At 50.1% G+C, this 185,036-nt stretch carries 187 protein-coding genes, 1 tRNA gene, 3 pseudogenes and 1 other annotated feature; of the genes and pseudogenes, 151 read left to right on the top strand and 40 right to left on the bottom strand.

Features of this window, described 5'->3' with window-relative positions; genetic code table 11:
- The first annotated feature begins 906 nt into the window (after positions 1-906).
- The 9 genes from JET16_RS17870 to JET16_RS17910 all read left to right on the top strand — a co-directional run bounded on the left by JET16_RS17870 (position 907) and on the right by JET16_RS17910 (position 7,068).
- Entirely contained in the window at positions 907-1,509 is a 603-nt protein-coding gene (locus JET16_RS17870) for a methyltransferase domain-containing protein (RefSeq protein WP_199618091.1), read from the top strand.
- 225 nt (positions 1,510-1,734) lie between these two features.
- Positions 1,735-2,154: a DUF3024 domain-containing protein gene (locus JET16_RS17875; protein WP_199618093.1), complete on the top strand. Its 420-nt coding sequence runs from the start codon at positions 1,735-1,737 to the stop codon at positions 2,152-2,154.
- Positions 2,151-2,618 carry a GNAT family N-acetyltransferase gene (locus tag JET16_RS17880; RefSeq protein WP_199618095.1) on the top strand — a complete coding sequence of 156 codons (468 nt, stop codon included), beginning with the start codon at positions 2,151-2,153 and terminating at the stop codon, positions 2,616-2,618. The genes JET16_RS17875 and JET16_RS17880 overlap by 4 nt, the downstream gene beginning before the upstream one ends.
- Before the next feature lie 177 nt (positions 2,619-2,795).
- The gene (locus JET16_RS17885; RefSeq protein WP_199618102.1) at positions 2,796-3,284 is read left to right on the top strand and encodes a DUF5071 domain-containing protein; all 489 of its coding nucleotides are present in this window, start codon (positions 2,796-2,798) and stop codon (positions 3,282-3,284) included.
- A 182-nt stretch (positions 3,285-3,466) separates the two neighbouring features.
- Positions 3,467-3,973 (top strand): phosphotransferase-like protein, encoded by a 507-nt coding sequence (locus JET16_RS17890; protein WP_199618104.1) that lies wholly within the window; start codon positions 3,467-3,469, stop codon positions 3,971-3,973.
- Positions 3,974-4,150: 177 nt separating this feature from the next.
- A complete protein-coding gene (locus tag JET16_RS17895; protein ID WP_199618106.1) occupies positions 4,151-4,693 on the top strand; it encodes a GNAT family N-acetyltransferase in 543 nt (180 codons plus the stop codon).
- A gap of 43 nt (positions 4,694-4,736) precedes the next feature.
- Positions 4,737-5,129 carry a VOC family protein gene (locus JET16_RS17900; protein WP_199618114.1) on the top strand — a complete coding sequence of 131 codons (393 nt, stop codon included), beginning with the start codon at positions 4,737-4,739 and terminating at the stop codon, positions 5,127-5,129.
- A gap of 957 nt (positions 5,130-6,086) precedes the next feature.
- Positions 6,087-6,563: a DinB family protein gene (locus JET16_RS17905; protein WP_199618116.1), complete on the top strand. Its 477-nt coding sequence runs from the start codon at positions 6,087-6,089 to the stop codon at positions 6,561-6,563.
- A 13-nt stretch (positions 6,564-6,576) separates the two neighbouring features.
- On the top strand, positions 6,577-7,068 hold the full coding sequence (locus tag JET16_RS17910) for a GNAT family N-acetyltransferase (RefSeq protein ID WP_199618118.1): 492 nt from the start codon (positions 6,577-6,579) through the stop codon (positions 7,066-7,068).
- Between the two features lie 320 nt (positions 7,069-7,388).
- On the opposite strand, the gene JET16_RS17915 is transcribed toward JET16_RS17910, so the two are convergent.
- The 5 genes from JET16_RS17915 to JET16_RS17935 form a co-directional block, all read right to left on the bottom strand.
- Positions 7,389-7,829 (bottom strand): DUF6220 domain-containing protein, encoded by a 441-nt coding sequence (locus JET16_RS17915; RefSeq protein ID WP_233531832.1) that lies wholly within the window; start codon positions 7,827-7,829, stop codon positions 7,389-7,391.
- Entirely contained in the window at positions 7,826-8,761 is a 936-nt protein-coding gene (locus tag JET16_RS17920; protein ID WP_199618122.1) for a hypothetical protein, read from the bottom strand. The genes JET16_RS17915 and JET16_RS17920 overlap by 4 nt, the downstream gene beginning before the upstream one ends.
- Positions 8,762-8,874: 113 nt before the next feature.
- A complete protein-coding gene (locus tag JET16_RS17925) occupies positions 8,875-9,693 on the bottom strand; it encodes an SDR family oxidoreductase (RefSeq protein WP_199618124.1) in 819 nt (272 codons plus the stop codon).
- Between the two features lie 81 nt (positions 9,694-9,774).
- On the bottom strand, positions 9,775-10,155 hold the full coding sequence (locus JET16_RS17930) for a DoxX family protein (protein WP_199618126.1): 381 nt from the start codon (positions 10,153-10,155) through the stop codon (positions 9,775-9,777).
- A 285-nt stretch (positions 10,156-10,440) separates the two neighbouring features.
- Positions 10,441-11,031 carry a TetR/AcrR family transcriptional regulator gene (locus JET16_RS17935; RefSeq protein WP_199618128.1) on the bottom strand — a complete coding sequence of 197 codons (591 nt, stop codon included), beginning with the start codon at positions 11,029-11,031 and terminating at the stop codon, positions 10,441-10,443.
- Positions 11,032-11,558: 527 nt separating this feature from the next.
- Here JET16_RS17935 and JET16_RS17940 point away from each other — a divergent pair.
- The gene (locus JET16_RS17940) at positions 11,559-11,885 is read left to right on the top strand and encodes a hypothetical protein (protein WP_199618130.1); all 327 of its coding nucleotides are present in this window, start codon (positions 11,559-11,561) and stop codon (positions 11,883-11,885) included.
- On the top strand, positions 11,869-12,534 hold the full coding sequence (locus tag JET16_RS17945) for a DUF1295 domain-containing protein (protein WP_233531834.1): 666 nt from the start codon (positions 11,869-11,871) through the stop codon (positions 12,532-12,534). Before JET16_RS17940 ends, JET16_RS17945 begins: the two co-directional genes overlap by 17 nt.
- Here the strand turns inward: JET16_RS17945 and JET16_RS17950 are convergent.
- Positions 12,531-12,932, bottom strand: coding sequence for a VOC family protein (locus JET16_RS17950; RefSeq protein WP_199618132.1), 402 nt, complete (start codon positions 12,930-12,932; stop codon positions 12,531-12,533). The two genes, JET16_RS17945 and JET16_RS17950, sit on opposite strands and share 4 nt — an antisense overlap.
- Positions 12,933-13,636: 704 nt before the next feature.
- Between JET16_RS17950 and JET16_RS17955 the strand changes: the two genes are divergently transcribed.
- The 25 genes from JET16_RS17955 to JET16_RS18075 all read left to right on the top strand — a co-directional run bounded on the left by JET16_RS17955 (position 13,637) and on the right by JET16_RS18075 (position 40,718).
- Complete coding sequence (locus tag JET16_RS17955) at positions 13,637-14,329, top strand: sensor histidine kinase (RefSeq protein ID WP_199618134.1); 693 nt, start codon at positions 13,637-13,639, stop codon at positions 14,327-14,329.
- 5 nt (positions 14,330-14,334) lie between these two features.
- Positions 14,335-14,985 (top strand): response regulator, encoded by a 651-nt coding sequence (locus tag JET16_RS17960; RefSeq protein WP_199618136.1) that lies wholly within the window; start codon positions 14,335-14,337, stop codon positions 14,983-14,985.
- A gap of 255 nt (positions 14,986-15,240) precedes the next feature.
- Positions 15,241-15,996, top strand: a complete 756-nt coding sequence (locus JET16_RS17965) for a YveK family protein (protein ID WP_199618138.1) — start codon at positions 15,241-15,243, stop codon at positions 15,994-15,996.
- Positions 15,977-16,621, top strand: a complete 645-nt coding sequence (locus JET16_RS17970; RefSeq protein WP_199618140.1) for a CpsD/CapB family tyrosine-protein kinase — start codon at positions 15,977-15,979, stop codon at positions 16,619-16,621. The genes JET16_RS17965 and JET16_RS17970 overlap by 20 nt, the downstream gene beginning before the upstream one ends.
- Positions 16,622-16,975: 354 nt before the next feature.
- Positions 16,976-17,875 carry a UTP--glucose-1-phosphate uridylyltransferase GalU gene (galU, locus tag JET16_RS17975; protein WP_199618555.1) on the top strand — a complete coding sequence of 300 codons (900 nt, stop codon included), beginning with the start codon at positions 16,976-16,978 and terminating at the stop codon, positions 17,873-17,875.
- Positions 17,859-18,545: a sugar transferase gene (locus JET16_RS17980; RefSeq protein ID WP_199618142.1), complete on the top strand. Its 687-nt coding sequence runs from the start codon at positions 17,859-17,861 to the stop codon at positions 18,543-18,545. The genes galU and JET16_RS17980 overlap by 17 nt, the downstream gene beginning before the upstream one ends.
- Before the next feature lie 18 nt (positions 18,546-18,563).
- Complete coding sequence (locus JET16_RS17985) at positions 18,564-19,820, top strand: glycosyltransferase (protein WP_199618144.1); 1,257 nt, start codon at positions 18,564-18,566, stop codon at positions 19,818-19,820.
- Between the two features lie 70 nt (positions 19,821-19,890).
- The gene (locus JET16_RS17990) at positions 19,891-21,165 is read left to right on the top strand and encodes an O-antigen ligase family protein (protein WP_199618146.1); all 1,275 of its coding nucleotides are present in this window, start codon (positions 19,891-19,893) and stop codon (positions 21,163-21,165) included.
- Positions 21,162-22,385: a glycosyltransferase family 4 protein gene (locus JET16_RS17995; protein ID WP_199618148.1), complete on the top strand. Its 1,224-nt coding sequence runs from the start codon at positions 21,162-21,164 to the stop codon at positions 22,383-22,385. Before JET16_RS17990 ends, JET16_RS17995 begins: the two co-directional genes overlap by 4 nt.
- Positions 22,386-23,429: a glycosyltransferase family 4 protein gene (locus tag JET16_RS18000; protein ID WP_199618150.1), complete on the top strand. Its 1,044-nt coding sequence runs from the start codon at positions 22,386-22,388 to the stop codon at positions 23,427-23,429.
- Positions 23,426-24,316: a glycosyltransferase gene (locus tag JET16_RS18005; RefSeq protein WP_233531836.1), complete on the top strand. Its 891-nt coding sequence runs from the start codon at positions 23,426-23,428 to the stop codon at positions 24,314-24,316. The genes JET16_RS18000 and JET16_RS18005 overlap by 4 nt, the downstream gene beginning before the upstream one ends.
- A 30-nt stretch (positions 24,317-24,346) precedes the next feature.
- Positions 24,347-25,708: a lipopolysaccharide biosynthesis protein gene (locus JET16_RS18010; protein ID WP_233531839.1), complete on the top strand. Its 1,362-nt coding sequence runs from the start codon at positions 24,347-24,349 to the stop codon at positions 25,706-25,708.
- Between the two features lie 33 nt (positions 25,709-25,741).
- A complete protein-coding gene (locus JET16_RS30875; RefSeq protein ID WP_199618152.1) occupies positions 25,742-26,293 on the top strand; it encodes an acyltransferase in 552 nt (183 codons plus the stop codon).
- 40 nt (positions 26,294-26,333) lie between these two features.
- Positions 26,334-27,290: a polysaccharide pyruvyl transferase family protein gene (locus JET16_RS18020; protein WP_199618157.1), complete on the top strand. Its 957-nt coding sequence runs from the start codon at positions 26,334-26,336 to the stop codon at positions 27,288-27,290.
- A gap of 32 nt (positions 27,291-27,322) precedes the next feature.
- Positions 27,323-28,723 (top strand): sugar phosphate nucleotidyltransferase, encoded by a 1,401-nt coding sequence (locus JET16_RS18025; RefSeq protein ID WP_199618159.1) that lies wholly within the window; start codon positions 27,323-27,325, stop codon positions 28,721-28,723.
- Between the two features lie 5 nt (positions 28,724-28,728).
- A complete protein-coding gene (locus JET16_RS18030; protein WP_199618161.1) occupies positions 28,729-30,069 on the top strand; it encodes a UDP-glucose dehydrogenase family protein in 1,341 nt (446 codons plus the stop codon).
- A gap of 30 nt (positions 30,070-30,099) precedes the next feature.
- Complete coding sequence (locus JET16_RS18035) at positions 30,100-32,643, top strand: chitobiase/beta-hexosaminidase C-terminal domain-containing protein (RefSeq protein ID WP_199618163.1); 2,544 nt, start codon at positions 30,100-30,102, stop codon at positions 32,641-32,643.
- 12 nt (positions 32,644-32,655) lie between these two features.
- Complete coding sequence (locus JET16_RS18040) at positions 32,656-33,903, top strand: sulfotransferase family protein (protein ID WP_199618165.1); 1,248 nt, start codon at positions 32,656-32,658, stop codon at positions 33,901-33,903.
- Entirely contained in the window at positions 33,900-35,837 is a 1,938-nt protein-coding gene (locus JET16_RS18045) for an asparagine synthase-related protein (protein WP_199618167.1), read from the top strand. The genes JET16_RS18040 and JET16_RS18045 overlap by 4 nt, the downstream gene beginning before the upstream one ends.
- A 32-nt stretch (positions 35,838-35,869) precedes the next feature.
- On the top strand, positions 35,870-36,007 hold the full coding sequence (locus JET16_RS18050; protein WP_199618169.1) for a paeninodin family lasso peptide: 138 nt from the start codon (positions 35,870-35,872) through the stop codon (positions 36,005-36,007).
- An 85-nt stretch (positions 36,008-36,092) separates the two neighbouring features.
- On the top strand, positions 36,093-37,043 hold the full coding sequence (locus tag JET16_RS18055; protein ID WP_199618171.1) for a phosphoenolpyruvate carboxykinase (ATP): 951 nt from the start codon (positions 36,093-36,095) through the stop codon (positions 37,041-37,043).
- A complete protein-coding gene (locus JET16_RS18060) occupies positions 37,040-37,336 on the top strand; it encodes a lasso peptide biosynthesis PqqD family chaperone (RefSeq protein ID WP_199618173.1) in 297 nt (98 codons plus the stop codon). The genes JET16_RS18055 and JET16_RS18060 overlap by 4 nt, the downstream gene beginning before the upstream one ends.
- The gene (locus JET16_RS18065) at positions 37,329-37,790 is read left to right on the top strand and encodes a lasso peptide biosynthesis B2 protein (protein WP_199618579.1); all 462 of its coding nucleotides are present in this window, start codon (positions 37,329-37,331) and stop codon (positions 37,788-37,790) included. The genes JET16_RS18060 and JET16_RS18065 overlap by 8 nt, the downstream gene beginning before the upstream one ends.
- 2 nt (positions 37,791-37,792) lie before the next feature.
- The gene (locus tag JET16_RS18070) at positions 37,793-38,953 is read left to right on the top strand and encodes a nucleotidyltransferase domain-containing protein (RefSeq protein WP_233531870.1); all 1,161 of its coding nucleotides are present in this window, start codon (positions 37,793-37,795) and stop codon (positions 38,951-38,953) included.
- 16 nt (positions 38,954-38,969) lie between these two features.
- A complete protein-coding gene (locus JET16_RS18075; RefSeq protein WP_199618177.1) occupies positions 38,970-40,718 on the top strand; it encodes an ABC transporter ATP-binding protein in 1,749 nt (582 codons plus the stop codon).
- Here JET16_RS18075 and cysC read toward each other — a convergent pair.
- Positions 40,700-41,311, bottom strand: a complete 612-nt coding sequence (gene cysC, locus JET16_RS18080; RefSeq protein WP_233531841.1) for an adenylyl-sulfate kinase — start codon at positions 41,309-41,311, stop codon at positions 40,700-40,702. The two genes, JET16_RS18075 and cysC, sit on opposite strands and share 19 nt — an antisense overlap.
- Before the next feature lie 97 nt (positions 41,312-41,408).
- Between cysC and JET16_RS18085 the strand changes: the two genes are divergently transcribed.
- The 5 genes from JET16_RS18085 to JET16_RS18105 all read left to right on the top strand — a co-directional run bounded on the left by JET16_RS18085 (position 41,409) and on the right by JET16_RS18105 (position 45,097).
- Complete coding sequence (locus JET16_RS18085; RefSeq protein WP_199618179.1) at positions 41,409-41,951, top strand: VanZ family protein; 543 nt, start codon at positions 41,409-41,411, stop codon at positions 41,949-41,951.
- A 750-nt stretch (positions 41,952-42,701) separates the two neighbouring features.
- Entirely contained in the window at positions 42,702-43,325 is a 624-nt protein-coding gene (locus JET16_RS18090) for a class I SAM-dependent methyltransferase (protein ID WP_199618181.1), read from the top strand.
- A gap of 98 nt (positions 43,326-43,423) precedes the next feature.
- Positions 43,424-43,852 carry a GNAT family N-acetyltransferase gene (locus JET16_RS18095; protein ID WP_233531843.1) on the top strand — a complete coding sequence of 143 codons (429 nt, stop codon included), beginning with the start codon at positions 43,424-43,426 and terminating at the stop codon, positions 43,850-43,852.
- Positions 43,852-44,472: a hypothetical protein gene (locus JET16_RS18100; RefSeq protein ID WP_199618185.1), complete on the top strand. Its 621-nt coding sequence runs from the start codon at positions 43,852-43,854 to the stop codon at positions 44,470-44,472. Before JET16_RS18095 ends, JET16_RS18100 begins: the two co-directional genes overlap by 1 nt.
- Entirely contained in the window at positions 44,462-45,097 is a 636-nt protein-coding gene (locus JET16_RS18105; protein WP_199618187.1) for an NUDIX hydrolase, read from the top strand. Before JET16_RS18100 ends, JET16_RS18105 begins: the two co-directional genes overlap by 11 nt.
- A gap of 108 nt (positions 45,098-45,205) precedes the next feature.
- Here JET16_RS18105 and JET16_RS18110 read toward each other — a convergent pair whose 3' ends face one another.
- Both JET16_RS18110 and JET16_RS18115 read right to left on the bottom strand, forming a co-directional pair.
- Entirely contained in the window at positions 45,206-45,724 is a 519-nt protein-coding gene (locus JET16_RS18110) for a hypothetical protein (protein WP_199618189.1), read from the bottom strand.
- On the bottom strand, positions 45,696-46,199 hold the full coding sequence (locus JET16_RS18115; RefSeq protein WP_199618191.1) for a hypothetical protein: 504 nt from the start codon (positions 46,197-46,199) through the stop codon (positions 45,696-45,698). Before JET16_RS18115 ends, JET16_RS18110 begins: the two co-directional genes overlap by 29 nt.
- Before the next feature lie 94 nt (positions 46,200-46,293).
- Between JET16_RS18115 and JET16_RS18120 the strand changes: the two genes are divergently transcribed.
- The 7 genes from JET16_RS18120 to JET16_RS18150 all read left to right on the top strand — a co-directional run bounded on the left by JET16_RS18120 (position 46,294) and on the right by JET16_RS18150 (position 53,083).
- Positions 46,294-47,652, top strand: coding sequence for a Cof-type HAD-IIB family hydrolase (locus JET16_RS18120; RefSeq protein WP_199618193.1), 1,359 nt, complete (start codon positions 46,294-46,296; stop codon positions 47,650-47,652).
- Between the two features lie 191 nt (positions 47,653-47,843).
- Positions 47,844-48,491, top strand: a complete 648-nt coding sequence (locus JET16_RS18125; RefSeq protein WP_199618195.1) for a GGDEF domain-containing protein — start codon at positions 47,844-47,846, stop codon at positions 48,489-48,491.
- A 255-nt stretch (positions 48,492-48,746) separates the two neighbouring features.
- The gene (locus JET16_RS18130) at positions 48,747-49,388 is read left to right on the top strand and encodes a response regulator (RefSeq protein WP_199618197.1); all 642 of its coding nucleotides are present in this window, start codon (positions 48,747-48,749) and stop codon (positions 49,386-49,388) included.
- Between the two features lie 154 nt (positions 49,389-49,542).
- Positions 49,543-50,148, top strand: coding sequence for a DJ-1/PfpI family protein (locus JET16_RS18135; protein ID WP_199618199.1), 606 nt, complete (start codon positions 49,543-49,545; stop codon positions 50,146-50,148).
- Positions 50,149-50,182: 34 nt separating this feature from the next.
- Complete coding sequence (locus tag JET16_RS18140; RefSeq protein WP_199618201.1) at positions 50,183-51,151, top strand: ABC transporter substrate-binding protein; 969 nt, start codon at positions 50,183-50,185, stop codon at positions 51,149-51,151.
- A 136-nt stretch (positions 51,152-51,287) separates the two neighbouring features.
- The gene (locus tag JET16_RS18145; RefSeq protein WP_233531845.1) at positions 51,288-52,310 is read left to right on the top strand and encodes a FecCD family ABC transporter permease; all 1,023 of its coding nucleotides are present in this window, start codon (positions 51,288-51,290) and stop codon (positions 52,308-52,310) included.
- Positions 52,307-53,083: an ABC transporter ATP-binding protein gene (locus JET16_RS18150; protein ID WP_199618203.1), complete on the top strand. Its 777-nt coding sequence runs from the start codon at positions 52,307-52,309 to the stop codon at positions 53,081-53,083. Before JET16_RS18145 ends, JET16_RS18150 begins: the two co-directional genes overlap by 4 nt.
- A 20-nt stretch (positions 53,084-53,103) precedes the next feature.
- Here JET16_RS18150 and JET16_RS18155 read toward each other — a convergent pair whose 3' ends face one another.
- Complete coding sequence (locus JET16_RS18155; protein ID WP_199618205.1) at positions 53,104-53,613, bottom strand: helix-turn-helix domain-containing protein; 510 nt, start codon at positions 53,611-53,613, stop codon at positions 53,104-53,106.
- Between the two features lie 95 nt (positions 53,614-53,708).
- Between JET16_RS18155 and JET16_RS18160 the strand changes: the two are divergent.
- The 4 genes and pseudogenes from JET16_RS18160 to JET16_RS18170 all read left to right on the top strand — a co-directional run.
- A pseudogene (locus JET16_RS18160) lies at positions 53,709-54,175 on the top strand (oligopeptide/dipeptide ABC transporter ATP-binding protein); the annotation flags it as partial.
- Between the two features lie 19 nt (positions 54,176-54,194).
- The gene (locus JET16_RS30205) at positions 54,195-54,461 is read left to right on the top strand and encodes a hypothetical protein (RefSeq protein WP_233531846.1); all 267 of its coding nucleotides are present in this window, start codon (positions 54,195-54,197) and stop codon (positions 54,459-54,461) included.
- Positions 54,434-54,739 carry an HAD family hydrolase gene (locus JET16_RS30210; protein ID WP_325176724.1) on the top strand — a complete coding sequence of 102 codons (306 nt, stop codon included), beginning with the start codon at positions 54,434-54,436 and terminating at the stop codon, positions 54,737-54,739. Before JET16_RS30205 ends, JET16_RS30210 begins: the two co-directional genes overlap by 28 nt.
- A complete protein-coding gene (locus tag JET16_RS18170; RefSeq protein ID WP_233531847.1) occupies positions 54,711-55,148 on the top strand; it encodes an MmcQ/YjbR family DNA-binding protein in 438 nt (145 codons plus the stop codon). Before JET16_RS30210 ends, JET16_RS18170 begins: the two co-directional genes overlap by 29 nt.
- Positions 55,149-55,180: 32 nt before the next feature.
- Here the strand turns inward: JET16_RS18170 and JET16_RS18175 are convergent, their stop codons facing one another.
- A complete protein-coding gene (locus tag JET16_RS18175; protein ID WP_199618207.1) occupies positions 55,181-55,357 on the bottom strand; it encodes a hypothetical protein in 177 nt (58 codons plus the stop codon).
- Between the two features lie 152 nt (positions 55,358-55,509).
- Here JET16_RS18175 and JET16_RS18180 point away from each other — a divergent pair, with 152 nt between their 5' ends.
- The 4 genes from JET16_RS18180 to JET16_RS18195 all read left to right on the top strand — a co-directional run bounded on the left by JET16_RS18180 (position 55,510) and on the right by JET16_RS18195 (position 58,941).
- A complete protein-coding gene (locus JET16_RS18180; RefSeq protein ID WP_199618209.1) occupies positions 55,510-56,274 on the top strand; it encodes an SDR family oxidoreductase in 765 nt (254 codons plus the stop codon).
- A gap of 145 nt (positions 56,275-56,419) precedes the next feature.
- Positions 56,420-57,094 carry a class I SAM-dependent methyltransferase gene (locus tag JET16_RS18185; protein WP_199618211.1) on the top strand — a complete coding sequence of 225 codons (675 nt, stop codon included), beginning with the start codon at positions 56,420-56,422 and terminating at the stop codon, positions 57,092-57,094.
- 101 nt (positions 57,095-57,195) lie between these two features.
- Positions 57,196-57,612 (top strand): stalk domain-containing protein, encoded by a 417-nt coding sequence (locus JET16_RS18190; protein ID WP_199618213.1) that lies wholly within the window; start codon positions 57,196-57,198, stop codon positions 57,610-57,612.
- Between the two features lie 15 nt (positions 57,613-57,627).
- Positions 57,628-58,941 carry a DUF5050 domain-containing protein gene (locus tag JET16_RS18195; RefSeq protein ID WP_199618215.1) on the top strand — a complete coding sequence of 438 codons (1,314 nt, stop codon included), beginning with the start codon at positions 57,628-57,630 and terminating at the stop codon, positions 58,939-58,941.
- A 51-nt stretch (positions 58,942-58,992) separates the two neighbouring features.
- Here JET16_RS18195 and JET16_RS18200 read toward each other — a convergent pair whose 3' ends face one another.
- The 6 genes from JET16_RS18200 to JET16_RS18225 all read right to left on the bottom strand — a co-directional run bounded on the left by JET16_RS18200 (position 58,993) and on the right by JET16_RS18225 (position 67,512).
- On the bottom strand, positions 58,993-60,459 hold the full coding sequence (locus JET16_RS18200; RefSeq protein WP_199618217.1) for a stalk domain-containing protein: 1,467 nt from the start codon (positions 60,457-60,459) through the stop codon (positions 58,993-58,995).
- 369 nt (positions 60,460-60,828) lie between these two features.
- Positions 60,829-61,692: a carbohydrate ABC transporter permease gene (locus tag JET16_RS18205; RefSeq protein ID WP_199618589.1), complete on the bottom strand. Its 864-nt coding sequence runs from the start codon at positions 61,690-61,692 to the stop codon at positions 60,829-60,831.
- A gap of 55 nt (positions 61,693-61,747) precedes the next feature.
- Positions 61,748-62,605, bottom strand: coding sequence for an ABC transporter permease (locus tag JET16_RS18210; RefSeq protein ID WP_233531878.1), 858 nt, complete (start codon positions 62,603-62,605; stop codon positions 61,748-61,750).
- A 188-nt stretch (positions 62,606-62,793) separates the two neighbouring features.
- A complete protein-coding gene (locus JET16_RS18215; RefSeq protein ID WP_199618219.1) occupies positions 62,794-64,434 on the bottom strand; it encodes an ABC transporter substrate-binding protein in 1,641 nt (546 codons plus the stop codon).
- A gap of 229 nt (positions 64,435-64,663) precedes the next feature.
- A complete protein-coding gene (locus JET16_RS18220; RefSeq protein ID WP_233531848.1) occupies positions 64,664-66,760 on the bottom strand; it encodes a helix-turn-helix domain-containing protein in 2,097 nt (698 codons plus the stop codon).
- A gap of 614 nt (positions 66,761-67,374) precedes the next feature.
- Positions 67,375-67,512: a hypothetical protein gene (locus tag JET16_RS18225; RefSeq protein ID WP_199618221.1), complete on the bottom strand. Its 138-nt coding sequence runs from the start codon at positions 67,510-67,512 to the stop codon at positions 67,375-67,377.
- 273 nt (positions 67,513-67,785) lie between these two features.
- Between JET16_RS18225 and JET16_RS18230 the strand changes: the two genes are divergently transcribed.
- Positions 67,786-68,541 carry a class I SAM-dependent methyltransferase gene (locus JET16_RS18230; RefSeq protein ID WP_199618223.1) on the top strand — a complete coding sequence of 252 codons (756 nt, stop codon included), beginning with the start codon at positions 67,786-67,788 and terminating at the stop codon, positions 68,539-68,541.
- Positions 68,542-68,592: 51 nt separating this feature from the next.
- Here JET16_RS18230 and JET16_RS18235 read toward each other — a convergent pair whose 3' ends face one another.
- Positions 68,593-68,769: a hypothetical protein gene (locus tag JET16_RS18235; protein ID WP_199618225.1), complete on the bottom strand. Its 177-nt coding sequence runs from the start codon at positions 68,767-68,769 to the stop codon at positions 68,593-68,595.
- 91 nt (positions 68,770-68,860) lie between these two features.
- Here JET16_RS18235 and JET16_RS18240 point away from each other — a divergent pair, with 91 nt between their 5' ends.
- The 11 genes from JET16_RS18240 to JET16_RS18290 all read left to right on the top strand — a co-directional run bounded on the left by JET16_RS18240 (position 68,861) and on the right by JET16_RS18290 (position 77,681).
- Positions 68,861-69,175, top strand: coding sequence for an MGMT family protein (locus JET16_RS18240; protein ID WP_199618227.1), 315 nt, complete (start codon positions 68,861-68,863; stop codon positions 69,173-69,175).
- Positions 69,176-69,256: 81 nt separating this feature from the next.
- The gene (locus tag JET16_RS18245; protein WP_199618229.1) at positions 69,257-69,427 is read left to right on the top strand and encodes a hypothetical protein; all 171 of its coding nucleotides are present in this window, start codon (positions 69,257-69,259) and stop codon (positions 69,425-69,427) included.
- 48 nt (positions 69,428-69,475) lie between these two features.
- Positions 69,476-71,206 carry an RNA polymerase sigma factor gene (locus tag JET16_RS18250; protein WP_199618231.1) on the top strand — a complete coding sequence of 577 codons (1,731 nt, stop codon included), beginning with the start codon at positions 69,476-69,478 and terminating at the stop codon, positions 71,204-71,206.
- 13 nt (positions 71,207-71,219) lie between these two features.
- Positions 71,220-71,906, top strand: a complete 687-nt coding sequence (locus JET16_RS18255) for a hypothetical protein (RefSeq protein WP_199618233.1) — start codon at positions 71,220-71,222, stop codon at positions 71,904-71,906.
- A gap of 81 nt (positions 71,907-71,987) precedes the next feature.
- On the top strand, positions 71,988-72,368 hold the full coding sequence (locus JET16_RS18260; RefSeq protein WP_199618235.1) for a VOC family protein: 381 nt from the start codon (positions 71,988-71,990) through the stop codon (positions 72,366-72,368).
- Positions 72,369-72,395: 27 nt separating this feature from the next.
- Complete coding sequence (locus JET16_RS18265) at positions 72,396-72,821, top strand: VOC family protein (protein WP_199618237.1); 426 nt, start codon at positions 72,396-72,398, stop codon at positions 72,819-72,821.
- A gap of 311 nt (positions 72,822-73,132) precedes the next feature.
- Positions 73,133-73,552, top strand: coding sequence for a VOC family protein (locus JET16_RS18270; RefSeq protein ID WP_199618239.1), 420 nt, complete (start codon positions 73,133-73,135; stop codon positions 73,550-73,552).
- Between the two features lie 66 nt (positions 73,553-73,618).
- Entirely contained in the window at positions 73,619-74,017 is a 399-nt protein-coding gene (locus JET16_RS18275) for a VOC family protein (RefSeq protein WP_199618241.1), read from the top strand.
- Between the two features lie 214 nt (positions 74,018-74,231).
- Positions 74,232-76,013: an RNA polymerase sigma factor gene (locus tag JET16_RS18280; RefSeq protein WP_199618243.1), complete on the top strand. Its 1,782-nt coding sequence runs from the start codon at positions 74,232-74,234 to the stop codon at positions 76,011-76,013.
- Positions 76,014-76,021: 8 nt separating this feature from the next.
- The gene (locus tag JET16_RS18285) at positions 76,022-77,134 is read left to right on the top strand and encodes an ABC transporter substrate-binding protein (RefSeq protein ID WP_199618251.1); all 1,113 of its coding nucleotides are present in this window, start codon (positions 76,022-76,024) and stop codon (positions 77,132-77,134) included.
- Positions 77,135-77,207: 73 nt separating this feature from the next.
- Positions 77,208-77,681, top strand: coding sequence for a GyrI-like domain-containing protein (locus JET16_RS18290; protein WP_199618253.1), 474 nt, complete (start codon positions 77,208-77,210; stop codon positions 77,679-77,681).
- A gap of 363 nt (positions 77,682-78,044) precedes the next feature.
- On the opposite strand, the gene JET16_RS18295 is transcribed toward JET16_RS18290, so the two are convergent.
- Positions 78,045-78,581, bottom strand: a complete 537-nt coding sequence (locus JET16_RS18295) for a hypothetical protein (RefSeq protein ID WP_199618255.1) — start codon at positions 78,579-78,581, stop codon at positions 78,045-78,047.
- Between the two features lie 395 nt (positions 78,582-78,976).
- On the bottom strand, positions 78,977-79,696 hold the full coding sequence (locus JET16_RS18300) for a hypothetical protein (RefSeq protein ID WP_199618257.1): 720 nt from the start codon (positions 79,694-79,696) through the stop codon (positions 78,977-78,979).
- A 271-nt stretch (positions 79,697-79,967) separates the two neighbouring features.
- Here JET16_RS18300 and JET16_RS18305 point away from each other — a divergent pair, with 271 nt between their 5' ends.
- Positions 79,968-81,044, top strand: a complete 1,077-nt coding sequence (locus JET16_RS18305; RefSeq protein ID WP_199618259.1) for a hypothetical protein — start codon at positions 79,968-79,970, stop codon at positions 81,042-81,044.
- Between the two features lie 125 nt (positions 81,045-81,169).
- Here JET16_RS18305 and JET16_RS18310 read toward each other — a convergent pair whose 3' ends face one another.
- Positions 81,170-81,877, bottom strand: a complete 708-nt coding sequence (locus JET16_RS18310) for an ArsR/SmtB family transcription factor (protein ID WP_199618261.1) — start codon at positions 81,875-81,877, stop codon at positions 81,170-81,172.
- Between the two features lie 123 nt (positions 81,878-82,000).
- Here JET16_RS18310 and JET16_RS18315 point away from each other — a divergent pair, with 123 nt between their 5' ends.
- Both JET16_RS18315 and JET16_RS18320 read left to right on the top strand, forming a co-directional pair.
- The gene (locus JET16_RS18315) at positions 82,001-82,873 is read left to right on the top strand and encodes a DMT family transporter (RefSeq protein WP_199618263.1); all 873 of its coding nucleotides are present in this window, start codon (positions 82,001-82,003) and stop codon (positions 82,871-82,873) included.
- A 438-nt stretch (positions 82,874-83,311) separates the two neighbouring features.
- A complete protein-coding gene (locus tag JET16_RS18320) occupies positions 83,312-84,142 on the top strand; it encodes a VOC family protein (protein ID WP_199618265.1) in 831 nt (276 codons plus the stop codon).
- 167 nt (positions 84,143-84,309) lie between these two features.
- On the opposite strand, the gene JET16_RS18325 is transcribed toward JET16_RS18320, so the two are convergent.
- Genes JET16_RS18325 through JET16_RS18335 form a run of 3 tightly spaced genes read right to left on the bottom strand, consistent with a single transcriptional unit; the run spans position 84,310 to position 86,874 of the window.
- Positions 84,310-85,092: an ABC transporter permease gene (locus JET16_RS18325; RefSeq protein ID WP_199618272.1), complete on the bottom strand. Its 783-nt coding sequence runs from the start codon at positions 85,090-85,092 to the stop codon at positions 84,310-84,312.
- A gap of 4 nt (positions 85,093-85,096) precedes the next feature.
- Positions 85,097-85,900 (bottom strand): ABC transporter permease, encoded by an 804-nt coding sequence (locus tag JET16_RS18330; protein ID WP_199618274.1) that lies wholly within the window; start codon positions 85,898-85,900, stop codon positions 85,097-85,099.
- Positions 85,897-86,874, bottom strand: a complete 978-nt coding sequence (locus JET16_RS18335; protein ID WP_199618284.1) for an ABC transporter ATP-binding protein — start codon at positions 86,872-86,874, stop codon at positions 85,897-85,899. The genes JET16_RS18330 and JET16_RS18335 overlap by 4 nt, the downstream gene beginning before the upstream one ends.
- Before the next feature lie 355 nt (positions 86,875-87,229).
- Here JET16_RS18335 and JET16_RS18340 point away from each other — a divergent pair, with 355 nt between their 5' ends.
- Positions 87,230-87,907, top strand: a complete 678-nt coding sequence (locus JET16_RS18340) for a serine/threonine-protein kinase (RefSeq protein ID WP_199618288.1) — start codon at positions 87,230-87,232, stop codon at positions 87,905-87,907.
- A gap of 124 nt (positions 87,908-88,031) precedes the next feature.
- Here JET16_RS18340 and JET16_RS18345 read toward each other — a convergent pair whose 3' ends face one another.
- The 4 genes and pseudogenes from JET16_RS18345 to JET16_RS18355 all read right to left on the bottom strand — a co-directional run bounded on the left by JET16_RS18345 (position 88,032) and on the right by JET16_RS18355 (position 91,560).
- Positions 88,032-89,762, bottom strand: coding sequence for an ABC transporter ATP-binding protein (locus JET16_RS18345; RefSeq protein WP_199618291.1), 1,731 nt, complete (start codon positions 89,760-89,762; stop codon positions 88,032-88,034).
- A complete protein-coding gene (locus tag JET16_RS30880) occupies positions 89,755-90,663 on the bottom strand; it encodes an ABC transporter ATP-binding protein (protein ID WP_325176725.1) in 909 nt (302 codons plus the stop codon). The genes JET16_RS18345 and JET16_RS30880 overlap by 8 nt, the downstream gene beginning before the upstream one ends.
- Positions 90,664-90,666: 3 nt before the next feature.
- Positions 90,667-91,209: pseudogene (locus tag JET16_RS30885) on the bottom strand (ABC transporter transmembrane domain-containing protein); the annotation flags it as partial.
- A 15-nt stretch (positions 91,210-91,224) separates the two neighbouring features.
- Positions 91,225-91,560, bottom strand: coding sequence for a hypothetical protein (locus JET16_RS18355; protein ID WP_199618296.1), 336 nt, complete (start codon positions 91,558-91,560; stop codon positions 91,225-91,227).
- A 384-nt stretch (positions 91,561-91,944) separates the two neighbouring features.
- Between JET16_RS18355 and JET16_RS18360 the strand changes: the two genes are divergently transcribed.
- Positions 91,945-92,475, top strand: a complete 531-nt coding sequence (locus JET16_RS18360; RefSeq protein WP_199618298.1) for a cysteine hydrolase family protein — start codon at positions 91,945-91,947, stop codon at positions 92,473-92,475.
- A 1-nt stretch (position 92,476) separates the two neighbouring features.
- Here the strand turns inward: JET16_RS18360 and JET16_RS18365 are convergent, their stop codons facing one another.
- Positions 92,477-92,914 (bottom strand): DUF6526 family protein, encoded by a 438-nt coding sequence (locus tag JET16_RS18365; RefSeq protein WP_233531849.1) that lies wholly within the window; start codon positions 92,912-92,914, stop codon positions 92,477-92,479.
- 270 nt (positions 92,915-93,184) lie between these two features.
- Between JET16_RS18365 and JET16_RS18370 the strand changes: the two genes are divergently transcribed.
- The 9 genes from JET16_RS18370 (at position 93,185) to JET16_RS18410 (ending at position 102,745) form a co-directional block, all read left to right on the top strand.
- On the top strand, positions 93,185-93,961 hold the full coding sequence (locus JET16_RS18370) for a DeoR/GlpR family DNA-binding transcription regulator (protein ID WP_199618300.1): 777 nt from the start codon (positions 93,185-93,187) through the stop codon (positions 93,959-93,961).
- Positions 93,962-93,975: 14 nt separating this feature from the next.
- Entirely contained in the window at positions 93,976-95,463 is a 1,488-nt protein-coding gene (locus JET16_RS18375) for a sugar ABC transporter ATP-binding protein (RefSeq protein WP_233531850.1), read from the top strand.
- A 478-nt stretch (positions 95,464-95,941) separates the two neighbouring features.
- Positions 95,942-97,438: a sugar ABC transporter ATP-binding protein gene (locus JET16_RS18380; RefSeq protein WP_199618303.1), complete on the top strand. Its 1,497-nt coding sequence runs from the start codon at positions 95,942-95,944 to the stop codon at positions 97,436-97,438.
- 57 nt (positions 97,439-97,495) lie between these two features.
- Positions 97,496-98,506, top strand: a complete 1,011-nt coding sequence (locus JET16_RS18385) for an ABC transporter permease (RefSeq protein ID WP_233531851.1) — start codon at positions 97,496-97,498, stop codon at positions 98,504-98,506.
- 3 nt (positions 98,507-98,509) lie between these two features.
- Positions 98,510-99,499, top strand: coding sequence for an ABC transporter permease (locus JET16_RS18390; RefSeq protein WP_199618305.1), 990 nt, complete (start codon positions 98,510-98,512; stop codon positions 99,497-99,499).
- A gap of 78 nt (positions 99,500-99,577) precedes the next feature.
- Complete coding sequence (gene rhaS / locus JET16_RS18395) at positions 99,578-100,654, top strand: rhamnose ABC transporter substrate-binding protein (RefSeq protein WP_199618306.1); 1,077 nt, start codon at positions 99,578-99,580, stop codon at positions 100,652-100,654.
- A 179-nt stretch (positions 100,655-100,833) separates the two neighbouring features.
- Positions 100,834-101,163 (top strand): L-rhamnose mutarotase, encoded by a 330-nt coding sequence (locus tag JET16_RS18400; RefSeq protein ID WP_233531853.1) that lies wholly within the window; start codon positions 100,834-100,836, stop codon positions 101,161-101,163.
- A 52-nt stretch (positions 101,164-101,215) separates the two neighbouring features.
- Complete coding sequence (locus JET16_RS18405; protein WP_267908715.1) at positions 101,216-102,145, top strand: sigma-70 family RNA polymerase sigma factor; 930 nt, start codon at positions 101,216-101,218, stop codon at positions 102,143-102,145.
- A gap of 462 nt (positions 102,146-102,607) precedes the next feature.
- Positions 102,608-102,745, top strand: a complete 138-nt coding sequence (locus tag JET16_RS18410) for a hypothetical protein (RefSeq protein WP_199618308.1) — start codon at positions 102,608-102,610, stop codon at positions 102,743-102,745.
- Here the strand turns inward: JET16_RS18410 and JET16_RS18415 are convergent.
- Positions 102,742-103,548: a LysM peptidoglycan-binding domain-containing protein gene (locus JET16_RS18415; protein ID WP_199618317.1), complete on the bottom strand. Its 807-nt coding sequence runs from the start codon at positions 103,546-103,548 to the stop codon at positions 102,742-102,744. The genes JET16_RS18410 and JET16_RS18415 overlap by 4 nt on opposite strands.
- Positions 103,549-103,898: 350 nt before the next feature.
- Between JET16_RS18415 and JET16_RS18420 the strand changes: the two genes are divergently transcribed.
- From JET16_RS18420 to JET16_RS18445, 6 genes are all read left to right on the top strand, one after another.
- Positions 103,899-104,108, top strand: a complete 210-nt coding sequence (locus JET16_RS18420) for a hypothetical protein (RefSeq protein WP_199618320.1) — start codon at positions 103,899-103,901, stop codon at positions 104,106-104,108.
- Positions 104,109-104,239: 131 nt separating this feature from the next.
- On the top strand, positions 104,240-105,004 hold the full coding sequence (locus JET16_RS18425) for a GNAT family N-acetyltransferase (RefSeq protein WP_199618323.1): 765 nt from the start codon (positions 104,240-104,242) through the stop codon (positions 105,002-105,004).
- A 232-nt stretch (positions 105,005-105,236) separates the two neighbouring features.
- The gene (locus tag JET16_RS18430; RefSeq protein ID WP_199618326.1) at positions 105,237-106,487 is read left to right on the top strand and encodes an S-layer homology domain-containing protein; all 1,251 of its coding nucleotides are present in this window, start codon (positions 105,237-105,239) and stop codon (positions 106,485-106,487) included.
- A 96-nt stretch (positions 106,488-106,583) separates the two neighbouring features.
- Positions 106,584-107,324 (top strand): ABC transporter ATP-binding protein, encoded by a 741-nt coding sequence (locus JET16_RS18435; RefSeq protein WP_199618329.1) that lies wholly within the window; start codon positions 106,584-106,586, stop codon positions 107,322-107,324.
- Positions 107,321-108,541, top strand: coding sequence for an ABC transporter permease (locus JET16_RS18440; RefSeq protein WP_199618332.1), 1,221 nt, complete (start codon positions 107,321-107,323; stop codon positions 108,539-108,541). Before JET16_RS18435 ends, JET16_RS18440 begins: the two co-directional genes overlap by 4 nt.
- A gap of 10 nt (positions 108,542-108,551) precedes the next feature.
- Entirely contained in the window at positions 108,552-109,346 is a 795-nt protein-coding gene (locus tag JET16_RS18445) for an NRDE family protein (RefSeq protein WP_233531855.1), read from the top strand.
- 65 nt (positions 109,347-109,411) lie between these two features.
- Here the strand turns inward: JET16_RS18445 and pyk are convergent, their stop codons facing one another.
- Positions 109,412-110,827 carry a pyruvate kinase gene (gene pyk / locus JET16_RS18450; protein WP_199618334.1) on the bottom strand — a complete coding sequence of 472 codons (1,416 nt, stop codon included), beginning with the start codon at positions 110,825-110,827 and terminating at the stop codon, positions 109,412-109,414.
- Between the two features lie 100 nt (positions 110,828-110,927).
- On the opposite strand from pyk, the gene JET16_RS18455 reads away from it, so the two are divergent.
- From JET16_RS18455 to JET16_RS18475, 6 genes are all read left to right on the top strand, one after another.
- Positions 110,928-111,710 (top strand): helix-turn-helix domain-containing protein, encoded by a 783-nt coding sequence (locus JET16_RS18455; protein ID WP_199618337.1) that lies wholly within the window; start codon positions 110,928-110,930, stop codon positions 111,708-111,710.
- 26 nt (positions 111,711-111,736) lie between these two features.
- Positions 111,737-112,552 (top strand): type II pantothenate kinase, encoded by an 816-nt coding sequence (gene coaW / locus JET16_RS18460; RefSeq protein WP_233531857.1) that lies wholly within the window; start codon positions 111,737-111,739, stop codon positions 112,550-112,552.
- A gap of 106 nt (positions 112,553-112,658) precedes the next feature.
- Positions 112,659-113,009, top strand: coding sequence for an AAA family ATPase (locus tag JET16_RS30215; RefSeq protein WP_233531859.1), 351 nt, complete (start codon positions 112,659-112,661; stop codon positions 113,007-113,009).
- Between the two features lie 387 nt (positions 113,010-113,396).
- The gene (locus JET16_RS30890) at positions 113,397-113,729 is read left to right on the top strand and encodes a hypothetical protein (RefSeq protein WP_325176718.1); all 333 of its coding nucleotides are present in this window, start codon (positions 113,397-113,399) and stop codon (positions 113,727-113,729) included.
- 52 nt (positions 113,730-113,781) lie between these two features.
- Entirely contained in the window at positions 113,782-114,495 is a 714-nt protein-coding gene (locus tag JET16_RS30895; RefSeq protein WP_325176719.1) for a pyridoxal phosphate-dependent aminotransferase, read from the top strand.
- Positions 114,479-114,733: a hypothetical protein gene (locus tag JET16_RS18475; RefSeq protein WP_199618341.1), complete on the top strand. Its 255-nt coding sequence runs from the start codon at positions 114,479-114,481 to the stop codon at positions 114,731-114,733. The genes JET16_RS30895 and JET16_RS18475 overlap by 17 nt, the downstream gene beginning before the upstream one ends.
- Before the next feature lie 422 nt (positions 114,734-115,155).
- Here the strand turns inward: JET16_RS18475 and JET16_RS18480 are convergent, their stop codons facing one another.
- Positions 115,156-117,045, bottom strand: a complete 1,890-nt coding sequence (locus tag JET16_RS18480) for a beta-propeller domain-containing protein (RefSeq protein WP_199618344.1) — start codon at positions 117,043-117,045, stop codon at positions 115,156-115,158.
- A gap of 151 nt (positions 117,046-117,196) precedes the next feature.
- Between JET16_RS18480 and JET16_RS18485 the strand changes: the two genes are divergently transcribed.
- From JET16_RS18485 to JET16_RS18505, 5 genes and pseudogenes are all read left to right on the top strand, one after another.
- A complete protein-coding gene (locus JET16_RS18485) occupies positions 117,197-117,952 on the top strand; it encodes an alpha/beta fold hydrolase (RefSeq protein WP_325176720.1) in 756 nt (251 codons plus the stop codon).
- A gap of 28 nt (positions 117,953-117,980) precedes the next feature.
- Complete coding sequence (locus tag JET16_RS18490; protein WP_199618347.1) at positions 117,981-118,430, top strand: hypothetical protein; 450 nt, start codon at positions 117,981-117,983, stop codon at positions 118,428-118,430.
- Positions 118,431-118,438: 8 nt separating this feature from the next.
- Positions 118,439-119,020: a hypothetical protein gene (locus JET16_RS18495; protein WP_199618350.1), complete on the top strand. Its 582-nt coding sequence runs from the start codon at positions 118,439-118,441 to the stop codon at positions 119,018-119,020.
- A gap of 84 nt (positions 119,021-119,104) precedes the next feature.
- Positions 119,105-120,826: a S8 family serine peptidase gene (locus JET16_RS18500; RefSeq protein ID WP_199618357.1), complete on the top strand. Its 1,722-nt coding sequence runs from the start codon at positions 119,105-119,107 to the stop codon at positions 120,824-120,826.
- Between the two features lie 55 nt (positions 120,827-120,881).
- Positions 120,882-121,180: pseudogene (locus JET16_RS18505) on the top strand (NUDIX hydrolase); the annotation flags it as partial.
- A 514-nt stretch (positions 121,181-121,694) separates the two neighbouring features.
- On the opposite strand, the gene JET16_RS18510 reads toward JET16_RS18505, so the two are convergent.
- From JET16_RS18510 to JET16_RS18520, 3 genes are all read right to left on the bottom strand, one after another.
- Positions 121,695-123,002, bottom strand: a complete 1,308-nt coding sequence (locus tag JET16_RS18510) for an aminotransferase class I/II-fold pyridoxal phosphate-dependent enzyme (RefSeq protein ID WP_199618366.1) — start codon at positions 123,000-123,002, stop codon at positions 121,695-121,697.
- A 71-nt stretch (positions 123,003-123,073) separates the two neighbouring features.
- Positions 123,074-123,874 carry an archaetidylserine decarboxylase gene (gene asd, locus JET16_RS18515; protein WP_233531864.1) on the bottom strand — a complete coding sequence of 267 codons (801 nt, stop codon included), beginning with the start codon at positions 123,872-123,874 and terminating at the stop codon, positions 123,074-123,076.
- 390 nt (positions 123,875-124,264) lie between these two features.
- Positions 124,265-125,365: a YheC/YheD family endospore coat-associated protein gene (locus JET16_RS18520; RefSeq protein WP_199618370.1), complete on the bottom strand. Its 1,101-nt coding sequence runs from the start codon at positions 125,363-125,365 to the stop codon at positions 124,265-124,267.
- A gap of 201 nt (positions 125,366-125,566) precedes the next feature.
- Between JET16_RS18520 and JET16_RS18525 the strand changes: the two genes are divergently transcribed.
- The 12 genes from JET16_RS18525 (at position 125,567) to JET16_RS18580 (ending at position 135,405) form a co-directional block, all read left to right on the top strand.
- On the top strand, positions 125,567-126,781 hold the full coding sequence (locus JET16_RS18525) for a glycosyltransferase family 4 protein (protein WP_233531866.1): 1,215 nt from the start codon (positions 125,567-125,569) through the stop codon (positions 126,779-126,781).
- A gap of 8 nt (positions 126,782-126,789) precedes the next feature.
- A complete protein-coding gene (locus tag JET16_RS18530; RefSeq protein ID WP_199618373.1) occupies positions 126,790-128,343 on the top strand; it encodes a glycosyltransferase family 2 protein in 1,554 nt (517 codons plus the stop codon).
- 31 nt (positions 128,344-128,374) lie between these two features.
- Positions 128,375-129,595, top strand: coding sequence for a glycosyltransferase family 4 protein (locus JET16_RS18535; protein WP_199618376.1), 1,221 nt, complete (start codon positions 128,375-128,377; stop codon positions 129,593-129,595).
- Between the two features lies 1 nt (position 129,596).
- Positions 129,597-130,004 carry a hypothetical protein gene (locus JET16_RS18540; RefSeq protein WP_199618379.1) on the top strand — a complete coding sequence of 136 codons (408 nt, stop codon included), beginning with the start codon at positions 129,597-129,599 and terminating at the stop codon, positions 130,002-130,004.
- Positions 130,005-130,012: 8 nt separating this feature from the next.
- Positions 130,013-130,303, top strand: a complete 291-nt coding sequence (locus tag JET16_RS18545; RefSeq protein WP_199618382.1) for a hypothetical protein — start codon at positions 130,013-130,015, stop codon at positions 130,301-130,303.
- 26 nt (positions 130,304-130,329) lie between these two features.
- Positions 130,330-130,662: a restriction endonuclease subunit S gene (locus tag JET16_RS18550; RefSeq protein WP_199618385.1), complete on the top strand. Its 333-nt coding sequence runs from the start codon at positions 130,330-130,332 to the stop codon at positions 130,660-130,662.
- A 44-nt stretch (positions 130,663-130,706) separates the two neighbouring features.
- The gene (locus JET16_RS18555; RefSeq protein ID WP_199618388.1) at positions 130,707-130,952 is read left to right on the top strand and encodes a hypothetical protein; all 246 of its coding nucleotides are present in this window, start codon (positions 130,707-130,709) and stop codon (positions 130,950-130,952) included.
- A 124-nt stretch (positions 130,953-131,076) separates the two neighbouring features.
- Positions 131,077-131,835 carry a CAP domain-containing protein gene (locus JET16_RS18560; protein ID WP_199618397.1) on the top strand — a complete coding sequence of 253 codons (759 nt, stop codon included), beginning with the start codon at positions 131,077-131,079 and terminating at the stop codon, positions 131,833-131,835.
- A gap of 114 nt (positions 131,836-131,949) precedes the next feature.
- On the top strand, positions 131,950-133,107 hold the full coding sequence (locus JET16_RS18565; protein ID WP_199618400.1) for a YhcN/YlaJ family sporulation lipoprotein: 1,158 nt from the start codon (positions 131,950-131,952) through the stop codon (positions 133,105-133,107).
- A gap of 164 nt (positions 133,108-133,271) precedes the next feature.
- The gene (locus tag JET16_RS18570) at positions 133,272-133,496 is read left to right on the top strand and encodes a helix-turn-helix domain-containing protein (protein ID WP_138192801.1); all 225 of its coding nucleotides are present in this window, start codon (positions 133,272-133,274) and stop codon (positions 133,494-133,496) included.
- A gap of 242 nt (positions 133,497-133,738) precedes the next feature.
- Positions 133,739-134,485, top strand: a complete 747-nt coding sequence (locus tag JET16_RS18575; RefSeq protein WP_199618403.1) for a class I SAM-dependent methyltransferase — start codon at positions 133,739-133,741, stop codon at positions 134,483-134,485.
- Entirely contained in the window at positions 134,482-135,405 is a 924-nt protein-coding gene (locus tag JET16_RS18580) for an MBL fold metallo-hydrolase (protein ID WP_199618406.1), read from the top strand. Before JET16_RS18575 ends, JET16_RS18580 begins: the two co-directional genes overlap by 4 nt.
- Here the strand turns inward: JET16_RS18580 and JET16_RS18585 are convergent.
- Positions 135,390-135,890: a phosphatidylglycerophosphatase A family protein gene (locus tag JET16_RS18585; protein WP_199618409.1), complete on the bottom strand. Its 501-nt coding sequence runs from the start codon at positions 135,888-135,890 to the stop codon at positions 135,390-135,392. The genes JET16_RS18580 and JET16_RS18585 overlap by 16 nt on opposite strands.
- 134 nt (positions 135,891-136,024) lie before the next feature.
- Here JET16_RS18585 and JET16_RS18590 point away from each other — a divergent pair, with 134 nt between their 5' ends.
- From JET16_RS18590 to JET16_RS18600, 3 genes are all read left to right on the top strand, one after another.
- Positions 136,025-137,065 (top strand): GerMN domain-containing protein, encoded by a 1,041-nt coding sequence (locus tag JET16_RS18590; RefSeq protein WP_199618411.1) that lies wholly within the window; start codon positions 136,025-136,027, stop codon positions 137,063-137,065.
- A gap of 195 nt (positions 137,066-137,260) precedes the next feature.
- On the top strand, positions 137,261-138,025 hold the full coding sequence (gene rph / locus JET16_RS18595) for a ribonuclease PH (RefSeq protein WP_199618621.1): 765 nt from the start codon (positions 137,261-137,263) through the stop codon (positions 138,023-138,025).
- Positions 138,015-138,632: an XTP/dITP diphosphatase gene (locus JET16_RS18600; RefSeq protein WP_199618414.1), complete on the top strand. Its 618-nt coding sequence runs from the start codon at positions 138,015-138,017 to the stop codon at positions 138,630-138,632. The genes rph and JET16_RS18600 overlap by 11 nt, the downstream gene beginning before the upstream one ends.
- A gap of 71 nt (positions 138,633-138,703) precedes the next feature.
- On the opposite strand, the gene asnB is transcribed toward JET16_RS18600, so the two are convergent.
- Positions 138,704-140,551, bottom strand: a complete 1,848-nt coding sequence (gene asnB, locus JET16_RS18605) for an asparagine synthase (glutamine-hydrolyzing) (protein WP_199618417.1) — start codon at positions 140,549-140,551, stop codon at positions 138,704-138,706.
- A 215-nt stretch (positions 140,552-140,766) separates the two neighbouring features.
- Here asnB and JET16_RS18610 point away from each other — a divergent pair, with 215 nt between their 5' ends.
- Positions 140,767-141,108, top strand: a complete 342-nt coding sequence (locus JET16_RS18610) for a hypothetical protein (RefSeq protein ID WP_199618420.1) — start codon at positions 140,767-140,769, stop codon at positions 141,106-141,108.
- 284 nt (positions 141,109-141,392) lie between these two features.
- Here JET16_RS18610 and JET16_RS18615 read toward each other — a convergent pair.
- Positions 141,393-141,469, bottom strand: a tRNA-Arg gene (locus JET16_RS18615).
- A 164-nt stretch (positions 141,470-141,633) separates the two neighbouring features.
- On the opposite strand from JET16_RS18615, the gene JET16_RS18620 reads away from it, so the two are divergent.
- The 23 genes from JET16_RS18620 to JET16_RS18730 all read left to right on the top strand — a co-directional run bounded on the left by JET16_RS18620 (position 141,634) and on the right by JET16_RS18730 (position 168,310).
- The gene (locus JET16_RS18620; RefSeq protein ID WP_199618423.1) at positions 141,634-142,548 is read left to right on the top strand and encodes a hypothetical protein; all 915 of its coding nucleotides are present in this window, start codon (positions 141,634-141,636) and stop codon (positions 142,546-142,548) included.
- Positions 142,549-142,613: 65 nt separating this feature from the next.
- Complete coding sequence (gene tig / locus JET16_RS18625; RefSeq protein ID WP_199618426.1) at positions 142,614-143,915, top strand: trigger factor; 1,302 nt, start codon at positions 142,614-142,616, stop codon at positions 143,913-143,915.
- Between the two features lie 188 nt (positions 143,916-144,103).
- Positions 144,104-144,694 carry an ATP-dependent Clp endopeptidase proteolytic subunit ClpP gene (gene clpP, locus JET16_RS18630; protein ID WP_199618435.1) on the top strand — a complete coding sequence of 197 codons (591 nt, stop codon included), beginning with the start codon at positions 144,104-144,106 and terminating at the stop codon, positions 144,692-144,694.
- 12 nt (positions 144,695-144,706) lie between these two features.
- Entirely contained in the window at positions 144,707-145,969 is a 1,263-nt protein-coding gene (clpX, locus tag JET16_RS18635) for an ATP-dependent protease ATP-binding subunit ClpX (protein WP_199618437.1), read from the top strand.
- Between the two features lie 23 nt (positions 145,970-145,992).
- A complete protein-coding gene (gene ispG / locus JET16_RS18640) occupies positions 145,993-147,102 on the top strand; it encodes a flavodoxin-dependent (E)-4-hydroxy-3-methylbut-2-enyl-diphosphate synthase (RefSeq protein WP_199618440.1) in 1,110 nt (369 codons plus the stop codon).
- A 135-nt stretch (positions 147,103-147,237) separates the two neighbouring features.
- On the top strand, positions 147,238-148,950 hold the full coding sequence (gene lonB, locus JET16_RS18645; protein WP_199618443.1) for an ATP-dependent protease LonB: 1,713 nt from the start codon (positions 147,238-147,240) through the stop codon (positions 148,948-148,950).
- Positions 148,951-149,040: 90 nt separating this feature from the next.
- Positions 149,041-151,365, top strand: coding sequence for an endopeptidase La (gene lon / locus JET16_RS18650; protein ID WP_199618446.1), 2,325 nt, complete (start codon positions 149,041-149,043; stop codon positions 151,363-151,365).
- A 41-nt stretch (positions 151,366-151,406) separates the two neighbouring features.
- Positions 151,407-152,000 (top strand): ribosome biogenesis GTP-binding protein YihA/YsxC, encoded by a 594-nt coding sequence (gene yihA, locus JET16_RS18655; RefSeq protein WP_199618450.1) that lies wholly within the window; start codon positions 151,407-151,409, stop codon positions 151,998-152,000.
- A gap of 215 nt (positions 152,001-152,215) precedes the next feature.
- Entirely contained in the window at positions 152,216-152,803 is a 588-nt protein-coding gene (locus JET16_RS18660; RefSeq protein ID WP_199618452.1) for a non-ribosomal peptide synthetase module, read from the top strand.
- A gap of 325 nt (positions 152,804-153,128) precedes the next feature.
- The gene (gene speD / locus JET16_RS18665; RefSeq protein ID WP_199618455.1) at positions 153,129-153,530 is read left to right on the top strand and encodes an adenosylmethionine decarboxylase; all 402 of its coding nucleotides are present in this window, start codon (positions 153,129-153,131) and stop codon (positions 153,528-153,530) included.
- Positions 153,531-153,636: 106 nt separating this feature from the next.
- Entirely contained in the window at positions 153,637-154,164 is a 528-nt protein-coding gene (locus JET16_RS18670) for a hypothetical protein (RefSeq protein ID WP_199618458.1), read from the top strand.
- A 322-nt stretch (positions 154,165-154,486) separates the two neighbouring features.
- Positions 154,487-155,854 (top strand): glutamyl-tRNA reductase, encoded by a 1,368-nt coding sequence (gene hemA, locus JET16_RS18675; RefSeq protein ID WP_199618461.1) that lies wholly within the window; start codon positions 154,487-154,489, stop codon positions 155,852-155,854.
- 22 nt (positions 155,855-155,876) lie between these two features.
- Complete coding sequence (locus JET16_RS18680) at positions 155,877-156,710, top strand: cytochrome C assembly family protein (protein ID WP_199618464.1); 834 nt, start codon at positions 155,877-155,879, stop codon at positions 156,708-156,710.
- A 39-nt stretch (positions 156,711-156,749) separates the two neighbouring features.
- A complete protein-coding gene (locus JET16_RS18685) occupies positions 156,750-157,400 on the top strand; it encodes a precorrin-2 dehydrogenase/sirohydrochlorin ferrochelatase family protein (RefSeq protein WP_199618467.1) in 651 nt (216 codons plus the stop codon).
- A gap of 100 nt (positions 157,401-157,500) precedes the next feature.
- A complete protein-coding gene (hemC, locus tag JET16_RS18690) occupies positions 157,501-158,460 on the top strand; it encodes a hydroxymethylbilane synthase (protein ID WP_199618472.1) in 960 nt (319 codons plus the stop codon).
- A complete protein-coding gene (gene cobA / locus JET16_RS18695) occupies positions 158,457-160,031 on the top strand; it encodes a uroporphyrinogen-III C-methyltransferase (RefSeq protein WP_325176721.1) in 1,575 nt (524 codons plus the stop codon). The genes hemC and cobA overlap by 4 nt, the downstream gene beginning before the upstream one ends.
- The gene (gene hemB, locus JET16_RS18700) at positions 160,018-161,013 is read left to right on the top strand and encodes a porphobilinogen synthase (protein WP_199618482.1); all 996 of its coding nucleotides are present in this window, start codon (positions 160,018-160,020) and stop codon (positions 161,011-161,013) included. The genes cobA and hemB overlap by 14 nt, the downstream gene beginning before the upstream one ends.
- Before the next feature lie 446 nt (positions 161,014-161,459).
- Positions 161,460-162,527 carry a uroporphyrinogen decarboxylase gene (gene hemE / locus JET16_RS18705; protein WP_199618491.1) on the top strand — a complete coding sequence of 356 codons (1,068 nt, stop codon included), beginning with the start codon at positions 161,460-161,462 and terminating at the stop codon, positions 162,525-162,527.
- A 32-nt stretch (positions 162,528-162,559) separates the two neighbouring features.
- Complete coding sequence (hemH, locus tag JET16_RS18710; protein WP_199618625.1) at positions 162,560-163,501, top strand: ferrochelatase; 942 nt, start codon at positions 162,560-162,562, stop codon at positions 163,499-163,501.
- 6 nt (positions 163,502-163,507) lie between these two features.
- Positions 163,508-164,962 (top strand): protoporphyrinogen oxidase, encoded by a 1,455-nt coding sequence (gene hemG / locus JET16_RS18715; protein WP_199618498.1) that lies wholly within the window; start codon positions 163,508-163,510, stop codon positions 164,960-164,962.
- Positions 164,963-165,013: 51 nt separating this feature from the next.
- On the top strand, positions 165,014-166,321 hold the full coding sequence (hemL, locus tag JET16_RS18720; protein WP_199618501.1) for a glutamate-1-semialdehyde 2,1-aminomutase: 1,308 nt from the start codon (positions 165,014-165,016) through the stop codon (positions 166,319-166,321).
- Between the two features lie 152 nt (positions 166,322-166,473).
- Positions 166,474-167,088 (top strand): DedA family protein, encoded by a 615-nt coding sequence (locus tag JET16_RS18725; RefSeq protein ID WP_199618504.1) that lies wholly within the window; start codon positions 166,474-166,476, stop codon positions 167,086-167,088.
- A 148-nt stretch (positions 167,089-167,236) separates the two neighbouring features.
- Complete coding sequence (locus JET16_RS18730; protein ID WP_325176722.1) at positions 167,237-168,310, top strand: LysM peptidoglycan-binding domain-containing protein; 1,074 nt, start codon at positions 167,237-167,239, stop codon at positions 168,308-168,310.
- A gap of 494 nt (positions 168,311-168,804) precedes the next feature.
- Here the strand turns inward: JET16_RS18730 and JET16_RS18735 are convergent, their stop codons facing one another.
- On the bottom strand, positions 168,805-168,969 hold the full coding sequence (locus tag JET16_RS18735) for a hypothetical protein (protein WP_199618506.1): 165 nt from the start codon (positions 168,967-168,969) through the stop codon (positions 168,805-168,807).
- Positions 168,970-169,079: 110 nt separating this feature from the next.
- Positions 169,080-169,318: a binding site (T-box leader), on the top strand.
- A gap of 43 nt (positions 169,319-169,361) precedes the next feature.
- Between JET16_RS18735 and JET16_RS18740 the strand changes: the two genes are divergently transcribed.
- The 4 genes from JET16_RS18740 (at position 169,362) to JET16_RS18755 (ending at position 176,262) form a co-directional block, all read left to right on the top strand.
- The gene (locus tag JET16_RS18740) at positions 169,362-172,037 is read left to right on the top strand and encodes a valine--tRNA ligase (protein ID WP_233531868.1); all 2,676 of its coding nucleotides are present in this window, start codon (positions 169,362-169,364) and stop codon (positions 172,035-172,037) included.
- 6 nt (positions 172,038-172,043) lie between these two features.
- Positions 172,044-173,387, top strand: a complete 1,344-nt coding sequence (locus tag JET16_RS18745) for a bifunctional folylpolyglutamate synthase/dihydrofolate synthase (protein WP_199618508.1) — start codon at positions 172,044-172,046, stop codon at positions 173,385-173,387.
- A gap of 5 nt (positions 173,388-173,392) precedes the next feature.
- On the top strand, positions 173,393-174,787 hold the full coding sequence (gene murC / locus JET16_RS18750; RefSeq protein ID WP_199618516.1) for a UDP-N-acetylmuramate--L-alanine ligase: 1,395 nt from the start codon (positions 173,393-173,395) through the stop codon (positions 174,785-174,787).
- Between the two features lie 83 nt (positions 174,788-174,870).
- The gene (locus JET16_RS18755; RefSeq protein ID WP_199618519.1) at positions 174,871-176,262 is read left to right on the top strand and encodes an SPOR domain-containing protein; all 1,392 of its coding nucleotides are present in this window, start codon (positions 174,871-174,873) and stop codon (positions 176,260-176,262) included.
- An 88-nt stretch (positions 176,263-176,350) separates the two neighbouring features.
- Here the strand turns inward: JET16_RS18755 and JET16_RS18760 are convergent, their stop codons facing one another.
- Positions 176,351-177,646: an N-acetylmuramoyl-L-alanine amidase gene (locus JET16_RS18760; protein ID WP_199618533.1), complete on the bottom strand. Its 1,296-nt coding sequence runs from the start codon at positions 177,644-177,646 to the stop codon at positions 176,351-176,353.
- Positions 177,647-177,825: 179 nt separating this feature from the next.
- Here JET16_RS18760 and JET16_RS18765 point away from each other — a divergent pair, with 179 nt between their 5' ends.
- From JET16_RS18765 to JET16_RS18805, 9 genes are all read left to right on the top strand, one after another.
- Positions 177,826-178,068 (top strand): DUF4321 domain-containing protein, encoded by a 243-nt coding sequence (locus JET16_RS18765; protein WP_199618536.1) that lies wholly within the window; start codon positions 177,826-177,828, stop codon positions 178,066-178,068.
- A gap of 32 nt (positions 178,069-178,100) precedes the next feature.
- On the top strand, positions 178,101-178,703 hold the full coding sequence (locus tag JET16_RS18770) for a Maf family protein (RefSeq protein ID WP_199618649.1): 603 nt from the start codon (positions 178,101-178,103) through the stop codon (positions 178,701-178,703).
- A 109-nt stretch (positions 178,704-178,812) separates the two neighbouring features.
- Positions 178,813-179,502 carry a RadC family protein gene (radC, locus tag JET16_RS18775; RefSeq protein ID WP_325176723.1) on the top strand — a complete coding sequence of 230 codons (690 nt, stop codon included), beginning with the start codon at positions 178,813-178,815 and terminating at the stop codon, positions 179,500-179,502.
- Between the two features lie 230 nt (positions 179,503-179,732).
- Positions 179,733-180,770: a rod shape-determining protein gene (locus tag JET16_RS18780; protein WP_199618539.1), complete on the top strand. Its 1,038-nt coding sequence runs from the start codon at positions 179,733-179,735 to the stop codon at positions 180,768-180,770.
- Positions 180,771-180,837: 67 nt separating this feature from the next.
- Entirely contained in the window at positions 180,838-181,698 is an 861-nt protein-coding gene (mreC, locus tag JET16_RS18785; protein WP_199618542.1) for a rod shape-determining protein MreC, read from the top strand.
- Between the two features lie 11 nt (positions 181,699-181,709).
- Positions 181,710-182,243, top strand: a complete 534-nt coding sequence (gene mreD, locus JET16_RS18790; protein ID WP_199618544.1) for a rod shape-determining protein MreD — start codon at positions 181,710-181,712, stop codon at positions 182,241-182,243.
- Positions 182,244-182,333: 90 nt separating this feature from the next.
- Entirely contained in the window at positions 182,334-183,011 is a 678-nt protein-coding gene (gene minC / locus JET16_RS18795; protein WP_199618546.1) for a septum site-determining protein MinC, read from the top strand.
- 6 nt (positions 183,012-183,017) lie between these two features.
- Positions 183,018-183,809, top strand: a complete 792-nt coding sequence (gene minD, locus JET16_RS18800; protein WP_199618548.1) for a septum site-determining protein MinD — start codon at positions 183,018-183,020, stop codon at positions 183,807-183,809.
- Between the two features lie 9 nt (positions 183,810-183,818).
- Entirely contained in the window at positions 183,819-184,967 is a 1,149-nt protein-coding gene (locus JET16_RS18805; RefSeq protein ID WP_199618550.1) for an FtsW/RodA/SpoVE family cell cycle protein, read from the top strand.
- Positions 184,968-185,036: the final 69 nt, after the last annotated feature.

Consider the following 185,036-nt stretch of genomic DNA (forward strand, 5'->3'; position numbering starts at 1 on the left):
CAAGACCGATATCAAGTTTTACGGTTCAGAGACTAACTGACGCGGTGAATTATAAAAGGACAGTTTTTAGAGAAGAACAGGTATCTACATATGAAATTTTATTTTAAAGGAGCTTTCTAAGTTATTCAGGCTGGCAAGGGCATCGTATAAGAATGCATTCACGCGGCGGGCCGACAAGCGGCCCTTGGTCGCCAGAGGGATTTCGAGGAAGTGGACTAAGGCGACAACCCTGCACCGACTAAGCGCATCGCGCCTAGGCCTTCGGCCTTTAAGTCGGTGAGGGTTCGTGAATGTAAGAGACGTTAGATGAAATAACGGCAAATTATAAAAACAAAGAAGGTATTTCGATAAACGGTTTACATATGCATTATCTTAATGATGAAAACTTTGAACATTTGAAAGAAAGAATGGCATAAAGATCCTGAAACCAGGCGTCGAATTGCTATTGGGGACATAGAGAAGTGGTATTACTTTGTTCAAAGTAGGTTGGACTATTTTGTTTGGATGGTTTCTGAAAATGATGAGTGGGTGGGTGAAATAATTACTGAAATCTAAGATTGCATGTAAGTGATGGTATAGATGAGAACGGTTCATATAAATACATATATAATTTATGAAGCTGAATCGAAGAGGGCCGTTACATCATCTCACCGCGTTTACGCATCGGGTCAGCTACGCTGTCTCTCGGTCCGCAAGGAGCTTTTCTAAAGTAGCGGATTCGATTCAGCGGACAACCCCGCACCACCTAACCGCATCGCGGCCAGGAAAACGGGAGACTAAGATAAGAGCTATCTAAGTCTCCCGGCTTCCTTTAAGGTGGTGGGGGTTCGTGAATGCGAGAGACGTTATATGACAAATGCTGAAAACCGGTAAAAATCATTAAAATATTCAGAGCAGGTGATGTGAATGAATGACCAGCAGCTATTACGTTATTATTTGAATATAAGGGAACCAGAAGCTTATCAATGGAATTTATCACCAAGAAGTTTATATCTTGAACTCGAGACAAGGGACTTTTTAACAAGAAATTTTAAAGTATATAATGGCATGAAAGCTTGTAATATTGGTATTGGTATTGGTGTTGGTGAATGGGATGACTTTTTAGGGTACTTCTTGAAAGGCTATGGTCAATTAACGAGTGTTGATATTGATCAGGAAATCTGTGAGATATTCAGTTTTAGACAACAAAGAGAGGGACATACAAACCCATCAAATGTAACCTGTGGTGACTTTTTGGCGTGTATGTTGCCCAAAATGGAATATGACTTAGTGACAATGATCGGATCTGCCTTGAGAGAGATAGGGAAATATCGTAATACATTAGAGAAGATTAGTGAAATAATGAAACCAAATGGACATTTGATGTTTATGGATTTTGATAAGTATCACAAGAAAGATGAGTTGTTAGGAGTATTGCATGAATTGAACTTGGAACTTGAACGCTTAGAAGAATATAATAGATATCCAAGTGTCGGTTTTTATTGCATGAAAATTAGAAAAATAGCGTAATCTTTGTGTGGGCTATTCGAAGAGGCAGTATGCGTCGTATAACATCGTTCCAGCTTCGCGGCTATCGCCGCTCGGTCTACCCGAGGAATTTCAGGAAGCAAATGCAGGCAGACACATCGATCTCCCTAAGATAAGAGCTGTCTAAGGGAGTCGCCGTCGTGAATGCAAGAACGTTAACTTAAATCATTGCAACAAATAGAAAAACCATTTAGGAGTTGAGCATACTTGGCTTTAGACACATTTACAAAAAAGAAAATAGAAAAAATCCTTGATAACTACATTGATAAAAAAATTCCAAAACATCTTAAAGAAGAATACAAAATCATGTATAAATTCAGAGGCAATACATTAACACTGACTCAAGAAAGACCTTCATACATACCCGGGCGACGCGTTGAGTTACCTGTTGCACAATTTAGATTTGAAGATGATTACTGGAAGGTCTATTGGAAAGATAGTAAAGATAAATGGCATTTTGTTGATGATATCAATCCAGATAAGAATTTTGAGAAGCAATTAATGATTGTTGATAAGGATGAGAAACATTGTAACTCGAAGGAAGCAATGACTTCAGTTAACACCGCATTCACGCATCGGGCCGGCATTCGCTGTCCCTTTCAAATGATAGGAAGAGATGAAATATGACTGATATCAGAATCACGGAGTTTGATTCAATGGGACTTTTACAATTAAAGGATTTGGATTGTGCTCCATTACCGAAGGAAAGGGATTCCATTTATATTTTGTTCTATCGGTTCTTCAGGGACACCTGTAGACTTGCCTATATTGATAATAAATTAGTTGGTTTTATTTTAGGCTTGGTTGATCAGACCGATCAAAGTCATGCTTATATTCATTATCTGTTTGTTGATGAGAAACATCGGGGTAAAAGAATTGGTGAAAGACTCTTAAATGAATTGATTCAGTACTTAAGAAACAAGAAGTTAAGAAAGATCAGTTTAATGACAGGAAACCCCAAGAATGAACTTTTTTATTCAAGATTTGGATTTATTCTGGATAATGAATTAATGGATGAACATTTGAATGAACCCGTATTTAAATACATAAGGGAAGAGAAAAAGATGATTTTTTATAGATTGGATTTATAAGAATTATTGAGGTTAATCAAAGAAGGTGTGAACTTCATATAACACCGCATTCACGCATCGGGCCAGCTGCGCTGTCCCTCGGTCCGTAAGAGGCATTTTCGATGGAGCGGATTCAGCGGAACCGGCTAACTGCAGTCGCAACCGCCCCTTCGGGGTTAAGCCGGTGAGGATCCGTGAATGCAGAGACGTTATGTGAAAGGACACAAAAAGCGGATTCGAGGGAATTTCATGGAAGATAGAATAAGAAACTTACTGGAATATCTTGATTGGAATCAATCGGTGGAATTACAGGAAATGGCCATAAAAGAATTAGTGAATTATAAGGATTTGCTCATTGACTCAATAATTACATCAACGGGAAAACATCAATGGTTAAATGCAGTTTCATTTGTTTGTGGTTTGGATGAAAGCTATCAATTGAAGTTTGTGCCCCAACTGCTACTTCTGCTTCAAGACATGAATTGGCCAGGAGCTTTAGAAGCAACAGAACTGATGGTAGCTCTTGAACACTCCGAACTAAAACCTCATATTGTTAATGCTCTAATACAAGCGAATGCTGACAATGATACAATATGGATCGCATGGTTAAAATCTTTTATAGAAGAAATAATGTTGGAAGATCTTTTAATTGAATACAAGGAAATAATACATAAAGCAGAATGGTAGTAAATTCGGGGAAGCGGAATCAGCGGACAACCCTGCACCGGCTAAGATAGGAGCTATCTAAGCCGGTAAGGCTTCGTGAATGCAAGAGGCTTTATTAGAAATTTGGAAGCCGGATCATTCATCCCATCCGTAAGAGGTCTAACACATTTTAATGTTTGACGAATAAGGGGGGACATTAAGAGATGAGTAAAGGAAAGATCGTATTTTTAAATGGAGTAACCAGTTCTGGCAAAACATCTATTGTCGATGCTATTCAATTAAGGTCAGATGAGTTTTTTTATGTTGTTGCAAATGACCTTTTTGAAGAAATGATAGGTGATAAATATCTTCGCGAAGATTATTGGAAGTATTTAAGTGATGCAATTAAGATGATGTATCATACTGCTAGATTATTTTCTGATCACGGTAAAAATATATTAATTGACGGCATTATGGTAGAACGTCCTGAACTAAAGCCACATTATGAAAAAGTGAAGAACATTTTTGCTGGTTACCCCTTATACATTGTTGAAGTTTATTGTCCTTTGGAAATTTGCCGCCAAAGAAATATTCAACGTGGAAATAGAACCGAGGATCAATCGGATTGGCAACACAAAATCATGGCAAAAGATATATCTTACAATTGTACTGTAAACACACATATAAATACTCCGGAAGAGTGTGCGGATATTATTCTAAAAGAGATTTAAAAAGGGCAATAAAAAATAAAAACAAAAAAGCATAAGTAAAACAGTTAAAAATTCACGTATGGTCGACGTTCTATGTCCCAGGTTGGGCCGATCCATCATATAACACCACTTTCACGCTTCGGGCCTAACGGCCAGCGGAAACCCGCATCGGCTAAGCTCGGAGCTCCAGGAGGTCATATGAATCACTTACTAAATGATGAGACGGAAAGGCTATATATCCGTCCCTACAGAATTAATGATCTAGAAAAGTCCTTTAACCTTATGCAGGATAAAGAACTATTTAAGTTCCTGCATTTTGATCTAATGACTTACGAGGAGTACCAAGGTTTATTTCATTGGCTTTTAAAGAGTTATGAATCTAAGGGACGTAATTTCAAATATTCTTTCGCCATTTGCTTAAAGAATTCAGAAGAATTAATTGGTTGGGTTGGTGTTGGTAATCTTGATTTACTTGATAAAGAAAAGGAAATTTATTATCTGATAAGCAGGGATTACTGGGGAAATGGTTATGCATTTGAAGCCGCTCAGAAAGTAGTGGAATATAGTTTTAATACCTTAGGACTCAACCGTTTATTTGCCAAAGTATCGCCTGAGAACATATCGTCAAAAAGAATTATTGAAAAACTTGGATTTCAATTTGAATATATACTTGATGATCTGCCTGAAGAACATTCGGAATGTAACGGAGAATTACTATATTCATTATATAAAAATGATTAAGCTGGGAAGAGGTGTTCTCAGCTGATAGAGAGGAACAAGAATTATGATGGTTCAAGGATTCAGTCATGTAACAATCAATGTTAGAGATTTAAGTAAATCTTTAACGTTTTATCGGGATATGTTAGGAATGAAAGTCAGGCATCTGGTAAATACAGACGCTTACTTGGAGTGGGGGACTGCCTGGATATGTATTATTGAAAGAAGTGATTATGAACAAGTAACGCATAAGCACATTGGAACGGATCATATAGCATTTTATATATCAGAGAAGCACTTTAATGAAGCAGTAGAGATTCTCGAAAAGCATAATGTAAAAATTGTACGAGGGCCGATTAAGCGTGGGGTAGGATGGTCGGTAAACTTTTTAGACCCGGACGGAACTGAACTAGAGTTACATACTTCAACTTTGGAAAAACGAATGACAGTGTGGAAATAATTTGTTTTTTTCGATTCGCGATGCTTATCGACTTTGTCACGGTTGGAGGATTATGACGTAAAAGAAAGAATTATAGTTTAGAACGAATTATGAACGGCGGCTATGAAGGGATCGAAGCACCATGAATCGTTATGCATGGCACATCGGCCTTTCCATGATATTGGCTTATTCCGGGTTAAGCTGGTATTTGCACGATACGACGTACTTGAATATGTTATGCATCAACTCTATTGGACTGTCTTTTTGATCGCATTCGGCGAGGAGCCGGACACTTTCGGCATCCCTGAAATATTGTGGATGCTCCAATATTTGTTTTACATCCTCGCACTTTACCTGCACTACGGTTTTTATTGGATGTGCTCCTCTTTGCAACCGTTTCTCTAACCATGTATTGGCGGCATTTCATTGAGCCGATGGTGCCGAGCTGTCAAACGGTGAGGTATTATTCAATTTGTTCTGTTCTTCCGCTAATGCGTTTTTTTTATTCGGTCTGCTGATCCTTTATATCTATGAACGCGTTTCGGTTGACTCCCGGGCTACTTTGCTGCTCATGATCGGCTTCTTTATGAAGTCGAGCGGGAATACGACAGCTTTATATCTCAGCAAAGATAACTATTGGAGCGAGATTCTGGGGTGGCTCCCCGAGCTGTGTTGGTTCGGCGGGTTGATGTTTCTCGGTTTCTCCGCTCTTGAGCAACGAGAAAGTCAAAGCTTCTCCATCAACCACTGAAAAAGGCCGCTATACACTCAGACGCTATGTTCCTCTGATTGCCGTGTTCGTGTTGATAATGGCATTTTCGTTGAGCGTTGAACCGCTCACAATTAGCTTGCTAGGTTTAATTATCGTCTTCGTCATATTGCTATTGCGGCTGTTCTTAGATTAGGGAACGCTTGTGCTTATTTTGTTTTTTTGGTTACAATAAAATTACAATTTGGACAGCGAAGGAGACATGATGCATGGCAATGAACAATGAGGATATGGTAAAAGAGTTTGAAGCATTTATACCTTTTGTGGTTGCATTGAACGATTACGATGAAAGTCATTGGAATTTGCCGATTGCTGAAGGGAAATGGAGTTTGAAGGACATCATTTGCCATATTATGCTTTGGGACAAATATTTCTATGAGGAAGCTATTCTAAAAATCAAATTGAAAGAACCTTTGACAGTAAGACATTTGAATTTCGATGAATTTAATGCCAATGCAATCGAGTATTCAAAGTCGCAGACAAAGCAATCCATCATTGACCGGTTTGCAGAATACAGATCCAAAATTATTAACGATATTTCAGGATTAAGCGATGAAGAATACATACAAGAGTATTTTGACGGCGATAAAAAGATATTTACCATTCAAGAGTATTTGAGAGGATTTATTCCTCACGATAAACAACATAAAGAACAAATTGAGAAATTTTTAAAGTCAATAGCGTGATGGAGAGCGAACGATGCAAAATCTTATAAAAGATGCAGTTCAGCTTCGTGATGTCACGGAAAGAGATCTCCCCATCTTCTTCGAGTATCAATTGGACGCCTCCTCAAATTATATGGCTGCTTTTACGCCCGAGGACCCCTCTGACAAGGCCGCATTTATGAACCGCTGGTCCGATATATTGGCAAATGAAAATATCATAAAGAAGACTATACTTTACAACGAGTATGTCGTCGGAAACATATTGAACTTTATACAGTTCGGCGAACCGGCGGTCGGCTACTGGATTGGAAGACAATACTGGGGAAAAGGAATAGCCACCTCCGCGCTCTCGAAGTTTTTAGATTATGTAAAAGTTCGCCCGCTGTATGCCCGTGCTGCCAAAGATAACATTGGCTCCGTACGTGTCTTGGAAAAATGCGGATTTAAGATTTATGGTGAGGATAAGGGATTTTCCAATGCAAGAAACGAGGAAGTTGAAGAATATATTCTAAAGCTTGATGCTTGATGTATGATTGCAAAGACATGGGATCGGTTGAAGCGGGAGGCCCTGCTGCAGCTATGGCCAAAGCCACTAGCGAGGGCCATCGTTTCTTAATCAATTCCACGCAAAAAACTTTGTTCTTAACCTTTCTTTCTCCGGAAAAAATCGATCCGTTGAGTTCGGTAGTCTCGGGCATGTAGCGGAACACCATTGTTCAACGTATAGGGACGAGCAATTATTTCTTCTCGGAGATGGGAGGGCGCATCGTTGGCAGAGATTAGGTCAGGGTTCGATCTCCACCAGGCAAGCAGCATGCTTTACCCTCCCCAGACTCGAATCGACGCTTAAGCAGCCATACTGGGCGATTTGGTCCTTATGTGTGCAGCAGCCTGCTTCGCGAGAGTCATCGAGATCCAAAACATGGCCAGCGCAATAACCGGGTGAAGGGCGGATATAATTCCGATATCCGACGAAAAAACGGCGGTGGCATACATCAAGACGACCGAGACTAACAACTGAATGCTTTTCAAGCGATAGGTGACCGGCAGCCTTGCGATGAACGTTAAAAGTATCATCGTGATCGGAAAAAAGATAAAAACACGGGCAAAATTCGTATGAGCCATCCAATTTTCCGAATCCACGAACGTGGCCATTCCAGCGATAAACACCTGCATCGCGATAAGCAAAGCAAAAACTCGCGCCACCCACATCAAAACGAGAAAAGCTCTGCGTGCGCCGGGAGACAAGCTCCCGTTTTTTTCTGCGAGGATTACATTTCTGTTCATTTGATTTTGCTGAGGCTGCCGCCACTGAGGGCGAAGCTACCGCCGCGTTCATCGGTTCCCGTCATGACGGAGGCCTGTTGCCGGCCGTCTGTGGCGATGGTCCAGAAACTGATGGTTATCGCGGTGGATGTGGGCAGCATGCATGTCTGAATCGGGGGGTCCAGCTTGGCGGTGTTTCCCCGGGCCACCAGTGACCACGTGCAGCCGTCGTCGGTTCGGGCGGTAATCCTGTTGGCGTAGTCCCTGGTGATCGTCACGTGTCCCCGCTCCGGTGACCGCTCCATGTTCTGCGTGCTGTCCGGCGCGGTTCGGACAGTGGTCCGGATGTTCACCCCGGTCGCCGGGTCGGCTGGGTCGTACGCCCAGGTGCCGGTGAACTTCGTCGTGGCGTCCGGGTCGTACTCCTTTGCCTTGGTGCGGGCGCCCTTCTTCAGCACGAAGTCGTAGTCGCCTTCGGGCCGGTGGCTCTTGGCGGTGATGATCTCGTTCTCGCGAACCCCCTCGACGGTGACCGTCCACTGGGTGATCGTGTAGGCGACGTTTGAGGTGGGGTTGTGGCAGAGCTGGGACGGCGGGTCCAACTCCAACGAGGCGGGGGTGGCCTTGAACCTCCAGGTACACCCGACGTCCGTACGGCCGACGATCCTGCCCGGGCCTTCCGCGGTGAACACGATGTCCCCGATCTGGGGCACCTGGAGCCGACCAGGCACGTTACTCGTCGCAATGTTGGTCATGGTGGCGCGGTTCGGCTGGTCGTAGTTCCACCTGCCCAGGTACTTCCCGACGGCATTGCTCTCCGTGTCCGTTGCCAGCTTAACCGGCGCTGCCGGCTGGGATGGAGAACCCGTTGCGGAATTTCCGCAGCCTGCCAAAACGGTGGCCAGAACTAAGACCGTCAGTAAAATAACAAATGCACTTTTTACTTTTTTCAAGGTCCATTCCCTCCCTAAAAATAAATTTTAAGCGATTTCATTTAAATTTTATTTACCATGAGATCCCAACTTTTCATTCGATTGATGTTTCCCATTATCTTATTTTCTATTTGTTACCGGAAGGCGTCGATATGATCGGTCGCCCATTGTTTGAAGGTAAATGGAGCCCGCCCGGTAACTTCTTCCACCGTTGGAAGCACAGTCGAGAACCCTTGCCTGTTCAGGTCGAAGAACGCGTCGACAATTTCCGCAGGCATTTGTCTAAGCATGTATTGGCGAGCAATGTCGTCCGGGAGCGTTTCAAAACCGAGATCGCGGCCCAATAAGTCGCTCAATATGTGAACTTGTTGTCTAGGAGTAAGCGGTTCCGGGCCGGTTAAGGAATAGATCTTCCCTTCATGCCCGTCTGTGCTAAGCGCCTTCGCGGCAACGGCGGCAATGTCGCGCGAATCCACGGATGGAGTGCTGATGTCGCCGAACGGTATTCTGACAATTCCCTCAGATCGGATCGAATGCGCCCACTGAAACGAATTGGTCATGAAACCGCCGGGCCGAAGGAAGGTCCAGTCAGCGCCCGATTCCCGGACGGCTTGCTCGGCGTCCAAATGGAGTCGCGCTATAGCGTTGTCTGAGCCAAAATCGACCGCTAGCGCAGAGAGAAGAACGATATGACGAACCCCGTGTTGCCGGGCTAACTTCGGGAAGTTGAAATCGGCGTCAAGCGGCAACACCCAAAATACTTTTTCCACGCCGTTCAATGCCGCCTGAAGAGTCTCCGGCTTCGTTAAGTCGCCAGCTGTCGCCTCCACTCCTTCAGGGAAACTTACCTTCTTAGGATTGCGGCTTAAAGCACGCACTTCGCAACCGGACATATGCAGCTCACGAATTACGTTATAACCTACCGAACCTGTTGCACCTGTAACCAAAATCATGTTCTTCACCTCTTCAAAAGGATTCTTTACATCTTGTGTGAGTGCTCACCCATAACGGGTGCCGAAAAGCTGTCCCTCTAACTAGATGTCAAAAGCCAGATCGAAGCCTAGATGAGGCGACGTCTCCAATTGAAATACCAGCGTGCCCACGGCAAACAGGAGGTATACGGTTGGATAACCGATCGAGTAGTCGCGTGCGCGAAGGTGGGTGAAAATGGCAGCGACAAAGAATAAGATGATGCCGATTGCGGCGGCCGCCCCGATCAGCGGCACGGCGAAGCCTACCAGCAGTCCCAGCGCGCCTGCTGCTTTGAGCACTCCCAGCAAAAACATCCACGAAGTCGGTACTCCCACCTTTTCCATGACGACGACGACCTGCTTGAAACGGATAAAAGCCATTGTCGCCGAAAAGGCGTTACTGGCGATCGCCAGGATGGTGAAAATGATGTAGGCAGTAAACATTATAGACACCTCTTCCAATCGATAGATGAATCCTCGTGACGACCTACCGTACCAGTAACAAGTAACATGTCTTCACCTCTTCAGTAGAATTCATTGCATCATGTGTGAGTACTCACTCATAACACAATGTGAATACAGAAATCTTTGCAAGGTTCATGGATATTTTGAGTGTGCACTCACTTATTAATATATTGGTTTTATTTTCCTTTGTCAAGGGATAGCCTGATGTCTTTCATTCGATCGAAGGCGACGGCTGTTCCGGCAGCACACCTGGATCGGAATCGTTCAAGGCGAAATTCCTTGCAGAAGCGCCTGTAAAACATTTTCAACAAACTGTTTCCTAGCCTCTTCCAGTTCGTCCTCGCCTAAAAATTGCAGGTGAAAGGCGTGTTGAAAACAAGCTCCCAGCAATAGATCGGCGACGCTGCGAGGATTAAGGCCGGCTTTTACCCTACCAAGCTTCTGTTCGGCAAGAATATAAGACGCAACGATCTCATTGGAACGATGGGGGCCTTCATTCCGCTGCTGGAAATTTTGTCTATGGCGGGCAAGAAAATCAGGCTCTGTGAACATGGATGCTGTCATGACCATAGTCAAATGAAAGAAATCGAGCGCGGCAAGCGCCGTTTCTTGCAGATTATCCTCTACGGTTCTGGTACCCTTGCGCCCGGGAAGCTTGAGCAGGACGGCAAGATACCCGCTCAAATGGCTTTTCATTAACTGTATTATAAGATCCTCTTTACTTTCGAAATGATTATACAAAGATCCTTCGGAACAATTGGCGATTCTCGCAATTTCCTTGGTTGTCGTCTTGGAAAGACCATTGGTCCGGATTACCTGCTCGGCCGCATTGAGTATTCTGTCCCGGAGCTCCATCTTTATTTACCCCTCGCGTTGTAATTGAAATGATTCGGGTGGCCCCTTATATTTCCGATTATGAGTAATCACCCACTGGAAGTCAACATTGGCGACCGCTCAAGAGAGCGGAAGCGCGAAGATGATGAGTACCAGGTTCGATTCCCCTAGGCTCTATATTATGCAAACAACCGATCCCAATAAGGGTCGGTCATTCCTTTTTGTCATTGTTTAAGATCTAAGTAGTTTAATTATTATAAAGATTGTATTTTGTCTGCTTACGGTGAACAATTGGAGCCGAATATTTGGGAACTGGTTATTTCATATCTCGGATTGATGAAGTAATTTACTCAGCTTCCCCTCATCGTGAACCAACCTATTTCATTGGAAAATGCCGCGGTGTTTATCAACATAGCCGAGAAGATCCAGCTTCCATATGAAACGAGCGTGTTGATTACAAACAAATGTTCGTGTATAATGTAAAAAAATCGATTGCGCAGACCGGTGTATCATCTAATATAAACCTCCGCATAAAGGAGGCATCCCATATGCTGGTTACTTATTTCTCCAAACGTATCTATAGAAATACAATAGAGCAATCGACGCCGTGGCGGATGCCTCTGCTTCGTGATCTCCGCTTCCCGTACGGCCAACAAGAAGTGGACGATGCGGTTACGTTTCGGAAGAACAGGGGAAAACCGATCGCCTGGGCGGTGGAAGACCACGGAAATTATTATTGGCCGGCCAGTTACAAACGCTGCTTATGTGATTTGGCAACTGGTAACTGCAACGCAACACGTACGTTAATAGCACAGTTTCTGGCTGGTCTTCATTATCCATTACAAGGCGGGATACGGTATGTTCGGTTCGGCTAACAAATCTTGGCCGCAAAGGGTTTCGATAATATCTGGCGAGTGCATGTTCCTTCTGTTTTCGTATTGGTATTTATTTATGAACGGGAATGTATACTTTTCTTTGCCTGAGGGTGATTTCAATCGAAACGTGTTATTGTTTGGATTTTCTATGGTTACTTTTTTCAGAATGAGTTTCATGGTGTTTTACTTATTGAGAAGAGGGATATCCTGGAGGGAAACGTGGGGCGTTATCTTTGCTTTTGCAATTTATTATATCGGATTTTCCATGTTAGGCAGTGCCCAGGATAAGCCGCCGGATTGGCTTGACGGGATTGCTGTGTTTATCTTTGTCTCAGGATCAATGATCAACACGCTGTCTGAAATGTTGAGGAATCAATGGAAGAAGGATGAACGCAATAAAGGTAAGCTTTATACGGGAGGGTTATTCAAATATTCCATTCACATTAATTATTTTGGCGATGTCCTTTGGGTCTGCGGTTTCGCGTTGCTCACAAGAAATATATGGGCTGGACTGATTCCCCTCTTCTTATTTTTCATGTTTGTTTTTCTGTATATCCCGGAGCATGATCGGTATTTGAAAACAAAATATGGAGCAGCCTTCGAAAAGTATGAGAAGAATACAAAAAAACTGATTCCATTTATTTATTAATTCCTTGCAAATCCCGGCCGATTTAAAACCCACTCAAGAAACTCCAGACGATTGCCGAACGGATCTTTGAGGAAGAACCGCTTCACACCCTCTTCGGTTCGTTCCTCATCATGAATGACCTGGATATTGCTTTGGAGTAAATGTTCACGCAATGATTCTATATTGTGTACAAGAAATGCGGGGTGGGCTTTTGAAGCGGGGATGAAATCCTCTTGTACTCCGATGTGCACCTGGTGAGCGCCGCATTGAAACCACACGCCGCCGCGTTTTCTCAGGGTTTCCGGTTTCGGGATTTCGACCCAGCCTAATAAGCCGCCAAAAAAGCTTCGAGCCGTCGGCTCGCAACCTTCAGGTGCCGCCAACAGAACGTGGTCAATCCCGTAGAATTTATGTGACATATAAACCCCTCCCACATCTAGTTTCATTATATGAAATTAAGTTTCATCCATCACAACTCCACTCTAATGCAAAATAGCTTAAAAGTCCAGTGTCATTCTTATCACCGGTTCCCGTCATGTGAGAGATCATACAAGATTCATGTCAATACCTGCCATCAAATCGTAAGTATAGCGTTAGTTAATGGAACACCATGCAAAAAATCTGTCAGATAATCTTTCAGATAAACCGGGCCATTCAGCAGTAATGGTCCTACATAGATGGATTATTTTCCCTAGCTATACTGCTCTTCTCATAGGAAGTGCGACCCAATCCTAATCGCTATTATTTCCCGAAAATTTCCCCTGAAAGCTTTTTCATCTTTAAACAACGACCATGTCCTACCAGTATTTTGCATAATTCGACAATTCGATCCCGTTGATAATTAAGACCATGGTTGGGATTTATATGTCATTTGTGTTAACAAAATCGGTACTGATGTAGCTTGTCCATGTCAATTTCGTTACGGTATGTTGAGAGTGTGGAAGTCGTTGTCGATGATTGCGGAATTACGGCGAAATCGATATTTTCATATTTCGCAGCCGCAAACTTACTTATCTTGTTATTCTTAGAAGTTAGAAGGATGTGGGTGAAGTACTGTTTTTTCAAAATATATATATAAATTAGGAGTGGTGTTTAATGAGCGTCAAGAGATGTGATGATAACGATGGCAATTAAGATCGAGTCAGAGTGTTTGCTTACCGAGGAACGGAACCGGATCGCCGAGGAGCTGCACGATTGTGTGTCTCAGTATTTGTTCGGCATCGTGACCTCCGCTCACTCCATGAAACGAGACTGGAACAGCATGACTGAGGAACAAAAGTTAGAGCATATTCAAGAGATCCAGGAAGCGGCGGCTGAGGCTTCGCGCGAGCTGCGCATGACGATTTACAATCTGGGCTCGTCCAAGTTCAGCACTTCATCCTGGATCGCGAGCATCGAATCGTATCTAGCCAAGCAGGCCAAGCTTAACGGCGTCGGGATCCGATTTTACGCGCCTAATCCATGTCTCCAATTATCTGTCGTTCAACAGAAAGCACTGTACCGGATCATTTCCGAGGGTGTAGGCAATGCGATTCGACATGGCGCAAGCAAAAACGTAAACATTAGATTGACTCAAATGCAAGGTATCGTCAAGCTTACAATCGTGGACAACGGTAACGGCTTTAACTTGACTTCGCAGAAGAAGCAGATTAAGGTGAATTCCGGCCTCGGACTAAGTAACATGCGCAAGCTTGCAGCATCGTTGGGAGGCACGTTTGATGTTTACAGCAGGGAAGGCGGCGGAACCCGGGTACGCGTTTTGCTGCCTCTGGAAGACATAACGGATAGAACCAATCATAATACAAAAAGCGGGTGATAGTCGTGAAAATCGTTATTGTAGATGATCATCCCTTGGTTCGTAAAGGGCTGACCTCCGTATTGGAACGGGAAGAATGGATCGATCTAGTCGGGGAATCGGAAACGGTCGAGGATGCGTTGCAGCTTATAGAGAGGACAAATCCCGATTTGGCGATCGTCGACATCAAGCTTGGGGACCGGTCCGGATTCGAGCTGGTCGAAAGTCTTCGGCATCTTCCATGCCGGTTCATGATGCTCACTTCGTCTGCGTCGGCAGCGGATCTTCGGAGAGCGGAAGAGAGCGGCGCCGACGGTTATGTCCTGAAAGAAGCGATGCCCGAGGAGCTGCTGCTCGCAATCAAGATGATCGAAAGAGGGAAGAAATATTTCGACCAGGGTCTTCTCGAAGCTCTTATCCGGAAGGAAGCCGACGACCCGCTTGAAAAGCTTACCCCTAAAGAGAGGGAAGTGTTGTCAGCGCTTGGAGAGGGGCTGTCCAACAGCGCGATGGCAAAGAAATTGATGATTAGCGAATTCACGGTCAAGAAACACGTCAGTCATATATTTCAGAAGTTAAATCTAAGCGACCGCACTCAAGCCGCTCTGTATGCGCAGTCGCGAGGCTTGGCCGCCTATTCGCCTCCGGATGAAACGTATGTATTAAGACAAATTTAAGAACGCTATGGCGTATGGCGCGAAAGTATAATCATCTTTTATACAAAAGCGGCAGCGTAGTATACAACCGAAGTAGAAACAAAATCATCCGTTCGCGTAATAGTTTATCAGAGCATTATCAATATACAATTTAAGTGAGTTAATCAAATCATTGTAAATTGTATAATGTCGGCATACAGAAATGCCATAATATATCAGAAAATTCAGAAAAATAATTGACTGTTTTTAACAAACACAGTATCGGAGGAAATAATTTTGGAATTACGACGATATTGGAATATTGTCGGAAAAAAACTATGGTTGACCGCACTGATCACGTTAATCAGCTGCACGGCCGCAGGCTTTTACTCACAACAATTCAGCGTACCGGAATATGAGGCTTCGGCAAAGCTGATTGTGAATCAGAACACAAGCTCAAACGCTCTTAACCCCAGCATCGATACAGGTTCCATTACCTCCAACATAATGCTGATTAAAACTTATAAAGAGATTATCAGAACTCCCCGGATTATGGGGAAAGTTGTCGAGCAGTATCCGGAGCTGAACGCTACCGTTAATGAGCTCATCGCGAAAGTCAGCGTAAGTTCCGTGAATGAGACGCAGGTCATGTCCGTTTCCGCCAGAGATTATTCTTACGAGCGGGCGGTAAAGATGGCGAATGCCGTTTCCGAAGTGTTCCAACAGGAGATTCGGACACTTATGAATTTGGACAATGTGTCCGTTCTATATTGGGCCGATCCGTCGGAACAACGGGGACCGGTATCCCCGCCGCCGACAAGGATGATCGTGATCGCTTTTATATTGGCTGTAATGGTTGGAATCGGATTGTCGTTTCTGTTGGATTATTTGGACGATACGGTTAAAACCGAAAGAGATATCCGGGCTCGGCTGGGGCTTCCCACATTGGCGGCAATCCCCAAAATGAAACGAAGGGACATGTCCGGCCGTGGCGATCATATACCGAATACGAATCAAACGGGGTGGAAGAAAAATGTCACGATTGATGCGTAAACGGGGCTTGATAGCCGGCACTAGTCCGAAGTCTGCGGTCTCCGAAGCGTATCGCAGCTTAAGGGCAAACATCGAATTCTCCAATCGCGATGAGACATTGAAAACCATTGCGATTACTTCCGCCTTGTCCGGGGAAGGCAAAAGCACCGTTTCCTCCAATATTGCAGTTGCTTACGCTCAGGCAAACAGGAACGTACTGCTAATCGATGCGGATCTGCGCACTCCCGTTCAACATCAAATATTCGAACTGTCGAACCATATCGGTTTGAGCACGGCGTTGGCAATGCGCAGCGAGATCGGGGACGTTATCCAGAAGTCGAACATCGATAATCTGCAGTTGATCACCGCCGGTCCGATCCCGCCGAACCCGTCCGAGTTGTTGGATTCCATACCTATGGCATCGTTGCTGGGGATGGCTAAAGAAATGTTCGACATCGTCATCATTGACACTCCGGCGATCACAATGTTTGCCGATGCGCTTGTCGTAGCAAACAAATGCGACGGCGTCGTATTGGTAATGAATTCGGGCAAAGTGAAAAATGAAATCGCCATAAAAGCGAAAGAATCCCTGGAGTATGGCAAAGCCACGATAATCGGCGCTGTGTTAAATAATGTCAGCGGTTAGCTATCGGAACCGGAACCATACCAGCCGGTAGTAAGGAAATGTCTCCTGCTCCTTTATCACCGGAGGCACTCGGTCATGCTGTGGGTCAGCCGACCTTAGACGTTAATCGTCGAGGGTATGACGTGAGGGTGGGTTAGATGCCCAAATTTTTTAACAAAAGAATCAAAAATTATTCGGATATAAAAAACCTTCTTCGTGAAACTTATTAATTCAAGAGTTATAAAAAGGTAATTATCTAAAAAGACGAGCTATGTTTTCCTGGAGAGAGAGAACATAGCTCGTCTTTTTAGTCTCAAGCAAGGCAAGTCAATGTAGAAAAAAATGGTAGGGGTAGGGTGAAATCATATGAAAAATTTGAAAAAAGTTAGAAAAGCGATTATCCCTGCAGCTGGACTAGGCACCAGATTTTTGCCTGCGACGAAAGCGATGCCCAAAGAGATGCTTCCGATTGTCGACAAGCCGACGATTCAATATATCGTAGAGGAAGCGATAGAATCCGGCATTGAAGACATCATCGTCGTCACGGGCAAAGGGAAAAGGGCGATCGAGGATCACTTTGATATTGCTTTCGAACTTGAGCAAACGCTCGAAGAGAAGGGCAAGCTCGACACACTTGAGAAAGTGCGGCAGTCTTCTTGCGTGGAGCTCCACTATATACGGCAGAAAGAAGCGAAAGGCTTGGGTCATGCCGTATGGTGCGCACGCAATTTTATCGGCGATGAGCCGTTCGCGGTGCTTCTAGGCGACGATATAGTGCAGGCAGACATTCCGTGCACAAAGCAGTTGATCCAACAATATGAGAAGACCGGAAGCTCGGTCGTCGGCGTACAGGAAGTGGGTAATGAACAGACGCACCGGTACGGAATACTGGATCCGTTAGAGAAATACGAACGTCTTTACAAGGTTAACCGTTTCGTGGAGAAGCCTCCGCAAGGACAAGCGCCGTCGAACCTCGCGATTATGGGCCGTTACGTTCTGACTCCAGAGATCTTCGACTATTTGGGCAGGCATGTGCCCGGAGCCGGCGGGGAAATTCAGCTGACCGATGCAATCCAGAGGTTGAATGAAGATATTGGAGTATACGCGTACGATTTCGAAGGCACTCGGTACGATGTCGGAGAGAAGCTCGGGTTTATCATGACTACGATCGATTTTGCGCTTCGTAACAGCGAGCTCAGGTACCAACTGATACAAGAACTGGAGGGAATCCTCGAGCGGGAAAAGGTGGGTGAAAATCATGTCCAGAAGATATAACTACGAAGCGACGTTGAACGTTCCTGAATACAAAAGGATTGTTCACGGAAACGAGAAGAATCTTGTTTTCTATAACAAAGTCAAACGCTTGATCGATATAACAGGATCCTTGCTGGGATTGATTTTCTTTACCCCGCTGTTTGTGACCCTCGCGATCCTGATCAAGCTGGAAAGTCCGAAGGCGCCGGTATTTTTCTATCAGACTAGAATCGGCAAAGACGGTAAGCCGTTTAGAATGTATAAATTCCGCTCTATGGTGCCCGATGCGGAAGAGAAGCTGAAAGAGCTGCTGGACAAAAATGAAATCCAAGGCGCCATGTTCAAGATGAAGGAAGATCCGCGCATTACCCGAGTCGGGAAGTTTATCCGGAAAACGAGTATTGACGAGCTTCCGCAGCTTATCAATGTACTTAAAGGAGAAATGTCGTTGGTCGGCCCGAGACCGCCGTTGCCTAGAGAAGTTGCGGAATACTCGGAGTACGACAAGCTTCGGTTGACGGTTACACAGGGCTGTACCGGATTGTGGCAGGTAAGCGGACGCAATCAGTTGAGTTTCGAACAAATGGTTGAGCTCGATTTGAAGTATATAAAAGAACGAAGCATTGCGGGGGATTTGAAGATCATATTGAAAACCTTCAAGCTGCTGCTTGGAGCCAAGGATGCTTTCTAACATAGGGCGGCGATTGTAATGAAGAAAATTATGTTTATTACGAACCGGCTTCCCTTTCCGAATACGGACGGACGGAAAAATATGCTGCTTCAGTACATCAGGCAAGTAAAAGAGATCGATCCCGGCAGCGAGATCGTGAACTTGTCGTTCGTGGACGACGAGAAGTACCTGAAGCATCGGCCGGGCGAGATTGACCGGCTGGTTTGCCTTGAATTACCGGGTATTATCGAGAAATTGTTCAATATCCTGATCTATTCGCTTCTCCTAAGAATGTGGCCGCTTCAGGTATCCGTCTACTATTCCCGGAAAACTCACCGGAAAATTAAACGCATCATCAATGAGGAACAGCCTGATCTTATCTTGTACGATATGGTGCGGGTGGCGGAATACTTGTCGGACGGTCAAGCCCGAAGGATTCTCAGCTATGATGATTTATTGTCGCTGCGCTACCGGCGGCAGCTTAATTGGCTGCAGTATATACCTTCGGTGTTCGGGGGCTTCTCGAACAAATTGCCAAGCCGCTTGAAGCGGTTCACGGACATGAAGTTCATTCAGAAGCGGCTCATTTCCTTTGAAAGCAAGCTGCTTGACCGTTACGAAAGATCGGCGGCCGCACGCTTTCATCATCTCATCTTCACCTCGCCCGCGGAAGCCGAAAGCTTCCGGCAGATTACCGGTCACAAATCGTGCTATGGCATACCAATGAAGTTCGATCCGGACAACCTGGGAGACGTTAGACCTCGCCGATACGACAAAAACAAATTGGTTTTCGTCGGGAAGATGGACATTCCGCATAACAGCTCCGCCGTCGTCTATTTCTGCGAGCGGATATGGCCCAAGATCAAGCGGCATGCTCCGGAGGCGACGTTCTATATTGTCGGGAAAAATCCGACCGCCGAAGTGCTGCGGCTGCAAGACACATATCCGGGTGTCGTCGTGACCGGTGAGGTGGACGACGTCAAGCGAATCGTCAAGGATTCCGCTTTGATGACCGCTCCGCTGCTGTTCGGAACGGGGATTAAAACCAAGATTCTGGAGGCGATGTCCTGGGGCGTGCCGGTCGTAACCAATCCGATCGGCAGCGAAGGGATCAACGCGAATCACCGGGAGGATCTGTTCGTCTGCGAATCGGACGACGATATGGTTCAGAACGTGCTCCTCCTGCTGAACAATCATGATATCAACGATAAAGTATCGCGCAATTCGATCCGCTATGTGACCCGTCATTTCAGCAGCTCCGTCACACGCAAAAATATGGAGCTGATCCTGTCATAGCGAAAAAGCGCGTAGAAGAGCAGGTGGTTCCATCATCCAAAAGCTAATTATTGCGCTGTTTCTATTCTCTTTGGCGGTCATCACGTATGATAGTTTGCCGTACTTCGACTTTTCGGTCTATCGTCCGATTTCGATGTTTTCGATGTTTACCGCTTCGTTGCTGCTGCTGTTTACCGACTTCCGGTTCAAGAAGGGCGATCTGTTCTTACTGCTCTTCGTGATGTACAGCACCGGGCACTCCCTTATTATGTCGATCGGATATGAGGATGCCGGCAGCAGCTTCAAACATGTGGTAACACTGGTGTTCGGGCTTTCGATGTACCGGATATCCGTCTATATCGCCGAACAAGCCAAAGAAAACCCCGCACTGATCGGATGGATTGCCAAGAGTCTCATCATCGCGTTTGTTCCGCCGCTGGCGGCGGGCTTCCTGCAGTTAATGGATTCGCTATTTGTCCGGAGCGGATTTTCCGGGGCATTCACGGGACTGTTCTCGGAGAAAGTGTACAAAGGCCGGATTCAAATGCTGTCGGGCGAGCCTTCTTGGGCTGCGATCCATATGCTGAGCGGCGGACTGCTTATGTTGTACATGTACAAACAAGGGTTCCGAAAGCATCTGATCCTGCTGACCGGCACTGCGGTGCTGTTGGTGTTGTCGTTCTCGGCATATGCTTACAGCGTGCTGCTGACAGCGATAGTCATCTATGTGCTTGTCACGAATAAACACCGCGGGCGAATGCTTCTGGTATTGGGAGCAAGCATTGCTATTGTCGCGATCGGCGTACCGTTTTTACTGGAGACCTTTCGCGTCAGCGGTTATTTCACGGATCGGTTTCAGTTTGATTTAAACAAACTGTACCGTACCGACAATTCATTTTACATCAGGGTCGTCTTCCCTGCCATCGGTTTCCTGGAATTTGCCAAGCACCCGATTTTCGGTGTCGGAGGCGGATATTATTACAGGGAATTCGCGGATCTTCTGCTCAAGCATTTCAGCGACGGGTTAAAATTCACGGAAGTATACGACCTCGTGTTCGTTAAACCGGATATGGCGACGTCGCGGAACTTGCTGTCCAAAATATTCGCGGAGGAAGGCATTATCGGAGCCGCTCTTTTCACCGGTTTTATGATCTCGATCTTCCGCAGCGCCGGTGCGAATTCTTATGCGAAGTTCGCCTTCGCGCTGTGCGCTGCGCTCGTTATGAATTTCGATTCCTATTCCTTTGTAAACTTTTGGTTATTGATCGGTTTCATCAGGGGCGGCTTTTTCAACAAGCTTCCAGCTGTTCGGGCAGCGGGCGGTATCGATACGAACAGCATGAAGGAGATGAAACTTATAGCATGAAAATCGTCATTGTCAACAGTCTGTATACCCCGCATATTATCGGCGGTGCGGAAATTTCGACGCAAATATTGGCGGAAACGCTTGTCCCGGCTGCGGAAGTACATGTGCTTACGGTCGGGGGGCAGAAGCGCACAGCCGGAGTGTTCGCGGAGACGGTCAACGGAGTGACCGTGCATCGTCTGCCGTTCAACAATCTGTATTGGATCGGCGACGGGAAGAAACGCGGTTTGCTGATGAAGACCGTCAGAAGAATGATCGATCTCTACAATCCGATGCAAATCCGGGCTGTAAGGGATCTGCTGGCCGAAATCAAGCCGGATCTGATCCATACCCAGAATTTAACCGGGTTTGGGGCCGGGATATGGACGGCATGCGCCGAAGCCGGTGTGCCTGTCGTTCACACCTTAAGGGATTATTCGCTTCTGTCGCCGGTCAGCTCACCGATCTCAAACCCGCTGCTGGCTAGGATCTACAGTCTGACTTCCATTGGCTTCAGCAAACGGGTTTCGGCTGTTGTCGGCATCTCTTCACACATATTGAAGAGGCATACGGATGCGGGATTATTCCCTAACGCCTTCCGGCAAGTCATTCCGAACGCGGTGGACGGCGATATCGTCCGCGCGGAGAAGGATTTCTTCCGGAAACCGCTTCGCCTCGGCTACTTCGGCAGAGTCGAGCCTGAGAAAGGCGTCCGCGAGCTGGTCGATGCGATTCGGTCGGTTCCTCGCGATGTTGTTGAGCAAGCCGTCATTTGCGGCGACGGCGGGTTGAGACAGAACATTATGGAGCTTTGCGGCAACGATGACCGCTTCGTGTTCACCGGCAAGGTAACGCCTAAGGAAGCGCGCAAACTCATGGCAAGCGTGGATGTCACGTTCGTCCCTTCGATCTGGGAAGAGCCGTTCGGGCGAGTGATTATCGAATCCTATCAGACAGGAACGCCGGTATTCGCTTCGGCTGTGGGCGGCATTCCGGATGCCGTCTGGAATCCGGACGAATTCTTGTTCAAGCCGGGAAGCGCGGACGCCATCAAGGCTAAGATCATGGCGTATTATTCGCTGCCGGGTGACGAGAAGAAGCGAATTCAAGAGCAATGTCTGGAGCATTGCCTGGAGTTTACTACAACTTCGTTGCTTAATAAACATCTTGAGCTCTATGAACAAACTCAATCGGCGAAGAACCGGTACAGTCTTGCGGCCGCATACGGGCAGGTGAACTAGATGAGCAAGCCGACGGTTTACATGTGGCCCAAATATAGCCCGGACAATAAATACAGCGAACTGCTGACAAGGTCGATCGAGCGAAACGGGCTGCATGTCGAGCATTACGATCGTGCGGCGATGTTTAAACCGGGCAAGGGGGACATCGTTCATATGCATTGGCCCAGTAATTCGTATACTGCATCTTTCTTCGCTTTAACGATTGTAAAGTCTTTGTTCTTCGCCCTGCTTCTTCTCTACTTCAGATGCAAGGGGGTGCGGCTGTTTTGGACGGTGCACAACGTCTGGCCGCACTCGGGCAAGACGCGATGGGATTATGTGATGCGCAAATTTATTTTGACCGTTTGTCACAGGGCTTTCGTCTTGAGCGAAACGGTCAAGCAAGAAGTTGCCGCAACGTTCGGCATTCAAGCCGGCAAGCTAGTGGTTACGCCGCACGGTCATTATGTGGATGCTTATACCGGCAAGGGTGCCGATATCCGGAAGCGGTTCGGCATTTCACCGGACCGGTTTCTGTTCATGTTTATCGGCCGAATCACTCCTTATAAAGGGGTGGATAAGCTTGTGGATGCTTTCTTGTCGCTAAAGCTCCAGTCGAGCGGCCTGCTGATCGCGGGCAAAGTCGATTCGGGATACAGCCTCGATTTCATCGACAAGGTCAATGACGGAACCGTTAAAGTGTATCCGCATTTCGTGGATGATCAAGAACTTGCCGACTTCCTGCGGGCAGCCGACGTGATCGTGCTGCCGTACAATCAAATAACAACGTCCGGGAGCGCCATTCTCGCGCTGTCGTACAAAAAACCGGTAATAGCCCCGAGGCTCGGGGCACTCGGCGAATATGTATCGGACGGGTGCGGCATTCTGTACGATCCGGAAGATCCGGACGGCTTGCGCAACGCGCTTGGGATGTCCATGCAGATGGATATGAAGGAGACGGAAATGCACATTGCGGCAAAGCTGGGAGAACTGGATTGGGGCCGGATAGCAAGTAAAATGATTAACGTCTATACCGGAATAAAGCGGTATGAGGTGAACGCATGATGATAGCGACAGTAGCCATTTGCACCCATAATCGGTCGGCGGATTTGAGAGAGGCGCTCCTGAGTTTGCTGCATCAAAGCTTCAAGGGCCCGTTCGAGGTGATCGTGGTCGACAATTGTTCCACCGACGATACCAAACAGGTTGTGCAAGAGTTCAAGTCGATGGTTCAAATTCCGGTGCGCTATGTATTTGAAGAACGGCTGGGCCTTTCCGTTGCCCGGAATCGTGCGATCCGCGAAGCGGGCGGCGAGTATGTGCTGTTCCTGGACGATGACGCGAAGGCTTCCGTAGATTGGATCGACGGTATCGTGTCCTTGTTCGAACAGGATCCGCTCATCGGTTGTGTGGGAGGCAAAATCGAACCGGCATGGGAAGGCAGCGCGCCGCCATGGTTGTCCCCGGAAAACCGGACGCTCTACACGATCTTGGATTATTCCGAAGAAATCGAGGAAATGCGCAAACCGGCCATTCCGTTCGGAGCCAATGTGGCATTCCGCAAATCGGTTTTCGATTCGATGGATACATTCCGGGAGGACTTGGGCAGAGTGGGAAGCAATTTGCTCTCCAGCGAGGAGGCTGAATTGATCGAGCGTATCCGCAGCCGGTACAAGGTCTATTACACGCCTCATGCCTCGGTGCTGCATAAGATACCCCGAAGCCGGATCAGCAGAAAGTGGCTGCTCCGAAGAATTTATTGGCAAGGGGTGAGCAGTGCCGTCAGCTCGAATAAGAAGACGGGTATTTTCGTGAAATCGCTCCTGAAGGTTCCGCTCTTTCTTCTGCTTACGATCGTTTTTATTTACGATAAACGCCGAATATTTCGCAACATCAGCAGAATCACGTATATTAACGGTTTGATCAGCGGCGTGCTGCGAACCTATAACTAACGGGAAATATCCGGTCTAAGGATGTCGGGAATGATCAATCAACTGGCAATCAAAAGAGTTTTACACGGCCGCGGAGTGTTCCAAACGATCTTGCATACAAGCGCCGCCAATCTGATGATTATGCTTCTCGGCATGTTGACGTCCATTGTTACGGCAAGATTGTTTGGAGTCGTAGGGAAGGGCGAGTTCTCCGCGATCCTGTTCTGGCCGACTTTTCTGGCCGGGATTCTCAGTTTCGGGCTGCCGACTTCCCTTATTTACAATATGAAGACGAATCCGGGCTATGGAGCCGAATACATCAAAGCGGGTTTTCTGTTCCAAATTCTCGTCAGTCTTATCGCCGGCATCATCGCTTGGGTGTATCTTCCCGTCTGGCTGGGGAACTATTCGGCGGACGTGATCCGAATCGCTCAATGGTATACCGTCATAACGCTCCCGACGCTGCTGGCCGTCAATTTGATTTCGGCGCTTGCGCAAAGCATGGAAAAATTCAACCTGTACAACGGTTTGCGGGTGTACGTTCCCATGAGCAATCTGTTGGGGCTGCTGGCGCTGTGGGCCGCCGGCCAATTGAACCTGCATAACGCTGCGGCTGTCTTTTTCATCACGTGCCTGATGGTTGTCTTCTGGGCTTTGTACATGTTGCGGCGGGAATTAACCTTCAATTGGCTTCGGAAATTCGCGGACCGCATGGCGCCTAAGGCGCTGTTCGGTTACGGCGGAAGGGTGTACGGCGTTGAACTGCTCGGCACATTATATTCGCAGTTCGATAAGCTCATCATCCTGTCGCTGCTTACGCCGAGAGATTTCGGTTTGTATTCGGTGGTATATATGTTATCCCGCGTCTTTAATGCGGTTCAGCTGGCGATTTCGAACGTCATCTTTCCGAAGGTGACCGGGATGGATAAGGAAAAAATCATAGAGACGGTTAGCAGGGCGTTCCGGCTCTCCTTGCTGCTCATGACGGCAGCGGTCATTCCGGGCATGATCGTCGGGCGATTCCTGCTGAGCATCTTATTCGGGCAGGAGTTTCTGGAAGCGAGCGGTGCTTTCTATCTGCTTTCCGTTGAATGCATCGTCGGAGGGGGTTCATGGATTCTCGCCTCCTCGTTTAACGCAATGGGACGTCCGGGTCTTGTGGCCGCACGTCAGGCGGCCGCACTTGCCGTAACGATCGGTTTATTTTTCATATTTACGCCGATGTACGGATTGAACGGCATTGCGCTTGCCCTATTGCTTGGCGCCGTTGTTCGCATTCTCATTACGGTCGCCGCCATGAAGGTCGTCTTCAAGGTGCGCATTGCCGGCATCTTTTACGATAAGGGCGATATGCGCTTTCTGATCGAGCGTTTGTCTAGAAAAACACAATTTTCTCGGAAAACAGAATCCTAATAGTAATGGAGTTGAAGGGCGAACAAGACCGGTATGAATAAAAGCGGGAGAAGTTTCAAGGATTACGCGAAATTCGGTTATCGAATAATACTTGGCTTGTTGTTCAGAAGAAAGCTCGATAAATGCGGAAAGCTGCTGCGGGTGGGCGGCAAAGTGACGGTGTCGAAGGCCAGGCATGCCAAGTTCATAATCGGCGACAAAGTCATCCTGCACAGAAATACCGGATTTTTCTTGGATTCGGACGAGGCAGTCATTGAAATCGGCGACCATACTTTTATTAATCGAAGATCTGAAATCATGTGCAAGAAGCTCGTGAAAATCGGCAGAAACTGCGCGATTTCTTGGGATGTTTCCATTATGGATACCGATTACCATTGTATCGAAGGAAGTACGCCCACTAAGCCGACGGTTATCGGGGACAACGTGTGGATCGGAAACAAATCGATCATCCTCAAGGGTGTCACGATCGGTACGGGCGCCGTCGTGGCGGCCGGATCGGTAGTTTCAAAGGATGTGCCCGCCTATGCGCTTGTTGCAGGGGTTCCGGCGAAGCTAGTTAAAACGAATGTAAGGTGGACTAAGTGACGGGAAGGATAGAGAAGAAATGCAAAAAGGAGACGGATTGATGCAAACCATACCACTCGCTCATCCGATGGATGAGCTTAAACACCGGCTTCGTCAAATATTGGACGTGATCCCGCCCCGTTCCAACATTTACTACATCGATTATCCGGTTCACGGTAACGGCGGCGATCTGCTGATTATGAAGGGTACGGAAACATTTTTCAAAGATTATCAAATAAACGTCCGGGCACGGTACAGCGTCTACGATTTCCCGGAAAAGCTGCCGATTCCGAAGGATCACATTATTGTGCTGCACGGCGGGGGAAATTTCGGCGACCTGTATCCGGCGCACCAGAAATTGCGCGAGAAAATCGTTTCCGACTATCCGGGACACCGTGTGGTCATACTGCCTCAGACGATTTTCTATAAGAATAATTTCGAATTCAACCGAACGGCAACGATCTTCAATCGGCATCCGGACCTGCATCTATATGTTCGCGACACACTGTCGGCGGATATGGCGAAAGACAAATTCAAGACATGCAACATATATTTGTCTCCGGATATGGCTCATCAATTATGGCCGATTCAGAATCGATACAATCCGGACAAGGATCTGCTCTTCTTCCTCCGAACCGATATCGAGAAGACTACGGAGCAGGAGCAGCTTGAAGCTTCAGGTCTGGGAGATTGCTTGGACTGGTCGACGCTCTACAGCAAAGTCGAGCAGAAATCGATTCGCTTCTTTTCCAAAATGCTTGAAAAGGGAAGCGGCGCGCTGCCCGTAAGCAAGATTTGGGGCGCGTATACCGACTATCTTGTAAAGAAAGCGGTAGACCGGTTCGGCAGCTACAAGAAAGTGCAGACATCGAGGCTTCACGGGCATATTCTGTCTTGTCTGATGGATAAGCCGAACGTATTGATAGATAACTCCTACGGCAAGAACGCCAACTACTACCGGACCTGGACATCCGGCATCACTTCGGCGAGATTGCTGGCGAATCAGACGAAAAAATAGAAAATAAATAAATAGAAGAGCGGAGGGACCATATGAAAATCGTTCTACTTTCCGGAGGCTCCGGCAAACGGCTGTGGCCGCTATCGAATGATTCACGGTCGAAGCAGTTTTTGAAAATCTTGAAAAATGACGAAGACCGTCTGGAGTCCATGATTCAGAGAGTCTGGGGACAGATCGGGAAAGCCGGCTTGCAAGAACACTCCTATGTGGCGACAAGCAAAGCGCAGGTCGAGATGATTCACAGCCAACTGGGAAGCGATATAAATGTGATCGTCGAGCCCGAAAGAAGGGATACGTTCCCCGCCATTGCGCTGGCCGCCACGTATTTGTATTCCGTCGAAAGCGTTAGCCTCAATGAGACGGTTGTCGTAATGCCGGTTGATCCTTACGTCGAACAATCATTCTTCCATAAGCTTGAGGAGTTGCAGCACGTACTGAACAACTCCGATGCCGATTTAGCGCTCATGGGCGTTAAACCGACTTATCCGTCGGAGAAATACGGTTACATCATTCCGAAGCAGAAAGCTGAAGCTGAGGCTGGTGCCGAAGCCGATGCGAACCGGCCGTTCGTGGAAGTCCACAGCTTCCGCGAGAAACCCCGTCAAGAAGAAGCGGCAGAGATGATTCGCCAGTCTGCGCTTTGGAACTGCGGGGTTTTTGCATTTAAGCTGGATTTTCTCATCAACATTCTGATTGCGTACGAGCTGCCGATTCAGTATGAAGAAATGTTGAAGCGTTACGGCAGACTTCCTAAAATCAGCTTCGATTACGAAGTGGTGGAGAAAGCGAACCGGGTTGCGGCCGTGCAATATGACGGAGACTGGAAGGATCTCGGCACTTGGAACACGCTGACTGAGGAAATCGAAGCTCCGCTGATCGGCAAAGGGATCATTACGGAAGGTTCGGTGAATACGCACGTCATTAACGAATTGGATATTCCGGTAACGCTGCTTAACCTGTCCAATGTAATTGTGGCGGCCAGTCCGGACGGCATCCTTGTGGCGGACAAAGCATCCAGTCCGCTTATTAAAGAAGTGATGAAGCATTCGGATCAACGCCCGATGTACGAAGAGCGGCGCTGGGGCCGGTACCGGGTACTGGATTACATTAAATATCCGGACGGAACGGAAGTATTGACGAAGCGGATATTTATCGCATCCGGAAAAAATTTAAGCTACCAGTACCACAGCCTTCGGGATGAAGTATGGACTGTGGTCTCGGGGCAAGGGGATATGATACTCGACGACCGGCGGTTTACCGTGTCGGCCGGCGATGTCGTATCGATTCCGAAAGGGAAAAAACACAGCTTGCGGGCGGAAAAGGATATCGAAATTATAGAAGTGCAAACAGGGACGCAGCTGATCGAAGAGGACATCGTGCGGCTCGAGCTTGATTGGAACGATATCATTCAATTTTGCACGGTAATGGAGTGATGAACATGAACATTGCGGTTATCGGCACCGGATACGTCGGACTCGTGTCGGGAATATGCTATGCGGAGCTTGGCCACCAAGTCATCTGCGTCGACAATGATCCGGCAAAAATCGCAACCTTGCAAAACGGAGGCGTTCCGATCTACGAACCGGGTCTGCAGGAGCTGTCCGTTAAAAATATGTCTGCGGGCAGGCTGAGCTACACTTCCGATCTGAACGGCGCCGTCCGGCAATCCGAGATTGTCATTATCGCGGTCGGGACGCCGTCACTGCCGAACGGTGAAGCGAATCTGTCTTATATCGATCAAGCGGCAGCCGAAATTGCGGATGCGATGAACGGGTATAAAATCATCGCCGTGAAGAGCACGGTGCCCGTCGGAACGAACGAGCGCGTTAGAGACCTGATCCGCAGCCGAACAAGCGAGCGGTTCGACAGCATATCGCTGCCGGAATTTTTGAGAGAAGGTTCGGCCGTCCGGGATACGATGCATCCCGATCGTATCGTGATCGGCGCCGATTCGCCAAGCGCCGCCGACACGATGGCGGAGCTGCACCGGGCGCTGACGGATCAAATCATGGTGACGGACATTCGCACCGCGGAAATGGTCAAATACGCATCGAACGCGTTCTTGGCAACGAAAATTTCATTCATCAATGAAATTGCGAACATTTGCGAGAAGGTTGGCGCCGACGTAACCAGGGTGGCGGAAGGGATGGGATACGACAAGCGGATCGGCCCGGCGTTTCTTAAAGCGGGCATCGGCTACGGCGGCTCCTGTTTTCCGAAAGATACGCGAGCCCTTATTCAAATCGCCGGTCACGTCGATTACGAGTTCAAATTGCTCCGTTCCGTCGTTGAAGTGAATCAGGATCAACGGTTCAGTGTCATAAGAAAGCTGGAAACGATTTTTGAAGGCGATCTGCAGGGGAAGACGATCTCGGTATGGGGGCTTTCATTCAAACCGAATACCGACGATGTCCGGGAATCGCCCGCATTGGAAATTATTCGGCATCTAGTCGGCAGCGGAGCTCAGGTGAAGGCGTACGACCCGATCGCGATGCCGAACTTCCAGCACTTGTTCGGGCAGTCCGGCGTCGTTTGGTGTCAGGAGGCGTTGGAAGCCGCAACAGGAGCGGATGCATTATGCCTGCTGACGGAATGGGATGAATTTGCCCAAGTGGACCTTCGTCAGCTGCAGACGTTGTTGCGTAAACCTATCTTGATTGACGGACGCAACGTGTTTAACGAAGAAGATTTGGCGGGCACGGCTTTCGTCTATTATTCCATCGGCCGTCCGCGTCTGAACCAAGGCGTTAAAGAGGAGATACCGATCTTACAATACTAAACAACAGGATCTGGAGAGAAAGGAAGAGTCATGAAAAAAATTGCATTGCTGCTGGCATTCACTTTGATCGTAAGCCTGATTCCGGCCCCTGTTATGGGGGAAGAAGATGATGATGAAGAAGTGGCGTACAACGGCGAATCCGGTGTAAGTTCCAGCGTACCGTCCGGAAAGGTGCCCTACGGACGCATGGTCTTGCTCAACAAGGCTTCGCCGGGGGATGTCGTGTATTACACTACGGACGGCAGCGATCCGCGGTTCTCGTTTACCCGCAAGCATTACAAATCTCCGATCGCGGTGACGGACACGCTGTTGCTTAAGACAACCGCCGTGAAGTATTCCGGTACGGGCCGGGCGGCGGCCGGCAAAGTTTCAACTTACCGGTATGAGCCGGTCCGTTCCGGGGAGCCGCCTGTCGGAATGATCGATACGCTCGATAATTTCAAACAAGTCGCCGGCCGTTCGAATTTGTACATTGCAAAGGACCGTTATTATTACTTCGACAACGACAAAAGCAGGTTCGTTCGTTCGACGGCGTCGCCGGGCACCGTCACTTACAATACGTATTACGACATTAACTCCTTCTTGATTTACGGCAGCTACTTTACAGCAGGCATACCGCTCGAGCCGCTTCGGCTGCACGTTTCGCCGGACGGCAAAGAGTATACGGAAGTGAACGTTCAGTCGTATCCTGTCGGCTATCAAGTAAACAACTGGCAGAAGTACGCATACGAGGCTTTATCTTTGCCGGAGGGAACAAGGTTTTTAAAAATCGAAATGCTCGGATCCAAAGCTTGGTCGCCGCATCTGTCGCAGGTTATCATCAATCGGAACACGGCTTCCGTGAAGCTCGATACCTCCGAAGACGAGGGGGCGGTTATTGCCGCATTATCATCGGAAACGAAAGATGCGCGCATTTATTACCGTTTGAACAAGGGACCCGACTTCCTGCCTTATTCCGAGCCGCTCCGGCTGCAAGGATACAGTGTGCTTGAAGCTTACGCGGTCAAAGACGGCATGGAACCGAGTCCGATCCAAAAATACTCGTTGAATGCAGGCGGCGATATACAAGTCGACAGGTTCGGCCAGATGAAGGCTGCGAATTTCCGAGGCAAGGTGGCAAGCGAAGAGGAGTTGGTTTCGGACTTTGAGGCGGATGCCGCTTATTACGACAGCCTGAAACCGCCTTCCGACCGCGACCGTTACGGCGGATTGGCCGGCAGCGCGGAGAAATACGGACTGCGGCGCACAGGATTTTTCGCCATCCAGCAGTTGGGTGAGCGCAAGGTCATGACGACGCCCGAAGGCAATCTGTATTTCAGCTTGGCGGTAAACGGAGTTACACCCATTGAGACCTATACCATGGTCAAGGGAAGAGAAGACAAGTTTGAATCCGTTCCCCGGTATGAAAGTGAGTACAAGAACGCTTATATCGGGAAAGGCAACTTTTCTTTCTATATAGCGAATAAGTACCGCAAGACCGGAGTGTTTCCAACAGAGCATTCCATCTATTCGGAGGCGGTTGAGAGGCTCAAGAAGTGGGGCTTCAACGGTGTAGGCGGCTATTCTCCCGAAAAATACGGTCAGCAGAACCAATTCCCTTACGTGCGGATGCTGCCGCTGAACAGCATGAATTGGGCCAAGCTTGACGGGATCTCGATCTTCGACATATTTGCGCCGAATGCCGAAGAGAAGATCGATCGGGTGTTCGAAAAAACGCTCGAGCCTTACAAGGACGACCCGATGCTGATCGGGTATTTCATCGACAACGAATACGATTTCCATAAATTTTATTCGCATGTGCCGAAGCTGAAGGCGAGCAAGGCTGCGATCAAAGGCAGATTAGTAGGAGCGTTGAAAACTAAATATCGGACCATCGATGCATTCAATGACAGCTGGAAGGCGAATTTCGATTCGTTCGAACAATTGAATGAAGCGGAGCTGCCGTTGAAAACTTCGGAGTCTTGGCGCGATATGGACGAGTTTTACAAGTATTATCTGGATACGTTCTTCGGGACGGTTTCCCGGTTGTACCGCAAATACGATCCCAATCATATGCTGCTAGGGGACCGGTGGATCACGACCACCTTCCACAATAAGAAAATTCGGGACATGCTGGCGGAAGCGGAAGGCAAGTACGTGGATGTCATCAGCATCAACTATTACACCTATAAGATCGAGAGAGAGCTCTTTGATGATTTGCATGAAAAGTCGGGCGGCAAACCGATATTGATGAGCGAATTCGGTTACGGCACGGCAGAGCAAGGGCTGAAGCCTCTCCTTCCCAATTCGGCCGCGAACCAGTTCCAGCGCGGAATGCGCTACCGGAATTACGTCGAGGGGGTCGCCAGTCTGCCCTATGTTGTCGGCACGCATCTGTTCAATTATGTGGATCAAGCAGGTCTCGGCAGGTTTTGGCAGGGCGAATGGGGAGAACGTTACAATTCCGGACTTCTCAATGTTGCGGATCGTCCTTATAAGGATTATCTGCACGGTGTGATGAATACGAACTACGACATATATAAAGTGATTCTCGGCGAACGGCCGAGATTTTACTACGATTTCAGCAAAAAGTGAAGGGGATGAACGATGGTCGATTCCACCGGCAATAATCTTATCTTTTTGCTCTGTACGCCCAGAAGCGGCAGCTCTCTGGCAACGGTGATGCTCCAAAATCACAGCAAAATGTTTGCCACGCAGGAAATGTGGTTTTTGATGAGTCTTCATGACCTGCGAATGCCGCAGCGCCGTTCGTACGGCGGAGCGGGCATCATCAATCAATTTCTTAACGGCGTGGTGCCCGATGAAACCTTCGAGCAGGCGTGCAGAGAATTTGCTCTCCGAATATACAACGGCTTGCTGCAAAGCAGCGGCGGAGCGGAGATGGTGATCGACAAATCGCCCCGGTATTACTACTTGTTGGAATTTATGGACACCCTGTTCCCGCATTCCCGGCGAATTTGGTTAATCCGCAATCCGTTTTCCATCCTCTCATCTTATAAGAAGGTGAGCGAGATTAGGGGTGAACGCTTCAGTCTGAAGGAAGATTTGCGGAATCCGGCTTTCGATATGAAAATCGCCGATTTGACGATCGGGCTGTTCCGTTATTTCAATTACTTCGCTAAAGACAACCCTTACGCTTACCGGCTGTATTACGAGAAGCTGGTTGCCGAGCCCAAGCCGCAGTTAATCGACGTTTGCCGGTTTTTGGGAGCCGAATACGAAGAGGGGTTGGAAAACTACGGTCATTATATGAATACCGCCAAGTCCGACTTGTACTTCAGCATGGGCGTCGGCGATCCGTTTGTCGCTAAGCATTCGGAGCCTAATGCGGATTCCGTCCATATCTGGAAAGAAGTGCTGGACAAGCAGGAGATTGAGATGTACGGCCGTGTCCTCGGAGCGCGGATTTTCCACGAGCTCGGTTACGGCGAGCAGTTGGATGAGGCTGAGAAATTAACGGGCGTACGATTCGAGATGGAACCGGATGCGGACCTTATTGCCTTACGCACCAAGCAATTAGCGGATTCGACAGGCTGCAGGTGGAAGGAAGGCTATGAATTGAGATCGGATGCGGTTGCCGGGTCAAGGTTGGCAGTCCCGGTGCAGAGCGGCATGGAAAACCGTCTACATTCGGAATTGCTGCAGCTTCAGATGACCGTGCGTACGCTTGAGAAGCGGTTGGAGACCAGTTCAATGGAACAAAGGCGATTAAAATCTCAGCTTGATTCCATGAGAAGGAAGATAAACCGGGTGAAATCGATCATTCCGTTCGGGAACCGGTTGTCGCATCTGGCTTCAACATACTTGATCAACAACGGCGGGTGGAAGAAATGAGCGCCATCGCCGGTATATTGCGATTTGACGGGCAACCGGCCGGCCGCTGCGGCGGCGGGATGATGGAAGCGATGCAGCGGTACGATGCCGACGATGCGCATACGTTGGCCGAGGGTCCGGTTTTCCTCGGATGCCGGATCAAACGGGTTACGCCCGAATCCGTCGGAGAACGGCTGCCCTATTACGACCGGGACAATATGTTGGCGATTACGGCGGATGCCATTATCGACAACCGCCGGGAATTGTTTGACCGGCTGCAGGTTCGGCATGCCGATCGCGGCGGGATCACAGACAGCGAGCTTATCCTGCTTGCCTACCGGAAATGGGGACGGCAAGCTCCCGAATATATCATCGGCGACTTCTCATTCATGATATGGGATGAGAAGAAGCGGCTGCTGTTCGGCGCGAGGGATTTATTCGGCAATCGTACCCTGTATTATCATCGCGATGACCGGCGCCTTGCGTTCTGTACGACGATTGAGCCGATATTTGCTTTACAGGACGTGACGAAGGCTCTAAATGAGACTTGGCTTGCCGAATTTTTGGCGATACCGGAAATGTTCGAATGCACCGATGCCTGTTCGACGCCGTACCGGCATATTCTGCAAGTGCCTCCGGCACATACGATCACCGTCTTGGACGGGAACGTTACGCTTGCCGGATACGGCTCCCTGGTACCGCAGGAGACACTCCGCTTAAAGTCCGATCACGAGTACGAAGAAGCGTTTCGCGATGTTTTCGAAGAGGCGGTGAAGTCGAGAATCCGGACGCATCGCGAGGTCGCGGCGACATTAAGCGGAGGACTCGATTCGGGAGCGGTCGCCAGTCTTGCGGCGCGCGCTTTGCGGAAGGAAGGGAAAACTTTACAAACCTACAGCTACATCCCGGCCCGCGACTTTGCCGATTGGACGCCGAACAGCACGGCCGCCGACGAACGGCCGTTCATTCAGGCTACTGCTAGGCGGGCAGGCAACATCACGGAGAGTTACATGGATTTCGAAGGAATCAGTCCTTTGTCCGAAGTGGACGATTGGCTGGATATTCTCGAGACGCCTTACAAATTTTTCGAAAACTCCTTCTGGCTGAAAGGGATTCATATGCAAGCCGGAGCACAGGGCGCAGGCGTTCTGTTAACCGGAGCGCGGGGGAATTTTACGGTCTCGTGGGGACCGGCCATCCCATACTATGCGCTTCTCTTCAGGAAGCTTAAATGGGGGCTGTTCATGCGGGAGCTTCGGCTCTACAGCGCGAATAAAGGAGTTCGCAGATCGCGATTGATGTCCGTGATCGGCAAGCAGGCTTTCCCGTTCCTTGCGAACCGGTCGAAGCCGGATAACGGCCCCGACATTCCATCTTTGCTTATCCATCCCGATTTCGCCGAACGAACCGGAGTATTCGTCAAGCTGAAGGAAAGTCGGATCGGCGTTAACGGCTCTATGATTACCGATCCGCTGGAGCTTCGCAAGGAGAAGCTGCAAAATCCGGCCGCCGGCAATAGGAACGGCGCAACGGCGACGAAATTGTCATTGCGCTATGGCGTATGGGAGCGCGATCCGACTTGCGATCCCAGAGTAGTCCGGTTTTGCTTTTCGGTGCCGTTCGAACAGTATGTCCGCAACGGCATGGACCGCGCGCTTATCCGAAGGGCTATGAAGCATGAATTGCCCGATGAAGTAAGACTGAATCAACGCGTAAGGGGCATTCAGGGAGCGGATTGGGTTCATCGGATGATTCCTCTATGGAAGCCGTTCATCGATGAACTAAAGCAGCTTTGCGCGGACCCGGCAGTTTCAGGTTATCTAAATGTCGACAGCATTAAGGCGACCGTATCGCGGCATGAAGGGCAGCCGCGCCCGGAGTACGCTTTTCATCCGGAGATGAGGGCGCTGATGCGAAGCCTTATCGTCTACCGGTTCTTGAAAAGAATTTCTTGACGATTCAGAAAGCTTGAAAGGAGGTGATAAGCATGGAAAACCAAGTGAAAAAAGAATGGGAAATTCCGGCACTCGAAACGCTGAATGTAAGCGAGACGATGTACGGAAGAGGCACGACGAATATCGACTGGGTTACGACGGACGACATGGACGTCTATACTCCAAGCTGAGAAATTTTCCTGAGGGGTTGGCCCTAATACAATCCATTATGGATTGTATTAGGGTCTTCTTTTCATTACGAAAGGAGTGAACAACATGATATCCGCCGTACGACACACGGTTTATAAGGCATTCGGCATACGGCTGTCGAGCTCGATTCCTTTGCCCGAACTACCCGTATTCAGTGATATTAGCGATGAGAACGAGAACGCGGATGTTGTCATTGAAACGGCCGATCCGAACCGGTTATGGGATGAACTGCAGAAGTGCGGCAGCAACTTCGTGCGAAAAGATAACCGGTTCTTGTTCCTCATACCGGAAACAGCGATTTTCAGCATCGACGATGACGGGAGCAAGATAGCCGTTGCACCGCTGCCGAACGCCGATATGGAGAAAGTGCGTGTGTATTTGCTGGGAACTTGCACCGGCGCGCTGCTGATGATCCGGAAGGTGCTCCCATTGCATGGAAGCGCGGTTGTAATCGGCGGCAATGCCTATGCGTTCCTTGGAGATTCGGGAGCGGGCAAATCAACGCTGGCGGCGGCTTTTGTCAATATGGGACATCAGCTCGTGAGCGACGACGTCATTGCCGTTACCGATGCGGACCGAAGCGGCTTTCCCGTCATCGTGCCGTCTTATCCCCAGCAGAAGCTGTGGCAGGAAAGCATCCATCGTCTTGGAATGGAATCCGGAAATTACCGTACTATTTACCGGGAAACGACGAAGTTTGCGGTGCCGGTGTCTTCCCGCTTTTGTTACGAGCCTGTCCCGCTTGCCGGGGTGTTTGAGCTTGTTAAATCGGAAGGGAATACGGTCCGTGTCAGCAGTCTGCCGAACCTGGACCGGCTTCGGATCATGCTGCTGCATACGTACAGAAATATGCTGATTCGCCGGTTGGGCTTGGAACAGTGGCATTTCAACCTCTCAACGGAAATCGCCAATCGGATTCCCGTCTATCAACTGCAGAGGCCGGCGGAGGGGTTCACTGCACAACGTCTGGCATCCGAAATCATTCGAACTATTGAAGAAGGAGTGACCGCAAGATGACGAATTTACACTTGGCTGAACAGACGATCGTTCAAGCGGAAGGTTATATTGTGAGCGACATGAACGGCGAGAAGGTCATGATGAGCGTCAATAACGGGAAGTATTACAATCTCGGAAAAATCGGCGGCAGAATTTGGGAGCTGCTCGCTTCGCCGACCACGGTGAACAATGTGATCGATACGCTTGTTTCGGAGTATGAAGTCGACCGGAAAGCGTGCGAGGATCAAGTTAACGCCTTCCTGCAAACCCTGCACAAAGAAGCATTGATTGAGGTTCGGAAGCTTGATGCGTAAAGTAATAAAATTTTTATCTTTACCGGCGGAGAAGAAGCGGCTCATGCTGGAAGCGTTCGTATATTTAGGCTGGGCCCGTATATTGAAAGCCATGCCGTTCTCCAAAATCGCTCCTTCTTTGGGGAGGCGCATGACGGAAACGCCTCCGGATCACGATCCGGACAATGAAAGAACGATCCGCCAAGTGAAGGAAGCGGTCCGGGTCATGAGCCGGCATACGTTCTGGGAAAGCCAATGTCTGGTCAGAGCGATCGCCGCCAAAAAAATGCTGGAACGGCGGCGCATCGAATGTACGCTTTATATGGGAACGGCAAGGGACGATTCGGGAAAGCTGATCGCTCATGCATGGCTTAGATGCGGTCCCTTTTATATTACAGGAGCCGAAGAGATGAAGAGATTCACGACGGTAGCCGTGTTCGGAACGGCAAAAAGAGACAGGATGGAAGGTGCTTGACGATGGAGAACGACCATACTCTAGATGTAAGCTCTTTTCCCAAGGAATTAAACGTTATGCTTGCGTTCATGCAGACAGATGCCGGTTCACGTGAGCGGTATCCGGTCAAGCAGCCGCTTCCGGACATCGATTGGAATCAATTTCTGAAGCTGGTCCGACATCATCGCGTTTATCCGCAAGTTTATACGAATATGCAGAACAGCAAATTGATTCCTGCCGATGTCCTGCAAGCTCTTAGCATGGATTACGGCAAGAATACGATTCAGATGCTTCGGTTAAGCGTGGAGATGGAGCGGTTGTGCAGATCGCTTCAGGAAAACGGGGTTTCCCCGCTCGTATTGAAAGGGCCTGTCCTTGCTAAAGAGTTATACGGGGATCTGTCGCTTAGAACGTCGAAGGATCTGGACATTCTGATTCCGATGGCGGACATCGAGAAAGCGGAAGAAATACTGACAAGCCTTGGCTATGCGTGCGAAAATAACGTTCCCCGCGTATTCAATTGGAAGTGGAAGAAGCATCATATTTCGTATTTTCATCCGCAGACGAAGATTGAGGTGGAAATACATTGGCGATTAAATTCCGACATGGGTAAAGAACCGCCGTTCGAGGAGCTCTGGGAACGGAGGAGGACCAGCTCGCTCACAAGCTATCCGGTTTATTTGCCGGGTAGCGAGGATTTGTTTATATATCTTGTTTCTCACGGCGCGCGTCACGCGTGGTTCCGGCTCCGGTGGCTTGCCGATATAGACTGCATCGCGCGGCAGAACATGAATTGGGATGCGCTCATCCGACTCATGCGGCGCTATCAATGTCTCCATCTGGGAGGACAAGCTTTACTTCTTGCTTCCAGGCTATTAAACACCCCGGTTCCAGACAGCATGAAACAGATAATTTCCGACAAACGGCAGCGCGAGTTGGCGCAGCGCTCGATCTTATTTATTCGCGACACTGTAATACCGACTTCGAAGGATATGGAGAAAGACTATAAACGCTACTTGTTTGCTTTGAAAACTACGCGGGAAAAAATGTTTTTCTTGATCAGCCAATTATATCCGAGTTTCAGGGACGCGGAGGCGCTGCCGCTGCCCAAAACGCTGCATTTTCTATATTTCCCCTTAAGACCTTTCGTCTGGTTATGGCGGCAAATGAGGCAGCAAGCATAAGAGATGAGGAATGCAGATGACGCACATATTGTTGTACTTGAGAAAGCTGCACAGGTTTGCGGGAATCAGACTGTACGTCAATGTGTTATGCATGATCGCGCTAAGTGTTTTCGACGCGGTCGGCATTTATTTGTTGGTGCCCATGTTGGGACTTATCGGTCTCTTCGATGCCGGCATGGAGCAAATCCCGTTGGTATCCCCGCTGCTTGAAGCTTTACGGGGAATGCCCGCCCAATCCGGCTTGCCTATTATATTAGCCATCTACATCCTTCTTATTGCCGGACAGGCGCTGCTGCAGCGGGGGCAGAGCATCCAGAGCGTGCGTATTCAACAAGGCTTCATCCGGCACCTGCGGCTTGGCATCTATGAATCGTTGATGCGCTCGAAATGGATGTTTTTCGTAAAACAGCGAAAATCCGATTTTCATCATATATTGACGTCCGAGCTGGCTCGCGTCAGTCAAGCGACGTACTTGTTTCTGCAGCTAAACGCGTCACTGGTGTTCACGGTCATTCAGCTCGGGTTCGCTTTCTGGCTGTCGGCGAAGCTGACGGCCGTCGTGCTGGCCAGCGGCATTGCAATTGCGTTATTTATGCGCAAAAATGTGCGCCGGGCGAAAGCGGTCGGCAATCATACGACCGAACTGTCGCAAAGCTATTTCGCCGGCATAACCGATCACTTCAACGGCATCAAGGACATTAAGAGCAACAGGCTTGAAGCGTCTCACCTTGCCTGGTTTCGTTCACTGGTCGACCGGATGGAATCGAACTTCGTTACCTTTGCAAGGCTGCAAGCCAATACCCAATTATTATACAAAACGGCTGCCGCGGTGCTGATCGCGTTGTTTGTATATTTGTCGGTCGAGGTGTTGAATGTCGCCGCGAACCAGCTACTGCTAATCATCATCATCTTCGCGCGGTTATGGCCGCGGTTCACGTCGATTCAGTCCGGCGCGGAGCAGATCGTTTCCTCCGTTCCCGCTTTCCGCAGCGTGCTGCGATTGGAAGCCGAATGCAGCGAAGCCAGGGAGCAGACGGCTTTCGAAACGTTCGCCGCCAGGGAGCCGATGCCGGTCGTTGAAGGAATCGAATGCCGCAATGTATATTTCCGTCATGATCCGAACGGTTCTTCTTATGCTCTGCGAAATATATGCATCCATATTCCGGCGGGGGGGATGACCGCGATCATCGGCAAATCCGGCGCCGGGAAAAGCACGCTGATCGATATACTGATGGGACTTCTGGAGCCGGAGCGGGGGACGATCCTGATCGACGGCGTTCCTGTTACGAGCGAGGGGCGGTTGGCGCTCAGGCATTCGATCAGCTATGTATCACAAGATCCTTTCCTGTTCAACGCAAGCATCCGGGAGAATTTGCTTATCGTTCACCCGGAAGCAAATGAAGAGGACTTGTGGGAAGCGTTGAGATTCTCCGCCTCGGATGAGTTCGTCAAGATGCTCCCGGAAGGATTGGATACGGTTGTCGGCGACCGGGGGGTCAGGCTGTCGGGAGGGGAACGCCAGCGGCTCGTGCTTGCCAGGGCGATTCTCCGGAAGCCTTCGATCCTTGTACTGGACGAAGCGACCAGTGCGCTGGATAACGAGAATGAAGCCAAAATTCAGAATGCGATCGACCGGTTGAAGGGGAAGCTGACGATCATCGTCATCGCCCACCGATTGTCGACCATTCGCAACGCGGATCAAGTCATCGTGTTGGAGCAAGGAGAGGTCGTTAAGCAGGAGGGAAATCAACAGCTGGTAAGGTAGTTCCGTTCCTCCAGATATTGCAGCACGGAGGCAACGGATTGCTCGACGGTCAACTGTTCCGTATCAATGATCAGTTCGGGCGTCCTCGGTATGTCGTATTTCGCGCTGATGCCCGTAAAGTTTTCGATCTGCCCGTTTCTCGCTTTCTTATACAAGCCTTTCGGATCTCTCTTCTCGCATTCTTCCAACGAACATTTTACGAAAATTTCGATATATTCATCCGGACGAAACATCTCTCTGACCATCAAGCGGTCATTCTCGTCCGGCGACACGAAAGACGCTAGAACGATATGGCCGGCATCGACAAACAATTTCGAAACTTCTCCGACTCTGCGGAGGTTTTCTTTCCGGTCGCCGCTTGAAAATCCGAGGTCGCGGTTCAGTCCGTGCCGGATATTGTCCCCGTCCAATACGTAAGTTGCGATGTTTCTTGCAAAAAGCTCCCTCTCCACAGAGAACGAGAGCGTAGATTTACCGGAACCCGACAAGCCTGTGAACCATAATGTGCAGCTCTTGTGACGGTTTCTCTTTTGCCGGTCTTGCCGGGTGACATTGGATTGGTGCCAAGTAAGGTTGCCGCTATTCGGGTTCAAGGTTCCATCTCCTCTGGAATTAATGCGTATATATTTATTTTATCATAGAGTTCGTGGCCGATGCTTATGACCGAATCGGAAAGGAGGCGATCCCGGCTTGAAAAACCGGAATATATGGTATCGGCGGGCAGCGCTGGCGCTAATGTCAGGCGTGATTGTCCTAATATTTATTTTCTCCTCCCAGCCATACCGGGTTCAGACGATTCAGCCTTATTTGCGCCAGACCTTGTCTTTGGAAACGGCAGAGCGGATTCTACCCGATCTCGATATCCGTTACGACGGAAAGCAGTACAGGCGGGATGTAAATCCGTTCGGTTTTATCGAGTTTTTGTTCAGGAAGGGCGCCCATCTGTTTGTGTACGGCGTCCTTGCGATGTTATCCGCCTTCACATTGAATCTTTACTGTAAGCAAAGGCGGATCTCCTCGAGTCTGTCCCTGCTCGTTGTATTAATTATCTCATTGCTCGACGAGCTGAATCAGAGCTTTTCGCCGGCGCGGACGCCGGCTTATCAGGATGTGCTCATCGATATGGCCGGCGGTATGCTGGGTGTTGCCGCGTTCTTTGCGATTAACCGTATTTGCCGCAGCCGCAGCCGCAGCCGCAGCCGTAGAGGCATGAACCGCCCTTCATCGGTATAAAACGAAGCGTACCGAGTGTTCTCATGGACACTCGGTACGCTTTTTTTTTGTATTACCGCGATGCTGCGCATGGATGGGGAATAAGGCCAAATATTGACTCTATTCGCAGGAATAGGGTCAACTTTTGACCTTATTACAAACTCGGCAAGTGATTTTTGAGGGCATTACAGCGGAATAGGCTCAATTATTGATCTTATGTCTATCAATCCACCACGCAGACCGACTGATAGGCTCAAAAATTGATCTAATATTCATAAATAGGGTCAATTTTTGAGCCTATGCTTCGACCACTACCTAAAGATAAAATATAGGACCAGCAGCCAAAACGGCAGCGTTATGAGAGTACCCCATAAACAGCCTTTCCTCAAAGGCTGATTGGTGGAATTATCGTTCATCTTCAATTTGTCCCCTTAGCGTGACGGCTGGGCAACCATTCGCATACGCTTTCGTCTTTTGATGTAAATGATACTTATTATAACGAAAGATAAGACAAATGGGAATGAGAATATACCTAAAAATATGGTAAACTATCCCTAGTTTTATTTACTCGAGGGTTATCATTTGGATTTATTGACATGCATGGCTCAAAGCTTTTCTATATTGGCGCCGGCTCCGGTCAACATGACTGGTACTTAAAGACTAGTGGCCTTGACTTACTTTTTATGATTTGAGACCGGAAATGGTCAAATTTTGTCGATGGGGGATATGGTATAAAGAGAGAAACAGAAAAAAATTTGAAAGGGTGTTCGTGTGGATACGGATGTTAAGAGCACATTATTACAAAGCTATAACGCTAATGCGAAGTTAAGGGATAAGCCGGAAATCGAAGGTTGGAAGCTTAACGAATTAAATCGGTTTATCTCATTTTTCGATGACACGCAAGGTTTGAAGCTTCTTGATCTCGGCGCCGGCGCCGGCCAGCACGGGCAATATTTGCAGTCTAACGGTTTCGATGTGCATTGCGTTGATTTGAGTCCGGAAATGGTCAAAGCTTGCCGCAATAAAGGTTTAAACGCGGAAGTGATGGATTTTTATTCATTAAAGTTTGAAGAAGACTCGTTCGATGCGGCATGGTCTTTGAATGCGTTGCTCCATGTGCCCAAGAGCAGCTTACATATTGTGCTGAATAATATAAAGACCGTATTGAAGCCCGGAGCACTGTTTTATTTGGGACTATATGGCGGTTACGACAGCGAAGGAATTTGGGAGGAGGATCCATACACGCCTAAGCGATTCTTTTCATTTCACAATAATGAAAATATACAGGTGAAAGCCAAACAATATTTCGAGTTAGTGGATTTTGAGGCAGTCCCAACGACAGGCACGAAGTTGGGCTTTCAATCGCTCGTATTAAGAAAGCGGGGTCAGCAATGATTACATATCGAACACTAACCGAAGTCGAGGTCGGAAAACTAAAGCAGATCGACCGGTCGGAACACATCGATCTCATATATGAGATGAGTAATGGGAACTTGACGGAAGTTAGCACGGATCATGATTGTCCCAATTGGAATCAAGAAATGTTGAAAGAAATTCAAGAACGTTATTTATTTGAATTGCGTAACGGCGGCATGGCTGTCGGGGCATTCGACGGGAAAACCTTGATCGGATTCGGAGTGCTTGCTCATAAGTTCAGAGGAATCCAACAAGACCGGCTCCAGGTAGATTTAATGTACGTATCTAGAAATTATAGAAGGAGGGGGATAGGAACTCGGATATTAAATGAACTGGCGGATGAGGCTAGAAGAAGGGGCGCTAAGTATTTATATATTTCGTCTACCGAAACTAGGTCCGCTGTATCTTTTTATGAAAGCAACGGGAGTCAGTTAACAAAAGAGGTTGATGAAGAGCTGTTTAACAAGGAACCGAGGGATATTCATATGATTATGGAGTTGATTTGATGAAAGTAAACGACAATCGAAAGCTTTATAGATCCGTCTATGACATGAAACCGGGCATAATTGAGGAAATAGAGATACCTGCTTTACAATTTATTGTTCAAGAAGGTAAAGGGAAGCTTAATTCGTTTGGCCGGCCGGAAGAACAATATTGGGCGGTTTGGAAAACGGTAAACCAACTCAAAAGAATTACGAAAGAAAGAAACGGCTATCAGTTTAAGCTGATGCCGCATGAAATCGTATGGTACGAAAACATCGGCGGTGACGCGTGGAGCTATAGTCAGATGATGCAGGTTCCTGACCTTATCACTTTCGATATGTACGAAGAAGCGAGAGCAAGTGTGGTGAAGAGATACAGGGATGAAACCGTTCCGAGCACGAAGTTTGTATCCGTAAAACAAGGTTTCTGCATTCAGAAGCTCCATGTGGGACACTACCGGGAATCGGGTAAGATCGTCGAGGATCTGAAGGACTACGCTGCAAGCAAAGGGTATAAGGTGTTGGACGGCAGACGGGAAGTGTATTTGAACCCTCCGGAGTGTTATCCGTCGCCGGACAGATGGCAAACAATTGTCAGGCTTCAAGTCGGTACACCAAACAAGGAGAAATCATATGCCGAGTGAGGAGTTATTTGATGTTTTCGATGAACAGATGGCGAAAATTGGTGTCGAAACCCGTGAGAACGTGCATTCGCAGGGATTATGGCATCAGACTTTCCATTGCTGGATCATAAATAATTCGACAAAAGGCGAACTCAAACTATTATTGCAATTACGACATAAAGATAAGGACACTTTCCCCGATCTCCTTGATACGTCATGCGCAGGACACTTATTAACCGGAGAGTCGGCGGCAGATGGAGTGCGCGAACTGCAAGAAGAGCTTGGGCTGTATGTGTCAATCAACGAATTGCATTTTTGCGGTACCGTCGCTGAGGAAAGTATTATATCGAAAGATCTAATCGACCGGGAGTTCAACCATGTTTTCATATATGAGTGTAATTTGCCATTAAGCAAATATAATTTCCAGACCAGCGAGATTTCCGGGTTATTCTTTATAGGATTTAAACAATTTAAGCACCTGCTGAATGGCGAGGTCAATGCGATACCGTCTGAGGGAATAATGTTTGATGAAATGAACGGGGTAATGGCGAATGTTAGAAGAGATATTGTCATAGATGATTTTGCTTTGTACTCAATCGAATATTACGATTTGTTGTTCAATGGCATTGAAAAACTGTATACGTGATTCAGCATGAGCGATTTCCCGTACCTAGGCGTTCGATTGTACCGGTTCAAGAAGACAACGAGGAAGTACATATGGAGAAGGTTTTATAGGCAAAACAAACCTGTCGGACTACGCGGCGGACAGGTCTGTTTTTTTCGGCACGTAACGCTGTACGTATCGGTATACCGCAAGATTCAAGGCGAAAACGACCACATAAATCGGAAAAGAATATTGGATCTTCCATCCCTTATAAGTAAACACGTGGAACCAATAGGTGGCCATCGCTTCAAGGCCCGTCGTTGCAACGCTGAACAAAAGCAAATATCCGCAGAGCAACCATCCCTTAGGCTTCCATCTGTCATAACCGTACAGCATGAAAAATTGCGAAGGCGGATAGGTGAACAGGTACAGCGCGATATCGAACCACTCGAATTCCGGCCGGTCGCCGAAATCGTAAAGATCGAACGGCTTAACGCCAAGGGAGAAATCCAATGTAAACGCCAGAAGTCCGTTTAAGAGCCATATGATGAATAAATTGACGGTCGAAAGACGCCGCGGAAGCAATAAAAACGTCAACCATGAAAGTATGGACACGATAATGATAAACCACTCGTTCGCGTCAAAGCGAACCGGAGGATATAAAATCACGGAAAACCCCCTTCCTTCGCAAGAAGTATCTGAACAACGCGAGAAATGCGAGAGACATCGCGGCCAATGCGGTATTTTTGATGATGTCTTGTCCCCAAGTCCACTTGATAAAATGAATGGTTTCGCTTAGATGATACAAGTATTGCATGCCCCAAAGCACAACCACCGAGACCGCCGGACCTGCCGCTTTTAGCAGCGATATCCTCAACTTCGAGAAAAACACGCTTGAACCGCATAATATGATCACAGGTGCAAGCACGAGCTGTTCCAGCTTGACCGCATAAAATTTGAAGTGGTTGCCGCTGACCTCAACGAAATGCAGATTCACGCTCAGTATCGCATATGCGAACTGTTCCAGCGAAGCGAGCAACAGCCAGCAAGCCAATATTTCCAAAGGATGAAGCGATTTCCGCAGAACGGGTATGAAAGCGAGACCGATTACGCTGAAAAAAATAGCGGTCAGAAAGACCGGCATCAGGAAGCACCCCTTTTTTGCAATGCGGGATATACTCCTAGGATGGACCATGGAGGAAAAAATATACAGTATACCCAAAGGAGTGCGTAAATAAGTGATAGAATTGTTGATAGTAAGACAATACCGGCAGTCCGACCATGACGCAGTTTTGAAATTGCATATTGACGGACTGAATCAATTCAATGCAAGCGTGGGAAATCCGGCGTTAGATCAAGATTTGAATAACATCCAAGAACATTATTTGTTAAATGACGGCGAATTTTTTGTAGGGACGATTAACGAAGAAATTGTTGCTATGGGAGCGTACCGGAAACGAGACCGTGACACTGCGGAATTGAAGCGGATAAGAGTCGATCGGGAACATCAAAGAAAAGGGTTTGGGCAATTAATTTTAAATGCGTTGGAAGCGTCGGCGAAATCAAAGGGATACAAAATATTATTGCTGGATACGACCTCGAATCAGGTGCCTGCCCAAAAATTGTTCATAAAGAATGGATACATTGAAAAAAGCCGCAAGCTGTTCGGAGAGCTGGAAGTCATTTTTTACGAAAAAAATATTGCTGTTAGAGAGGTGTCGTCGTTGGCGCAAAAGTTTTTCCTCACCGATCTCGATGGAACTTTACTAAGATCAAATGCGGCATTATCGGAGTATACAATCGATGTCTTGTCGGCAGCATTAAACAAAGGGCATATTATAAGCTACGCCACGGCGCGAAGTTTCCTAAGCTCCAACAAAATAGTTTCAGCAGTACCATGGAAATATCCGATAATTTTGTATAACGGCGCGATTGTGTTTGACCCGGTCACGAACAAAGTGCTGGATGGGCATTGGTTGGGAAAACAAATCACGGATGAAATTGTTAGTATAGGCAGAGGTAAGAGCTTGATCCCGTTCTTATTTGCCCTCGATGAAGGAGATGATGAACGTGTGCTGCATGAGAAGTTGAGCCGAAAAGGCGACATATCATTCTACGAAAGCCGCCCCAATGATCCGCGATTTGCTGAAGTAACCCGTTTGGTATGCCCGGAATCTTATAGAACGCTAATCATTACATATATTGGGCTGGCGGAAGAGCTTGAACCATTGAAGTCTGAAGTGGAAAAACGGTACGGGGATGAAGTGCATATACACTTTATGAAGGACCAATATATTGAGAATCACTTCTTCCTTGAGATTAGTCACAGAAAAGCGAATAAAAGAGAAGGACTGAAGAAGTGGGCAGGTCTAATGAATTGCAACCCTGAAGATGTTACCGTATTTGGCGACAATTTGAACGATTTAGGCATGTTTGAAATAGCGGGGACAAAGATAGCCGTTTCTAATGCAAATGAAAAACTGCTGCAATTAGCGAGTACCGTTGTTGAATGTAATGATGAGGACGGTGTTGCGAAGTACATTGAAAGACTGCTTGAAGGGCAGGTCGACAGTGGTGTAAGGAAGGTCAAAATATAACTGAGTGAAACGGATGAATGGCAGAGGACTTACCGGCTGCTGTTGATCCGTTTTTTATTTATATGAAATTGCATCCTCATCTTTTTCCGGATAATTTTGTAAAAAAACTTGTTGACAATATATTTTGTGAATAATAGATTTATATATGTAATTATATATATTTAATTATACATATTGAGGTGATTGTAGTTATGGCAGTTATCTTGCGCAAAGATTTGTTAACCGATTTAGCATCGAGGGAGCAGCTTGAGATTGATCTCAAAACCGCCGTTAACGGCGAGGACAACGTCGCTTTGGCATTGCTCGACTTGGATTATTTTATGGAAGTGAACAACAATTACGGACACGAAGCCGGCGATCGTGTTTTATCCGGTCTTGCCGAGCTTCTGCGGAACAATTTCCCCGATCAAGCGTATCGGGTGTCCGGCGACGAGTTTGCCGTCATTCTTCCCGGTAACAGTCTGGAGCAGGCATTTCTTAGAATGGAAGCATTCCGGGAAACCGTGCACGGATCGCAGGAAAAGTTCCGGTTAAATGGATCGGAGAATTACGAAGTAACGATTACGATAGGAGTCGCACAGTACCCCCGGGACGCCAAAGACGCATCCATCCTCATTAGGGTTGCCGACGCCGCGCTTGGAAGCGCGAAAGAGAACGGCCGCAATCAGGTCTCCCTGCCGCCAAACGAAGAAATGGTCATGAAATCGTGCTATTACTCGTCAACGATGGTTCGGCGCCTAAAGATCTTGTCCGATAAGCTGAAGAAGAAGGAGTCGCTATTGCTGCGCGAAGCGTTAAGCGACCTGCTGCGCAAGTACGACAGGGTTGAGGAAAGCTGAACATGCATAACGGGACATTCCGATACCGCTTAATGTTTTCCGGCGCCTTATCAGGTTCAATCATAATGTTGGCAACGATTATATTAATAGTGTTGTGACGCGTGACTGAACTATTTCTGTCAAAAACCTCCGGAAGGGGGTTTTTTGTTTTGAGCATTTTTAGCTCTATCGAGTCATGTTCACCAGTACGGCTTTGAGCAAAAATGAAAGGTGTGTGGAAATATTTTCAAAACAAAGTGAGGGGACTCAATAAAAATGACGCAACCGGTACGCGTGTTAATCGTGGACGACCATTCGCATGCTCGGGAAGGGATGAGAGAGATCCTTAACGCCGATCCGATATTTGAAGTGGTAGGCGAGTGCACAAGCGGCAAAGAAGCGATCCTCGTAACCGGGCAGCGGATGCCCGACCTGATCTTAATGGATATCAATATGAAGGAAATAGACGGATTGGAGGCGACCAAAGAGATCAAGTCCCGCAATCCGTATGTGAAAATTGTTATGGTCACGGTCTCCGACGACATTGCGCATTTATTTGAAGCGTTGAAGAAGGGGGCTCAAGGGTATTTGCTCAAAAACTTGAATCCGGGAGCTTGGCTTGAATATTTGAAAGCGGTCATCTTCGACCAAGCGCCAATGTCCAGGGAATTGGCGCTGCGAATCTTGAAGGAGTTTTCCGGGAACGAAGCTCCAAGGCCGTCGGAAAATCCATTGACTGATCGGGAACAAGAAATATTAATCTGGGTGGCGAAAGGGATGTCCAACCGGGAAATATCAGAGAAATTGTTTATTTCTGAACATACGGTTAAAAACCATTTAAAAAAAATATTGCAAAAGCTTCAATTGGACAACCGTGTGCAGTTGGCGAGATATGCGTATGAGCAAGGGTACAAGTAAACGACGAACGAAAAAGCTGTTCCGTCTTGCCGCCGCTGTCAAACAATTGACAAAAAGAGGCAAAAGATGACTCTTTCGGGCTGTTTGGCGTTCCGTACGGTTTGGTTACAATGAACCACGATGTAACAATATCCGGTAGACAGGAGGATGAAAGATGCAGCGGTGGAGAGTCGGTATTTTGCTGTTTGACGATGTGGAAGTGTTGGATTTTGCCGGTCCTTTTGAAGTATTTGCCGTCACGGCGCTGAATCGCGGCCAGGCGGATGAACGCAAACCGTTCGAGGTGACGACATTTTCGGAAACGGGAAATCCGGTTACAGCGAGAAACGGGTTAAAAGTGACGCCGGACTACAGTTTGGAAACGGCGCCGCTTTACGATTTGCTCGTCATACCGGGTGGGCTTGGAATAAGGCGCGAGCTCGAGAATGCCGAGTTGCTAGATTGGATCCTCAAGAGCCGCGACGATGTGCAATGGATTACTTCCGTATGTACGGGAGCTTTGCTGCTGGCAAAGGCGGGCTTGCTTGACGGGAAGAAAGCGACTACCCATCATGCCTCTATCGAGTGGATGAGAACCAATTTTCCTGAGATTTCTGTAGTGGAAGGGGTCAAATTTGTGGATGAGGAGCGCTTGATCACTTCGGGAGGCATCTCCGCCGGCATCCATATGGCTTTCCATATGGTTCGCAGATTGCTTGGTACGAAGGTTGCGGAGGATACCGCGCGGTTCATGGAATTCGATATAAGCTTTGATCGGTAAACGGCGGTCAGGATTCGGGAAAGCGGGGATTATTTTGAAAAAAAGTTCGTCGTCCTTATGGTTGGTCGGCATACTGTTTGCCGTAATGATCTTGGCAGGGTGCGGGACCGATTCTACGCCCGCTGCGGTGGAGGAAACAAGCGCCGGCTCCTCACCTTATCTGGTTTTCACGGACGATTCCGGGCAAGAGGTCATTTTACCGAACAAACCGGAACGAATCGTGATCTTGGCTCCGGAGGCGCTAAACTTGTTCTACCAGCTTGGCGGGAGCGTCGTCGGATTCGCCAGCACGCCGGGAGCACCGATTCCGGAGGAGGCGAAGGCTGCGCTCGATGTCGGTCATGTCGACAATGTCAGCATGGAGCTGATTACGAGCCTGAAACCCGATCTCGTCATCGGGCAATATTTCTTTAACGCAGGGCTGGAGGATTCGTTTGTGTCGAGCGGCGTACCGTTTGCTCTTGTGAAAATCATTAGCTATGAGGATCTTCAACATGCGGGAAAGCTGTTCGGACAAATTATCGGAAATGAGTCGCAGACCGAAACGGCATTGAAAGAAATGGATGAAAGGATTCAATCGATCGTCGGCAAGCTGCCGGAGGACGGACCGGCATTTGCCCAAGTAACGATAATGCCCATGGGGGTTTACATCCAAAAAGACGGAAGCATGACGACAGATATCGCCAGGAGGCTGAAACTCAAAAACGCGGCCGCAGGAATGACCGGAGGAGAGCTGCCGGATTATGTTCCGTTCAGCCTGGAGAAATTGATAATCGCGGATCCGGAATACATGTTCATGATGGTGCACGGTACGGAGGAGCTTGGAAGGAAAAAGCTGAAAGAGGATATGGAAAGCAATCCTGCATGGTCTTCGCTGAGAGCCGTGATGGACGACAAATTGCATTTCTTGCCGTCAACGATTGAGAATGCGCCCGGATTACATATTGATGCCGATTTTAAAAATGTCGCTAAAATAGCCTATCCCGGAGTTTTTGGCAAGTAAGCGATGTGGGAGCGGGGAAGCGAATGACCAAAATAACTCTGATTATGACCGGCCTCTTGTCGGATGACGAGCTGCGGTTCGCCCGGTCTCCGTATCGACCGTTTGTTCGAATACATGGCTAAAGTGGTGTATCCCGATGTATATGGTTAGTAAGTCGTCCGCCGATTTTCGGAAAACCGCGGCTTGGCGCGCTGCTGTCTTTGCGGTCATGATTTTCCTCGCAATTGCGGGGGTCGTCTTCAGTCTGGTCAGCGGGGCGGTCAAGGTCGGCGTTATGGAGATCGTCAACGTATTTGCGGGTAATGTTGAAGGGGCGGTTCGGGATATTATTTGGAACGTTCGGTTCCCGCGGACGTTGGTTGCGGCATTGGTGGGCATTAATTTGCCGTTGGCAGGGGCATTGCTTCAAGGAGTCATGCGCAATTCGATGGCGGATCCGCATATTATCGGGGTCTCATCGGGAGCGGGACTATTCGGCATTACCGTCTTGGTTTTGTTTCCGGCGTACGGCTATTTGATGACTCCCGCAGCGTTTATCGGCGCGCTCGGCGCTGCCGTATTGATCTACGCGCTCTCTTGGCATAACGGGGTCCGTCCCGGCAGGCTCATCTTGGCAGGAGTGGCCGTTTCGGCTTTCTTCGGTTCGGGCATATCGGCATTGCTTACTTTCTATAGCGACCGGGTGGACGGGGCGCTGCTGTTTCTGGTTGGAGGCTTGTCCGCGAAGAGCTGGCCTCACTTGCAGCTGCTTCTCCCCTATACGGTAATCGGTACGGTGTTTGCTTTGATTTGCGCGCACCGGATGAATATTTTAACGCTGGGAGACGGAGAGGCGAAAGGTCTCGGATTGCACGTGGAACGGACAAGAATGTTGGTGACGGCCGCAGCGGCGCTGCTGTCCGCAAGCGCGGTCAGCACGGTCGGGTTGCTCGGATTCGTAGGGATGATCGTCCCTCATGCGGCACGTCTGCTGATCGGCGACGATTACCGGGTCCTGCTGCCCGCAACCGCCTTGCTTGGCGTCTCCGCATTGACGATATTCGATACGCTGTCCCGGATCATGTTTGCTCCCGTTGAGCTGCCTGTCGGCATCATCACCGGCGCTCTCGGCGCTCCTTTCTTTCTGTATTTATTACGAAAGAGAGGGATGGCGGAATGATTCAAGCGGAGCGGTTAAAGGTTAATTATCGGGGCCGGTCTGTGCTGGACGATGTGAACGTAAATTTTGAACCCGGGCTCGTCCACAGCATACTCGGCCCGAACGGATGCGGGAAAAGCACGCTTCTGAAGACGTTGTCACGGCAATTGCAGGGGGAAAGCGGTGCGGTATACGTGGACGGCAAAGAGGTCAAGCAGTGGCGGACAAAGCTGTTTGCCCGGCAACTTGCCATGCTGCCGCAGGCGCAGGAAAGCTCTGCAGATATACGCGTTTATGATTTGGTGTCTTACGGCCGGTTTCCGCATAAAGGTTGGATGCAGAAGATGGACGAGGAAGACAAAGAAGTTGTCGAGCGGGCGTTGGAGTTGACGGGCATGAGCTCGTACGCCGATAGAAGCGTTCAACAGTTGTCCGGCGGTGAGCGGCAGCGGGCGCGGATCGCCATGGCGATCGCCCAACAGCCGAAAGTGCTGCTGTTGGACGAACCGACAACGTACCTCGATATTTGTCATCAGCTTGAGATCATGGAACTTATAACACAGCTGAATCGAAAGCAAAATATGACCGTAATCATGGTGCTCCACGATTTGAACCAAGCAGCTCATTATTCCGACCGGATTACGGTAATGAAACAAGGTTCCGTAATTGCTCACGGCTGTCCGGAGGATATTATTTGTGAAGAAATTTTGTTGGATGTGTTTAAGGTTAGAGCAAGCATAGAATTAATCGAAGACAGCGGACGCCCGTTTATACGAACGATGAGTTTGCTTTAGCGTTGCGCGAAACCGCGAAGCTAAGATGTTTGCATCGTTTGGCGTCTGTGGCGTTCTTGATACTGCTTCGGCGTTATTCCGTACATACGCTTAAATACGCGATGCAAATAATTGGCGCTGGTGAATCCGTGAAGCAACGCAAGGCGGTCAATCGTGGCCGGACTCCCCTGCCTACCGGTCTCTTCAAGCTCCTTGCAGATGTGCGATAAGCGGATATGCTCCAGATATTTGGAGAACGTTGTTCCGGACAACGACTTGAATATCCGCTGCATTTGCCTAGGGCTGATGTGCAGGCGCTCCGCGACGGCTTCCAGCGTGAGCGGCTCCTGATAATTATCCTTAATGAATTGTTCGGCCAGTTTGTACCTGTAACGATTTATATTGCGCGAAGGCAGCAGCTGCTGCTGCGGCTCGGGAAAATAAGCCCGGGTCATGCGCAGCAGAATGTTGATAACCGCTTGCTTGATAATGGTGAACAAGCCCGGCTGGCCTTCGTACCATGCCCGATAAGCCGTCAGGAAGCACTTCATCGCCCGGAAACGGTCTGTTTCAGGGCGAAGCGGAATAAGACGAAGCTGGCGAATGCATGTCTCGGCTTCCTTCCATTCCGACTCGGCTCCCCACCCTCGTTTGCGACGAAGCCGTATCCGCGCTTGACGTTTCGATTCAAGCTCAAATCATTAATCTGCTGCAGGATTTACAGGACGAGTTTCGAATTACTTATGTGTTCATTTCTCATAATCTCTCCGTTGTGGAGCATATTTCCGACCGGGTAGCCGTCATGTATTTGGGCAGAGTCGTTGAGCTTGCGGCACGGAAGACCTGTTTGCAGGACCTAAGCATCCTTATACCGAAGCATTACTATCCGCCGTACCGGTGGCGGATCCTTCCGTTAAGAAGGAACGCATTATTCTTCAGGGGGAAGTGCCAAGTCCGGCGAATCCGCCGTCAGGCTGCCATTTCCATACGCGCTGCCCGTACAAAACCGATATATGCGTGCAACAGATGCCGGAGTTGAAGCCGGTCGGTCCGGATCGTTTGGCAGCTTGCCACTATGCGGAAGAGCTTCGGCTTCGAGGCATTTGCAGTTAGTTCGAAAGGTGTGATGAAATTGAAGCAAAAGAATGAACTGATCATCTTTCTCGATTCCGGCGACACCATCATTGATGAAGCAACCGAAGTGAGGGAAGACGATGGCATCGTCATACGCGCGGATGTCATTCCCGGTGCGGATGTAATGGTGAAGACACTTTCCGAACGTGGATATACGCTCGTTCTCGTTGCGGACGGAGAAGCGCAATCGTTCAAAAACAGTTCATACAACACGGTATCTATGATTGCTTCGATGCAATCATCGTGTCGGAGCACATCCGCGTGAGGAAACCGGATCCGCGTATGTTCAAGGCGGCCGCAGGCGCCCTTGATCTAAGCGAGCAGGATTACGGCCGGATTATAATGGTCGGCAACAATTTGAGCCGCGACATCAAAGGCGCCAACCTGCTTGGGATCATAAGCGTCCATCTGGACTGGACGCCGCGATATCCGAAAACGCCGGCCGACGAAAGCGAGATGCCGGCATACACCATCAGCGAACCGCTCGAGCTGCTTGATTTGGCGGAGTCTTTGAATGAAAAGCTTACTGCCGGGAGGAAATAAAAGCACAATTATGAAACAAGAAGACATCGTTCAATACTGCTTAAGTAAAAGAGGAGCCTGGGCGGATCATCCTTTCGGCCCGGAACCGTTAGTTATTAAAGTTGCATCGAAAATGTTCGCGATTATTGCCGGCAATAACGATGTGACGCACATTTCCTTAAAATGCGACCCTGAAACCGCCTATCTGCTAAGACAGGAGTTTTCATCGGTTAAACCGGGATACCATCTGAACAAAATGCACTGGAACACGGTAACGGCGGAAGATACGATTCCAAACGAGCAACTGCTATGGATGATCGATCATTCCTATGATTTGGTTGCTAGAAGCTTACCGAAATCAAAAAGAGAAGAGCTTGGAATGGACTCCATTGCCTCTCCACGCAAAACAAATGGGGCTGCCGGCAAATAAATTACCGGCGGCCCGCCTCATTCCCGGGCAAGTTATTGCTCCAATTGACGTTCGTCCTCCGCGCCTTCGTTGAGGTCATCCTTCTGGATGTTGATCGGCTGCGTATTTTGTGCGTTTTCCAATGTATCGTTCACGAAAGCCATGTCTTGGTTTTCCGCTTCCATATTGGTCGTTCCGGTATAGTTGCCTGCGCGCGTTCTGTTTTCCATGCTTCGATCCCTCCAGTTAGGAAAATATGGTGATGCACCTACTATAAAATGTCCAGCTCCACCCGAGTTTATTCCGGCAATTACAGAGCAACATTGCGAAATCCTCCTTGTGATATAACAGAGATGCAACAAAAACATGAGGAGATGAGAGAATGAGCAAGTTGAGAGGAAAGATTGCATTAGTAACGGGAGCAAGCCGTGGGATCGGGCGTGCTATTGCGCTGCGTCTGGCACAAGACGGCGCGTTCGTCGCCGTTCATTACGGCAAGAGATATGGTGATGCGGAGGGAGTCGTTCGCGAAATACAAAATAATGGCGGGTCCGCTTTTGCGATCGGTGCGGAATTCAGTTCATTAAGCGGCGTTCACGAGCTGTACAAAGAGTTTGATTCGGCGCTGCAGGATCGCACAGGCGGCTCCGGCTTCGACATTCTTATCAACAATGCGGGAATCGGACAATTCGCAACCATTGACGAAATGACGGAACAATCCTTCGATGAAGTGATGTCCATCAATGTCAAAGCTCCGCTGTTCCTAATTCAGCATGCTTTGCCCCGGCTGAGAGACGACGGCCGTATCATTAATATTTCATCAAAAGTCACACAGGTTGCTTTTCCGAACCTTCTCGGTTACAGCATGACCAAAGGCGCAATCAACACGTTAACAACCACCTTAGCCAAGCAGCTTGGGGCTCGGAATATTACCATCAATGCGATTTTGCCGGGAATGACCGAAACGGAAATGAACGCCGGAGTATTGCAAGACCCGGATGGACGGAAGTTCGCAGCCGGTCTGTCCGTATTCGGCAGATGGGCGCAAACCGAAGATATAGCGGATATCGCAGCGTTCCTTGCTTCTCCCGACAGCCGGTGGATCACCGGGCAATTGATCGATGCGAGCGGCGGAACACATTTGTAGATCGCATATGGCCACCCAACCGGTGGCCTTTTTGCTGCCTATCGATCTCATTATTAGAACGATTTAGTCGATATAAAGTATTTCTCGGCATCAATTGTGGAGTGTATACTGAAGGTAAATATTCCCTGTATCGGAGGGTGCGTGTATGGCCGAGTTTGATACGGTTGCCGGTCTTTATTTGGAGATGGTTAGAAAAGGCGGCCCCAGAAAAGCTTACGAAGCGATTATTAAGGAGCTTTCTTGCGAAACTGGACTCAATGGGAAAAGGATTTGCGACATCGGCTGCGGACCGGGTGAGTTGGCATTTCGGTTGTGTAACTTGGGAGGTATTGTCACCGGCGTCGATTCGAGCGCCATATTATTGAGTCATGCCCGTAATGTTACGGATCAGGTCGAGTGGATGGAAGATGATGCAATGACGCTCGGTAAAATCCAAGATGAAACTTTCGATATAGCAGTTTCAAGCTTGATGCTGATGGATGTTCCGGATTACGAATCGGTTTTCAAGCAAAGCTATCGAGTACTCAAGCATAATGCCATTATGATTTGGTTGGTAATGCATCCTTGTTTCCAATCTCCGTTCAGCCACCCTGAGGATGACGGTTCCCGAAAGGTATATCAATACGCTCCGCAATATTGGAAATCGAAAGGGAATGGGACATTACGGTCTATTGCCGGATCATATCATCGCCCCGTGTCTTATTACATCAATAATTTTATGAAAACGGGATTCGCTCTGCTGCGCACTTTCGAACCCGGATCGGAAACCGCCTTCGAATCGGTTCCGATGCATTTCGGGGCGATCGGCCGAAAAATATAAGACGGTCTAGTTTCTGACACATACGAAACTATTTAGGGGCAGCGATCGTCTTATTTTCTGTAAACCATTTTGAAGTTGCAGGAGACAAGGAGACCTTTATCATGAGAAAGCTCTTAACGATGTTGTTATCGGGTATACTTTTCGTTTGCGGGGCTCCACCAACTTATGCGGACGAAGAGAGCAAAAAGACGTTGAGCGAGGTTTTCGACAGAATGGTGATCATTCCGTACGATTTCCAGGGCAAAGCGTTCGTAAACGGGCAAAAGTCCGAAGTTTACCAACAGTTTGAAGCGGTTGAAAGAAACGGACGCGTCTTGGTCCCGATCCGGTTTATGGGTTATCTCGCAACTCAAGCCGGCAATTATAGCAGCAGCTGGGATGTGCATTGGGATCAGAAACATCCGGATGATATTCTCCTAACGAACTATGCATTACAGAAGACCGTCAAGTTTACGGTAAACAGCAAAACAATGTTGGTTAATAAGCAGCCCGTTGCATTGGATGTGCCGCCGCAATAAATCAACGGCCGGATCGTGCTGCCGCTGAGGAGTGCGGCTATTGCGCTGGACAAAAAAATCGACTGGTTGGACGGATTGATTCTGATTGGAGACGAGTCAGTAGATTTGCAGCATCCGCAGACATTGGCAATTAAGGATAAGATCAAGATGGAACTTACCGACAAACGGAAGCGGATTGAATACACGAAAGCGGCAATCCCTATAACGAAATACGGAAACACGATCTATTTCTATAATGAAGCGACAGGGGAACTATTTAGGAAAGCAGACGGGCAAAAAGTAGTTAAAGTGCAAGTGCCGGGGAAGCCCAATTTTTTCTCTGCAAAGGTCATTGGAGATGAGCTGTATTATACTTCGGAGGTTAACGGTGTACTTGAACTTTATGCGTTCGACTTTGTTAAGAATATTTCCAAGAAAATCTGTACGCTTGACGGCGGCCACCGTTGGTTGGAAGATGTTCGGTTTACAGATAATGAATTGTACGTTAGCCTGCACAACGGGGAATTAACATTAGGGCATGCAGTACTGTATAAGATTGAAAATGGCACCCCAAAGGAAGTACTGTCAACAAAAGACCTGATCAATTTTGTGAAAGCAGGCAAGTACATCTACTTTACCGATTTTTCGATAAACGGCGGTCCGGAAAACAATTTATACCGGGTGGACACAAAGACTGGAGAAAAGCAGTATTTCGGAGAGGAAGGCTTTGCTTACGGTATTAATCGCACTATCGAGGAAGGGGGCGGCATCAGTTATTGGAGCAACGGAGGAATGTATGTCAAAGACGGCTACCTTTATACTTTAGCATATAAAGAAACCGATCCTAAGGATGAAAGCTCCGTGTACAAAATCAATCTTGCGGATCGGACGCAGGTCAAGCTGACTTCTCCGGCCAAAGATTTCTGGATGGAGAATAATCAAATATATTATATAGAAACAAGCACGGGCTACTTGAAAAGAGTTGATTTGAACGGAGGCAACGATCGGGTCGTAGTAGAAAGAAATGTGCCGCATGCCAAATTCTATAATGGTAATATCTACTACACCTCGAATGCAAACAAAAATGTTTCCAATATAGGAGTGCTGTATCGATATAATATTGCCAATAAGCTGGAAGTCAAATTGAGCGACAAGCCGATGAGTTCGTATTATGTGGGGAAAGACGGAGTTTATTTTGTATCTGACGGGTATGAACCGGGACTGTTTAAGATTCGAGCGGACGGTCGCGTTATTCCCTTGGTTACGGATAATGTAGATAAAGTTTTATTAGCCGATGCGGGGATCGTTTATACACTGGCTTATAAAGAGGGAATATACTCAGGGAAGTAGAAAAGCGGTGGAGCGATCCACCGCTTTCTTGTCATGCAAAATACCCGTCGCTCACATCGAAATAGAAATTTTGCCTTCGTCCTGAGACCAATCGACCTTCGCGCCGAGGGATTCGCTGATGAACCGCAGCGGTAAGTACGAGGTGCTGACGATGATAAAAGGATCGTTTTGGAGCGTTACCGGTTTCTCATTCAGATAAGCTTCTTTGGTTGTGTAGTTGATACGGATCGTTACCGGCGGTTTGCCCGGCTCGGTTTGGTGAATGGTGACGATTTTGTTCGTCGCGTCCCACGTCAGCTTGGCGCCCATCTTCTCAAACACGGAACGAAGCGGGATGAACGCTTGGCCGTTTCTAATGATAACGCCGGTGTTAAGAGAGACCGGTTCGCCGTTTAGATGAACCGATATAGGCTTTTGCATCGGAACGGGATTGAAATGTTGAATCTCGTAATCTCCGTAGCCCAAATTGGCGAATTTGTTGTAGCCCCATCCCCACAACGTTCCGTCGGTTTTTTGCATGATGAAGTGGCGCGTACTCGTCTTGATTCGGCTTACATCCGAAGCAAGTACGGTAAAGGTTGGGTTGTCGGGCATCGTTTCCCGGTCAATGGAGGCTTCATGCACTTTCCCGTCGCCGGTCAATGCGATCACTGAACGTTCGACGACATAGGCATCCCGCACGTCTTTGACGGTGGTGAATAATACGGGAGCAGACTGTTTATGGCGCGTTGTTCCGTCGGACCAACCGGTAACGGTGTAACCCCAGAACCAGATTCGGTTTTGATTATCGATGGCAAGTCTCGTGTATCTGTCTGCTTTGATCGCCCGGATGCCGGATATCTCGTCGATTCTAGCGGCAGATAAACGTTCGACGGCTTCATCCGTCCATGACCAAACCGTCCCGTCCTCTTTGAGCGCGATATTCAGTTCAACATCGATCATGTTCTCTAAGGATTCAATCCGTTCAAACGAGCTTAAAGCTTCTTTATCTCTCCACACCGTCCCGTCTTTCTTCAGAAATATCCATCGCGTTTCGTAAGTCGCCATTTCATAATAGCTGCTTATGTCCGCCACATTGTCGATGCCCGCAAGAGGGGCGATTTCGTCCAGCTTCAGCTTTCCTTCGGTGATCGGAACAACAAATACTCTTCCTTCGGCATCCAAAGCCAACAGTCCCCTCCAGTTGTAATGGACGGAAACGAGGTCATTCAGAGCTTCCACTCGGCGAATATGTACGTCAGACGGGGAGGAAGCGCTTCTTTCCCAATGCCATACGGAATTGTCTTGCTTCATAACGAACCCGTGCTCAAACGATTTTTCCACGTCGGTCAGCCCGACAATTTGCGTCGGCACCGATTGATCGTTGCCCCACACCCATAAGGAACCGTCGGTTTTAATCAAGGAGTCCGGTTCGAACGATCGGATGCCGGAAGACGCCGCGGCTTCCGAAGCGGGTGCGGCCAATGATGATACTGTTAAACAAGTAACAAGGCTGAGGATGGCGGTCCATTTTTTCACTGAAATGCGTTCTCCTTTCAATAATTCGGCTCATGAAGATAAACGCAGCCCAGCGGAATAAAGTTTCAATTAAAATCTTTGCAAAATGAAAAGCTGCCCAAAGATGGACAGTCTTGGTATAATACATTTGTGCAGCTCGCTGTGGTGGGAATAGAATTGCTGGTACGTTTTTGATTGCGTTGTTAACATACCTGGATAACAGAAAGTGACCCCACCGCTGCTAGGCTAAAGGGGTCACTCACGGGTTTTACTCGGAGGTTTCCCGCCAAGTAGTTGCATAGGGAGCCGGTGGCCGCCGGCTCCTGTTGTTATTATTACTTTACCATAAGCATTTTAATACAGCAATCTTGATGATGGAATATCGCAACCTCAACCTTTAATGGACCCGATCAGTACGCCTTTCTCAAAATATTTTTGGATGAACGGATACAGCACCAAGATCGGCAGCGTGGACACGATGATAACGCCGAACTTGATTTGATCGGCATACCTTTGCGCATAGCCCCCGGCATCTCCGCCCACGCCTGCGCCGCTTTCAAATACCTGATTCGACAGCAGGATATCCCTTAAAATGATTTGCAGCGGCTGCAGTTCATTGCTTCTTATATAAATCAACGCCGTGAAGAAATCGTTCCAATGGCCTACCATATAATAGAGTCCGATCACGGATATTAGCGCCTTCGACAAGGGCAAAGCGATCATCGAGAAAAATTTGAAATGCGAACAGCCGTCGATCGCGGCGGCCTCATATAACTCCGACGGCAAAGAGGTTTCAAAAAACGTTCGCGCAATAATCAAATAGAACACGTTGACAGCGAACGGGAAAATAAATACCCACATCGTATTCGTCAGGTGCAGCCCTTTGATCAGCAAATAAGTCGGAATCAAACCGCCGTTAAAGAACATGGTGATGACAAATATGAGCATCAAAAACCGTCTGGCGCGAAATTCCCGCCGGGACAACACATAGGCAGCCGGCAAAGTGAACAGCAAATTGACGAAAGTTCCCAGCACCGTGTATATAATCGTGTTCTTGTACCCGGTCCAAACTCTGGAGTCTTGGAGTATTTCGTTGTATCCGAACAAGCTGACTCCTTTCGGCCAAATCAGGACTTGGCCGGTTGACACGAGGGTGGAGTCGCTGACGGATGCGATGACGATAAAATACAGCGGATAAGCAATGATTAAAAATATAAACGTGCATAAGACAAACAGCACAATGCTAAATAACATTTCACCGCCTGATTTGTTTTTCAATCCCACTTACAACCCCTCCTCCGGCAGCAAATTACCATAGGCTCATGTTCGAATATCTTTTGGCGATGGCATTGACCGCAACCAAGAAAATAAAGTTGATGACCGTATTAAACAGTCCGATCGCGGCGGAATAGCTGAATTGATTGGATACGATGCCTATCTTGTATACATAGGTTGCTATGACCTCCGAAACGGGGATATTCAACGAATTTTGCATCAGGAACACTTTTTCGAACCCGGTGCTCAATATGCCCCCCATGCTGAAAATAAACAGAATAATCATCGTCGGAACGATAGCGGGTAAGTCCACATACCGAATCATTTGCCATCTGCTGGCGCCGTCCATCTTCGCCGAATCGTACAGCTGCGGATCGACATTCGACAACGCCGCCAAATAAATAATGCTGTTCCATCCGCAGTGCTGCCATATGTCCGACAGCACATATACCGGTATAAAGGTATTTGTGGACGCGAGCAAATTGATATCGCCCATTCCGGCCGATTTCATGAAGTGCCCGACAATGCCCGTTTCCGGCGACAGCAGGACGTTGAGCATCCCCACGAGCACGATGGTCGATATGAAGTGGGGCATATATACCGTGGTTTGCATTGTTTGTTTCACATGTTTGTTTCTGAGCTGATTGATGATCAACGCCAAAATGATGGGCGCGGGAAACCCCAATACGATTGACGCCAAGCTGATGAAAAACGTATTCCTCATCAAATCGGTAAACATATAGCTGTTGATAAACTGTTCGAAGTAATACAATCCGCGCCATTCTCCGCCGGTAAGCCCTTTGCTGAAATCATAGTCGCGGAAAGCCAATTGGATGCCGTACATCGGCACATAGTTAAAAATGAAAATGATAAGTATGGCCGGCACTATCATGATCCACAATTGGTAGTCGCGCTTAAACGTATTGAAAACCGTCGGATGGCTTGCCGTCCGGACCGCGGCCGGATGATCGGCGGCAGTTCTCATCTGAGAGCTCATAGCGAATTCACCCCTCAAGGTAAGCGGATGCCATACCGCAGTTCCGTGCGCGGTATAGCATCCGCCGTCAGGATATTCTTCTCTTACATCTTGCTCATGTACTCATCGTAGTATTTTTGCATGATCTCCAAGTTTTGCTTCAGACCGGCTTTTTCGCATTCTTTGACAAAGGCATCCCACTCGGCTTCGATACCGCCTTTGGTCACCCATTGCGCGAACTTGGTTTTTGCCAAATTGTCCAGGTTCGTGTTGTTCAAGCTTAACGTGTTGTTGTCCGGAGTAGAATATTTAATGAACATGCCGGGGAATACATCTTTGTTCACATCCACGCTTAGTGCGTTCTTCATCGGCTCGGACTGTTCGAGAACTTCCTGCATATCCGTGCCGAGGGTCAACTGAAGCGAATCGGAAATATACATCGGACCGGCATCGGCCATCGTCGACGTCCACTTCCACGTTCCGGGATCCATCTTCGGATCTTCCGGCGGCAGCACGCTGTAAGTCCCGTCACCGTTATCCTTGATGTTCGGGCCGATCGAGCCGAACAGCACCTGCATGCTCACTGTAGGGTTATACAACTCGTTGATGAATTTCATGGCCGCTTCTTTGTTCTTCGTCTTAGCCGACATGACGATATGATTGACGCCGTAGTTCAATGAGTTGTAGTCGTAGCTCCACGATATTTTGCCGGTATAATCGGGCGTCACCTTTAACGGAGACATCGATGCATACTGCGGAGCGAGCTGAGGTCCCACCCGGTCCGAAGCTACCCATCCCCAAGTGAAGCCGACCTTCGCCGTATCCCCCGAACCGCGGGCGACGGACTGGTACTTCGTGTAATCGTGGGTGAATACTTCAGGGTTGATCAACCCGGCTTTATAGAGCTTGTTCAAAAATGCCACCAAAGTTTTGAAACGGTCGTCCGTGAGAAAATTTTTCACTTGGCCGTCTTCCACGAAATAGCCTTGGCCGCTTCCGTCGGTTAGCGTAATGCCCATGCTGCCCAACAGTACGGCGGGGTTGAAATATCCGCCGATGCCGCCCGGCCAGTCCATTGGGATTTCGTCGCTCGGGTCGCCGTTGCCGTTCGCGTCCTTCTCTTTGAACGCGACTAGAACGTCATACAATTCGTCCCATGTCGTCGGCATTTGCAACCCGAGGTTGTCCAGCCACTTCTGATTAATGTATTGTCTTGTCGCGGATGCCGGCCAAAATCTTTGGTATTTCGGCAATCCGTAAATTTTTCCGTCCGCTTGAGTCGCAATGATTTTAGTTTCCGGTTTTTCTTCGAACATCATTTGTACATTTGGAGCGTGCTGAGGGACCAATTCCGACAAATCTTGAAACAAACCTTGGAATTGCGCGAAATCGGCGTCGGTGATGACATTTCCGCCGACGAACAAATCCGGAACGTCGCCGCTCGCAAGCAATGTGCCTTTCTTCTGTCCCCAGTCGGCCGTGATTTCCTGCCACTCGATGTCCACTCCTGCGGCATCTTCCGCTTTTTGCAGCCATTCCATCTCTGCAAGCGGTTTCGTTAACGGGTGTTTTACCATGATGGCGGTTAATTTTACTTTGGCGCCGCCATTGTCGTTGCCGGCATTTCCTGATGAATCGCTTGTTCCGCCGTTGTCCCCGGGTGCGGAGCCTGAACCGCTGCAGCCTGTCAACACTGCTGTAGTAACCAAGACCAGCGACAGGAAAAGCGCTAACTTCTTTCGCATTGCACTACCCCCATATAATTAGTGGATTGCCGGTTGCGCCTTTTACGCAAGCGCTTTCACCCGGCACCTTAAATGTAATCCTTCGATCAAAGCGTCGTATACGGACATTTTTTGGAAGGTAGTCATTTTTTGAAAACGCTTTAATAGCAAGCCCTGAATGCGATTGCGGAAGTGGAGTTTCCTAAGCATTAGAAAATTGCATATTGTTCAAAAAATGCGCATCGCCGCCTCACTTATTCGATTCGCGGTATTGGCCGGGCGTTGTGCCTACAATTTTTTTGAAAGAGCGAATGAAACTCGATGTATTGGAATAGCCTACCTTTTGAGAAATGAATTCCAGCGGTTCATCCGTGCTCCGGAGAAGTTGGATCGATTTCTGAATTCGAAGCCGGTCCACATATTCCTTGAAGTTTTGGCCGAACGTTTTCTTGAAATAGTGGCTGAAGTTGGACAGCGACATATTGAAATGATCGGCAATGAGCTGAAGTGAGAAGTCGGGATCCATGCCTCTCTTTTCAATAAAAGCCAAGATCTCTTCCATAGAGGCGGTTCGGGACACCGGCTGCGCTTCACGAATGAAATCGCACAACTTGCCGCAGCTTTCCCGCAAAATATCTGCCATCTGCTTGATTGTGTAACGTTGGAGGAAAGCGACGCCGGTCAATTGCAGATAGCTTTGATCGTCCCGGCGGAAGCGCTGCAGTCCGTTGAAAATCAAGCTGATCGTGTTCAAATACAGCGTTCTCACCATATGCGGAGGCGTCGCTTCGCTGCCAATGTTATCGATAATGCGTTCTATCACCGCTTCGATGGAGGAGACGTCGTTCTTCAATATGAAAAGCTCGAGCGATTGCATCAGTTCGGCAAAGTAAGAAACAGAGCTGACCTGTTCAATCTTGATTTCGTCGAATGAGAGCACCGAATATTGTTTCCGGAAGCGGAGATGCTCGGCCGCGCGCAATGCTTGCAAATATGAGCTGTGAATCCCTTCGGGCGAACTTTGCGGCGTTCCGGCGCCGATAAGCGTGCGAATGCTTGTCCGATCCGTCAACTCCCGCTGAAGTTGGTCGAGGAACGCCTTCAACTGAAAACCCCGCGAATGGCAGCAGATGAAAACCATTTCTTGCGTATAGATGCTCTTGCAGAAGTATCCCTCAAGACCTTCCGGCAGGCTGTTTTCAATGCTCCGGCAATAGGTCTCGACGGAACCGAAGCTTTCTTCTCCCGCGTCGAATGTAAGCACCGCAACCGCGAAATAAGGATGCTTGAAGGACAAGCCGTATGCGGCGGCTTCGCTTTCGAACGCTTCCCAAGAAGGGTAACGGCCGCTCACGAGCTCGAACAACAAATTATCCCGCACGACCGGAAACGTGCTTTTCAATTTCTCATCCAGCTTGCTGTTGGCGGAGGAAAGCTGGTCAAGCGCATACCGTATCGTATCGATTTCGTTCATTCGTCTCGGTTCGCTTGGCGTAAAGATGTTTGCGGCGAAATGGACCAGCCGTTTGATCGGATCATAATTTTTGCGGATGGATACGTAGATGACGACGACCTCGAGCAGCAAAATCGCGACGAGAATGATTACGGTGTTACGCTGAATCGACCGGATATCCTGCACCGTCTCCGTCACAGGGACCAAGCTGACATATTTCCAGCCGTTCATATCCGAAACGTCGTACGAGACGATGAAGGATTCGCCGTTAATCAGGTAAATGCCCGAGCCGGACCGGCTTTCGCTTCCGCCTAAGCGGGAGACGAGGTCCTTGAAATCGCGCGAATCGCTGTAGTCCGTCTGATTCGAAGCGACCAACCGGTTTCCTTGTTCGTCGAAAATAAAGAAATTCCCGTTGTAAGCCTCGGAAACCGACTTCATCATTCGGATAATCGTATGTTCCCTGACCATAATCAATACCGCGCCGGGGGAGTTGGGGCCGCCGAGCGGAAGAGGCAGCAGAAACGTCAGCATCCGTGCCCGGTTGTTTCCCGGCACGATGACGTTCTCCGCCGCCCTGACAGTGGGGGCAGTCAGATTGTTCAATTGCTCGAACATCTCCTTTTGCGGCCAGTCGGGATAATAATATCCGAATCCGGGAGTCTCGAAATCCTGCACGCTGTATGCGCTTCCCGTCTTGGAAAACAGGTAGCCCGTGCTTTTCACATAGAATAAAGTGTTGTCGATGAAAGCGTCCGTCGCATTGTATTTCCGCATTTCGTTGGCAATCAGGACTCTTACGTAATCGTCGTCCCCTGCAAGGTAAAGTTTCATCTGCGGATTACGCACAAGCTCGGACGGCAAATTATACACGTACCGCGTAAAAATATCCATCGAATTCATAACCTGTTCGGTGATATGCGCGTTCCAATCCATTTCCTTTTCTTTAACGATGTCGGTCGAATACGGGTAATAATAGAATATTATTACTATTATTGGTAAAAAGAGTACCGCCATATAAGATATTAACAATCTAATTAACAAGTTAGATCTGTTTTTCAAATACGCTCACCTGCCTGGAATGTTAGTATGTGGAACTCACTTATATTATTAGAAGATACAATTATTATGACGAATACTCCGTTTGAAGTATTTCTTTTATTATAAAGTAATGTAAGCGGATACACTTTGTCGAGAACTACGTACTTTTCGCACAATATTATCATATAGTGAAACAAGCGTACACGCTTCGCGCCCATCTTGTTTTACACCGGCACAACGCGGTTCATTCGTGCACCACGGTGTTTCACTATGAAACAAGGCGGCTGTTCTGCACGCTTCTTGTTTCACATCGGCACAACGCGGTTCATTCGTGCACCACGGTGTTTCACTATGAAACAAGGCGGCTGTTCTGCACGCTTCTTGTTTCACATCGGCACAACGCGGTTCATTCGTGCACCACGGTGTTTCACTATGAAACAAGGCGGCTGTTCTGCACGCTTCTTGTTTCACATCGGCACAACGTGGTTCATTCGTGCACCACGGTGTTTCACTATGAAACAAGCGTACACCGCTTCGCGCCCATCTTGTTTCACATCGGCAGCGTTCACATCCGTTGCTCGCAGCGTAGTCCAACCTGCGTTCACATCCGTTGCCCGCAGCCGAAAATCGCGTACATTCCAACAACAACTTGCAGAAGGAAAACGTGCGAATGCCGGCTAATATATATAATATAAACTATTGCAAGTAAGGAAGCGCGAGGGATTGCTATGATCATGACCTTCGGTAACCGCCCGGTGCAGTTGAAATAATCTGGTAACAGATTGTACCGGGCAAACGAATATTTGTTATCAGTGATCAGTCAACTGCACCTATCACATTGATAATTATTACAAAATGTGAGAGGGGTACAGTTCAGAATGAATTGTGAACAATTGAAATCGTTATGGATATCCGAGGAAAGAAAGACGTTCAAAGGTTGGGATTTTTCTTATTTGGCAGGCCGCGCGTCGGAAGAACAACTTCCTTGGGATTACAGGTCTATCGTATTAACGCACATGGGTAGCGGCAAGAACATGCTTGATATGGGAACCGGCGGAGGAGAGTTCCTGTTGTCACTCGATCCACCGAAAGGGAAAACATTCGCAACGGAAGGTTATGCTCCCAATTACGAGCTATGCAAACGAACATTACCCGACTACGGGATAGATGTCCGTCAAGTGCATGATGATCGGGAGCTGCCTTTCGAGGATCATTTTTTCGATCTCATCATTAACCGGCACGAAGCTTTCGACGCTCAAGAAGTGTTCAGAATTTTGAAGCCCGGGGGAATGTTTGTTACGCAGCAAGTAGGCGGTCAAAATAACAGGGAACTGTCGAAATTATTGTTGGGTAACGATTCCAATATCATTGATGCGGCATTCGGACTCGGTTCGGCAATGGAGGAAATAAGCCGAAGCGGTCTTACGATTGTAGAAGGGAAGGAATTTTTCCCAATTCTTACCTTCTACGATGTAGGCGCTTTGGTATACTTCGCGAAAGTAATTGAGTGGGAGTTTCCGGGTTTTTCTGTGGACAGATGCTATGACAAACTGTGCTTTTTGCAAGAACAAGTGGAACAACAAGGTTGCATTCAAAGCACCGAACACAGATTTCTGATCGTTGCCCGCAAATAGTCCGCAGGCTGCCGGCCGGAAAGCGCCGGGAGGCAGCCTGTCCAATACAAGTTAAACGCTTTCAGAGTAATGCAGACGAACCGGCTTGCTAATTTCCGCGTAATTTTCGTCAATGTCCGTTTTAATGGATTCTATGATATATAGAACATCTTTTTTTATCTTCTGGTCGTCTATCGTATTTACGAGTTGCTCCAAATAATCGAATCTCGCTTTGGTAGAAAATTTCATTCTTATCACCACCATTCTATATAATTCGTAATACAGTTAATATTTAAGGGGATTGCAGTAAAATAAATGCAGGCAGGTGTGCTGAAAAGAGATGCAGCCTTATACACAGCGTGTAGTCGAGATCATTAAGAGCATTCCGGAAGGCCAGGTCATGACATACGGGCAAATCGCGGAACTAGCCGGAAGCCGGAGAGGGGCGCGGCAAGTCGTTCGAATTCTGCATTCGCTAAGCGCCGCATATGGGCTGCCTTGGCACAGGGTTGTGAACGCCAAGGGAGAAATCGTAATAAAAGACGAGGAATCGCGCTATGTACAACAACTGTACTTGCAGCGTGAAGGCGTCACGTTCGCCGGCAACGGCCGTGTCGATTTGGAAAGCTGCCGGTACATTCCGGACCGGAGCTGACGGCGGCTTTACAAAATTTTGTTGCTTGCGTTATATTTGGGGATATTATACTTTACGACTTACGAATGGGGTTGCCGGTGAATGTCTAAGAAAATATCGCTTGCGGAGGCAGTCAAACAGAAGCTTGCGCAGAAGAAAGAAGAACAATTGGCCGCTAAGAAGCAGCAGAAGCATGCGCCAAGCCCGAATCAACAGATGAAAAGCCAAATTACGAAGAAGCCGAACAATCAAAAAAAACGAACCGGCGTGTAGCGGGACAAAGGCTTGAGAAATCAGGCCTTTTTTTGCAAGGAGGAAGTAATGAACGACTGCACCGATGAGGAACTGATCCAGTTGGCAAAATCCGGCGATAAAGATGCTTATGGCGAGCTCTTTCTCCGTTACCGCGACCAAGCGCTCGGATACGCCCGGCGGTTGTCGAACGATCGTCATATGGCGGAGGACATTGTACAGGAGGCATTGATCAAGGCATTCCTCCATCTGGGTAAGCTTTCTCACAGCGGCTTCATTCCATGGCTGCAAACGATCGTTCGTCACCAAGCTTTGATGAAGCTCAGGCGGGGCGGACCGTATGCCAAAGAGCGTCCGTTCTCGGGGTTTACCGCTGCCGGCGAAGAACAAAGTCAACTCGATTTTTCCAACATAGACAATGTATTGGATTATGTCAGCCGTCGAATCGGCTCCCAACAAAGCGCCGATCAGCCGCAGCCGCAGGACATCATTCTGCGCAAAGAAATGTGGGATACGATTCGGGATTTGCTCAAGGTGCTCAGCAAGAAGGAAAGGCAAATCTTTGAGGCGCATTTTTTCGGCCAGCTCGCGCCCGATGAAATCGCAAGTCTATTCAATCTTTCGACGGCCAACGTATATAAAATCATCTCCAGATCCCGTCAAAAGGTCTCAAACGAGAAATTATTTTTCGATTTGAAAGATTCGCTTCGCCACAAAGTGGAGAAGGACGGATTACGGAAGCGCGAGCTGGCGAAACCGGCCATCGAAGGCTCTTCTTTTCCTCACCCGGACCTTACGTTTTTGAACGCCCTCTATCATAATCTACCCTATTCCGGCATGAGCATCGCAAAGCACGAGTTGGCCGGATGGACCCAGTACGCTTTCAAAATCAGCGTGTGGAAGCATCGTATCGGACCGCTCAGCATGCACGATTGGAATACATACAAGACTAATGCGCTTCTTAACCTCGGTTTCCATTGCCGGACGATGGATATTTACAATTACGGTCTGAAAACGGCCCCAAACAAAAAAGCAACATTGTCATGGCAAGCGATCCGGATGATCCGTGATTCGATTGACAGAGGAATTCCCGCTTTTCTGCACGACGCGCTTCATCCGGAGTTTGCGCTGGTGTACGGCTACGACGACGAGAAACAGCTGCTCTTCGCATCCGACACGCAAGGACACGGGGAGATGCCATATTCGTTGGTCGGGCACCGGAGATCGAACTGCATATATATTGTTATCATCGACGGACGGTTTGGAATAAGTTCGGAGGCGAGACTTCAGCGTCTAATCAAACTGATCGTGCGGCACGCGAAAGGGGAGGAGCCGATCTTTTACTCGCAGGTGAACGGCCTCGCCGCATATGACGCATGGGTGGAAGCGATTCGGAACAATACCGCCGATCCTCTGGGACATGCCTCCAATGTGAGAATTTTGGCGGATGCGCGCGAGTCTGCCGCAAGGTTTTTAACCGAGTTGAGCAGGCAATGGAGCGAATCCGCTTCTGAGGCGGAGAATCGTTCCGTCAGGGAAGTGTTTGGAGAGGCGGCCGGTTGCTACCGGGAAGTGTTTGACGTATTTCACCAACTTCAGGAACGATTCCCGTTTCCCGGGGATAAGGACTTAGTTGCCCATGATAAAAAGTTCGCGGTTGACATGTTGCTGCAGGCCAAACATTTGGAGGAGCGCGGTATAGCGGTCTTGGAATCATTGCTCGCTAGCCGGAGCGCCTTCGTCGGTCGTTCGGAGATTGTTCCCGCTATCGTGCAGCCGAGTCCGTTTTTCTTGTTCTAAGGAGGTATCTCTGTTGGCCTTATCAACTTTATTCGAATTTGAAGGCGCTTTCCTACACTCGGAGTCATTGCGCGAATCAATTCTTACCTATAGTGAAATATTCGACCGTCCTGTTATTCCCGGGTTATCCGACGGACCGATTTATGTGCTCGAGCTCGCTCATGGGAAAAAACTGATTCTGGACGATCACCGGTATGATACGCACCATTTTGACCCCAAACCTGGTTTTGTCTTGAAAAGCGCGGATTTAGAGAAAGCGATGCATACGATCAAGCGCTGCAAGCTGGAGATTACGCTGCCCATTGTGAAAGGAACCGGGATGAATTTCTTCTTGTTTCGGGATGCGGATGAGCATGTTTTCGCCGTGTGCGACCGCGCTTTGCCGTACCCGGCTGTAACAGATTTCTCCGACCGGGGGCGTTTTGCGATTAAAGATTTGAATTTACCCGTTCGTCAAGTCGATGCTGCGCGTGCAGTGTATGCTGAGATTTTTTCATTGCCGGCGGATGTCCATGTTAAGCTGGTCCCTCGTTCGCTGCGGCCGCGATGGCCTTTGTGCCGTATCCAAACCTCGGATCTGGGTCGTATCCGCTCTTGGCTGCGCCAACATCCGAAATACCGCGCGGATGATTCGACCGAAGGGCTTGGTGTGGAATTTTGGGATAAGTATGGCAATGGGCTGCTGTTTGAGGAGGGTTGAAAAAAATTTTTCGAAAATGTCAGAAACAGCTTCTTGCCGGCATTGTACATAATGAAACCAAATGAAGGAAGGAGGGAGAACATGGCAGCTGCTGCGGTGAAGTTAACGGGTCCGACGATGGTATTGCTAGTTAGGGATCTGGATAAATCGGTCGAGTTTTACAAAAATCTCGGCTTTACTTATGAGCTTGTAGGCGGGCCGGATGTGAAACACGTTCATATGAACAGGGATTCGGTTACTTTTATTTTGCATCCTGCGAAGAATGCTGACGATGTGAGGCCGTTATCATCGGTAGATGGCGGGTTATATTTCGATGCATTTTGCTATACGGATGTCAGAACGATTCTTGAAGAATTCCGGTCTAAGGGAGTAGAAATTGTGAGGGGACCGGATCTCAATGATTTCTTCAGCGAGTTTACAATCCAGGATGTCGACGGCTACCGCATCGCATTCGGAGGATAAATAATAATCTAAGGAGTGAAATTGCCAATGGAACAGAAGATCGGCAAGAAAGCAACATTTCACGACAGTTTGCAAGTGAGGCTTGTATCGGATTTTGAAAAATCGCTCGCATGGTATCGCGATGTGCTTGGCTGTGAAGTCAATTATTGGGGACATGCCGTGAGAGGCGGAATGAAGTTGATTCTCCAGCAAGCGAAGCATCCGGACGACGTCAGGCCGAATCAAGCATCGGCGAAGCGGGATAACTATCCGACGGATTGGACGGGCCCTGATTTGGGATGGGACACATTCATTCATCTGGATTATAACGAGTTTGATTCGCTGGTGGAAGAGATGAGGGCTAATGGGGCTAACATCGTTTTAGGGCCAATTGAAGCTACTCACAGCAACGGCATGCATTTTAAAAATTTATACATTCAAGACCCTGACGGGTATACCATTGTATTCGGGTGAGGCGAGCTCAATGACTACCACTGTACAAGTCGGATTAGGAAGTGTCGCTACGGTCTATATCCCTGTGTCGGATTTTTGGAAGTCCAAGAAGTGGTACGAAAATGTACTCGGATTGCAGTGGGGCGGCCATTGTTTCAAATTGGATTCAGGTCCCACGGGTCGAGGAAATTGAAGACAGAGGGTTGTGCGGACGCAACTTTAAATTTTAAGACCCCGACGGTAATAAGTTTGACGTATGGAATGGGGATTACCAGCATGAAACCGATCCTCAATGGGTGGAACCGGAAGAATAAAGAAGGAGTGGATCGACCGTGCCGGCTGTGAGAGCGCAAATCAAGAATGCATTGCAGGTGAGATTGGTTTCGGATTTAGTTAAAGCAAAAACGTACTACCAAGACATATTAGGCTTTACGGTTGACGATTGGGGACACGTCGAACGCGACGGGGTAGGCTTTATTTTGCAGCAAGCCGAGAAACCCGAAGATGTGCGGCCGAATGCTATGCCGTCAAAGCGGGATTACCCGTCCGACTGGCCCGGCCCGCCGACAAGCTGGGATACTTACGCATATTCGGATTTTGGCGGAGTGCAGTCATTGTACGATGAGTTCGCGGCTAAAGGCGCGATCATTGCGTATGAGCCGCTAATAGAAGATATGGGCAGCCGCCAGTGGAAGGAATTTGCAGTGAAAGATGTGGATGGGTATGTCATTGTATTTGGCGGCGGAAGTTGAGAGGCAACATGCTACTATTTTGTTCACTTGTGATGCACTAATTCCAAAACGATGGGTGGGTTAAAATTGATAGATAGAACGAGCACAATCGTAAAAAGAATTAACTGTATTTATTTGCCTGCAAACAATCCTGAAGAGTCGGCCAAATGGTATACGGATCACCTCGACTTGAAGCTGCTGAGGCCTGTGAATGAGGACCAGGCACAGTTAGGCATCAGTTCAGAGCAGGCGATATTTTTAATTAAGCCAATGGAGCCAGGCAACCTTAATTACACGGAAATCAACGGTTCGGAGCAATGTATATTAACCCTGCAAGTCGATAATTTGGAAGAGCTTCATTCAAAAATGAAACAAAATGGAGCTCATGTGACGCATATCGAAGATAATGGTGGATGTGGCCGTAATTTTTCCGCTTATGATCCGGCCGGCAATAAGATAGATTTATGGGGTGGCTGGCCTAAGTAAATTACAACTGAATTACTTTGATCTTTGAAACGGCCATCCCACAGTGGGGTGGCTTTTCTAATTAGCCGTGCTTTTCGTAAAATAGCTTCCTAGGTTGCCGAAAAGGACTTAACGAAAAAAAATGGAATATAACATATATAAATTGTTCAAAACGGATCGGCGAACGGCATCCTTATTTATGAGGCGAAGGAGTCGCGGGAGGACGGCAACGGTTATGAGACTGCATATTTCGGAAACGGCAAATGCGTTAAAGGAAAGCCGAGGCGCAGCGGAGCGGCCCGATCGCGACCAAACGTTGGTGGAACGGGCGCAACAAGGGGATACCGAAGCGTTCGGGGAGCTCATCGAACAGCACCGGAACAAGGCGCGCGATTGGGCCGAGCGGATGACCGGTGATCCGCATATGGCCGACGATGTTGTGCAGGATGCGCTCATTCGCGCGTTTCTGCATCTGGGGACGCTGACCGATACGAGCCGCTTTTTGCCTTGGTTTCACCGTATCGTGCGCAACCAGGCGAACATGCGGTTACGCCGCGGCGGTCCGCACCGGAAGGAGAAGCCGTTCGCATCCATGGGGCGATCGGCGGACACCGACCGATCGCGAGTCGACTGGGAGGATCTGGACAGCATCCTCTATCATCTTTCCCGCACGGCGGCCGACGCTGCGGCTAAGGATCAGGATCCTGCGGAAAGTCTGCTGCGCAAGGAGATGTACGAAACGATTCATGCGCTGCTCCATTGTTTGAGCCCCAAGGAACGCGGGATTTTCAAGGCTTACTTCTTTCAGCAACTGAATCCTGAAGAGATCGCGGCCATGTACCGAATGACGACCGGTTCCATTTACACCTACATACACCGTTCCCGCCAGAAGCTCCGCAAAGAGCACATCCGCGTTTCACTCGGCCTTCTGCCTGAGAAGAGGGGAGGTGGCGTATTGGCTGGAAATAAAGTGCTTCAATTGCCGGAATGGCCGCCACAGCTTTCGGTGAACACGACCTTCGGCGACAGCGTCGGCCGCATTCTGGCCATGCTTGGCGACCGGCGGGACACGGCCGAACTGATGTGTGTCTCTACTCTCGCTTTCCGAATGAAGATTTCCGATAGAACGACTTTTGCGGACGGCATCTATATTTTCGATTGGAGGCGAAGGTTGCAGGCATTCATGGAGGAGCTCGGCTATAAAATATCCGTGCTCGCCGGACAGCTCGCGGATTCTCCGGTTCCGTTGCTGGGCGCGGTGGAACGGTTTCCGGTCGTCTTGCCGATTGAAGAAGCCGTTCTCCCTTTTATCCGAAAGTATATTGATGCGGGTAAGCCGGTGTTGTACTTCGACACGCTGGCCACAAAGCCTTATGTTCACGAATGGGCGATAATATTCGGCTACGACGATGAACGGCGGATCGTGCACTTGACGGATCAAATGCTGCCTGAAGGAAAGACGCTTTCATATGATGACGTTGCTGACAATCCGGTGCGGTTTCTCGCGGGTATTGACGGCTGTTCCGCCCGGCCGCCCGGGGAAGCAGCTCTGCGGACTCAAGCGGAGCGGACGATCCGGTTTGCGGTCGAGTACGCGAGGCGCGGCTGCGATTACCGGCCGTCGACCGTTTACTTGCGTTACACCTCCGGGCTTGCTGCGTACGACCGTTGGATCGGACATTTGCGCAGCGGCCATACCGTGCCGAACCGGTACGGTATGGGGCAGCTGTCCGCCGTGTATGCCGAGACGAAACGCTACGCCTCGCAATATTTGCGCGGCGTAACGCTCGAAGGGGAAGCGATGCGGCTAACGCTGCTGGCTTCCGAAGCTTATGAACAAGCGGCGGATGCGATGGAGAAACTGAGCGGGGTAGTGCCGTTCATCCGTACGTCCGAAGTGCTCGCCCCGGACATGCGCGACACTTCCGCGGCGTATTTGGAGACAGCGAAAGAGTTTGAAACGGCGGCCATCGGATATTTGGAAAAAGCGATCACATTTATGAGAGAAGGGAAGTAGCAGCAATTATGGCAGAGATTCGATTTTTAACGGAAGTTTCTTATAACATGCATAATGTGCAGGCGGCGAAGGAGATCTTCGAACAGGCAAATCCGAATGTTCGTATCGTTGTCGAGCAGTCGACCGATCATTACGAATCGATACAGTTATTTAAGTCCGATACCCCGCCGGATATAATCGAAACGGGCGGCTATTCGATTTTCAACAGGAACGGCCTGTTTATCGATTTGAATCCGTATATCGCCGAGGTCCAAGGCTTGGAAGAGGATATTTTTCCGGGTTTGCTGCGGATCACCCGCCAAGGCGGAGCGCTGCATGCCCTTCCCATTGAAATCAGTCCGCCGCTTGTCGTGTATAATAAGGAATTTTATGACCGTGAAGGGTTGGCATATCCGACCGAAGATTGGACGTGGGACGATATGATCGAACTAGCAAAACGGTTGACCCTTCGGGACGAGCATGGTGTTGCGAGCAGGTTCGGTTTCGGACTCGGTGTCGATATCGAGTGGTTTGAGCCTTTTGTTATGCGTAACGGTGGAAGATATGTCGCTCCGGACGGATCGACGTCTAGGGGATATGTGGATAGTCCGGCTACGATCGAAGCGTTCCGGAAGCTCATTGACGCATTCCGCGTGCATTCAATTATTCGGAAGCCGGGAGAGGTTTGCGAAGCGGCAGACGGCCAAGAGGAGTGCGCGATGAAGTTCTCTTTTATGTGGGACATGTTTCATGGCAGGGCGAACGATGACCGATACGGTGTCGTAAGTTTGCCGAACATGCCGAGCAAGCAGCAGGCGAACATGATCTATATGGGTGGAGCGGGGGTAACGACGAAATCGGCGAATCCGCGGATCGCATGGGAGTTTCTTCGTCATTACTTGGTCGATTGCCATTCATGGATGCCCCCGATTTCGAAGAAGCAGGCGGAGCAGCGGGGGTTGACGGCGCATCCGGTCTGGTCTCGTTACTTGCAGGAGCTCGACCATGTGCAGTTGAGCGGTTACTATTTGAATCAAAAATGGAACTCCTCCCGCCAATTGATCAACGAAGACATTCACCGCATGATTTTGGAGGGGGCCGACGTGGCGCAGACGCTCCGGTCCTGGACGAGGTATACGTAGGTTAGGTTTGTTTCACAGTGACCTGATGTTCCCGGTAAAGAAAAAATAAAAACCTAGAGAGGATTGGTCAAGGATGAGTACAATCGCAACGTTTGAATGTGAAGTTGTTACTAAAGAATATCAGTTTGTCGGACAGAGCATTACGGCAAATTTTCCAAATTCATTCCCGGAAGCGGCAATAAAAGTCCAAACAGATTTCTTTCAAAACAGAAGATTTGAAGTAAGCAATGCATTGAATTCCGATATTTTATTTTCACCTTATATGTGCAATAGGGTGGTGGCGACTTATTTTGCCTGTTTAGAAGTGGAAGATTATACGTGCGATACACTTCCGGGCATGATTTCATTTACACTGCCGGAGACAGCATACGTAAAGATTGCGTGTACGAATAATACAATATTTGAAGGATATGAAAAGCTGTCGAAATGGTTGGAAGAAAACAACTATAAGCATAGACTGTACGGTGCATGTCAGATTGAAATCTATCATCACTTTCATGAAGGTGGGGAACAACCGGCCGAGGTTTTAATTCCGATTGAGAGATGATCACAAGAAAGAGGCTCCCGCGGAGAAATATAAAGGAAGTACAGGCCTCTATCGGCGCATATTCCAACGCTTGTAAAAAATAGAGGAACTACAGTCCTCTATTTCGGCGATTCTGCCTGTCCGACACCCGTTTGCACCGTGATAGCGCCCCCCAGTTCCTCTATTTCTCAGAGAGCGACGAAAATCCGGCAAATAAGACCTTTGCAAATCGTGCTTTAAAACAATGGACGAATACTATGAGTTTTACGCAATGAAAGTTAGAGAGAAGAAGGCTCACCTGCGTATGAACGAATGACTCCGCTATGATCGCTGAATTCGGACACCTTTCACAAAAACAAAAAAGCCACCCTAACGTGACTTAGTTTACTTGTCCGTATCTGGTTTATATCTTTGCATCGCGATTTCATCTTGAACTTTCTCTAAACCAGTAGCGGCTTCTTGCGCGACTGTTACACCATATAAAGATAGGTATATTTTATTAATGTCAGTTGCATAATTTTGTATATTCCCACTTTGATAAGCATCAAGATACGCTTGGGCTTGTTCGATTATCTCCGCTTGTTTCTTAGAAATAATTGAATAAATTTTAACATAGTAAGTGTCATTAGAAATATTAAATTTAATAAGATATTGTTTTTTTACCGGAAACATTTTTAAGTAGTGCAAACCGTGAATTTTATACTTTTTTGTAGTATGTCTTGGAGGCAACGGAAAATACTGATCTTTTGGGATATGATTAGACAAGTTTGATCTGAATGGAATTGCAAAATCCTGTCTCTTTCCATTAAATTTTAGTTTAACGATAATTAAATATGGTCTTTTTTCATTCTCATTGCTCATTAATTCCCTGCAAACTCCGTGTTGTTCAAAAAACTTGTCTGAAATAGAAGTAAATTTCATTTTTCCTCCAAGAAAAAATCCCTCCGTCATGTGGAGGGATTTGCCTGTGACATACAAGTGAGTAATATTCTCGATTTAAACTCTCCGTTACTCTCGGGGAGCAAACTTACAAGTGAATGATATTCTACATATTAACGTCCCCGTCATTCTCGGAGGACTAACTTACGAATGAGTAAAATTCTGGCCGTTACTCACGGTTACGCAACTTACATTTTCATTTTAAGGCCGAGTATTAAAATTGTCAATAAATAGTTAATCCACTGGTCGTTGTGCTGTGATAAAAACCCGAAAAAAATGCGCTTTTATAAAATCGCGGTCGTTTATCCTTGAATGTACTTCGATTTTTCTTATTAATGCAAACCATATTCCATAGCTTCTCCGTCTTTCTTTTTATGCTAAGATTTTTGAATTTTCGCAGGATTGTTGATTTTGTACGGCACGGGATGTTTGGTGAGCTTTTTCGCAACAATTTTACCCTCAAATGTGATCGTGTCCCCGATCGCCAGTTCCAGCTTTTTAAGCGTGGCGCTGTGGCTCGACCAGGCTGCGCCGACTTCGATCTCCGGCTCCGCAATGGAAACCGTTTCGTAGATGACCACTTCGTCGTCAGTGTCGGAGAAATTGTTCGGCACCGTGGTAAATTCCTTAACAGTGGCGGTCATTTTGACTTTTTCTTCGGGCAGTTGAAGCTTTTGCGCTTTTTCTTTTCTCGGTTTCTCTTTCGGCGTCTCTTCTGCCGCAGGTTCCGCAGTTTTCGCTTCCTCTGCGGGTTGAGCTTCTTTCTGCGGCTTTTCTAGCTGCGCTTCGGCCGGCTCTACCGAATCTTCCAACGCTGCGGACAATTTCTGTCCATAATTCGAGGCCTGCATCTCCTTCAGGTATGAAGGGTGGATGCAGTGTTTTTGCTTGTTGTCGAATTCAATGACCGCGGTGACGTTATCGACGAAGCCGACTATGCTGCAGGATAAATTCATTCCGTTGCCCTTGTAAAAATATGTTTTAGTTTTTGAAGCTTTATCTGTGAGCAGACCCCATTCCTTGCATTTTTCAATTTGTTCGGTCTCGGTTTCAAAAGCTTGATAGTTGCCGGGTTCAATGACAAATGCATACTCCATTACTTTCTCCGCCTTTCTATTATAGCTCTAGCATCTATACAAGATATTTTACCATTGTTTTGGTATTCGGCGTAACTGCGATTCGGGAGCGATAGTTTTCACAGTGCAACAGGCCGCCATGATTTTTGGCTAAATGGCCTACGTGCAAGAGGGTGGACCAAAGGCCAGGTAAATATCCGGACTTTAGACGGTTATGCTCCTCTCACCGGTGAAATAAGATGAAAAGGGGAATATTTCCAGAATTAATGGTACCATGAGGGAGGAGAGCGAAGTGCAGGCAAACATTGCCTTGAATTCACCGACCGACAAAGCGCGGGTAGGCACAACAATCGATTTTTTCACCATTTTATTTGCTCTTTGGCTATTATCAGGTGTATTTATCGACGGATATGCTCACGGTCATATCGATGAAACATTGGAGACATTTTTTACGCCATGGCATGCTATCTTGTACTCGGGATTTGTGGCATGCGCCTTGTGGTTCGCCTGGTTAACGTACCGAAATTACCGGCTCGGGTGGAGAGGCAGCGAAGCGATTCCGCTCGGTTACGGTTCCGGTATCGCCGGAGTATTGATTTTTGCCTTCGGCGGAGTGAGCGATATGATATGGCACATCATCTTTGGAATCGAAACCGGTATTGAGGCGTTGTACAGTCCATCCCATCTGTGCCTCTTCGTGGGCGGGACGTTGATCGTGTACAGCCCGTTCAAAAGAGCTTGGATTAAACGGTCCGCGGAAGGCGCAGCTTCGCCAAGTTTCGTACAATTGCTTCCTGCGCTCGTTTCGTTAGCTTTCGCTACCAGTTTCACCGCATTCTTCGCAATGAATTTCTGGGCGTTTATTTATGGGCACCCTACTCAAGGCTATAATGAATGGGTGATGGGTTTAGGCGGAGGTGAAAGGGTGCAGCATTACTTGTACGATCAGGGCCGGGTTCAGGGGATTGCGGATATTTTGATTACGAATGCGATTTTGATCATACCCATGCTGGTACTGCTCAAACGCTGGAACCCACCGTTTGGCAGCTTCACTCTTTTGATGACGGTGCCGATGATATTTATGAGCGTGCTGGACGGGTTTGACGATTATTCGATGATCGCCGTAGGGATCGTATCCGGTTTAACCGCGGATCTTGTCTGGCGTGTATTGCGCATGACTCGTAACGGGTGGAAGCTGCATCTTTTCATGGGACTATTGTCAGCGTTGGTATGGGGATTATACTTCTTGGTCATTGAAATAATTAGCAACGTGTCGTGGGAGCCGGAGTTTTGGGGCGGGGCGATCTTTCTTGCGGCTCTGAGCAGTTTGGTGTTCGGCAAGCTAAGCACCGCCGAAGTTTCTGAATAGTTGAACATAAAGCTGCCGGAATATCGATTCGGCAGCTTCTTTGGTCAATCCGATGATTCATCCCTTGTACATGGCGATTGTGCTCATTTCTAATTTCTCAGGAAGCGGTTCGCAATATTATAAAACTATTGTATATCCATCAAACCAAACTCTTCTGCAAAGCCCCTTGTTCCTACTTCGGTTACACGCACAGCCCTGCTGTCCGGCAAATGTTCCAACCATTTCAGCTCGAACAACCGTCTCGTAAGCGCCGCCCCCAAGCTCCCCGCCAAGTGGTGCCGGCGTTCGCTCCAATCCAAACACTGCCTGGCAAAATGTCTGCGTGTCCCAGTAGTTCCGTCCACTTCCACCCCGAAAGCAATCAGCTTCTTTCTTCCCGCTTCGCTCAAAATAAAATCTTTCCCCGATTGCTCGATCAGCTTCAATTCCATCAGCTTGTCCGTCAACGCAACGCCGATTTTGCCGGCAAGATGATCGTAGCACGTACGCGCAAAATGCAATGCCTTCAACCGGTCCGACTCCCGGAGCGATCGAACCGGCTTCGAAGGAGCGATCGCTTGAAGCGCCTCCAACGCGTGCGCCACTTCACTGCCGGCTAACCGGAAATATTTGTGCCTGCCGTAGTACTCGCTGACAAGCAATCCTCCTTCCACCAACTTCGTTAGATGTGAGCTTGCGGTCTGCGGCGATATTTGCGCGGCGCGAGCCAGTTCGCCGGCGGGCAAGGATTTTCCCCCAAGCAGGCTTATTAGCATCGCAATACGTGAAGGGTCGCCGATCAAAGTTGCGATTTCCGTAATATTAGGGTTAGTATTTGGGTTGTTTGAACTCATAATTTTCTGCCCTCCCGGGAGCTTGCCACAGCAAGTTTTTTATCCGACATTCATACTTCGATCATAATCGAATTGTCTTTGTGCTACAATCGCAAAAGAATCATATAAGTCCAGGAGGAGAGCATGAATATACTTATATATGGATTGCTTGTCATACTTGCCACTTCGCTGATGGGATCTTCCTTTGCCGTGGGGAAGATGGGCTTGGCCTACTTCTCTCCGTTATTTCTCGCAGGGCTTCGCTTTACGATTGCCGGCCTTCTCATGACTCTGTGGGTGAGGAAAAAGCGCCACCCCGCATCAACGGATGATTGGATGAAAGTCGGTGTTGTAGGACTCTTTCAAACTGCGGCTGTGATGGGTTGCATCTTCCTAAGTTTGCGCACGATCACGGCTGGAGAAACTTCCATACTTACTTTTGTGAATCCGCTGTTGGTTGTCATTTTTGGTACGTGGTTTCTCGGGTTGAGATACCGATTTTCTCAATGGATCGGGGTGTTGATCGGGTTTTTGGGTGTAGTTGTAACGCTCGGAGCGCATCTTCAATTGAAGACGGGGACTATTCTGGGGTTGGGTTCCGCTCTTAGTTGGGCTGTTGCGACCATTTTGGTGAAAAAGTGGGGGGCACGATTCGATATTTGGGTGCTGACCGCTTACCAAATGCTCATTGGCGGATTGCTTCTGTTGTTGGCGGGTGTAACCGTGGAGGACACGAAAATGATCATCAATTCGGCATCCGTATTGATAGTGTTATACCTCGCGATAATGGGGTCCATCGTACAATTTGCAACGTGGTATTACTTGCTGAACCGGGGGGATCCCGGAAAAACGAGCGCTTTCTTGTTTTTGGCGCCGTTCTTCGGCGTTTTCTCGGGTTGGGCTCTGCTCGGCGAAGAGGCTCAATGGTACGTTTATGCGGGGGGATTCCTTATTCTAGTCGGGATATTTCTCGCCAATTGGTCGTTCCGAGGTCAAAAGATTTCATATAAGCAATAGGGAAAAAATAGTATAGTAGTAGTTAAGCATATCTTGCCTTGGGCGGGATAGAATTGCCTCCGTTGGGAGGTGGTTCTATGGAATTTACTTTCGTTGAATTGATAGGTTTTGCGATGCTTGTCATTGCGATTCTGTCGTTTCGCGATAAAAAGTAATGACCCGCCTACAGGTTGAGCGCCTGGCGGGTCATTACTCCGGTTTTCCTTGGAGATTTCCCGTCCAAGAAGATATGCGGGGAGTCGGATGGCGTTCCGGCTCCTTATTTATTGTAAGCATATCATAGCTTGTTTAGACCTACAATGGTTATTCGTTTTCAAGCTGGAAGGAGTTTTTGTGTGGAATTTCGTTTGGAATATTTTCCTTGAAAACAGAACATACGTACGATATGCTGAAGTGAGAATTAAAAATATCAAAGCGTATGTAATGGAGGGCGTATGTATGAGCGAGACGTTAGCACGCAATGTCCCGGCGGTTTTGTTCGATGGAGGCACAATCAATGTAACATTGGAAGAGCACGAACATGCGATTGAATGGTGCCAAAGAGTGATGGGGATGAAAATCGCGCAACAGGAAAATTGGACGCCAGGTCCTGAAGCGGTTGTCGGAAAGATGACGCATATGGGCTGGGGAATCTGGATTGAATCCGGAAAGGCGGCGGACGGAACACCCGCTCCGACAGCGAGCCGTGAACATGCCGAATCGAATATCGGTTGGTATTGGAGCGCTCGAAACTTACGATCAAAATATGCCGAACTCCAACAAGCAGGCGTGCAGTTATCAAATATTTACATAGACCCGCAGGGAAGAGAAGTTTTTGATTTCCGTTTCATGAACACCGGTACATGGTTAACGGCAGTTGAAGATCCGGCGAAAGAAGATTCATTCTCCGATGCGGATACGTTCAGGATTAAGGTGAAAAATTTATCAAGATCCATCGAGTGGTATAAACAATATTTAGGTATGGAAGTATTGGTGGAACACCCGAAAGAGCAATATTGCGTGATGACGTTAGGAATCAATTATCATCCGGAAGGCCGCTCGAAGTGGGTGCTGGAGGAGGACCCGGATTTTATCTATCACGGCCCCATCGACGGCTTGTTCCGGACACGGAGTTTCGTTGGAAATCGCGAGGATTTTTTCGAGTACCATCGTTTTCTTAAAGAAAGCGGAAATCAAGTTTCGGAGATGGGCGGCTTCGTCAAGCAGGGAAGAGTGTATTTTCACGTATACGACCCGGATGGAAACCGGTTCGATATAAGTCACTGTTAAACCTATATCCCAATCCGCGCGATGACGACAAAAAGAACGGCCTCATCAATATCGACAGCGAAGGGTTCATCTACGTCGGTTCTTCCAACGGCTATTTCTCGAAGCTTCGCCTGAGATGAAAGAAAAGCGGGCCGCCGGTTTATATAACCGGCAGCCCGTTGCATGATTCAAGACCCTGTCGACCGGTAATGCCGCACACCGATATTCCAAGCTAGCAAGCATGGGAAAATAAAGACCACTCCCGCAAACGGTGTGAGCATGTAAAGAATCTCGTTGCCGTCTGCCCTGCCGACAAGATAGAGAAGCGGCATATAATTGATGCAGCCTAGCGGGATAATGAAGGTGTAGAACGTTTTCACCCATTTCCGATAAATATTAAGGGGATACTTAGCCATCTCCCGGCCTCCGTCGGTGAAAACATTCGCCACCTCCAGTCCTTGTACCGTCCAGAAGCTTAGTGAAGCGGCCGCTATAAAAATCCCGGTAAAAACCAACACGCCGCCCGATATCATTAACAGTAATGTCAACATTTTCGGAACGGTTATCACGCCGGGCAGGTGATACAAAGCCCATGCGAGTATGGCACAGCTTTGGACCAGGCGTCCCGCCCGGGCAAACTCGAATTTCGAACCTAACACCTGCAGTACGGTATTCCGAGGACGAACGAGCAGACGATCAAAATCGCCGTTAATGACCAAACTGGAAAAAGTGTCAAACCCGCGGGCGAACATTTCACTCAAAGAAAACGCCATACCGATAACCGCATAACAGAGCGCCGCCTCGTATAAACTCCAGCCTCTAAGATTGCCGAAACGTTCAAACATAAAATAAAGCCCCGCAAACGTGACAACCGGTCCCAAACTCTGGCCCAAGGTGAGCAGCCAGAACGAGACGCGATACTGCATCTGGGATTTAAGATGAATCAACATATATTTGCAGTACAAGATCATTGCATCAACCTCCTTGAATCACGACGCGTTGGAGCGCTTTACGCAGCAATTGCATGCCCATGACCATCAGAGCGGCCAACCACGACAGCTGCGAAAGAATACCCCGTAACGCCTCATCCTGCGGAATTTGACCGGAATATACGCGAAACGGGAAGTCGGCCGTCCAATGGAACGGCAACACATAGGTGATCTGTTGCAGCCAAGAAGGCATCAGAGGAACCGGTATGATCATGCCCGCAAAAAACTCTCCAATAATTCCGATCATAAGAATCGAGCCGATCGGGGACATCGTCCAGAAGACGGATATGTAGATGAACATGGAGATCGCGACAAGCACCAGGAGACCGAGAAAAAGCGTGACGACAAACAATGCAAACGCCGCCGGCGTCGGCGGCATGCTCATACGATAAGGTTCCGGCAGCAAGAAGATGACGATAATGAGCGGGAAACAGCGCAGAACGGCGCTGGACAGACGCTGAGCCAGGAGCTTGGCGTACCAGAACGGGTAAATGCCGCACGGCCTGCATAACTCATAGGCAATATTGCCGCTGATGATGAGCTGGAATATTTCATTGTCGCGAAACCAAAGCATAATAAAGGCGAGAAATATTTGCTGAAGCCATACGTAGGCGACCAGCTGCTCGAAGGACATAGGAGGCTGAGCCGTGCTTTGGCTGTAAAACGCCTCGAAAATCATAATAAATATGAATCCGAAAAATAACTGTGTCGCGATCCCGGCCAAGGCGGCCGCCCGGTACTGCAGGCCATTGACGAAGCGCAGCTTCATAACGGACAGGTAAGCATTCATATTTGATGCTCCTTATATAATTTCACAATGATTTCTTCCACCGGAGTTGATTCAATCGTGACATCGACAAGCTCGACCTCCTCGGACAATCGGGAAATTACGCCGGCAATCGGCACTTGCTCGGTGTCGACATTGAATACCGCCCGTTCAGGCGTCCAAGAAAGTGTTGTAGCGCCTTCAATTTCAACAGGCACTGCATGTTCGCGGTAATCGACCGTAATCGTGCGGTGCGTCCCGAATCTGCCCCGCAGCTCCTTCAGCGTTCCGTCATAGAGCAGTGTCCCTTTACCGATCATGAGAATCCGGTCTGCCAGCGCCTCGATATCGTTCATGTCGTGCGTGGTCAGTATGACGGTAACACCTTTTTCCTTATTGATCTCCTTAATAAACTTCCGAACCGCGATTTTGCTGACGGCATCAAGTCCGATCGTCGGTTCGTCCAAAAATAACAGTTTTGGCCCATGCAGAAGGGAGGCGGCGATTTCGCAGCGCATCCTCTGGCCCAAGCTGAGTTGTCTGACGGGTGTTTGCAGCAGGTCCTCCAACGCCAATGCCCCCGAAAGCAGATCAAGGTTGGATTTATAAGCCGAAGCCGGGATCTTATAAATGTCGCGCAGCAATTCGAACGAGTCGATTACGGGTACGTCCCACCAAAGCTGTGATCGCTGACCGAACACGACCCCAATATTTTTAACGTACTTTGTTCTTTCTTCCCAAGGTGTGAATCCCATAATGGAGCATGATCCGCGATCCGGCACCAATATTCCGCTCATCACCTTAATCGTGGTTGATTTCCCGGCGCCGTTAGGACCGATGTATCCTGCAATCTCCCCCTCATTGATCGAAAACGAGATGTTTTGCAGCGCTTCGACAATCGCGTGTTCGCGAACAAACAATGCTTTTGCCGCTTGCCTGAACCCCGCCGTTCTCTTAGCCACTTTGAACGCCTTGCTAATGCCCTGAAGAGCGATCATTTTTTTGAAAACCTCCTTATCCGTTTACCCATAAAAGATTTAACCGGAATTTTCAAAAAAAGTATAGACTTATAATTACAGATGAGTTATACTACTATTATAGAGGTTGAGGATACACTAATTTTAGTAGTGTATTTTTAAAAAACATTTGACAGACGACATTTGAAGTTATAATATAGTGATTGTCGACTTTCGAAATTTTGAGATGAATATTTTAACATTGACGTTTACATAAACAGGTTGCCAATGATAAGTCATGGCGACCTGTTTTTTCTTTGGAGGTTGATCATAACGTATTGGGAGAATATACTCGATTATAACCACGACTCAGCAGCGGAGAGAGGGGCACTTAAGTATGAACTCGGATTGGACCAAGGCGGATGAGCCGCTCCGCTCCATTACGGTAACCGGAAACGAACGGAATGAACCGGTGATGATTTCCGGCTTTTCGGAAGGTCTTCGCTGCATCGGAATCGGGACGGATGCGGCCGTATTCACATATGATCGAACGCCGGGATATGCATATAAAGTTTACTCGGATCTTGCGCTGGAGAAGAAGGAGACCGAGAGGAGCGTATATGAACGGCTTGAGGGGATTCCTTATTTTCCGACGTATTATGGGAGCGGCTCGAACTATTTGGTGCTGAGCTATGAACAGGGAGTCACTCTGTTGGACTGCTTGCTGCAGGGCATTCCGGTTCCGGAGCAGGTCATTGACGATGTGGAAGAAGCGAGAGCGCTAGTACGCAGCCGCGGACTGAATCCGCGGGACATTCATCTGAAGAATGTACTCATGCAGAACGGACGAGCCAAAGTGTTGGACGTATCGGAATATGCCAAGGAGGGGAACGACAAACGTTGGGAGCATTTGGTTTGGGCGTACCGCAGCTTCTATCCGGGCGTTGAAGGCAAGAAAATCCCCGCCTGGGTGCTGGATGCGGTCAAAAATGCGTACGTCAGATTAGATCAAGCAAGTGTAAGCCTTGACGAGTTTGCGCAGCGTATCAGCCAGCTGTTCTCCAAGTTCCTGTAAGATGGCTAAGTTAGACTATTTGTTTTCGATTTTGTGGCCTGCACAATGAAATCTATTTGTCGGACCCGCGCAAGATTGCAGCTTCATCGTTGAAGACGATTCTTCGTTATCCTGTAATAAGCATTTAGGAAACGGCTTGTTCCTTATTCTCTTCTTTAAGCACCAAAGAACGGTAGATGGAATCGTTGCGCAGCAGCTCCTCGTGAGTGCCTTGTTCCGCAACGGTTCCGCCGTCTATGACAAATATGTGATTCGCGTTGCGAATGGTGGACAACCGGTGGGCGATCACGATCGTCATGCGGCCTTCGCGCAGCAAGTCCAAATTTATCTGCACCTGCCGCTCCGTCTCCAAATCGAGAGATGAAGTCGCTTCGTCGAGGATCAAAATTTCCGTGTCCCTAAGTACCGCGCGGGCTAACGCCAAGCGCTGGCGCTGGCCGCCGGACAGCGTGACGCCCCGCTCGCCGATAACCGTATCGTAACCGTTCGGAAGCCCGGCTATGAAGTCGTGTATCATCATAGCCCGGCATATCTCGATCAGTCTCTCTTCCGATATGTGTTCATGACCGAGCAGCAAGTTCGTCCGGATCGTGTCCGGAAACAAATACGGTTCTTGGAAGACAATCGTGACCTTGCTCATCCAATCCGGGCGCTTCAGTTCCTGAATTCGTATACCGTTCGCGGCAATCGTACCTTGAATCGGATCGAAAAATCTTGCCAGCAAGCTCGCTATCGTCGATTTCCCGCTTCCGCTGGAGCCGACGAACGCGATCTTCTGTCCCGCTTCCATGGTCAAGCTGATTCCTTTCAGCACCTGCTGTGTCCCGGCCCCGTACCGGAAACAAACCGAGTCGAATCGAATGAAGCGAATCGGCTCCGATAATTTTTTCGTGCCTTCCGGAATCGTGTCGCCTTCTATTACTTTTCTAATGCGTTCTATCGATGCGGCCTTCCCCGACAATTCCATTACAAAATGGTACAGCCCGTTGAACGAATCCATCATTCGCGTCGTGAACTGCACCGAAATGACAAACATACCGAGGGACAACTCATCATTCATAACAAGAATTCCTCCATATAGAAGGACGAACAGCAGGGAACCCCATTTCAACGGGTCGCTAAGCAGCAATTGTTTGTTGATCAGCTTGCCTTCCGCCATGATGCTGTTGAAGAACGAAGCGAAATATTTCCGGTAAATGTTCGATTCCCACTCTTGCCGGTGAAATGCGATTACTTCACGAGTCGAAGAGACGCCTTCCTCCAGATGAACGAGCAGTGCGGAGCGTGTTTTGTTTACTTCCGCGGACGCTTTCTTGCGCGCCGCGCCGAAACGCTTGCCTAATGCAATGTACAATGCGACAAAGACAAGCATCGCTCCCAGCATGTACGGGCTGGCCGCTGCCATTACGCCGGCTATAACCAGGGCGGTCACAAGCTGCTGCGCGAGCCGAGGCAGATCGCTGCCGCCGGCGTTCGCGCATGTTTGCAAATCGTTGGTAAAGTGATACACGTAATCGGCGGTTCTCTCCTTCTGGATCGTGCCGGTCGGGACTCGAAACATATGCCGCATTAATTCGCTGCCCATGGAAAGGCGGAGCTTCGCCACCGCATGATGAATTGCGTGCGGACCGAACGTGAACAACAGCGAGTAAACGAGGTAGGCGGCGGATATTTGAATCAACACAGGCCAAAACCGTTCCGTCTTCCCGGCGACGAACACGTCGTCGATCATCGATTGCTGCAACGCGACGGACGCCAAGCTGGAAAGAGCCTCCAAAGCCATCAATACTACAGCGAATAACAACAAACCTTTCACCCTGCGGACATGCGACCATAACCACTTCACATTAGCCATGGAGAACTTCAACCTCCTCTTGACGGCGGGAACCTTTTGACAATTGATAAAATGCTCCCCGCAGCCCGATCAACTCGCCATACGTCCCCATCTCCACCGCGCGGCCGTCTTCCATCACCACAATGCGGTCGAAATCCATAATCGTGGATAAACGGTGCGCCACCGCAATTACGGTTCTTCCTTCGAGCAAGGTGTCGAAAGCCTTCTGCACCTCGGCTTCGCTTGTGTTGTCCAATGCGGATGTAGCCTCGTCAAGAAGGATGATCGCCGGATTCTGAATGAACATCCGGGCGATCGCTATGCGCTGCTTTTGTCCTCCCGACAATTTGACGCCCCTTTCGCCGACAAGCGTATCGTAGCCTTCCGGCAGGCCGGAAATAAAATCGTGGGCGAACGCCGATTTTGCCGCCATGATCACCTCTTCTTCGGTGGCGTCCGGTTTGCCGAAGCGGATATTCTCTTTCACGGAGGAACCGAAAATATAAGTCTCTTGGAATACGTAACCGAGCGTGCCGCGAAGCGAGGCGAACGACAATGACCGGATCGGGATGCCGTCAATTGCGACCGATCCTTCGACCGGGTCGTAGAATCTTCCGATCAATTTCAGTACGGTCGATTTGCCGTTGCCGCTCGTTCCGACAAGGGCGATCTTCTCCCCTGGAGCGACATTGAGATTGAATCCGCGAAGCACCGGCTGCCCGGGATGGTAGTCGAACGAGACATTCTCGAATTGTATCTCTCCCCTCACTTCAGTCAGGTGTTGAGGATGCGCCGCTTCTTCCACCTGGGGGCGCTGCCGTATGAACCGATACAATCGTTCCGCTTGGTACATCAGCACTTTCTGCTCGGTTACGTTCGTAACGACAATGGTCAAACGGTGCATGGCGGAGAAATAATACATCAAGAACGATACGAATTCGCCTATGGAAAGATCGTTTCTCCGCAGCAAATAGTAACCGTAAATGAAGATCGCGACGCCGCCGATGTTATAAGTGATTCTGCGGTTGGTCCCTCTCCAGTATGCGTACCAATACGTCTTGATCATGCTGGCGTTAAACTTCTTAACTTTATCGATATACCGGTTCAAATCCCATGGCTCGGCGGAGAAGGCGCGAAGCTCCGATAGTGCGGATATGCTTTCGTACGCTTTCTGATTTTCGGCGACCCGGTCGTCGGACATGATTTTCCCTGTGATCGACGCTTTGCGCTCCAAGTAAGGGCCAAATATGTAGTACAGCAAGAAGCAGGGCAGCACAATAAGCGACAATTGAGGACTTGTGGAAATCATGAGCGAGATGGAGATGACGGAGAATATGACACCGTCGATGAACCACGGAAAGTGATGCCTGTACAAATTTTGCAATGCGCCTACTTCCGTGTTCAGAAACGAGAGGGTTTGTCCGACGGGATGCTGCTCGTAATACGCAAAACCTAACTTTCGCAAATGCCGAAAGACGGAATATTATACGTCTCTCGCCGTTTTCTCCTGAAGATGGCGGCGGATCAGATTTTGCAGCATGCTCGCCGCAAGCACGAGTCCGATCACACCGAGCAGCGCGAAGATGAGTTGATAAAACAGATTGCGGTTTTCATGCGGAATGACGACGTCGATAAACAATTGGATGAATTTCGGAACGAGCAGTTCCGCGGCGGATAGAACGGAAGTCGTTGCAACAAGGAGAAGCAGCATACCAAGATACGGTTTGAGATACGATAGAGACCAGAGATACACTTTCCACAGAGGAATTCTCTGGTCGGAGGAATCGCTGTCCGGTTGACTCTTAGGCGGTTGGTGCAATCACGTCACCCCTTCCAAAGGATAACGTCCATTTTATGGATGTTGCACAGCGCTGTCAATAGTTATTAATAATACATTCTATGGGAATATGGGATATGAGTGTCTATTATACTGTGGAGGGCAACCGCAATTGCCCTCGTTTTATGTACAGCCGCTCTGTTGACATTTTTGGGAGTGCTCAAGATTTTGATCGCACCTTGGTTATACTACCTCATTGTCGCATGTTACGGTATTGTAGTAATATGGCTGACTGAAATAGCGAAACGGTCGCTGCATCGGGTGAGATAAGAAGTGATACTCGTAAAAAAACTATTGACAATAGAACGTATGTTCCGTATCTTCGAGAGAGAGTGCAAATAATACGAGGAAAAGGATGAATCGAACATGAACTTCGATACGGCTTTGCTGGTCATTGATGTGCAGGTCGGGATGTTTCCGAAAGACGATCCCGTGTATGCGGGAGATGTACTGCTGGAACGGATTGGAGGACTGATTGCAAAAGCCCGGTCCAAAGCCGTTCCCATAGTGTATGTTCAGCACAACGAAGGCGAAGGGGAACCTTTGCAAACAAACACTCCTGCGTGGAATATACACCCTGCCATCGCTCCGGGTAATACGGACATCATCATTCAGAAGCATACGCCGGACTCTTTCCATGAAACGAACCTTCAGAACGAATTGACGGCCAAAGGTATTAAAAAGCTTGTTTTGACAGGCATTCAGACGGACCTCTGTGTGAATGCGACTGCACGTCGTGCAAGCGAGTTGGGATACGATGTTACCGTGGCGAAAGACGCGCACAGCACGTGGAGCCAACGAAACGTCGGCGCGCAGCAAATTATAGACCGACATAATGACCAATTTCGGGAGTTTGCGAGCGTGATAGAGTCGGAGAACATAAAGTTTTCTCAATAAGTTAAATTCGATTGTAATCTCCGTTCCACTCTTTGATTGCTCGCTTAATTTGTTCGCTTGTGAGGTTCTCTTTCACGGCTTGTTTGCTCAATTCCGGGAACTCCGCATCGCTTGCGAAACGAAGCCCGACGATTTGTTTCAACGTTAAGCGCGGATCAAGAAGCTGTCCGGTCAATACATAATGCCTGAGCTGCTGTTCGGCGCGAATGACCCGATCCTGCACCCTCAGAGGATATACCCGAACTAATAATACCGCTAAAACTAGAACAATGCTCATCAATAAACTCAGAATGGAAAGCCAGATATTTTCCCCCGATTGCACGGCACCGAACACCATGATGATCGTTCCCACCAAGACTATAAAGCTGAGCGGCGCCATTACGAAGTGAAACTTCGGATCAAACTTGCGGTGATTGTTATAATTTTGACCTTGCAACATCTTCACGCCCTTCTAATTGATAATTGGTAAACTTGCCCAATCGGCTTTCGAATCTATTATATTTTATTTGAATACTTATGTAGTACTAAAATATCGTAAAGTTTTGCGACTTTTCGGGCTCGCAAGGGAGTCGAAGGCCGATCGTAAAGATCCGGCCTTTTTTCGGCATCACGAAACAAACGAAAATGAACACAATTGTGTTATAATCATACAAACCGCATAACAGTTTCGATGTTACCATGCAAACATGTCCCGTTAGAGGAGTTACATATGTTCGCGATCGAGAGACTGAATAAAATTAAAGAATTGCTATATAGGGAGAAGCGGGTGGACGTCTTCGAGCTCAGCGAGCTGTTTTCCGTAACGGAGGCAACGATCCGCCGAGACTTGGACAAGCTGGAACAGACGGGCATCCTGGTTAAGATTTACGGCGGCGCCGTGCTTAAAGAGGATGCGGCAACCGCTTTGCATCCGCTTATACCCGACGCCGACGACGCGGTCAGCGAGGAGAAAAGAATGATCGGAAAAATCGCCGCACAGATGATTGAGAACGGCGATGCGATCTACCTTTCTCCGGGAACGACCTGCTTGGAAATTGCGCGAAATATTAAGGACAAGAAGATCACGGTGGTCACTAATGACTTGCTGATCGGGTTAGCTTTGAAGGATATCGCGGGAATCAAGGTCATTATGACCGGCGGGGATATTATACATGCTTCAACTACTCTTGTAGGGGGATTTACATTACAAACGCTTAACGGGATTTATATCAACAAATCTTTCGTAAGCGTTAAAGCGGTACATTTGAGTGCCGGCTATACCCTTAACAGCTATGAAGAAGTGATGGTCATCGAGAGCGTCGGTAAAATATCCAACGAAATGATTGTTGTGGCGGATTACACGAAGTTCAACCATACCGGGTTCGCAAAGCTCGGCGATTTAACGATCGCCAAGAAAGTGATCACCAACAAACAAGTACCCTCGGAATATAAAAAATATTATTTTGAACATGCGATAAAGCTTTACACGACTTTTGAGTTCGAGTGAAAAGAGGGAACCGGTTGAATCCACATTTGGAAATGCGCAATATAACCAAAAGCTTTGGCGAAAATATCGTTCTTAACGGCATACATTTTTGCGCGGACCGGGGACAGGTGCATTCGCTGATCGGAGAGAACGGAGCCGGCAAATCGACGCTGATGAAAATTTTGGCCGGATTGTTCATGCCGGATTCCGGTGAAATCTTGATCGACGGTCAACCCGTTTCCTTGAACAATCCGAAGCAAGCGCAAGAACTGGGCATATCGATGATTTATCAGGAGATCAGGTTGTTTCAAGATTTAAATATTGTTGAAAACGTATTCATCAGGAGGGAGCCGGTCAAGAAATGGATTCGGTTAATTGATTGGGACAAAGCGTACAGAGAAACGGAGAAATATTTGAAGGAATTGGGTTTGAATATTAATGTCCGTACCCCCGTGAAAAATTTAAGCCAAGGACAGCAAAAATTCATTGAGATAATCCGGGCTTTATCGTTCGACGCGAAAATTATCATTATGGACGAACCTACCGCAGCCTTAAACGAGCAAGAAATCGAAGTGTTGTTTAGAGTCATCAAAGATATTAAGAAAATGGGCGTCACTGTCATCTATATTTCCCATCGCATTGAAGAGATTCATAAGATCGCGGACCATATAACGGTGATCAGAGACGGTCAGGTGATTCAAACGTGCGCAATCGGTGAAATAGACTTGAACCGCATTGTGAAGGCAATGGTCGGCAAGGAGCTTGATGACCGGTATCCCAAATTAAACGTCAAGCACGGCAAAGAAATATTGCGGGTGGAACAGCTTCGATATAACGGCCGGGCAGTGAACGCGAGCTTCTCCGTAAATAAAGGGGAAATCGTCGGATTAACCGGATTGAGCGGCTCGGGCAGACGTTTGCTGGCGAAGGTACTGTCAGGCATTGAGGGACCTTATGAGGGGACAATATATATTAACGGCAAACCGTACAAGTCTATGACTCCGCATGTTGCAAAGGCTCAGGGACTTTGTTATGTGACAAGCATCGGAACGGACGAAGGCTTGATCAGCAACACGCCGATTACGGAAAACATTACGCTTTCCAATTTAAAACGGATTTCGAAAGGCGGTTTTATCGAGCGGCACACTGAAGTTACTCTATCGCAGGACTTGATCGAACGGTTGGAGATCAAAGCCAGCGAAACGGAAATCGTTGAAAATTTAAGCGGCGGCAATCAGAAGAAGGTTATTTTTGCGAGATGGCTGTTTGCCAACGCTAAAGTGTTGATTATTGAAGAGCCGACCGCGGGTATCGATATCAGCTCGAAAATCGACATCTACAATATAATGAATGAGCTCGTTTTGTCGGGCGCGTCCATCATTATGATCTCCTCCGATTTATCAGAGGTGATGGGTATGTGCGATAGGATCATGGTTATGTATAGCGGAGAAATCCGCAAAATTTTCCGCAGGGAAGAGGCGACGCAGGAAGATATTCTTTATTATGCTTCGGGGGGCAGATAGATGACGATTGTCGTCGGTGTTCGGATGGTGACGTCGGAATTGATATGCAGCCGGTTTTGGCTGCATTTTTTTCTTGGCATGCCCAATTTCCGGCAGTTTGCCTCGTAAGGTCAAAAATTGATCCTATCCGTAGAAATAGGGTCTTTTTTTGACCCTATACTAAGCCTGAGAGGGGATTTCCAGGGCGATTTAGCGAAATAGGCTCAATTTTTGACCTTAACAGGCACAGTCAAACTCCGATTACCGGATGATAAGGTCAATTATTAAGCTTATTCACATAATTAAGGTCAGTTTTTGAGCTTATCCGCACTAGCCGCGGACGCGTCAAAGCGAACATTTTCATCCGGAAGCAAAATTTTTTTACGAAAAAGAAGGAATAATTACAAACAGGCAGAAATATTACATAAACAAAAACAAAAGAACATAAAACGAACAAAATAAACATAAGATTCAGAAATCAAAGATAGGAGATCATCGTATGTCAGAATTTATTCTAGAGTTGAAAGCGGTTACGAAGACATTTCCCGGCATCAAAGCTCTGGATAACGTTCATTTTCAATTAAAACTCGGAGAGATACACGCATTGATGGGGGAGAACGGCGCCGGAAAGTCCACTTTTATAAAAGTGATTACCGGGGTTCACCGGCCTGATGAAGGCGAGATCTATTATAACGGCGAGAAAGTAGAGTTCAAAAATCCGAAGGATGCGCAGGACATTGGGATCGCAGCGATTTACCAGCATGTGACATGCTATCCGGATTTAAGCGTAACGGAAAATATTTTTATGGGCCATGAGAAGGTTCAGAAGGGCACGAAACGGATTCTGTGGAACCAGATGCATGCCGAAGCGGAACTATTGCTGCGGGAATTGGGGGCGAATTTCGATCCGCGAACCGAAATGGGCGCTTTAAGCGTTGCGCAGCAGCAAATCGTGGAAATTGCGAAAGCGCTGTCAATGAATGCGAAAATTATTATCATGGATGAGCCCACCGCGGCTTTAAGCAAGAGAGAAAGCGAAGAGCTGTATAAAATCACGGAGCAATTGAGAGACAGAGGGGCGTCCGTAATCTTTATCTCCCATCGTTTCGAGGATATGTACAGGCTGGCGAGCAGAGTTACGGTGCTCCGGGACTCGAAATACATCGGCTCCTGGGATGTGGACGGGATTACGAACGAGGATTTGATTGTTGCGATGGTCGGCCGCGAAATTACGCAATTGTTCCCCAAGAAAGCAGCGGATATCGGCGAGGAGCTGCTGCGAGTGGAGGGTTTGGGGAAAACCGGGTATTTCGCCGAAGTATCGTTTTCCCTCCGCAAGGGAGAAATTCTCGGATTGACCGGTCTTGTCGGATCGGGGCGATCGGAGGTTTGCCAAGCCTTATTTGGAATCGATCCACCCGATACGGGACGTGTCATCTTCAAGGGAGAAGCAGTTACAATTTCCGATCCCTTGCAGGCAATGAATCTTGGAATCGGATATTTGCCCGAAGACCGTCAGAAGCAAGGACTTGTGCTCGAGTGGGGGCTGGACAGAAACATCACGCTTCCGACGCTGGAACGATTCTCGAACAAAGGTTGGCTAAATACCAAGAAAGAAGCCGAAGTGGCAAAGCAATTAACGGAAAAAATCAATGTGAAGGCGAAAAGTATTTTCGACTTAGCCGGTTCGTTGTCCGGCGGCAATCAGCAAAAAGTTGTAGTCGCCAAGCTGCTGACAGCCTCGCTGGATGTGATCATTTTGGATGAACCGACGAAAGGCGTCGACGTCGGCGCGAAATCCGCCATCTATGAAATCATCAGCGATTTGGCCAGCCAAGGCTACGGTATTATCATGGTTTCCTCGGAGATGCCGGAAATACTCGGCATGAGCGATCGGATCGTCGTGATGCGGGAAGGCAGAGTCGCGAAAATTCTTGAACGCAACGAAGCGACTCAGGAAACGATTCTTGAAGCGGCGATGGCGAATAATCGATAAAGATACGACGCCGGATCGGGATGCCGCAGTATAAAGCAAAAAAAGGTGGGGGCACTAATGGAAGTAAGAGCTACGACGGAAAAGGTTCCGATAAGCGCGAGCTTTGCGAGGTTCAGAGAATTGGGGCTGCTCGGTTTTATCATTATTTTATCGGTGGCCGTGCAGCTGCGGAACCCGAGCTTTCTAACGTTCGAGAATATCAACGATATGCTGACCAACACCGCAATACTCAGCATATTGACGGTCGGTATGATGCTCGTAATTGTGACAAGAGGCATCGACCTGTCGATCGGCGCGACATTGGCGCTGTCCGGAATGGTGGCCGCGCTGACGGTCAGCGCCAACCCGGGACTGCACCCGCTGGCCGCGCTATTAATCGGTACGATGACGGGGTTGCTGTGCGGAGCCGTTCTCGGAGGCTTAATATCTAAAGGCGGAGTTCTCCCTATTATCGCTACGCTTGGCATGATGAACGTATTCAGAGGGTTGACTTTCACGATCAGCGAAGGGAAATGGGTTAGCGCGCACCAAATGCCGGAAAGCTTTAAAGCGATTGCAACCGGTTCCTTCCTCGGGATTAATACGTTGATTGCCATTGCGGTCATTATTTACGTCGTTTTCTACTATTTTATCAACCACACCAGAACGGGAAGGCAGATATATGCGGTCGGGAGCAACCCCGAATCCGCAAAGCTGAGCGGCATTAACAACGACAAAATATTAATGCTGGTCTACTCGATTATGGGCGGCTTGTCCGGGCTTGCAGGAGTGCTGTGGGTTTCCAAGTTCGCTTCGGCCCAATCCGATACCGCGATGGGTTACGAGCTGAGCGTAATCGCAGCCTGCGTGCTTGGCGGTGTTAGCATCTCCGGAGGCTCAGGCAAGATATCCGGGATCATTCTCGGCTCCATCCTGTTGGGGATATTGAACAACGCGTTGCCTTTAATCAACGTTTCGCCCTTCTGGCAGACCGCCATTCAAGGTTCTATTATCCTCATCGCCGTAATCGTCAACGCCCTCGTTAAGCGGGGCGTCGAGCGCAACAATCTAATGAGGAGGGTCATATAAGCCATGGAACCGAGAGTAATTGCAGGGAACCGAGAGTTTAATTTCAAGCGCTTTTTCTTCCAGTGGGAATGGATGCTTGTTGTCATTCTGATCATTGTCAATGTGATTAATTCGAATTTATCTCCATATTACTTGGATTTCACAAACTTAAGAGATGCATCGATGGTATTTTTGGACAAGGCGTTTATCGTGTTGCCGATGGCGCTCGTCATCATTCTCAGGGACATCGATATTTCCGTCGCGTCGATCGTGGCGTTGGCTTCGGTCGTTATGGCCGATTTATACAATCGCGGGGTGCCGATGGAAATCTCAATGCTGATTTGCTTGGCCGTGGGCACGTTGTGCGGGCTCGTAAACGGCTTGCTGATTGTGAAATTCAAAGAGTTATCCGCAGTTATTGTGACCTTGGCGACCATGATTCTGTACCGGGGGATCGCCTATATCATCTTGGAAGATCAAGCGGCTGGAAAATTCCCTGAATGGTACAGCTATTTGGGATGGGGGTATGTCGAAGGCGTTCCTTTTATACTCGTCGTTTTCATCGTATTTGCCGTCTTGTTCGGCTTGCTGCTGCACAATACAACGTTCGGCAGACGGGTATACGCCATGGGAAACAACATTACCGCCAGCAGGTATTCAGGCGTACAGGTCGATAAGATCAAAATTATCGTCTTTACGCTGGCCGGCGTAATGTCCGCAGTGACGGCATTGTTCCTTACTTCCAGAATGGGCAGCACGCGTCCGAATGTGGCTACGGGCTACGAGCTCGAGGTCATCGCGATGGTTGTGCTCGGCGGCATAAGCACCGCAGGAGGGAGAGGGAAAATTATCGGCGCCGTACTGGCCGTATTCCTCATCGGACTGCTGCGCTATGGGTTAGGATTGGTAAACGTGCCGGCGCAGGTGCAGCTCATCATCATCGGGCTGCTGCTCATCGTTGCGGTGCTTGTTCCGAACTTGAAGTTTTCACAAAGAAAGCTGAGGAAGACCTGATTACCGTATACCAGGCGGCTTTGCGGGCTGCTTTGTATAAATAGATTGCGAGACATAGTAAAGGGAGGAAAAACAGAAATGAAGAAGATGGTCGCGTTACTGGTTTCCATTCTGTTGATTTTCACGTTGGCTGCTTGCGGCCAAAGCGGCGGAAATCAAGCTGCAGGGGGCCAAGCCGGCGGACAAACCGACGGCAGCTCCAATAGCGGCGGCGATGCCGGCGCAAAGAAAAAATTTGCAGTTATTTTCAAAAACACAGGTAACCCGTATGGCGAGAAGGAAATGGAAGGCTTTAAGATAGCCATCGAAGAGCTTGGGCACGAAGCGATTTTGAAAGCTCCGGATCAACCTACTGCCGAAGCTCAAATTTCCATGATCGAAGAGCTGATTTCGCAGAAAGTAGACGCGATCGCAATCGTGGCGAACGATCCGGATGCGTTGGAGCCTGCGCTGAAGAAGGCTATGAATCAAGGTATTAAAGTTCTTTCCTTGGATTCCGGCGTGAACGCCAACAGCCGCATGGTTCACATTAACCAGGCGGATCCCGAAAGAATCGGCCGCGTGCAGGTGCAAGCGATTTCCGAGATGATCGGCGGCAAAGGCCAAATCGCCGTGCTCAGCGCCACATCCCAAGCAACGAACCAGAATACGTGGATCGAGTGGATGAAGAAAGAACTCGAGGATCCGAAATATGCTGAAATCGAGTTGGTAAAAGTGGCATACGGCGACGATCTTCGCGACAAGAGCGTTTCCGAAACGGAAGCATTATTAAAGTCGTATCCCGATCTTAAAGGTATCATTTCCCCTACCACTGTCGGAATCGCCGCAGCGGGCAAAGTGCTTACGGATAAAGGCCTGAAAGGAAAAGTTCACTTGACCGGCCTCGGATTGCCGAGCGAGATGGCGGAATACATCGAAAGCGGCGTTTGCGAATGGATGTATTTATGGAACCCGGTCGATGTCGGTTACTTGTCCGGCTACGCGGCGGCAGCGCTGGTAGACGGAACGATTACGGGCAAGGTCGGCGACAAGTTCGACGCCGGCCGGTTGGGCGAGAAGCAAATCATTCAAGACGGTGAAGGAACGCAAATTATGTTGGGCGATCCGTTTAAATTCGATTCCGGCAATATTGCCGAGTGGAAGACCGTATATTAATATTTGCGGCTAATGCATGAATAACCGACGCAGCCTCCTCCGATACCGAACGGGGGAGGCTGTGAAGGATAAGGGGATGGAAGAAGTGATGCATTCCGTTAACGGGCTGGCCGATTTGCGAGAGAATTGAACGGAACGACAAGGAAATTTGTGCTATAATTTTGGCGATGGGGGAGGATATGATGCAGAAGAGTAATAAGTTTGCTTGGACGTGGACGATCAAGGAAGAATTTCTGGATGAATATGTGAAGATGCATCTCGACCCGTGGCCGGAGGTTCTGGAAGAGCACAGCAAGGCCGGGATTCGGAACTATTCCATATTTCAGAACGGCAGCCAGTTTTTTTATTGTTTTGAGTGCGACGATTTGGATGCCGCCTTCTCCTACATAGCGAAGAGTGAGCCGTGCAACCGTTGGAACGCCATCACGTCGAAGATGGTCAAAGGGTCGTTCGATTTCAATGACGCCGAGCCGATCAAACCGATGAGGGAAGTTTTCTATTTGAAGTGAGTCGTGCGGAACCTGGCCTTGTACTATTGCAGCCGGGTTCCGCTTTTTTTACTTGGCGTATGAGGTTTTAATGCGTAAATACTCAAATGCCGTATTTGCAACCGCACTAAATATCCTTAGCGATTTCCATTATGCTGAAGATATCGCCCAGGATGCATTCTTCAAAGCTTGGTTTAGATTAGGTGAATTAAAGGATGGTGATAAATTTGGCAGCTGGCTGCATACCTTGACAAGGCGATTGGCCATCGATTGGGTTAGAAAAAACAAGTGGAAACGGTTCGAATCGGCAGAGAACGTCATTGAGTTTTCTGAAACGGAGACAGTCGAGGATACATATATTTTGCAGGAGACAAGAAGGTCCGTATGGGGAGCATTAAATCAACTTGATGAAAATCATCGGCTTGCTGCGGTATTGTACTTCATAAGCGGTCTGAACTCTCGTGAAATAAGCGAGTTTGTGGGTGTTTCAAAGAATACGATAGAAAGCCGCATTCGCAGGGCGAAACTAAAAATGAAAAAGGAGCTGTTTTATATGGCCGGAGAGACGCTTACAGAACATAAATTAGGAGCGGAATTCGAGGAGAAGGTAATAAAGAGGGTGCTGGAAGTCGCTTGTTTGAATTTACCGGTAAGTAACGTCGAGGCATCGACCCAATGGTATGTCACCCATTTAGGGTGTACGGTGATGCGTCCGCCGCAAAGATTTGATGACGGTAATGCGAACGCATTAATAAGATTGGGGGGCGGCGGACCGGCTGTCTGGCTTCGCGAATCCTCAGACTCGGTGAAAATGGACTTTTCCAGAAACGGCGGCAATGGTTTGACAATTTTCGAATTGCGGACGGAGAACGTTGATGAGTTTTATGAACAGTTAGGGAAAGAAGGAGTAAATGTTTTCGACAGACAAAATAGTTTGCCGTGCGGTAAATATTTCAAAGTGGCCGATCCTGATGGAAATACATTCACCGTGTTGGAATTCTAGAGAAGAGTATGCTTTGAATATTTAGTGTTTTTGGGAACAGCTAGGATGCTAACCTGCTCCGTATTCACAGGGTTATGTGACAAACAAAATAAGGTCAAAAGTTGACCCTATGCCTATGCATAAGGTCAACAACTGAACCTATACTCTCTTAGCAATCAATTTCTCCTGCTCTACATTTGTGATCCAGTGTAGAGTAAGGTCAAAAGTTGATCTTATGTTTATGAATAAGCTCAAAAACTGATCCTATATATTGGCAATAATGATTTTCTCTGCTTACAACTGTGATCCCGGGCTGAATAAGGTGAAAAGTTGACCCTATGCTTATGAATAAGCTCAAAAATTCACTCTATTTACAAAAAAACATTTTTTCCGGCCACACCGACCTATTCTAAAATAGCATTCGATTCATGGATAATATTACCGGTTAAGGAAATGCTATTCCACGGAAGAAGGTGAACTGCCATGGAGATTGAGAAAAAACCAGCGAATGAACAAGAAGCAAAGGATGAAACGATACAAGACAATGAGACGAATACAGATTACGAATTGATGCAAGAATATGCCAATCAGCTGAATGGAGATTTAGACGCTCCGGACTAACCAAAAGTCACTCTCACCTGTACTAGGTCGATGATTCTGCCGTCTTCAGCGCTGCGGGCGTATACCCATATTTCCCCGCCGGGGGAAGTCGGAGTCCTGTCAAAGGGAAGCGTTGCGGCAAAATAGCCGTATGCAGGCGCACCTTCCAATGCCGTCGTAAACCGTTCGTTCGACACGACGACATCGTTATCGTCCCGAATTTGCATCAGCACGTTGGCTTCAAATACTCTGGCAAAGCCTTCCACCCGTACCCCGCTGCGAATGACATCTCCCGGAAGCGGGCGAATCACTACAATATTGATAGATGAAGGCAGAGGAAGAAGGAGACGGTAACCCGCATAAATCAAATCGAGCGAGAACCCGGGCCTTCCATCGTTAGCATTTATAATGTTGTTGATCGGAACTTGGAATCTTCTCGAGATGCGTGATAAAGTATCCCCAGGCTCGACTTCGTAGACAAACGCTGGAGCCCAAAGAGGCTGACCGGCAAAAATGAGGTTCGGATTCTGAATACGGCGGTTTACCCCGGCAAGCAGATCCGGGTGCGCAGAAAATCGCAGACCGATCCGGTAAAGCGTATCTCCGGGAGCCACAATGTAGATGGTGCGGTATGGGCGTTCGGCAGGGACCGGAACAAGCAGCGTCAAACCGGGATAAATCAAATTCGGGTCGATGATGGGCGGAGCCAAGTGGTTCACTCTTTGAATATCCGTGACGGTACTGCCGAAACGCGAAGCGATCGTAAACAATGTATCTCCAGGTTGAATTGTATACACGACATGTGTTTCTCTTACGACGGGCATGCGGATCCCACTCTCCCTTGGGCTATTCACCATTATGATATGCGCCGGCCGGGAAAAATGGGAATGATTGAGCACGCCGTTTAAACGCAAGTCAGGCTGCCGGTATCTTCGACAGCCTGTTCTCGCATCTAAATAAAACCCGCCCACTCTACATGTATATACTCATCGGTTTCCTCATCGTCCGTCTCGGGATTGCCGTCTATTTCTTCCGCGGTTACATTTTCAAATTCTTCATCATCGTGCCGCATAATGCCGCTCCTTTCTTTGTCTCCAAATTCAATGGGTATTATTGCTAAATCGGAGTTAAACTATGCAAAAACAAACATCGCAAATCGGGAGGTTCGCACGAAATGGACGCATTCGAAGACATCGGTGAGGAGATGGCGGAACAGGACAATGGGAAAAATGCCGACATTTACGGAATACTCGAACATCCGATGGAAGTCGATTCGGATGTCAACGAGGACCGCAATCGCGAGCGGCAGTTGGATGAATCGTTTCGTGACTGGGTTAAAGACAACAACCGGATCAACGACAAGCTGAAGGACGACTTAATTTGAAGCATCCCTCTCAGACGGGAAAAATTCCGCTGGGAGGGATTTTTTGTTTGAAAGCGAAAAGAAAGTAAGAAGAATTTTTCTCATGACCTGCGGAGCAGCAAATGGAATGATACTTTCGGAGGAGGTACATAATGGCCAACCTTCATCGTGAATCTACGCTAAGCACAGTAAGGAAGTTGTTATCCGCAAACCTTTCATGTCTTGAAAATGATTTTTCCCGAACCGGTACATTTGTGTATGAAGCAGAAAAGAGGGAGGGCGGATTCAGATTCCCTTTTCGCGAAAAGTCCCTTTCTGTCGTTACAATGGGCAAGGGCGTTATTATTTCGTGCAATTCTGAAAGAATGGCATGGGTGAAGGAGCAGTTAGGGCAACTGCATCGCGGGCAAATATTTTCGGCGGCAGCTATCGGCCGCATGCAGCAATATGTAAGTAAAGACCATCAATATATTGCGGGGCCTGATCAGAAATATGTTTGCTCTTCTTACGATACAAAACCGTTCGAATTACCTGAAGGACTTAATGTAACGCTAGTTCAACGAAATGAAGTACCTTCATTATACGCATACAATGGTTTTAATCACGCGCTGTCGTACCGTGTAGACAATCCCCGTCCGGATGTGCTTGCGACTGTGGCTGAATTCAACGGCGAAATTGTTGGAATTGCGGGTGCATCCGAGGATAGTGAACTCATGTGGCAAATAGGCGTGAACATTTTGGACGAATATCAGGGAAGGGGTATTGGAAAAGCGCTCGTGGGCACTTTGACCAATGCGATATTAAATGAAGGGGCGGTCCCATACTATTCGACTGAAGTCAGCAATCTTCAGTCTAGACAATTGGCAATTAGTTTGGGATACTGGCCGGCATGGGTCGAATTATATGCCCGGGAGTAAGGCTTGACAGGGGCGAGAATACGATATTCGATTAATAACCGGTTGCTTGGTCATATCGCTGTTTTGATAAAATTACCCGCCCCTTCACAACAATAATGTAACCGATGTGGATCAAATAATGTAATAAATTATTACAACGCTACCCCCAGAAGCAGATTGTTTCTCCCGAATACTACAGTAACACGGACGAATCTCGTTCCAAACAAGAGCATAATTGGGAGAGTGAATGTTAATGATTCGCACTGAAATGTGGAAAAAGTTGTTGGCCGGAACGTTAGCTTTATCGATGGTGGCAGGAGGAGCCTCTTCCGCTTTCGCGAAAGACAAAGATCGCGACGACGATGACGACGATAAAGTAAAAATCGAAGTGAAAGACGGAAACCGCAAGATTGAAATAAAGTTGGATTTAGACGATGTGGAAAAAGAGGCCGCATGGGCGCTTAAATACATAGCTGAACTGGCTGCCAAAGGCGTATTCACCGGTTACGAGGACGGAACGTTCCGCCCGAAGCAGCACATTACACGCGTTGAAGCGATTACGGCTGCCGTTCGTCTGATGGGGTTGGAGGCGCAAGCGAAATCGCAGGCGGAAATGAGCACGGAGCTCAACTTCAAAGACGCGGAAAAAATCCAACGCAAATACCCATGGGCCGTCGGATATATATCGGTTGCTGTGGAGAACGACTTCTTTGCGGAAACCGAATCGGAAGTGAAGCCGGAGAAGAAAGCGGACCGCCTCTGGGCAACGATGCTTCTTATTAAGGCGTTGAAACTCGAAGAAGAAGCGAAAGCGAAGATGAATACGAAGCTTACGTTCAAGGACGCGAACGAAATTCCGGCCGGCGCTGTCGGATACGTCGCGCTTGCGGTGGAGAAAGGCCTCATCACCGGTTACGAAGACAACACGTTCAAACCGAACAAACCGGTAACCCGCGCGGAATTGGCCGCCCTCCTTGAGCGGACGGACGATCAAATGCCGGAAACACCAGGGCATGTGGACGCGCAAGTGACGGGCACGGTTTCCTCTGTGATTGGAAATTCGATTACCATTGTAAAAGACGGACAACCGACGACGGTTAATGTTACAGCAGATACTTTCATATGGCGCAATAACCAGAAAGTAAACGTGACGGCCATAATTTCGGGCGATCAAGTGAAGGTCCATACTGTCCAAGGCGTAGCTACCTATATTGAAGTGAAACAAGCGGCAACAAACGACAATACGGCGGTTTATACAGCCACGGGAATATATCAGGAGCACCGCTTGAATGCGCAAGGCGAACTTGAACAAATTACGATTCTCCGTGACGTATACGGTCAAAACGGTCAAAACCCGCATTCGGTTGTTTTCAATGTGGCGAGCGGCGCGCAAATTATCGGCGGTAACGCATTTTCGCTTCAAAAAGATAAGACGCAGCTTGAACTTCTTGTTATAGATCAAAAAGTAGAGACGATTAAAATTATTGAAGAAGATGATGAATAAAGACTAAATATAACATCGATACGCCCTCCGGTCTCTCTTGAGATCGGGGGGCTTTTCCATGTTTTTTTGTATATAATGGAAAAAGAGGTGAATTACATGACGGAAGCCGTTCTGGCAATAGAGCAATTGGTTGGAGGGTACAGCCGCAACAGACCGGTGCTGCGCGACATATCTTTGCAGGTGCAGCCGGGGGAATTGATCGGTTTAATCGGCCTTAACGGTGCGGGGAAGAGCACGCTGATGAAACATATCATCGGTTTGCTTAAACCTCACCAAGGGCAAGTATCGGTTTGCGGCAAACGGCTCGCCGAGGAACCGGAGCAGTATCGGACGTCCTATGTATTCGTGCCGGAAAGTCCGTTATTATACGATGAACTGTCCGTATGGGAGCATCTCGAGTTTACCGCCATGGTGTACGGTATCGAACGCGCGGCATTCGAGGATCGGGCCCAACGTTTGCTTGAACGGTTTCGAATGGCTGCCGAACGGAATAAGTTCGCTCGGCACCTGTCGAAAGGAATGCGCCAGAAGGTAATGATCATGTGCGCGTTTCTCGTGCGGCCGCCTCTCTATCTCATAGACGAGCCGTTCCTGGGGCTCGATCCGCTTGCGGTGCGCGCGCTTTTGAAACAGATGGATGAAGAGAAACGGTCGGGTGCGGGGCTAATTGTGAGTTCGCACATTATCTCGATGATGGAGACGTACTGCGATCGATACGTTGTGCTGCATGAGGGCAATATTATCGCGCATGGGACAAAACGGGATATTACAGAGTTGGCGGGGGCGCCTTCGATGGAGGAAGCGTTCTTCCGATTAGTGGGCGGGGGAGACGCATGATCGGCTTGACGGAGCTTTGGCGGCGCCGCCGCAATGCCGATGCGAAAGAAACTTTCCCATATTGGAAGTATGTCTTCAGCAGCGGTTTCGGATTAGTTGCCGCCGCAGCAGTATTTTTGTCGATTCAAGGGTACATCTTTTTGCTGCGTGAAGCCGAGCAAACCGGCGGCTTGCCCGTATCTCTTCCGTTCGCCGCAGCCTCCTTGCTGACGGTAACGCTTTTGTGGAACCCGGTTCGGACGTATTTGACGGAACCCGACATCGTCTTTTTGACCCCTGCGGAATCAAGAATGACTCATTATTTTCGGCCGGCTTGGAATCGAGGGTTGCTCCAAAGCGGATTTGGCGTATGTGCGGCGCTTTTGGCGATATGGCCCTTCTTTTCCGCATTGGGGGGGACTGCTTTAGTATATGGAGCCGTTATCATAATGACGGTTGTTATTAAAGCGATTCTATTTTTCGGATCTCGGGAGGAGAAGCGGTTCGATTCCCCAACGTACAGGATCGTATTTCTTGCGGTCAAAGCACTGGCTGCCTTCGCATCGATCCATCTGATGTTTCGTTTCCCGCTTTCCGTATCCATTCCTGCAGTCGTAGTCGTTTGGGCGGCGTACTTGTTGTCTTTGCGATTGCCCGGCAAATTTTCCGTTCACTGGGAGTATCTCATCCGGGAGGAACGGCGAAAGAAAGCTGTGACGGAACGTTGGTTCAGCCAATTCGTCGACCTTCCGCGCAGTGAAGAAACGTATCGTCGGCGGGCTTATCTGCAGCCGCTGTTGACGCTTGCGTCAAAAAACGCGCGCAACGCCTATGTCTACTTGTATTGGAGGACGCTGCTTCGTTCTTCGATATTTATGATTTTGGTTCGGCTAATGTTATTGGAATATCTGTTTATGTTTTTATTTCCCGGAAAATGGACGAGCACCGCAATATATGCGGGTTTCGTCATTCTCGCCGGTATCCAATTGAAAAGTCTTGAGACGATCCGCAGAGACGTGCTGCATCTGGCCGTCTCACCGATTCCCGAGGAGCAGCGTCGTCTCGCAGTGCGGACTATCAGGCGTTCCGCGCATCGGGCATGGAACGTGCTGGCCGCACTTCCGCTCTTTGCGGTCATGCCATGGCATTTCGTGATAACTTTGACGGCGGCCGGTGTTGTTGCTCCCGTACTTTTTGCAAGGGGAAAGACCGGCCTCACTGGGCGGAAAGGCATATGAAATCTTAAGAATGAAAGCTGGCGATGCTGCAGTGTGTTTAATTTTGTTCGCTTATAAAGTACATCCTAAATATCAACTTATCTTAGCGGCTAATCGGGATGAATTTTACAACAGACCGACATCTCCGGCTCATTATTGGGACGATCATCCGAATATACTGGCTGGGCGGGATTTATTGAAGATGGGTACTTGGTTGGGAGTAACAACGACAGGCCGGTTTGCAGCCCTTACCAATTATCGAAATCCGAAGGAAGAATCGGATGGCAAGCGTTCGCGGGGAGAGTTGGTTGCCGATTTTTTGAAGGGTATTAAATCACCGAGAGTCTATATATCGGAAGCGGCGGACGCACGGGAATCCTACCCAGGTTACAATTTGCTGGCAGGGGATACGAACGAGTTGTATTATTATTCAAATATTGAAGACAAGATTCGAAAGCTGGAGCCGGGGATTTACGGTGTTAGCAATCATTTGCTAAATACCGAATGGCCCAAGGTTAAACGCGGTAAAGCTGGTCTAGCAAATATTCTGAGTGAGAGTGACGACCATTTGACTGCACGGTTATTTACGCTGCTCTATAACACGGACCCCGCTTCAGATGATTTGCTTCCTAGCACCGGGGTTTCTCTGGAGTGGGAGCGGCTGCTCTCCCCGATCTATATTCGAAGTGACAGCTACGGCTATGGCACTAGGAGCTCAACGGTTCTTTTGATGACAGATGAAGTAATTTGGTTCAGAGAGAGAGTATATCCCCGGGAAGAGACGAAAGATCGGCAATTCACAATTAACATTCGTAACCGGGAATAATAGTTTTGGACCAGCAATAAGAAGACGATGGAGGCTGGCGGCTGCCCAGCCTCCTCTAGTGCAGCCTATATCTGCTGTACTTTAATTAAATTAGTCGATCCTGATTTCCCGATCGGTACACCTGCGGTTATTACTACATAGTCACTTTTCTCAAGAAGACCGGTTTTAATGCTGTTATGGATTGCGGATTCAAACATTTCATCGGTTGTTGCTACGCCGTCTCCCAAGACGGGAACGACCCCCCATAAAAGGCACAACCTCTGCAGAATGTGATGATGTTGAGTAATTGCAATAATGGGAGCTTCGGGACGATATTTTGAAACCATTCGGGCAGTAAAGCCGCTTTCTGTCGGAGTGATAATGGATTTCGCATTTAATTCCAATGACGAACTCACAACGGCTTGACTAATAATTTCCGTCACATTTGCGGATTGCTGTTTCCTTCTCTTGGAGAATTGCTCGCAGTAGTCTATCGTCGATTCCGCTCTTTCCGCGATAGTCGCCATTGTGATGACTGATTCTACCGGGTACTTCCCCGCAGCGGTTTCGCCGGAAAGCATAAGAGCATCCGCCCCCTGTAAGACGGCTGAAGAAACGTCACTTACTTCTGCCCGGGTAGGGCGTGGGTTTACTTGCATAGAGTCCAACATATGTGTTGCTACTATAACAGGCTTTCCCGCTGCATTGCATTTCTCAATGATATTCCTTTGGACGAGCGGAACTTCCTCAACTGGAATTTCGACACCGAGGTCGCCGCGGGCAACCATGATCCCGTCAGAAACCTCTATAATCTCATCCGCGTTCGTGACGCCTTCTTCGTTCTCTATCTTGGAAATTACCTGAACGTGCTGCGCATTATTTTCTTGTAATATCTGTCTTACTTCTAATATATCTTCAGCTTTTCTGACAAAAGAGACGGCTATTATGTCGATTTCGTTCTCCAAGCCAAATATAATGTGGCGGACATCCCTTTCTGTGATGCCTGGAAGCGTGGTTTTGACACCAGGCAGATTGACGCCTTTTCTTGGTTTTAGGTTCCCGCCGTTAACGACCTTGCAATGAATGTCTTGGTTCTCGACGGATAAGACACGCAATTCAATTAGCCCGTCGTCAATCAGAATTCTTGAATTTGGATAGAGAACTTTGGGCATGTCTTCATAAGTAACCGAAATCCTCTCGTTATCGCCAAGTACTTGAGCCGTTGTGAGAATAATCTCGTCGTTATTTTGCAATTGAATGAATTGGTCTTTCAGTTTTCCAATCCTGATCTCAGGCCCCTTAATATCCAGCAGCACCGGAACAAAAGTATTCAATTCTGCGGCAGCTTGTCGAATATTTTGGATTCTAACTTTATGTTCTTCCAGCTCGCCATGCGCCATATTTAACCTGGCAACCGTCATTCCTGAGCGAATCATGTCTGCCAGCGTCGCAACTGAATCGCACGAAGGCCCTAAAGTGCAAACCATTTTTGTTTTCCTCATAATGACTCTCCTCAGTGTTTTTAATATCTTATTCGAAAACGCATTGACCTCGCCATGGATTATAGTACGATGGTTGTAATATAGTACAAAGGTGATTGCGATGATAACCGTTGAGAATGTTCGCCAGGATCGCGGACTTGATTTATTTGAGGAGAAGCGGTGTGCAATTGATAATGTTTTTTTCTTGAATACATATGGGAAATGCGTGTTTTGGATGAATGATAGAAAAGTTGTTATGGAAAAAGGAGACGCAATTTTGATTCCTGAAGGGGTCCAATTTTATTGGAAAAGCATCCCGACGGTGTTTCATTCGAAATATGCAGTAACATTTCGAAAAATGAACGACTCCCCTCCTCTGCCATTTTTCAACTCTAAAGAATATATATATGCCAAGCTTGGCTGTTACGATCTGATCCATGAGCGAATGAAGTTAATCAGCAGCCAGTGGAATGACAAGTTGCCCTATTACGATATTCTTGGCGCAGCCCTGATGCTTGAAATATTGACATATTGTCAAAGAGAATCGGACAGGGGGACACTTATCCCGGAAAAATATAACATTGTCGAAATAATGAAAAGGTATATTCAAGAGAACTATCGAAGAAAGATTACAAAAGAAGATCTTGCCCGCGTTATTAGAAAAAGTCCGAATTACGCCGCAACGCTTTTTAGCCGAACCACCGGACAAACCATTAGCGAATATGTCCACTCGATTCGAACAAAAACTGCAATATATATGCTAAGCGAGTCTGACTTAACAATTGGTGAGATATCCGAGTTTTTGGGTTATAGTGATGTATCGTATTTCAACAAAGTTTTTAAGCGGATCACCGGGAGGACACCATCGGACTACTTCAATGAAAGACCTTCAATAATTATCTAATGATATGGAAGCGGGTTGATAACTCAATGATGAATATCGGAATTGATGCAGGAGGCACGCTGATCAAAGTCGCCTGCAAGAAGAATGATTCGCTCGAATTCAATAAGCTGCCTGTTTCCCAACTGGAACATGCGGCCTCATGGATTAACGGGCTGGATCGCGCTGACATTTGTGTTACCGGTGGCAAAGCGGCTTTGTTGAAATCGCTGTTGAAGAACAAAGCTGCAGAGATTGTTGAATTTACGGCAACCAGTAACGGGGTGCGATACCTTCTTGAAAAAAACGCTATATCTGAGAAAGCATATATATTAACCAATGTCGGTACCGGTACTTCGATTCATTATGTAGAAAATAGCAGGGAACAACGCATCGGCGGAACCGGGGTCGGCGGCGGAACGATCATGGGGCTTTCTCGACTTTTGACCGGGTTAACGGATTATGAAGCAATTGTATCTTTATCGGCAAAAGGTTCCCGAGACCGGATCGATTTGAAAGTAAGCCATATCTATGAAGGGGCGGTACCGCCGATCCCGGGAGATTTGACGGCAAGCAATTTTGCAAATGTGTTGTCTTTGGATTCTATAGATCAATTAACGAAGGAAGAATTGCTGGCTTGTGTAATCGGTCTGGTGGGAGAGACCGTGGCAACAACAAGTGTACTAGCCGCCGGTCAGTGTGGAGTTTCAACGATAATCTTTATTGGCTCATCTTTCATTGGAAATGATCTTCTTAAAGAGGTAGTACAGAGTTATACGAAGCTGCGGGGAGCCTCGCCGATATTCCTTGAAAATGGCGAGTATTGCGGGGCCATCGGAGCTTGTTTGCAGCTGTCGGGCCATTGAAGAGGAGGACTTGTGTATGCCGGGGCGCGTTATCTGCTGGTCGCTATAAGGCGTACATCGGCTAGCTCAGCTAAATACCTTGGAAATTATGGTTCGGGGGAGGACTATGTCAAGTCAAGAAACCATCGTAATGAAACCTAGAGGAGAAACTATATCTAAAATCATCTTATTTAGAGGTAAAGCTGGAACGGGTAAATCCACATTATCAAGCGAACTTGGTAAGAGGCTCGCAATACCTGTCTTACATAAAGACGACATCTATTCGGTTGCAGACTATGTGTCCAGGCATAGTGTCAGAAATAAAATATGCTTCGATATTCTTTATCGTTTCTTGCAAACTGTAATTGATTCCAATGCGGCGATTATTCTTGATTTCGGGCTGAATCATATTGACGATGCACGAAGATTAAAGAATTGGATCGAGGATCGAGGCGGGGAGTTAAAGTCTCTGCTTTGAATATGCAGCGACGATTCAATTTGGGCCGAGAGGCTTACTGAACGAAGTGTTAGTCCATTGCCTAATCAGTTGATTACAAATTTATCTGAACTTAAAGAACATTATAAGAACTTTAAAACAGAATGCCTTGAAGGAGAGTTAGTTTTGGATACCATTCAGCCGAAAGATTCAATAATTGCTCAAATCGAATCATTTGTGGCTTGCTAATAGCTGAGTTTAGATCGTTGGTCGTTCTGCATTAGCGAATAAGAATGTTTCGTTTATTTCGCCGTTGACCTGGTGAGCGGGTGATTTTTTGTGAATGAGACACTTTACTAAATTAACGTATTATCGTATCATCGAGTTAATGCGATAAATATATTATAATGATTGTAGGTGTAATCGAAATTGTCCACAAACAAAATTCAATCACGTGATGCACTGCGAAACTTGAAGCCCTATTCGCCGGGAAAACCGATTTGGGAGGTGCAGAAGGAATTAGGGTTACAAAGAGTTATCAAATTAGCTTCAAATGAAAATCCGCTCGGACCTTCGCCCAAAGCCGTTCAAGCCATTACAGAAGCTTCGTCTGATCTTCATCGTTATCCGGATGCCCAAGCGATTGATTTAAGAAAGGCAATTGCTGATAAATACGATATAACTCCGGAGCAAATTATTGTAACGAATGGAGGGGATGAGCTTAACGCTTGTTTCCGAAACTTTTTTGGATTGTTGCGATGAAGTTATGGTACCGGGGCCCTCCTTTAGCGAATATGAATTTAGCGGGACACTTATGGGAGCTAAAGTGAAGACCGTGCCTCTGTCAGGGAATTATCAATATCATGTTGAAGATATACTCAGCGCTGTTACTGAGCGTACAAAGATATTGTTTCTATGCTCCCCAAACAATCCGACGGGAACGATACTCTTGAAATCGCAGCTTCAACAAATTCTTGATTCCATACCCAAAAGCGTGCTTGTTGTCCTCGATTCAGCCTACAGTCACTATGTAACATCGAACGATTATACGGATGGAATAGAGTTCGTCAAAGCTGGCTACCCTCTTCTTGTATTGCAGACTTTCTCCAAAGTATACGGCCTTGCAGGTATTCGGGTCGGTTTCGGTGTTTCTTCTCCGGAAATAATCAGCGGTATATTGCAGGTGAAAGAGCCCTTTAATGTAAATGCCTTAGCCCAACTTGCGGCGGCGGCGGCAATTCAAGATGACGAACATGTCCAAGCGTCACGTCGACTGGTAACAGAACAACGTAAGAAGCTATATGCAAAATTGCAAGCGTTAGGTGTAGGTTATACGGAAAGTATGAGCAATTTTATATTGGTTGAGCTCGGGCCTGATGCGGAACTGATATACCGGAAAATGATGGAGAAAGGAGTAATTGTCCGCTATGGAGGTACTTGGGGATTGCCGAATTGTGTACGGGTAACCGTTGGGACGCCTGAAGAGAATGATATGCTGATCGAGGTAATGAGTGAAGTGTTGGCTTAAACAACTGAACGGCATAGACCACGGGGCTGCCGCCGTTAGGCTGTTTTTGATAGTACACCCCGACCACTCCGAATTGGAATGGTTGTCGGCGATGAAGAGCATGGGCCTTATCTTGCCCGAAGCCGTATCGAATCAAGAAGGAGTTTTCGTCACGGATGCGGCGACGAGCGGCGGACAACGGTTCTATTCGTCCTTGTTGAGATGGATCGAGGGAGAACGTTTGGAAAAAGGAGCGTAACAGAGGAGGTAATCCGAAAAATGGGAGCGATGATGGCGAACCTTCACGAGGCAAGCACTGATTTTAGCCCATCCGCCGGCTTTGCACGCCCTTCTTGGGGTAGCCAGAGCTTTTAGCTGGAGTGCTTCTTCATCATGGCGATCATCGAGGCATACAGCTTCCATGCGGAGAATCCGCTTGAGACAGAGGGCTTAATTGAAGAGCAACCCTACGCGCAAGCGATATTGAGAGCCTATGTGAACTAGGAACCATTCTTGTTCCAGCCACTTGAGGTCTCCTAAGTAAACCAAAAAAAAGCACTCGCTCCATTGAATGGGATTATTGTTGAAATTCCTAACCTATTTTGTAATAAAAAATGAATCTGGAAGATTTATAATAACGTCAACAGGCTGCCGCAAACAACGGCAGCCTGCTTTTGCGCATCAAGGCATCAAAACTTCTCCCATTTTTTCGAAACTTTTCATGTCGTGCGCTTCGATTTTGTAATCGGAAATGGTGTATAGCGCATCTCCGATGTAGAGTGTGCGCTGCACCGCCTTCGTGTGATCGAAATAATCTCCCGCTTTCTTCACATCTTCGTCGGAAATATGAGTAATTTTCTTATTCAACTTAAAGCCGCTCGCCAAGTCTAAACTGTAAACATAGGCTCCTTGGAACGATAACGTGCCATACGCGGTGCCATCCGAATTTTTTTCACCTTCGGGGACTTCGGCAACCGTAACCGGAAAAGCAATAATGTTTTTGTCCTTAGAAAACAACAGCGCTTTGTGGTTATGAAGAAGCTCCGAATCCGTCCCCCGGTCGCCTATGATCTCCACAAATTTTTCTTTCGGATGGTTTACGTCGGTAATATCGAACAGAGCCATCTTCAACCCTTGGTAATAAGCAAAATCGCCCTGTTTCGCCTCAACCGTGTCTTTGCCGAATCCGATGAGATGATTTTCATCGTATGGATGAAGATAGTCGCTGTATCCGGGAATTTTCAATTTTCCTAAGATAACGGGGTTTGCAGGATCTTTAAGATCGAACACGAACAGCGGATCCACCTTTTTGAACGTCACCATGTACCCTCGATCGCCCATGAAACGCACGGAATAAATCCTCTCACCAGGTGCAATGTCGCGAATTTCTCCCGCCGGCTTAAGATTGCCGTCCAAAATAAACAGATTGTTTTTTGACTGTTCTGCCCCACTGCCCCAAACTTCTCCGGTTGTTGTTGCAATGCGAAAATATCCCTTATATTCGTCCATCGAAAATTGATTGAGCAGCGCCCCCTCGACTTCTCCTTCTCCGACGAATTGCGTTTGCCCGTCGGCCAGCTTGAATTTGAAAATCGAAGTGTTCTTGTTAAGCTGTTGAGGCGGTATCCCGGCGAGACTTTTCGCTTCCGACATGATGGTGATATTTTGCGCGTAACTCGTCTTGCTCACATAGAGATGCTCCGTCGAAGCGTAGATCGTACTGCCCGCGCCTAGATATGCGTTCACGGACATTTCCTTCTTTGCGGACGACAAATCGATACCGGCGATAATCAGATAATTCGTTTCTTCAAAGTCGGGAATGTAGCGGATATCCTCCCAAGGAATTGTCTTCGGGCCATCCGAAGAAGCGCTGTCGCGGTAGGAAGGGGCGTAATACTCGTCCGGCTGTTTGTTCTGCGGGGAAGTAAACAAGCCGTGGATGTATAGATTCGAAACGACGTACAACGAATCGCCTATTTTCCTTGAAGACAAGTAACTTCCTTTAATCTCGGCCTCGCGCGTGAGCTTCATGTCCGTTCTGTCGTTCAAATCGTACACCAGGATTTTCGTCATGTCATAGTTGTATGCGGGGTCATAGTAATTGCCGATTACGGTCAACTTCTGTTCGTCGACGTACAGCTCTCGGGGCTGCATACCTTTGGCATTGAAATCTTCCGACCATACGACGCGCATGTTCCCGGCAGGATGCGCCTCCGTCACGACAAGCTTTTCGCCTTTCAATTGATAGATGTACTTGCCGTCCGTCTTCACCCGATCCGCTTCGTCCACGCCTTCGACTTGAACGTTCGTCGTTGAATGGCCGGCCGGCGCTTGCGCCTCCGATGCCCCGCTTGCAGCGGATGCCGCAGTGTCCATTCCGTCTGCCGCCGCAAAGTGACGTCTCGATTTTTCAAGCTTCTTCATCATCTTCACGAAGTTTGCGTACGAGCCGACCGACGGCAGCGAAGACTGCTTCTGCCGTTCGTCCTGCGTCCCCGAAGCGCCGGTCCAAGTCAAAGCTCCGGCCAGCACCGCACCAGCCAATGCAATAATCAGCACACTCGTTTTCATACCGATCCCCCTCTTGACACGTTTGTTTTGTTTTTAGACGGACCTTGAGGTAAAAATGTTTTGAGTTTCGCATAATTTTTGTAATGACTTTTACAGATATTGGAGGTAAAATGTAGAGGAACAAACGTTCCGATCGGGAGGGTGTTATGCCGTGCCGTACGCAAAAGTGAATGATGTAGAGATGTTTTATGAAAAGATGGGCTTTGGAGAAACGGTTGTTTTTTTGCATAGCGGTTATAGCCGGGGAATATTGGCTTTTGCAAGCCAGATGCCGGACTTCCAAAGAAAATATACATGCTATTTCCCGGATTTTAGGGGGCATGGCAGAACAAGGTGCGACAGCTTGGAATGGAGCACTCCCCAGATTGCGGATGATATTTCGGAATATATGGATCGGTTGGACATCCACAAAGCGCATCTGATCGGTTACAGTTTGGGAGCGAATGTCGCATTGTACCTTGCCGTGAATCATCCGGACAAAGTGGCGACCCTTACTACGATCGGTACGGGCGGTTTCGCCGATCCGAGTGGTGTCGAGGAATTTGAACCGGAGTCGCTTATTGAAAAAGGAGAGCACGAAACCATCAACCAGATGATTGAGAGACATGAGGAGGCACATCGAGGCGACTGGCAGCAATTTATGCGTCAAAGCGCGATAGATTGGCGGTTATATCCGCAGCTGACGGCGGATCAGATCGGCAGCATCCGTACTGCAGCATTGTTTATCACTGGGGAACACGATAGATTCGCCGGTGAAGAGAGAGTCAAACGATTGAGTTCCCTTGTGAAAGGCTCGCAGTATCTTGTCGTACCGGGAGGCAGTCACCGGCCTCATATGCTAAGAGAAAGCCCGGTGTTCGTCAATGATGCGATTCTTGAGTTTTTGGCTGCAAATCCGATCCGGTAAAGGCAAATATCAAACGGGAGGTGTATGTTTGCGTAGAAACATTTTTGCGGTATTAATGCTGATCTTGATTGTCGGTTGTACACAAACGGCCTCCAATGAATATGTTACACCAAGCGACTATCGTCATGCTCAGGATATGCTGGACAAAATAACTAAACAAGGTATAGAGATTCAAGAAATAAATAATTCCAATTTTATGGCAATATTTCAGACCAAGCCGAATTATGCAATGTTCATTAAGTCTGATTCGGGAATATTGGAGCTCGTTCGTCTTGAAGACGGTAACGGTAAGGAGTATGCAATTGAGACCAGAGAGAGCGAGGTTGAGGGCAGATTTTTATACATGATCACTAGAAACGGTGAGGAAGAGGAACTCATGGATTCGAATGCGGAATTGTATTTTCATATCAATGACAGTTACATCACTATCACGAGAGAGAAACAATTGCATCAAAAGCTGAGCAAGCTTTTCGAGTAGGGTTCAGCATGAAAAAAATAAGTGCGTTTGTTACATTGATGGCTGTACTGGTGGTTGGTTTCATCTTTATCAAATCATCATACGAATCGTCCGAAACGGTGATCGAGGCAATTGAACGGGTGCGCGGTCCAATAAGCGAGATCATTTATTCCCATGAAACGGATAACGGAGTAGTCGTGTTTTATCATAGGCAACCAAGTAACAGGGAAAGCAAGTATATAGGTTTGTCTAGCGAGTATGTTGCAAAAACTCTTACAGGCTGGAAGTGGGTTTTTGGCGGAGGGCACACTGAAACCGAGAGTTGGGAGGTGCAAGACGGTTTTACAGCGCAGTACTTCCCCGGCACGGATGGGACTGAGTTTGGCCGCTCGCCGTTTCCGATGATTTTTGGGGCAGCGAATGCGGATCAAGTAACGTCAGTATACGTCAAAGGCTACGAGAACGATTATTTTAAAAAAGCGGAACTTGTCCATATCAACGACAAAGAAAAAATATGGTTTGTATTTGTCGATAAAAATGCGGGCGATAGATTCATAGTTATCGGTTATGACGATAAAGGCATTGGCGTAGCAAGAAAATTTATAGATTAAAGGGCGGACCAAAAATTTACAGCTCATACGAATTGTTTAGAGGTTGGGATCTAGTTGAGTTCAAATTGGAAGGAGAATGAAATTATGTACAGGAAAAAAGTTTCATCAATCGTTGCCGTTGTTATCGCCGTATGCCTATTGTTTTCTCCGCTTGGGTCAAGCCGTACGGCCGCGTCGACGACAATTGAAATCGATCCTTTGTTATCGGCGGCGCTTGACGCTGCGGCAGCCGGAACCGTTCACACCGCAATATTAACCTATTATTCGCAACCTTCCGAAATCGAAGAGCTGCAATTGAAAAGTTTAGGATTAAAGACCATCACTTTCAAACATTTGCCGATCATTGCCGTGCAGGGAACGAAAGAAGCGATTCAACAAACCTATACCATAGCTGGTTTGCGTTCCGTTTATTCCAATAAGCAGCTTGAGTACTTTTTGAGAGAGAGCGTTCCTTACATCGGTGCAGATCGGGTTTGGAACGAATTGGGCTACACCGGGAAAGGAGTAACCGTGGCGGTAATCGACAGCGGCATCGATGCGCTCCATCAGGACTTGGCATTCGGTACTAAGACCATACAGAACGTTAAGTTTTTAACCGGAAATCTCATATTTGAAGGTGAACCCGTCTATTTGGAAAATGTCCCGAACACCGACACTTCATCCGGACATGGCACCCATGTTGCGGGGATTATCGCCGGAACGGGTACGGCCAGCCAAGGTACTTACAAAGGCGTGGCTCCGGGCGCCCAACTGGTCGGACTGGGGGTTGGAGATACGCTTGTCATTTTATGGGCGCTTGAAGCTTTCGATTACGTGCTCGAGCATAAAGATGAGTACAACATACAAGTGATCAATAACAGCTGGGGAACGACCGGCGAATACTCGCCCAACGATCCGATCAACGTCGCCAGCAAAGCGGCGCACGATGCCGGCGTTACCGTCGTCTTTGCAGCAGGCAACGAAGGACCCGGCAGCAATACGCTGAATCCGTATTCGGTGGCTCCATGGGTGATCGGCGTCGCGGCGGGCACCAAGGACGGCAAATTGGCCGACTTTTCTTCCCGCGGTATCGATGGCGATCCGGTATACCATCCGACTCTTACTGCTCCGGGAGTCGATATCGTGTCGACACGCGCATCTACAGGCTCCACGATTAACGCTTTGACCGCTGCGGACGACGCCACCTATATTCCGCCGCAATACATTCCTTTCTATACTACGGCGAGCGGAACGAGTATGGCTTCACCGCATATCGCGGGCGTAGTCGCGCTTATGCTGGAAGCGAAGCCGGGATTGCAGCCAGACGTGGTGAAGGACATCCTGGTGCGCACAGCCGACCCGATGGCCGGCTATAAGGAATTCGAAGTCGGAGCCGGGTATGTTAACGCTTATAACGCGGTCGCGACAGCGGAAAAGACGAATACGAGGATTGGAAAATATAAAGACCCCAAATCAGGGAAAACGTACGACACTTATTCGGTCACGTCGTCTTGGGAAGGAATCGTAGGTCCGGGCGCGTCGGAAGCGGGCGTTGAATCGGTCGATGCGGCTAGTTTTGATGTCGGGCGCAACGCCGTAAGCGCGACGGTCCGCATTGAGTGGACCACTCCCGGCGTCGATTTGGATCTTTACGTATACGACCCCAATAAGCAATTGGCGGGGAAATCCGCCCAGGGGCTGACGGTCAGCGAGGAAACAACGATTCCTGATCCGGTTTCCGGCACATGGACTGCCGAAACCCGCGGCTGGTTGAGCGTCGCCGAACCGTATACAGGAACCTCCACGGTAGAATATATTTTAAAATAAGGACTGCATGCAAGCATAAATCCCCTTCACACCATTTTTGGAGTGAAGGGGATTTATGTGTACTAGGAATAGATATTGTTTACTTATATTCTGTTTTTCACTCATGGTATTACAAGGAAACCGGAGGGGGAGAAGCGCTGGCCGATTCCGTCTGGCGGCATGGAAGAAGGGGAAACGTTCGAGCAGTGCTGTTCCCGTGAGGTTTGGGAAGAAACAGGCTATAAGGTTTCCGTGCTCGAGCAGATTCATGAGAAAAGCGGCGAGTCTTACGGCATCGCGTATACGGTTCGCTACTTTACATGCGAAGTTATCGGCGGTGCACCGAAAATCCAAGACCCGGACGGATTAATCTATTGCATTCGTCACCGAGTAAGCTAAATTTTTACATAATTTGTCCGAGAATGTGTGCGTTACGATACTTATTTTTCTTGCGTGTGGTAAATTTATCCGACGCATTATCACTATGGCAATGGAATGTACATAAGCGGTTGTCGTTATGTATGTGATGGCGCGTAATTGTTTCGTGCCATTGCGACTATGGCAATAGTGTGTGCGTAATCTGTCGTCTAAACAACCGTTTATGAACAGTGTATTGCCATATCACGTCCCAATCGTCGGAATTCGTTACAATTATGGCAATCTGACGACCGTTTGAATACAACCTTTTTCCATAAAAAATATTTAACTGACTCCGGCGCCGTATCACTAATGCAATAGTGTGTGGATGCGCCCGCAATTAATAGATTGTATGTCTTTTGCCCTTATAAGAGGCATGCACAAGTGATCGATCTGACTGAGTCGCCCAACAAGGTAAATCATCAAAAAAGAGGACCGCCCCAAGCGGGACAGCCCTCACAAACTTCTCATGTTATTTCACCGCTACGTTTTCCAAATCCTTCACGCCTTGATAAATAAGATCGAACAAGCGCTCGACGTCGCTCTCCTCAATACAAGAGAACGCAACGCGCAGATCGGTTTCGCCAAGCGCGATCGTACCGACACCGTACTCCGTCAAGATGTGCGTGCGCAGCGTTTCGGCATCGACCGACTTCAGCTTCAAGCACATAAAGTAGCCGGAATTGAACGGGTAATATTCCCAAGCCTCATCATACTTGCCGCTATCCAACACTTGTTTGACACGGTTGGCTCTCGCTTGCAAGATGCCGACTTTCTCGTTGCGCTGCTTCTCGAAATCCGGGTGCCGCAGCGCGCGGAGAACGAACGTCTGCGACGGGTGGGCGGTGCTGGACATCGCACCGCGGATAATTCCGAGCGCCTTCTGCTCAAGCGCGTCGTTAACATCGGTGCTTTCGGATCCGAAGGTGATGAAGCCGACGCGGAACCCCCATACGAATTCCTCTTTCGTTGCGCCGTCCACTTTGACCGGGAGCACCCGAGGGTGAAGCCCGATCAGCCTGCCGAACAGCGATTCGCGTATGGTGTCTTCGAAGAACAGGCCGAAGTACGCATCGTCGGTTACGACTGCTTGCGATACGCCCGCTTCCGCACCGGAGCGTATAGCGTCCACGATAGCGTTCGCTTCGGACGCATTCGGAGTGTATCCGGTCGGATTGACAGGGAAGTTCAACACGACGATCGCTTTGCCGCGCTCCTTCTGTGCCGCGATCGCATCGCGCAACCCTGCAGCATTAAACAATCCCTGTTCGTTGTACAAAGGGAATGTAACGATATTTGCGCCGCGGCGGACTCCGAAGGTGAGCTCATAGTTTTCCCAGTTTTTATCCGGCATTATGACGGCATCGCCTTCATCCGCGAATAAATCGGCCGCAATGCTGAGGCCGTGGGTCAACGCATTCGTCACGATCGGTTGACCGAACGTCTTGCCGGCAAGCGACGGATTCTCGGACAGCATCTTGTCCCGCCAAGCTTTGCGAAGCTCCGGTTTTCCTTGCGGAGGAGCATAAGGATACAGGTCGTTCGGCGAAAATTGCGAAAGCGTCTCCTGAATCAACGCCAGATGCATCGGCTGACCGCCTTCCATCGCGATGCCGATCGTCGCGTTGAAAGCATGAGCCTTGCTCTTCGCTTCCGCCGATTGATTGAGAATGCCCACCTTCGGGAAATACATCGCTTTCCCGACTCGTGACAACATATCGAGACAGTGCGGATTTGCCTTGCGGATACGGTCGTTCAACTGGACGGCTTGGGGATTCATGCGGATAGTCATTCCTTTCAGATATACTTCCGGTTTGTTTTTCGATATTATAACACCGGATTTATTCCGCGTCATCCGTGTTGTGCGATCTCGCCGATTCTCTCGCCCATACGCACCGGGGCTCCGGCCGCAAACGCGGGAGACGGAATAAACGTATCTTTCTCCATTAGCAGCACAACGGTGGATCCAAATTCGAAAAGTGCCAGTTCGTCTCCTTTATGTACTGTCGCTGGAGGCCCGTCGTCAGGTATGTAACGAATAGAGCTGACGTTCATCGCGCCGACCTTCACAAGCGCGAGCACACCGGCTTCGTGATTAATGTAAGTGACAAGTCTGGCGTTGCGCGAAAGCACTTGCGGCATCAAGCGCATCCCTCTGTCGTTCACCGGGTATACCTTTCCCGGAATACGGTCCCATTCTATTACCGTGCCGTCGACCGGGGAGTGAATTCTGTGGTAGTTGGACGGACTTAAATAAATGACGGCGAACGTTCCCCGCTCGTACCGCGAGGCGTGAGGAGAGCCGCCGAGCAGCTCCGCGGCGGAATAAGTTTGCCCTTTCACAGGCAATAGCTTCCCGGCTTGAATTTCTCCCGTCTCTATAACGGTGCCGTCAACCGGACTTACAACGGAGTTCTCGCCGGGATCGATCGGCCGCGCTCCGGTCCGAAGGCGCCTCGTAAAAAATTCGTTTAACGATTCGTATTCGTGCAGCTGCTTCTCCGCCTCCGATATGTCGATTCCGTAGAAGCGGGCGAACTTGGACAGCAAAAGCCGGCTGCCGCGCGATTTCGCCGCGGTTCCGGTCAAGCGGGCCAATGTCGGACGGGAGGATAGCTCGGTAAGCAAACGAAATGCAGCATCCCATATCATCGAGTGTTATCACCTAAGTAATCTTTTTTGAATGCCGGTATTCCCCGCAGGACAAACATGTAGCGGGATTTACGCATACAGGATGCGAAGAGCCCGACCATTTGGTGCAAAACACGGGAGTTTTGGATTGCGGATCATCTGAGATGGCGGTGCAGAACGGGCAGTGAGAAACCAATTCCTCGGTTAACTGAAGCAGCCTCGATTTTAATGACGTTAGTTCTTCCATACATCCCTTACCTTTCCCATACTCACATGCAAGTATTATACTACTGCCTTCTTCTTTTTCCTATCTTAAGTATGGGAAATAGGAAGGAAGTCTCGCAATGATTCCACGGCCGGGCGCGGCTGTCGCCGTCAGCCGCGCCGGTCGGTAAACCGTGTCATTTTACATCAACCGGGTTCGTTTCCATCCAACAAATAACGTGCATATGCGAGAGGATTCGCGTATGTTCGTTTCCATTCCTCCATCATGCCGCCCTCGCGGAAGCTGTACCGCAAATCCCGCAAATTCATCTCGATAAAGACGGGATAACCTTCAGGAGTAATGCCGATGTCGAAACCGATGTCCGAAAGATAGGGCAAGCGCGTGCTCAAGTGTTCTGCCGCCGACAATGAAAACCGCTCAATAGATTCGCGGACGGCGAGCGGGTTTAGATGCGGGAGGTCGCGAAGCACGTCGTCAAGCCGGTACACCGTTCCGCCTTGAGCCACATTCGTAACAAACACGTTTTTCTTCGCCACTTTTGCCGCAATCCCCGTCATCTGCCATTTCCCGTCCAGTCCTCGCTGCACGGAGACGCGCATATCGAACGGTCTTCCGAGATACGTCGCCAAGTTCAAACGCTGTTGCGCAACATGAGGTTTGCGGACGATATTTGTGCGCAGCACGGCCGGCAGTTTGAATTTGAAATCAACGGATTTCCAAAGCGAACTCCCTTTCCTCAATCCGGATGGGTATGTCAGTCTCCACCGTGTTCCGATACGATCCACTTTCATGATGCCTTTGCCTATCGAACTGCTGCTAGGCTTCACAATCACGGCCTCATGTTTGCTTGATAAAGCGCGAACCGACTTGACGGTGGCTTTCATCGTCTCGGGCAAGTGCGGCCGAAGATCCTCGCGCTGCATAAGCAGGCGATGCACGAACAATTTTCCGTATCTGTTCCAGCGGTTAAAGACAATGCGCCCCTTCTTCGAGCAAAGGTTCTCTAATTTTCTGTTGGCGCTCGGGTTTTTAAAATACAATGCGCGGTTGTGAATGACTTTAGGAAGCGGCAGCTTGCGCCACCGGTACGAGCCGTTCTCGAAGACGAGCGCTTTCACCTTCTCGTCTTGCATCGATATGTCTTGCAAACGAAAGTAAACGGGAGTAATGTCATACTCTCTTGCGCTTTCTTCATAAAAAGATATTTTCTCGTGACCGGTGCGTCCGCGAGGTATGCCTCGCAACATATTATTGTTTATTAAGACGCCTACGTTTCTATCCGACACCTTGCCTCCTCCTTTCACCTATAACCTGGCCTCTCTCACTATATTCGCATCGTGTGCGGCTGCGCGTGGACGTATGTCTCACTTCTCTCAAATGCTGTGCGATTGACTATTTTACTCAACAAAGCTTCGCTTTTGTATAAGATGAATTAGCTGTAATAGGGCCGAAACCCCTCCATGCATCAGCCTGGGGGATTGGTACGCATGCGAAGAAGGACGGTGAATCGACTGATGGGTGTCAAACCTCGGGTGGCCATAGTTACGCCCGGATCGTACCCGATCCCGTCTGGCAAAAGCAGTTCCGTAGAGAACGTAGTGAAAAATATAGGAGCATTGGTAGGCAAACGCGTTTCTCTATGGGTGTTGGGAAAAAAAACGCCGGCTCTTCCCGCTGCCGAGGTTCGGAACGGGGTTCGTTATGTGCGTCCTGCCCGTTCGAAGAAACGGCCCACATATATAAGCGCCGTTTCTGCATCGATCGCCAGACTTCGTCCCCATATCATTCAAGTGGAAAACAGACCTGCGTCCGTTCTTGCCTTCAAGCGGCGGCACCCCAGGCGCGAGGTATGGCTTTCTCTTCATTCCACGACGTTTCTGTCGCCGTCCCGCATACGGCCGCTAACGCTGCGCAAGGCATTGGTTCGGGCAGACTGCATTATCGTAAACTCCTATTTCTTAAAAGATTATGTCGCGAAAAGATTTCCGCGCGCCGCGAAAAAGATCCGGGTCAATTACTTGGGGGTCGATACGTCTCAGTTTATTTCCAGATGGTCGCCGCAGGGCGAGATGATGCGGATGGGATTGCTGTCGGCGCTCGGATATGAGCAGAAAAAGATTTTGCTGTACGTCGGCAGGCTGATTGAAAAGAAAGGAGTGCATTACCTTCTGCAGGCGATGCCGGCCATTATCGAACGGCATCCGGATACGCTTCTCGTCATCGTTGGCAGCGCCGACTACGGCGTCAATCCGATCACTCCATACGTCCGAACGCTGCATGAGCTCGGCAACGGGATGCCCCAACATGTCAGGTTCATTCAATACGTCCCGCATGATCAAGTGCACCGCTGGTTTTGCCTTGCCGACGTGGCGGTCGTTCCTTCCTTTGCTGAAGAAGCGTTCGGTCTTGTCAATGTGGAAGCCATGGCGAGCGGCGTTCCCGTGATTGCGACAAGAGCGGGTGGAATGAAGGAGTTGATCGTGGACGGAGAAACGGGTTTCCTCATTTCCCAATACGCTGTTGCAGCAGCAATCGCCGAGAAGGCGAACCAGCTGCTCGACAATCCCGAGTTGACCAGGCAGATGGGAGAGGCGAGCATACGGAGAGTTTCCGAACATTTCACTTGGGACCATGCCGCACGCCGGATGGCGGATTGGTATTACCAGAGCGCCGCAAGACGGAACAGAAATTACAAGAGGTGAAGAGGATAATGAGAAAAAGGCCGTCAAAACCCCTTCCCAGGCGAAAACCAAGGGGTTCGAACCTTCGCCCGATTCTTAGCGTCATTGTGCCGGCCCGTAATGAATCCAGGACCATAGGGGGCGTCGTCAGGAATGCGCGGGCGATCATGCGCCGCACGGAAGTAATCGTTGTGGTCAACGGGTCGTCAGACCTTACCGCCCGGGTTGCGCAACGAGCCGGCGCCCGCATCGTCCGTTACAGCGAGCCGGTCGGTCACGACGTAGGACGTTCGATCGGCGCGCGGCATGCGAGAGGCAGAGTACTGCTGTTCGTCGATGCCGATTTCGTGCTTCCTGTAAGCACATTGCGCTCTTACGTGCGTGCGGTGCTCAGGGGTCAAGACATCGTATTGAACAGTTATTCAGGTTTCGCGGACGCGAAAAGGATGCATTCGACATCGGAAGCGAAGCGGTTAATCAATAGAATCATAGGCAGAGGAGATTTGATGGGCAGTTCGATGACGGCCGTTCCTCATGCGATGTCGAAACGGGCCGCGTATATTATCGGATTATCCGAATTGTCCGTTCCTCCCAAAGCGCAGGCGAAAGCGATCATTAACGGTTTGTCGGTAACCCGGGCTCCGCTCGTTGAAGTATCGAGGCTCAACAGGCGCCGGTTCGGCCGTATCGGCACCGCCAGCGTCGAAAGGCTTATACTGGGCGATCATGCGGAAGCCATTCATTATTTGACCGAAGTCAAGGGACATCGGGCTGGGCTTACGGACCTTTGGAGAAACCGGAGTCTGCTGGACTTTTATCCGAAGACCGACAATTTACCGCCGGTGGAAGGGTTGGATCCGAGGCTTTCGGTCATCATTGTGGCACAGAACGAAGAAGAGACGATCCACGATGTGTTGATGACAGCGAAGGCGCTCGTTCCGGAAGAAATTATCGTCGTCGTGAACGGTTCAACGGATCGTACGGCGGATATTGTGAACGGACACGGCGTGAAGCAGGTGCATTTTTCGGAACCGCTCGGACACGACGTAGGTCGGGCCGTCGGAGCGCTGCATGCGGTGGGCGAAGTTTTGCTGTTCTTGGACGGCGACATCGTGTTTGAGCCGGAGGAGTTGTGGCCGTTCGTCGCATCCTGCCGAACGGGCGCCGACATCGCGCTGAACAATGTCAATTCTTTCTTTCAAACCGTGCGCATGGTCGACTACGTATCGATGGCGAAACAGTTTGTTAACCGGGTGGTCTGTACTCCGCATCTCGGATTTGCTTCAATGACCGCCGTGCCGCACGCGCTGCGCAGGGAGGCTATCGAACGAATCGGTTACCGGCATTTGGCGGTTCCGCCGCTTGCCCATGCGATTGCAGCGGTGAACGGCTTAAACATGCAATTGGTGCCGGGTGTCGACGTGTTTCGCACGAACCGTAAGCGCAAAGTCAATTCCAAAGATTCCAATCTTGTGGAGAAGTTGATTCTTGGAGACCACGTTGAAGCCATTCAGTGGCTGTATCAGCATTTCGGACCGCGCGTATTTTTTCCGGATGTGCTCCGAAGACGGGATTTATGTTGATTGGAACAAAATGGAGGGAGGAACGCACAATATGAGAATTTTACTCGCGACGTATTGGGTGATACCGGATGTCGGAGGTGTCACGGTATATTTGGATCAGTTAAAGCAGCATCTGGAAGCCCGGGGACACCAAGTCGATCTGCTTGCTCATCACCCCGAATATGACAGATATCATATTGTCGGAAAGGGGAGAACGTTCTATAAAAGCAACGTGCTTCCATTTATCGACAAAAAAATTCGCTCCTATTACCGGGAGACGTTCCCGGAACTCGATAACTCATGTGTGGATCTGGAGGTAATACGTTACAGCTTCGAATTGGGAGCCGCTTATTTGGGGCTTGGGGATTACGACTTGATCCATACGCAAGACGTGTTTTCCACTCTTGCAATCTCGCGGGTGAAGCCGCGCAATACCGCTTTAGTGGCTACGATCCACGGCTCGCTCGCGAAAGAAATGGTCCTTACCGGCACGGCTGAGGTCGGTAAAAGCGTGAGTTGGCATTATATGTCCACTTTGGAATACAGAGGGGCGATATCGAGCAATCTCACCATTCTGTCTTCTAATTGGTTGAGAAATGTTCTTGTGAACGAATTCGGAGTACCCGGCGATCGTCTTCGCGTCATTCCTAACGGAATCGATACGGCTGCGTTTAATACTCGGATGGATTCGCCGGCATCATACTCGCGAAGCGGGGATAATCGCAAAGTGCTCATATGTCCCGCCCGCTTAAACACGATCAAGGGCCATCATGTACTAATCGACGCGCTTGCGATTCTCAAGACGATGCGAAACGATTGGGTGTGCTGGATTGTAGGCGACGGACCGAACCGGCCGGATTTCGAACAACAAGTAGATGCATTGGGATTGAGGGATCATATCATCTTCTTCGGCGAGCGGGATGACGTTCCGCAGCTGTTTAAACAAGCCGACGTGTTCGTCATGCCGAGCTTGCAGGACAATTTCCCTTACGCCGTTCTGGAAGCGCAAGTCGCGGGCAAGCCGTCGGTCGTAACGGACGCCGGAGGCATACCGGAAATGGTCATCCATGAAGAAACCGGACTCGTTTCGCCCGTGAGGGACGCTTCCGCGCTGGCGAACAATTTGCGCCGAATACTGCAAGACGACGGTTTGAGGCAGCGATTGGGAGAAACGGCGCGTCAGCGCTCCGGTTATTGGTCGCTCCAGCGGATGGTGAATGAAACGGTTGTGACATATCACGACGCAATTCATAAAGTAAAGGGAGGGGTGTAACGTGGCAAACGCCCGAAAAAAAAGAAAGTCGCTTCGAAGAAACCGAAAAGCGGTCAAACGCCGCATTCGCCGCATTCGCGGTTCGCACCGCAGCAAATCAAGACGGATCGTCTCCAGCCGCCGCGTCCGGCGTTTGAGCCGGTCCCGTCGACGCTTGAAGCGGAGACGCATGCGATTGCGCCGGTTGCGCCGCAAACGCACCCCCATCGTCGCACGTAGCTCGGCGCCGCAGTTCGTGCCGTCTTCGGCCTACGATTGGTTATTCCACGGTCCTTCGGCCGATGCGGGGTTGATGTTGGATGCGCACGTATGGAGAAGATTGCGAATGGTGCTGCCGCCTCGTTATGCGATACCGGATAAAGATTTTATTCGAATGGTTCGATCGCGGGCAGGTTTGGCCGGGGGGTGACGGAATAATTGGAACACCAAATCGAATTTAAGCTGCAGGCGATGGCGAAGGCTCAAGAGCAATTGGCCCGCATCATCCGATCGGAAAGTTTCGTTGTGATGCATATGGCGCAAATCGCTTGCTCCATCCCGGACAATGCGCAGACAATTGTCGGCGGGGCGGAACCGTTTCCCTCGTCGGCTCAACTCGTGACAAAGCAAATATCTGGCTATCTTCATACGTTGGCGGAATTGGAAGAGGCATTGGCGGATAATCTGAAGCCTGCGGTGAAAGAACTTCGAGTCGTTCACGAAGAGTAACTATTTTCGAAAGGAGCGAGCGGAACGTGACGAAAGCGGACTCAAGCATGCGGATCTTGGCGGCGGCGGCCAGCATACAGTGGAACATCGCGGACATATTGGAAGCGAAGGCTGAAGAGATGGAATCGTTTCGACGCTGGGTGACCGGCACGCTCCAAGTATCGGAGTTTACGGGGCCGCCGGATTTGCTGCAGCGTTCCTCGGATTTTCATGAGCAATTGATTGATATCATTGCAGGAATGACGAAGGTGGAGCAAGGACTGTCGCGGCATATGCAGCTACTTCTTGAGCAGGAAGAAGAAAGCGTCGGCGACAATTTGTTGGGCTCGATGATGGGATTCGGTAAAGAAGAAGCATGACTTATTTCGTCCCGACAACCGAGCGAGAAATCCGGATTGCATACATGAAGTCATTACTCCGAAGCCGCAAAGCCGTCAACAGATTGTTGGAATGCATCTGCGAATGGGCCGAGCGGGACGTGCAGGTGGCGCGCGCATTGGCGGAAAATCCGGAAGCGATCGATAAATTGCGCAAAGCAATCGGCCGCGGATTGGAGAAGAAGGAAATGAAGCGCGGTAAATTTCGTTCGCGAAAGAGAACACCGGCACGCCCGCTGCTCATGATTCGAAACAATATCGTTAAGCGGTAATCAATTACCGCAATGGGTCCGGCGAAGGAACGGGCCTTTTTTTTTGTGCAGACGAGCATGCATTTGATGCACCGCGGGAAATCTATGCGTGATATTGCAATAATCTCGACATGGAGGGTTACCGATGGCTGCAAGTAGAAAACGTTGGATATTATTACTTATCGCGGTTGTGCTGACCGCCGGAATCGCCTCATCGGCTTTTGCACTCGCTCCGGCTGCGGATGATGCCGATGTGTATGCCGTTCAAGCGATGTTGAAATCGATCGGATATTATGACGGAGCCATCGACGGCGTGTATGGGAACGCTACGGCTTCTGCCGTACAAACGTATCAGCGTGCCGCCGGGTTCGCCGTCACGGGGCAGGTCGATACGGCTACGCTTCGATCCATCCTTGGGTCTTATACCCGCGCGAAGCTGAATGCGGGCGGCGCAACGGCCGGCGGGACAACGGACGGGGCGGCGGCAGGCGAAGACGGGGAGGCACAAACGGATCACTCGTTATCCCAACAGGAGTTGGAAATGGCGGCGCTTGTCAATCAAGCGCGCGAACAGGCCGGCCTTCCGGCATTGTCGGTTCACAACGGACTGTCCCGGGTAGCGCGCGTCAAGAGCGGCGATATGGCGTCAAACAACTATTTCTCCCACGATTCGCCGACATACGGCTCTCCATTCCAAATGATGACGGATTTCGGTGTCGGTTACTCGACTGCGGGCGAAAATATCGCCTGCAATCAGACGGTGCCCAGAGCGCATGAAGCGTTGATGAACTCGCCGGGACACAGGGCAAACATTCTAAGCGGCGACTTTACTCACATCGGCATCGGCATCGTATCCGGAGGCAAATGCGGCGCAATGTATACCCAGATGTTTATGAAACCTTAAATCTTTCCCTTTATTTCAAACCATTGTGCCGGGCGGACGCGCATGTTTGACTTTCGGACTCCGCATCCTAAACATGTTTCCACCATCATTTAAGGATTGGAGAGATGTGTGAAGATGTTCAAGAGATTGATGCGCTTCACCGTAATCGGAGCAACCGTGGTTGCGCTGGCGGCATGCGGCAATCAACAGGGTGCCGATAACGTCGGCACGTACGGAATCGGCGGCAACAACGTCGGTACGAGAGACGCCGGCGGTGCCGGAATGTTGGGCGGGCGGCACGGAATGCACTACAACCGTAACTTGAGTGCCAATCGGGACGTTGCGCGAGCCGTTGAACGCATCGACGGCATCTCCCGGGCGAATGTCGTAATGAGCGACAGAAACGCTTATGTTGCTGTGGAGTTCGATCAAGCCGGGAGAGGAACCGGAAACCGTGCATTTGGTGGAAACAACGGCGGCACGGCGGGGAACGGTCTAATCGGCGGTATGACGACGCGCGGATTGACGCAGGGCGGAGGCGCGGCCGGAGGGTTGTCCAGTTCCATTACGGACCATGGTGCGGGAACGAACGGTGCCGGCATAAACGGTACGCCAAATCGACTGGACTTGGGCGGGGATATGAATTACGGCCGTTACACGCGTATGGGCGCCGATACGAACGGCATCGGCAACGGCGCGTCCGGAAGAGTCGGCCTGCACCGCACCGGCATGCTGGGAAGGAATAACGCGACAGGCATGCTCGGAGCGAACAACGGCAACCGCATGCTTGGAGCGGGCAACGAAGTGAACGATGCGGCGGACGGCACCGGCGCCCGATACATGAACAACGGAGGTGCGTTCGGCCGGCGCGGCGGCACCAACGAAGCCGGCCGGACGTTCGACGGCGGAGTCATCTCTCCGATGACCCGCCAATTGATCGAGCGGACGGTGCGCTCAATGGCGCCGACGGCTCGTAACGTGTATGTCAGCGCCGACCGCAACTTCATGCGCCAAATGGACCGTTACGCGGCACAGATGAACGGCAATACGGATGCCGGAACGCGCGGGCTCGTCGACGGCTTCAACCGATTCGTACAAACCATCTTCGTAGAACCGTTCGACAACGATAATTACAATTTGATCGACCGTTACAACGTACGTAACCGTAACGGCGTTACAGGAACGTTAGATAACAGCTTCACGCCCGCCAACCCCCGTAACTTCGGCGGCATGACGGATAATGCCGCGGACACGAACCGAACCCCGGCAGGCACCATCAATACGCTTCGATAGTCAGTCAGGGACGGCAATCGCCGGAAGGGATGTCCCTTCCGGTTGATACATATACGCCTATTTTTTAGACGCTCCGGCACCAACGATATTAGCCCTTCATAGTATATGTTGACTGTATCCCTTAACCTTGTAAAACAAATCCCGAGCAAGGAGGGGTGACGCACTTGAAGGGTAACGACCACCGGAATAAGTTCTTGCTTACGAACCGCGAAAGGGAAGTTTTCGAGTTGCTGGTTCAAGATAAGACCACTCGCGATATTGCCCAGCAGTTGTTTATAAGCGAAAAGACCGTACGCAATCATATCTCGAACGTTATGCAGAAGTTAAATGTAAAAGGCCGTTCTCAAGCGGTTGTGGAGCTGATCAGGCTCGGGGAGCTTAACATTTAACTTTTGATATGGATTCGGACTCTAATAGACCTTCTTTTAGGCCGTCGCCTGCCGATTTGCCTTGAAAGAAGGTTTTTTGAGTTGTTAAAGCAAGTTTATGCTGATTTGGCTTTTAAACTGCCCGGAACTTTGTGTTTTTAGGATCGGCCTAGTACAATGGTTTACGATTGAACAAGAGGCAACCGAAGGTTGTCCGCGAAGGTGATACCGAAGCAAACCGAAGCAAGGAGGTGCCTGTCGGCGTGGAGCCTTGGTACGAGCGCAGCTTCCAAGAAGATTATTTACTCGTGTATAAACATCGGGACGCGTCCGGCGCGGCAAAGGAAGTGCAAACGATGTCCGGATGGCTTAATTTGAAGAAAGGCGCCCGTGTGCTCGATTTGTGCTGCGGGGCGGGAAGGCATTCCTTAGTGCTCGCCGATCTTGGATTTTCCGTCACTGGCGTCGATCTGTCCGAAACATTATTGAACGAAGCCAGAAGCAACGATAGACTGCGGCGGGTTCGATGGCTTCAAGGCGACATGAGGCGGGTGCCGGATGACGGTCCGTATGACGCCGTATTCAATCTGTTCACTTCGTTCGGATATTTTGAAGACGACGAGCAGAACATGCAGGTGCTGAACGAGGTTGGAAGGCTTCTAACGCACGGCGGCCGCTTTGCGATTGACGTTTTAAATCCCTCATATGTAGAAAAAAATCTCGTTCCCCATTCGGTTCGGCAAGACGGGATGGTCCGGATCGATGAGAGACGGGAGATCAAAGGGAACGAAGTGGTGAAAACGATCCGCATTATACAGCCGGGACAACAGGAACGCATCTACCGGGAGCAGGTCAAACTGTATGAGCTGCGCGACTTCCGGAGCATGCTGGCGAAATCCGGCCTTATATTGGACAATGTCCTGGGCGACTACGAGGGGGAGGCTTATCATGAAGCGACTTCTCCCCGAATGATTATGATCGGCACGAAGAAAGCCGGTGTAAGCGCGTGAAAACGGTGACGGAAGTAAGCGGAGGTTTGTTTCAAATCAAGGTGCCGCTCCCATTCCCCCTGCAGTGGGTAAACGCATACGCGATCAGAGGAAAAGACGGTTGGACGGTTGTCGATCCGGGTCTGCACACACCTCAAGCGGAACAACGATGGGAACAATCGGCGCAGGCCGTCGGGATGGATTGGGACGCCGTACAATTCGTCGTATTGACGCACCATCATCCGGACCATTACGGTATGGCGGGATGGTTTCAGAACCGTACGGGGGCTGCGGTATATGCTTCCGCTGACGCCTGCAGTCAGGCGCAGAGACTGTGGGGCGACGGAGCGGGCGAGACCGCGGATCAAACGTTGGAGATGTTTATCCGGCACGGATTGCCCGAGGACAAAGTAATGCCGATGAGAGAGCATTTAAGCGGCTTTATCGACATGGTTTCCCCGCAGCCGGCGAATATGGCGCATATCGATCCCGGTTCGGCGATACGATTGGGCGACGACGAGTACGAAGCCGTTCTCACGGAAGGGCATGCCTCCGGCCACCTGAGCTTTCTGAATCGGGACACGAGGCGCATCTTTTGCGGGGATCATGTGCTCCCCGGCATTACGCCCAACGTTTCCTTATTGCCGTACGGCGATCAGAATCCTCTTCGCACCTATTTGCAGGCGCTTGAAGCGGCGGAGTCGCTTCCGGTATCCGTCGCGCTTCCCGGCCACAGGGAGCCGTTCAACCATTTCGCGCAGCGGTGCGCGGCCATACGCAAACACCACGACGAGAGACTGGAGCGGATCGCGGAGATGAGGAAGCGGCATGCCGACGCATATTCGCTTTGCGCAGCGATGTTCGGCAGCCGTCTGTCGGTGCACCAGCTCCGGTTCGCGTTATCGGAGACGATTGCGCATATCGTTTATTTGGAATCTTGATGAAGGTGAGCGATGCGGCTGGATGCCGCGGCGGCGATCGCGCCTACGATATCGTCAAGAAACGTGTGGATTTGCCCGTCGTTTTTGTCGTTTAACTTTCGGAGGATGCCCGGTTTCAATTTGTCTACATAACCGTAGTTCGTAAAGCCGATGCTTCCGTATATGTTTACGATGGAGAGCGCCAACACTTCATCGACGCCGTACAAGCCCTCGTCATGCTTCACCAAGTCCAACAGCGGGGCGAACATCTCGCCCTTCTCCGCCAAAATATCCAATTGAATCCCGGTCAAAATCGCGTTTTGCACTTCTCTTTTCTCCAGCACTTTCTCCACATTCCGCTTGCATTCTTCCGGCGTAAGTCCGGGAACGTAATCTCGCTGCAAAAACATGACAAGCTCGGCAATATCTTCTATGCGCACTCCCCGCTTCTCCAACCACTCGTATGTGGCTTCCGCGACTTGTTTACTGTCTAAGCTGTATTCCATCTATGCAATCCCCTTTCGGCGGCGCTGCGTACGTCAAACAGAACGTATTATGCGCCATTTGGACAAAAAGTAGTTATAAAAGCTCGTCAGGCTCGTATACATAATACAAATCCGTTTGGGGAGGCCAATATACCATGACTCGCAATAAAGGAATTGTCATGATTAGCGCGCTTGCATCCGTTGCGCTGCTATCCGGTTGTTCGTTGTTCGGCTCGCAAGAAGCGTCGACGCAGATCGACCCTCCGCCGCCGTTGAGCGCGGAAACGATGATGGATCAAATCGAAGAGGTCGGCGCCGCGGAAGGAAAATTCAAACCTATGCTTTACTATGAAGATATGGACGGTTACATCGTTCCGCTCAGTATTCCTATCGCTTACGATGGCGTCGATTACGCAAAAACGGCCTTGGAGTATATGGTTAAAGGAGGGTCTTCCGACGGGTTGCTGCCAGAAGGCTTCACGGCGCTTCTTCCGGAAGGAACGAAGGTGCTCTCTATCGATATCGACAAGACGGACCGCACCGCAACCGTAGATTTTTCCAAACAATTTACACAGTATGAAGCTAAGGACGAAAGAAAAATATTAGAGGGCGTCACTTGGGCGTTGACGAATTTTCCCACCGTCGATTACGTAGAGCTGTGGGTTGAAGGCAAGCGGCTGACCGAAATGCCGGTGGCCCGCACCCCGCTTGACGAGCCGCTGTCGAGAAAGTTCGGCATTAACGTCGAGGTGGCGAAGGGAGTCCAATACAACCGCTCCACGCCGGTGACGCTCTACTTCATGAATCAGGCGGCCGATTTCGACTATTACGTGCCGGTGACCCGTATGATCGAGCTTACAGAGGATGTCGCGTCGGCAACGGTAGCCGAGCTCGTGAAGGGGCCGCTGCAGCCGAATAAGCTTGAAGCCGTGTTCATGCCAAGCGTGAAGGCGACGAGCGTGATGTCCGACGACAATAATCTCACCGTCGATTTCGATCCGTCCATTGTTGCCGATAACAGCAAAATTCCGGCTGAAAGCCTGCAAGCCGTCATATTGTCTTTAACGGAAACCACGGCTGCGAAAGGCGTGAAAATTACGGTCGAAGGCAAAACGCAAGCGGTTGGAACCGATGACAAAAATTACGGCGCGAAGCCGGTGTCGCGTCCGAACGTTGTGAACAGGTTTGAGATGTAACAAAATAATCAGGCGGCATAGTTAGACAAAGGGGCGTTCCGGCGGGAGTGCTCCTTTTTCCTCTTTGCGCGTGATTTTTTCGGCCCGATTTGGTAAGATGAGGAACGTACGCGAGGGATGAACGGTCATTTGTTCTTGGAACAATAAGTTTTATCGGAATAAGCAAGTCAGTCATGTTGGGAGGATATGCGCATGGTGCGTTCGGACGGACGGCAGTGGAATGAAATCAGGCCGGTAACGATTACGCCGAATATAAACAAATACGCGGAAGGATCGGTGTTGATCGAGGTCGGATCCACGAAGGTAATTTGCGCCGCAACGGTGGAGGAGAGAGTTCCCCCGTTTATGAAAGGGCAGGGGCGCGGATGGGTGACGGCGGAATATGCGATGCTTCCGAGAGCGACGCAGGTGCGGAACCAGCGGGAATCCGCCAAAGGGAAACTAAGCGGCAGGACGATGGAAATTCAGCGGTTGATCGGACGCGCTCTTCGATCTGTGGTCGACTTGACCGCTCTTGGAGAACGGACGATTACGCTCGATTGCGACGTTATTTTGGCGGACGGAGGAACGCGCACGACGTCGATTACAGGCGCGTTCGTGGCGTTGACGTTGGCGGTGGATAAACTTCGCAAAGCCGGGGCGCTTTCCGGCACTGCGTTCCCCGTGCGGGATTTCCTCGCTTCAGTGAGCGTCGGCGTCGTCGAAGGTTCCGTTGCGCTCGACTTGAACTACCAAGAAGACAGCCAGGCGAAGGTCGACATGAATGTTGTGATGACGGGGGACGGCAGATTGATCGAAGTGCAGGGCACCGGAGAGGAATCCCCCTTCAGCCGCGAAGAATTGACAGGAATGTTGGATACCGCCGAGCTTGGGATCCGTCAATTGGTGTCGGTGCAGCGGGAAGCATTGGGGACGGCAGCCGACATAATCGGAACTAAGGTGACAACGAATGCGGTCTAGATGGACATCTATCGTCATTGCGACGAGAAACGCAGGCAAGGCGGCGGAATTTCGTTCGATGCTTGCCCCGTTGGGAATCGAAGTGCGCAGTTTGCTCGATATCGATGCGAAGCTTCCCGAAGTGGAAGAGGATGGAGAGACGTTCGCCGACAATGCGGAGAAAAAAGCGAGAGCCGCGGCGGAGGCGCTTGGAGTTCCGGCTCTTGCGGATGACTCGGGCCTTTGCGTAGATGCTTTGAACGGCGCACCGGGCGTAAGATCCGCGAGGTATGCGGGCGCAGGTTCGTCGGACGAGCAAAATAACGCGAAGCTGTTAAGCGAGCTGAGCCGAGAGGAGCGGGGCGAGTCGAGCGGTGCGCGGTTTGTTTGCGCTTTGGCGCTGCACGATCCGTCGGCGCGGGAGACGCTGCATGCGGAAGGAGCTTGCGAGGGCGTAATTGTGCGGGAGCCTCGCGGCACGAACGGCTTCGGATACGACCCGCTGTTTTACGTTCCGGAGCTGGGTAAAACATTTGCGGAAATGAGCGATGAGGAAAAGAACCTGATCAGCCATCGGGGCAGAGCGCTCCGCAATTTTATAGCGGTACTGGAAGGCGGCGCCCGGTGAAGGGGCGCCGCCGTTTATATGCCTCCGTGCATTTTCTCAACGAAAATTGACAAATGCCGCATGCAATGGGACTAATGCCTCACACTGACTTTATAATGCCGCAGCCATGTATCCACTTGGGCCAAATACGCGAACAACTGCGGACCGGTCATTAACTGGCCGAACCAAGGAATATTGAATTGGTCGGAATCGGCTTCCGCAAGCTTTCGTATTTTTTCCGCATCGATAAATTGAAGAATCGGAGACGAGGAATCGCTTAATATTTCGTTCACCCATGCCTTCACCGCTTGGAGATAGTTCGGATTATGCGTCTTCGGGTAAGGGCTCTTCTTCCGGTACAACACTTCCTCCGGCAGTACGCCCTCGAGCGCTTTGCGCAAGATGCCTTTCTCCTTGTTACCCGTCATCTTGATTTTCCACGGAATGTTGAACACATAGCCCACTAGCCGGTGGTCGCAGTAAGGAACGCGCACTTCGAGACCGACCGCCATGCTCATCCGGTCTTTGCGGTCGAGAAGCGTCGGCATGAAGCGGGTGATGTTCAAATACGACATTTCGCGCATCCGGTTCGCTTGCGCGTCTTCGCCTTTGAGTCGAGGCACCTCCGCGAGCGCTTCCGCATACCGGTCGCGCACGTATTGCTCCGGACGAATCCAATCCGCCAATTCGGGTTTCAGCAGGGATGCCCGAAAGTCCGTGAATAAGGACCATGGGAACGTGCCGGCGTTGAGGGCGTCTTCCCGGTGAAACCACGGATATCCGCCGAATATTTCGTCCGCCGCCTCGCCGGATATGGCCACTGTCGCGCCTTTCTTTATTTCGCGGCAAAACAGGAGGAGGGAAGCGTCGACATCGGCCATACCCGGAAGGTCGCGCGCGAAGACCGCTTCCTTCAATGTATCCACCAGCTCCGGCGTGTCGAATTCGATGTATTGGTGCTCTGTGCCGGCGTATTGCGTCATTTTTTCAATCCAGGGGCGGTCCGGGTTCGGCGTGAAGGCGGAAGATTTAAAGTGCTTTGCGTTGTCTACGTAGTCAACCGAGTACGTGTGCAGCGTTCCGAGGCCGTTTTTATTGTAGTGCGTTGCGGCGATTGTGGTTAGCGCGCTGGAGTCGAGACCTCCGGAGAGCAATGTGCATACCGGAACGTCGGATACGAGCTGCCGTTCCACAGTATCCTGAAGCAGCTCGCGAACTTTCAACGCCGTTGCCTCCTCGTCGTCGGCATGTTCGCGCGCCTCCAATTTCCAGTAAGTTTCTATACGCATCCCGTTGCGGTCGTATACGAGAAAATGCCCGGGTTTCAACTCGTTAATGTCGGCATACACCCCGTGACCGGGCGTTCTTGCGGGACCGACGGCGAAAATTTCCGCAAGACCTTCCGGACCGATCTCCGCTTGGAAATGCGGGTGCGCCAAAATAGCTTTCGGTTCCGAACCGAACAAAAACGTGCCGTGCGAATGCGCATAGAACAGCGGTTTAACGCCAAGGCGGTCGCGGCAAAGGTACAGGCTTTGTTCCCGTTCGTTCCAAACGGCAAAAGCGAATATTCCGTTCAAACGGTCTACGCAGCCGCGTCCCCACTCGATAAACGAGACAAGGAGCACTTCGGTATCGCAGTTCGTGCGAAACGTATGCCCCCGGGCTTCCAATTCTCGGCGCAACTCCATGGTGTTGTACAATTCGCCGTTATATACAATCGTGAAAGTGTGACCACCGTATTTTCTATACATCGGCTGCGCCCCGTTAGACGGGTCTATGATGCTCAAGCGCCGGTGGCCGAGCGCGCAATAGCCGGACAACCACGTTCCCGATGCGTCCGGTCCGCGGTCCGACATCGTTTCGGTCATATCCTCGACTATGGTAGGGTAATTCGTTAAGTTTTTGTTCCAGTCCACCCAACCCGTTATTCCACACATATGTTTTCAACCCTTTCCGTCTTGATGTCGTTAGTGACTAAGTTTCATCGCGACTGCCATACCGGGGCAACGATCGCGGAATACGGTTAATAATGCTAATAACTATGCGTCCCATGAGGATAAAATGTCTACCTCCAGGGAATCTAATGGATGAACAGAGTATGGTGTGCGGATGCCAGGACTATGAACATGATAAAGGATGGGGACATTTTCATATGGTAACGGTGAGAGAAGTAGGTTTTCTTCGGATGGGATACAGCGGCCGCGAGAAGTTTGCGGAGGTGGAAGTAAGCTCGGATGAACTCGATCAGCCGCTGATCGCCACTTTCAAGCAAGCGGAGGACGGCGGGCTGATGCTTGTAAATGTGACGGGCAAACAAGCGGATCGGGATTTGGACTGGTACGATAACAACCTGCACACGGCATATCCCGAGATGGAGCAGCAGCTGTTCGCCGGCCCGGAAGGACAAGCCGTTCGGCGGAAGTTCGCGGCTGATGTGTTGGCGCACAACGATACGGAAGAGATGCTGCAAGATAAGTTTTATTACGGGGAGTGAGGAGGTTGGTTCATGGCGGCGAAATAACATTGACTCCCGTAAGCGTTTTCGCACAATTCCACTTTTGGCGGCCGAACCTGCTGTCGACATAAAAAATCCTCCCAATGATTAGATTAATTCTAATCCTTAGGAGGATTGCTGCCCAGAAAGGCTTACTATAATATGTAAATCGCGTCCCATAAGGGATACTCGGCACTCCGTGCCGAGACTGCGAAGCGGATACTGACGAAGCGGAAGCTCCGGAGAACCCATCGGGTTCTCATTCCCATATCGCAATATGTAAATGGCGTCCCAGGAGGGATTCGAACCCCCGACCGACGGCTTAGAAGGCCGTTGCTCTATCCAGCTGAGCTACTGGGACAGGGTATATGCCAAGAACGGCGACCTAAAAATAATAACACATTCACCTTGCCGAACGCAAGAAGCGCGTGTACCTCAATTATTGGCAGCGCCCGTCCGGCAATTCGTATTATGCAGGAAAACCTGCTACAATAATAGGATATTTTTTGCCGGGGGGTTACCCTTATGGACGGCGCCAAACAAGGAGAAGTCATCCTTTTTCCGAAGACGCTCGACTACTATCAAATACAATTGACTAAAATGTTGGAAGCGGAAGCATACGGCGATGCGATCAGGCTGCTGCGGTTTTTGCTTGATTGTAAAACAGGGGACGAGAGAACCGAGAACGAATGGTCCACATTGCTCGAATGGCTCCGCAACCAATTTCCCGATGCCGAAGCGGAAGCGGAACGGCACGAAACCGATGAAGCCGAAGTCGGAGAAGAAGAGCTGCTCCGCAGAACCGTTTCCGCCAAAAGCTCCAACGACCGCACGTATGCCAAGCGATTGCTGGACGCCATTCATCATTCTTCCCTGGATAAGCAATTGCTTGCGCTCGATCAGCTTGCTTATGTGGAGGATCCGGACATCGGACGGCAGCTGCTTCAGAAGCTCCAAGGAAACGCCTTGCACCCCTTTGTCGTGTTTAAATTGCTCCAGACGCTCTGCAAGCTCGGCGTTCAGGGTGAAGCGACATTCGGCAAGCTCGGCGAGATCGTTACCGTCGATATCGAAAAAACGCCGCTTAGCTCCGAATACTTTCCTCCGCCGTTGCCCGAGGTAAGCGAACGCGTGCAGCAGTTTGCCGAAGTGATCGACCCGACGCTTTCATATTTCGCGAACCAAACGTGGCGGGAATTTTTGGCATATTGCTACGGTAACTCGCTGTACCGGGAATTGACGCATATGACGGAAGAAAGCGTTGACGTGTGGGCCGCGGCATTGCATTTGACCGTGACCGAAGCGATGTACGGGGAAGACGGAACAAGCAGCGAAGTTCTGGATATATATGGAATCACCGAAATGCTTGTCCCTCCTTGGGAACAAGCGTGCAAAGCATTGCGGAGATTCTTTCAGGAAGGCGGCGCAACTACCGTTTGAAATGGACGGGTATTATGTTATAATGGCATGGTTATAATGGGCGAATAGTTTGGAGGATGCATAGAATGAAGGCAAGTTGGGAAAAAATAGAGAAAAATGTGGGCGTTCTCACCATCGAGGTCGAATCCGATCAGGTGAACGAAGCCATTAACAAAGCTTTTAAGAAGGTGGCCAACCGCATTAACGTTCCGGGATTCCGGAAAGGCAAAGTGCCGCGGCAAATTTTTGAAGCGAAATTCGGCGTCGAGAGCTTGTATCAAGACGCAATCGATATTATTTTGCCAGAAGCTTACACTTTTGCTTTGCAGGAAACCGGCATCGAGCCGATCGACCGTCCGGAGGTGGATATCGAGCAATTCGGCAAGAATCAATCGATGAAACTAAAGGCGAAAGTGCAAGTGAAGCCTGAAGTGGAACTCGGCGAATATAAAGGCCTTGAAGTCGAACACAAAGAAGTGTCCGTTACCGCCGAAGAGATCGATGAGGAATTGAAACGTCTGCAAACCCGGCACGCGGAGCTTGTTCCCATTGAAGAAGGGGCCGCGGCTAACGGCGACATCGTCAGCATCGATTTTGAAGGCTTTGTGGACGGAGAACCGTTCGAAGGCGGCAAAGCCGAGAAATATTCGCTTGAGCTCGGTTCGAACAGCTTCATTCCCGGATTCGAGGATAGCGTGATCGGCATGTCGGTCGGCGAAGAGAAGGATATCGAAGTGACGTTCCCGGAAAGCTATCAAGCGGAAAACCTTGCCGGCAAGCCTGCCGTGTTCAAGGTGAAAGTGAACGAGATCAAACGGAAAAATCTTCCGGAGCTGGACGATGAGTTTGCGAAGGACGTCAGCGAATTCGATACGTTGGAAGAATTCAAATCCGATATCGAGCAGCGGATCGCTAAGCGCAAAGAACGCGAAAACCGCATTCATATCGAACAAACCGTAATTGATAAGGCAGCCGCCAACGCGAAAGTCGAAGTTCCGAGCGTTATGGTGGAAAATCAATTGAACGAGATGGTTCAAGAGTTCGAAAGCCGTCTTCGCTCCCAAGGAATGAATTTGGAGATGTATTTCCAATTCTCGGGGCAAGACGAGAACGCGCTTAAAGAGCAAATGCAACCGGACGCGGAAAAGCGCGTACTGCACGCATTGGTACTTGAGTCCATTGCGAAAGCGGAAGGCTTGGAAGCGACGGACGAAGAGTTGGAGAAAGAATTGCAGGAGATGTCGGAGACTTACCGCCGTCCAGTGGATGAGCTTCGCCGCATTTTGGAATCGAACGGCCGGCTTGACGACATCCGCAACGAGCTCTCGACAAAAAAAGCGGTCGACTTCCTTGTCGAACATAGCAAATCTGTGACTTCGGTTGCGTAAACTAAATTATAACAACAATTAAACATGAAAGAGTGGGCACGTCACAGCTTTTACCTGCGTGCCCACTCTTTTATAAGACGGGCAATTCTTAATGCCGTTAAGGTCATTCTCGGGAATATGACATCGAACTTGGAAAATGCTAAACTAAATGTGTAACCCCACATTGCAAAGAAGCGAGGTTGGTAAACATGAGTTTGGTGCCTATTGTTGTGGAACAGACGAATCGCGGAGAGCGTTCGTATGATATCTACTCGCGCCTGTTGAAAGACCGCATCATCTTTTTGGGGAGCGCCATTGATGACGACGTAGCCAATCTCGTCATTGCGCAGCTGCTGTTCTTGGCTGCAGACGATTCCGAGAAAGACATTCATCTTTACATCAACTCTCCCGGCGGCTCGGTAACGGCCGGCATGGGAATATACGATACGATCCAGTACATTAAACCGGATGTGTCCAGCATCTGCGTCGGTATGGCGGCCAGCATGGGCTCCATTCTTCTTACCGCCGGCGCCAAGGGCAAGCGTTTCGCGCTTCCCAACAGCGAAGTGATGATTCACCAGCCGTTAGGCGGCGTGCGCGGCCAAGCGACCGACATAAAAATTCACGCCGATTGGATTATCAAAACTAAGCAAAAACTGAATAATATATATGTCAAGCATACCGGTCAGCCATACGAGAAAATCGAACGCGATACCGACCGGGATTTCTTTATGAGCGCGGAAGAGGCGCTCGAATACGGATTGATCGACAAGGTGATTTCACCCGTCGAATTGAAATAGGGAGGGAAGTCCATGTTTAAATTTAATGAAGAAAAAGGCCAACTCAAATGTTCTTTCTGCGGCAAGATGCAGGATCAAGTGCGAAAATTGGTAGCCGGCCCCGGCGTATATATATGCGACGAGTGCATCGAACTTTGCACTGAAATCGTTGAAGAAGAATTGGGGAACGATGAGGAGCTGGATCTGAAAGACGTTCCCAAGCCTCAAGAAATTCGCGAAATTTTGGACCAGTACGTCATCGGTCAGGATCAAGCGAAGAAGTCGCTTGCGGTAGCGGTTTACAACCATTACAAGCGAATCAACTCCCAGAGCAAGAATGACGAAGTCGAGTTGACGAAGAGCAACATTATGCTGGTAGGTCCGACGGGAAGCGGCAAAACGCTGCTTGCCCAGACGCTTGCGAAAATTTTGAACGTCCCGTTCGCCATTGCGGACGCGACGTCTTTAACTGAGGCCGGCTATGTCGGTGAAGACGTTGAAAATATTTTGCTGAAATTAATTCAAGCGGCCGATTACGATGTGGAAAAAGCCGAGCGAGGCATTATTTACATCGACGAAATCGACAAAGTGGCGAGGAAGTCCGAAAATCCGTCGATTACGCGCGACGTTTCCGGAGAAGGCGTTCAACAGGCGCTTCTGAAAATATTGGAGGGGACTGTAGCTTCCGTTCCTCCGCAAGGCGGAAGAAAGCATCCTCATCAAGAATTTATCCAAATCGACACGACGAACATTCTGTTCATTTGCGGCGGCGCATTTGACGGCTTGGAACAAATCATCAAGCGCAGAATCGGGAAGAAAGTGATCGGTTTCGGCTCCGACGGCGGCAAGGTCGACTTGAAGGCCGGAGAATATTTGTCTTTAGTGCTTCCGGAAGATTTGTTGAAGTACGGCTTAATTCCGGAATTCGTCGGCCGCTTGCCGGTGATCACTTCACTCGAGCCGCTTGATGAGAACGCGCTTGTCCGGATTTTGTCCGAACCGAAGAACGCGCTTGTCAAGCAATACCAGAAATTGCTTGAGATGGACGACGTTCAGCTTGAATTTGAATCCGGCGCGCTCGAAGCGATTGCCAGCGAAGCGATCAAGCGGAACACCGGCGCACGCGGTCTCCGCGCGATCATTGAAAGCATTATGCTGGATGTGATGTATGACGTTCCGTCCCGTACCGACATCAACCACTGCCTCGTCACCAGAGAGGCCGTCCAAAACAAGATCGCGCCGACGCTCACCAGCGTGAAGCTCGATAAGAAAAGCAAAAAAGAAGAAAGCGCGTAACGTCCTTTCAGGGGGAGAAGCGGATGTACCATCGCAAGGATACGCGTCCGGTCAAGGTCGGAGACTTGACCATCGGGGGAAACGACGAAGTCATCATCCAGAGCATGTGCACGACGAAGACGGCGGATGTCAAGGCAACGGTGGCGGAGATCCACCGTCTCGAAGAGGCCGGTTGTCAAATTGTGCGCGTGACCGTCAACAATAACGAAGCGGCCGATGCGATTCGCGAAATCAAACGGCAAATTTCGATACCGCTTGTCGCGGATATCCATTTCGACCATCGGCTTGCGTTGAAAGCGATCGAGAACGGTATCGATAAAGTGAGGATCAATCCGGGAAACATCGGCCGGAAGGAAAAAGTCGAGGCTGTCGTCAAGGCATGCAAGGAACGGGGCATCCCGATCCGAATCGGTGTCAACGCCGGCTCGCTGGAGAAGCATTTGCTCGATAAATACGGCTATCCCACGCCGGAGGCGATGGTGGAAAGCGCCTTGTTCCACATAGGCATCTTGGAGGAACTCGATTTCCAAGACATCATCGTGTCCCTTAAAGCGTCGGATGTGCCGATGGCGATTGCGGCGTATATGAAAGCTGCCGCCGTCATCCCATATCCGCTGCATCTTGGCATAACGGAAGCGGGCACGTTGTTTTCCGGAACGGTGAAGAGCTCCGCCGGTCTCGGCGTATTGCTTCATGCCGGTATCGGCTCCACAATTCGGATCAGCTTGAGCGCCGATCCGGTGGAAGAGGTGAAGGTGGCGCGCGAGCTGCTGAAGTCTTTCGGTTTGATTTCCAACGCCGCAACCTTGGTGTCTTGTCCGACATGCGGCCGGCTGGACATCGATTTGTTCGCCGTGGCCAACGAAGTGGAAGCCTACTTGGAGAAAGTCAAAGTGCCGATTAAAGTTTCCGTCTTAGGCTGCGCGGTGAACGGCCCCGGCGAAGCGAGAGAGGCCGATATCGGCATCGCGGGAGCCCGGGGCGAGGGGATGTTGTTCCGGTACGGGGAAATGATCCGCAAAGTGCCGGAAAGCGACCTTGTTTCCGAGCTAAAGAAGGAAATCGATCATATCGTTGAAGAATATAACCGAACAGGCGTCATACCGGGACGGAAACACGGTTCCGGCGTATAGCGAGAGCGGCACCGCTTCCTTATTGAGGAAGCGGTGTTTTTTTTGTTTCTTTAGTCGGATTTTACCGGATGAAGGGCCTGTGTAGAGGCAATACTGAAATGTATTAGGGGATGAAATGACAGGAGGGTACAGTGAATGACTTTGAGTCTTGTACTTATGTTGGTTCAAGTGTTTTTTGCCGTTGTTATCGGCTTATACTTCTGGAATATGCTTCGCAATCAACAAACGAATAAAGTAGCCGTCGACCGGGAATCCAAGAAGGAAATGGAGAAGCTGCGCAAACTCCGCTCCATATCGCTCACCAAGCCGTTAGCGGAGAAAACGCGGCCGACAACGATGAACGAAATAGTCGGGCAAAAGGAAGGCATACGGGCGCTAAAAGCGGCGTTGTGCGGCCCGAATCCTCAGCATGTTATCATTTACGGACCACCGGGAGTCGGCAAAACCGCCGCCGCACGCGTGGTGCTGGAAGAAGCGAAGAAGAACGCGGATTCGCCGTTTCGGCAAGAAGCGAAGTTTACCGAGATTGACGCAACGACCGCCCGCTTCGATGAGCGGGGAATCGCGGATCCGTTGATCGGTTCCGTACACGACCCCATATACCAAGGGGCAGGGGCGATGGGTGTGGCGGGCATACCTCAGCCGAAGCCCGGCGCCGTAAGCAAAGCGCACGGAGGATTATTGTTTATCGACGAGATCGGAGAGCTGCACCCGATTCAGATGAATAAATTACTGAAAGTGCTCGAAGACCGGAAGGTGTTTTTGGAGAGCGCGTACTACAACTCGGAGGACACCCATATCCCGAGTTATATTCACGATATTTTTCAAAACGGTCTGCCCGCCGATTTTCGCTTGGTAGGCGCAACGACACGGACGCCTCAAGAGCTGCCGCCCGCGCTTCGTTCACGCTGCATGGAAATTTTTTTCCGGCCGCTGCTTCCCGATGAGATCGGCCAGATTGCGGAAAATGCGATGTCCAAGGTCGGGCTCGAGCCTAATGCGCAAGCGGTTGAAGTGGTGAAGAAGTATGCAACGAACGGCCGGGAAGCGGTCAATATCGTCCAGCTTGCGGCAGGCGTAGCGATGACGGAAAAGCGCAATGAAATAACGGCTGCCGATGTGGAGTGGGTTGTGAGCAGCAGCCAAATGTCGCCGCGGCCCGAAAAGAAGATTCCCGCCGAGCCGGGCGTCGGATTGGTCAACGGTTTGGCCGTGTACGGACCGAATATGGGGACGCTTCTTGAAATAGAGGTGACATCGATCGCTGCGGAGCGCCCCGGAGCAGGCAAGCTGATTATTACGGGGGTAGTCGACGAAGAGGAACTGGGAGGCGGCACGAAGACGCTGCGCCGTAAAAGCATGGCCCGCGGCTCCGTTGAGAACGTCTTGACTGTGCTGCGCAGATTCGGATTGGCGCCGCAAGATTATGATCTGCACGTAAATTTCCCTGGCGGTGTACCGATTGACGGGCCTTCTGCCGGCGTGGCGATGGCGACGGCGGTAACTTCGTCGATATTGAACGTACCTGTGGACAACAAGATCGCTATGACGGGGGAGGTCAGCATTCACGGCAAAGTGAAGCCGGTAGGCGGGACGGTGGCGAAAGTGGAAGCGGCGTTCCAAGCCGGCGCTACGAAAGTGTTTATCCCGAAAGAAAACTGGAACGCGCTGTTTGAAAATTTGCAAGGAGGTCTTCAGGTCGTCCCGGTCGACCATATCGACGAGCTGTTCGGCGAGCTGTTCGGCATTCGCCGCGAGCATTTCGCGGAAATTGTGCCAAGCTTGCCGGGGGAAACGGCGCACGCTCCGGCCGTATCGATTCTTCATGCGGATGGCAAGCCCGAATAAATGGTCATGCTCCATTGGTGTTTTACAACCAACTTTGATAGAATGAAATACAGCCATTTTTAGTGAAGAGTTCTCTGGAGGTGCCACAGGATGGGCTTGAACAAACCGAAAGGACGGCGCCTGCCGCTGCTGCCTTTACGGGGGCTCTTAGTGTATCCGAGCATGGTGCTCCATCTGGACGTGGGGCGAGAAAAATCGGTCAAAGCTTTGGAAAAGGCGATGGTCGAAGACAACATGATCCTGCTCTGTACACAGTCGGAAATCAATATCGAAGAACCGACTCAGGACGATATTTACCGGATCGGAACCATATCCCGAGTCCGCCAAATGCTGAAGCTGCCCAACGGCACGATACGCGTATTGGTGGAGGGCGTCATGCGCGCCGAAATCACCGAATATGTACCGAATACGGAATATTACGAAGTTATGGTCCGCGAGCTGCCGGAAAGAGAACTGGATGATCCCGAGATCGACGCGCTCATGCGCACGGTGCTCAACCAGTTTGAACATTATATCAATTTATCGAAGAAAGTGACCCCGGAAACGTTGGCCGCAGTGTCCGACATCGACGAACCGGGGCGCCTTGCGGATGTAATCTGCAGCCACTTGTCGTTAAAAATTAGAGACAAGCAAGACATTCTGGAAACGATCGACGTCCGCTCGCGATTGGAGAAGCTTCTCGAGTTTCTCAACAATGAACGCGAGGTGCTCGAACTCGAGCGCAAGATCAGCCAGCGTGTCAAGAAGCAGATGGAGAAGACGCAGAAGGAATATTACCTCCGCGAGCAGATGAAAGCCATCCAAAAAGAGTTAGGCGATAAGGAAGGCCGCGCCGGAGAGGCGGACGAACTACGCGCTCAATTGAAAGAGGCGAACGTCCCCGAGAAAGTGGCGGAGAAAGTTGAGAAGGAAATAGAACGGCTGGAGAAGATGCCGGCTACTTCTGCAGAAGGCAGCGTCATTCGCACTTATGTCGATTGGTTATTGTCTCTCCCATGGACCAAGCAAACGGAAGACGATTTGGACCTTGCCAGAGCGGAGGAAATATTGAACGCGGAACATTACGGTTTGGAAAAACCGAAGGAACGCGTGCTGGAATATTTGGCGGTCCAACAACTAGTGAAGAAGCTCAAGGGGCCGATCCTTTGCTTCGCCGGTCCTCCCGGTGTCGGCAAGACGTCGCTTGCCAAATCGATCGCCAAATCGCTTGGACGCGAATTCGTTCGCGCCTCTCTTGGAGGCGTGCGCGACGAAGCGGAAATCCGCGGCCATCGCCGGACCTATGTGGGTGCGATGCCGGGACGAATCGTGCAAGGGCTGAAGAACGCCGGCACAAACAATCCGGTGTTTCTATTGGACGAGATCGACAAGATGGCCATGGATTTTCGCGGAGATCCGGCGTCCGCTTTGCTGGAAGTGCTTGATCCGGAACAAAACAATACGTTCAGCGACCATTACATCGAGGTGCCGTTCGACTTGTCGAAAGTCATGTTCATAACGACCGCCAATGCGCTTCACAACATTCCAAGACCGCTGTTGGACCGTATGGAAGTGCTTTATATTCCGGGGTACACCGAATTGGAAAAACTGCACATTGCGGAGAATCACTTATTGCCTAAACAAAAGCAGGAGCACGGCCTGGACGCCGAGCGGCTTCAGTTGGATTCCGAGGCGCTGCTTAAAGTGATTCGCGAATATACGCGGGAGTCCGGCGTGCGCAATCTCGAACAGCAGTTGGCGTCGTTGTGCCGCAAAGCGGCCAAGGCAGTCGTGGCCGAGCCCGAAAGCATCGTGAAGATTACTTCTGATAACGTGCCCGAGTATTTGGGCCCCGCCAAGTTCCGGTACGGGATGGCGGAAGAAGAAGATCAAGTAGGCGTCGTATGCGGTCTTGCTTGGACCGAGGTCGGCGGGGACACGCTGTTGATCGAAGTGACGGTCTTGCCGGGCACCGGCAAGCTCACGCTTACCGGCAAGCTGGGAGACGTGATGAAGGAGTCGGCTCAAGCCGCTTTCAGCTACGCGCGTTCCCGTGCGGCGGAGCTCAACATTCCGGAGGACTTCCACGAGAAGAACGATATTCATATTCACATTCCGGAAGGAGCCATCCCTAAGGACGGACCTTCGGCTGGCATCACGATCGCAACCGCACTTATTTCAGCGTTGACGGAGCAGCGGGTAAACCGTGAAGTGGCGATGACGGGTGAAATAACGCTGAGGGGACGTGTGCTGCCGATCGGCGGATTGAAGGAGAAGGCGCTTGCCGCGCACCGCGCGGGCATAAAGAAGATCCTTTTCCCTCAGGACAATGAGAAGGATTTGCGGGAAATACCCGACAGCGTGAAGGAAGACGTCACATTCGTGCCGGTGTCGCATATGGACGCAGTTCTGGAACATGCTTTGGCCGATTCGTAAACGTAACGGAGATTAACCCCGAAAGGGCGGTTGTAATACCGATGAAAATTTTGCAAGCCGAATTTGTCATAAGCGCGGTCAAACCGAATCAATATCCCGAGGACGCCTTGCCGGAAATCGCTCTGGCAGGGCGTTCCAATGTCGGCAAATCTTCGCTGATCAACCGGCTGATCAACCGTAAAAATTTGGCGAGGACAAGCTCCCAACCCGGAAAAACGCAAACGTTAAACTACTATCGAATTAACGAAGCGATGTATTTTGTGGATTTACCGGGTTACGGATTTGCCAAAGTTTCGAAGGAAACCCGGAAACAATGGGGAAACATGATCGAAAGCTATTTGACGAAACGGGATACGCTCCGGGCGGTCCTGCACCTGATTGATCTGCGCCACCCGCCGACCGCCGACGATGTTACGATGTACGAATGGCTTGTCCACTACGGATTGCCCGTGTGCGTCGTTGCCACGAAAGCCGATAAAATACCGAAAGGCAAACGGGCGAGCCATGCCAAAACGGTCAAAGAGCGCTTGAATATGAGACAAGGGGATCCGCTTGTCATATTCTCCTCGGAAGACGGAACGGGTAAAGATGAATTGTGGGGAGTCATACAATCCTTCCTCTCAAACGAAGAATAACGTTAAACACTATAGGGAACCCCCAAACTCCGTGCAGGAAACAGAGGATTGGTCGGGTATTGCCGCTCTCCCTCCGGTTAATTGCGAAATATTGTAGTTTTTGCCCGAAAATCAATGAATCGGCTGCGGGCAAAAGGTATACGGTTTGTTGTATAATGGTTATGGGACCGAAACTTGTGTTTCCTAACCTTAACGAATTGAGGGAGATTTCTTTTATGGCTCAGCGGTTAGCGACCGAATACGTCAAAACCTGTCTGATGTTATCCGAAGCCCAATTATCGCAACTATTGCAGCTGTTTCACAATTATAATTTAAAGTTTAAAGTGAAGGTGCTTGAGAACGGAAGTCAAGAAATTGCCGTCGAAGACTTGACCGGAACAGATCTTGTCCTTACGTTTGAACGGAAACAAGGACATTACGTTCTGGAGGGTTCTTGCCGGTTTACGGACACGACTCTGGCGAACGCAATGAGGACAGCGGTTTCACAATTCAAAGGCGACGCCGTTGTAAACCGGATTTACGAGCATCACACGGTGGAGTATCAGTACCGTCAAGGTATCGTCACGCGCATTACGGAACGCAGCAAGCGCGGCGAAAGACTCATTTACGCGCATAAAGACACCGTCGGCCAACTGACTGAAGTTTTCCGCAACCGTAATGTGGAAATTCAAATTCAAGTGGCGCAGCTTGAAATCGACGACCTGCTCGACCGACGTAACAAGAGCCGGGATGATACGGAGCTCAAGCGCATAGACGGCGAATTGTCTCGGCTTACGCGCCGGTTGTTTGTGCTGGAAGCTTGATCGTTCTATAGAATACCGCCTCGTTGGGCGGTATTTTTTTGTATTTCGCGGCATGCCAAGCCGCATTTCAACCGCGAATTGCATACCGTATGATGGATGGGCAATTGTTAAGATTTTTCCAAAGGCCGGTTTTTGAGAAAAAAACTATTGCATTTATGGGCAAATGATGTTACTTTTATCATCGTTGAAAAAAATTAATAGGAACCAGGATTCACTCAGGACATGGATTATCGCGAGATTGATCCCCTAGAGCAGTGAATGACGTAGGTCCTAGCGGATGAAATTTGTTTTACACATTTTATTCCTAGGAAGGGGGAACCGAAAGATGGAATACTCTACTTTCGGAAGACATGTTGCCGTTGACACTTGGGGCGTGGACTTTGACAAATTGAACAACGCCGAATGGCTTCAGTCCCAATTGGTTGAAGCAGCAGAAGTCAGCGGTGCAACGGTACTATCGGTTCAATCCAAGCAATTCGAACCTCAAGGCGCGACGGTGTTGGTACTCTTGTCGGAGAGCCATCTCTCGATCCATACGTATCCTGAGAAGGGATTCGCCGCTATCGATTGCTACACGTGCGGCGATACGGTCGACCCGCAAATGGCGATCGACTACCTGGTGGACGTATTGAAACCGGAAACGGCGTATGCGAAAAAACTGGTCCGCGGCATCGGAGAACTTCAAGTTGTTGAACCGGAAATGAAAACTGCGGTTGCAGTAAAGTAAGCGAATTAACAACGCAAATGACATGACCATGGAACTCGTGTTCCGTGGTCATTTATTTTTCTCCCGTACATAGGATGTACAAACCCAAAGTGCAGGAGGAAACGTAATGCTTATGCGAAAAGGGCCGCGTACAATCGTATTAGTGGTTATAGCGGTTATGGGAGTTTGGACCGTCATCCAGCTGATCGGCGCGCTTCGCTCCGACAATACGTCCGAAGACGCCAAAATTTTGCTTTACGAGGCTTCTTTGTTTCAAGTAGAGCTATTGAGCGGTTTCGCCGGCGAGGCGAATAGACTGGCTGCTACGGACCAATTGAACGGGCTGAAACAGGCGGCGTATTCCGTTGAATATACGCATGGCAAACTTCTGAAAGCTTGGGGAGCGCCGCTGCCCGAGCTGCGTTCCGTTTCCCGCCTTATGGAATGGATCGTCCGGATGCAGATCGGCGGCGACAGGGCGTTGAAAGCGGAAGAAACAGAGCTGTTGGGCGCTGTCGGGCCTCATTTCCAACAGTTGCACGCGGCATATGCGCAATTGTTGACGCAAAGCGGCCATATCGTCGGCTCGCAAGCCGATATGATGAAGAAAGCGGATGATGCAATTGTGAAGCTGCTATCGGAGCATGTAAAGTAGCGCTTATACGTGCTCTGCCTTCCTTGAATTTACTTCGATGAAGGGTTTGGTTGTAACATTGAAATTCATGAAGTTTGATGCAGAACTGATCAATTCAATGTTGCAACCAAACCTTCCTTTATTCGCGGTCTGGCTTCCTTGAATTTACTTCGATGAAGGTTTGGTTATAATATTGTCATATATGTTAACCGGACAAGGCTGTCGCGCATTCAATATTTTGTCATTATTGTTTGAGGTACGGCTTGTCGATTTATGATATAATGTCGAAAGTGCATGATTTGGACGAAAAGTATTATTTTTAAGTAGGAAGGCGGTGAACTCGATGCACATTGTCGTCGTAGGCTTGAACTACCGGACGGCCCCTGTGGAAGTAAGGGAGCGGTTTGCCATCGCGCCCGAACGGCTGCCGCAAGCGCTCATGGAATTGAAGGCCGTGAAGAGCGTTCTCGAATGTGTCATCGTGGGCACTTGCAACCGGACGGAAATTTACGCGGTCGTGGACCGCAAAAAAATATGCGGGCAACATATTCGGGGTTTCATTGAATCGTGGTTCGGCGTTGCGCGGGACAAATTTTCACCGTATTTGTATACGCATGAGGATGACGCGGCGATTGAACATCTGTTCCGCGTAGCGTGCGGTCTCGACTCGATGGTGATCGGCGAGACGCAAATTTTGGGCCAGGTTCGCGACGCCTTTCTGCTCTCCCAACGTGAGAAAACAACGGGCATGCTCTTTAATATGCTCTTTAAGCAGGCGGTTACCATGGCTAAACGCGCGCATTCGGAGACGGCGATCGGCGAGAACGCGGTATCCGTATCTTATGCGGCTGTGGAGCTCGGCAAACGCATATTCGGGACATTCGCAAAGAAGAACGTTCTTATCGTCGGAGCCGGGAAGATGAGCGAATTGACGGCGAAGCATTTACGCTCCGGGGGGGCGAAGAACATCGGCGTTGTAAACCGGACGCTTTCCCGCGCGGCGGAGCTTTCGGCCAAGTTCGGAGGAAGCGCGCATGCAATGGAGCAATTGCCGGAATTGCTTGCGCAATCCGATGTCGTTATCTCGTCGACAGGGTTTGAAGGCTTGGTGCTTAAGAGAAGGGATGTCGAAGCGGCGATGCGGCTGCGGCCGTCCCGACCGCTCTTTATGATCGACATCGCGGTTCCGCGCGACCTGGACCCGGAGATACACAATGTTCCTAACGTATACTTGTACGACATCGACGATCTTGAAGGAATTGTCGAAGCGAACAAGGAACTGCGCCGTCAGGAAGCGGCCAAGATCGAAGGGCTCATTGCCGCGGAGCTCGAAGCGTTCCATCAATGGTACCGGACGCTTGGTGTCGGTCCGGTCATCCGGGCGCTGCAGGACAAAGCGTCGTCCATTCACGAGGAGACGCTCGCAAGCATGCGCAACAAATTGCCCGATTTGTCCGAACGTGAGTGGAAAGTGATCAGCAAGCTCACCAAGAGCATGCTGAACCAGATGATGCATGATCCGATTTTACGCGTGAAAGAGATGGCGCCGGAACGCCGGGGAGATGAAGCGCTGGAGCAGTTCATTGCGTTGTTCGGGTTGGAAGAAGCGATGCAGCGCCAGCTGCGGGAACGGGAGACGCAGGCCGAAGCGGACCACTCCGAGGCGCCGGTAAGTTCCATACGCAACCGCGGCTCCATGACCTTGGCGTGAGCCAAGTAAGCGGGGTGCTGTCATGATTACGAAAAATTGGATGTACGATTTAATAATTTATATATATGCCCTGAGCCTTCTGTTTTATTTCACCGACGTCGTTTCGAAGAACGACGGCGCCAAGCGGATGGGCGCAGGGCTGCTTGTTTTTGTGTGGGTGCTGCAAACTTTGTTTTTCTTCGTCCGAATGTATGAACACCGGTATATGCCGCTGTTGACGATGTTCGAAATATTATTTTTCTTTTCTTGGCTGTTGGTCACCGTCTCGATTGTGGCGAGCCGGTTTTATCCGTTGGGGTTCGCCGTCTTTTTCGTCAATGTGTTCGGATTTACCATTCTTGTGTTGAACTTAATGTCCGATCCCGGCGTTGCGCCGTCGGCTTTCGCGGCTTCGGAAGAGCTGCTCTGGCTTCACATCGCTTTGGCGCTGTTCAGCTATGCGGCTTTCGCTCTCTCGGCGGTGCTCTCCGGACTATATTTGTTTTTATACCGGCGGTTGAAAGGGAAACGATGGTCGCTCGCACTGAATCGTCTGCCGAGCCTCGAATCGATGGAGCGCCATATGTCGTTGTACGCCCTTGTCGGACTGCCGATGCTGATACTGTCGTTATCGCTCGGATCGGTATGGATGGTGCTGGAATATCAGTCGGCGGCCGCTCTGTTTTTCGACTTTAAAGTGTTCGGGACGCTCGCAGTCCTGCTGTCATACGGTTGGTTGTTTGTGCTGAAGCGAAAGTTTCAAACCCCGGGAAACCGGCTCGCGCTTTGGAATTTGGCGAGCTTCGGAATCCTTCTTGCGAATTTTGCGTTCTCGAATTTCTTCTCCTCGATTCATCCGTGGTTCCCGTCGGGTTAATAAACGCGGTACGTGAAAAGAACGACAAGAGAGGTACGAATGATGGAACAATTCAGCACTTACTACCCCCTCATGCTTCATTTGCGGCGGCGGAGATGCGTGGTGGTCGGCGGCGGGAAAATCGGTTGGAGAAGAACCAAGGCGCTTCTCGAAGCAGGCGCGAACGTCGTCGTCGTATCGCCTGATGCCGTACGGCCGTTGATGGAAGCTGCGGAGGAAGGCAAGCTGGCGTGGGAGCGCAGAACGTATCGGGTCGGCGATTTAGCCGGGGCGGCGCTGGCATTCGCAGCGACGAACGACCCGGCGGCGAACGAGGCGGTTGCATCGGAAGCGGCAAGCTTGGGTGTGTGGATAACAGTGGCGGATGATCCGGAGCGAAGCGATTTTATAGTCCCGTCGGTCGTCCGCCGAGGGAGGTTGACGATTTCGCTGACGACGGGAGGAGCTAGTCCGCTTCTAACGAGGAAGATTGCCGGCGAGATCTCGGCCGCGTATGGCGAAGAGTACGCGGCGTATACGGAGGTGCTGGCGAGGCTGAGGCGGCGTATCAAGAACGAGATTGACGATCCCGCGCTGCGTCATGATAAGCTGGAGCTTTTGTTGGACATGGATTTGCTTTCCGCGCTTGGCGGTGGCGAATCGCCAGATGAAGCGGAAAATCGCGCCTGGACGGCGCTCACAAGTGTATGAGAAGGCTAATTGTGTTACACTCGTAATATTCACGAGGCAACCGGAGGTTGTCCGCGAGGTAATACCGCAACAGGTACCGTCGGATAAGGCAGGTGGCGTCATGACAAAGCGCACATGGGTGGTCGGTTCGCGACAAAGCGCTCTAGCGTTGACCCAAACCCAACAAGTGCTGGATGATTTGAAGAAGCTGGCCCGTACGCACGGGCTCGATTACGATTTCGAGATACGGAAAATTGTAACGAAAGGCGACCGTATCTTGGACGTTACTTTATCGAAGGTCGGAGGCAAAGGTCTGTTTGTGAAAGAGATAGAACAGGCGATGTTTGACGGCGAAATCGATTTTGCAGTTCATAGTATGAAGGATATGCCGGCGGAGCTGCCGGACGGCCTTACGATCGGCTGCATTCCGCAGCGCGAGGATCCCCGGGACGCTTTCATCTCGAGGACCGGCGCCGGGCTGACCGAGCTTCCTCAAGGAAGCTTGGTCGGGACAAGCAGCTTGAGAAGAAGCTGCCAGCTGCGCCATATGCGCCCCGATTTTGCGGTCGAGGCGATGCGGGGCAACATCGATTCCCGGTTAAAGAAGCTGGAAGACGGCGTGGCCGACGCCATAGTACTGGCGGCCGCCGGCCTGCATCGAATGGGATGGGACGATCGGATTACGGAGTATCTCGCCGCGGATGTTTGCGTGCCTGCCGTCGGGCAAGGGGCGCTTGCCATCGAATGCCGGGAGGGAGACGGCGAGCTTCGTTCCTTTCTGAAACTATACGATGATGAACGAACCGCTGGGGCCGTCGCGGCGGAGCGAGCTTTTCTCGCGGTTCTGAACGGAGGATGCCAAGTTCCGATCGGCGCGCATGCCGTGTTGAAGAAGCATTCGCCGGAAGGCGGTCATTTAATTGCGTTGACTGGCGTAGTCGGAAGTCCCGACGGATCGGTCTTGCTCAAAGAAAGTCTCGAAGGCAGCAACGCGCAAGAACTCGGCGCCCGCTTGGGGGAGAAGCTGCTTTCCATGGGCGCGGAGCGCATACTTGCCGATGCAAGGAGCGATGAAGGGTGAACGCTGAAAGAACCAAGGGAAGAGTGTTTTTGGTCGGCGCGGGTCCCGGGGACCCCAAATTAATAACGCTGAGGGGTCTCGAGGCGATCCGGAAGGCGGATGTGGTCGTATACGACCGGTTGGCCAGCCCGAAGCTTCTGCGGCATATGAGACCGGATGCCGAGAAAGTGTTTGTCGGAAAATTGCCGGACAAGCATATGATGAAGCAAGAGGACATCAACCGCCTGCTCGTAGATTTGGCCGCGCAAGGAAAGACGGTCACCCGGCTCAAAGGCGGCGATCCTTCCGTGTTCGGGCGCGTCGGAGAAGAAGCGGAGGCGCTTGCGGACGCCGGTGCGGATTTCGAAATCATACCCGGCGTCACATCGGCTATCGCCGTTCCCGCGTATGCTGGCATCCCTGTGACGCACAGGGATTTTACGTCATCGTTCTCGATCGTCACCGGGCACGAGTATCCCAATAAAACATACAACGGCGTCGATTGGGACCACTTGGCCAAAGCTTCGGGAACTCTCGTATTTTTGATGGGCGTGGCCAATATCGACAATATTACGACCGAATTGATAACCGGCGGCATGAAGCCGGATACGCCTGTCGCTCTTATCCGTTGGGGAACATGGATGGAGCAGCGGACATTGACCGGAACGCTTTCCGATATTGCGGCCAAAGTGAAGGAGAGCGGATTTACCTCGCCTGCGGTCATTATCGTCGGCAAAGTCGTTAAACTGAGGCAAAAGATCTCTTGGTTCGAGAAGAAACCGCTGTTCGGACGCCGCATCTTAGTCACGCGCGCCCGCGCGCAAGCGAGCGGGTTGGTCGACGCAATCGACGATCTCGGAGGAGATGCCGTGGAATGTCCCGTCATCCGGACGCAAACCGTGACGCAACCTGCGGCCAGAGAAGCTCTGTACGGCGCTTTATCCCGAATCGAGCAGTTCGACTGGGTGCTGTTCACAAGCGTCAACGGCGTGGACCATTTCTTCCAAGCGTGCATGGAGATGGGGATTGACATTCGCCGAATGCATGGCGCGCGAATCGGCGCCGTCGGTCCGAAGACCGGCGATGCTCTGCGCACGAGAGGCTTGATGCCCGACTTCATGCCCGCGTCTTACAGGGGAGAAGCGCTTGCCGAGAGCCTGCCGGAGACGCTTGCGTCCGGTCAACGCGTTCTGCTTGCGCGAGCGGAAATCGCAGGAGAAGATTTACCCCGCATTCTTCGCGAACGCGGCATGTCCGTAACGGATGCCGGCGTTTACGAGACGGTGCTTTCCGACGAAGGGGCGGAGGAAGCGATCGAACTGCTTCGGGAAGGCCGTATTCATGCCGTTACGTTCACAAGCTCGTCGACGGTTCGCAATTTGTTCGAAGCGCTGCGCAAGCACGGTGTGGAACAGCCTTTGGATTTGCTGAAAGGGGTCGCCGTGTTCTGTATCGGTCCCGTAACGGCGGGCACGGTAAAGGAAAGCGGCCTGCACATAACAGCCGTAGCGGAAGATGCGACGGTCGATTCCTTGCTTCGCGCAATGGTTCAGTCATTCAACGGGGGGGAGACGCCACTTGAGTTTTCCTAGAGTTCGGCATAGAAGATTGCGGTCGACCGCGGCGATGCGCGGTTTGGTAAGAGAAACAAGGCTTTCGCCGGAGCAATTCATTTATCCTATTTTCGTGACGACGGGAGAAAACGTGAAGGAAGAAATTCCGTCCATGCCGGGCGTGTTTCATCAGTCACTGGACCGGTTGGAGGATGAGCTTCAGGAGTTAAGAGAGCTCGGCCTCCGCTCGATTCTGCTGTTCGGGGTTCCCGACGCGAAAGACGAAGCCGCTTCATCCGCTTACGACGATGACGGGATAGTGCAGCGCGCGATCCGCCGGATCAAACAATTGGACAATGAATTGCTGATCGTGGCGGATACGTGCGTCTGCCAGTATACAAGCCACGGTCACTGCGGGATCGTGGAACATCATCCGCATACGAAACGCGCGGAAGTCGCAAACGATCCGTCGCTCGAGCTTCATATCAAAACCGCCGTTTCCCAAGCGAAAGCCGGCGCGGACATGATTGCCCCATCGAATATGATGGACGGTTTCGTTTCCGCCATCCGCGCAGGTCTGGACGATGCGGGTCTCGATCACGTCCCGATCATGTCGTATACCGTCAAGTACGCATCGGCATATTACGGGCCGTTCCGGGATGCCGCGCATTCCGCGCCGCAATTCGGCGACCGGAAGACGTACCAGATGGATCCGGCCAATGCCAGAGAGGCGCTTCGGGAAGCGGAATCGGACGTCGTCGAAGGAGCCGATATCTTGATGGTGAAGCCCGCGCTTGCATATCTGGATGTCATCCGCGCGCTGCGGGAACAGTTCGAGCTTCCTCTGGCGGCTTACAATGTGAGCGCGGAATATTCGATGGTGAAGGCGGCTGCGCGCAACGGTTGGGTCGACGAACGCTCGGTCGTATTGGAGACGTTAACCGGCATGAAACGCGCCGGAGCCGATATTTTGATCACATATCATGCGAAAGACGCCGCCCGTTGGCTTCGGGAAGGTTGACGGGCACGGGAAATATAGAGCTTTCAACGCGCCAGCTTCCAAGGCGCGTTTTTTGCCTTCATCCGCGCAACTGTCATACTTTTGTCGCAGATGTACTCTATATAAAGTTGTTGCGGTATGGCGTTTAGGGCATAATGGGTTGTAAGTAAGTATTATTCCTTTGAGTTACTTCGAAGAAGTTTTTCTTAAGATTCTAGAATTTATAAGTTTCAAAGTGAACGGCAATTCTAGAATCGCAAGAAAACCTTCCGCTAATCGCGGTCTTGCTTCTTTGAATTGGCCTCGAAAGAGGTTTTCTAACTATTTTCGCACTATTTCATAGACGGGAGAAATTATGAGTTACTGCGATCTTTTTTTGAGAGCTTGCCGAAAGGAAGCCACGGAGCGCGTACCGGTCTGGTATATGCGCNAACTATTTTCGCACTATTTCATAGACGGGAGAAATTATGAGTTACTGCGATCTTTTTTTGAGAGCTTGCCGAAAGGAAGCCACGGAGCGCGTACCGGTCTGGTATATGCGCCAAGCGGGAAGATACGACCCCGATTACCGGAAGATTAAAGAAAAATATTCGCTGCTTGAAATATGCGAGCAGCCCGAGCTTGCGGCGGAAATCACGCTGATGCCGGTCCGCAAACTGGGAGTGGACGCGGCTATTCTATATTCGGACATCATGAATCCGGTCGCTTCGATCGGCATCGATTTCGATATCGTCAAGAACGTCGGCCCCGTCATTCACAACCCGATCCGCAGCCGGGCGGATGTGGAGAAGCTTAAGCCGATCGACGTCGAAGGGGACTTGCCGCATGTATTGGAGACGATCCGTATTTTGGACAGGGAACTGACAATCCCTTTGATTACTTTCGCCGGAGCCCCGTTTACGATCGCTAGTTATTTAATCGAAGGCCGTCCGTCGAAGAGCTACATTTTGACCAAATCGTTGATGTACGGCGAGCCTGATGTATGGCAGGCGTTAATGGATAAGCTCGCCGATATGGTCGTGGCGTACGTGAAGGCGCAGCTTGCGAACGGCAGCAAAGCGGTGCAGCTGTTCGACAGCTGGGTCGGAGCTCTGTCGCCGCGAGACTTCTCGACCTATGTGCTGCCGACGATCGAGCGTATTTTTCAAGAGCTCTCCGGTCTGCCGCAGCCTAAAATATACTTCCCCGGCGTCGCTTCCGGCGAGCTGCTGCCGCTTCTTCACAACGTGAGGGCGGACGTAATCGGATTGGATTGGAGGGTGTCGGTCCAAGAAGGCAGAAGGCGCCTCGGAGGAACGTTCGCCGTTCAAGGAAACCTTGATCCGTACGTGCTGACGGCTCCCATGGACGTGGTGAAGGCGCAGGCCGCCGCGATCATTGACGAAGGATTGCACGAGCCCGGCTATATATTCAATTTAGGGCACGGACTGTTTCCGGAGGCGTCCTTGGATAAACTTCGGGAATTGACCGAGTTCGTACGCGAGTATTCGGAAAAACGAATCGCGGAACGCGTATCCGGCGAGCAAAGGATGTGACGGGCGTGAACGGAAACGGGAACATGAAAGAAGTGCCGAGAACGGTGGGCGTGTTGGTAATGTCATACGGCACGCCTGAGAGCTTGGATCAAATTGAAGCGTATTACACTCACATCCGCAGAGGCAAGCCGCCGACGCAAGATCAGCTTCAAGATCTCAAACGCCGCTACGAAGCGATTGTAGGCGGCTTTTTTCCGCTTCGCAAAAATACGGACAATCAAGTCGCCGCTCTGCAGGATACGTTAAACGGCAGTGATCCGGGTACGAGGTTTGTATGCTATCAAGGCTTGAAGCATGCGGGGCCGTATATCGAGGACGGAGTACGAGCCATGGCGGGCGACGGCGTTCGGGAAGCGGTCGGCGTCGTGCTTGCTCCGCATTATTCTATTATGAGTGTCGGTGGTTATATAAAGCGCGCGCAAGCGGCAGCTGAAGAAGCGGGAGTCCGGATGGTATTCGTAGAAAGCTACCATCTCCACCCGAAATTGATTAAAGCTCTGTCGGATCGTGTGAAACGCGCGCTTGATCGATTTACGGAAGTGGACCCGGAGGAGGTCCGGGTGCTCTTTACGGCGCACAGCTTGCCGGAACGCATCTTGCAGATGAACGACCCGTATCCGGATCAATTGACGGAAACGGCGAGAGCGGTCGCGGAAAGCGCCGGGGTCGAAAACTGGCAGTTTGCTTGGCAAAGCGCGGGTCAGACGGGAGAGCCTTGGCTTGGGCCGGATATACTCGAACAATTGGAGCACATTCATTCGCAGGAGGGCGTCGACTACGCGCTCATCTGTCCGATCGGCTTCGTATCCGATCATCTTGAGGTGCTCTACGATCTCGATATCGAGGCGCAAGCGCTGGCAAGGAAGCTGGGCATGCGCTTGGAACGCACGGAAATGCTGAACACGGAGCCGCTGTATATGGAAACGTTGGCGGACGTCATACGCTCCCAAAGCCGTGCTCTTCAGGAAGGTTGATGCGCAATGGCGGATGAACGCACTGCGGCGAAGGTCGTCGTTGTCGGCGGCGGCATTACCGGGCTTAGCGCCGCATATTACGCGGTCAAGGCGTTTCGCGAAGCGGGGCGGCCGGTTGAAGTGACGCTGCTCGAGGCGTCGGAGCGGCTTGGAGGCAAAGTCGAGACGCTCCGGCGCGACGGTTTCGTCATCGAACGGGGCCCCGATTCGTTCTTGGCCCGAAAATTGGCGGTTATTGAACTTTCCAAAGAGCTTGGATTGGAAAGCGAGCTGGTCCGGACGAATCCGTCGGCGAAGAAGACGTATATTTTATTTCGGGGAAAGCTGCACTTGATTCCGCAAGGATTGGTGCTCGGAATACCGACCCGGTGGATGCCGTTCGTTACGTCCGGACTGATCTCCTTGGCCGGAAAAATGAGGGCCGCCTTGGACCTCGTCTTGCCGGGCGCTAAGAAAGCCGAAGACGAGTCGCTGGGCGGTTTTCTCAAGCGCCGGCTGGGGCGGCAAGTCGTCGAACGCATTGCGGAACCGCTGCTGTCCGGCGTCTATGCGGGCGATGCGGACCGTCTCAGTTTATTGGCGACGTTCCCGCAATTTCGCGCGATAGAAAACAAATACGGCAGCCTTATTGCCGGCATGAGCCGCGGCGCGGGCGCAACGCGCACCGGATCCTCCAATGAAGAGATGATACCGGAATCTCTTAGAGGCAGCGTCTTTCTAAGTTATCGCCGAGGTATATCTGCGTTAGTAGAAAAGTTGGCGGCAACGATCGATGAAATAGGCGTTGAAGTTCGCACGGGCACGCAGGTGAAACGTATTCGCAATAATGGGGGCCGGCCGGAGCTCCTGCTCTCCGCCGACGGTTCGGCGCTTCAAGCTGATGCCGTCATCGTGACGGCGCCGGCGCCGGCTTTGGCGGGAATGATCCCCGACGTGACGGAAGCGGAAAGCTTTAAGGAGATGCGCTACGCTTCCGTAGCGAATATCGTGCTTGTGTACCGGCGTGAAGACGTGCAGCAGCAATTGGAGGGATCGGGATTTGTCGTCCCGAAGATAGAAGGACGCTTCATTACGGCCTGCACGTGGACGTCTTCGAAGTGGGAGCACGTCGCGCCGGAGAACAAAGCCGTTATCCGATGTTACGTCGGGCGATCCGACGATGAACGTTGGTTGGGAATGAGCGATGATCGAATAATCTCCGAAGTAAGAAGAGATATCGCCGAGTTGACCGGCATCCGCGCGGAGCCCGAATATGTCGAAATAAACAGGCTTCCGAGATCGATGCCTCAATACGCGGTCGGTCATGTGGAACAAGTCAAGTCGCTGCGGGAAGCGCTCCGGCGGGACTTGCCCGGCGTATTCGTCGCGGGTGCCGCATACGAAGGGGTCGGGCTGCCCGACTGTATTCGTCAAGCGCAGGAAGCGGTTCGCGCCGCGGCGGATTACGTCTCGTTTCCTTGAGTTGAAGATCATTTTACTATACGCATTTAACGGAAGGATAGGTGGCGACCCATGAACGGTCAACAAAGCAGACTGATAAATCAATCCCGGGAAGCGTTCGAACGGGCGAAACGCGTCATCCCAGGCGGAGTGAATTCCCCTGTGCGCGCTTTCAAATCGGTCGGGAGCACGCCGTTTTTTGTCGAGCGCGGCGCCGGATCGCGTATTTATGACATAGACGGCAACAGCTATATCGATTACGTCGGCTCATGGGGACCGCTTATCTTGGGTCACGCCCACCCCGAAGTGCTTAAAGCGATCGGCGAAGCCGCATCGAAGGGGACAAGCTTCGGAGCGCCCACGGAGCTTGAGACGGCGATGGCGGAGCTCGTTTGCGAGCGGATGCCTTCCGTCGAAATCGTTCGGATGGTGAACTCGGGAACGGAAGCGACCATGAGCGCTCTCCGCCTGGCGCGAGGATTTACGAACCGCCCGAAGATCCTGAAGTTTGAAGGCAATTACCACGGACATGCCGACGCCTTGTTAATCAAAGCAGGTTCGGGCGTCGCGACTTTGGGGCTTCCGGACAGTCCGGGCGTCCCTGCAAGCGTGGCGGAACATACGATTACGGTGCCTTTCAACGATCCCGAACCGCTGCGCGCCGCTTTCGAACGCTTCGGAGAGCAAATCGCCGCCGTCATTATCGAACCGATAGGCGGGAATATGGGCGTCGTTCCTCCGAAGCCGGGCTTCTTACAGGCTGTAAGAGACATTACAAAGCAACACGGGGCGTTGTTGATTTTCGACGAAGTGATGACGGGATTCCGGGTGCATCTTCACAGCGCGCAAGGGCTGTACGGCATTACGCCGGATTTGACCTGCATGGGGAAGGTGATCGGCGGCGGATTGCCGGTGGGAGCTTACGGCGGCCGCGGCGAAATCATGGAGATGATCGCCCCGAGCGGCCCCGTGTATCAAGCGGGAACGCTTTCGGGCAATCCGCTCGCGATGGCTGCGGGACTTGCGACATTGCGCTTGCTGGGCGAGCCCGGCGTGTATGAGGAGCTTGAACGTAAATCGGCCCGTCTGGAGGAAGGTCTCGGGCGCAACGCGAAGGAATTCGGTGTTCCTTGCACAATTAACCGTGTCGGATCGATGATTTGTCCGTTCTTTACGGATGTCCCGGTTGTGGATTACGCTTCGGCGAAGACGTCCGATTTGGCCCGTTTCAACAGAGTGTTCTCCCGTCTCCTTGACGGCGGTGTGAGCATCGCGCCTTCCCAGTTCGAAGGGTTGTTCGTTTCGACCGCCCATTCCGACGAGGATATCGAGTTGACGATCGAAGCCCATTATGAAGCGCTGAAGCTTGAAACGGTATAAGCGGCTGTATGAGCGGAAAGAAGACCTTCTTCGAAATGGAAGGTCTTCCTTTATTGCAGGCATATATTCGGCCAGCGCCGTTTATGGTATATTCAGGTAAAATGTTCTTGCTGTACAATACCATTATTCAATTCATGCAACGGAGAGCCGATATGAGCCTGTTAGATGTAGTCGAGCAGCTGTTCGCGCAATACGGGTACTTTGTACTGCTGGTCGGGCTGCCTTTGGATTTTATTGCGCTGCCGATTCCTCCGGGAAACAGCACTCTGACTTATACCGGTTATTTATCTTATAAAGGCGTACTCCATTTGGCGCCCGCTTTCTTACTGGCATTGACGGGTTCGCTGTTGGGACTCACAATTACTTATTTTATCGGGTATAGACTCGGAATGCCGCTGGTCGAGCGTTATGGCAGGCTGTTGTTTTTAAAACCGTCCCATGTACGGAAGACGCGTCAATATTATGACAAGTACGGGGATAAATTGCTGCTCATATGTTTTTTTATTCCCGGGGTCAGGCAGTTTATCGGATATTTCATTGGAATCATACGCATTCCTTACCGCACTGTCGTTATTTATGCCTATACGGGTATTTGTTTGTGGGTTATCGCTTTTTTTGCAATAGGTTATATTTTCGGAGAACAGTGGGAGTTCGTCTTTAGCCTCGTGGAAAAATATTTAAAGTTTGCGTTCATCGGATTGGGAGCGATATTGCTCGTGTTCCTCGTCGTAAGATGGCTCATACGTAACCGTCGTCATTACCGTTAACATGCCCATCCACGGAATCGCTAACGCATATCGTGCGTGCGGATGACCACTGACATGAACTGCCATCCGATTGCATTTCGCATGCATGGCACAGCCGCTTGACCCATATACATGGTAATGAGCCATTTATGCGAAGGGAGGAAATACCGTGTCCCAACAATCATCCGGACTGCGATTCGATATTTACGAGCGCGTTCATCTGCCTGATGACGGAGCCGGAATTAAGGAATTGACAAGCATCGAGCTGTCTCCGGAAATCACTGTGGATCGTCAAGGCGAGCAGGCGGTTCTCAAAGGAAATTTGCTTTTATCCGGCAGTTATACGAGCGTGGATGAATCGCGGCGAGAAGAGCATTTGACACACAGTATTCCCGTAGAAATTACATTGCCGATGAACCGTATTCACAATGTGAACGACATCAGCGTCGAAATCGAAAATTTCGATGTCGATCTCCTGTCCACACGAAGCTTGAACGTCACAGGCGTGCTGTCATTGAACGGCATAGAAATGGTGAACAGCGCAACTGCGGATTGGCGGGAGGAGGAAGTCGTCTTCACACACCGGGCGGACGACGCCGCAACTTCGGTTCAATCCGATTGGACCGGGGCTTACGCGGCGGCGGCACAACCGCAAAGCACACCGGAATATGAGGCGGCACCGGCCGCGCCCGAAACGGTGGAACGCGACAGCGTTCCGGGAGAAACCGTAACACAGGCTGTCAATGAGACCGTTTATGAACCTGTCGATGAAACCGTTGAAACGGCCGGAACGGAAGCGACCGCTACGGAAGTCCCCGAGGAAAAGAAAGAAATCAAGATCGCTTTCTCCGGCAAACCTGCAGAGGAGGAGATTCAACAATCGCAGTTTAGCGGTGTGAACACGCTGCTTTCGGCTTCGCCCGAAGGGGCGGCTCGTGAAGAGGGTGCGCAAACGGACGCAACCGGCGCCGATGATTCGAACGCTCAGCCTGTGGCTGCCGCAGCCGGCGTCAAAGGAAGCGCCGATTCGGAGGGCAGGGAACGCGTGGAGTGGAAGAAGCTGTTCCTAAGCGCCTCGGAAGATGAGCCCCGGTTCCGCAAAGTGAGAATGTGCATCGCTCAGAAAGAAGACACGATCGAAACGATCGCGGAACGGTATAAGAAAAACCCGCGGGAATTGATGCTGTACAACCGGTTGAACGAGCAATATTTACAGGAAGGTCAAGTCGTCTATATACCTTAATGAGGTCCGCAAAAAAAAAGGAGAGAAGCTCTTTTGGGCTGCTCTCCTTTTTTGTAACCGAAATTACGATTTCAACAACAGGTCGGACGGTGTGGCCGGAAGGACGGTTGAACAGTCCGCAATAAATCGATAGCCTCATTATTGAGCTTATTCGTAAACATAGGGTCAACTTTTGACCTTATTGTGCCCGGGATGAGAGGTGTAGGGCAAGAGAAATAGATCGCGCGAGTGTATAGGGTCAATTATTGAGCTTATTTATAAACATAGGGTCAACTTTTGACCTTATTATGCCCGGGATGCCAGGTGTAGAGCCAGAGAAATAAATCGCGCGAGTGTATAGGGTCAATTTTAGACCTAATTCGTAAACATAGGCTCAACTTTTGACCTTATTCTATTTGATACCGGTTCCCGGGCGGATACGGAGAAGAAGAGCATTGCGGTTGACGAAGATTTGATTCCCGAGAATTTCAGATATTCGCCATGTGTGACCCCCGTCAGTAAAAATTAAATAGAAATCCTAGAAACACTAGGAAAAATACGAACAGAATAAAGACATCAAGCGGGTTGGGCAAAATGAGCGTTCGAGCAAACTGGACGCATATTAAGGGAAACATGACGGTTTTCACGCCGTACCGGACTTTCCACCACCATCTCGGCACGCTTTTCACCCCCTTCGGAAGCCGGCTGACCCGCTCTTGCCCATTTGACTTTTTCCATAATTAGCGGGTATCATAAGGAATATATGCATGAAAACAGGATATCATGATGAATAAAGACATTGAACGGGAGTAGTAAGCAGGAAGCCCTTCAGAGAGCGGAGCCGGACAGAGGCTGAGAGGTTCCGCAGGTTGCGAAATGCAGAAGTCGCCCCGGAGTCGCCCGTATGAACCGTCGGTAGTTCGGGCCGGTCCCAGCCGTTATTGGAACGAGTGCCGAAGCGCGATTGCACGTGTTTGCTTCGGAATGAAGGTGGTACCACGGAAGAATTCAAAACCTTTCGTCCTTTGAGGATGGAAGGTTTTTTTGTTGCATTTTTTAAGGAGGGTGAGCCATGACGCAGGAAATTAAACAAGATGGGCTGAGCATGCCCACGACGTACGATCCGAAGACGGCGGAAAACAAATGGTACGATCATTGGGTGAATAAAGGATACTTTAAGGCGGGACGATTGCCGGACGCGGAACCGTTCACGATCGTCATTCCGCCGCCGAACGTGACCGGTGTGCTTCATATCGGACACGCTTTGGATTTCACGCTGCAGGATATCATTATTCGCGCGAAGCGGATGCAAGGCTACGATGCGTTATGGCTTCCGGGTACGGACCATGCGGGGATAGCGACGCAAGCGAGAGTCGAGGGCAACCTGCGGCAGGAAGGCGTTACTAGATATGATTTGGGCCGCGAGAAATTTTTGGAGAAAGTGTGGGAATGGAAGGAGCTTTCCGCCGGCACGATCCGAAAACAATGGGCGAAGATGGGGCTTTCCCTCGATTACTCCCGCGAGCGCTTCACGATGGATGAAGGCTTGTCCCGCGCCGTTCGGGAAGTATTTGTCCGCCTATATGAAAAGGGCCTGATCTATCGCGGAAAATATATTATCAACTGGGACCCCGCGGCGAGGACGGCGCTGTCCGACATTGAGGTCGAGTATAAAGAAGTGCAAGGGGCTCTATATCATCTCCAATATCCGTTGAAGGACGGCTCCGGCCATATTACGGTCGCCACGACGCGTCCGGAAACGATGCTCGGCGACACCGCCGTCGCGGTTCATCCGAAAGACGAGCGCTATAAGCATCTTATTGGCAAAATGCTCGTTCTGCCGATCATCGGCCGCGAAATTCCGATTATCGCAGACGAATATGTGGAGAAGGAGTTCGGCAGCGGTGCGGTGAAAATAACTCCGGCTCACGATCCGAACGATTTCGAGGTCGGATTGAGGCACGACTTGCCGCAGGTGCTCGTCATGGACGAATCGGGAACGATGAATCCGAATGCGGGCAAATACGCCGGCATGGACCGGTTCGACTGCCGCAAGCAAATCGTCGCGGATATGAAGGAGCAAGGCGTTCTGCTGCGGATTGAGGAGCATACGCACCAAGTAGGCCATAGCGAGCGTACCGGCGCGGTCGTTGAGCCGTACTTGTCCACGCAGTGGTTCGTCCGGATGAAGCCGCTCGCGGAACGGGCGATTGAAGCGCAAAAGAGCGGGAACGGCGTCAATTTCGTGCCCGACCGGTTCGAGAAAACGTATTTGAATTGGATCGAAAATATTCGGGATTGGTGCATTTCCCGGCAGCTTTGGTGGGGTCACCGGATTCCCGCATGGTATTGCGGCGATTGCGGCAAGGAGACCGTATCGATGGAAGAGCCGGTTTCGTGTTCTCATTGCGGCGGTTCGAAGCTTACGCAGGACAACGACGTTCTCGATACGTGGTTCTCTTCCGCTCTGTGGCCGTTCTCGACGCTCGGATGGCCGGACGAACAGTCCGAAGACTTCAAGAAGCGGTTCCCGACCGACGTGCTCGTTACCGGTTACGACATTATCTTCTTCTGGGTTGCGCGCATGATTTTCACGGCATTGGAATTTACGGACCGCAATCCGTTCCGCGACGTTCTCATACACGGTCTCGTCCGCGACGCGGAGGGGCGCAAGATGTCGAAGTCGCTCGGCAACGGCGTCGATCCGCTCGAGGTGATCGACCAATACGGTGCCGATGCGATGCGCTACATGCTCTCGACCGGAATAACGCCGGGCCAAGACTTGCGCTTCCGGTGGGAGCGGGTGGAGCAAGCCCGCAACTTTGCGAATAAGATATGGAACGCGTCGCGTTTTGCCCTGATGAATTTGGAAAATTACGAGCCGGTTGCCCTTGAAGGAGACGTCCTTTCCCAATTGACGACCGCGGACCGCTGGATTCTCCACCGGTTGAACGAGACGGCGGGCGAAGTGACCAGGCTGCTCGACGAGTACGAATTCGGCGAGACCGGCAGGGCGCTGTATAACTTTATTTGGGACGATCTGTGCGACTGGTATATCGAGTTTGCGAAGCTCACGTTGTACGGGAACGATCCGGCGGCGAAGCGCCGCACGCAGAGCGTTCTGTCTTATGTATTGGATCAGACGCTGCGGCTGCTGCATCCGTTCATGCCGTTCATTACGGAAGAAATTTGGTCGCACTTGCCTAAAGAGGGCGAGACGATCACGCTTGCGGCGTGGCCGAAGCCGGATGCCAAGTGGGAGGCGCCGAACGAGGTGGCGGAGATGGAGCTGCTTATGGGCATGATCCGCGCCGTCCGCAACGTGCGTGCCGAAGTGAACGTGCCGCCCGGCAAGAAGATCGAGCTAATCATAAAGCCGGCCGATCAGGAGACGTCGGCCATTATTGAACGCAACCGCGAGTATGTCCAGCGCTTCTGCAACACGTCGGCCCTTTCGATCGATACCGGTGCCGCCGCTCCCGATAAAGCGATGTCCGCAATTGTTACCGGCGCTGAAATGTACTTGCCACTTGCGGGCTTGATCGACATCGGGCAGGAAGTTGCGCGCCTGGAGAAAGAGCTCAAGACGCTGCATGCGGAGGTGGAGCGCGTCGAGAAGAAGCTTGCCAACGAAGGCTTCATGGCGAAGGCGCCGGCTAGCGTGATCGAAGAAGAGCGCGCCAAGATGAAAGATTACGCGGACAAACGCGATAAAGTGATCGCGCGTATCGCCGAGCTAAAGGGGTAATCGTCAATGTTTCGCACCTATGAGGAAGCGGTGGAGTGGATTACCCGGTTGATGCTGCAAAAAGGCATCAAACCGGGACTTGTGCGGATGGAAGCGCTCATGGAGCGCCTCGGCCATCCGCACCGCCGCCTGAAGTTCATTCATGTGGCCGGCACGAACGGCAAAGGATCGACCTGTGCGTTCCTCGGCTCCTTATGCCGGGCCGCCGGATATGACATCGGCGTGTTTACGTCGCCTTTTCTTGAGAAATATACGAACCGAATCCAATATAACGGCGAAGACATTCCGGAGGAGACTGTCGTTGATCTTGCTAACCGGGTCAAGCGGCTTGCCGACGAGATGGAAGCCGAATTCGGCGCGCTGACAATGTTTGAAATCAGCACGGCGATCGCGATACTGTATTTCGCGGAAATTTGTTACCCCGACTTTGTGGTTTGGGAAACCGGAATCGGCGGCCGGCTCGATTCGACGAACGTCGTGGTTCCGCTCGTCTCCGTCATCACGAACGTCGGATACGATCATACCGATGTGCTTGGCGAGCACATTACCGATATCGCCCGAGAGAAAGCGGGCATTATTAAATCCGGCGTTCCCGTCGTAACGGCGGTCGGCGATCCGGACGCCTTGCAGATTCTGCGCGAAACCGCGGCCGCGAAGAAAAGCACGCTGTATGTTTTGGGAGAACAGTTCCGCTACGAAACGCGCGAAGTGAAGCAGGGAAGCCAGACGTTCGATTTTCACGGTCCGTTCCGTTCCATGACGGGCGTGACCATTACTATGGACGGCGCGCACCAACAAGCGAATGCCGCCGTCGCCCTAATGACGATCGAAGTGCTGCGGCAATATTACGCTTTCATCATCGAAGAAGAAGATTTGTACGCGGCTGCGAGACGCACGGCGTGGAAGGGCCGGCTCGAGATGGTTTCGCAATCGCCGCGAATACTGCTCGACGGCGCGCACAACCCGGACGGAGCGAAGGCGCTCGCTGAAGCGTTGAAATCGGTATATTCGTACCGAAAGCTGCATTTTGTGCTCGGCATGGTCCGCAATAAGAATCACAGAGAATATTTACGGCATATACTACCTATTGTGGATACTTTGATCGTAACGGAACCTCAATTTTTCAAAAAAGCGGCCGCAACCGAACTGGCGGAAGCTGCGGGTGAATGGAAACGGGAGTCGAACGCTCCGTTGGAGATCGTGATCGAGCCGGATTGGAAAGAGGCGTTGGAGCGGGCAAAGGCCGGCGTTGCGTCCGACGATCTGATCGTCGTGACCGGCTCCCTCTACTTTCTGTCCGACGCCCGTTCATGGATCCTCAATCAGACCGATAGCGAAAAGGGTTGGTGAAAACTATGAGCACATCCGAGCAACATGTACATTTCATCGGCATCGGCGGCTACGGCATGAGCGCTATTGCCAGAGTGCTGTTGGAGATGGGTTATCACGTTTCGGGTTCCGACGTGGCGCAGCAGGAGCTTACCGAGAAGCTTGCCGCCAAAGGAGCGAAAGTGTATATCGGGCATGAAGCGAAGCATGTGGAAGGCGCCGATCTCGTCGTATACACAACGGCCGCTGCGAAAGATAATGTGGAAAGAACGGCCGCGGAAGCGCTGAACATTCCCGTCATTCACCGCTCCCAGATGCTTGCCCGCTTATTGAACGCCAAGAAAGGCGTTGCGGTTGCCGGAGCGCACGGGAAGACGACGACGTCCTCCATGATTGCGCTTGTAATGGAAAAATGCGGGATTGATCCGACCTATATTATCGGCGGCGAAATTATGAACGTGGGCAACAATGCGAAAGCGGGCAAGGGAGATTACGTCGTTGCGGAAGCGGACGAGAGCGACGGTTCGTTCCTGCAGTACCAGCCGGCGATCGCCGTCATTACCAATATTGAAGCGGACCATTTGGAATATTACGACGGAAGCTTTGAGAAGCTGAAATCGGCTTACGCCCGCTTCCTCAATCAGGTGAAAGAGGGCGGCAAAGCCGTCGTATGCACCGACGATTCCGTCGTGACCGAGCTGCTGGCTTCGTCGAAAACCGATTGCATTACTTACGGTATCGAACAAGCTGCGGATTATGTGGCTGAGGACGTCCGGCTCGGAGACCGCAAAGCCGAATTCAGCGTAGTGCGCGCAGGAGTGAAGCTTGGCCGTGTGGAGCTGTCCGTGCCCGGGAAACATAACGTCTACAACGCTCTTGCAACGATGATTGTGGCTCTGGAGGCGGGTTTGCCCTTCGTCGAAGCCGCGGCGGCGCTCAAGGAATTCCGCGGCGCGAAGCGTAGGTTTCAAGTGCTGGGCGACGTCAACGGAGTAATTGTAATCGACGATTACGCGCACCATCCGACGGAAATCGTGGCGACAATCGCTGCGGCGAAGGTGACGGGGAAGAGGATTATCGCCGTATTTCAGCCGCAGCGGTATACAAGGACCTTCTTCTTGCTGGATCAGTTCAGCAGAGCGTTCCCGGAAGCGGACGAGGTCATCGTGGTCGATATTTATTCGCCCGAAGGCGAGCATCAGATTGAAGGCGTGTCCGCGGCGAAGCTCTCCGAATTGATCCGCCAAAACAGCAACGCCAACGTGCGGCACATCTCGACGAAGGAAGAAGTGCTAGAGTTTCTCAAAGGATATGTAAAGAGCGGGGATCTCGTGCTGACGATGGGCGCGGGCGACATATGGAAAGTCGCGAAAGAACTCGCGGCCGCCCTGGAGAAAAAATCGAGCGGTCTCCAAGGATAAACGGCTTCAAAAAAAGCTCAGCATAATCTCGCTCCCACTATCATAGATTGATAGGGAAACGATTGGACAAGGGAGCGAGACGAATGAGCAAAGCGAGAATAACGTACCGCTTCGAATCGGCGCGCAAGACTACGGGACAAGCCGCGGCGGAAGCGAACGCGCCCGATACGACGACGCAGCAATCGAAACAAGGCCCGACTGTTCGGGAAGCGGATGAGAGAGTGCAGCGCAGCAACGTCATTCCGCTGCGTCACGATGAATTTCGGCTGGCGGAAGATACGATTGTGATAGAAGAACGGCATCCGGTGTCCAAACATGCCGATTCGAAGGAAGGAACCGGGCCGGCGGATGTTTCGACGCTGAACTCATACCCGTACGACTACGGAGCATGGAGCAGCAATCCGTCGGAAGAGGTCGAACGGCTGGAGCGGATCATCCGGGAGACGGACGAGCCGATCGGCAGGCGCGAACGAAGTCTTCCGGCAAATGAACGAGGCCGGATACGGCAGCCGGAAGATGATGAACCGGATGAGCGTGAGGATGATTCATACGCCGAGGGCGGATATGTGCAGCCCCGCAACCACCGCCGTTATGAGAAATCCGCGCATTATGAAACGCGCGATGGCGGTTCTTGGTGGAAGGTGGGCGCTTCTGTCGTCGGCGCGATCGCTACGGGCGTTCTTTTCGGCTCGTTCGTGTTATCCATGTTTACCGGAGACCCGGGGGGTCGGTCGGCTTCCAATCCGCTGCAAGGCGAGCAATCCCTGCCCGCGTCGGATACAAGCCAGAGCGCGGCTGCGGGCGCCGCGGTTAACGAAGCGTCCGAAGAGGCGGCTTTCGCTGCCATCAACATTCCGACAAGGGATTTGTATTTGCTTCAGAACGGCAAGTTCAGCACGTTGGACAACGCCAGAATGCTCGCCGACCAAATGAAGAGCAAAGGGTTGGCGGCGACGATTGAAGAAAGCGGCAGCTTCTGGGTGTACGCGGGCGTGACGTCAAACCGCGACGCTGCGCTGCGCGTCAGCCGGAGGCTGCAAGACGACGGCATTGAAGTGTTTATCAAAAAATACAACTTACCAGAAGTGAAGCAGGTCCGGTGGGCCGGGGAAAACGGGGCGGAGACGTTATCCTCTTACTTAAACCAGGGGAGCGAAATGATCCGGATGATCGGCGATTTGACGCTCGTTCACTTGGACGGCGCCGAACCGACGGCTCCGGAGAAGTCGACGGTCGAGAAGGTGTTGGCGGAGCATCGTTCCTTCATGCAATTGTCGGCCGATGCATTATCCGGATTGCCGGCCGAAGCTCAGCCCATGTTTAAGAGAATGGACGGCGCGGTCCGCAATGCCGTAGTCGCCATGCAGGAGTACTCCGCTAATCCGAGTACGGCCTTGTTATGGAGCGCGCAAAGCGCCATCATGGACTATGTCATTGCAGAGAAGCAGCTCTTGACCACGATAGCGTTGAAGTAAGAAGGAGGGCTGCTCCCGTTCGGATTGACGGGGGCAGCCCTATCGCTTGTTCAAAATGCCGGCCGGAGACATACAAAAACCGCGGCCGTCACTGCACATTTGCGGCGAACGCCGCCGTAGACGTTTGATTCAGCTTCCGGTCGATCATCGTCGCCATTTGCGCGCGGGTAACGAACCGGTCCGGTCCGTACACGCCGGCCGCAATCCCTTGAACGATGCCTTGCGACGATAATCGCATAATGGCGCTGTGTGCCCAGTAATCCGCCGCAACATCCCGGAACGCGCTATTCTTGCTTACTTGAGAAATAACCGCGTCATCTTCCGACAGGCGGCTGAATACGGCCGCCACTTCCGCTCTTGTAACCGGTTGGTCCGGTCTGACCGTTCCGTCGGGGTACCCGCGGATGACGCCGTTTTCAATTGCGGCGACCATCGAAGCGTATGACCAGTGGTTGTTCGGCAAATCCGCAAAAACCGCAGGTGGCGGCTCCGTGTCCGTATTGTCGCCGTATACGTCTTCCGTTACGGTATCCCCGTTGACGGAAACTTGCGCATCGGCCGAAGCGGTGACGACTTCTTCCTTCAAACCGAACGCTTTATCGACGAAAGCGACAAGTTCGGCGCGTGTCAATTCATTGTTAGGATAAAAGCTCCCATTGCTGCCTTGCGCGATGCCTTCGTTATGTAACCGGATGATGGAGTCTTTCGCCCAATGCTTTCCTATGTCGCGAAACACCGGCGGCAAATAGCGGATAATGCCGGCTGCGATTCCTTCGGCATACTTGCTGCGGATGCCGGGCGATGCGAGCATCTGAGCGTCTTGCGCGTTGGAAAGGAACGCCAATTCCACAAGGATGCTTGGTATGCTGCCCATCCGAACGACATATGCCGAGCTCGGCACAAGTCCCCGGTTCACATTCGGAACCGTCTCAAGCATCGAGGAAAGCACCGATTGCGCCAACTTTCGGCTTTCGGGCGTCAGCTTCGTCATTTCTTCGCTTGCCGGATAATTCGGATTCGGATACCGTTCGTCGTGATACAATACCATGGTACCCCGAATGGATGACGACGGATGCGAATTCGCATGTACGGAAACAAACAAATCGGCGTCGGACGAATTGGCGATTTCCACTCTGCTTTGCAGCGTCATGCTTTTATCGGTTTCGCGGGTCATGACGACTTCGTATCCTTTTTCAAGCAGTACATCCTTTAAACGATAGGCGACTTCGTCGTTGACCGTTTTCTCGTACAATCCGTTTACGCCTACGGCGCCCGGATCGGTTCCGCCGTGACCCGGGTCGATCACTATTTTAGCGGCAAATCCTATGTAAGGAGATGAAACGAGGCCGGCGATCAGTAATAGCGTCGTGATGTATCCTCTCAAAAAATACCCCTCCCGACAATCATTTTACTAGTGTTGCTAGGAGAAGTATGCAGGTAAGATGTACTAAATTTGTGGTGCGATTGAAGTTCGAAGTATTCGGGGCAAATAAGCTCATGTACTTTGAAAAACAATATTCATATAATGATGATAGATTGTTTCAAAGACAGGAGATCGACTTCGTGAAGAAAAACAACTTGACCTTGATCGTCGTGCTGCTTGCCGGGCTGTTGACCGGAACCATCTTGGCCGAACTGCTTTCAGACGTGCCGGCTTTGTCATTTCTTACGAAATCCGCCGAAATCAGATGGGAACCGAAAGCGGATTTGCAGGTGGTGCGGTACGATTTGAAGTTTGCGGTTAGACTAAATTTGGCAAGCGTGCTCGGATTGGCAGGGGCGTTTTTGGTATACCGAAAAATGTAACGCAGAATAACGCAACAGATGATCTTAGGAGGATTATTGTGGAGAAGGAAACGGAACTCATATTGGCTTCCTCGTCACCCCGGCGGCAGGAGCTGATCCGCTCGCTCGGACTGCCTGTGCGCATTATTCCGAGCGATGCGGACGAGACGGTCGACGAAGAGTGGAATCCGGCCAAAATCGTGGAAACGTTGGCGGAGCGCAAAGCTTTCGCCGTCATCGGCTCGCTGCCGAAAGAAGAACGCAAAGGCGTCGTGATCGGTTCCGACACCATCGTCGTGTTGAACGGGCGGGTATTCGGCAAGCCGAAGGACGAAGCGGATGCCGCGGACATGTTGTCGATGCTGCAAGGCCGAGACCATGAAGTGTTCAGCGGCGTCGCGCTCATCGATGCGGTCGGCGGCCGGAAGTTAACATCGCACCGTGTGACTCGCGTATGGATGAAACGCCTCGACGCGGAACGGATTCGCCGTTATATCTCGACTGGCGAACCGAAGGATAAAGCAGGCGCGTATGCGATTCAAGGTATCGGCGCGACGATTGTGGACCGAATCGAAGGCGATTATTTCAATGTCGTAGGACTGCCGCTGTCCATGGTTTCGGATATGTTGGAGGAAATGGATATTCGCGTATTGTAGCAAGCTCTCAGTTAACGGTAATATTTGCCGTTATATACAACATTTCGTTGTCCCCGTTTCATCGCTCCAGTATAATTTGAAGTATTCATGGAGCGAGAGAGGGGAATTCATGTACGCCACCAATCTTATGATTCGCGAAGTGCCGGAACAGGAGAGGCCGAGGGAGCGCATGGCCGCCTTCGGAGCGGCCGGCTTGAGCAACACCGAATTGCTCGCCATACTTCTGCGCACCGGCACCCGCAACGAATCGGCGGTTACGCTTGCCGCCCGGCTGCTCAAAGAATGCGGCGGAATTCGCGGCCTTGTCGATGCGAGCGTCGATCAATTGCGGGAGATGCGAGGGATAGGGACCGCGAAAGCGCTGCAAATTCAAGCCGCGCTTGAGTTGGGCCGCAGGGTGTCTAGAACCACGGTACAAGAAGCTCCGGTCATTCGTTCACCTCAGGACGTCTCCCGACTTGTAATGGAAGATTTGAGATATTTGCGGCAGGAGCATTTCGTATGCTTGTTTCTTAACACGAAAAATCATGTCATCGGACGGGAAACTTTATCTGTCGGAAGCTTGAATTCGACCATCGTGCATCCGCGCGAGCTGTTTCGCGCCGCCATTAAACGGAGCGCCGCATCCGTACTGTGCGTCCATAACCACCCCAGCGGCGATCCGACGCCGAGCGCGGAGGACATTCAACTTACGAATCGGTTGACGGAAGCGGGCCATATTATAGGGATAGACATACTGGATCATGTCATTATCGGAGACAACCGGTTCGTCAGCTTGAAGGAACAAGGTTATATGTGACGTTTGATGGATATTATTTGAATCGCCGGATCAACCCTTGTTATGGGTTTTCAACTTTGCTTATAATAAGAAAAACTTCATCGAAGCACATTCAAAGCAGCCAGACCGCGATTAGAGGAAGTTTTTCTTGCAACATTAGAAAGGCGTTCTAGTTTGAACTTTTACTTTCTGATGTTTAAAATAAGATATTCAACATCAAGGTTTGTACTTAGAAGGGAGTTTTTCATACTATGTTCGGCGGTTTCAGCACTAGAGACCTCGGCATCGACCTGGGTACGGCGAATACGCTCGTATATGTTAAAGGGAAAGGCATTGTCGTAAGGGAGCCCTCCGTGGTGGCCCTGCGTACCGATACAAAGACGATTGAAGCGGTGGGCGAAGCGGCGAAGAGGATGATCGGGCGGACTCCCGGCAACATTCGCGCGGTCCGCCCGATGAAAGACGGCGTTATTGCGGATTTCGACACGACCGCAACGATGATCAAATATTTTATCAAACAAGCTCAAAAACAGCGCTCGGTGTTTCCGCGCCATCCGAACGTTATGGTTTGCGTTCCTTCCGGCATTACCGCCGTAGAGAAGCGGGCTGTGGAAGACGCAACCCGGCAAGCGGGCGCGAAGGAAGCGTATACGATAGAGGAACCGTTCGCGGCGGCGATCGGAGCCAACTTGCCCGTATGGGAGCCGACCGGCAGCATGGTGGTGGACATCGGCGGGGGAACGACCGAGGTTGCCGTCATTTCGCTCGGCGGCATCGTCACGAGCCGTTCGATTCGGGTTGCGGGCGACGAGATGGATGAAGCGATCATGCAATACATCAAGCGGACATATAACTTAATGATCGGCGAGCGCACGTCGGAACAGATGAAGATGGAGATCGGATCCGCTCTGCCTATGGAATCAAAGCAGGAGATGGAGATTCGGGGCCGCGATTTGGTTTCCGGATTGCCGAAGACGCTTACGGTTTCGGCCGATGAAGTGACCGACGCGCTGTCCGATACGGTGAATGCGATTGTCGACGCGGTGAAGGTCACGTTGGAGAAATGTCCTCCAGAGCTGTCCGCCGACATTATGGACAGAGGCATCGTTTTAACGGGCGGCGGCGCGCTTCTTCGCAATTTGGACAAGCTGCTTGCCAGAGAAACGGGAATGCCTGTCGTCGTTGCCGAGAATCCTCTCGATTGCGTTGCAATCGGTACCGGCAAAGCGCTCGAAAACATTCATCTGTTTAAGTCGAGACCGGGTTTGGCAGTACGCTCGAGACGGTAATCCGTAAAACATTATCGGAATCGCCGCGATAGCAAAGGCAATGAAACGCGGTGAGAGGGTGTAGAACATGTTTAAACTCATGGGGAACAAGCGGCTGTTTATATTGCTCGTCGCGATTATGGTCTTTATTGCGGTGATGGGCTTTACGCTCGGCGGCCGAGGCGGGGTAAGCTGGCCGGAAAAATTTGTGGCCGATACCGTCGCTTTCGGGCAAGGCCTCATCTACAAACCGGTGCGTTCCGTGGCCGGTTTTTTTGAGGACATCCGGATGTTGAAAATCATCTATGAAGAGAATCGGACGCTCCGTCTCACATTGGCGCAATACGCCCGGGACACGGCGCGTTTGAACGATTTGCAGGCACAGAACGAACGTTTGAAAGAGGCTCTTGAATTCACGGAACGCCAAAAAAATGCCGACAATTATAAATATCACATTGCGGAGGTCATCGGCGTAAGCCCGGATCCGTATAACTCGACCGTGAAAATCAATTTGGGAGAAAGGGACGGAATGAAGACCGACATGGCCGTCGTTACCGTCGACGGATTGATCGGACGAATCGTCCGGGTGACTCCCTTCACCTCCAATGTGCAGCTGATCACGGATTTAAACGGCGTGGAGGGTACGAAAGCGATATCCGCAACGGTGAAGGATTCGGAAACCGACTCGTTCGGGATGATTGAATCGTACGACAAAGAAAACGGCCTGCTGGTTATGACAAAGATCGATCCTGGCGATAAGCAGCTGGGTGAAGGCGACACCGTAATTACGTCCGGTTTGGGCGAACTGTTTCCGCACGGCTTGGTTATCGGGACCGTCGTGTCGCGAGATGTGGGACAATTCGGATTGACTTACAACGCGATGGTCAAACCCGCCGCTCAGTTTACGAAGCTGCGCGAAGTGTTTGTCGTCGAAGTGCCGGAGAATTGACGGGTGGTGCTATGGTGAGGAGATGGATACTCGTCGTTCTGGCGCTGCTGTTGTTTTTTTTGCTGGAATCTTCTTTTTTTCCCTGGATCATACCGCCGGAGTGGCGCAGCGAGATGCTGTTATTCCCGAGGCTTGTTCTAGTAGGAGTTATCTATATAGGGATTCTTGTAAACAGGCATGCCGGGGCGATGGTCGGCGTCGCGTTCGGTTTGCTTCAGGATGTTGTTTTTTTCGGGCATATGCTTGGCGCTAACGCCTTCACGTTTGCGCTTGCCGGATACGCCGCCGGCTTGCTGTTGAAAAACAACGCCGTAAACTTGTTTTCCGTGTTTATCGTTCAACTCGCGTCTCTGCTCTTGTTCGAATCCTCTTTATACGCATTGTACCGGCTGTTCAACATAACAAATCTGGAGTTCGGATGGGCATTTTTACAAGGGATGCTGCCAAGCTTGTTGGTCGATCTCCTGCTTGCGTTAATCTTGTACTTTCCGGCACGAAAGTGGCTGGAGGCGCCTCTCTCCGCCCGGGAACCGGAAGAGAATTGACCGAATGCCGAACGGATATTTTCAGCCCCGGCAGGATTTTCAGGAGCGGAAGCCGAATGGTTAGGCTACAGGAAGGACGTTTCGACACGTATGCCACATGCCAAATCGTTAGTTAACATCAAAGGTATTAAAGAAGGGCTTCTCTTTGTATTGGACGACGCAGCCCCGCTCTCGGAGGTGCTGTCCGAACTTCAACACAAACTTGAACATACGCACAGCCAGTTTCTTCATGGCCCGCTTGTCCATATTTTCCTTAAAACAGGGAAACGCCCTTTGACGGATGAAGTGAAGGAGAGCCTTCGTTCTCCGTTTCATCAGCGAGGCAACTTATTGGTGCAGTCCATCGAAGGCGACCCGGATGCGGCAGCGGGAAACGCCGCCGCTTCATCGGCCTTTCCCGCAGTAAAGACGATCTCTGGAATCGTAAGATCGGGACAGACGCTTCGCTCGGAGGGGGATGTGCTTCTGCTGGGAGACGTCAATCCAGGGGGAACGATCATTTCCGCGGGCAACATTTTTGTACTGGGATCGCTTCGCGGTTTGGCTCATGCCGGCGTAGACGGGAATGAAGATGCGGTGATCGCGGCTTCTCATCTGGGCCCGACGCAGCTTCGTATAGCCGCAGTCGTGTCCCGTCCCCCCGATGAATGGGGATTTCAGGAAGCGTTTATGGAATTCGCCTACTTGCACGAAGGCGTTATGGAAATCGAAAAGATGCATCAGCTTCATAGAATAAAACCGAATTTGGGACAACGCAAAGGAGAGTGAGCGGACATGGGAGAGGCGATAGTCGTAACTTCGGGGAAAGGCGGCGTCGGAAAAACGACGACGTCGGCTAATGTCGGTACGGCATTGGCGCTGTTGGGCAAAAAAGTTTGCATGGTGGATACGGATATCGGATTGCGTAATTTGGACGTCGTCATGGGACTCGAAAACCGCATCATTTACGATCTCGTCGACGCGATCGAAGGCCGCTGCCGCCTTCCGCAAGCGCTCATCAAAGACAAGCGGTTCGAGGAATTGTATTTGCTCCCGGCGGCGCAGACGAAAGACAAACACGCGGTTTCTCCGGAGCAAGTGAGAGATATCGTGCTTGAATTAAAGAAGGACTTCGATTTCGTCGTTATCGATTGCCCTGCCGGTATTGAGCAAGGATTCAAGAACGCGGTAGCGGGCGCGGACAAAGCGATCGTCGTGACTACGCCGGAAAAGTCCGCGGTTCGCGACGCGGACAGAATTATCGGGCTGTTGGAGAAAGAAAACGTTGACTCGCCCAAGCTGATCATTAACCGTATCCGACCCGGCATGATGAAGCGCGGAGACATGCTGGACATTGACGAAATTTGCTCCGTGCTGGCCATCGACTTGCTGGGACTCGTTCCGGACGACGAGCATGTGATCAAAGCGGCCAACAGCGGGGAGCCGACGGTAATGAATCCGGATTCCCGCGCGGCGATCGCTTACCGCAACATCGCGCGGCGCATCCTTGGCGATACGGTTCCGCTTATGCCGCTTGAAGCCAAGACGGGCATGCTGCAGCGGATTAAAAGATTTTTCGCGGGATAACGGACAAGCATGAGAATAGTAATGGATAAATTGCGGCGGGTGGATTGGACCGTCCTTATCATTCTCGGGATGTTCATGGCGATCAGCACGTTGATAATCCGGAGCGCTGTCGCGGATTATCCGAAGCTGGCAGGTTACGATTTTCGCCAATTGTTTTACTACGTGCTGGGTTTCGGCGTGCTCGGAGTGTCTTCGCTGCTGAACTACCGTTTGCTCATAAAAGCCGCGCCTTACTTGTACGGCGCCGGTGTCCTGCTCCTTATAGCCGTATATTTTTTCGGCCAAGAAATCAACCAAGCGCGGGGCTGGTTCGAACTGCCGGGCATCGGCATGAGCGTGCAGCCCGCCGAATTGCAGAAGCTTTTTCTTATCCTTATAGTCGCTTATATATTGGCGCGCAGAGCCGGTGAGCCGCTCCAGCTTATTCGCGACGTTTTTCTGACGGTGGCCGTCGTGGCGGTGTCGTTCGTTCTCGTGATCATTCAGCCGGACCTCGGGAATGCGATGATCTACATCATTATTTTGCTCGGGATGCTGTGGATTGCAAACATCAAGTTTTTGCACGTCTTGGCGGGCACGGCTGTGGCAGCCTCGATCATTGCGGGCATCCTGTTCCTTGTAACGTCATACCACGATCAGGTTGAACAATTTTTGGAGGATCATGGCTCGGGACATTGGATGGACCGGATTGACGCCTTTTTAACCCCGCAGTCCGCGGATACGTATCATCTGGACAATTCGTTGAGTGCGATTGCCTCGGGGGCGCTGTTCGGCGAAGGCTACATGAACGGCGATTCCGTTCACAACCGTTTCATCCCGTACACGTACTCCGATTCGATATTCGTCGTGGTCGGGGAAGAATTCGGTTTTATGGGCTCGTCAGCCTTGCTGCTGCTTTATTTTTTGCTCATTTACCGGCTCATACTCATCTCGATACAAACTCCAGACAAAAGCGGATCGTATATCATCATCGGCATCGTCTCGATGTTCGTGTTCCAAATATTCCAAAACATCGGCATGTTTTTGGAATTGCTTCCTTTGACTGGAATTACGCTGCCTTTCGTGTCGTACGGAGGCTCCTCACTATTGATCAACATGCTGTCCATCGGACTGGCGATCAGCATCCGTATTCATGGAGAAGAACCTCTGGAAGAATAAGCATGTTAAAGAAAACCGTTCGGACAAATGAACTGTGACCTTGTTGGTGGACACTTTGAAGAAAGCCCT

The sequence above is a fragment of the Paenibacillus alkalitolerans genome (assembly GCF_016482785.1).
In the GTDB taxonomy this organism is placed as follows: domain Bacteria; phylum Bacillota; class Bacilli; order Paenibacillales; family YIM-B00363; genus Paenibacillus_AE; species Paenibacillus_AE alkalitolerans.

Bases quoted from the DNA above. Each gene is read 5' to 3' on its own strand.
- JET16_RS17980 (WP_199618142.1), top strand. From the start codon at position 17,859: ATGTCCAGAAGATATAACTACGAAGCGACGTTGAACGTTCCTGAATAC.
- rhaS (WP_199618306.1), top strand. From the start codon at position 99,578: ATGAAGAAGATGGTCGCGTTACTGGTTTCCATTCTGTTGATTTTCACG.
- JET16_RS18530 (WP_199618373.1), top strand. From the start codon at position 126,790: ATGAGAAAAAGGCCGTCAAAACCCCTTCCCAGGCGAAAACCAAGGGGT.
- JET16_RS18250 (WP_199618231.1), top strand. From the start codon at position 69,476: ATGAACGACTGCACCGATGAGGAACTGATCCAGTTGGCAAAATCCGGC.
- hemE (WP_199618491.1), top strand. From the start codon at position 161,460: ATGAGTTACTGCGATCTTTTTTTGAGAGCTTGCCGAAAGGAAGCCACG.
- JET16_RS18100 (WP_199618185.1), top strand. From the start codon at position 43,852: ATGAAAGTAAACGACAATCGAAAGCTTTATAGATCCGTCTATGACATG.
- JET16_RS18565 (WP_199618400.1), top strand. From the start codon at position 131,950: ATGTTCAAGAGATTGATGCGCTTCACCGTAATCGGAGCAACCGTGGTT.
- JET16_RS18620 (WP_199618423.1), top strand. From the start codon at position 141,634: ATGGACGGCGCCAAACAAGGAGAAGTCATCCTTTTTCCGAAGACGCTC.
- JET16_RS18480 (WP_199618344.1), bottom strand. From the start codon at position 117,045: ATGAAAACGAGTGTGCTGATTATTGCATTGGCTGGTGCGGTGCTGGCC.
- JET16_RS18370 (WP_199618300.1), top strand. From the start codon at position 93,185: ATGTTCGCGATCGAGAGACTGAATAAAATTAAAGAATTGCTATATAGG.
- JET16_RS18365 (WP_233531849.1), bottom strand. From the start codon at position 92,914: ATGTTGCAAGGTCAAAATTATAACAATCACCGCAAGTTTGATCCGAAG.
- hemA (WP_199618461.1), top strand. From the start codon at position 154,487: ATGCACATTGTCGTCGTAGGCTTGAACTACCGGACGGCCCCTGTGGAA.
- JET16_RS18170 (WP_233531847.1), top strand. From the start codon at position 54,711: ATGAAAAGCTTACTGCCGGGAGGAAATAAAAGCACAATTATGAAACAA.
- JET16_RS18260 (WP_199618235.1), top strand. From the start codon at position 71,988: ATGGCAGCTGCTGCGGTGAAGTTAACGGGTCCGACGATGGTATTGCTA.
- JET16_RS18290 (WP_199618253.1), top strand. From the start codon at position 77,208: ATGAGTACAATCGCAACGTTTGAATGTGAAGTTGTTACTAAAGAATAT.
- JET16_RS17905 (WP_199618116.1), top strand. From the start codon at position 6,087: ATGGCAATGAACAATGAGGATATGGTAAAAGAGTTTGAAGCATTTATA.
- JET16_RS18180 (WP_199618209.1), top strand. From the start codon at position 55,510: ATGAGCAAGTTGAGAGGAAAGATTGCATTAGTAACGGGAGCAAGCCGT.
- tig (WP_199618426.1), top strand. From the start codon at position 142,614: ATGAAGGCAAGTTGGGAAAAAATAGAGAAAAATGTGGGCGTTCTCACC.
- pyk (WP_199618334.1), bottom strand. From the start codon at position 110,827: ATGAGGAAAACAAAAATGGTTTGCACTTTAGGGCCTTCGTGCGATTCA.
- JET16_RS18055 (WP_199618171.1), top strand. From the start codon at position 36,093: ATGATATCCGCCGTACGACACACGGTTTATAAGGCATTCGGCATACGG.
- hemL (WP_199618501.1), top strand. From the start codon at position 165,014: ATGAACGGTCAACAAAGCAGACTGATAAATCAATCCCGGGAAGCGTTC.
- JET16_RS18070 (WP_233531870.1), top strand. From the start codon at position 37,793: ATGGAGAACGACCATACTCTAGATGTAAGCTCTTTTCCCAAGGAATTA.
- JET16_RS18400 (WP_233531853.1), top strand. From the start codon at position 100,834: ATGATGCAGAAGAGTAATAAGTTTGCTTGGACGTGGACGATCAAGGAA.
- JET16_RS18295 (WP_199618255.1), bottom strand. From the start codon at position 78,581: ATGAAATTTACTTCTATTTCAGACAAGTTTTTTGAACAACACGGAGTT.
- coaW (WP_233531857.1), top strand. From the start codon at position 111,737: ATGATGAATATCGGAATTGATGCAGGAGGCACGCTGATCAAAGTCGCC.
- JET16_RS18425 (WP_199618323.1), top strand. From the start codon at position 104,240: ATGGCCAACCTTCATCGTGAATCTACGCTAAGCACAGTAAGGAAGTTG.
- JET16_RS18045 (WP_199618167.1), top strand. From the start codon at position 33,900: ATGAGCGCCATCGCCGGTATATTGCGATTTGACGGGCAACCGGCCGGC.
- JET16_RS18065 (WP_199618579.1), top strand. From the start codon at position 37,329: ATGCGTAAAGTAATAAAATTTTTATCTTTACCGGCGGAGAAGAAGCGG.
- JET16_RS18525 (WP_233531866.1), top strand. From the start codon at position 125,567: ATGCGAAGAAGGACGGTGAATCGACTGATGGGTGTCAAACCTCGGGTG.
- JET16_RS17985 (WP_199618144.1), top strand. From the start codon at position 18,564: ATGAAGAAAATTATGTTTATTACGAACCGGCTTCCCTTTCCGAATACG.
- JET16_RS18590 (WP_199618411.1), top strand. From the start codon at position 136,025: ATGACTCGCAATAAAGGAATTGTCATGATTAGCGCGCTTGCATCCGTT.
- JET16_RS18430 (WP_199618326.1), top strand. From the start codon at position 105,237: ATGATTCGCACTGAAATGTGGAAAAAGTTGTTGGCCGGAACGTTAGCT.
- JET16_RS30875 (WP_199618152.1), top strand. From the start codon at position 25,742: ATGAATAAAAGCGGGAGAAGTTTCAAGGATTACGCGAAATTCGGTTAT.
- JET16_RS18670 (WP_199618458.1), top strand. From the start codon at position 153,637: ATGCTTATGCGAAAAGGGCCGCGTACAATCGTATTAGTGGTTATAGCG.
- JET16_RS30880 (WP_325176725.1), bottom strand. From the start codon at position 90,663: ATGTATTATTTCTCCGCCATGCACCGTTTGACCATTGTCGTTACGAAC.
- JET16_RS17915 (WP_233531832.1), bottom strand. From the start codon at position 7,829: ATGAACAGAAATGTAATCCTCGCAGAAAAAAACGGGAGCTTGTCTCCC.
- JET16_RS17930 (WP_199618126.1), bottom strand. From the start codon at position 10,155: ATGTTTACTGCCTACATCATTTTCACCATCCTGGCGATCGCCAGTAAC.
- mreD (WP_199618544.1), top strand. From the start codon at position 181,710: ATGGTGAGGAGATGGATACTCGTCGTTCTGGCGCTGCTGTTGTTTTTT.
- JET16_RS18585 (WP_199618409.1), bottom strand. From the start codon at position 135,890: ATGGAATACAGCTTAGACAGTAAACAAGTCGCGGAAGCCACATACGAG.
- JET16_RS18020 (WP_199618157.1), top strand. From the start codon at position 26,334: ATGCAAACCATACCACTCGCTCATCCGATGGATGAGCTTAAACACCGG.
- JET16_RS18010 (WP_233531839.1), top strand. From the start codon at position 24,347: ATGATCAATCAACTGGCAATCAAAAGAGTTTTACACGGCCGCGGAGTG.
- JET16_RS18315 (WP_199618263.1), top strand. From the start codon at position 82,001: ATGAATATACTTATATATGGATTGCTTGTCATACTTGCCACTTCGCTG.
- JET16_RS18230 (WP_199618223.1), top strand. From the start codon at position 67,786: ATGAATTGTGAACAATTGAAATCGTTATGGATATCCGAGGAAAGAAAG.
- JET16_RS18285 (WP_199618251.1), top strand. From the start codon at position 76,022: ATGGCAGAGATTCGATTTTTAACGGAAGTTTCTTATAACATGCATAAT.
- JET16_RS17885 (WP_199618102.1), top strand. From the start codon at position 2,796: ATGCAGAGACGTTATGTGAAAGGACACAAAAAGCGGATTCGAGGGAAT.
- JET16_RS18535 (WP_199618376.1), top strand. From the start codon at position 128,375: ATGAGAATTTTACTCGCGACGTATTGGGTGATACCGGATGTCGGAGGT.
- JET16_RS17895 (WP_199618106.1), top strand. From the start codon at position 4,151: ATGAATCACTTACTAAATGATGAGACGGAAAGGCTATATATCCGTCCC.
- JET16_RS30895 (WP_325176719.1), top strand. From the start codon at position 113,782: ATGGGAGCTAAAGTGAAGACCGTGCCTCTGTCAGGGAATTATCAATAT.
- JET16_RS18220 (WP_233531848.1), bottom strand. From the start codon at position 66,760: ATGGATATTTTTACGCGGTACGTGTATAATTTGCCGTCCGAGCTTGTG.
- JET16_RS18280 (WP_199618243.1), top strand. From the start codon at position 74,232: ATGAGACTGCATATTTCGGAAACGGCAAATGCGTTAAAGGAAAGCCGA.
- JET16_RS18115 (WP_199618191.1), bottom strand. From the start codon at position 46,199: ATGCCGGTCTTTCTGACCGCTATTTTTTTCAGCGTAATCGGTCTCGCT.
- JET16_RS18040 (WP_199618165.1), top strand. From the start codon at position 32,656: ATGGTCGATTCCACCGGCAATAATCTTATCTTTTTGCTCTGTACGCCC.
- JET16_RS18135 (WP_199618199.1), top strand. From the start codon at position 49,543: ATGCAGCGGTGGAGAGTCGGTATTTTGCTGTTTGACGATGTGGAAGTG.
- JET16_RS18685 (WP_199618467.1), top strand. From the start codon at position 156,750: ATGATGGAACAATTCAGCACTTACTACCCCCTCATGCTTCATTTGCGG.
- JET16_RS18445 (WP_233531855.1), top strand. From the start codon at position 108,552: ATGAAAGCTGGCGATGCTGCAGTGTGTTTAATTTTGTTCGCTTATAAA.
- clpX (WP_199618437.1), top strand. From the start codon at position 144,707: ATGTTTAAATTTAATGAAGAAAAAGGCCAACTCAAATGTTCTTTCTGC.
- JET16_RS17910 (WP_199618118.1), top strand. From the start codon at position 6,577: ATGCAAAATCTTATAAAAGATGCAGTTCAGCTTCGTGATGTCACGGAA.
- JET16_RS18495 (WP_199618350.1), top strand. From the start codon at position 118,439: ATGAAAAAAATAAGTGCGTTTGTTACATTGATGGCTGTACTGGTGGTT.
- JET16_RS18805 (WP_199618550.1), top strand. From the start codon at position 183,819: ATGAGAATAGTAATGGATAAATTGCGGCGGGTGGATTGGACCGTCCTT.
- JET16_RS18245 (WP_199618229.1), top strand. From the start codon at position 69,257: ATGTCTAAGAAAATATCGCTTGCGGAGGCAGTCAAACAGAAGCTTGCG.
- JET16_RS17995 (WP_199618148.1), top strand. From the start codon at position 21,162: ATGAAAATCGTCATTGTCAACAGTCTGTATACCCCGCATATTATCGGC.
- JET16_RS18780 (WP_199618539.1), top strand. From the start codon at position 179,733: ATGTTCGGCGGTTTCAGCACTAGAGACCTCGGCATCGACCTGGGTACG.
- JET16_RS18555 (WP_199618388.1), top strand. From the start codon at position 130,707: ATGAAGTCATTACTCCGAAGCCGCAAAGCCGTCAACAGATTGTTGGAA.
- JET16_RS17890 (WP_199618104.1), top strand. From the start codon at position 3,467: ATGAGTAAAGGAAAGATCGTATTTTTAAATGGAGTAACCAGTTCTGGC.
- lon (WP_199618446.1), top strand. From the start codon at position 149,041: ATGGGCTTGAACAAACCGAAAGGACGGCGCCTGCCGCTGCTGCCTTTA.
- clpP (WP_199618435.1), top strand. From the start codon at position 144,104: ATGAGTTTGGTGCCTATTGTTGTGGAACAGACGAATCGCGGAGAGCGT.
- JET16_RS18330 (WP_199618274.1), bottom strand. From the start codon at position 85,900: ATGAATGCTTACCTGTCCGTTATGAAGCTGCGCTTCGTCAATGGCCTG.
- JET16_RS18560 (WP_199618397.1), top strand. From the start codon at position 131,077: ATGGCTGCAAGTAGAAAACGTTGGATATTATTACTTATCGCGGTTGTG.
- JET16_RS18075 (WP_199618177.1), top strand. From the start codon at position 38,970: ATGACGCACATATTGTTGTACTTGAGAAAGCTGCACAGGTTTGCGGGA.
- JET16_RS18340 (WP_199618288.1), top strand. From the start codon at position 87,230: ATGAACTCGGATTGGACCAAGGCGGATGAGCCGCTCCGCTCCATTACG.
- murC (WP_199618516.1), top strand. From the start codon at position 173,393: ATGAGCACATCCGAGCAACATGTACATTTCATCGGCATCGGCGGCTAC.
- JET16_RS18105 (WP_199618187.1), top strand. From the start codon at position 44,462: ATGCCGAGTGAGGAGTTATTTGATGTTTTCGATGAACAGATGGCGAAA.
- JET16_RS18155 (WP_199618205.1), bottom strand. From the start codon at position 53,613: ATGAAGTGCTTCCTGACGGCTTATCGGGCATGGTACGAAGGCCAGCCG.
- JET16_RS18680 (WP_199618464.1), top strand. From the start codon at position 155,877: ATGATTACGAAAAATTGGATGTACGATTTAATAATTTATATATATGCC.
- JET16_RS17950 (WP_199618132.1), bottom strand. From the start codon at position 12,932: ATGTCACATAAATTCTACGGGATTGACCACGTTCTGTTGGCGGCACCT.
- JET16_RS18510 (WP_199618366.1), bottom strand. From the start codon at position 123,002: ATGAATCCCCAAGCCGTCCAGTTGAACGACCGTATCCGCAAGGCAAAT.
- JET16_RS18380 (WP_199618303.1), top strand. From the start codon at position 95,942: ATGTCAGAATTTATTCTAGAGTTGAAAGCGGTTACGAAGACATTTCCC.
- JET16_RS18725 (WP_199618504.1), top strand. From the start codon at position 166,474: ATGAGCCTGTTAGATGTAGTCGAGCAGCTGTTCGCGCAATACGGGTAC.
- asnB (WP_199618417.1), bottom strand. From the start codon at position 140,551: ATGTGTGGAATAACGGGTTGGGTGGACTGGAACAAAAACTTAACGAAT.
- JET16_RS18060 (WP_199618173.1), top strand. From the start codon at position 37,040: ATGACGAATTTACACTTGGCTGAACAGACGATCGTTCAAGCGGAAGGT.
- JET16_RS18300 (WP_199618257.1), bottom strand. From the start codon at position 79,696: ATGGAGTATGCATTTGTCATTGAACCCGGCAACTATCAAGCTTTTGAA.
- JET16_RS17870 (WP_199618091.1), top strand. From the start codon at position 907: ATGAATGACCAGCAGCTATTACGTTATTATTTGAATATAAGGGAACCA.
- JET16_RS18455 (WP_199618337.1), top strand. From the start codon at position 110,928: ATGATAACCGTTGAGAATGTTCGCCAGGATCGCGGACTTGATTTATTT.
- JET16_RS18610 (WP_199618420.1), top strand. From the start codon at position 140,767: ATGGTAACGGTGAGAGAAGTAGGTTTTCTTCGGATGGGATACAGCGGC.
- minC (WP_199618546.1), top strand. From the start codon at position 182,334: ATGCCACATGCCAAATCGTTAGTTAACATCAAAGGTATTAAAGAAGGG.
- mreC (WP_199618542.1), top strand. From the start codon at position 180,838: ATGTTTAAACTCATGGGGAACAAGCGGCTGTTTATATTGCTCGTCGCG.
- JET16_RS18360 (WP_199618298.1), top strand. From the start codon at position 91,945: ATGAACTTCGATACGGCTTTGCTGGTCATTGATGTGCAGGTCGGGATG.
- JET16_RS18190 (WP_199618213.1), top strand. From the start codon at position 57,196: ATGAGAAAGCTCTTAACGATGTTGTTATCGGGTATACTTTTCGTTTGC.
- JET16_RS17955 (WP_199618134.1), top strand. From the start codon at position 13,637: ATGGCAATTAAGATCGAGTCAGAGTGTTTGCTTACCGAGGAACGGAAC.
- JET16_RS18005 (WP_233531836.1), top strand. From the start codon at position 23,426: ATGATGATAGCGACAGTAGCCATTTGCACCCATAATCGGTCGGCGGAT.
- JET16_RS18325 (WP_199618272.1), bottom strand. From the start codon at position 85,092: ATGATCTTGTACTGCAAATATATGTTGATTCATCTTAAATCCCAGATG.
- JET16_RS18175 (WP_199618207.1), bottom strand. From the start codon at position 55,357: ATGGAAAACAGAACGCGCGCAGGCAACTATACCGGAACGACCAATATG.
- JET16_RS18130 (WP_199618197.1), top strand. From the start codon at position 48,747: ATGACGCAACCGGTACGCGTGTTAATCGTGGACGACCATTCGCATGCT.
- JET16_RS17970 (WP_199618140.1), top strand. From the start codon at position 15,977: ATGTCACGATTGATGCGTAAACGGGGCTTGATAGCCGGCACTAGTCCG.
- JET16_RS18150 (WP_199618203.1), top strand. From the start codon at position 52,307: ATGATTCAAGCGGAGCGGTTAAAGGTTAATTATCGGGGCCGGTCTGTG.
- lonB (WP_199618443.1), top strand. From the start codon at position 147,238: ATGACTTTGAGTCTTGTACTTATGTTGGTTCAAGTGTTTTTTGCCGTT.
- JET16_RS18755 (WP_199618519.1), top strand. From the start codon at position 174,871: ATGAGCAAAGCGAGAATAACGTACCGCTTCGAATCGGCGCGCAAGACT.
- JET16_RS18600 (WP_199618414.1), top strand. From the start codon at position 138,015: ATGCGGTCTAGATGGACATCTATCGTCATTGCGACGAGAAACGCAGGC.
- asd (WP_233531864.1), bottom strand. From the start codon at position 123,874: ATGATATGGGATGCTGCATTTCGTTTGCTTACCGAGCTATCCTCCCGT.
- JET16_RS18235 (WP_199618225.1), bottom strand. From the start codon at position 68,769: ATGAAATTTTCTACCAAAGCGAGATTCGATTATTTGGAGCAACTCGTA.
- JET16_RS18050 (WP_199618169.1), top strand. From the start codon at position 35,870: ATGGAAAACCAAGTGAAAAAAGAATGGGAAATTCCGGCACTCGAAACG.
- hemG (WP_199618498.1), top strand. From the start codon at position 163,508: ATGGCGGATGAACGCACTGCGGCGAAGGTCGTCGTTGTCGGCGGCGGC.
- JET16_RS18205 (WP_199618589.1), bottom strand. From the start codon at position 61,692: ATGTTATTTAGCATTGTGCTGTTTGTCTTATGCACGTTTATATTTTTA.
- minD (WP_199618548.1), top strand. From the start codon at position 183,018: ATGGGAGAGGCGATAGTCGTAACTTCGGGGAAAGGCGGCGTCGGAAAA.
- JET16_RS17880 (WP_199618095.1), top strand. From the start codon at position 2,151: ATGACTGATATCAGAATCACGGAGTTTGATTCAATGGGACTTTTACAA.
- JET16_RS17900 (WP_199618114.1), top strand. From the start codon at position 4,737: ATGATGGTTCAAGGATTCAGTCATGTAACAATCAATGTTAGAGATTTA.
- JET16_RS18320 (WP_199618265.1), top strand. From the start codon at position 83,312: ATGAGCGAGACGTTAGCACGCAATGTCCCGGCGGTTTTGTTCGATGGA.
- JET16_RS18385 (WP_233531851.1), top strand. From the start codon at position 97,496: ATGGAAGTAAGAGCTACGACGGAAAAGGTTCCGATAAGCGCGAGCTTT.
- JET16_RS18125 (WP_199618195.1), top strand. From the start codon at position 47,844: ATGGCAGTTATCTTGCGCAAAGATTTGTTAACCGATTTAGCATCGAGG.
- JET16_RS18215 (WP_199618219.1), bottom strand. From the start codon at position 64,434: ATGCGAAAGAAGTTAGCGCTTTTCCTGTCGCTGGTCTTGGTTACTACA.
- JET16_RS18145 (WP_233531845.1), top strand. From the start codon at position 51,288: ATGTATATGGTTAGTAAGTCGTCCGCCGATTTTCGGAAAACCGCGGCT.
- JET16_RS18345 (WP_199618291.1), bottom strand. From the start codon at position 89,762: ATGGCTAATGTGAAGTGGTTATGGTCGCATGTCCGCAGGGTGAAAGGT.
- JET16_RS18035 (WP_199618163.1), top strand. From the start codon at position 30,100: ATGAAAAAAATTGCATTGCTGCTGGCATTCACTTTGATCGTAAGCCTG.
- JET16_RS18440 (WP_199618332.1), top strand. From the start codon at position 107,321: ATGATCGGCTTGACGGAGCTTTGGCGGCGCCGCCGCAATGCCGATGCG.
- JET16_RS18410 (WP_199618308.1), top strand. From the start codon at position 102,608: ATGGAGATTGAGAAAAAACCAGCGAATGAACAAGAAGCAAAGGATGAA.
- JET16_RS17925 (WP_199618124.1), bottom strand. From the start codon at position 9,693: ATGATTTTGGTTACAGGTGCAACAGGTTCGGTAGGTTATAACGTAATT.
- JET16_RS18000 (WP_199618150.1), top strand. From the start codon at position 22,386: ATGAGCAAGCCGACGGTTTACATGTGGCCCAAATATAGCCCGGACAAT.
- ispG (WP_199618440.1), top strand. From the start codon at position 145,993: ATGTACCATCGCAAGGATACGCGTCCGGTCAAGGTCGGAGACTTGACC.
- hemC (WP_199618472.1), top strand. From the start codon at position 157,501: ATGACAAAGCGCACATGGGTGGTCGGTTCGCGACAAAGCGCTCTAGCG.
- JET16_RS18435 (WP_199618329.1), top strand. From the start codon at position 106,584: ATGACGGAAGCCGTTCTGGCAATAGAGCAATTGGTTGGAGGGTACAGC.
- JET16_RS18185 (WP_199618211.1), top strand. From the start codon at position 56,420: ATGGCCGAGTTTGATACGGTTGCCGGTCTTTATTTGGAGATGGTTAGA.
- yihA (WP_199618450.1), top strand. From the start codon at position 151,407: ATGAAAATTTTGCAAGCCGAATTTGTCATAAGCGCGGTCAAACCGAAT.
- JET16_RS18265 (WP_199618237.1), top strand. From the start codon at position 72,396: ATGGAACAGAAGATCGGCAAGAAAGCAACATTTCACGACAGTTTGCAA.
- JET16_RS18335 (WP_199618284.1), bottom strand. From the start codon at position 86,874: ATGATCGCTCTTCAGGGCATTAGCAAGGCGTTCAAAGTGGCTAAGAGA.
- JET16_RS18390 (WP_199618305.1), top strand. From the start codon at position 98,510: ATGGAACCGAGAGTAATTGCAGGGAACCGAGAGTTTAATTTCAAGCGC.
- JET16_RS18500 (WP_199618357.1), top strand. From the start codon at position 119,105: ATGTACAGGAAAAAAGTTTCATCAATCGTTGCCGTTGTTATCGCCGTA.
- JET16_RS18415 (WP_199618317.1), bottom strand. From the start codon at position 103,548: ATGCCCGTCGTAAGAGAAACACATGTCGTGTATACAATTCAACCTGGA.
- JET16_RS17935 (WP_199618128.1), bottom strand. From the start codon at position 11,031: ATGGAGCTCCGGGACAGAATACTCAATGCGGCCGAGCAGGTAATCCGG.
- radC (WP_325176723.1), top strand. From the start codon at position 178,813: ATGTACGCCACCAATCTTATGATTCGCGAAGTGCCGGAACAGGAGAGG.
- JET16_RS18660 (WP_199618452.1), top strand. From the start codon at position 152,216: ATGGCTCAGCGGTTAGCGACCGAATACGTCAAAACCTGTCTGATGTTA.
- JET16_RS17945 (WP_233531834.1), top strand. From the start codon at position 11,869: ATGTTCGGTTCGGCTAACAAATCTTGGCCGCAAAGGGTTTCGATAATA.
- JET16_RS18030 (WP_199618161.1), top strand. From the start codon at position 28,729: ATGAACATTGCGGTTATCGGCACCGGATACGTCGGACTCGTGTCGGGA.
- JET16_RS18210 (WP_233531878.1), bottom strand. From the start codon at position 62,605: ATGATAGTGCCGGCCATACTTATCATTTTCATTTTTAACTATGTGCCG.
- speD (WP_199618455.1), top strand. From the start codon at position 153,129: ATGGAATACTCTACTTTCGGAAGACATGTTGCCGTTGACACTTGGGGC.
- JET16_RS18025 (WP_199618159.1), top strand. From the start codon at position 27,323: ATGAAAATCGTTCTACTTTCCGGAGGCTCCGGCAAACGGCTGTGGCCG.
- JET16_RS18240 (WP_199618227.1), top strand. From the start codon at position 68,861: ATGCAGCCTTATACACAGCGTGTAGTCGAGATCATTAAGAGCATTCCG.
- JET16_RS18745 (WP_199618508.1), top strand. From the start codon at position 172,044: ATGTTTCGCACCTATGAGGAAGCGGTGGAGTGGATTACCCGGTTGATG.
- JET16_RS18420 (WP_199618320.1), top strand. From the start codon at position 103,899: ATGGACGCATTCGAAGACATCGGTGAGGAGATGGCGGAACAGGACAAT.
- JET16_RS17940 (WP_199618130.1), top strand. From the start codon at position 11,559: ATGCTGGTTACTTATTTCTCCAAACGTATCTATAGAAATACAATAGAG.
- JET16_RS18310 (WP_199618261.1), bottom strand. From the start codon at position 81,877: ATGAGTTCAAACAACCCAAATACTAACCCTAATATTACGGAAATCGCA.
- JET16_RS30215 (WP_233531859.1), top strand. From the start codon at position 112,659: ATGTCAAGTCAAGAAACCATCGTAATGAAACCTAGAGGAGAAACTATA.
- JET16_RS18740 (WP_233531868.1), top strand. From the start codon at position 169,362: ATGACGCAGGAAATTAAACAAGATGGGCTGAGCATGCCCACGACGTAC.